This window comes from Paenibacillus puerhi (assembly GCF_009846885.1).
Taxonomy (GTDB): domain Bacteria; phylum Bacillota; class Bacilli; order Paenibacillales; family NBRC-103111; genus Paenibacillus_G; species Paenibacillus_G puerhi.
Genome location: NZ_WUWM01000004.1, coordinates 57,672 through 264,340, shown reverse-complemented (window position 1 = coordinate 264,340; position 206,669 = coordinate 57,672). Strand labels below are relative to the sequence as shown.

166 protein-coding genes, 3 pseudogenes and 1 riboswitch (1 of these 170 only partly in view) are annotated in these 206,669 nt (G+C 55.4%); of the genes and pseudogenes, 113 read left to right on the top strand and 56 right to left on the bottom strand.

Translation table 11 applies throughout. From position 1 onward, the window contains the following. Positions 1-135 precede the first annotated feature (135 nt). From GSF01_RS05735 to GSF01_RS05725, 3 genes are all read left to right on the top strand, one after another. Positions 136-1,683 (top strand): methyl-accepting chemotaxis protein, encoded by a 1,548-nt coding sequence (locus GSF01_RS05735; protein ID WP_328803645.1) that lies wholly within the window; start codon positions 136-138, stop codon positions 1,681-1,683. Between the two features lie 119 nt (positions 1,684-1,802). Continuing rightward, a complete protein-coding gene (locus tag GSF01_RS05730; protein WP_159882053.1) occupies positions 1,803-2,492 on the top strand; it encodes a phosphoribosylaminoimidazolesuccinocarboxamide synthase in 690 nt (229 codons plus the stop codon). Positions 2,493-2,655: 163 nt separating this feature from the next. After that, positions 2,656-3,138: a nucleoside deaminase gene (locus GSF01_RS05725; RefSeq protein ID WP_159882052.1), complete on the top strand. Its 483-nt coding sequence runs from the start codon at positions 2,656-2,658 to the stop codon at positions 3,136-3,138. A gap of 48 nt (positions 3,139-3,186) precedes the next feature. Here GSF01_RS05725 and GSF01_RS05720 read toward each other — a convergent pair whose 3' ends face one another. Beyond that, complete coding sequence (locus tag GSF01_RS05720) at positions 3,187-3,927, bottom strand: SDR family NAD(P)-dependent oxidoreductase (RefSeq protein WP_159882080.1); 741 nt, start codon at positions 3,925-3,927, stop codon at positions 3,187-3,189. A gap of 115 nt (positions 3,928-4,042) precedes the next feature. Here GSF01_RS05720 and GSF01_RS05715 point away from each other — a divergent pair, with 115 nt between their 5' ends. After that, positions 4,043-4,921 carry a LysR family transcriptional regulator gene (locus GSF01_RS05715; RefSeq protein ID WP_159882051.1) on the top strand — a complete coding sequence of 293 codons (879 nt, stop codon included), beginning with the start codon at positions 4,043-4,045 and terminating at the stop codon, positions 4,919-4,921. A 360-nt stretch (positions 4,922-5,281) separates the two neighbouring features. On the opposite strand, the gene GSF01_RS05710 is transcribed toward GSF01_RS05715, so the two are convergent. Continuing rightward, positions 5,282-6,277, bottom strand: a complete 996-nt coding sequence (locus GSF01_RS05710) for an aromatic ring-hydroxylating dioxygenase subunit alpha (RefSeq protein WP_159882050.1) — start codon at positions 6,275-6,277, stop codon at positions 5,282-5,284. A gap of 175 nt (positions 6,278-6,452) precedes the next feature. On the opposite strand from GSF01_RS05710, the gene GSF01_RS05705 reads away from it, so the two are divergent. The 6 genes from GSF01_RS05705 (at position 6,453) to GSF01_RS05680 (ending at position 14,771) form a co-directional block, all read left to right on the top strand. Beyond that, the gene (locus GSF01_RS05705) at positions 6,453-7,868 is read left to right on the top strand and encodes a sigma-70 family RNA polymerase sigma factor (RefSeq protein ID WP_159882049.1); all 1,416 of its coding nucleotides are present in this window, start codon (positions 6,453-6,455) and stop codon (positions 7,866-7,868) included. Between the two features lie 111 nt (positions 7,869-7,979). Next, a complete protein-coding gene (locus GSF01_RS05700; protein ID WP_159882048.1) occupies positions 7,980-9,455 on the top strand; it encodes a protein adenylyltransferase SelO in 1,476 nt (491 codons plus the stop codon). A 197-nt stretch (positions 9,456-9,652) separates the two neighbouring features. Then, positions 9,653-10,300, top strand: a complete 648-nt coding sequence (locus GSF01_RS05695; RefSeq protein ID WP_159882047.1) for a response regulator transcription factor — start codon at positions 9,653-9,655, stop codon at positions 10,298-10,300. A 2-nt stretch (positions 10,301-10,302) separates the two neighbouring features. Further along, positions 10,303-11,706, top strand: coding sequence for a sensor histidine kinase (locus GSF01_RS05690; RefSeq protein ID WP_159882046.1), 1,404 nt, complete (start codon positions 10,303-10,305; stop codon positions 11,704-11,706). Positions 11,707-11,792: 86 nt separating this feature from the next. Next, the gene (locus GSF01_RS05685) at positions 11,793-12,701 is read left to right on the top strand and encodes a hypothetical protein (RefSeq protein ID WP_159882045.1); all 909 of its coding nucleotides are present in this window, start codon (positions 11,793-11,795) and stop codon (positions 12,699-12,701) included. 108 nt (positions 12,702-12,809) lie between these two features. Next, positions 12,810-14,771, top strand: coding sequence for a GTP-binding protein (locus tag GSF01_RS05680; protein WP_159882044.1), 1,962 nt, complete (start codon positions 12,810-12,812; stop codon positions 14,769-14,771). 25 nt (positions 14,772-14,796) lie between these two features. Here the strand turns inward: GSF01_RS05680 and GSF01_RS05675 are convergent, their stop codons facing one another. Then, positions 14,797-15,102, bottom strand: a complete 306-nt coding sequence (locus GSF01_RS05675) for a DUF3817 domain-containing protein (RefSeq protein WP_159882043.1) — start codon at positions 15,100-15,102, stop codon at positions 14,797-14,799. 109 nt (positions 15,103-15,211) lie between these two features. On the opposite strand from GSF01_RS05675, the gene GSF01_RS05670 reads away from it, so the two are divergent. Beyond that, on the top strand, positions 15,212-16,306 hold the full coding sequence (locus GSF01_RS05670; RefSeq protein ID WP_407945742.1) for a Gfo/Idh/MocA family protein: 1,095 nt from the start codon (positions 15,212-15,214) through the stop codon (positions 16,304-16,306). 56 nt (positions 16,307-16,362) lie between these two features. Here GSF01_RS05670 and GSF01_RS05665 read toward each other — a convergent pair whose 3' ends face one another. Further along, a complete protein-coding gene (locus GSF01_RS05665) occupies positions 16,363-17,130 on the bottom strand; it encodes a response regulator transcription factor (protein ID WP_159882042.1) in 768 nt (255 codons plus the stop codon). Next, complete coding sequence (locus GSF01_RS05660; RefSeq protein ID WP_159882041.1) at positions 17,117-18,892, bottom strand: sensor histidine kinase; 1,776 nt, start codon at positions 18,890-18,892, stop codon at positions 17,117-17,119. Before GSF01_RS05660 ends, GSF01_RS05665 begins: the two co-directional genes overlap by 14 nt. Before the next feature lie 125 nt (positions 18,893-19,017). On the opposite strand from GSF01_RS05660, the gene GSF01_RS05655 reads away from it, so the two are divergent. The 6 genes from GSF01_RS05655 (at position 19,018) to GSF01_RS05630 (ending at position 25,736) form a co-directional block, all read left to right on the top strand. Continuing rightward, positions 19,018-20,367, top strand: a complete 1,350-nt coding sequence (locus GSF01_RS05655; protein ID WP_159882040.1) for an ABC transporter substrate-binding protein — start codon at positions 19,018-19,020, stop codon at positions 20,365-20,367. Between the two features lie 103 nt (positions 20,368-20,470). Beyond that, on the top strand, positions 20,471-21,406 hold the full coding sequence (locus GSF01_RS05650; protein WP_159882039.1) for a carbohydrate ABC transporter permease: 936 nt from the start codon (positions 20,471-20,473) through the stop codon (positions 21,404-21,406). 2 nt (positions 21,407-21,408) lie between these two features. Further along, positions 21,409-22,245, top strand: coding sequence for a carbohydrate ABC transporter permease (locus GSF01_RS05645; RefSeq protein WP_159882038.1), 837 nt, complete (start codon positions 21,409-21,411; stop codon positions 22,243-22,245). Between the two features lie 47 nt (positions 22,246-22,292). Continuing rightward, the gene (locus GSF01_RS05640) at positions 22,293-23,801 is read left to right on the top strand and encodes a bifunctional metallophosphatase/5'-nucleotidase (protein WP_159882037.1); all 1,509 of its coding nucleotides are present in this window, start codon (positions 22,293-22,295) and stop codon (positions 23,799-23,801) included. Positions 23,802-23,822: 21 nt separating this feature from the next. Then, the gene (gene rbsK / locus GSF01_RS05635; RefSeq protein WP_159882036.1) at positions 23,823-24,755 is read left to right on the top strand and encodes a ribokinase; all 933 of its coding nucleotides are present in this window, start codon (positions 23,823-23,825) and stop codon (positions 24,753-24,755) included. A 33-nt stretch (positions 24,756-24,788) separates the two neighbouring features. Next, on the top strand, positions 24,789-25,736 hold the full coding sequence (locus GSF01_RS05630) for a nucleoside hydrolase (protein ID WP_235941305.1): 948 nt from the start codon (positions 24,789-24,791) through the stop codon (positions 25,734-25,736). 129 nt (positions 25,737-25,865) lie between these two features. Here GSF01_RS05630 and GSF01_RS05625 read toward each other — a convergent pair whose 3' ends face one another. Beyond that, positions 25,866-26,507: a TetR/AcrR family transcriptional regulator gene (locus GSF01_RS05625; RefSeq protein WP_159882035.1), complete on the bottom strand. Its 642-nt coding sequence runs from the start codon at positions 26,505-26,507 to the stop codon at positions 25,866-25,868. Positions 26,508-26,822: 315 nt separating this feature from the next. On the opposite strand from GSF01_RS05625, the gene GSF01_RS05620 reads away from it, so the two are divergent. Continuing rightward, complete coding sequence (locus GSF01_RS05620; protein ID WP_159882034.1) at positions 26,823-27,575, top strand: SDR family NAD(P)-dependent oxidoreductase; 753 nt, start codon at positions 26,823-26,825, stop codon at positions 27,573-27,575. A gap of 71 nt (positions 27,576-27,646) precedes the next feature. Here the strand turns inward: GSF01_RS05620 and GSF01_RS05615 are convergent, their stop codons facing one another. Beyond that, the gene (locus GSF01_RS05615; RefSeq protein WP_159882033.1) at positions 27,647-28,204 is read right to left on the bottom strand and encodes a maltose acetyltransferase domain-containing protein; all 558 of its coding nucleotides are present in this window, start codon (positions 28,202-28,204) and stop codon (positions 27,647-27,649) included. A gap of 392 nt (positions 28,205-28,596) precedes the next feature. Here GSF01_RS05615 and GSF01_RS05610 point away from each other — a divergent pair, with 392 nt between their 5' ends. Beyond that, the gene (locus GSF01_RS05610) at positions 28,597-30,009 is read left to right on the top strand and encodes a copper amine oxidase N-terminal domain-containing protein (protein WP_159882032.1); all 1,413 of its coding nucleotides are present in this window, start codon (positions 28,597-28,599) and stop codon (positions 30,007-30,009) included. A 220-nt stretch (positions 30,010-30,229) separates the two neighbouring features. On the opposite strand, the gene GSF01_RS05605 is transcribed toward GSF01_RS05610, so the two are convergent. Then, on the bottom strand, positions 30,230-32,104 hold the full coding sequence (locus GSF01_RS05605) for an FUSC family protein (RefSeq protein WP_235941303.1): 1,875 nt from the start codon (positions 32,102-32,104) through the stop codon (positions 30,230-30,232). 251 nt (positions 32,105-32,355) lie between these two features. On the opposite strand from GSF01_RS05605, the gene GSF01_RS05600 reads away from it, so the two are divergent. The 3 genes from GSF01_RS05600 (at position 32,356) to greA (ending at position 34,419) form a co-directional block, all read left to right on the top strand. Continuing rightward, positions 32,356-32,859, top strand: coding sequence for a helix-turn-helix domain-containing protein (locus GSF01_RS05600; RefSeq protein WP_159882030.1), 504 nt, complete (start codon positions 32,356-32,358; stop codon positions 32,857-32,859). Next, a complete protein-coding gene (locus tag GSF01_RS05595) occupies positions 32,856-33,857 on the top strand; it encodes a carcinine hydrolase/isopenicillin-N N-acyltransferase family protein (protein WP_159882029.1) in 1,002 nt (333 codons plus the stop codon). The genes GSF01_RS05600 and GSF01_RS05595 overlap by 4 nt, the downstream gene beginning before the upstream one ends. Before the next feature lie 82 nt (positions 33,858-33,939). Then, complete coding sequence (greA, locus tag GSF01_RS05590; protein WP_159882077.1) at positions 33,940-34,419, top strand: transcription elongation factor GreA; 480 nt, start codon at positions 33,940-33,942, stop codon at positions 34,417-34,419. Positions 34,420-34,499: 80 nt separating this feature from the next. On the opposite strand, the gene GSF01_RS05585 is transcribed toward greA, so the two are convergent. Both GSF01_RS05585 and GSF01_RS05580 read right to left on the bottom strand, forming a co-directional pair. Further along, positions 34,500-35,384 (bottom strand): TIGR01777 family oxidoreductase, encoded by an 885-nt coding sequence (locus GSF01_RS05585; RefSeq protein WP_159882028.1) that lies wholly within the window; start codon positions 35,382-35,384, stop codon positions 34,500-34,502. Between the two features lie 82 nt (positions 35,385-35,466). After that, positions 35,467-35,742, bottom strand: coding sequence for a hypothetical protein (locus GSF01_RS05580; RefSeq protein WP_159882027.1), 276 nt, complete (start codon positions 35,740-35,742; stop codon positions 35,467-35,469). A gap of 763 nt (positions 35,743-36,505) precedes the next feature. Here GSF01_RS05580 and GSF01_RS05575 point away from each other — a divergent pair. From GSF01_RS05575 to rlmN, 4 genes are all read left to right on the top strand, one after another. Further along, the gene (locus GSF01_RS05575) at positions 36,506-37,330 is read left to right on the top strand and encodes a DUF6492 family protein (protein WP_159882026.1); all 825 of its coding nucleotides are present in this window, start codon (positions 36,506-36,508) and stop codon (positions 37,328-37,330) included. Beyond that, positions 37,327-38,451 carry a glycosyltransferase gene (locus GSF01_RS05570; protein ID WP_159882025.1) on the top strand — a complete coding sequence of 375 codons (1,125 nt, stop codon included), beginning with the start codon at positions 37,327-37,329 and terminating at the stop codon, positions 38,449-38,451. The genes GSF01_RS05575 and GSF01_RS05570 overlap by 4 nt, the downstream gene beginning before the upstream one ends. Before the next feature lie 35 nt (positions 38,452-38,486). Then, positions 38,487-39,863, top strand: a complete 1,377-nt coding sequence (locus GSF01_RS05565; protein ID WP_159882024.1) for a sugar phosphate nucleotidyltransferase — start codon at positions 38,487-38,489, stop codon at positions 39,861-39,863. Positions 39,864-40,058: 195 nt separating this feature from the next. Next, entirely contained in the window at positions 40,059-41,171 is a 1,113-nt protein-coding gene (gene rlmN / locus GSF01_RS05560; protein ID WP_159882023.1) for a 23S rRNA (adenine(2503)-C(2))-methyltransferase RlmN, read from the top strand. 116 nt (positions 41,172-41,287) lie between these two features. Here the strand turns inward: rlmN and GSF01_RS05555 are convergent, their stop codons facing one another. Continuing rightward, a complete protein-coding gene (locus GSF01_RS05555) occupies positions 41,288-42,088 on the bottom strand; it encodes a TrmB family transcriptional regulator (RefSeq protein WP_159882022.1) in 801 nt (266 codons plus the stop codon). A gap of 147 nt (positions 42,089-42,235) precedes the next feature. On the opposite strand from GSF01_RS05555, the gene GSF01_RS05550 reads away from it, so the two are divergent. From GSF01_RS05550 to GSF01_RS05530, 5 genes are all read left to right on the top strand, one after another. Then, positions 42,236-43,066 (top strand): prohibitin family protein, encoded by an 831-nt coding sequence (locus GSF01_RS05550; protein ID WP_159882021.1) that lies wholly within the window; start codon positions 42,236-42,238, stop codon positions 43,064-43,066. A 513-nt stretch (positions 43,067-43,579) separates the two neighbouring features. After that, a complete protein-coding gene (locus GSF01_RS05545) occupies positions 43,580-45,040 on the top strand; it encodes a spore germination protein (RefSeq protein ID WP_159882020.1) in 1,461 nt (486 codons plus the stop codon). Next, positions 45,028-46,185 (top strand): Ger(x)C family spore germination protein, encoded by a 1,158-nt coding sequence (locus GSF01_RS05540; RefSeq protein WP_159882019.1) that lies wholly within the window; start codon positions 45,028-45,030, stop codon positions 46,183-46,185. The genes GSF01_RS05545 and GSF01_RS05540 overlap by 13 nt, the downstream gene beginning before the upstream one ends. Positions 46,186-46,209: 24 nt before the next feature. After that, on the top strand, positions 46,210-46,428 hold the full coding sequence (locus GSF01_RS05535; RefSeq protein ID WP_159882018.1) for a hypothetical protein: 219 nt from the start codon (positions 46,210-46,212) through the stop codon (positions 46,426-46,428). Between the two features lie 13 nt (positions 46,429-46,441). Continuing rightward, positions 46,442-47,548: a GerAB/ArcD/ProY family transporter gene (locus tag GSF01_RS05530; RefSeq protein WP_235941301.1), complete on the top strand. Its 1,107-nt coding sequence runs from the start codon at positions 46,442-46,444 to the stop codon at positions 47,546-47,548. Here the strand turns inward: GSF01_RS05530 and GSF01_RS05525 are convergent. Next, entirely contained in the window at positions 47,545-48,003 is a 459-nt protein-coding gene (locus GSF01_RS05525) for a DUF4385 domain-containing protein (RefSeq protein ID WP_159882016.1), read from the bottom strand. The genes GSF01_RS05530 and GSF01_RS05525 overlap by 4 nt on opposite strands. Before the next feature lie 153 nt (positions 48,004-48,156). On the opposite strand from GSF01_RS05525, the gene GSF01_RS05520 reads away from it, so the two are divergent. From GSF01_RS05520 to GSF01_RS29555, 13 genes and pseudogenes are all read left to right on the top strand, one after another. Beyond that, on the top strand, positions 48,157-49,632 hold the full coding sequence (locus tag GSF01_RS05520; RefSeq protein WP_159882015.1) for a phospholipase D family protein: 1,476 nt from the start codon (positions 48,157-48,159) through the stop codon (positions 49,630-49,632). Between the two features lie 251 nt (positions 49,633-49,883). Continuing rightward, entirely contained in the window at positions 49,884-51,197 is a 1,314-nt protein-coding gene (locus GSF01_RS05515; protein ID WP_159882014.1) for an ABC transporter substrate-binding protein, read from the top strand. Then, positions 51,194-52,897 (top strand): methyl-accepting chemotaxis protein, encoded by a 1,704-nt coding sequence (locus tag GSF01_RS05510; protein ID WP_159882013.1) that lies wholly within the window; start codon positions 51,194-51,196, stop codon positions 52,895-52,897. The genes GSF01_RS05515 and GSF01_RS05510 overlap by 4 nt, the downstream gene beginning before the upstream one ends. A gap of 162 nt (positions 52,898-53,059) precedes the next feature. Next, positions 53,060-55,108 carry a catalase gene (locus GSF01_RS05505; protein WP_159882012.1) on the top strand — a complete coding sequence of 683 codons (2,049 nt, stop codon included), beginning with the start codon at positions 53,060-53,062 and terminating at the stop codon, positions 55,106-55,108. Between the two features lie 239 nt (positions 55,109-55,347). Next, the gene (locus GSF01_RS05500) at positions 55,348-55,860 is read left to right on the top strand and encodes a GNAT family N-acetyltransferase (protein ID WP_159882011.1); all 513 of its coding nucleotides are present in this window, start codon (positions 55,348-55,350) and stop codon (positions 55,858-55,860) included. A gap of 27 nt (positions 55,861-55,887) precedes the next feature. Continuing rightward, complete coding sequence (locus GSF01_RS29565; RefSeq protein WP_235941299.1) at positions 55,888-56,280, top strand: zinc ribbon domain-containing protein; 393 nt, start codon at positions 55,888-55,890, stop codon at positions 56,278-56,280. 51 nt (positions 56,281-56,331) lie between these two features. Next, positions 56,332-57,084 (top strand): hypothetical protein, encoded by a 753-nt coding sequence (locus tag GSF01_RS05490; RefSeq protein ID WP_159882010.1) that lies wholly within the window; start codon positions 56,332-56,334, stop codon positions 57,082-57,084. A gap of 858 nt (positions 57,085-57,942) precedes the next feature. Further along, the gene (locus tag GSF01_RS05485) at positions 57,943-58,482 is read left to right on the top strand and encodes a type III toxin-antitoxin system ToxN/AbiQ family toxin (RefSeq protein WP_159882009.1); all 540 of its coding nucleotides are present in this window, start codon (positions 57,943-57,945) and stop codon (positions 58,480-58,482) included. A 235-nt stretch (positions 58,483-58,717) separates the two neighbouring features. Further along, positions 58,718-58,821, top strand: a riboswitch (purine riboswitch). A gap of 153 nt (positions 58,822-58,974) precedes the next feature. Further along, positions 58,975-59,595 (top strand): xanthine phosphoribosyltransferase, encoded by a 621-nt coding sequence (locus GSF01_RS05480; protein ID WP_159882008.1) that lies wholly within the window; start codon positions 58,975-58,977, stop codon positions 59,593-59,595. Then, positions 59,589-60,890, top strand: coding sequence for a nucleobase:cation symporter-2 family protein (locus tag GSF01_RS05475; RefSeq protein ID WP_159882007.1), 1,302 nt, complete (start codon positions 59,589-59,591; stop codon positions 60,888-60,890). The genes GSF01_RS05480 and GSF01_RS05475 overlap by 7 nt, the downstream gene beginning before the upstream one ends. A gap of 182 nt (positions 60,891-61,072) precedes the next feature. Beyond that, positions 61,073-61,801, top strand: a complete 729-nt coding sequence (locus GSF01_RS05470) for a response regulator transcription factor (RefSeq protein ID WP_159882006.1) — start codon at positions 61,073-61,075, stop codon at positions 61,799-61,801. 222 nt (positions 61,802-62,023) lie between these two features. Then, a pseudogene (locus tag GSF01_RS29560) lies at positions 62,024-63,586 on the top strand (alpha-amylase); the annotation flags it as partial. After that, the gene (locus GSF01_RS29555) at positions 63,578-68,497 is read left to right on the top strand and encodes a carbohydrate binding domain-containing protein (RefSeq protein WP_328803644.1); all 4,920 of its coding nucleotides are present in this window, start codon (positions 63,578-63,580) and stop codon (positions 68,495-68,497) included. The pseudogene GSF01_RS29560 and the gene GSF01_RS29555, both read left to right, overlap by 9 nt. Positions 68,498-68,648: 151 nt before the next feature. Here the strand turns inward: GSF01_RS29555 and GSF01_RS05460 are convergent, their stop codons facing one another. Beyond that, positions 68,649-70,121 carry an alpha-amylase gene (locus tag GSF01_RS05460; RefSeq protein WP_159882075.1) on the bottom strand — a complete coding sequence of 491 codons (1,473 nt, stop codon included), beginning with the start codon at positions 70,119-70,121 and terminating at the stop codon, positions 68,649-68,651. Between the two features lie 210 nt (positions 70,122-70,331). On the opposite strand from GSF01_RS05460, the gene GSF01_RS05455 reads away from it, so the two are divergent. The 3 genes from GSF01_RS05455 (at position 70,332) to GSF01_RS05445 (ending at position 74,963) form a co-directional block, all read left to right on the top strand. After that, on the top strand, positions 70,332-70,892 hold the full coding sequence (locus GSF01_RS05455; RefSeq protein WP_159882004.1) for a DUF1697 domain-containing protein: 561 nt from the start codon (positions 70,332-70,334) through the stop codon (positions 70,890-70,892). A 327-nt stretch (positions 70,893-71,219) separates the two neighbouring features. Continuing rightward, positions 71,220-72,116 (top strand): NAD(P)/FAD-dependent oxidoreductase, encoded by an 897-nt coding sequence (locus GSF01_RS05450; protein WP_159882074.1) that lies wholly within the window; start codon positions 71,220-71,222, stop codon positions 72,114-72,116. A gap of 141 nt (positions 72,117-72,257) precedes the next feature. Beyond that, on the top strand, positions 72,258-74,963 hold the full coding sequence (locus GSF01_RS05445) for an SLC13 family permease (protein ID WP_159882003.1): 2,706 nt from the start codon (positions 72,258-72,260) through the stop codon (positions 74,961-74,963). A 133-nt stretch (positions 74,964-75,096) separates the two neighbouring features. Here GSF01_RS05445 and GSF01_RS05440 read toward each other — a convergent pair whose 3' ends face one another. Beyond that, positions 75,097-75,321, bottom strand: coding sequence for a PspC domain-containing protein (locus GSF01_RS05440; RefSeq protein ID WP_159882002.1), 225 nt, complete (start codon positions 75,319-75,321; stop codon positions 75,097-75,099). Positions 75,322-75,555: 234 nt separating this feature from the next. On the opposite strand from GSF01_RS05440, the gene GSF01_RS05435 reads away from it, so the two are divergent. After that, complete coding sequence (locus GSF01_RS05435) at positions 75,556-76,968, top strand: HEAT repeat domain-containing protein (protein WP_235941298.1); 1,413 nt, start codon at positions 75,556-75,558, stop codon at positions 76,966-76,968. Between the two features lie 97 nt (positions 76,969-77,065). Here the strand turns inward: GSF01_RS05435 and GSF01_RS05430 are convergent, their stop codons facing one another. From GSF01_RS05430 to GSF01_RS05420, 3 genes are all read right to left on the bottom strand, one after another. Further along, positions 77,066-77,794, bottom strand: coding sequence for a helix-turn-helix domain-containing protein (locus tag GSF01_RS05430; RefSeq protein ID WP_159882000.1), 729 nt, complete (start codon positions 77,792-77,794; stop codon positions 77,066-77,068). A 105-nt stretch (positions 77,795-77,899) separates the two neighbouring features. After that, on the bottom strand, positions 77,900-79,078 hold the full coding sequence (locus GSF01_RS05425) for an NAD(P)/FAD-dependent oxidoreductase (protein WP_159881999.1): 1,179 nt from the start codon (positions 79,076-79,078) through the stop codon (positions 77,900-77,902). A 27-nt stretch (positions 79,079-79,105) separates the two neighbouring features. Beyond that, positions 79,106-79,573, bottom strand: a complete 468-nt coding sequence (locus tag GSF01_RS05420; RefSeq protein WP_159881998.1) for a DUF1641 domain-containing protein — start codon at positions 79,571-79,573, stop codon at positions 79,106-79,108. Between GSF01_RS05420 and GSF01_RS05415 the strand changes: the two are divergent. Continuing rightward, positions 79,511-79,939: pseudogene (locus GSF01_RS05415) on the top strand (ATP-binding cassette domain-containing protein); the annotation flags it as partial. The gene GSF01_RS05420 and the pseudogene GSF01_RS05415 sit on opposite strands and share 63 nt — an antisense overlap. A gap of 519 nt (positions 79,940-80,458) precedes the next feature. Beyond that, positions 80,459-80,752, top strand: a pseudogene (locus GSF01_RS30320) (response regulator); the annotation flags it as partial. Here the strand turns inward: GSF01_RS30320 and GSF01_RS30315 are convergent. Continuing rightward, positions 80,670-82,874 (bottom strand): YhgE/Pip domain-containing protein, encoded by a 2,205-nt coding sequence (locus tag GSF01_RS30315; RefSeq protein WP_407945743.1) that lies wholly within the window; start codon positions 82,872-82,874, stop codon positions 80,670-80,672. The pseudogene GSF01_RS30320 and the gene GSF01_RS30315 overlap by 83 nt on opposite strands. A 201-nt stretch (positions 82,875-83,075) precedes the next feature. Then, complete coding sequence (locus GSF01_RS05400; protein ID WP_159882072.1) at positions 83,076-83,798, bottom strand: Crp/Fnr family transcriptional regulator; 723 nt, start codon at positions 83,796-83,798, stop codon at positions 83,076-83,078. Positions 83,799-84,153: 355 nt separating this feature from the next. Between GSF01_RS05400 and GSF01_RS05395 the strand changes: the two genes are divergently transcribed. The 4 genes from GSF01_RS05395 to GSF01_RS05380 all read left to right on the top strand — a co-directional run bounded on the left by GSF01_RS05395 (position 84,154) and on the right by GSF01_RS05380 (position 88,483). Next, positions 84,154-84,705: a hypothetical protein gene (locus GSF01_RS05395; RefSeq protein ID WP_159881996.1), complete on the top strand. Its 552-nt coding sequence runs from the start codon at positions 84,154-84,156 to the stop codon at positions 84,703-84,705. Positions 84,706-84,822: 117 nt separating this feature from the next. After that, positions 84,823-85,476 (top strand): response regulator transcription factor, encoded by a 654-nt coding sequence (locus tag GSF01_RS05390; RefSeq protein WP_159881995.1) that lies wholly within the window; start codon positions 84,823-84,825, stop codon positions 85,474-85,476. Further along, complete coding sequence (locus GSF01_RS05385; protein ID WP_159881994.1) at positions 85,469-86,602, top strand: PAS domain-containing sensor histidine kinase; 1,134 nt, start codon at positions 85,469-85,471, stop codon at positions 86,600-86,602. The genes GSF01_RS05390 and GSF01_RS05385 overlap by 8 nt, the downstream gene beginning before the upstream one ends. Positions 86,603-87,124: 522 nt before the next feature. After that, a complete protein-coding gene (locus GSF01_RS05380) occupies positions 87,125-88,483 on the top strand; it encodes a cation:dicarboxylate symporter family transporter (protein ID WP_159881993.1) in 1,359 nt (452 codons plus the stop codon). 546 nt (positions 88,484-89,029) lie between these two features. Here GSF01_RS05380 and GSF01_RS05375 read toward each other — a convergent pair. The 11 genes from GSF01_RS05375 to GSF01_RS05325 form a co-directional block, all read right to left on the bottom strand. Then, a complete protein-coding gene (locus tag GSF01_RS05375) occupies positions 89,030-89,284 on the bottom strand; it encodes a hypothetical protein (protein WP_159881992.1) in 255 nt (84 codons plus the stop codon). A 19-nt stretch (positions 89,285-89,303) separates the two neighbouring features. After that, on the bottom strand, positions 89,304-90,269 hold the full coding sequence (locus GSF01_RS05370; protein WP_159882071.1) for a D-2-hydroxyacid dehydrogenase: 966 nt from the start codon (positions 90,267-90,269) through the stop codon (positions 89,304-89,306). A 118-nt stretch (positions 90,270-90,387) separates the two neighbouring features. Next, on the bottom strand, positions 90,388-91,359 hold the full coding sequence (locus GSF01_RS05365; RefSeq protein WP_159881991.1) for an aldo/keto reductase: 972 nt from the start codon (positions 91,357-91,359) through the stop codon (positions 90,388-90,390). Between the two features lie 54 nt (positions 91,360-91,413). Continuing rightward, positions 91,414-92,064 carry a dihydroxyacetone kinase subunit DhaL gene (gene dhaL, locus GSF01_RS05360; RefSeq protein ID WP_159881990.1) on the bottom strand — a complete coding sequence of 217 codons (651 nt, stop codon included), beginning with the start codon at positions 92,062-92,064 and terminating at the stop codon, positions 91,414-91,416. Then, the gene (locus tag GSF01_RS05355; protein ID WP_159881989.1) at positions 92,064-93,080 is read right to left on the bottom strand and encodes a dihydroxyacetone kinase subunit DhaK; all 1,017 of its coding nucleotides are present in this window, start codon (positions 93,078-93,080) and stop codon (positions 92,064-92,066) included. Before GSF01_RS05355 ends, dhaL begins: the two co-directional genes overlap by 1 nt. 290 nt (positions 93,081-93,370) lie before the next feature. Continuing rightward, a complete protein-coding gene (locus GSF01_RS05350; RefSeq protein ID WP_159881988.1) occupies positions 93,371-95,695 on the bottom strand; it encodes a helix-turn-helix domain-containing protein in 2,325 nt (774 codons plus the stop codon). Between the two features lie 152 nt (positions 95,696-95,847). Beyond that, complete coding sequence (locus GSF01_RS05345) at positions 95,848-97,404, bottom strand: type 2 periplasmic-binding domain-containing protein (protein WP_159881987.1); 1,557 nt, start codon at positions 97,402-97,404, stop codon at positions 95,848-95,850. A 29-nt stretch (positions 97,405-97,433) separates the two neighbouring features. Further along, positions 97,434-98,315 carry a carbohydrate ABC transporter permease gene (locus GSF01_RS05340; protein ID WP_159881986.1) on the bottom strand — a complete coding sequence of 294 codons (882 nt, stop codon included), beginning with the start codon at positions 98,313-98,315 and terminating at the stop codon, positions 97,434-97,436. A gap of 14 nt (positions 98,316-98,329) precedes the next feature. After that, positions 98,330-99,214: an ABC transporter permease gene (locus tag GSF01_RS05335; protein ID WP_159882070.1), complete on the bottom strand. Its 885-nt coding sequence runs from the start codon at positions 99,212-99,214 to the stop codon at positions 98,330-98,332. Between the two features lie 181 nt (positions 99,215-99,395). Further along, complete coding sequence (locus GSF01_RS05330) at positions 99,396-99,869, bottom strand: heme-degrading domain-containing protein (RefSeq protein ID WP_159881985.1); 474 nt, start codon at positions 99,867-99,869, stop codon at positions 99,396-99,398. Between the two features lie 90 nt (positions 99,870-99,959). Then, positions 99,960-100,796 (bottom strand): phytanoyl-CoA dioxygenase family protein, encoded by an 837-nt coding sequence (locus GSF01_RS05325; RefSeq protein ID WP_159881984.1) that lies wholly within the window; start codon positions 100,794-100,796, stop codon positions 99,960-99,962. 350 nt (positions 100,797-101,146) lie between these two features. On the opposite strand from GSF01_RS05325, the gene GSF01_RS05320 reads away from it, so the two are divergent. Continuing rightward, entirely contained in the window at positions 101,147-101,905 is a 759-nt protein-coding gene (locus GSF01_RS05320) for a LytR/AlgR family response regulator transcription factor (protein ID WP_159881983.1), read from the top strand. Here the strand turns inward: GSF01_RS05320 and GSF01_RS05315 are convergent. Together GSF01_RS05315 and GSF01_RS05310 are read right to left on the bottom strand one after the other, a co-directional pair. Then, positions 101,902-102,675: a response regulator transcription factor gene (locus GSF01_RS05315; RefSeq protein WP_159881982.1), complete on the bottom strand. Its 774-nt coding sequence runs from the start codon at positions 102,673-102,675 to the stop codon at positions 101,902-101,904. The genes GSF01_RS05320 and GSF01_RS05315 overlap by 4 nt on opposite strands. A 151-nt stretch (positions 102,676-102,826) precedes the next feature. Further along, positions 102,827-104,584, bottom strand: a complete 1,758-nt coding sequence (locus GSF01_RS05310; RefSeq protein ID WP_159881981.1) for a sensor histidine kinase — start codon at positions 104,582-104,584, stop codon at positions 102,827-102,829. Between the two features lie 93 nt (positions 104,585-104,677). Here GSF01_RS05310 and GSF01_RS05305 point away from each other — a divergent pair, with 93 nt between their 5' ends. Next, positions 104,678-105,655, top strand: a complete 978-nt coding sequence (locus GSF01_RS05305; protein WP_159881980.1) for a Gfo/Idh/MocA family protein — start codon at positions 104,678-104,680, stop codon at positions 105,653-105,655. 147 nt (positions 105,656-105,802) lie between these two features. Here the strand turns inward: GSF01_RS05305 and GSF01_RS05300 are convergent, their stop codons facing one another. The 3 genes from GSF01_RS05300 to GSF01_RS05290 all read right to left on the bottom strand — a co-directional run bounded on the left by GSF01_RS05300 (position 105,803) and on the right by GSF01_RS05290 (position 110,025). Next, positions 105,803-107,437: a stalk domain-containing protein gene (locus GSF01_RS05300; protein ID WP_159881979.1), complete on the bottom strand. Its 1,635-nt coding sequence runs from the start codon at positions 107,435-107,437 to the stop codon at positions 105,803-105,805. A gap of 267 nt (positions 107,438-107,704) precedes the next feature. Continuing rightward, positions 107,705-109,342: a sensor histidine kinase gene (locus GSF01_RS05295; protein ID WP_235941297.1), complete on the bottom strand. Its 1,638-nt coding sequence runs from the start codon at positions 109,340-109,342 to the stop codon at positions 107,705-107,707. Beyond that, positions 109,339-110,025: a response regulator transcription factor gene (locus GSF01_RS05290; RefSeq protein ID WP_159882068.1), complete on the bottom strand. Its 687-nt coding sequence runs from the start codon at positions 110,023-110,025 to the stop codon at positions 109,339-109,341. The genes GSF01_RS05295 and GSF01_RS05290 overlap by 4 nt, the downstream gene beginning before the upstream one ends. Before the next feature lie 491 nt (positions 110,026-110,516). Between GSF01_RS05290 and GSF01_RS05285 the strand changes: the two genes are divergently transcribed. From GSF01_RS05285 to GSF01_RS05250, 8 genes are all read left to right on the top strand, one after another. Beyond that, positions 110,517-111,212 (top strand): DUF3221 domain-containing protein, encoded by a 696-nt coding sequence (locus tag GSF01_RS05285; RefSeq protein ID WP_159881978.1) that lies wholly within the window; start codon positions 110,517-110,519, stop codon positions 111,210-111,212. A 666-nt stretch (positions 111,213-111,878) separates the two neighbouring features. After that, a complete protein-coding gene (locus GSF01_RS05280; RefSeq protein WP_159881977.1) occupies positions 111,879-112,271 on the top strand; it encodes a Fur family transcriptional regulator in 393 nt (130 codons plus the stop codon). Then, entirely contained in the window at positions 112,250-113,128 is an 879-nt protein-coding gene (locus GSF01_RS05275) for a winged helix-turn-helix domain-containing protein (RefSeq protein WP_159881976.1), read from the top strand. The genes GSF01_RS05280 and GSF01_RS05275 overlap by 22 nt, the downstream gene beginning before the upstream one ends. A 138-nt stretch (positions 113,129-113,266) precedes the next feature. Next, positions 113,267-114,733, top strand: a complete 1,467-nt coding sequence (locus GSF01_RS05270; protein WP_159881975.1) for a catalase — start codon at positions 113,267-113,269, stop codon at positions 114,731-114,733. A 28-nt stretch (positions 114,734-114,761) separates the two neighbouring features. After that, positions 114,762-115,292, top strand: coding sequence for a Fur family transcriptional regulator (locus tag GSF01_RS05265; protein ID WP_159881974.1), 531 nt, complete (start codon positions 114,762-114,764; stop codon positions 115,290-115,292). Beyond that, positions 115,229-115,666, top strand: a complete 438-nt coding sequence (locus tag GSF01_RS05260; protein ID WP_159881973.1) for a Dps family protein — start codon at positions 115,229-115,231, stop codon at positions 115,664-115,666. The genes GSF01_RS05265 and GSF01_RS05260 overlap by 64 nt, the downstream gene beginning before the upstream one ends. Before the next feature lie 252 nt (positions 115,667-115,918). Next, positions 115,919-117,070 carry a response regulator gene (locus tag GSF01_RS05255; protein ID WP_159881972.1) on the top strand — a complete coding sequence of 384 codons (1,152 nt, stop codon included), beginning with the start codon at positions 115,919-115,921 and terminating at the stop codon, positions 117,068-117,070. Between the two features lie 242 nt (positions 117,071-117,312). Further along, complete coding sequence (locus GSF01_RS05250; RefSeq protein ID WP_159881971.1) at positions 117,313-118,944, top strand: helix-turn-helix domain-containing protein; 1,632 nt, start codon at positions 117,313-117,315, stop codon at positions 118,942-118,944. A 119-nt stretch (positions 118,945-119,063) separates the two neighbouring features. On the opposite strand, the gene GSF01_RS05245 is transcribed toward GSF01_RS05250, so the two are convergent. Beyond that, positions 119,064-119,702, bottom strand: a complete 639-nt coding sequence (locus GSF01_RS05245; protein WP_159881970.1) for a DsbA family oxidoreductase — start codon at positions 119,700-119,702, stop codon at positions 119,064-119,066. Between the two features lie 205 nt (positions 119,703-119,907). On the opposite strand from GSF01_RS05245, the gene GSF01_RS05240 reads away from it, so the two are divergent. From GSF01_RS05240 to GSF01_RS05220, 5 genes are all read left to right on the top strand, one after another. Further along, positions 119,908-121,659, top strand: coding sequence for an ABC transporter ATP-binding protein (locus tag GSF01_RS05240; RefSeq protein WP_159881969.1), 1,752 nt, complete (start codon positions 119,908-119,910; stop codon positions 121,657-121,659). A gap of 108 nt (positions 121,660-121,767) precedes the next feature. After that, entirely contained in the window at positions 121,768-122,940 is a 1,173-nt protein-coding gene (locus tag GSF01_RS05235) for a sensor histidine kinase (protein WP_235941296.1), read from the top strand. 22 nt (positions 122,941-122,962) lie between these two features. Then, the gene (locus GSF01_RS05230; RefSeq protein ID WP_159881968.1) at positions 122,963-123,652 is read left to right on the top strand and encodes a response regulator transcription factor; all 690 of its coding nucleotides are present in this window, start codon (positions 122,963-122,965) and stop codon (positions 123,650-123,652) included. 65 nt (positions 123,653-123,717) lie between these two features. Then, entirely contained in the window at positions 123,718-124,326 is a 609-nt protein-coding gene (locus GSF01_RS05225; RefSeq protein WP_235941295.1) for a TVP38/TMEM64 family protein, read from the top strand. A 20-nt stretch (positions 124,327-124,346) separates the two neighbouring features. Continuing rightward, positions 124,347-124,817: an SRPBCC family protein gene (locus tag GSF01_RS05220; RefSeq protein ID WP_159881967.1), complete on the top strand. Its 471-nt coding sequence runs from the start codon at positions 124,347-124,349 to the stop codon at positions 124,815-124,817. Between the two features lie 179 nt (positions 124,818-124,996). Here the strand turns inward: GSF01_RS05220 and GSF01_RS05215 are convergent, their stop codons facing one another. Continuing rightward, positions 124,997-125,488 carry a DinB family protein gene (locus tag GSF01_RS05215; RefSeq protein WP_159882065.1) on the bottom strand — a complete coding sequence of 164 codons (492 nt, stop codon included), beginning with the start codon at positions 125,486-125,488 and terminating at the stop codon, positions 124,997-124,999. 180 nt (positions 125,489-125,668) lie between these two features. Here GSF01_RS05215 and GSF01_RS30030 point away from each other — a divergent pair, with 180 nt between their 5' ends. Together GSF01_RS30030 and GSF01_RS05210 are read left to right on the top strand one after the other, a co-directional pair. Next, entirely contained in the window at positions 125,669-125,803 is a 135-nt protein-coding gene (locus tag GSF01_RS30030) for a hypothetical protein (protein WP_268893691.1), read from the top strand. 302 nt (positions 125,804-126,105) lie between these two features. Further along, positions 126,106-126,378 (top strand): hypothetical protein, encoded by a 273-nt coding sequence (locus GSF01_RS05210; protein WP_159881966.1) that lies wholly within the window; start codon positions 126,106-126,108, stop codon positions 126,376-126,378. 70 nt (positions 126,379-126,448) lie between these two features. Here GSF01_RS05210 and GSF01_RS05205 read toward each other — a convergent pair whose 3' ends face one another. Beyond that, a complete protein-coding gene (locus tag GSF01_RS05205; protein ID WP_159881965.1) occupies positions 126,449-128,122 on the bottom strand; it encodes a glutamine--tRNA ligase/YqeY domain fusion protein in 1,674 nt (557 codons plus the stop codon). Positions 128,123-128,435: 313 nt separating this feature from the next. Between GSF01_RS05205 and GSF01_RS05200 the strand changes: the two genes are divergently transcribed. Next, positions 128,436-130,193, top strand: a complete 1,758-nt coding sequence (locus GSF01_RS05200; RefSeq protein ID WP_159881964.1) for a methyl-accepting chemotaxis protein — start codon at positions 128,436-128,438, stop codon at positions 130,191-130,193. A gap of 32 nt (positions 130,194-130,225) precedes the next feature. Here GSF01_RS05200 and GSF01_RS05195 read toward each other — a convergent pair whose 3' ends face one another. After that, a complete protein-coding gene (locus tag GSF01_RS05195; protein WP_159881963.1) occupies positions 130,226-131,089 on the bottom strand; it encodes an EcsC family protein in 864 nt (287 codons plus the stop codon). Positions 131,090-131,208: 119 nt separating this feature from the next. On the opposite strand from GSF01_RS05195, the gene GSF01_RS05190 reads away from it, so the two are divergent. The 3 genes from GSF01_RS05190 (at position 131,209) to GSF01_RS05180 (ending at position 133,732) form a co-directional block, all read left to right on the top strand. Next, positions 131,209-132,054 carry a DUF72 domain-containing protein gene (locus GSF01_RS05190; protein WP_159882064.1) on the top strand — a complete coding sequence of 282 codons (846 nt, stop codon included), beginning with the start codon at positions 131,209-131,211 and terminating at the stop codon, positions 132,052-132,054. Positions 132,055-132,266: 212 nt separating this feature from the next. Next, the gene (locus tag GSF01_RS05185) at positions 132,267-133,397 is read left to right on the top strand and encodes a flavin-containing monooxygenase (protein ID WP_235941294.1); all 1,131 of its coding nucleotides are present in this window, start codon (positions 132,267-132,269) and stop codon (positions 133,395-133,397) included. Positions 133,398-133,456: 59 nt separating this feature from the next. Continuing rightward, positions 133,457-133,732, top strand: a complete 276-nt coding sequence (locus GSF01_RS05180) for a hypothetical protein (RefSeq protein ID WP_159881961.1) — start codon at positions 133,457-133,459, stop codon at positions 133,730-133,732. A 180-nt stretch (positions 133,733-133,912) separates the two neighbouring features. On the opposite strand, the gene GSF01_RS05175 is transcribed toward GSF01_RS05180, so the two are convergent. Next, a complete protein-coding gene (locus GSF01_RS05175) occupies positions 133,913-134,128 on the bottom strand; it encodes a hypothetical protein (RefSeq protein WP_159881960.1) in 216 nt (71 codons plus the stop codon). A gap of 209 nt (positions 134,129-134,337) precedes the next feature. On the opposite strand from GSF01_RS05175, the gene GSF01_RS05170 reads away from it, so the two are divergent. The 5 genes from GSF01_RS05170 to GSF01_RS05150 all read left to right on the top strand — a co-directional run bounded on the left by GSF01_RS05170 (position 134,338) and on the right by GSF01_RS05150 (position 140,291). Then, the gene (locus tag GSF01_RS05170) at positions 134,338-134,910 is read left to right on the top strand and encodes an MSMEG_1061 family FMN-dependent PPOX-type flavoprotein (protein WP_159881959.1); all 573 of its coding nucleotides are present in this window, start codon (positions 134,338-134,340) and stop codon (positions 134,908-134,910) included. 207 nt (positions 134,911-135,117) lie between these two features. Then, positions 135,118-135,801 (top strand): serine/threonine protein kinase, encoded by a 684-nt coding sequence (locus GSF01_RS05165; protein ID WP_407945741.1) that lies wholly within the window; start codon positions 135,118-135,120, stop codon positions 135,799-135,801. 233 nt (positions 135,802-136,034) lie between these two features. After that, positions 136,035-138,395 (top strand): PAS domain S-box protein, encoded by a 2,361-nt coding sequence (locus GSF01_RS05160; RefSeq protein ID WP_159881958.1) that lies wholly within the window; start codon positions 136,035-136,037, stop codon positions 138,393-138,395. Positions 138,396-138,447: 52 nt separating this feature from the next. After that, entirely contained in the window at positions 138,448-139,668 is a 1,221-nt protein-coding gene (locus GSF01_RS05155; RefSeq protein ID WP_159881957.1) for a class I SAM-dependent methyltransferase, read from the top strand. 62 nt (positions 139,669-139,730) lie between these two features. Beyond that, the gene (locus GSF01_RS05150) at positions 139,731-140,291 is read left to right on the top strand and encodes a DNA-deoxyinosine glycosylase (protein WP_159881956.1); all 561 of its coding nucleotides are present in this window, start codon (positions 139,731-139,733) and stop codon (positions 140,289-140,291) included. A gap of 81 nt (positions 140,292-140,372) precedes the next feature. Here GSF01_RS05150 and GSF01_RS29260 read toward each other — a convergent pair whose 3' ends face one another. Then, on the bottom strand, positions 140,373-140,522 hold the full coding sequence (locus GSF01_RS29260; RefSeq protein WP_201305321.1) for a hypothetical protein: 150 nt from the start codon (positions 140,520-140,522) through the stop codon (positions 140,373-140,375). 168 nt (positions 140,523-140,690) lie between these two features. On the opposite strand from GSF01_RS29260, the gene GSF01_RS05145 reads away from it, so the two are divergent. Next, positions 140,691-141,224: a hypothetical protein gene (locus GSF01_RS05145; RefSeq protein WP_159881955.1), complete on the top strand. Its 534-nt coding sequence runs from the start codon at positions 140,691-140,693 to the stop codon at positions 141,222-141,224. A gap of 153 nt (positions 141,225-141,377) precedes the next feature. On the opposite strand, the gene GSF01_RS29255 is transcribed toward GSF01_RS05145, so the two are convergent. The 4 genes from GSF01_RS29255 to GSF01_RS05130 all read right to left on the bottom strand — a co-directional run bounded on the left by GSF01_RS29255 (position 141,378) and on the right by GSF01_RS05130 (position 145,495). After that, positions 141,378-141,551, bottom strand: coding sequence for a hypothetical protein (locus GSF01_RS29255; protein ID WP_201305320.1), 174 nt, complete (start codon positions 141,549-141,551; stop codon positions 141,378-141,380). A gap of 96 nt (positions 141,552-141,647) precedes the next feature. Then, on the bottom strand, positions 141,648-144,158 hold the full coding sequence (locus tag GSF01_RS05140) for a transglycosylase domain-containing protein (RefSeq protein ID WP_235941293.1): 2,511 nt from the start codon (positions 144,156-144,158) through the stop codon (positions 141,648-141,650). A 243-nt stretch (positions 144,159-144,401) separates the two neighbouring features. Beyond that, a complete protein-coding gene (locus GSF01_RS05135; RefSeq protein WP_159881953.1) occupies positions 144,402-144,830 on the bottom strand; it encodes a hypothetical protein in 429 nt (142 codons plus the stop codon). A 305-nt stretch (positions 144,831-145,135) separates the two neighbouring features. Beyond that, the gene (locus tag GSF01_RS05130) at positions 145,136-145,495 is read right to left on the bottom strand and encodes a hypothetical protein (RefSeq protein ID WP_159881952.1); all 360 of its coding nucleotides are present in this window, start codon (positions 145,493-145,495) and stop codon (positions 145,136-145,138) included. Between the two features lie 91 nt (positions 145,496-145,586). On the opposite strand from GSF01_RS05130, the gene rluF reads away from it, so the two are divergent. After that, the gene (gene rluF, locus GSF01_RS05125; protein ID WP_159881951.1) at positions 145,587-146,291 is read left to right on the top strand and encodes a 23S rRNA pseudouridine(2604) synthase RluF; all 705 of its coding nucleotides are present in this window, start codon (positions 145,587-145,589) and stop codon (positions 146,289-146,291) included. Positions 146,292-146,300: 9 nt separating this feature from the next. Here rluF and GSF01_RS05120 read toward each other — a convergent pair whose 3' ends face one another. Then, positions 146,301-146,993 carry a response regulator transcription factor gene (locus tag GSF01_RS05120; RefSeq protein ID WP_159882062.1) on the bottom strand — a complete coding sequence of 231 codons (693 nt, stop codon included), beginning with the start codon at positions 146,991-146,993 and terminating at the stop codon, positions 146,301-146,303. A gap of 120 nt (positions 146,994-147,113) precedes the next feature. Between GSF01_RS05120 and GSF01_RS05115 the strand changes: the two genes are divergently transcribed. After that, positions 147,114-149,171 (top strand): sensor histidine kinase, encoded by a 2,058-nt coding sequence (locus tag GSF01_RS05115; protein ID WP_235941292.1) that lies wholly within the window; start codon positions 147,114-147,116, stop codon positions 149,169-149,171. An 82-nt stretch (positions 149,172-149,253) separates the two neighbouring features. Here the strand turns inward: GSF01_RS05115 and GSF01_RS05110 are convergent, their stop codons facing one another. Next, positions 149,254-150,138 carry an AraC family transcriptional regulator gene (locus tag GSF01_RS05110; RefSeq protein WP_159881950.1) on the bottom strand — a complete coding sequence of 295 codons (885 nt, stop codon included), beginning with the start codon at positions 150,136-150,138 and terminating at the stop codon, positions 149,254-149,256. A 295-nt stretch (positions 150,139-150,433) separates the two neighbouring features. On the opposite strand from GSF01_RS05110, the gene GSF01_RS05105 reads away from it, so the two are divergent. The 4 genes from GSF01_RS05105 to GSF01_RS05090 all read left to right on the top strand — a co-directional run bounded on the left by GSF01_RS05105 (position 150,434) and on the right by GSF01_RS05090 (position 160,695). Continuing rightward, a complete protein-coding gene (locus tag GSF01_RS05105; protein WP_159881949.1) occupies positions 150,434-151,603 on the top strand; it encodes a galactokinase in 1,170 nt (389 codons plus the stop codon). Positions 151,604-151,654: 51 nt separating this feature from the next. After that, the gene (gene galE, locus GSF01_RS05100) at positions 151,655-152,641 is read left to right on the top strand and encodes a UDP-glucose 4-epimerase GalE (protein WP_159881948.1); all 987 of its coding nucleotides are present in this window, start codon (positions 151,655-151,657) and stop codon (positions 152,639-152,641) included. Between the two features lie 95 nt (positions 152,642-152,736). Further along, positions 152,737-154,323: a UDP-glucose--hexose-1-phosphate uridylyltransferase gene (locus GSF01_RS05095; RefSeq protein WP_159881947.1), complete on the top strand. Its 1,587-nt coding sequence runs from the start codon at positions 152,737-152,739 to the stop codon at positions 154,321-154,323. Between the two features lie 603 nt (positions 154,324-154,926). Beyond that, a complete protein-coding gene (locus GSF01_RS05090; protein ID WP_159881946.1) occupies positions 154,927-160,695 on the top strand; it encodes a HAMP domain-containing protein in 5,769 nt (1,922 codons plus the stop codon). Between the two features lie 91 nt (positions 160,696-160,786). Here the strand turns inward: GSF01_RS05090 and GSF01_RS05085 are convergent, their stop codons facing one another. The 4 genes from GSF01_RS05085 to GSF01_RS05070 all read right to left on the bottom strand — a co-directional run bounded on the left by GSF01_RS05085 (position 160,787) and on the right by GSF01_RS05070 (position 172,028). Beyond that, positions 160,787-163,870: an ATP-binding protein gene (locus GSF01_RS05085; protein WP_235941290.1), complete on the bottom strand. Its 3,084-nt coding sequence runs from the start codon at positions 163,868-163,870 to the stop codon at positions 160,787-160,789. 215 nt (positions 163,871-164,085) lie between these two features. Beyond that, positions 164,086-167,007: an ATP-binding protein gene (locus GSF01_RS05080; RefSeq protein WP_159881945.1), complete on the bottom strand. Its 2,922-nt coding sequence runs from the start codon at positions 167,005-167,007 to the stop codon at positions 164,086-164,088. A gap of 393 nt (positions 167,008-167,400) precedes the next feature. Then, on the bottom strand, positions 167,401-170,439 hold the full coding sequence (locus GSF01_RS05075) for a DEAD/DEAH box helicase (protein ID WP_159881944.1): 3,039 nt from the start codon (positions 170,437-170,439) through the stop codon (positions 167,401-167,403). After that, positions 170,427-172,028, bottom strand: coding sequence for an SWIM zinc finger family protein (locus tag GSF01_RS05070; RefSeq protein WP_159881943.1), 1,602 nt, complete (start codon positions 172,026-172,028; stop codon positions 170,427-170,429). Before GSF01_RS05070 ends, GSF01_RS05075 begins: the two co-directional genes overlap by 13 nt. Before the next feature lie 182 nt (positions 172,029-172,210). Here GSF01_RS05070 and GSF01_RS05065 point away from each other — a divergent pair, with 182 nt between their 5' ends. Beyond that, positions 172,211-172,504: a hypothetical protein gene (locus GSF01_RS05065; protein ID WP_159881942.1), complete on the top strand. Its 294-nt coding sequence runs from the start codon at positions 172,211-172,213 to the stop codon at positions 172,502-172,504. 143 nt (positions 172,505-172,647) lie between these two features. On the opposite strand, the gene GSF01_RS05060 is transcribed toward GSF01_RS05065, so the two are convergent. Both GSF01_RS05060 and GSF01_RS05055 read right to left on the bottom strand, forming a co-directional pair. Continuing rightward, positions 172,648-173,229 carry a nucleotidyltransferase family protein gene (locus GSF01_RS05060; protein ID WP_159881941.1) on the bottom strand — a complete coding sequence of 194 codons (582 nt, stop codon included), beginning with the start codon at positions 173,227-173,229 and terminating at the stop codon, positions 172,648-172,650. A 28-nt stretch (positions 173,230-173,257) separates the two neighbouring features. Next, complete coding sequence (locus tag GSF01_RS05055; protein WP_159881940.1) at positions 173,258-173,830, bottom strand: GNAT family N-acetyltransferase; 573 nt, start codon at positions 173,828-173,830, stop codon at positions 173,258-173,260. 140 nt (positions 173,831-173,970) lie between these two features. Between GSF01_RS05055 and GSF01_RS05050 the strand changes: the two genes are divergently transcribed. Further along, positions 173,971-174,807: a sulfurtransferase gene (locus GSF01_RS05050; RefSeq protein WP_159881939.1), complete on the top strand. Its 837-nt coding sequence runs from the start codon at positions 173,971-173,973 to the stop codon at positions 174,805-174,807. A gap of 361 nt (positions 174,808-175,168) precedes the next feature. Continuing rightward, entirely contained in the window at positions 175,169-175,495 is a 327-nt protein-coding gene (locus tag GSF01_RS05045; protein ID WP_159881938.1) for a YdcF family protein, read from the top strand. A 797-nt stretch (positions 175,496-176,292) separates the two neighbouring features. Here the strand turns inward: GSF01_RS05045 and GSF01_RS05040 are convergent. Further along, the gene (locus tag GSF01_RS05040) at positions 176,293-176,781 is read right to left on the bottom strand and encodes a GyrI-like domain-containing protein (RefSeq protein ID WP_159881937.1); all 489 of its coding nucleotides are present in this window, start codon (positions 176,779-176,781) and stop codon (positions 176,293-176,295) included. A 317-nt stretch (positions 176,782-177,098) separates the two neighbouring features. Between GSF01_RS05040 and GSF01_RS05035 the strand changes: the two genes are divergently transcribed. The 12 genes from GSF01_RS05035 (at position 177,099) to GSF01_RS04980 (ending at position 193,769) form a co-directional block, all read left to right on the top strand. Further along, the gene (locus GSF01_RS05035) at positions 177,099-177,563 is read left to right on the top strand and encodes a GNAT family N-acetyltransferase (RefSeq protein WP_159881936.1); all 465 of its coding nucleotides are present in this window, start codon (positions 177,099-177,101) and stop codon (positions 177,561-177,563) included. 574 nt (positions 177,564-178,137) lie between these two features. Continuing rightward, positions 178,138-178,713 carry a dihydrofolate reductase family protein gene (locus tag GSF01_RS05030; RefSeq protein ID WP_159881935.1) on the top strand — a complete coding sequence of 192 codons (576 nt, stop codon included), beginning with the start codon at positions 178,138-178,140 and terminating at the stop codon, positions 178,711-178,713. A 293-nt stretch (positions 178,714-179,006) separates the two neighbouring features. Continuing rightward, a complete protein-coding gene (locus GSF01_RS05025; RefSeq protein WP_159881934.1) occupies positions 179,007-179,636 on the top strand; it encodes a TetR/AcrR family transcriptional regulator in 630 nt (209 codons plus the stop codon). 33 nt (positions 179,637-179,669) lie between these two features. After that, entirely contained in the window at positions 179,670-180,566 is an 897-nt protein-coding gene (locus GSF01_RS05020) for an alpha/beta fold hydrolase (RefSeq protein ID WP_235941288.1), read from the top strand. Positions 180,567-180,921: 355 nt separating this feature from the next. Beyond that, complete coding sequence (locus GSF01_RS05015; protein WP_159881932.1) at positions 180,922-181,380, top strand: MarR family winged helix-turn-helix transcriptional regulator; 459 nt, start codon at positions 180,922-180,924, stop codon at positions 181,378-181,380. Positions 181,381-181,641: 261 nt separating this feature from the next. Next, the gene (locus tag GSF01_RS05010) at positions 181,642-181,968 is read left to right on the top strand and encodes a VOC family protein (RefSeq protein ID WP_159881931.1); all 327 of its coding nucleotides are present in this window, start codon (positions 181,642-181,644) and stop codon (positions 181,966-181,968) included. A 350-nt stretch (positions 181,969-182,318) separates the two neighbouring features. Next, a complete protein-coding gene (locus GSF01_RS05005) occupies positions 182,319-185,975 on the top strand; it encodes a galactose-binding domain-containing protein (RefSeq protein ID WP_159881930.1) in 3,657 nt (1,218 codons plus the stop codon). Between the two features lie 368 nt (positions 185,976-186,343). Further along, complete coding sequence (locus GSF01_RS05000) at positions 186,344-187,339, top strand: ABC transporter permease (RefSeq protein ID WP_159881929.1); 996 nt, start codon at positions 186,344-186,346, stop codon at positions 187,337-187,339. A gap of 23 nt (positions 187,340-187,362) precedes the next feature. Next, positions 187,363-188,250, top strand: coding sequence for a carbohydrate ABC transporter permease (locus tag GSF01_RS04995; RefSeq protein ID WP_159881928.1), 888 nt, complete (start codon positions 187,363-187,365; stop codon positions 188,248-188,250). A gap of 107 nt (positions 188,251-188,357) precedes the next feature. After that, positions 188,358-190,034, top strand: coding sequence for an extracellular solute-binding protein (locus GSF01_RS04990; RefSeq protein ID WP_159882059.1), 1,677 nt, complete (start codon positions 188,358-188,360; stop codon positions 190,032-190,034). Between the two features lie 379 nt (positions 190,035-190,413). Continuing rightward, positions 190,414-191,988 (top strand): helix-turn-helix domain-containing protein, encoded by a 1,575-nt coding sequence (locus GSF01_RS04985; protein ID WP_159881927.1) that lies wholly within the window; start codon positions 190,414-190,416, stop codon positions 191,986-191,988. Then, positions 191,985-193,769, top strand: coding sequence for a cache domain-containing sensor histidine kinase (locus GSF01_RS04980; RefSeq protein ID WP_235941287.1), 1,785 nt, complete (start codon positions 191,985-191,987; stop codon positions 193,767-193,769). The genes GSF01_RS04985 and GSF01_RS04980 overlap by 4 nt, the downstream gene beginning before the upstream one ends. A 264-nt stretch (positions 193,770-194,033) precedes the next feature. Here GSF01_RS04980 and GSF01_RS04975 read toward each other — a convergent pair whose 3' ends face one another. After that, on the bottom strand, positions 194,034-194,798 hold the full coding sequence (locus GSF01_RS04975; RefSeq protein ID WP_159881926.1) for an SDR family oxidoreductase: 765 nt from the start codon (positions 194,796-194,798) through the stop codon (positions 194,034-194,036). Between the two features lie 271 nt (positions 194,799-195,069). On the opposite strand from GSF01_RS04975, the gene GSF01_RS04970 reads away from it, so the two are divergent. From GSF01_RS04970 to GSF01_RS04920, 11 genes are all read left to right on the top strand, one after another. Beyond that, the gene (locus tag GSF01_RS04970) at positions 195,070-196,896 is read left to right on the top strand and encodes a UbiD family decarboxylase (protein ID WP_159881925.1); all 1,827 of its coding nucleotides are present in this window, start codon (positions 195,070-195,072) and stop codon (positions 196,894-196,896) included. 160 nt (positions 196,897-197,056) lie between these two features. Next, on the top strand, positions 197,057-197,722 hold the full coding sequence (locus GSF01_RS04965) for a sigma-70 family RNA polymerase sigma factor (RefSeq protein WP_159881924.1): 666 nt from the start codon (positions 197,057-197,059) through the stop codon (positions 197,720-197,722). 76 nt (positions 197,723-197,798) lie between these two features. After that, positions 197,799-198,272: a VOC family protein gene (locus GSF01_RS04960; protein WP_159881923.1), complete on the top strand. Its 474-nt coding sequence runs from the start codon at positions 197,799-197,801 to the stop codon at positions 198,270-198,272. Between the two features lie 173 nt (positions 198,273-198,445). Next, entirely contained in the window at positions 198,446-198,889 is a 444-nt protein-coding gene (locus tag GSF01_RS04955) for an OsmC family protein (RefSeq protein WP_159881922.1), read from the top strand. A gap of 224 nt (positions 198,890-199,113) precedes the next feature. Next, positions 199,114-199,581, top strand: a complete 468-nt coding sequence (locus GSF01_RS04950) for an SRPBCC family protein (RefSeq protein WP_159881921.1) — start codon at positions 199,114-199,116, stop codon at positions 199,579-199,581. 51 nt (positions 199,582-199,632) lie between these two features. Then, complete coding sequence (locus tag GSF01_RS04945) at positions 199,633-199,983, top strand: GntR family transcriptional regulator (protein ID WP_201305319.1); 351 nt, start codon at positions 199,633-199,635, stop codon at positions 199,981-199,983. Next, entirely contained in the window at positions 199,920-200,267 is a 348-nt protein-coding gene (locus GSF01_RS04940) for an FCD domain-containing protein (protein ID WP_159881919.1), read from the top strand. Before GSF01_RS04945 ends, GSF01_RS04940 begins: the two co-directional genes overlap by 64 nt. Positions 200,268-200,386: 119 nt before the next feature. Then, positions 200,387-202,189, top strand: a complete 1,803-nt coding sequence (locus GSF01_RS04935; RefSeq protein WP_159881918.1) for a PrpR N-terminal domain-containing protein — start codon at positions 200,387-200,389, stop codon at positions 202,187-202,189. Positions 202,190-202,317: 128 nt separating this feature from the next. Continuing rightward, positions 202,318-203,631 carry a four-carbon acid sugar kinase family protein gene (locus tag GSF01_RS04930; RefSeq protein ID WP_159881917.1) on the top strand — a complete coding sequence of 438 codons (1,314 nt, stop codon included), beginning with the start codon at positions 202,318-202,320 and terminating at the stop codon, positions 203,629-203,631. Then, a complete protein-coding gene (pdxA, locus tag GSF01_RS04925) occupies positions 203,628-204,635 on the top strand; it encodes a 4-hydroxythreonine-4-phosphate dehydrogenase PdxA (protein WP_159881916.1) in 1,008 nt (335 codons plus the stop codon). The genes GSF01_RS04930 and pdxA overlap by 4 nt, the downstream gene beginning before the upstream one ends. A 134-nt stretch (positions 204,636-204,769) precedes the next feature. Continuing rightward, positions 204,770-205,936 (top strand): iron-containing alcohol dehydrogenase, encoded by a 1,167-nt coding sequence (locus GSF01_RS04920; RefSeq protein ID WP_159881915.1) that lies wholly within the window; start codon positions 204,770-204,772, stop codon positions 205,934-205,936. 317 nt (positions 205,937-206,253) lie between these two features. Here GSF01_RS04920 and GSF01_RS04915 read toward each other — a convergent pair whose 3' ends face one another. Further along, a protein-coding gene (locus GSF01_RS04915; RefSeq protein WP_159881914.1) for a YebC/PmpR family DNA-binding transcriptional regulator crosses the window boundary here: on the bottom strand, positions 206,254-206,669 show its 3' portion. 304 nt of this gene lie beyond the right edge of the window; 416 of the gene's 720 nt are visible here — the last part of the coding sequence; its start codon lies beyond the right edge, outside the window — the gene reads right to left on this strand; it ends in the stop codon at positions 206,254-206,256.

Below are 206,669 nucleotides of genomic sequence, written 5' to 3'. Positions count from 1 at the left end.
ATCGCCATCCAATTCTTAGTCATGAATCTGGAGAAGCGACTTCGGAGTCTCTTTTTCGTTTTTTTCACCCTTTTTCGATTTAACACATTGCGCTTTATAAATTGAGTTGTTCAGCAAGCCCTAAATACGACGTTTATTACGGCCACGGTACCGTTCTATGACAAGCAAAAGCAATTTATGGGCGTCATCACCGGCGATATTGACTTGACCACCATGCAAGAATTGATTCGGGATATTCCAGTTGGACAAGACGGTTGGGCGTTTATGCTGGATAAGAAAGGATTTCTGATCGAAAACAAGGAAGGTCAGAATGTGATGACAACGGAGATTGTTAACGACTCGAATCCTACCTTTGCCGAACTCGGTCGTCAAATGATGCAGTCCGGCTCACAAGACATGCAACAAGGCTCGTTCACGGAAGCGGGAGAAACCATTCGAGCGTATTACATACAAATTCCGGAGACGGCATGGACTCTCGCGCTTGCCATCCCCGAATCCGAACTGTACGCACCTCTTAGGAAGCTCTTGCTGCGTATGGTGTATATAATTGCTGCGGCTATGTTCGTTATAACGGCCATCGTCGTACTGTTCAGCCGATACATTACAAGGAACACTCGCAGCATTAATGAGCTTTCGTTTGCTTTGTCTCAGGGTGATTTAACGCAATCGTTGGCCATCAGAAGCCAGGACGAGTTTGGACAAATGAGTATGAATTTCAATCAGACGCTGGGGACTTTGCAGACTTTAGTTGGAAACATAGTTCAATGCTCCGACAACGTCTTCAGCTCCGCCGAGGGGCTGAAGTTCAGTGCGAAGGAAACGACCCGGGCATCGGAGGAAATTGCCTCTTCGATTAGCAGCGTTGCGTCCAGTATCGACAACGAAACGTCTCTTCTTAGCGGCATCAAGTATGCAGCCATAGATATTTCGGCGGGCATTGGCCAAATTGCCAATAGTGTGGAGACGATGAGCGTCTCATCCGCAACGGCGAAGGAGGCGGCGGATCGCGGCAATGAGATGATGTCGAATATGATTACGCACATGAACTCCATTCAGCATACCGTCAACGATTCGGCTAACAGTGTGTTCTCCATAAAAGAAAAATCCGAGCACATCTTTCAGATTACAGCTTTGATTACGGATATTGCGGCTCAAACCCATTTGCTGTCGCTCAACGCGGCCATAGAAGCAGCCAGAGCGGGCGAGCAGGGGAGAGGCTTCTCGGTCGTAGCGAATGAAGTGAAGAAGTTAGCCGATGAGTCCGGCGCCGCGGCCCAACGGATTACGAGAATGATCGCCGAAATTCAAGAAACGATTGCCGACGCCGTCCGAAAGATGAATTCTGGAACAGCTACGGTTACATCGGGCATCCAGGTGGCCGGCGAAGCAGAAGTCTCGTTTTCTCGTATTCTGCAATCTATTGAGAAGGTCGCCGACCAATCGATTGAGGTGAGCGCCGCCGTGGAACAAATGTATTCCAACACGGAAACGGTAGTTGCCGATTTGAAAAAAATTGAAGGCCTGACCGTCACGAATGCGAATCATTCGATGCAGGTAGCCGCTGCCTCTGAGGAACAGAATGCCTCCATGCAAGAAGTAGCTGCAGCTGCCGATCAGATTACGGATCAAGCCTTGACCTTGAAACAGATCGTCGATCAGTTTCAGTATCAAAAGTCAGAGTAGCCCTATCGCTCAGAGGCGGAGGTCCTAGCTGAACGAGCACATTCCATTGTCCAGTACAAAAAGCTGCCATCCTTATGATATACTATTAAAAAACCACTAAGAGTAAGGAGAAACACACAGTGAAACATGTGTATACGGGCAAGACAAAGGATGTATATGAGCTGGACAATGGGAATTACCTGCTTAAGTTTAAGGATGATGTAACGGGCGAGAATGGCGTGTTTGATCCAGGCGCGAACACCGTCGGGCTAGTCATGGAGGGTGCCGGGCGGGCGGGACTCCGCTTAACGAAGTTCTTTTTCGAGAAATTGAAGGCACTGAACATTCCGACTCATTACATCGATGCGGATATCGAGAACGCAGCGATGACCGTTGCTCCCGCTACGGTATTTGGCAAAGGACTTGAGGTCATTTGTCGTTACCGTGCGGTAGGAAGCTTCCTTCGCCGCTATGGCTTGTATGCACAAGAAGGACAATCGCTGGATGCATTTGTGGAAGTAACGTTGAAAGACGATGAGCGTCAAGATCCCCCGATTAGCAAGTCTGCTCTGGAGATGCTCGGCATTTTGTCGGCAGAGGAGTATGCAACTCTGGAACAGCTGACGAAACAAATCAGCCAACTCGTGAAGGACGAGCTTAGTAAGAAGGGCATTGAGCTGTATGATATTAAGCTGGAGTTCGGCCGAATGAACAAGAGCCAAGAAGTTGTTCTGATTGACGAAATCTCCGGCGGAAACATGAGAGCCTACAAAGATGGAGTGTACATTGAACCGCTTGAGCTGGAGAAGCTTATGCTGGCAGCGGAGTAAATTGACCCCATGTTGTCTTGAGAACAAATGAAGAATTCCTGCAATAACCGTTCTGCTTCCAGTTTCGTTACTGGGCGGAACGGTTTTTTGTCGAGCTTTATGCTAACATACGGGTATAGACCGGGTAACTACTGGCAACGAATCGATGAGGAGGAGTTCTAACATGATCAATGATACCGATCTGAAGCATCTAAGACGCTGTATCGAACTTGCGAGGGCTGCACTGGAGGCCGGCGATGAGCCATTCGGTTCCGTCCTTGTCTCAGCGAGCGGAGAAGTGCTTGCCGAAGACCACAACCATGTTGCAGGCGGCGACCATACCCAGCATCCGGAATTCGCGTTGGCACGCTGGGCAGCGAACAACATGACCAAGGAAGAAAGAGGCAAGGCTACGGTCTATACCTCGGGCGAGCACTGCCCTATGTGCGCCGCGGCCCACGGCTGGGTTCAGTTAGGCCGGATTGTTTATGCGAGCTCCTCCGCACAGCTTGCGCAATGGCTCAGTGATATGGGGGTGGCCCCATCGCGCGTTCGTAATCTTCCGATCCAAGACGTGATTCGGGATACGGCCGTAGACGGACCTGTCCCCGAGCTAGCTGAGCAGGTTCGGGAGCTTCATCGTCAGTTTCATGCGGACAAGCGGTAAGCCGATAGCTTCATGAAGGTCTTGTGGATTCTTTGATCAATGTCGGACCTACAAGGTTTGGCCGCTATCTACGGTTAGGATCTGGCCGGTCATGGCTTCCTGTTCCAAGGCTGCGCAGATCATGGCAGCGATGTCTTCGGGCGTTGAGATACGCCGTAAAGGAAGATGGGGAGCCAGCAGGCTCATTTGGGCTTCCCTGCCGGCCCACCATCTTGTCGCAACGGCTCCCGGCACGATACAATTCACTCTGATATCGGGAGCAAGCACGCGGGCTAGCGATTTCGTAAGGCCATGAATGGCAGCCTTGGACACGGCATAGGGAAGCGAGGAGCCTAATCCGGTTTGTCCGGCTATGCTGCCAAGATTGACGATCGCTCCTGAACGATTCTTCTTCATGAAGGGGGCGACAGCCCGTGCGCAGTAGAACATGCCTTTCACATTCACATCGAACAACTCGTCCCATACGTCCTCCGTGGCCGACTCCAAGTCCTCCATTGCGATATGCCTGGTGATGCTGGCATTGTTGACGAGCAGATCAACGGTACCGAACTGCTGGATCGACGTGCGGACCATCGCTCGCACTTCCTCGTCCCGGGATACATCTGCCCGGATGGCCAAAGCCTGGCCTCCTTCCTCGTGGATCCCTCGTACGGTTTCCTCCGCTTCGGCTTGAGAGCGTGAATAGTTCACAACCACAATCGCCCCTCGTTGAGCAAGCGCCATACTGGTGGCTTTGCCAATACCCGTCCCGCCGCCCGTTACGATAGCCACTTTATTCCTTAACTCCATCATCCGTCCACTCCTTCGGGTTTTGTAGATATTGTATTTGATTTCCTGGTATTTGTATAATTGAAGATATTGAAGGCATAATTCAATTATTTTGAATGTATCGGGAGGGCAGAGCATGGATCTTAAGACGTTAAAAACGTTTCAGATGATCGCAAAACACGGTAGCTTCGTACGAGCGGCGCAAGAAATGAACTATGTGCAGTCTACCGTCACGATGCAGATGCAGAAGCTCGAATCGGAACTGGGCGTTCGGCTCATAGAGCGAGGGAAAGAAATCGGCCTTACGGAAGCCGGAAGGCTGTTTTACGACCAGAGCCTCCAAATCGTAAAGCAGATGGAGCAGCTTCAAACAAGCATAGCGGAGTTGAAATCCGGGGAAGCGGGACATATCCGCATCGGGGTAACGGAGCCAACCGCCAGTTACCGGCTTCCTGGCCTCCTGAAGAAATTTATGTCTCTTTATCCCCATATCCGTATATCCGTGGATATCTCAAGCACCCCGGTCCTTAGCGAGCGGGTCCGCAAAGGCTATCTCGATTTTGCGCTTTGTACGGCGCCTGGTATAGGAGAGGATTTGTATTTTGAGCCGTGGTTTCAGGAGGAGTTCGTGGCCTTGTTGCCCGAGGATCATCCGCTTGCGCACAAGGAAGGGATAGGGCCGGAGGATCTGCACGGGTCTCGTCTGCTGATCACCTCAGAGACTTGCCCCTATCGCAGGAAGCTGGAGATGGTCCTGCAGGAACAAGGGAATGTGAAGCTGGACACCATGGAGATCGGGAGTATGACGGCGTTGAAATATTATGTAGAGGCCGGGCTAGGGCTCGCTCTGGTCCCAAGAATAATGACGGAGCCCCTGGCGATGGGGGTAACGGTCAGAACGATCAGCGGAAGTCTCATTGGTATGTCATGCGGAATTTTGGGCAAGGAAGCGGCCTATCCGTTCCATGGGGCAAGCCACAAGCTGTATACCTATCTGCGGAAGGAACTGGCCTAGCATGCAGGCTGGCGTGCTTACTAAGAAGAAGCCATACCGCAGATAAGGGCACCCTTCCAGGGCTGTTAATATTTAATAGTATTGTGTCTGATCTGTGAACTCCATTCAGCTAGAGAGACAAATAAAGATTGACTTATAGATTTTTTTTTGCCCTTATCAAAAAGCCCAATCAGGTCCAATTAAAAGCTTAGGTGATTTCGAAATAACGAAGGAGATAAGGAAGTAAGGGCCGTCCCGCAGCAGAGCTGATCGGGAACGGCCCTTGCGGTTTTTATGAGACGGAGACGCTTTCCAGATGGCTGGGGGATCAGGAGGGCGATCCAAAAACAGTACAGTCCGGCACGTCGGATAATCAGCGCCTTAAGCCTCGGCATCGCTTATCTTTATGCGCGGCTCCTCATTGGTTAGAAACTGGTACCAGCGTTGGCGGAAACGGACCTGGGGACCGTCGGCCTGTACATGAGCCTCCATGCGCAGCGCATCGGGGATCGGCCGGGGATGCTGGCTTTCGACGATTGCCTGATCCTCCTTCAACACCTTGCTGCTGTACGCGGAGAACATACGGCTCATGCCAGGGACGGATCTGGCGAAATTTCGTCCAGCCAAGCCATAAATCGCAGTTACTTCCTTCTCGATCGGCGTGAAGGTTACATAGTTAATGAACTGGCTCCCCTCCGTCTTTACGGGCTTCAGCAGCCAGTGCTGCGGGAAAGCGTATTCCAGGTAGGCCTTTCCATTGCGTATGCGGATCGTGTTCTCTTTGGCCTGGAAATCGATCGTGATGTCTTTAGATGAGTTTTTGCCGATCGTCTTGTTATGTACGATAGGAACATGGGCGACGTCCAGTACGCTTTCCACGACGCGCGTGAGATGCGCCTGCCAGACGGCATCATAGGGAGCTAATGTAAAGTCGCGATTCTCCAATACGGGGAAAAGGTCTAGGGGAGGAGGCTCTCCTTCCAGCAGCTGCCGGGCCATGGGATAGACCCAGATCAGACCGATACGTTCGAGGACAGGATAAGAGCGGGTATCCGCGAACGCGGGGATAGGACGGCCCGGATGCGCGGGAATCTCTACGCAGCGGCCTTGACCGTCGAAGCTCCAGGCATGGTACGCGCACTGCAGCAGTCCGCCCTCGCAGCGGCCCAGCGACAGATCGGCTCCACGGTGCGGGCAGTAGGCATGGAGGGCCTGCAAAGCTCCGTTTTGATCGCGAAATAAGACAAGATCCCGCCCCAGCAGCCGTTTTTTAATCGGCTCTCGCTTAACTTCCTTCGACCAGCCTACGGCATACCAGGTGCAGGGAAAGACTTCGTGGTCCTCCTTGCGGCTTGGACGGTACGATTCGTTAATCAACCTTGATCTCCCCCTTATCCGGTTATCCGTTACCGTTACTAATGTAACCCCATGAATATACAGTAATTCACCTGAATGAATAGAAGAAAAACATAGATCGCGTTATTCTTAGTGATATGGAGAGCGACGGAAAACAAAAGGGAAATGTGTCTATATCAAAAAGGGAGGAAAACGAATGAATGAGGACAAGGAGCTCGTAAAGGCGGCGCTGCTTGGAGACTGGGAGGCTTTCGGCGCTATCGTCCGCAAGTATGCAAACGTCCTGCATGCCGTCGCCTACGAAGTCGTTCGGGATTATCATATCGCGCAGGATATAGCTCAAGAAGCTTTTCTCAAGGCGCACCTGAACCTGCATACCCTTCAGAACCCTGATAGACTGGGAAGCTGGCTGTACGCCATAACCAAGCGATTGAGCCTAAACACATGGCGAACCCCACGAGCCTATACTTCACTCGAGGAGACGCTTCATGTCCCTAGCGGCCAGTCGGTCGAGGAGATGGTTCTGCAACGCGAGTTAAGAAGAAAGGTTCTCGATGCGCTAAACGTCCTGAATGAGCCGCAGCGACATGCCGCGACGCTTTATTATTTGGGTGGCTTTAGCATAAAAGAAACCGCCGATATGCTGGATATTTCGATCGATGCTGCGGAGAGCAGAATCAGAAGGTCAAAGAAATCGCTAAAAAAGGAGTTGTTCGAGAGAATGGACGGCTTTGAACGAAGCATGGAACGAGAGGTTATGCGTGCGATCGTTCCGCGTATCGCTACGATTGAGATTCCGGTGTCCGATCTGCGCAGAGCGGTTGACTGGTACAGCAGCATGCTCGGGGCAAAGCCCCAAGGGCCGTGGAATGACGAAGGGACCTCGGCGATGCTGCACTTCCAGGGCGGCTCAGGAGCGATAGGAGTTCCTTCCATTTATTTGGTTCAGACCGAAGACACCCGCCGATTAACATTTACGAATACGCAGTATGGCTATATTCAAAGCATCATTGACCTTTATACGCCTGATCTTAAAGGATATTATCATTTTCTGAAAGACCAGGGCGTTGATGTCAACGAGATCGATTGGGAGCGCGAACCGGGCCGCCAGGGCTTCGGGTTTCGGGACTGTGACGGCAATTCATTCGGAGCCTGCCATGTTAAGCTCACGGGTCAGGGGACGGAGCGTACCGACGTTCCAGAGGCCCATCCGTTCGTATGGCGTGTGGCCGGCATAGAGATCCCGGTGAGAAACTTGAGCAAAGCTATAGCCTGGTACACCGAAACCTTCGGGATGAAGGTTCTTGGCGAACCGAGGGAAGAGTGGACTACGGCCATGCTTTATCTTGACGGAGGCGAGCGGCTGGGAGTACCGAACCTTTACTTGGTTGAACTTGTAGACGATCAGCCGCTGGCCTTCGTGAACACGCATACGAAGAGGACTCATAGCGTAATAGATTTCTATTCGCCTGATGTCGAGCTGATGCTAACCGGGCTGCGTACCCGGGGAGTGAGGATGAACGGGGAAAGCGGATTTTTCGATCCCGATGGCAATTCCCTGGCTGTCTGCAGCGCTGTTCATCAGGGACAGGTGAGGGCCGTCAAGGCCTAAGGCCTCGGGTCTCGGCATAGCCCCGGGAATCCTTCCTGCTGCATGCGCTATCCTGGCTTAAAAAGGGTATAATAAAGATCAAGATTACCCTATGATTCTAATGGAGATACCATGACAACGAGGAGGGAACTCATGGAACCAGGATGGAACCTAGACAACAGCTATGCCCGCCTGCCGGAGATTTTCTATACCAGACTCGAACCGGCGCCTGTACGTTCGCCGGAGCTGATCGTTCTCAATGAGCCTTTGGCCGCCTCATTGGGGTTGAACGCCGAGGCGTTAAGAAGCGAATCCGGCGTAGAGGTGTTTGCCGGCAACCGGATTCCCGAAGGCGCTTCGCCGCTTGCTCAGGCTTATGCCGGGCATCAATTCGGGCATTTTACCATGCTGGGGGACGGCCGGGCTCTTCTGCTCGGCGAGCAGCTTACCCCCCAAGGCAGTCGAGTCGACATTCAGCTTAAGGGCTCAGGCAGGACGCCTTATTCCCGCCGCGGCGACGGCCGGGCGGCTCTAGGACCGATGCTGCGCGAATACATCATCAGCGAAGCCATGCATGCGCTTGGTATTCCTACGACCCGAAGTCTGGCCGTAGCGGCTACCGGAGAGTCCATTCTTCGGGAGAGCGAACAGCCGGGGGCCGTGCTGACTCGCGTGGCAGCGAGTCATCTGCGAGTCGGTACTTTTCAATACGCGGCGAATTGGGGGACGGTCGAGGATCTGCGGACACTTGCCGATTATGCGCTCCAGCGTCACTTTCCTGATGCTGAAGACGGTCAGAACCGCTATCTTAGCCTGCTTCAGGAAGTGATTAAGCGTCAAGCCCCGCTGATCGCCAAGTGGCAGCTCGTAGGCTTTATTCACGGGGTGATGAATACCGATAACATGGCCATTAGCGGGGAAACGATAGATTATGGTCCTTGCGCGTTCATGGATGCCTACGATCCGGCCACAGTTTTCAGCTCGATCGACACGCAAGGCCGCTATGCGTACGGGAATCAGCCGGGCATCGCCGGTTGGAATCTCGCCAGGCTGGCGGAAGCTCTGCTGCCGCTGCTGCATGAGGATGAGGAGCAGGCTATCTCCTTGGCGGAGGAGGCGCTCGCCGGCTTTAGCGAGCAGTACCGGAGCCACTGGCTTACGGGCATGAGGGCCAAGCTGGGGATATCGAATGAGGAGCCGGAAGATGAGGCCCTTATCGAAGACCTGCTGCAGCAGATGCAGACCCATCAAGCGGACTTTACCAATACCTTCCGCGCCTTGACCTTCGATAAGGCCGGGGATACGGCGCTGTCCGGGAGTCCGAAGTTCGCTCAGTGGCTTGAGCGCTGGCAGGCTAGACGAGGCAGGCAGGAGGAATCGAAGGACGCCTCGCATCAGTTGATGCGCCGCAGCAATCCCTCCGTTATTCCGCGGAATCACCGGGTAGAAGCCGCACTGGAAGCGGCTGTAGATCACGGCGACTACCGTGTGATGGAACAGTTGCTTGCCGTCCTGTCAGATCCCTTCGCGCACACCGCAGAGCAAGAGGATTACTGCACGGTGCCTGAGCCATCAGGCCGACCTTACCGTACCTACTGCGGCACCTAGGAATGAAAACCGGCCTCCAGGCCGGTTTCTTTAGAGGCAGAGGTTTCCCGGGCAGACGTCATAGAGAATCAAGTGCGAGGAAAGGAGAGCGGCCGGTGATAACCCGGCTGCTTTTTGCTTTTCAGGCGAAGCAGCTTCCTTGCCTCCTTTACAACTTTATTACATCAGCATGCTATGCTTAGGGGGAGGTGATCCTGGTGGCAGCTATCCTAATTGTCGAAGATGAAATTCCCATTCATGAGTTGATCAGGAGAAGTCTGGAAGCGGTTGGACATACTTGTGTGTCCGTCTTTGACGGAAAGGCAGCGATCCGAGAGCTGTCGCAGCATGAGGTGGATCTCGTCTTGCTGGACATCATGCTCCCGGAAGTCGACGGATATGAGGTTTTTCAGCAAATAAAGGGGACGCCTACTATATTCCTTACAGCGAGGAGCAGCTTATCCGATAAAGTGAAGGGCTTGACTCTCGGCGCAGATGATTATTTGGTCAAGCCGTTCGAGATGCTGGAGCTGCTGGCCCGGGTGGATGCGGTATTAAGGCGTACCAAGAAGGAAAGCCGGGAGTTCGAGCTGGATGGGGTCAAGATCGATTTCGAAAGCAGACAAGTATTTCTGCATGCAGCTCCGGTAGAATGTACGCCCAAGGAATTCGATCTGCTCGAGGTATTGGTGAAAAATCGCAATATTGCCCTGTCCCGCGATAAGCTGTTAGAGCTTGCCTGGGGCTATGACTATGTGGGGGATACGAGGACAGTCGATGTTCATATTCAAAAGCTTAGAAAGAAGCTGGAGATGGAAGGCGTCATCAAAACGGTCTATAAAATGGGGTACCGTCTGGAGGTGTAGAGGTGAAGGCACGGACCTTTTTGCTCACCTTTATTCTATTCCTGTTGTTCTTTTATTGCGGAATCTTGCTGGCTTCGGCGGTGACGCTCAAAAGCAATCTGAATAGCTCGAAGGATCGCAGTCTCCGGGAGCATTACTTTATCGCGTCGTCGTATGCGAAGGATCTCGACGCCCTGGAGAAAAGAGGAACTTCGGTAGATGACGGAGTCCGATCGCTGTATCGTTCCTACTTTGATTTCTATAGCAAGCAAAACGTGATCCTGACCGTGTCCAGGGACGGTCGGCGGCTGTATGCAGATATCATGGGCGGGTCTGTTGCGGTCCCCCAAGCTCCCCGTACGCCTAAGACGAGCGAGCGTCTCGTGTCGATGGACAAGCTTGAGGATAAGGAATACATCAGCGTAGTAGGCGCTCTGCCGGCGCCCTACGACGGTTACACGCTGGCCTACTATTACGATGTAGCCGACATTATTTCTTCGTGGAATCGAATGACGGTCGTTCTGTTTGTATATGGCATGCTGTTCTGCGGTCTGCTTGCGGTCTGCCTGCTCCTGGTCTTGAATCGCGTGTTCAAGCCGCTTCAGCAAATTTCCGCTGCTTCCAAAAGCATCGCCCAGGGACAATACGAGAACCGGATTGAGGTCAAGGGCCGTGACGAGCTGGCCGAGATGGCGGGGAGCTTCAACCACATGGCGCAGGAAATTCAGAGCCAGGTCCAGCAGCTGGCAGCCGCGGCGGAGCAAAAGCAGCAATTTGTAGATAACCTGGCACATGAGCTGCGTACCCCGCTCACCTCTATATACGGATATGCGGAATACATCCAGAAGGTCGTTCGCACGGAAGAGGACAAGCTGTTTGCGACCCGACACATTATGTCCGAGAGCCGCAGACTTCAGAATATCGCTTACCGGTTGCTGGATATGGCCACCCTGCGCGGAAACAAGCTGGAGCGCAGCCTAGTGCGGATGGGAGAGCTGATGCACGGGGTCGAGCAGACGTTGTCCATGAAGGCGGCCGGGCAACCTGTTCGGATTACTTATGACAGCCGCTTCGATACGCTGCTTTGCGATCCCGATCTCATGCACATTCTGCTCGTGAACCTGATCGAGAACGCGATGAAAGCTTGCGGTCCGGGCGGAGTCATCAAGCTGACCGCAGGGCTTGAGAAGGGACAGAAGGTGATCTCTGTCCAGGATAACGGGAAGGGCATCTCCCGGGAGCATCTCGCTCATCTTACCGAGGCCTTCTATCGGGTAGACCCTTCGCGCAGCCGCTCTGGCGGCGGATCCGGATTAGGACTGACGCTTTGCAAGCAGATCGCCGAGCATCACGACGCCGAGCTGAGCTTTATCTCAGAGCCGGGTCAAGGCACAACTGCCCAATTAACTTTTACAAGTCCATCATAACTTGGTGATCATTCGATAACCTTGCCTTTGTATACTTACAGCTGTGATCGCATCATACCCTGAATGAACAAAGGAGATGGAATGAGATGGGCCTGGATAGAGGAAATGAGATGAAAACCATCGTGCTCGGGTCTGTAGCGGCCATAGCGGCTGCTACCTTGGTATTCGGCGTACTCAGCCAAACGGTAAAAGGGGCCGAATCGGCTAAAACGCAAGCCGTCCCTACTCGTTACAGTATTCCTTATACGGGAGCCGGAAACAGTGACTTGCCTCCGGATTATGTGAAGAAGGAGTACCAGGTCAAGCTTGTCGGCAAGGATCAGCCAACGGTGAATGATTTGAAGCTGGAAGAGGCTGCAGAGCTGGCCGCTCAGCAACTGTGGCGGGTTTTCGCGGTCGATCTGAGCGACCGGACGCTGGAGATGACCTACAACCCGGCGAGCACGACACAGCAGCGCGCGATCTGGAGCGTCGCCGTCAAGATTAGCGATACGTTATTGTACGAGTATGCTCTGGATGCCGTGACCGGAGAGCATCACTTGGTGGCGAAGCGGATCTACCATCATGCAGACATCCCTGAGGGCATGGACAAGAGCCTGATTACGAACCATGAAGAGTACCAAGCACTGGCGAAAAAAGCGGCGGAGGCCTATCGATTGGTATCGGACAAGGTGGCAGCCGTGGAATATATTTCGCAAGGCTATCAGGAGGATCGGGCGGGGGCGAAGAACTCGTCAATTACCCTCCAGGTGAAGTCGGATAAGGGAGAGGTTGCCCAGCTCTCCTTCTCCCGGTATAACCAGGAGCTGCTCGCCGTGGAGTTCAGCAGCTGGCTGAAAGAGGCCGAGGCGTATCAAGTGCCGGGAGAGCCGGAATTGAAGGCGCTCGACTTGGCGGAGCAGAGGGTAAGGGAGCGGACGCCGGACCTGCTTTTTGATGAGAAGACTCTTAAGGAAGTCCGAGAGAGCGGCAAGCCTATACTTATAGAGAAGTAAGCAGCACTAGCGCAGCAGCGGCAGCCGGGACAGCTTGACTAGGTCCCGGCTTCTTCGTGCCTGACGGCGACTTGTTGTATACTGAAGATAAAAACTTCAGGTGATAGGATGAACAAAATAACCATTGGCATATTTGCTCATGTCGATGCGGGGAAAACGACGTTCGCCGAGCAGCTGCTTTACCATACGCGCAGCATTCGGGAGCGGGGCAGAGTCGATCATAAGGACGCCTACCTCGACAGCCATGACATCGAACGGGCAAGAGGGATCACCGTGTTTGCAGACCAGGCCGTCATGTCGTACAAGGGCTCGACCTACTATTTGATTGATACGCCGGGCCATGTCGATTTCTCGCCGGAGATGGAGCGGGCGGTCCGGGTGATGGATTATGCGATCCTCCTGATTAGCGCGGTGGAGGGCATACAGGGGCATACCGAGACGGTCTGGCAGCTGCTGCACAAGCATCGTATCCCGACCTTTTTCTTTATCAATAAGACGGACCGGGCCGGTGCGGAAGCAGACCGAGTGCTGGAGGACATTCGCCTGCATCTGACAGAGGATGCCTGCGGGCTGACCGGAAGCCTGGCGGACGGGGTCGTCGGGGAAGCCTTGATAGAGAGCGTGGCGGAGCGGGACGAGCAGCTGCTGGAAACGTTCCTGACGGGAGAGGGGGACAATACCTTCTGGCTGCGTGCGCTGCAGGCTCAGATTCGCGGCCATCAGCTTTTTCCTTGCGCCAGCGGTTCTGCTCTGCAAGATGTCGGCGTTAGCGAATTTCTGGATCAGCTGCATCTGCTGACAACAGAGGCTTATGACGAGCAAGCGCCATTCGGCGGACGCATCTATAAAATTCGCCACGATGCTAACGGCGTGCGAATGACCTATATCAAAGCGTTAAGCGGCACGTTAAAGGTGCGCGACGAGCTGTGCTACTCCAGCTCCAGCGGGGATATTCCCTTATGCGAAAAGGTGACGCGGCTGCTCATCGTTAACGGAAGCAAGTCGCACGCGGTTGATCAAGTTTCGGCAGGCGATTTGTTCGCTGTCATCGGGCTCTCGGAGCCGGAGGCCGGTCAAGGAGTGGGCATCTATGTGGACAGCCTGGTCTACGAGATGGTGCCGACGTTGAAGTCGAAGGTCAGCTTCGCAGATTCTCTGAGCGTGAAGGAGGTATGGAAGGCCTTCCAGGTGCTGGACGCGGAAGATCCGTCATTGAATGTGTTGTGGGAGGAAAGCCTGCAGGAGCTTCACATCCACGTCATGGGTCTTATTCAGCTCGAAGTGCTGGAGCAGCTTGTGAAGGATCGGTTCCAGCTGGAGGTTTCCTTCGGCCCTCCGGAGATTTTGTACAAAGAAACGATCGTATCCGCCGTGAACGGCTATGGACACTTCGAGCCGCTAAGGCATTATGCGGAGGTCCATTTGCGTCTGGAGCCGGGTGAGCGAGGCAGCGGGATTTCGTACGTGAACGCTTGCCACGCCCATGATCTAAGCGTCGGGCATCAGAACCTGATCAAGACGCATCTCTTTGAGCGGGACCACCATGGCTTATTAACGGGGATGCCCATTACCGATATCCGGATTACGTTGTTAAAGGGAGGCGCTCATCATGAGCATACGCATGGCGGGGATTTTCGCGAAGCGGCCTTTCGCGCGTTAAGACAAGGGCTGGAGAAGGCGGACAACGTGCTGCTTGAGCCGTATTATCAGTTTAAAATCAAAGTGGAGCTTGACTACATCGGAAGGGTGTTATCGGATATCCAGCAGGCCCATGGACAGTTTGAGCCGCCGCAAACTACAGCTGCCCATGCCGTCATTACAGGCAAAGTTCCGGTGGCAACCTTCATGAGCTACAGCACCGAGCTGGCTTCCTTCACCCATGGCAAGGGCGTCCTGCAGCTTGTCTTCGCCGGCTACGACCGCTGTCATAACGAGCAAGAGGTGATCGAACGAAAGGGCTATAGGAAGGACGCGGATCCTTTATACACGTCCTCCTCGATTTTCTGTGCGAAGGGTCATGGTTATACGGTGGCTTGGGAGGAGGCGGAAGCGAAGATGCATCTGCTATAGCCCGGAAGAAGCGGGAGCCGTAAGCTTACGGCTCATAACGCTGCTCCAGCTGCACTAGCTTGCGATCGAGGAAAAAGTTGGCGAACGGGACAAAAGCGGCTGCAGCTGCGAGTACGCTCCAAATCAAATTCCAGCGTACCTTCAAGGTTACGTAAAGGATGCACAGGATATAAGCGGCAAAGATTCCCCCGTGTATGGTTCCTACAATGCGGACCGCTTCAGGGATCCCAAGCCCATACTTCAGAGGCATAGCGATAAATAACAGTACCAGCAGCGAGAGCCCGTCACAAATCCCGGCAAAACGAAGCTTTCCAATCGACGTCTTTAACATAATGTCTCCTTCATAGGCAATATGAAACTCGATAGCTAGTTCCAATTATAGTATGGTAAATGAAAGATTCAAAGTTTGTGTCTCTCCTACGACAGACAAGGCGGTGTTCATGTTGGGCAAACCCATAACCTTTAGCATAATAGGCGGCGGGGGATTTCGTGCGCAGTATTATTTGAGGATTGCACAGGCTCTCCCCGAGCAATTTCGGGTTAGCGGAATGGTCGTCCGTGACGAAACGAAGGGCAGATCCATGGAGGCTTTATGGCAGGTGGCAACCTATCGGACACTGGAGCAGCTCCTGGACAAGGAGCAGCCGGATTTCGTTGTCCTGTCCATTAATCCCTCGTCAGCTATGGATGAAATGCTGGAGCTGGCGGAACGGGGAGTTCCCGTTCTGGCGGAAACTCCGCCGGCCCCTCATCTTGACGGTCTGCTTGGGCTCCACGACAGGCTCACCCTTCAAGGGGCGCGTATTCAGATCGCCGAGCAATATCAGTTTCATCCGGTACAGGAAGCCCGCCAAGCCATCATCAAGTCTGGTCGGTTAGGCAGCGTTAATCAAGTGACCGTGTCTATCTCTCACTTGTATCATGCGGTCAGCCTGATCCGGAAGATGCTGGGGGTACAATTCGAGAACGTAAGTATCCGCGGGATGAAATTCGAGTCCGATTGGGTGGCCGGCCCGAATCGGAGCGGTCCGCCGACGGAAGATCGATTAATCAAGTCAGAGAGAGCCTTAGCCTGGTTGGATTTTGGCGATAAGCTGGGGATCTACGACTTCACCAAGGATCAGCACCGGTCATGGACGCGATCGAACCATCTCTGTATCCGGGGTGAGCGGGGGGAAATATTCGATAACCGGATCAGCATACAGGACCCATCCTGCACGCAGATCCAACTGGAATTAAAGCGGATCAACAAAGGCGAGTATGAAAACGCGGAGGGCTATTTCCTTAAAGGAATAATGGCAGGAGAACGCTGGGTATATGAAAATCCGTTTATGCCTGCAAGGTTATACGACGATGAAATCGCGATAGCGGCTTGTTTGCAAAAGATGGCGGTCTATGCCGCGGGCGGCCCCGAGTTCTATGGTCTCCCGGATGCGTCGCAGGATCACTATATCGGGATGCTGATGGAGCAGGCGATAAGAACCGGAGAGACGGTCGTATCGGCTCGCCAGCCATGGGCGGAGATGAGGGCTTGATGCCATAGGGAGCGTACCTCTCTGTGTTAGCACCAAGTCCTGAGTTTATAGGAGGCTCATCCTTGTTTCCCCAATCTTTGTTTATACTCCTTGGGGGTCAGCCCGTAAGTTTTGCAGAACACTTTGGTAAAGTATTTGGAATCGCTGTAGCCGACGTGCAGGCCAATGTCATATATGCGTAACAGCGGGTCTTTTAGCAGCTCGCATGCTTTCTCCATACGCAGATTCGTTAAGTAGGCAATGAAAGAATGGCCGGTTATCGTTTTGAATAATTGCCCAAAGTAATGAGGGGTGAGATGGGCTTCTTCCGCAGCCTCCTTCAAGGTGACCGGCCTGTGAAGATTCGACTTCATGTAGGCGATAGCTTTAGTAACGATAAGCTCATGATAGGTGGCGGGGACATCGTCCTCCACGGAGGACGAAGCGTCATGGGCAGACTCGCGGCGCTCCTCGTCAGCTATTATCCCGTCGATGATCGCTAGCAGCTCATCCGTATCGATCGGCTTCAGCACATAGCCTCTTGCCTGATATTTCAAAGCGGTACGGGCGTAGGAGAATTCCTCGTAGCCGCTGATGATCACAACCTGAATATCCGGATTCGAGGCATACAGCTGCTGAAGAAGCTCCAGACCATCCATGTCAGGCATGCGGATATCGGTGATGACCAGATCGACAGGCTCGCGATCGATCCAGGCTAAAGCTTCCCGGCCGGTAGCCGCTGTCCCTACGACCTCGATGTTTCGCTCGCCCCATTCTTCCATGGAGCTGATACTGTCGGATATGAGCCATTCATCATCGACGATCAACAGCTTATGTTGTTTCATGCTCAGCCCTCCTTGGCAATTTGATCGTAACGACCGTACCTTGATCGGGATGGCTGTCTAGGTGAAGCCCGTACGAAGGGCCGAATTGAAGCCGGATTCGGGATTGCACATTAAACAGCCCGACTTTGCTTTTATATTTGGACAAGTCCTCCGAGTGATATTCCAGGTTGGTCCGCACTTCCTCGAGCAAGGCGGCAGGAATGCCATTGCCGTGGTCCCGGACCTGCAGATACACATCCTCGTCCTCCTGCCAGCCTCTTATTTCAATCTTCCCGCATGCGCTCCTCCGGTCCAAGCCGTGTATAATCGCATTCTCTACAATAGGTTGAAGAATCCATTTCATGGTGTATAAGTGAAGCACTTCTTCGTCGACGTCTACCTGATATTCCAAAAACCCCGGCATCCTTAGCTTATGAATCTCCAGGTAATACCGGATGTATTCCAGTTCCTTGTCCAGCGGAATAAATTCTTCGAACGTACCGATATTGACCCGGAATAATTTGCCGAGCAGCACGATCATCCGGCTGATTTCATGTTCTTTCTTTTTCCGCGCCAGAGAGTTGATCGACTCCAAGGTGTTGTACAGAAAGTGAGGGTTGATCTGCCATTGCAGGGCGGTAATCTCGGCCCGGCGTTTTTCATTCTGTTCTTTGTAGACCATGTCGATCAGCTCTTTAAGTTTATCTACCATTTGATTGAAACCATAGGAAAGAGCGCCGAGCTCATCCTTGCGTTGGAGGGAAAATTGCATCGTAAAATCGCCCCGACCCACGCTCCGCATATAAGTCAGCAGCTGCTTGATCGGTTCGGATATTCGCCTGGATATGAGCCACGAAGCATACAAACAGACCAGGACGCTTACTAAGATGAGAAGGCTGGCCAGTGTCTGGAGATTCCGAATCGGGCGGTAGAGTTCCTCTTCGGGGAAATAAGTCGTGATGGTCCAATCGGTTATCTCGTCATGACGCTGCAGGGTCAAATACGTTTTACCTGCGTTCGTGATCTTGTTCATGGGGCCGCTGCTTGTCTGCATGCGGTCAGCCGCAGTCCATGTCGGAGAGGCTGAAGGATACAGCACATTCCCATCGCGGTCGGTTACTGTCATTCCCGCGGCTGCAAGGCTCGGATCGTTACCGGGCGTGTAGCCGCTCCCGAATAAGCTGTCAAAGACAGTCGGTTTAAAATCAATGATCATGATTCCTTTGAAGTTCAGGTCATTGCTGTATAGGCGCTGGACATAGGAAAACACGCGCTGATTTCCTTTTTCCGCACTGTAAGGCCGGTCATGAACGGATGTGAGGTACGGGGCATAGGTAAGGCTCATGATGTCGGGCATCCAACGGAACGAGTTAAAGTCGGCATGATCTCGATTCAAGGGGTAGCCGTAGCTGTACACATAACCGAAATCACTGACCAGCGTAATGCCGACATTTTCGGGACGGATCGCTTGTATGCTGTCAAATAAAGGGTCGAGCTTAAAGAAAAACGTTAAATAGGTGTCCGCATCCCGGTTCTTCAAATAGTCCGAAACGGTGGCATTGTTCGATATCAATTGCTTCATCCGCTGCAGGTCGTTCATGTATAAGGATATGGTCTTAACCTTCTGCTCCATGCTCGAAGTGGCGCCTTGATCCAGCTTAGCTGTTAAGGCTTCGGCAAAGTAATGGTACGTCAGCCAGCTGGACAAGATAAGGGGGATGACCGAAAGCGCCAGAAAGGAAGCCAGCAGTTTATAAAAGATGGAACGAACATTCGAGCTCATGATAAGCTTCCTCTCCTTTCCCACTGTTTGTACACCTTTTCCCCCGTTTTGACTCATTTTATTAACCGTGAAAGCGGTTTATATTTATACCAAGCCGGCGCTACTAACAAGGGGAGTTGAATGAAATGAAATGGAGAAACCAATTATTCATCAGTCTAGCCATGACCATACCGCTTATCGTATCGGGCTGCCAATCGCCTACCGGTTCCACAGCCAGCAAAGGAGATGCCGGTGAGAAGAAGGAAGCTGTCGCCGCGAATCAGGGTAAAGTGCTCAAACTTATGATTCCTAATTATTTCAACGATATTGAAAAAAAGCAATGGATGAATGTGGTTGCCAAATTTCAAGAATTGAACCCCGACATCAAGATCGATCTGACCACAGGAGATATGCAGGTGGAGAACGGAAAGCTCACCACGATGCTGCAATCGGGAGTTACTCCCCCTGACGCTCTGCTTATCAATGCAGGGGCCGGCCGGGTCAAAATTTTGGCCGATGCGAACCTGATCCAGCCGATGAATGAGGCCTATAAGCAAAATAATTGGCAGGATAAAATTAAGCCGTTTGCGTACAATCTCGTGTCCGGTAATGACAAGGTATACGAATTGCCTCATTCGATGGACGCCATGCAGGTATATTACCATAAAGATATATTTGAAAAACAGGGCATTCAAGTACCGACAACCAAAGATGAATTCATGACAGCGCTTAGCAAGCTGAAGGCGGCGGGGATTGCCCCTATCGCAGTCGGAGCGCGTGACCGGTTCCCGATCAGCTGGATGTTCTCGACCATGCTGGAATCGGCGGCGGGACGCCAAGCCATGGAGCAAACGTTGTATGGAGACGGGAAATGGAACAGTCCCGAAATCACCAAAACGATCGAGATGCTGGCCGATTGGGTGAAGAATGGCTATATTTCCAAAGACTCCATCTCGCTGACTGCCGCTGACGCCAAATTCTCCTTCCTGAACAAAAAGACGGCGATGGCATTCTATAGCTCGCAAATTATTGTGGATGCGGTCGAAAACAAGGTCGAAGACAACCTAGGCACGTTTACGCTGCCTTCCTTCATTGAGGGTCAAACCTCCGCTCCGGCCAGCGGTCTCGGCACGACATGGGTTATTCCGGCGAAAGCGGAGCATACGGATTTGGCGATGACCTGGATGAACTTCGTTCTATCCGCCGACTTCAGCAAAGTCGTGCTCTCGGACCCGTCCTATAACTATATTCTCGTCTCGAAGAACGCCGCTTCCCAAGAGCCGGCGGGCCAATTGCTGAAGCAAGTGATGAAAGCGGTTGAACAAGGCTCGGGCTATAATCCTGCCGTGTTCATCGGCCCGGAAACCAAGGAAGCCTACTTCCAGAATCTCCAAGGCATTGTCGGAGGCTTGACGACGCCTAAGGAGGCTGCCGATAAGATTCAGGCAGGCAAAGACAAGGATACCGCAGCCGGCTATAAAATAACGAAAAAATAAGGTTCTTTCGTTCGGGGCTCGAAGCGCCGGGAGATGAACGCCCGGATAGGATAGGCCGTATCCCGGGTCCCGGGCCCCGAGCTTAAAGACAGGAGGGAATGCAATGATGAGCAAAACGGCGGCTGCGCCGGAACTGGCTGCTCATGCAAGAGCCGGTCACCGGCGAGCGAGAAGCAGAAAAAAGTGGTTGGTTTACGCTTCCTTTCTGATGCCTTCATTTTTGCTGTATGGGATCTTCCTGCTATGGCCCGTGATTCAGGCCGTGCAGCTTAGCTTATTTGATTGGGATGGTTCCTCCTCGACGATGACCTTCGTCGGTATGGGCAACTATACCCGTCTCGCCGAGGATCCGATTTTCTTGAAAGGGCTGTCCCATAACTTCATATGGGTGCTGCTCAGTCTTATCCTGGTGGTGATCCCGACCTTACTTTTGGCCATTCTCATCAGTAAGGTGAAGAAGGGGAAGCTGCTTTTCCGGGCGGGCTTTTATTTGCCGTCCGTGCTTTCCCTTGCCGTTATCGGGGTGCTTTGGTCGAAGATTTACGATCCGAACGCCGGGCCGATCAACGAAGTTTTGCGAAAGCTTGGTCTGGAGAGCTTGACGCATAACTGGCTGGGCGAGCCGCTCACCGTGCTGCCGGCCCTGGTCGTGGCCAGCACGTGGGCCTTCTACGGGCTCTACATGATTCTGTACTTGGCCGGCCTGCAGAATGTCGACTATTCGGTTTATGAAGCGGCGGATATTGACGGAGCCGGACCTATCGGCAAGTTTTGGCACATTACCGTTCCGAGCTTGAGCAATACGATCAATGTCGTGGTCAGTATGGTCGTTATTTATGCCTTCAAAGGATTTGCCATCGTCTGGATCATGACCCAGGGCGGACCCTTCTACATGAGCGAGATCGTGCCGACCTACGTGTACAAAGCGGCATTCAGCATGAATAAAGTCGGCTATGCGACAGCGGGCAGTCTGGTCCTCGGGATCATCGTCATGAGCTTTACCTTTCTGTTTAACTACTTGAGGGAAAAGAGGGAATAAGCATGCGATCCGGGTGGAGTATACAGAGAAACTCTCAGCTGATTCTTTTGATTTTTTTGACACTCCTGCTCCTGCTTACGATCGCCCCTATTTTCTGGGCAGTACTAGGGAGCTTCAAATCGAATTTTGAGATCGTCAATCATCCGTTTTCCTTGCCGTCTTCGTGGAAATGGGACAATTTTATCGGGGCGTGGGAGCTGGGGAATTTCAAAGCCTATTTTCTGAACAGTGCCTTTATTACGGTTTTGGGCATGATTTTGGTAGGGCTTGTCGCTTGTCCCGCTGGGTATGCGTTTGCCCATTTTTCTTTCAAAGGCCGAGACTTTCTTTTCTATTTGTTTTTGATAGGGATGCAGCTGCCTGTGCAGGCGGTGATCATTCCGGTTTTCTACCAACTGAAGGCGATGGGGCTTGTCGACAGTCTGCTCGGAGTAACGCTGGTATCCGCAGCCGAGGCTCTGCCGTTCTCGATCTTTCTGATGCGCAACACCTTTAAGGATGTGCCCAAGGAGCTGCGCGAATCCGCGTGGGTGGACGGCGCGACGGAGTGGCGAACGTATCTTTCGATCATGCTGCCGCTGGCCAAGCCGGGCGTGGTGGCGCTGCTAGTTTTTACCTTCATGAACATCTGGAACGATTTTCTTACTCCGTTGGTTCTTCTCATATCCAATGAAAACTTTACGCTTTCCTTGGGGCTGTATTCGTTTACCGGGGAGAACGCAACCAACTTTTCGCTTATATTTGCCGGGACGGTCATCAGCATGATCCCAAGTATCGTGGTGTATCTGATTTTCCAGCGCCAGTTTATTGAAGGCATGTCGGCCGGTTCCGTTAAATAAGGACTTGAAGGTGAACGAAATATGTAGAGCTGGGGAGAGGACAAACTATGGCTACAATCAAAGAACTGACTATTTTATATACGAATGATTTTCATGCTCAGGATAAACCCGTCAGAGCGACCTGGGTGGAGGGCAGTCCGATGATGGGAGGCGCCGCTTATCTGGCGAGCTATGTGAAGAAGATACGAGCTTCGGAGGAGAATGTGATCCTGCTCGATGCAGGAGATATCCTGACAGGTCCTCCGATCAGCACGCTTACGGAAGGCGAAGCTCCGGTCGACCTGTTCAGCTGTATCGGTTACGACGCGGTGGCGATCGGGAATCATGAATTTGACCATGGATGGCAAAAGACGAAGCAGCTTCTGTATCAGGCTAGATTTCCGTTTCTGTCGGCCAATATTTTTTATAAAAACACGAATATCCTGTTTGCCAAGCCTTACGAGATTCTGGAAGCGGGCGATGTGAAGGTCGGGGTGATCGGCATCCACGGGAAGAAAGCGGGCTATGAAACCATTTCGCTGGATCAGATTACCGAACTGGAATTCAGAAGCCAGGAGTCCGTCCTTCAGGAATACGTTAATTTGCTGAAGCCGCATGTGGATTTGATCGTGGTGCTGGCGCATCAGGGGATTCCCGCCGAGCAAGGCACGGAAGACCGGGAAGTGGTCGTCGAAAGGGACTTTGAGGAAGACGTGCATATCATCAATCAGGTAGAAGGCATCGATGTGCTCATAGCGGGACACTGTCACAAGTCGATCGAGCAGCCTTATGTAGCGAAGAAGACCGGCACGCTGCTCATTTCTACCCGGGGACTCGGGACGGTGGTCGGATATTTGAACTTGAAGATTGATATGGATGCCAGAGCCATCGTGGATTATAACGCTCATCTGGAGCCGATCCTATCCGAGCAGATGGAGCCCGATCCCGAGCTTGAAGCCCGGGTCGCTTATTGGGACGACCGGCTGAAGGTGCTGATCGATCAGAAGATCGGTTACGCGACCGGCAACTTCACGAGAAATTATTTCGAGGAGTCGACACTCGGCAATCTGATTACCGATGCGGTAAGAAGCTACACGCATGCGGATGCTGCTTTTCAAGTCGGCGGCGGGTTAAGGGCGGATATCGTCAAGGGAGATATTACGTTCGGGGATGTGATGAACGTGATCCCGTTTAATTCGGAGATTCATAAGATAGACATGAGAGGGGACAACCTTCTCTATCTGCTGGAGCAGAGCGCCGCTATGACATCCGGAGTTCTACAGCAGTCGGGGGTGACTCTGGTTATCGACCCATCCCGTGACATCGGAGAACGGGTGATCGAAGCAACCATCAACGGAAGCAGGCTGGAGAAGGATCGGTATTACTGCGTGGCTGTGAATGCCTTTATGCTGGCGGGCGGGGATGGCTTCACCGGCTTCATGAAAGGGGAGAACATCCGGAACACGTACGTGATTGAAAGAGATATCGTCGTGGACTATATTAAAAAACAGGAGCAAATCGAGCCGCAGCTCAGCAACAGGCTGATCATTCAGGAGATGGCGGTTCATGCTGACTAATACCTTCAGGAGATGAGGCTCATGAAAAGGCCAAACATTGTGGTCATCGGAAGTTTAAATATGGATATCGTCATTGAAACGCAGCGTCCTCCTTCTATGGGGGAGACGGTTATGGGCACCGCGGTTCACTTTATTCCCGGGGGCAAGGGCGCCAATCAGGCGGTGGCTGTGTCGAGGCTGGGCGCCAGGACGACGATGCTCGGCGCGGTCGGAGACGATAGCTTCGGGGAGAGCCTGCTGACTTCTATGAAAAACAGCGGGGTAGAGGTGGATGCGGTACGAGTAGCTGAGGGCGTTCCGACCGGTATCGCTTCTATTCTTCTGGCCCAGGGGGATAATCAAATCGTTGTCGTTCCCGGCGCCAATGCCCATTGTTCGCCACAGATTATCGAGCAGCACGAGCGCGTCATCGCGCAGGCCGATGCGGTTCTCCTGCAGCTGGAGATTCCGCTGGATACCGTCTGCACGGCAGCGCAGCTCGCCAAGCGGCACGGCAAGCTAGTGATTCTCAACCCTGCGCCGGCAAGGGCGCTGCCCAAGGAACTGCTCGAGCTTACGGATTACATCACCCCCAATCGTTCAGAGCTTGGTTTACTTACCGGGATGGAAACCGATCACGGTCGATTGAACGAGGCGATGAGCCGCTTACAGGATATGGGACCCCGACAGGTCATCACTACGCTGGGGGCGGACGGATCGGCGTTCATGCGAGCGGATGGGGTCATGACGGCGGTCCCTTCCTACCAAGTGCCGGTGGTGGATACGACGGGAGCGGGAGATGCCTTCAACGGAGGGCTCGCTTTCGCTCTGGCCATGGGGAAGGAATTGGCCGAAGCGGTCCGGTTTGCCGCCAAGGTATCCGCACTCGCGGTTACCCGGCTGGGGGCTCAGGCCGGTATGCCCACCCTTGCAGAGGTGGAGGCCTTTGACGGGGCCATGCGGGAGACGCCGTGAATAAGGACGATAACAGAACGAGGAAGTGATCTTGTGGCCAACCAAGCCATAACCGCTAAGCGAAAAATCATACTGGATTGCGATCCGGGGCTTGATGACGCCATAGCCATTTTGCTGGCAGCGCGAAATCCGCACATCGAGCTGGTCGGCGTTACGATCGTCGCAGGCAACGTAGGATTGGATAAAACGACGCTCAATGCGCTCAAGGTTTGCGAGCTGGCCGGCTTGACCCATGTGCCGGTAGCCCGAGGTGCCGACCGGCCGCTTCTGCGGGAGCCGGTGGCCGCCGATTACGTTCATGGCGAATCGGGCATCGGCGGAGTCGTTCTTCCCGACCCGGTTAAAGCGAGTATCAACCGGCATGCCGTTGACTTCCTGATCGACACCCTGATGGAGTCGGATGGAGATATTACGCTTGTTCCTATCGGCCCGCTGACGAATATTGCATTGGCCATGCGCAAAGAGCCGCGGATCCTGTCCAAAATACAGGAAATCGTCATCATGGGCGGAGGAACGTTCGGCAATATCACGCCTTCAGCCGAATTCAATTTCTATGCGGACGCCGAAGCGGCGAGGGTGGTATTGGCCAGCGGCGCTCCGATTACGATGATCGGCTTGGATCTGACACATCAGGCGGTAGCGACAGAAGCCGTTAAAGAACGGATTGCTTCCCTGGACAATCACATATCGCGCTTTATATTGGAGCTATTAGGGTTTTATGAGGTTATATACAAGGAAAGGGGCTTGCCCGGAGCGGCTGTTCACGATCCTTGCTGCGTGGCGTACTGCATAGACCCTACACTCTTTACTACAAAGCTGCTGCGCGTCGATATTGAAACTCGGGGCGAGCTTTCGTATGGTATGTCCGTTATCGATACGTACGGCGTAACCGGCAAGCAGCCGAATGTGAGGGTGGCGCTCACTTTGGATCACGAGAGGTTCTGGTCGATGCTGACCGATACGATGAAGGAATATGCTTAAGGATGGAAGCCGCCGCATGAGCTGCGGCTTTTTGTCATTGGCAGGCGTCCTGGCCTGAAGCGACGGTTGGTGTCTACCTTCCGGGTCACTGTTTATACAGAGGGAGCCGGCGCTATGTTTATAGCGGCCTCAAGGCCGCAGGTAATCGATAAGAATTTTCTTGAGGAGCTGGAGCTGGAAGTCGGATGTCAGATCGGACTCGAGCAGAAGAATATTTTTTCGAAGGGATAGCTTTCTAGAAAAAAGTCCAAACGTGTTGAGAACGGTAGTTAAAGTATCTTGAACGGAGATATCGGAGCGAATGGATCCGTCCTCAAGGCCATTTTGAATGATAGTCAAGTATTCGCGGGCGATTTTGCGATTCAAGGCCTCAAAATCTTGTATACCCTCTAGCGGCTCCAAGGAATGGGAAGCATAGCTCTCGAAATCGACCATAAAGGTGATGCTAGGATTGTTGTGATCCTCGATAAAGAAATCGAATAAGCGTTCGAGCTTTTCAAGACAGGTCAGGGGCAGCCCGGCGATGGATTGAAATTGATGGAGGATCGGTTCGAGCAGCTTGTTGGCGACTGCGACGATTAGCCTTTCTTTCTTTGGAAAATACCGAAACAGGGTAGCAATGCCGATATTCGCGTCATTGGCGATATCCTGCATGGTGGTTTTTTCGATTCCCTTCAAAGTAAATACACGCTCGGCTGCTTCGACAATCGTGATTAACCTGCTCTGTTTGCCCTTCAATCTCTCTTGTTCATATCTTGATTTCGGATCCATAGGAGGATGACCCTTTCATTTCCGGTAGTATTGGTTGAATGATACGTATTATATCGGTCAACTTTGCCTTAAGCAAGCAAGAATTGTGTTCCATCTCAATGTGTGATATGATTTCTATCGTGATGATAGCAACTATATCATTTTTTTAACGCATGCAACTGCCATTCTATTATGCTGGAGGTGTCAGCGGCCTGGAACGACTGGGGCAGGCAAGGTTACGTCCGCTCACATATCGAATAAGAAACCGTACTTCCACTCATAATAGTCGGGGTGGATACCAAGGGAATGGATAAGAAAACAAGGGAGACATGCCATATGAGCCGTCTTACGAATAAAGTAGCGATAATTACAGGAGCAGGAAGCGGGATGGGGCGCGAAGAAGCGCTGTTGTTCGCAAGAGAGGGAGCAACAGTAGTAGCGACCGATATCAATGAAGCGGCCGTGCAAGCGGTCGTCAAGGAAATGGAAGGCATCGGCGGACAGGGAACAGCCTATGCGCATAATGTTGCTTCCGAAGAAGAGTGGATCCGGGTGGTAGCGGATACGATCGCGCGTTACGGCAAAATAGACGTTCTGGTTAACAATGCGGGAATTTCTCATGCCGCAGGGCTGCTGGAGACAACGATTGAACAGTGGAATAAAGTGATCCATATTAATCTGACGAGCACCTTCCTCGGCATGAAGCACGTTATCCCCCATATGATAGACAACCAGGGCGGCTCGATCATTAATATTTCCTCGATCGCCGGACTTACCGGCGGCAGCGGAGCAGGGGCCTATACCGCCTCCAAAGGCGGAGTCCGCATGCTGAGCAAGGCGGCAGCCGTTGATTTTGGCAAGCATCATATCCGTGTTAATTCGGTGCATCCCGGCTTTATCGAAACGCCGATGAGCACGGAGTTTGTGCAGAACAAACAAATGCTGCAATGGTTCTTATCCCAAACCGCTCTGCCAAGAGTCGGGAAAGCCTCCGAAGTGGCGGAAGCCGTCTTGTTCCTGGCTTCCGACGAATCCGCCTATATTACAGGTGTAGAGCTGCCTGTAGACGGCGGCGTTACGGCTAAATAACCAAACAAGAATTAAGCGGCATTTAAGAGGTGACTCCCGTATGAACAGGGGTCACCTTTTTCCATCCCACATCAAGGAACCGGCTTGATCACCTTGGACGGATTCCCGCCCACCACGACATTGTCTGGCACGTCTTTTGTGACGACCGCACCGGACGCTATTACGACGTTGTTGCCTATATTTACACCTGGGTTGATTACGGCTCGCCCGCCGATCCACACATTATGACCGATGGTCACCGGCTTGCCGTACTCCGCGCCAGATACTCTCTCCTCGGCATCAATAGGATGCGTGGCGGTGTAGATATGGACGCCGGGCGCTATGAAACAGTTGTCGCCGATCCGAATTTCGCAAACGTCCAGGAAGACACAATCGAAGTTCGCAAAGAAATTATCGCCAACATGGATATTATAGCCATAATCACACCGGAAGGTAGGCTCGATATACAAGTTCCTGCCCGTCGACCCAAACAGCATTTTGAGTAGCTTCGTGCGATGCTCGAATTCCGTCTCGAGCGTGTCGTTGAAGAGCCGGGTAAGCTTGCGAGCATTCAACCTATCTTGCATCAGTTCGGGATCTGCGGCGTGATAGAGCTCACCGTTTAGCATTTTTTCTTTTTCCGTTTTCATGGGACAACTCCTACCTTCAATTTTTGAGTCGTTACGTTCATTCCAGGGACAGTCCACCCCGTATTCATCAATCATCTATCCAATTACTCATAACTCTGCCCCCGTATAACAAAAAGCAGCCCTGCAATCGCCAAAATGCGGACGCCCTTATAGCCCCAAGAGCATCCCGAATCGTTGGTGTCCGTGATACCCATCTAAAACAGAAATCCCATGTCTCACAAACATTTTTGTTCATTAAAAAAGCTCTTTACTTGCAGATCGAATTCCTTTATATTCAGCTTAATAGTGCTCCTTTCATAGGTCTGTGGATGTCTTGACAACCTCCATGTGCTTTGATTTGGTGCACCCTTTTTGCTTCTGTTGGCAGGTTTATCCGAAAAGGAGTGTGTGAGTTGAAATCATTGTTCACAAGGATGCTAGTGCTGCTGATGTTGTCGGTGCTGCTGGTTCCGTCAGGCATGGCCCAGGCTAGTGAGACTACGAGTAAATGGTATTGGGGAGAAACCAAAACAGGTGTGTATCAGCCGCTTCATCCGAATACGTTGAACTGGTCGGGAAATGTACTGGATAAGGGCGGGTTGAATTTAACTACGCTCAAGCAGACAGCAAAGCCCGATGAGGCGGATATGGTCATCAACCAATATGGCGCGATAGGCGCCTCCGCCATTCTGAAGCTGGAGGGGGAAAAGCTAGAAGACCCCACACCCCGCGATCTGAAAGGCTTTTCGAACTCCTATACGTTAGCGGTGGGCGATATCTATCTGGTCATGCTGAGCACGGGCCAATACGCGAAGGTTAAAATTGACCAGGCTTCGCCCGCCAATGGAGCCAGCTATCAGCAGGTTTCCTTCAGCTATGTACTGGAGAGCAAGGAGAAGGCCGCTGCGGAGCCGGAACCGAAGTCAGAACCAAAGCTAGAACCTAAGCCGGACGCCACAGTCAATAAGACATCCACAGATGCTGCAGGAAGGAACAAGCCTGCATCGACGATCAAGCTGACCATCGGAAATCCGTATGCGGTTGTACAGGGAAATACCGAAACGTTGCAGGTTCCCCCTGTCGTCGTGAACGGCACTACACTTGTGCCGCTTCGTTTCCTCGCGGAGTCGCTTGGCGCGGAAGTGAAGTGGGATGGAACGGAACGGAAAATCACGCTGATCCAAGAGAAGCAAACCATCACCCTCTGGATCGATAAGCTATCTGCAACCGTCAATGGCGGGACAACGGCTCTGGAAGCCGCGCCGCAGATCATCGAGGACACCACGGTGGTGCCGATCCGGTTTATTAGCGAAGCCTTCAGCCAGTTGGTAGACTATGACCCGGACACGAGGTCCATCACGATCACGGGCGAGCTGGGAGCCGCCGTTAGCCCTTCGCCTGCCAAACCCGCCGATGCCGCGCAAGAGATAGAGAAGTTTGCAGTCAAGGACTATGATTTCGATACATTTGCAGGCAGCTACGACCTATGGATCGAGGGTGGAGCCACCAATTTGTACGATAAGGATACCGGCAATTATGCTACGCACGAATATACGGCCGGGGCTGCCGCAGGAACGCTAACTATAAATACCGACGGCACCTATACCATAAAAACGACGGAAACCAAATCCGGTACGTGGAGACCGTCGAAGGTTAATGAAGTATTCGGTTATGAAGATTCCATTATTTTGGAGAATGGACCGGACAACATCAACTGGACGCTGCTCGTGAACGCGAATGGTAAAACCATGCTCTCCTATGAGGCGGGCAAATGGACCGATGGTAGCGTGATGTGGCTCCCGTACTATATAGCAAGTAAACGATAAGCAGGGAGGAGCCGGCGAAGTGAGGCTGAGTACTTCACGGGCCCCAAAGCAGGATAAATCCATATAAGCTTACCTGTGTAAAAGCCGCAAGCGTCCAAGGCAGTCCGCTGTCTTGGACGCTTCTTCTGTGTCTGGGGCTTTCCATGCGCCTGATTAGGAGGAGGCCATTCTCTGGCGGATGCGGGCTATCGACTTCCGGGTCACTACCATAAAGATGATTTTATGACGCCCAGGCGCTCCCGCTAACCTGAAGTGCTTCCTGCAGATCATGAATCTCTTTGGTCAGATTTAAATACCCTTTAATCTCAGGGATGCTTTTTTTGGCCGGGGGCCGTCTTCGCTCCGCAGCGTTGGCCATAGTTCCGAACACAAGCAGCATTTGGGACAGGGTTTCATCGGACAGAACGGGCCGACCTGTGTACTTCATGCAGGATTCAAGCAAATACCCCAACTGCTCTATGGAGAATATAGCAGGCCAAAGAAGCTCTAAGGCTTGCTTGTGGCTTGGAATTTCCCCCAATGCGGTAGTATATACGATTTTTAAATTGGTTAAATTGGTTCGCATTTTGCTTCGCTCTATAGAATCCTGGTCATCAGAATGATCCTCGCCTACCGGCGACCCGGAGAATAAGTCCAGTAGAAATTGCTGCTGACTTCGGATCGTTTTCGCCATGAAGTGGGGGAGCAGGTTGGAAGCCTGCCGCGAGCCTATCACTAAGGTTCCGACAAGACCGATCAGGGCCCCAATCACGACGTCTATGATTCTCGCCGATGCAAAATACGAAAATTCAACCAAAGGAGATGTGCTCTCTGCGAGCAGCAGGGAGTTGGACGTGATAAATAGGGCTGCGATCCCATAGTTATAGACGATAGCAAGCTCGGTAAGTGCAGTAAGCAATACGATAGCGATCACGATAACAAGCCCTTCAGGTTTACCGGAAAGAAGAAGGGTAGCCAGGAGGACGCCCGCGATCGTTCCGGCGGAACGCTGGATGGAACGGTGGAAGGTAGCCATGATCGTGGAGCCCGACATAACGGCCGCGCAGGATAGGGTAATCCAGTAAGAGTGACTGGAGTGAACGGAATTAGCGATAACAGCAGCCAGGGTAAGGATTGTCCCATATCGAATAGCGGTAAAGAAAACAATGGAGTTTTTATCAAAGGCTCCTCCTAATACGGTCTTGAGAGATGGCTTCGAGATTGGTATCCCTTGATCCAGCTGGGGCCCAGGCTTTCTCAGGATCGCATATGCCTCATCGATGAGAGCGAATAACCGCTCTACGTCTTCGTCTGCCTGCTTCGGCGGGTGGAACTGGCAGGCGTCGGAGCCATTTTTATAATCGAGTGAAGCTGCAATAGCGCGGAGGGAAGCTCCGAATTCCGAAGGCAGCTTGACGCTATCGCTCTTCTCCAGATGCTCTAGAATATTCAGGAATATCGTATTGGCATGGTCATATAGCAGGAGAAGTCTGTTGTATGGGGCTGAGCTACGCCAGGACAAGTGTCCGGCCAGTAAGGTGTCATTGGCCATAGTCAGCGTAGACATCAGCCGCTGTCTGGCCGCCTTATCATGCTCCGTACCCGCCGAATCGATGAAAGCGGCAAGCTCGTCGTATACTTTTGTTACGGCATGGGCTTCAGGCCCAAAAGGCTGGATCAGCCAACCGATCATGCCCAGCATCCAGGATAATGCCCCTCCTAGACAGACAAGCCCTGCCCGCAAGGGGGCCAGTGCCGGATCGATGGGCATCCCCGTGGACATCAGAAAACCGAGCACAAAAAAGATAGCAGAAGGTCCCGCTATTTTGAATGCGCCGAAGATAAATACAGCGAGCGCGCCGATGATCCCCACCGCAATGGCTGCCGCAGTGGGATAAGGCGCAAGAAAGGTCCCTAGTCCAACGGACAGGGCCATACCGAGAAGCGCGAAGAACAGCTTTTTGGCTCTGTGGGCATACGGGACATGGAAGGTATACAAGTAGGTGAAGCTCCCGATCCCGGCGATCAGCCCGTACGGCAAATTCCCGAGCAGTAGCCCCAGCAGGACCGGTAAACCGGCACATATTCCCGCGCTAATAGCTTTTTCCCAAGGCATAGGGCTTCTCTTAATTGTAAAGGCTTGCTTAATCGTCAAGCTAAGAGCAGAGGATATGGGGCCGAGAAATGTCGAGTCTTTTTTGTCATCCATAGCTATCATCCGCCACCTTGAGTCATAGACTTCATACCTAGTGTGACCATTTTGCAGTCGTTTACTCGATGGCTTGACAAGGTATTGACATATAATACGTCAATGTTATAATGGGCATAACACAAGTGACATATAATACGTCAAAAGGAATGATCAATATGGAAACATCCGCTGCCAATCCAGGTATGACCATCCTGCAATATCTGGCGCTCATCCATCAGGTGTCTTATACCCAAGTATGCAAGACGATCGGATTGACTCCCCAGCAGTTCAGCGACTGGGTCAAGAAACGCCGCCCGGTTCCTGCGGAAAGGATGCAGGCCATAGCTGAGTATTTTAAAGTCGATGCCGGCCTGCTTGTGGATGACCATCACTATCTGCGCGATCTTACACCGGAGAAAAAACTTGATGTGCAGATTATATTTCTGACTCATAAGCTGGAGACGGAAGGGGAACGCGCCGACACGGAGGGCTACCGCGAGAAGCTGGCACGACTTGAGCAGGACAAAAAAAACCAGGCTCTGCTTACGCGATGGGCAGCGCTCCTCCCCGAGGAAGAAGGGCAGATTCATCGGCTATGCGAAGCTGTTCTGAATGAGCTGGAGAGAGGAAACCTGCAGCCGTTCGGGCACTTCCTGAACGAACAGGAGGCGAAGCCATGAGCACCGCATTTCATATTCGGCATAGCGAAATCAATCGAGTCTGTAAAAATCAGGATGTCATCTATGAGGGCGTGTATGCGTTCACCAACCATCGAGGTATGCGCAAGACAGCTTTGATCAGGCCGCCCGCTCAACCGGCTTGCTGGGTATCGGTTTATGGAAGCCTGACCCTCTCGCAGGTCGGTAAAGATCAGCCGAACGGCGGGATGAATGAAGCGGGACTTGTGGTGGAGCAAACGACCCTGTGGCAAACGGAATATCCCCCGGCAGACGAGCGTCCCGCTCTGGGCGAGCTGGCCTGGATGCAGTACTTGCTGGATACGTGCGGCACGGTAGAGGAGGCCTTGGAGGCGGCCGCAGCTATTCGAATCGATCAAAGCACTTCCAAGCTGCATTATCTGGTGGCGGACCGCAGCGGAGACCTGGCCATTGTGGAGTTCCTCCAAGGCGACATGATCGTTCACCGAGAGCCCGCTTCACTTCCCGTGATGGCAAATACGGCCTATGCCGATGCGGTCAGAAAGCGGCAAAAGGAGAGCAGGGAATGGCAGGATGACGGGGAGTATGAGCGGAACTCGATGGAGCGTTTCCGGACAGTCGCCGATGCTTTGCAGGTGCCAGGCGAGGAAGTCCGAAGCGTGGAGTCGGCATTTGCCGTGCTTGCAGCCGCCCGGCGTGAGGATACGGTCTATAGCCTTGTCTATGATCTGGAGCGTATGGAGCTTCATGCGAAGCTGGCTAGTCATCTCAGGCCGGTCACGATAGCTATGGCAGATTTCGATTTTGCGAAAGAAACGCCCGCCCAAGCGGCGAATCTTCAAACCATGCAGGCGGACCGGACAACGGTTCCCTTTGAGCCTTACTCTGTTGATTTCAACCGGGATGCGATCCGTTCCTTCTTTAGAGACCCCCATCTAACCTCTGTCTTCAAGTGGGAAATTCCGGAGGAAATGATTGAATGTCTGGCCCGGTATCCGGATTCGTTCGAGCAGGTATAAGATTTGTGCAGACCGATTACCATTCCCCCTTATTTTAGGGTACACTAGAATGATGATGAGAAATGGGAGTGGGATCATGAGCATGAGCAATGAAGAAATCATCGTCACGCAAGAAGGCCTGGCGAAAATGGAAGAGGAGCTCCGGGAGCTCAAAACGGTCAAGCGCAAGGAGCTGTCCGAGCGCCTGAAGGTCGCGATCAGCTACGGTGACCTGAAGGAAAACAGCGAATATCACTCGGCTAAGGATGACCAAGCCTTCATGGAGACCCGCATCCTGGTGCTGGAGCGTATGCTGAAGAATGCCAAGGTCGTGGCGGCCGGCGATGTGAACCCGGACGAAGTCGGCATAGGCTCGGTCGTGATCTTGAACGACATCGAGTTCGCCGAGAAGATCGAATACCGGATTGTGGGCACGGCGGAGGCCGATGTGGCGGAGAACAAAATTTCGTACGAAAGCCCGCTGGGCAAAGAGCTGCTTGGCAAAAAAGTGGGCGATGTCATCAGCGTGAACGCCCCGATGGGTGTTCTGCAATATGAATTGCTCGAGATCAAAGCAACTTAGCCTACGGAAGCAGGGCAGAGGGCACCCGGACGGGTGCCCTATTTGAACGTAAAAGAATGGGTAGGCAGTCCTCTTGGCAGCTACCTCACTATATCACGCAACGTATCGTCCAATTTCTCGAAGGCAAAGGTATAGCCCTCGCGTGTAAGCCTCTCCGGAATGACCCAGCGGCTCTTCACGATTAATTCCGTCTCGGTCCTCAGCAGATAAGCGCCGATTTCGAGCATCCACTTGGCGGCAGGCAAGCCTAGCTTCCGGTTCATCACTTCCCGTAGGGTCTGCATCAGCTCGCGGTTGGTCACCGGATAAGGGGACGAGCAGTTGAACACGCCACTGAGATCCTCGCGCTGCTGAAGGAATTGAATAATCCGGAATACATCCTCGACATGAATCCAGCTGAACCTCTGATTGCCTGAACCTTGGATACCGCCCAGACCGAACCTGACCAGATTCTGATAAGGCGTCATCACGCCGCCGCCGGGTCCGAGCACGATCGCAATGCGCAGCGCCGCCTGTCTGGTCTTCGGCAGCTGGAAGGAGAAGAAGGCTTCCTCCCACGCCTTGGCCACGTCGACGGAAAAGCCGGAGCCGAGCTCGCCGTGTTCCTCCGTCATAGGGCGGTCCTCCGCATGCCGGTAGATGGTAGCGGTGCTGGAATTGATCCACAGCGGCGGCGGGTTCTGACAGGCCAGCAGAGCGCTGCCGAGCGCGGCGGTCGTCTCTGTGCGCGACTTCAGAATCGCTTCCCTATTCGCCCGATTATAGCGGCAATTGACCGATTTGCCAGCCAGATTGATCAGCATCTCGGCGTGCTCCAAGGCTTGAACGATACCGTCCGTATCGTGCCAGGCTACATGCTGGGGCTGCCGTGAGATGATGATCACCTCATAGCCCAATCTCTTGAACTTATCCTCCAGATACTGACCGATAAATCCGGTCCCTCCAGCCAAAACCACTTTCTTCATAAGACCGCCTCCCGTATGCGGATTATTCGAAACAAACGGTTGTGGGCACGAAATCCCGTCTTCCCCGAAGGATATCTCGGCGCTACTTCCCGAACATGATTTTAATAAAGGCGGGTATCGCGATGAGCTGCCTGTACAAGAGCTCTTGCGACTGTAGGCTGTCCGTCCATTTAATCAGGTCATCGCCGGCGGAGAACAGGTCGGGGTTGCGCGAAGGCAGACCGCCGTTATAGAAGCGGAGCAGTACCGAGCCTTCGCCATCTGTGACTGTGAATGAAGTCCCGAGCACGTCGTCTTTGTCCACGAAAGCAAGTATTTCGCCGCCGCTGTCCCTGATCTCGATACGCGCTTTGACCATACCCTGCCGGTAGCTGGCGATGCTCTCTCCGTTCGGAAGATAAACGTGAATAGCCGAATTTAGCCCTGCCTTTTGCCTGAATAGCAGCCCGGTATTTCCATGACGGTCCGATAGCGCATAGCATTCTGCTTAGAAAGGTATTGAGCCCATCCAAAGTAAGGCCGATCCATGCATACATCCGGCTGCTTGTCTCCCTGAATTCGAGCAAAGCTTCCCCATCTACCGAGAAATACCGGTAAATCGGCTGCAGGCCGGATAGCTTTTTGATCATCATTTCCCGGTCCGGGAGCAACAGCGCTTCACCGCTTTCATCGCTTCTTGACGCGAGAGAAGGCTGAGCCATGCTTGCTTTGCGCCTCTGAGATCCGCCTATCCCGATGAGGATGAGGGCAGCCAGCCAGAATTGCACGATGATCAGAATGGACGGCTGCAGGCTGCCAGAATCCTCGAGGAGCCAACTAGCCGCGCCTGTCACCGCACCGGCAGCGAGAAGGGCCGAGCCTGCGGCGAAGCATCTCTTGGCATTTTTCTGGTGATGCTCTCTCCAGTTCATCAAAAATCTCCTCGTTTTGGAAGTGGGAACCAGGAAAATGCCTGTGGGATCATTATAATATGCCGCCTAAGCTGCTACAAGCATGTCCGGAGGGATTAGACGGGAGCCTGCTGCTTCTATGATAGACGTTTTGCCGTCTCCTTTGGCCCATTCCTTCCGACTTCTTCGCACATATTCTAATCCAAATACTTGCTAAATGGAGATGAAGAGATGGCAGGCTCCCCCCAGGCCCAGATAAGCAGCAGGACCCCGATCGATATCCTCATTCCTGCGATTGAGAAGGATCTGAAAACACTTCCCTTTGTCATTGATGCTGTAAGGAAATATGTGAAGCATCCGATCGGCAGCATTCTCATCGTTGCTCCCCGAAAGGAGCGCATCCTTGAGCTGTGCCGCAGGAAGGGCTGTCGTTTTGTCGATGAGGACACGGTATTTCCTCTGACCAAGAAAGACATGAACTACCGCTCCAGGACATGGGACCGGTCGGGATGGCTCTTTCAGCAGATGCTGAAGTTCTGTGGGGATTCATTATGCTCCTCAGATTATTACCTGGTTATCGATGCCGATACGGTATTGATCCGGCCGCATGTATTTCTCTCCGGCAAGAAGACGGTGTTTTACTGCCGAAACTGGAGCCAACCGGAGTATTTCAAAACGTACAGGAAGCTGCTGGGGCGCAAGCGCTCTGCGTCCGTGTCCTTCGTAACGCATTATATGCTGTTCGATAAGGCGAAGCTGGTGCAGTTGAAGAAAGCGATCGAGGCCAGGCATCAGACCAAATGGTACTATGCGATTCTGAGAAGTATGAACAAGTCGAGACAGTTTGCTTTCTCCGAATTTGAGACCTACGGGAACTTTCTCCATTCCACTTACCCCGGCAAGCTTTTACTGAAGCCGGCCTTGAATAGAAGCCTTCATACCGGCATAGCCAGGCTGTCGAAGGCCCGGGTGCGGCAGTTGGCCGGCACCTACCGGTCCATCTCCTTTCACGAACGGAAAGGGTATGTGAGGACAAGGAAGGCCGGGCGCAGATGACTCCCTATCAAGTGGTCTGGAAAGGGCCTGTCCATCGCCTGAGCGGCCTCGGTATAGCAAGCAATTCCTATGTGCATGCGCTTAGGCGACTGGGTGTGAAGGTTCAGGCGGACGATTCCGGGCCTGCGGCCCCGCGCAGCGGCAGCTCTCCGATGAAGAGGGTACTCATTTGCCACCAGCTGCCGCATAAGTTTAATTTCCGGCAGGCAAGAAAGCGGTATGACGCGATTCTGCTGAATACCGTCTGGGAGACGAGCCGAATCCCTAGGCGGTGGCTGCCCCTAATCAATCAGTTTGATGCAGTGTGCGTGCCTTCGGCGCAGAATGAACGGGCCTTGAGAAGCAGCGGTGTGAAGATCCCGATCTTCAGAGTCCCTCATGGAGTGGATACGGCCCAGTTCAAGCCGGATAATCCCAAGCTGCCTCTGCGGAATATGGGCGGCCGATTTGTGTTCATCTCGGTTTTCGGCTTCCAGCACCGGAAAAATCCCGAGACGCTGCTCAGAGCGTACTGGGAAGAGTTCTCTGCTGCGGACAGTGTGCTGCTGATTATCAAAACGAACGGATACGCCCCCTATGAAACACAGGCCTGGATTCGCCAGAAGATTCGGCAATACAAAGAAAGGCTGGGTATCCGCAAGCCTACAGCTCCCGTTCTCGTCCTCTCCGGACAGCTCACCCCCAGCCAGCTCAAGGGCATCTATACCCGTGGGCAGGCCTTCGTGCTGCCAACCCGCGGGGAAGGCGTGGGGCTGCCGTTTCTCGAGTCTCTGGCGAGCGGAACGCCGGTTATAGCGACCGGCTGGGGCGGGCATATGGACTTCCTGAACGGGAAAAATGCCTTCCTCATTCCTTACCGGTTGAAGCCTCCGGCGGTCAGCATGGACAGCGGGCATTCGATCTCCCGGACATTTCGCCATTTGTTTGTCGAGGAGGGGCAGCTTTGGGCCGAGCCGGACCGGCCTGCCTTGAGGAGACTGATGCGGACGGCCTACCGCAACCCATTGTTATGCAAGAAGAAAGGACGACAAGGCCGGCAGGATGTGCGCAAGCTGTCCTGGAATCGGGCCGGCATTTCATTGAAAACGGCTATAGAAAAGGCGCTTAGGTCCAAACGATAACGGACCGCCCATTTTCGCCTGAGGAGGTAAACAACGTGCGGATCGTTCTACTGTCCGGCGGCTCCGGAAAAAGACTTTGGCCGCTGTCTAACGAGATTAGATCCAAAGCATTCCTTAAGCTGTTGCCCGCAGAGGGGGGCGGACAGGAGTCCATGATTCAACGCGTATGCCGGCAGCTGGATGCGGCGGGACTTCTGAGCTCTACCGCGATCGTCGCCCATCAAAGTCAGCTGGAGCTCATCCAGAATCACGTCGGCGATCGTCTTCCGGTCATCAGCGAGCCTTGCAAGAGAGGGACCTATACGGCGATTGCGCTGGCTTCGGCTTATTTGCATACGGAGCAGAAGGCCGGCCCCGAGGAGACGCTGTGCGTTCTTCCCGTCGATTCCTTCGCGGACCCCGCCTTCTTCCAGCTTATGCATGCGTTCCCCAGCGTGCTTGCGGAATCCGGGGCCGATCTGGCGCTGCTCGGGACTGTACCGGGGCATCCGTCCAGTCAGTTCGGCTATATCCTGCCTGCGACAGTAGCCGGCGAGGCGCGAAGCTTTTTCCCCGTAGACCGGTTTGTAGAAAAACCGGATGAGCGGCAGGCTTCGGATCTCATCCGGGCTCATGCCTTGTGGAACTGCGGCGTATTTGCCTTTCCCTTGAAGTTCATGCTGGCTGAGCTGAAGAAGAAGGGGCTCCCCTCCGACCATAAGGAGCTGCTGCACGGGTATGAGCAGCTTCCCGACCTGAGCTTTGATCAGGAGATTGTGGAGAATTGCCGGCAGGCTGCCGTCATTCCTTATCACGGGCTCTGGAAGGATCTGGGGAGCTGGGAGGCGTTGACCAACCATGTAGGGAGCCGCGTTATCGGTTCCGGGCAGGTGTCGGCGGATTCGGTCAACACGCATCTGATCAACGAGCTCAGTTATCCTATCCAGATTATCGACGTTCCGAATATTATCGTAGCGGCCAGCCCGGATGGGATACTGGTGGCCAGTAAAATGAATGCCAGCCGGATCAAGGAAAAGCTGACAAACACCCCGCAATTGGCCAAGTATGCCGAGAAACGATGGGGGACATTCCGGGTACTGGACCATATCGTGGCGGAGAACGGGGTAGAAGTCGTAACGGGAAAGATGCAGCTGATCGCCGGAAAGCATACAAGCTACCACAAGCACAGCCGGAGAACAGAATCCTGGACAGTCGCTTCGGGAATCGGAGAGATGATTCTGGAGGATCGATTGCTTCAGCTCCAGACCGGAGATATGCTTCAGATCCCTTGCGGCGCCAGTCATGGCGTAAGGGCGGTTACGAGTCTGGAGGTGATCCAGATTCAGGTCGGGAGCGGGTTATGGGACGAGGAGGATACCGACCGGATCGCGACGAGCTGGGAGGATGCGCTTCAGAGGTGCCGCAAGGGATAGCGGAAGCCCTGGCTCAAACTCTAGCGCGGTTCTCGTCCTGCCAACGGCTCGATGTGACGAATTGCGGGCTGGCATAAAAACTCCCCTTGTTTTCGCCTATTAATTTTGGGACAATATACAAAGTAGGCAGCCTCGGCCGTGCAGGCCGGGGCAGCTGGAATTTATAGCGTTTTCGAAAAGAGGATAACCGAAGTTATGAATAAAGCATCCATATATGGATTGACCTTAGACCAACTGATCGCTTGGTTGGCCGATCACGGACATAAGAAGTCGCGGGCCGTGCAGGTGTGGGACTGGCTGTACCGGAAGCGGGTAACGGACTTCGCCGCGATGACGGATGTCCATCCGTCGTGCATCCGGCTGCTGGAGGAGCATTTTGCCATCCAAACCTTGACTGAGCATGTGAGGCAGGAGTCGGCGGACGGTACGATCAAGTTTTTGCTTAAGCTGGAGGACGGCAACCTGATCGAAACGGTGTTGATGAGGCACAAATTCGGATTGTCGGTTTGCGTGACGACCCAGGTAGGCTGCAATATCGGCTGCAGCTTCTGTGCGAGCGGTCTGCTGGCCAAAAGCCGCGACTTGACGAGCGGGGAGATCGTAGGGCAGATCATGAAGGTTCAGCATCATCTGGACGAGGCGGGAGAGGGCGAGCGCGTAAGCCACATTGTCGTGATGGGCATCGGCGAGCCATTCGATAATTATACGCATATGGCGAACTTTATCCGGGTCGTCAAGGACCACAAGGGCTTGGCCATCGGTGCGCGGCATATCACCGTTTCGACGAGCGGTCTTGCGGGCAAGATCGAGGAGTTTACCGACTCCGACCTGAAGGTGAACCTGGCCATATCCCTCCATGCGCCCAACAATGAGCTGCGGACGAAGATCATGAAGATTAACCGGGCGATTCCTATCGAGAGGCTGATGCAGGCGATCGACTACTACTTGTCGAAGATGAAGCGCCGGGTGACGCTGGAATATATTTTGCTGCGGGATGTGAACGACGGCAGGGAGCATGCGCTTGAGCTGGCCGAGCTGATCGGCGGCCGCAGGCAGCAGGTCAATGTGAACCTGATCCCTTATAATCCAGTGGATGAGCACAGCCAGTATCAGCGGAGCGAGCGGGAGTCGATACTCGCCTTCTACGATACGTTGAAGAAACAGGGCGTTAGCGTCAGCGTACGTCTGGAGCACGGGACCGACATCGATGCGGCGTGCGGCCAGCTGCGGAGCAAGCAGATTCGGAGCGCCGCGGAGACGAAGGGCGAGCCGGAGAAGCGCGATCAGGACCCTACCGTGACGAGGTAGCATGCTGTCAGCGGTCCGGGCGGAACCGGCAAGAAGAACAAACCTCCAGCTCATCCAGAGAGCTGGAGGTTTTGTTGTGCCTGGGGCAGCTCGTACTGCCGAGGCCGCACTCCAGCCTAGGCGGACCCGTCCGGCAGCTTAAAGTAGGCCTTATAAGGGAGGAGGATGCGTTCATAGTCGTTCCCATATCGCTCTTGTAATTCGTGGCCGAAATCCTGCCCGAGCTGCTTCATCACGATCTCTTGATAGAATTCCTCTTGCAGCAGCTCGACGAGCGAAGGATGGTCCGTCTCCAGAGCGGACAGCTTGTGTGACCTGCCGAAGCTGCCCAGCAGCGCAGAGCGGGCGTCGCAGAGCAGAGAGAACTTGCGGGATTCTGCGATCGATCCCGGGCTGCTCCGCTTGCGCGCCAGGGTGCTGCGCAGGGCGGTATGGCTGCTGCCGATCGAGATCAGCGTAACGGCGACGCCCCGGCTCTCGGCCTCCAGCAGCGACTCCTCGACCCAGTAGGTATCCTCGGCCCATATATTCGCGACGATACACCGCTGGGCATTGGAGATGAGCCGCCGGATGGCGGTCTCGATAGCCTTCGCTCCCTGCCAGGTGTAAAACGAAGCGGAAGCCTGCGGCGGGGCATGGAGCTGATCCAGCAGCGCCCGGGCGCTTTGCTCGAAGTCGGACTTCAGCAGCCGGACAAGCTGATCGACGGGAACGGCGTCGTAGATAACCGGCTCGCTCTGGATGACGCGGCACATGCCCTTATCCGTGAGGGAACGAAGGGCCGCATACACATTGGTACGGGACACGGATACTCGCTTGGCCACCTCATAGCCGGATAATCCCTGCTCTTCATGGAGGACAAGGTAGCATCGGGCTTCCAGGTCGGACAGACCGATTTTGCGAAGCTCTTCAAGCATGGGGCTCGCTCCTTCCGGTGTAATAGTATTAAAAAATACTACTCGATTTCGGCTGAATGTCAACACGTCTGTCTGCTCCTGAAAATAATGAAACGAAACCTTCTTCTTTGCGTACTAAACAAGGAAGATAAGGGAGGGGGATTACGCATGAATCCTGAAAGCGTTACACGAAATTCAAGTCCGAATCCTAAGCAGGTTTCCCGAGTAGCCGTTAGCGTCATCGTGGTTATCGTACTCGTCATTCTTGCATTTAGAGCCTTCACGATCGTGGAAGCCGGACATCGGGGTGTCGTTCTGCAGCTGGGAGCCGTCCAGCCGCAAGTATTGGAAGAAGGATTGCACTTTAAGATTCCGTTTGTTCAAAAAGTGATTCCCGTAGAAATTCGCGTGCAGAAGGCCGAATCCAGTCAAGTATCGGCGAGCCGCGACCTGCAGACGGTAACGACGACACTGGCCGTGAACTACCATCTGGAAGGGACGACGGTGAACAATCTGTACCGTACCGTCGGTATGGAGTACCGGGCGCGGATCGTAGATCCGGCGATCAGCGAGTCGCTGAAGGCAGTAACGGCCCAATATACAGCGGAAGACTTGATCTCCAAGCGCTCGGAGGTCAGTTCCAAGGTGAAGGAAGCACTGACCGCTAAGCTGGGGCTCTACAATATGGTGCTGGATGAGATCAATATTACGGAGTTCAAGTTCTCCGAGGAGTTCGACCGGGCAATCGAGCAGAAGCAGATTGCTGAGCAGAATGCGCTCAAGTCCAAGCTCGATCTGGAGAGAATCAAGATCGAGAAGGAGCAGGAGATCACCCGGGCCCAAGCGCAGGCCGAGGCTCTTCGCTTGCAGAAGCAGGAGGTTACGCCGGAGCTGATTCAGCTTAGACAGATCGAAGCTCAGCTGAAGGCGATCGAGAAGTGGGACGGCAAGATGCCGAATGTTACCGGAGGCGCTACGCCATTCATCAATGTGGAGTAGACCGGCAAGTGGCAAACAGATACGTACAAGGACACCCGCGAGGGTGTCCTTGTTGGCTTTCGCGGAACGGAAACGACCATGTCCGATCTCCCCGGGATGATGTCGACATTGCCCATTGCCCAAATCCATATAGGATATATGATGGGATAAGGTGGAAATTAAAGGATAAGGGGATGGTCAGTTTGCAGAAGCAGCTGGAGGATCGCGGGATCAGGGAACATCATCAGAAGGCAATCTTATCCGTACGTTTGCGGATTGGGGATTAACAGCGTCCGAGGCAGTCAGCCGGTTTGTCGTCAATAACGAATGGAATTGGCTGGACTGGGAGCCCCCGCTTAGCGACCGCTAGGAGACGGCCTCCCGTTTCCTCAGAACCCTACCTAAGGGCACTCTTCCGGTGTCCTTAATTGGCATGCCTACTCATGTATAATTTGCCATCCGCGATACAAACTACCTAAGAGCTAAGAGCGCAGGCTGGCGAGACGTCTGCGATATGGCGGGGAGGTGCTGGGGATGGATCAGGGCGTACAACTTTTGGAACAGGTAAAGGCCAAGCTGACGGGCTGCGCAGATATCATCTACCAGCCGCTTCAAGTAGGAGCTTATTCCTGTCTGCTGATCTATATCGGTTCCATCGTGAGCAAGCAAACGCTGCGGGAGGCTATCATCAAGCCTTTGCTCGAGGAGGGCAGGCGGGAGCAGTCCGATCAACAGCTGGCCGAGCGTATAGTGAAAGAGGAGTTCTTCCCGATTCCCAGCACGCGCATGCGGACGGCTGACGAGCTAGGCGATGCCATCGTCTCCGGCTATGCGGCGTTATATTGGTACGGACAGTCCGAGATGCGGGTATTCGGCTTGGTGGATTACCAGCGGCGGGCTATCCCGGATTCGACCAATGAGATGGTGACGGTGGGCCCCCAGGAAGCTTTCATAGAAGATCTCGAAGTAAATTTGTCCTTGCTTCGCCACAGGATCAAGCATACGGATATGAAAATTCAAGAGTTTCTGCTGGGGACATATACGAAATCTCGTATCTTTGCCATTCATATAGAAGGGATATGCAAGCCGGAGATTCTCAAGCAGGTCATTCAGAGTCTAGAAGAAATGAATATGGACAGCAACTTCGGAGTAAGCTCGCTGGGGGAATGTCTGGTTCGGAGTTCCTATTCACCGCTCCCCCAATACCAGTTCACCGAGCGGCCGGATACCGCTGCCGCTGCGCTGCTGGAGGGCAGGGTGGTCATCCTCCAGGACGGGAATCCTTTCTCTCTTGTTGTTCCGGTGACGTTTTTTTCACTGCTTCAGTCCGCAGAGGATTACTACCAGAGCGCCGCCTCTGCCTCATGGATTCGCTTGGTCCGGCTGTTGTTTTCCGTGTTTTCCTTGCTGCTTCCCTCGCTCTATGTGGCGATTACGACGTTTCATCCGGAGATTATTCCGACCGCTTTGCTTATCACGATTGCCGCCGCTCGGGAGAACATTCCGTTTACGGCGGTAGTCGAGGCATTGATTATGGAGATAACCTTCGAGGGTCTGCGCGAAGCAGGTATCCGCATACCGAAGCCGCTGGGTCAAACCGTCTCCATTATCGGAGGCATTGTTATCGGACAAGCCGCGGTTCAAGCAGGGATCGTGTCGGCTCCGCTGGTCATCGTGGTTTCCATCACAGGGATCGCATCGTTTATTATTCCGCATTACGAACTGGGGCTGGCTTTCCGGCTGCTGCGCTTCCCGCTTCTTCTCATAGGGGGGACTTTAGGCTTGATAGGCATCCTAGTATCGATGTTCCTGATCTATATGTATATGGTGAACCTCCGGTCGTTCGGCATTCCCTATATGCAGCCCCTGGCGCCCTTCGTCTGGAAGGATATCAAGGACACCTTTATCCGCGCACCCTGGTTTCTTATGAAAACCCGCCCCGCTTCCTACGCCAAAGACAATATGAAAAGGCAGGGACCGCGATGGCAGCGATAGGGCGTACGCTTTTCCTGGGTCTTCTTGCGATAAGTATGCCGCTTGTGACGACAGGCTGCTGGTCCAAGACCGAGATTAACGATCTGCTGTTCGTCAGCGGGTTGTATATAGATAAGGGAGGCAAGCCGGGGGAGGTTGAAGTGACGATCAGCGCTCCGCTTCCGAACCGGCTGAGCATGCAGCATCCGAACGCGGGAGGAGGGGGCCGCCCCTTCGGGACGGTGACGAAAAAGGGCAGCTCGATTCCGGATGCGCTGGAGCATATTCAGACCGATCTTACCCGCAAAATTTCCTGGGGTCATACGCGGATTGTCGTGTTCGGCAAGGAATATGCCGAGCAAGGCATCGACCACGCTCTGGACTGGATGTCCCGCGAGCCGCTGTTTCATCTGAGCAGCTACTTGCTGCTCTTTAATGGCAAGGCCAAGGAGGCGACTCGTCTGACTCCTGTCTTTGAAACCACGCCCCATGAGGTTCTGCGAGAGTTTAGCAGTCGCGGGAATTTGTTGTCTACGCAACTGGTGGATTTGCTGAAGGCCCGATCCGTGCAGCAAGGGGCCGCGATCTCCCTGATCAACCTGCAGAAAACGAGGATGCCGAGCGAAGGCGGTGGTTTGGAGGAATGGGCGGGGCACATAGGAGCGGGAATTTTCCGTAGTACCAAAATGGTAGGGACGACGACTGTCGAAGAAGCCAAGGCTCTGGCATGGGCTCAGAATCAACTGACCAACACGCGGGTAACCGTCCGCTCCGGTGAAAAAGAAGCCAGCGCGTTCCTGTTTAATCTGAAGTCGCAGATCAAGGTGACTCAGCGTGATGGGAAGCCTCACTTCCTGATTAAGCTTACTGGCGGGGGAGAGCTGATCTCCTCGAGTCCGAAGACGGAGGTGAAGGAGGTTGAACACGTTGATGAGATCACGTCTTTAATCAACCGGCATTATACGACCGCGCTGACAAGCGCCCTCAATAAAGGAAAGCAGAAGGGAGCCGATCTGCTGCAGCTCGGGTACCGTCTGGAATGGGCCAAGCCGAAGGAATGGGAAAAGTGGCGCAAGGACTGGCCGGCCTATGTCAAGGAACAGCTTCGCTTTGAAGTGAGCAGCGAGATTGATATGGAATATTTCGGTTCCCAAACAGGCAGCTGATATCAGAGAGGAAGTCGGTTCCTTATGCTGGTTATCTTAGTATTTGCCGGTCTGGCTCTGCTGGAATGGAGCAAGCTGAAGAGGCTTAAGAAGGTCAAGTTCAGTGAACGTATCGTATTTGGACTGGTTCTGGGCGTATACGTGATATGGAATGGCCTGGCTTTGACGGTTACCTGGTGGCCGAATCCCCAAACCCTCATTCTGTATGTCTTTGGATGGGTCGATCGATGGGTCGGGGAATGAGAGGAGAGGTGTCATGAACATATCGGCCTGGCAAATCGGTCGCTTTGCGTTCGTTTATATATTTTCCGAGCCTATCGCCTTCCTCATCCAGCGGTTGTTCAAGCTGAGCGGCTATCAGGGATGGCAAGCGGTGATCGGAGGGTTCCTGCTGAGCCTGATCCTGCTTTATTTCACGGTTAAGCTGGGGAAGATTCAGCCCGATAAGGGCTGGATTGATTTCGGGGAGGACATTGTAGGCAGATGGCCTCACCGGCTTGTCGTGCTGCTTGTAATGGGGTTTGCCCTTTGCCTCGTAGGCGTCGAGGTCGAGAACTTCACGATCTTTATCCGCTCTATGTATATGCCGGAGCTGCCGGTCGAGATGGCTGTCTTTCTTACCCTGATCTGTATTGCGCTGACGAGCCGGTATGGACTGCTGACCATTGTTTATATGTCGGAGGGTATTTTTTTCCTCCAGATGCTCGCCATCTTCCTGATGGGGCCGATCATGCTAGGGGAGACGGATAAGGATATTCTGATCAGCATGCTGACCCATCACGATGTGAACAGAATGATGGTGGATTCGATTCAAACTCTTCCTTGGTTCTCCGAATGGATCGTCTTTTTATTTTTGGCGCCGCTCGTCAGCTTCAAGGCGCCGGTCGGGCGTGCGCTGATGATTGCCGGAGGGCTGGTCGTCGTGATTATTGTCGTGTTCTGGATGCTGACCTTGATGAATTTCGGTCCGTATGTCGCCAGCGACCTCCGGTATCCGTTGCTGGAGAAGATTCGATTTTCCAAGCAGGGAGGCTTTCTCGGCAATCTGGACCCGCTGCTCATCGCGATCTGGTCGACAACCAGCTTTATGCGCAGCGCATTTCTTCTGTATGTCTCATCGGTTTGCTTAACCAAGCTCACGGGCTTGCCGGACCGGCGTACTGCCGTTTTCCTGCTGGGAGGCACGGTAGCCGGCTTTACGCTGCAGTATGCCCGTCACATCGCCGAATTCGAGTTCTCGCTGCGATCGCAAGGGGTAGCCATGTATGTCGTATCGATGGGCATGCTTCCGATCTTGTATGTGTTCCTCCATCGCATTCGTTTCGGCCGGAAAAGCAAGCCTGCTTCTTCTGAGCCATCTTAGATCGACTCGTATTTTTTCCGATGCTCGCGTTTCATTCGTACATAATCCTTGTCCGCTTTCGCTTCCTCCCACTTGGCTTTGAAGATGGCCGCGGATTCAGCTTTTACGGGATCCTTCAGGTAGGGCAGCAGAGAGCCGTCGGAGGTCGAGAATTTGCGCCCTCCCTTATGATGGGTATACCGGCGGGCTCGTGTATAGCCCATCTGGAGAAACTTTCGGGCCATATCCATTCCGACGAAATCCCCCGCCTGCTTGTATGCAAGGAACATCCGGTAGATGTGCTCGGCTGATTCTCGTGCGATATCCGGCGTTTTGAAGCGCCAGTAAGGCAAAATTTCGCTTTTGTAGGGCTCCACCATCAGCACGCCCTGTTCGCCCCGTCCGATGGTATACCGTTCCGGATGCTCCCGCATATTGATATGCTTGTAATCCAGCGTATAGTCGAAGGTCTTCACCGTAACGTTCTCCTCCTCGCTTGACTCTATTCTATGCCTATGCTTACCCCGATCCCTCCGGCCTGGAACATCATAAGCTCCGGGCTGTTTCAATCTATCGCTTAGTGCGGTACTACAAGTCAATAGTTGAAACTAACGGAAAGAAGGATCGCTATGACTCCACCTGTCCCATCGCGACGCAAGCTCTACCGTATGTTTAGTGGACGATGGCCGCTTGCGGTTCTGGTCTTCGTCTTCTTGTATGCAGCCGTCATGATCTACCAGACGCACAAGCCGCTGCCCGAAGGCTTGTCCATGGAAGGACCGATTCACCGTGTCGCCGATTCGGATATCGAATTTCTGTATGATCTGACCTACAAGAGCGCAGAAACCGAGGAAACGCATGTTGAGCAAATGATATTCGATCGTATGAACCGGGCTATAGAGGAGGCCAGGCAGTTTATCGTCCTGGACATGTTTCTGTACAACGGATTCTACAATGCCGGTCAATCCTTCCCGCCGCTGAGCCGGACGCTGACCGATAAGCTGATCGCCCAGAAGGAGACACATCCAGGGCTTGAGATTATCGTGATTACGGATGAGGTCAATACATCGTATGGCTCGCATCCGTCACCTGAGCTGGAGCGGCTTCAGGCGGCCGGTATTCGTACGGTATGGACGGACGTAGATCCGCTGCGCGATTCTTCTCCGCTCTATTCGGCCGGTTGGCGCATCTTTATGCAGTGGTTCGGCCAAGAGGGCAAGGGCTGGATACCTAACCCGATGGCGGATACGGCCCCCGCTATGACCGTGCGCTCCTATGCGAAGCTGCTGAACGTTAAGGCCAATCACCGGAAGGTTCTCGCCACGGAGCAGACGTTGATCGTTACGAGTGCGAATGCGCATGATGCCAGCTTCTACAACTCCAACACCGGCTTTCAAGTGAAGGGCGGCATTATCGGAGACGCTCTGGTCAGCGAGCGGGCAGCGATCGACATGTCCGGTGGCTCACAGTCGGGTTTTCCCGAGTTTAGCCAGACGGATCGGGAGGCAGGCGATATCGGAGTCCGGCTGCTGACAGAAGGAAGGATCCTGAAGCAGGTGCTGCTGGATCTGGCTGAGGCGGGACAGGGAGATACGATATGGATGGGAATGTTCTACCTGGCCGACCGGCAGGTGATCCGCGAGCTGCTGCAGGCTTCCGAGCGCGGGGCTCAGATCCGGTTGATACTGGATCCCAATGAGAATGCGTTCGGCAATGAGAAGATCGGCATTCCGAACCGTCCGGTGGCTGCTGAGCTGTTGGAGAAGTCGGAGGGCCGGATTCAAATCCGCTGGTACCGGACAGGAGAGGAGCAGTATCATACCAAGCTGCTGCTGATCGAGCGGCAGGATCGCGTAGTGATCCATAACGGATCGGCCAATCTCACCAAGCGCAATCTCGCCGATCTGAACCTGGAGACGAACCTGCAGGTTCTGGCTCCACCCGACAGCCGGGTAGCCGGACAGGTTCGCAGCTATTTCACCCGGCTATGGGGGAACGTAGATACGGTCTACACGCTGGACTATAGCGCCTATCGAGATGAATTGGTTGGATTGAAGCGTCTCGTCTATACGATCCAGAGGTGGTTGGGTTTTACTACATTTTGAGAAAAATCCCCATATTTTTTCAAAAAAAAGCTTCCTCTAGCGATGATCGCTGTAACAATACTGGTAGGATTTGCCGATGATTGGAATATAGGTAGGTCTAGGCCAGGAGCAGCACCAGGGAATTTGTCAACTTGTACATAGCGGATGATGAGGTTAGCTGTATTCAATCTCTTTCCTCAGGTGAAGTCATCCCCGGCACCCGGACACACCATGAGCTCCAAGATACTAACAGCAAAAGAAGGGTGATGGCAGTGAACAGATCGATACGAAAAGCAGGGGGGGCCCTGCTCAGCTTCATCATGCTTATGGGCATGATAGGCTGTAGCGACCCCGCCGCCGTGAAGGATGAGGGTGCCCAGGATCAGAAGGTAACCTTAAAGTTTGTGTGGTGGGGATCCGAGAGCAGGAAAGAAAGCACGTTGAAGGTCATTGAGCTTTACAAGAAGGATAATCCTCATGTGGATTTTGAAACCGAGGTGCTGGCCAATACGGCTGCGGTAGCTACCCAGCTAGCCATTCAAACCGCGAACCAGGAGACAGCGGACATTATCCAGGCCGATTATAACTTTATCTTTAACTATATCAATCGCGACCTCATCGAGCCTCTGGATCCTTATGTGAAGGACAATGTCATTCATTTATCGGATGTGGATAAAGCCTATTTGACCTCCGGCATGAAGGATGACAGCTTGTATGCTCTTACGATAGGTATTAATTCATCAACCCTCATCTACGATCCGAAGCTGCTGGAAGCGGCAGGGGTACCGGTCCCCAAAGAGGAATATACGCTGGATGAGCTCTATCAAACCATGCTTCTCCTGAAGCAGAAAATCAAGTCGCCTGATTTCTATCCACTCGGCAATATGATCGACGTCTTTTATTATATGCGGGCCCGAGGAGTCTCCATGTACAACAAGGAAGGTACGGCTCTCGGGTATCCCGATGACAAGCTCCTGGCCGACTACTTCGCGCTAAATAAAAAGTGGAGGGACGAAGGACTTCTGGGCGGAGCTTCGAGTTCGGGCAACGATAAAAATCATCCCATCGCGACGGGGAAAGCGGCGTTTTATTCCCTCTCCAGCAATACCGCAGCAGCCCTGAGCAAAGCTTCCGGCCGGCCCTTGAAGCTGCTTCCCTATCCGAAGGTAGACGGGGGACAGGAAGGGAACTTCATTAAGCCTTCTATGTTTCTGGCCATGTCTTCCTACTCGAAGCATAAGAAGGAAGCGGCTAAGTTTATCGATTTCTTCCTGAATAACGAAGAGGCTAACGATATCTTAAATGGGGAGCGGGGAGTTCCGGTATCCGCGAAGATAGCATCGAGGCTTTCAACAAAGCTGGATGAGGCGGGCAAAGAGCAATACCGTCTTCTGGATTATTTGAAAACGCGCTCCAAGCCGGTCGATCCTCCTTACCCATCCGCCCATGTAGTCGTTAACAAAGCGTATGAGCTGGCGCTTAAACAAGTTACCGAGGGCAAGCTGACTCCCGAGCAAGCGGCCAAGCAGTATAGGGAGCAAGCGAAGGAGTACTTGGTTGGAGAAGGGGAGGGAGTCGGCCAATGAGAAACTTCTTCCAGACACTTACGATCAAAAAGAAATTATACGGCGGATTCAGCCTGGTGCTCGTGCTCCTGGCTGTCATGTCAACGATCAGCTACGTCTACCTGGTTAAGGTGAACCAGTCTTACACGGTGCTGCTTAAGGAGGATTCCCAGACCCTTCAACTGATTAAAGACTTGAATATTGAAGTTGAAAGTGAAAACTCCAACTTATCCAAATACCTGCTCACCCAGGACAAGAAGTATCTGGACAGCTTCAAACTGGCCCAAACCCGGTTTAATCAAGCCTTAACGGAGCTTCAATCGAGGATTACAGATCGCGATGACAAACAAATTTTAGCCGGTTTGGATCTGCTGCAGAATCAGTTTGCCAGTGGAGCCATGCAGATGATAGACGCCAAAAACCAAAACCAGACCGCCGCCTACTTGGAGATGGCGGTTACGCAGGGACCTGTGCTGGACGCTTTTACGAGCACGGCCAACCGATTTGTGAAAATGAAGCAGGAGACGCTGGATCACGAAGCGCGATCGACGTTCGACGAAGTCGGGCGGATCAAAGGTTTGGTTATTCTCCTTACTCTTATAACGCTCGGGGTAGGGGTCATTGCTTCGGTCGTGATCAGCCGGACGATCTCAAGTCCTATCATCGAGCTTCGGGGCATGGCCTCAAAAATTGCTCAGGGCGATCTGCGGGATACGCATGTGCTTGTCAAAAATAACGATGAGATCGGCGAACTGGCCAAGGCGTTTAACTTGATGGCCAATAATCTGCGCAATCTCATCTATGAGGTCGGAACCAATGCGGAACAAGTGGCGGCATCCTCCGAGCAGCTGACGGCCAGCGCCGAACAAACGGGACAAGCTACCGAGCATGTCGCTCAAATCACCGAGAACCTGGCGGAAGGAACCGAAAGACAGGTTCAAAGCATTGAAGGGAGCGTCGCTCTGGTCCGCAAGATGGACCTGGGGGTCCAAAGCATTGCGGGGCGTGCCTCCAAGGTTACCCAGTCGGTGCAGCACGCCTCTCATGTCGCTGCGGAGGGCGGGACAGCCGTCCAAACTGCTATCGACCAGATGTCGGCGGTTCAAGTCAATGTGGGCGAGGTATCGAAAGCAGTAGCTGCACTGGGAGAGAAGACGGGCGAGATCGGGACGATTATGGCTCTGATCACGGACATCGCTTCCCAGACGAATCTATTATCCTTGAATGCTGCGATAGAAGCGGCCCGTGCGGGCGAGCACGGCAAGGGCTTCTCCGTCGTGGCCAGCGAGGTACGCAAGCTCGCGGAGCAAACCGCTCAGTCCGGACAACAGGTGTCCGAGGTGATCCGAGCCATCCAAGCTGAAACCAAGCGCACGATCGAGATGGTCGCGCAGGGAGAGAAAGAGGTTTTTGAAGGGATCGGGGCGGTGAACAAGGCGGGCGTTTCGTTCGTACAAATTGAAGATTCGATCCGCGAAGTCAATGAACAGATCCAAGAAGTATCCGAGTCTTCCGCCGATATGTCTCTGGAAACGCAGAATCTGGTTGCGGCGTTTGAAGAAATCAGTCAGATTACGCACTCAGCGGCCGAAGGAACGCATAGTGTTTCGGCTTCGGCGCAAGAGCAGCTGGCGAGTGTGGAGGAAATCTCGGGATCTTCTAGAGAATTGGCCAATTTAGCTCAAAAACTGCAGGAAAGCATAGAGAAATTTTCGGTATAACTGCCTGAGCAACCAAGGGGTGCCGGACGCAAACAAAGCGTCCCGGCACCCCTTGTTGCGATCGGACGGCTTTCATGCCGTTTAGCTTCCTCCCTATCCGGGTAAATAGGAGCGTCATCCGTGTACATGCCTATTTAAAAAATGTAGTGGAGGAGCTGTGAGATGAGCAACGAGCGTAGCGTGAACGTTAACGGGAAACAGGAGCAGTTGGAACAATACCGGGCTAGCGACGAAGGTCAGAAGATGACGACCAATCAAGGTCTGAAGATAGCCGAGGATGAGTTCTCCCTGAAAGCTGGGGAGCGCGGTCCGACCTTGCTGGAGGATTTCCACTTCCGGGAGAAAATGACGCACTTCGACCATGAGCGAATTCCGGAACGGGTCGTGCATGCACGCGGGTTTGCCGCCCATGGCGAATTCCAAGTATATGAGTCCTTGAGGGAATGGACCAAGGCGAGGTTTTTACAGGACCCTTCCGTCAAGACGCCTGTGTTCGTACGTTTCTCCACGGTAGCCGGCTCGCGGGGTTCCGCGGAGACGGTGAGGGATGCGCGCGGGTTTGCTACGAAGTTTTATACCGAGGAGGGCAATTATGATTTAGTCGGGAATAATATCCCTGTCTTCTTTATACAAGATGCGATCAAGTTCCCGGACCTGATTCATGCGCTGAAGCCGGAGCCGCATCATGAGATGCCGCAGGCCGCTTCCGCTCATGACACGTTCTGGGATTTCGTAGCGAATAATCAGGAGTCGGCCCATATGGTCATGTGGGCGATGTCGGACCGGGCGATTCCGCGCAGCTTCCGCATGATGGAGGGCTTTGGCGTCCATACGTTCCGCCTGGTGAATGAGCAGGGCAAGGCGCACTTTGTGAAGTTTCACTGGAAGCCGGTGCTGGGAGTCCATTCGCTGGTATGGGACGAGGCTCAGAAAATTTCCGGCAAGGACCCCGACTTTCACCGGCGGGACTTGTGGGAGTCGATCGAGCAGGGCAACTTTCCCGAGTTTGAGCTCGGGCTGCAGCTTCTGCCGGAGGAGGACGAGTTCAAGTTCGACTTCGATATCCTCGATCCGACGAAGATTTGGCCGGAGGAGGACGTGCCGGTACGCCTCGTAGGCAAGATGACCTTGAACCGCAACGTGGACAATGTATTTGCCGAAACGGAGCAGGTCGCCTTCCATCCCGGTCATGTCGTGCCGGGCATCGATTTCTCCAATGATCCGCTGCTGCAGGGACGGTTGTTCTCCTATACCGATACGCAGCTGATCCGGCTCGGCGGACCGAACTTCCATGAGCTGCCGATCAACCGGCCGGTGTGCCCCTTCCATAACAATCAGCGGGACGGATACGGCCGCCAGACGATTAACAAGGGTCAGGTCAGCTACCACAACAATTCGCTGGCCGGCAATACCCCCGCTGTATCGACGGAAGCGGAGGGCGGCTACGTCCATTATCAGGAGAAGGTAGAGGGCCGCAAGGTGCGCGCCCGCAGCGAAAGCTTCAAGGACCACTTCACCCAGGCCGCTCTGTTCTGGAACAGCATGAGCTTCCCGGAGAAGCAGCATATCATCCAGGCCTTAAGCTTCGAGCTGGGCAAGGTGAGGAGCAAGGACGTGCAGCAGCAGGTCGTCGATATGTTTGCTCATGTGAGTCTGGAGCTGGTTACGCCGGTGGCGGAAGCGATCGGAGCCATCCCGCCTGCGAGCGGAGGTTCACCGGTCACGAAGGCTTCGCCGGCCCTCAGCCAGGCCCATACGGTGAAGAAGCCGATGACGCGCAAAGTCGGCGTTATCGTAGGCCAAGGCTTTGACGACGCCGAGGTGATGTCCGTGCTGGATGCGTGGAAAGCCGCCGGCCTTCAGCCGGAAATCATCGGTGAGAAGCTGGGCCAGATAACGGGAACCAATCATACGTCACTCGAGGTGAACCATACGTTCCTGACAGCAGATTCGGTATTGTTCGATGCCCTGTGTGTCGTCAGCGGACTTGCCGAAAGCCCGATGCTCCAGAAGCAGGCTGCCAGGTTCCTCCAAGAGGCGTACGAGCATTACAAGCCGGTCGGCGCAACCCGGGAAGGCAGGCCGCTGCTGGAAGCCAGCGGCGTGGAGAGCGGACCGGGCGTCGTCGTGGCTGACCAGACGGATGAGTTTGCCGCCTCCTTTGTGGAAGCGGTGGCTGCACACCGTCACTGGGACAGGAAGCTGGTATAGCCGGGTCGTAAGGAAGTATCCAAGTATCCCAAGAACAAAATCGTATAAGGTCAGAGCCGTCCGGTCATCTGAACGGTACTCCAATGGTTAGACATGATCTAACAGTTGGAAGTGCCGTTCATCCCGGGCGGTTTTTTAGTTATGACGTATTCGTTCGGAGCCGGAGTCAGCTACGGAGACTCGGGTTATGGTATAATTAGGAAATCGAACCCCGCACTCAGAATGGAGTAGATGAGACCATGAGCCCTGAAGTAACCTTGGTTGAGTTAACGTCGATTGAGCTGGAGATGCTTGGAGATTTAACGGAATTATTGATCGATACCGTAACCGACGGAGCCTCCATCGGATTTCTGGCCCCATTGAGTCCGGAAGCGGCAGCCGCCTATTGGCGGGATATGCCGGGACCTGGGGTAGCAGCCTGGGTCGCGGTCAAGGAGGGACGGATTGTAGGAAGCGTGCAGCTGCATCTGGCCATGAAGCCCAATGCATCTCATCGGGCCGAGATCGCCAAGCTTATGGTACATACGAGTTACCGAAGAAGCGGTATCGCCCGCTTGCTGATGCAAGCTGCCGAGAACCGGGCGCAAGCGGAAGGAAGATCGCTGATTATTCTGGACACCCGGGCGGGCGATCCCTCCAATCAGCTATACCTTTCGCTGGGCTATAGGGAAGCGGGACGTATCCCCCGTTTCGCCCAATCATCGAGCGGTACCTTGGACGATACCGTCTTGTATTACAAGGAATTCATGTAAGGATTAGGCCAAGAGAGGAGGCTCGACATGATCGAATGTCCTTGGTGTCATCATAACGTCGAGATTCAACAAGGCAAGTGCCCCCAATGTCGTCAGCGCTTGTACGAGGTGTCGGAGAGGGACTTTGCGGATGTGGAGCCGATCCAAGGCGATGGGGAAGAAGACATGTCCGAGGGGCATATCGAGGGTATGATCGAGGAAAGCTTTACGTGCCGGAGATGCCGCGGCGAGGAATGCATCGTGAAGGAAGTGGCGATGACGGGAACGGGTCTCAGCAAGCTGCTGGACATTCAGCATCATCATTATTTATTCGTATCGTGCGCGCAGTGCGGCAGCGTGGAGATCTACGATCCCGAGGTTCTTCGAGGGCGAAAGCCCGGGCAGCTGGGGACGATTCTGGATACTCTGTTTGGCCGCTGACAGGCAATATCGTCATGTAGATGAAGTGAGGGTTAGGGGATGATGCGGGTCATGAGCCTGTCTGAGACATGGAGCAAGTATGAGCCTGCGATTCGCGCGTTGCCCGCGGATAGGCCGCTAACGAAGGAAGACCTGCTGACGGAGCCGTTTCGGATGGAGAGCCAAGGTCGGCTCGAGATGTACTACGCACCTCATCATGAATATGCGAACCGTTCCGCCAAAGTCGTGCTTATTGGTATTACGCCAGGATGGACACAGATGAGGATTGCGTTTCAAACCGCAAGAGAGGGGCTCGAGCGGGGGCTTCCGGCACAGGAGATTGCCCGCAGGACCAAGTCCGCCGCTAGATTCGCCGGGGCGATGCGGAGCAATCTGGTACTTATGTTGAACGCGCTCGAACTTCCGCAGGCTCTAGGCCTCGCCTCAAGCGACGAGTTATTCGAAAATGCAGACGGGCTGCTTCACACTACATCGGTGCTGAAATACCCCGTGTTCGTAGACAAGCAAAATTACACGGGCTCCCGCCCCGCGCTGATGGCGACGCCATTTCTGAGGGAGAGGGCTCTGTTGTCCATCCGCTCGGAGCTGGAGGGCTTCCGGGATGCCTTGATTATCCCGCTGGGCCGGACGGTAGAAGCGGTGCTCCGGGAGCTGCCGCAGGGAGACTGTCCGGGAACGGAACAACTGCTAGCGGGATTCCCTCATCCCTCGGGCGCCAACGGACATCGGCATCGACAGCTGGCGGAGGGCGCTGACCGGATGAAAGCGGTTATTCGGCGGGTACTGGTTCGAGGTGTCCGTTGAAAATAAAGTCTTGACTGGAATCGTGGATTTAACGCTCCGAGCCTGATTGTTTTTGAAGGAGGGAAAATGATGAATTTAAAATTTTTTATCATTTTACTAACTGTATTTTTAGGCTCCTGTACCCCCCCAATTCAACTCAACACGCGGCGGAGCAAGTTGGTAATAACCCAGTAAATGGCTCATCTGTAGAACAGGGAAATCAAGGTAGTATAAAATTCAATTTCCAACATCTTCTTGCTCCACCGCCGGAAATAGAAGAGTGGTATACGAATCAAATCAAATTAAAAGAAGAGCTTGCGGTTTATCTAAATCACAATGAAAAAACTTATGTTCTTATTAAAAGTCCGAATAACAGTTCCGGTGTTAATCTAAAGGAAATACAAGCAACCCAAGATAATGTGGCCATAAAGTATGTGATTGACGATAAAACGAATTGTCCAAATTATTATGCATTATTTGAGATAGATGGAAAGATAAAGGTCGAGTTCATGAAAGACTAAACCGAACGAAAGGCAGCCTACGGCATGGAATGCTGGTTCTGGAAAACAGAAAATTTCTGATCTTCTGCTCACACGGACAACCGGAAGTAACGTTGAACAAATGGATATGTGCTTGACTTGACCTATTAATTGCCTTAAAATAATAAGCGTGAGAGTTAGCTCACGTTGCAAAAAGCAAAAAGTCGGAAATCCTCAGCCGTATAAGTGAGGAACGGAAAAAGTCGGAGATCCTCTACCGTACAAGTGAGGAACGGAAAAAGTCGGAGATCCTCTACCGTACAAGTGAGGGATTAAAAAAGTAAGCTAAGGGTAGCAAAATGCTACCCTTATTTTATTATTGGGAGAGAAGTTGCTGCACATGGGGATACTTAAAATTTGCGAGATTCAGCCTGCCTATCTGGATTATTTACGAGTTCATGACTCGAAAGTTAGTGAGAAGGGAAGTCGTAAATTCGTAGGCATCATCCTTGAAGTAAATGGACAAAAATACTGTGCGCCCCTTTCTTCCCCAAAAGTTAGGCATATTAGAATTCAGGACACCGCACCAGATATTGTGAAGATTGATGGTGGAAAATTAGGGGTCATTAACTTAAACAATATGATTCCAGTTCTCGATTCTGCTATTATTCATCTAGATATTCTTCAGGTTGCTGACGTACAGTATCGTGGCCTACTAACACAACAGGCCTTGTCTATCCGATCGAATGAGCAAGCGATCATGAAGAAGGCTAAACGATTACATTCCATGGTAGCGAGCCAGAAGCACCCTAAGCTAAATGACCGTTGCTGTGATTTTATTGGGTTAGAAGCAGTTGCATCAAGCTTTGGTGCAGTAATGCAGCCAGTAACGCAAGTATCTCAAGAGGTTGCTGCGACGAAAGAAGAAAAGAAAAATTAGGACAGTCCCCAACGGCGGAAGTCTAGGACTTATATTTTTCGGTCCAAGGCTACCGCTGCTTCTATTTCCAAGCCAGTCTACAACTATATTTTCCGAGTCTATTACTTTATTTTTCAGTCTAATGGTTTATTTTCTTTTAACACGAGGTAATCGGATATTGCAAGGTGACCCTATTAACCTTGTCGAATTATGACGATTTTCCACTTGAAATGATCGAGAAGAGCATGTACTATTACAGGTATAACTTCAAAGAGCTCGTATACATTTGGGAATATGGCCCAAAAGTTTCTACCGGATGACCACTGTAATTATCCGACTATGAGTGAAATCGCTAGCGGGATTATTTAACACGGGTAAAATAATATCGCTGCTGTTGACGCTTTGTGTGTGACCCCGTAAGGTACATCATCACAGAGGGACAGGCTTCACTTGAGAGAAACCTCTTAAGTAGAAGACTGTCCCTCTTTCATGTGGAAAAGGAGCGATAAAGTAATGAAGCTACTGCAGGAGCGCATACGTCAAGAAGGTCTCATCCTCTCCGATAAGGTGCTGAAGGTGGACTCGTTCTTGAATCATCAGGTAGACACGCAGCTTGCGCTGGAGATTGGAAGGGAGTTCGCTCGCTTGTTTGCCGGCCGCTCGATCACAAAGGTATTGACGATCGAAGCCAGCGGCATTCAGTTCGCTATGGCAGCCGGGATTGCGCTGAACGTCCCTTTCATCTATGCGAAGAAAAAGAAAGCCGTCACGCTCTCCGAGCAGGTATATGCGGCTTCTGTCCACTCCTTCACCCGTCAGGAAACGTATCAGGTCAGCATCTCGCAGAAATACCTCGGTCCAGCCGACAAGGTACTGATCGTGGATGATTTCCTCGCTACTGGAGCGGCTTTGGTCGGCCTCGTCGATATTGTCCGGGAAGCGGGTGCGGAGCTCGCAGGCGTAGGCTGTGTCATCGAGAAAAGCTTCCAGGAAGGCCGGGGTCTACTGGAACAGCGCGGCGTACATGTTCACTCGCTGGCCCGGATCGCGTCGATGTCCCCGGGTGAGATTCACTTTGTCGGCGAAGACGACGAGGCTTCGAGCGGGTCGATCAAGGAGAATGCCACATGCTAAGCAAGCAAAAGGTCGTGGCGCTGGGCTTCCAGCACGTGCTTGCGATGTATGCGGGCGCCGTTATCGTGCCGCTGATCGTAGGCGGCGCGCTTAAGCTGAACGGAACGCAGATGGCGTACTTGATCGCGGCAGATCTCTTCACCTGCGGGATCGCAACGATCTTGCAGGTGATGGGCACCAAGTACTTTGGCAGCCGGCTGCCGGTTATTCTGGGCTGTACATTTACGGCGGTGGGGCCGATTATTGCGATTGCCTCGACATCCAATCTGGCTACAGTTTACGGAGCCATTATCTTGTCGGGTTTGTTCGTCGTGCTGGCCGCGCCGTTGTACGGCAAGATGCTGAGGTTCTTCCCGACGATCGTAACCGGGTCCGTCGTGACGATCATCGGGCTTTCCCTGATTCCGGTGGCGATGAACAATGCGGCAGGCGGACAGGGCGATCCGAGCTTCGGACAGATGCATAACCTGCTCCTGGCCTTCGGTACGCTAGTCGTCATTCTGGCGGTCAATCGACTGGCTACCGGCTTCCTGCGGTCCATCTCCGTGCTCATCGGGCTTGCGGCCGGAACGGCAGCCGGGTATGCGATGGGCATCGTCAGCTTCTCGGCGGTAGGCTCGGCTTCGTGGGTCAGCATCGCTCAGCCCTTCTACTTCGGGTTTCCCCAGTTCAGTCTCACAGCCGTTATCACGATGATTATCGTCAATATCGTCAGTATGGTCGAGTCTACGGGGGTTTACTTCGCGGTAGGTAAAGCGACCGATCAGAAGGTTAGCCCGCAGCAGATTGTCGGGGGCTTGCGGTCCGAGGGGCTGGCGATTATGCTGGGCGGGATTTTCAACGCGTTCCCGTACACCGCCTTCTCGCAAAATGTAGGCTTGATCTCGCTCACTCGCGTCAAGTCGCGTGACGTCATCTTCGCCGCGGGCGGCATTATGGTCGTTCTCGGTCTGCTGCCCAAGCTGGCAGCGCTGACGACGGTCATTCCAAGCGCGGTGCTGGGCGGCGCGATGATCGTCATGTTCGGTTCGGTAGCCGCTTCGGGTATCTCCATCTTGTCTGAGGTGGATCTCCGCAAGGATCGCAACCTGCTGATCGCGGCTTGCAGCATAGCGGTCGGGCTGGGCTCCGCGACGCTTCCGTCGATGTTCGACCAGCTGCCTGATTTCGCCAAGATGCTGCTGCAGAACGGCATTGTATCCGGTTCGTTGACTGCGATTGCGCTTAATTTGTTATTACCGGAGGAGAGCCGGACGGCTTCGCAGGTTTCTCCCGATGCACAGAAGGCTTCCTAGCTCCTATCTCAAGTTTTGCCGCTCTTTCAGCTTATGCTGGGAGAGCGTTTTTTCGTTTGGAGACTCCTAAGATGACCTAGCATTTTCTAATTTTGTTAATAAACAATTGACAAGCGTTGCGTCTTTGTCAATGATAGATATCATAAGAAAACGTTTGCACAAACCTGGAAGGAGAGAAGAGAATGCGGGACAAAATCATTCTTGTCGATGATCAAGAGGAGATTCGCACGCTTCTGATTCCGTTTCTGACGCAGCATGGCTTTGAGGTCATCGGCAGCTCTTATGGGGAACCGGCCGATCTTATCGGCTTGATACGCACCCACGCCCCGGGCTTGATCGTGCTGGATGTGCGGAGGCCTGAGCTGTCGGGGCTCGAGGTGTGTGCCGGAATCCGTCGATTCAGCGACACGCCCTTGCTGTTCATGGGTCCTGATGCCGACGAGCAGCTGAGGATCACGGCACTGGGGGCGGGCGGCGACGCTTACATCGCCAAGCCGTTCAGTCTGGAGCTTCTGCTGGCCCAGGTCAAGGCCCAACTGCGCCGGTATAGGCGAGAGTTTCCCGTTCATCAGCGTCATTTGCTGCAATTTCCGGACCTGGAGATCGATCTCTTCTCCCGGTCTGTTAGAGCGTATGGCCAGCCGGCCGTCTTGTCCGCCAAGGAGTATCAGCTGCTGGTCATTCTTGCCAAGCATCCCAATCGCGTGTTCCACACCCAGGAGCTTTATGACCGGATCTGGCCCGAACACAGGCTGGGCGATCTTCGCACAGTCATGGTCCATATCTATAATTTGCGGAAGAAAATCGAACGCCAACCCCGGAAGCCTCAGTACATTCACACCATAAGGGGAGTCGGTTACAAGTTCAACGCCGTCGTTCCGCAGTCCTCCGCAACCCTCAGCAGTCTTTGAAAGGAGAGTTGTTTTGGCCGGCCCTCGTCGGGTGGTAGGTACTTTTTATATATTTTTCAGGAGATTTTAACAGAACTTTAAAATGGAGTGATACACTGCAAGAGCGTATGAAAACGTTTGCGCAAAAGGAGGCGGTACAAGCTTATTAAGGACGACAAGAGAGCAAGGCAGCAGCGGGCCTATTTACCATCTCATTATTTTGTTTAGGAGGAAAGCATTGACATGTCCAAAAGGTTTCTAAACCGCGCTTTAAGCGCGGCCCTGACCTTCGCTTTGCTGGGCAGCGGATTTGCCCCCGGGCCGATTTCGCCTGCGAAAGCGGAGGCGGCTGCAGGCGACGTTCCCGTTAACGGAACGATGATGCAGTATTTTGAATGGTTCACTCCGAATGACGGCGGGCATTGGAACCGCTTACGCGACGATGCGGCGCATCTGAGCGATATCGGCATCACCTCAATCTGGCTACCGCCGGCGTACAAGGGGCATTCGGGAACGAATGATGTCGGATATGGGGTCTATGACTTCTATGATCTTGGCGAATTCAATCAGAAGGGGACCGTTCGAACCAAATACGGCACGAAGGCCGAGCTGAAGCAAGCGGTGGATTCCCTTCACAACCATCAGATTCAAGCCTATGGAGACGTCGTCGTCAATCATATGTTAGGGGCGGACGGCAACGAGCAGGTAAAGGTGAAGGAGGTATCTCCGGATAACCGGAATCAGGAGATATCGGGGGAGTATTCGCGCCAGGCCGCGACCATCTACAACTTCCCCGGCCGCAACAATGCGTATTCTTCTTTCAAGTGGAACTGGACGCACTTCGACGGGATCGATGACTATGGGAAAATATATCGATTTTCGGAAGGAGCGAAAGCCTGGGATTGGGAGGTAAGCAGCGAGCGGGGCAACTATGATTATCTGCTGGGCGCCGATATCGACTACGATCACCCCGACGTCGTGAATGAGATTAAGAAATGGGGAGTCTGGTATGTAAACGAAATCGGGCTGGACGGTTTCCGGCTCGATGCGGTCAAGCATATCAAGTTCGGCTTCATGAAGGATTTCGTCGATAACGCCCGGGCCAAGACCGGCAAAAATCTGTTTGCAGTCGGAGAATATATCGGCGGTTTGACTGAGCTGCAAACCTATCTCAACCGGGTGGGCGGCAACATGTCGATGTTCGACTTCCCGCTGCGCAACAATCTGGCCCAGGCGTCGAGCAGCAATGGCGGCTACAGCATGCGCAATCTGTCGGCCGGAACGCTGATGGGTACCGATCCGGTTCACGCGATGACCTTTGTCGAGAACCATGACACGCAGCCGGATCGCGACGACCCTCATGGGGCACCCGTCCTGACCTGGTTCAAGCCGCTTGCCTATGCCTATATCCTGACTCGCGAGCAGGGTTATCCGACGGTATTTGCAGGCGATTACTATGGAACCAACGGCAATAACAACCGAAAAATCCCCGCGTTGAAGGATAAGCTCGACCCGATTCTGAAGGCGCGCAAGGACTATGCGTACGGCAAGCAGAACGACTATCTGGACCATGACGATCTGATCGGCTGGACACGCGAAGGAGTAGCCTCCAAGCCGAATTCCGGATTGGCAGCCATCATGACCGATCGCAGCGGAGGCTCCAAGACGATGTATGTCGGAACCGCGCATGCGGGCGAATCCTGGAAGGATATAACCGGGAACTTCACGGAGAAGGTTACGATCTCTTCGTCCGGTAATGGCGTGTTCAAGGTGAAGGACGGATCCGTCTCGATCTGGGTGCCGGAGGGCTCCAGCCCGTCCGATCAGCCTCCAACAGCGCCGTCGAATGTGCAGGTAAGCTCAACAACCGCTTCTTCGGTGAGTCTGAGCTGGTCAGCCTCCACGGACGACCGGGGAGTAGTGAAATATGAGATCTACCGGGATAACGCTTATATCGGGGAAGCGACAGGAGTCTCCTATACGGATCAGAGCGTGATCGCGGAACGAACATATGCTTATACGATAAGGGCGGTCGACACAATCGGCCAGAAATCGGCTTTCAGCTCCCCGGTCAGCGTGAAGGTTGGCGGCGGCGGGGGCGGACAGCCTACCCCATCTTCATTCAGCTGGGATAATGCGAACGTGTATTTCGTGCTGACGGACCGCTTTAACAACGGCAATACGAGCAACGACACTTCCTACGGAAGGCCGACTACCGATGCCTGGGGCAAAAACATTGGCACATTCCGGGGAGGAGATATCAAGGGGCTGACGCAGAAGCTGCAGGAGGGCTACTTTACGGAGCTCGGGGTTAACGCGATCTGGATCTCCGCTCCATGGGAGCAGATGCATGGCTGGGTAGGAGGCAAGGAGGGAGACTTTGCCCACTACGCTTATCATGGCTACTATGGTCTTGACTTCACGGCTATGGATAAAAATATGGGAACGGTCCAGGAGATGAGGGAGTTCGTCGACCTGGCGCACAGCAAAGGTATTCGCATCATTCTGGACGTGGTCATGAACCATGTCGCTTACCCGACGTTGAAGGACATGGCGGATTTCAATTATGGAGATCGCGGCGGGCTATCGGGTGATTGGACGCCGAATCAAGGCCAAGGTCAGAACTGGCATACCCATAACAATATTATGAACCGCAGCAATCAGGCGGCGTGGGCGAGCTGGTGGGGACGGGACTGGATTCGCGCGGACAGCACTGCAGGCTATGACAATTGCGGGGGCGGAGAGATTGCCCAGTGCGTGGGCTTCCTGCCGGATATCAAGACAGAGCTCACTCAAGGGGTCGGGCTGCCGCCGATCTTGAAAAATAAATGGAATGCGGAGAGCTCCGGCTACGACCAGTGGATCGTTCCGGCTGCCAAACCGCTGCGCCAGGAGCTCAATCTTCCTCCCAAGGACTACATGGTCAAGTGGCTATCCGCCTGGGTGGAGGAATTCGGGATCGACGGCTTCCGTGCAGATACGGCCAAGCATATCGAGATCGACCGGTGGGCGGCGCTGAAGACGTCGGCTAGCGCCGCCCTGTCCAAGTGGAGACAGCAGAATCCCGGAAAGCCGGGAGCGGACTGGACCGACAACTTCTGGATGACGGCGGAAGTATTCGGTCACGGGCTTGGCAAGAGCAGCTACTTCAACAATGGCTTTGACTCGGTGATCAATTTCTCCTTCCAGACGGCCAATCTGAATAATCTGGAGAACCTGTTCTCTACTTACGCAGCTGCGTTCAACGGCAATGACCCGAATTACAACATGCTTAGCTATCTTTCGTCGCATGATACCTCCTTGTACAACCGCGGCAATCTGATCCAGGGGGGCACAGCCCTGCTGCTGCTTCCGGGCGGGGTGCAAATTTTCTACGGCGATGAAACGGCCAGGCCGCACGGCGAGGGCGGCTCCGATCCGGAGCAGGGCACGAGATCTTATATGAATTGGAACCAGGTGAACCAAAATGTGCTTTCGCACTGGCAGAAGCTCGGCAAGTTCCGCAACAATCACCTGTCTGTAGGCGCGGGTCAGCATCGCAAGCTGGCGGACAGCCCGTATACCTTCGCCCGCACCTATGAGAAGAACGGCCACCAGGACCGGGTGGTCGTTGCGACCGGGGCGTCTGGTACGGTCGATGTAACCGTGGCTGGCATCTTCGAGGACGGGACCACCGTGCGCGATGCGTATACGCAAAGTCAGGTGGTCGTCAGCGGAGGTAAGGCTCGGTTCACGGCAGGCCAGCATGGCGTGATTCTGATCGAGAGCGCGACGCTGCTGCCGCAGAATGCGCCGATTGTCAGCGCGGCTCCTGGAGGCGGGAAGTTTACAACGCCTACCCAAACCGTCACGCTGGACGTGAAGAAAGCGCCAACCGGCAAATACACGCTGGATGGGAGCGACCCTGCGACGGCTGGCATTCCTTATACTAGCGGAGATACGGTCGTTATTGGCGGGGATATGCAGTTCGGCGATACGAAGACGCTGAGGCTGTATGCAGTCAATGAGGATGGACCAGCGACCAAATCCTATACGTTTACGAAGGCGGACCCGAATGCCAAGCTGCAGATTTATTTCAAAAAACCGGCTGGCTGGGGCGCACCACAGCTGTACTATTACGAAGCCGTGCCTCAGCAAGCCGGCCCGACCTGGGCGACGGCTCCTGCGATGGAATCTGCGGGCGGAGACTGGTATGTGTATACCTTCGACAACGCCGAGAGCGTGAAGCTGATCTTCAAGGATAGCTCGGGCAAGCAAGCGCCGGGCCAGAACCAGGCCGGGTTCGAGAGGAAAGCGACGGGCTGGTATGACGGCAGCGCCTGGCATGAGACAGACCCCCGAGACATCACGAAGCCCACTGCGCCGACGGGACTGACGGCAGCTGCCAAAACCTCCACAACGGTCTCTCTGAGCTGGCAGCCGTCCACGCACGTCAGCGGCATAGCCGGGTATGATGTGTATCGGGACAACGCCAAGGTCGGTTCCTCAACGACCACGTCCTACCAGGATACCAATCTGACAGCCGCTACGGAGTACAAGTACAAGATTATCGGCCGCAGCCAATCGGGAGGCGTTTCCGATCCGAGCCAGGAGTTGGCGGTCAAGACGGAAAATGCGGGGACGTTGCAATCGGTCGTCATTTATTACAAGAAAGGATACCCGTCCCCTTATATTCACTATCGTCCCGAAGGCGGAACGTGGACGACGGCTCCCGGCGTGAGGATGCTTGATTCGGAAATAAACGGTTATGCGAAGATCTCCATCGACCCGCTGACGAAGTCGAGAGTCGAGGCTGCGTTCAATAACGGCAGCGGCCAATGGGACAGCAACAGCCAGCGCAATTATATCTTCGGTCTGGGCGACAATACGTATATTCCCGGCGTGAACGGAGCCGCCGGAACGGTCAAGCCGGGCAAGCCCGACCAGCCGCTGCCGGGGAATAAAGTGACGGTATACTATAAGCAAGGGTACAACCCGGCTTATATTCATTATCGACCGGAAGGAGGGACCTGGACGGTCGCTCCCGGCACGCGTATGGAGAATGATCCGGCCAACCCCGGATACAGCAAAATCACGCTTGATATCGGAACGGCCACGCGGCTGGAGGCCTGCTTCACTAACGGCAGCGGCCAGTGGGATAGCAACGGGCAGCGAAACTACTTCTTCCCTGTAGGCGACAGCACGTATGTCCCCGGCGCGAACGGAGCGGCCGGACAAGTGCAGCCGGGTGTCAAGCCCGGCGACTCCACGCCGCCGAGCACGCCCGCCCATGTGGCTGCTCAAGTAAGCTCTACGGCGCCTGTCGCCGTCACGCTGACCTGGAGCGCTTCCACGGACAATGTCGGCGTGACCGGCTATGAAGTCAGCCGCCGCGTCGGCAACGGGGCGGCCGTCGCGGTCAGCCTGCCTGCCGCGCTGACTTACATCGATAGCACGGTAGCCGCAGGCACGACATACGGCTACCGGGTGCGGGCCGTGGACGCTGCGGGTAACTTCTCGCCATACAGCACGGAAGCTATCGTCACTGTACCTGGGGGAGGGGGCGACGTGACTCCGCCGACGAAGCCGGGGCAGGTGGCGGCTGTTCCGGCCTCCACGTCCATCGCACTTCAGTGGGCGGCATCCACCGATGATGTCGGGGTAACCGGCTATGAGGTTTACCGCAATGGCAGCAAGCAGGGCGCGTCGGCGACTGCCTCTTATACCGACACAGGCCTGACGCCGAATACCGCCTATACGTACACGGTCAAAGCCTATGATGCTGCGGGCAACCGCTCCGAGGAGAGCGCGGCAGTAACCGCCGTCACGCTTCCCGGACCCATCGCGCAGCCGGGCGGCGATAAGCCGTATTCCACGAACCCGACCTATGGCAAGCGGGTGACGTCCCCGATCGTGATCGACGGCGTAAATAACGGCCAGTGGACGGATGATATGCTGATCGCGCTCGATATGGCTGGGGACGATCCGAGAACGCTCGGCAGCAACTGGTCTCTTCACGAAACCCCGATGGATCTTACGCATCTGTGGGCGGCATGGGATGACCAGTACCTGTATCTGGCCTGGCAATATGTAGATGTGACCGACATCGTCGATCCGGCCAATGCCGGGTCGGCGGGCGGAACGCCGATCCGCTCCATGGATATGCCCCAAACGCTGGCCTTCGATACGATACCAGGCGCCGGAGCGGCGAATGATATGTGGAAGAAGAATGGCAACAAGCCGATCTGGGGCGGAGCTCATCTGCCGGACTACCAATTCAATATCGCCTCCAACATGTTTCACTCCGGTTACATCTCCAGAGCTGTTAACGGCGTATTTCCCGTGGACGACGGAGGGGTGAACTACAAGACGGGGGCAGCGGCAGGGATCGAAGTAAAGTTTGCCAAGGGCAACGGGGCTTCTACCCTATGGGGTGTCAAGGATGCCGACGATGCGGCTGTACCGGGCAAGCTGGTGGATTTTCTGGCGCTCGGGCATGACCGGAACCGCGATACCTTCTACGAAGCGAAAATCCCGCTCAGCGCACTGGGCAATCCGAATATCGAGCAAGCGGGGATCGGCGTCATGCTGCATCAAGGCGAATTCTCGCCGGTGGACTCCATTCCGAACGACCCGGCTACGTCCGATACGCCCGGGGTTACGGAATCCAACTCCCCCAAGGAATGGGGCGATGTCGATCTGTTGACGGTACCGTTCGCCCGTATCGGTCATCCGTGAGAGGGCGGCAGTGGCCTAGAGCCTGAGGCTTGAGCATACTTTCGTTATTTCATACCCTGACGGCCCGGCTGCCGTCAGGGTATTTCGGCTGGCGACGGATCTCCGCACGGCCAAGAATCGCCCGGACAGTCTTGCCGGACGGTTCTGCTTCTTACGCCGGCTCCACATCCTCGTCCGGCAGAGCCCAGACGGAGACGCTGCCTCCATGCACCGGGAAGCAGGCGAAGCCATCCTCCTCGATGGTGATTCGGTCTTCCCGGCTATTCGTCATATCGACCCATACTTCGCCGGCACGCCCCTCGCCTACGAACATTCGCTTGTCGCCGTCGTCCCCGTTCGAGATGACGACCGCGCAGCCGGACCGGGGGATCTCAGGGAGACCGCGGCGAACCCAGCCGATCGTATTGGGATGATCGAAGTAATCCTCCTGCTCGCCGTAAGCCTTATGCCTGCGTGTATACAAGAGCGGGTCGATAGCCGCCTTCTTCCCCTCGATCGGATGCTCTCCCCCGATGCCGAAGTAATCTCCGTAGAAGACGCAAGGATAACCGCCTTGCCGGAGAAGAATGAGGGCGTAGGCGCTTGGCTTGAATGCATCCTCCACCCAGGACTCCAAGGCTTCATGAGGCTGGGAATCATGGTTGTCCACGAAGGTAACGGCATGCTCCGGATGCGTCTGTACCAGCGTGTCGTCGAAGATGGTCCGGAGATCGAAGTCGGCTCCTGCCTTCGAAGCCGTATGCAGCTTGTAATGAAGGGAGACATCGAACAGATCGATCCGGTAATCGACCGTGTCCAGAAATTGCTGACAGGCGCCTAACTCGGAATTCCAAAACTCGCCGACGATATAGAACTGGTCTCCGCGCTCTCGGACGACTTCCGCCGCGAATGATTTGATGAACTCGTGATTGATGTGCTTGATGGCATCCAGCCGAAACCCGTCGCAATCCAGAGTGTTCGCAAGCCATTTGCCCCAAGCGATCATCTCTTCCTGTACGACCGGATTGCTGTAATCGATATTGGCAAACATCAGATAGTCGTAATTGCCGAATTCGCGATCGACATGTTCATTCCAGTGCTTGTTCTCGCCGATGATGCGGAATACGCCGGTCTTGTCTTCCCGGGCATCGTAGTCCGTGCCGTTAAAATGCTCGTAGCTCCATTGAAACGAGGAGTACTTCCCGCCTCGGCCGGGGAAGGTAAACCGGGTCCAGCCCTCGATCTCGAACGGGTCGGATATTTCTTCGGTCCGATCCTCCTCATTGACCTCGATCACCTGGAAGGTCTCGGTCTCGTCCGCCCCCGCTTTATGGTTCATGACGACATCCACATATACCGCGATGCCCTGTTCCTTGCAAGCGGCGATAGCCTCGTGCAGCTCTTGCTTGGTGCCGTATTTGGTGCGGACTCCGCCCTTCTGATCGAATTCGCCCAGATCGTACAGGTCGTACACGCTGTAGCCCGTATCGTCCGGGGAATCGCTTTTGGTCACAGGAGGGATCCAGACCGAATCTATGCCATGCCGCTTCAGCTCAGGGGCCAGCTCCTTCAATCGGTTCCAGTGGTTGCCGTCCGCTTCCACATGCCATTCGAAAAATTGCATCATCGTATGATTGCTTGTCATCATGTCCAGCCTCCTATAAAGATGTGCGGGCGTCTAGTCTTCCTGCAGCAGCCTATGTATCGGGTGTTGAGCATCTATTACCCACAGGCCGGGGCAGGGTAAACGTCAGGGCTCCACCCTCCACCTTTAGGGCTCGAATGCTTACTATGAATTGGCTGCCTGAAGCCTATATAATAAAAAGTACAAACGGGACTAGAGAGGCGGAAGGACATGACGGTACAACTTGCACTGCTTAGAGGAATAAATGTCAGCGGACAAAAGCTGATCAAGATGGCCGAGTTAAAACAGATGTTTGAAGCATTGGGCTTCACACGGGTGCAGACTTATATTCAAAGCGGGAATGTGCTTTTTGACCCTTCCGGACTCACGGAAAGCGCAGAGCCGCTGCATAAGCGGATTGAAAAAGGAATCGAAGCGACCTTCGGCTACCAGGTGCCTGTTGTGGTGCGGACGGTCGGCGATCTGGAGCGTATCCTGACCGGGTGTCCGTTCCCGGCGGACAGTCTCGCGTCTGGGGAAAGTCTGTACGTGGCGCTGCTAGCCCAGTCGCCCTCCGAGGAAGGGGTCCAGCGCCTCCTAGCGTGCTCCAGCGAGATTGACGAATACCGTCTCGCCGGCGACGAAGTCTACATCTTATGCCGGCAGGGACTGGGGAAGTCGATGTTCTCGAATAATTTCCTGGAGAAGAAATTAAAGGTCGCGGCTACGACCCGGAACTGGCAAACGATGAACAAGCTGGCGGCATTGGGCCGGGCGATGGAGCAAGAATAACGGTAAGGCCATCAGGGGAGCTCCTGGTGGCCTTATTGCTTACCCGCAGGTGTGCAAAGAGGGCGTCTGGTAGTTAGGCAGCCGTTCGTAGAGAGGATAAGGAGAGTCGGGGACATTTCCCGGCAGGAGGTCCGCGGCTAGCCGGTGTTCCACGGGGAACGCCTTCCGAAGGTACTGACGGGCTTATCTCCAGAGAGGGGCGGCTGTTAGATCACGAATTCCGAACATGCACAGGGGTATCTGACGAATACACTAATGATAGTGAGACGGCTTCGCCGCGATAGGCGCCCAGGATCCTCAGGTGCCATGGACAAAGGAGTGACAGCCATGCTGTATGACTGCGCGATCATAGGCGGAGGGCCCGCGGGTCTGAATGCTGCGCTTGTGCTGGGCCGAGCGAGAAGGAACGTGATCTTGTTCGACGACAGCAGGCCGAGGAATGAGGTGACCCGCCAAACCCACGGTTTTATTACGAGAGACGGCGTGTCGCCGGGCGAGTTCCGTCAGGCCGCTTACCGAGATCTAAGCCGTTATGCTTCGGTCCTCTGCAAGCCGGAGCGGGTCGTCAGCGTGAACCGAACATCTACGTTCCGGTTGACGACGGATCGCGGGGAGTGTTATGTCGCCCGCACCGTGCTGCTGGCTTCGGGCTTGCGGGAAGCGCTGCCGTCCATCCGCCATATTCACGAGTATTACGGGAGCAGCTTGTTCAGCTGCCCTTATTGTGACGGGTGGGAGCGGCTGGATGAGCCGCTCGTCGTGATTTCGGAGCAGCCCCTGGCTTACCATATGGCGCGGACCGTGCGGCAATGGAGCCGCGATCTGATAGTGTGCACGAACGGGAAGCCCGCGCTGACAGACGATCAGCGGCAAGCTCTGAGGCGCAAGGGGGTCGGACTCTACGAGCAGCCGATTCGCTGCTTGAACGGCGAGCAGGGACAGCTGAAGAGCAGCCTGCTGGAGGACGGCACCGAGCTGAGGCGAACGGGCGGATTCGTCGAAACCGCGTGGTTCCAGGCGGCTCCGTTCGGCGAAGCGCTGGGCTGCCGATCGAATCCGCTCGGCGGACTGGCGATCGACAGCCTGGGGAGGACCTCCGTGGCCGGCGTGTATGCAGCAGGCGATACGTGCGCTATCGCTCCCTCTCAGCTGATTGTAGCCGCTGCGGAAGGAAGCCGGGCGGCGATCGGCATCAACTCCGATCTGATTCATGCCGATTTTTAAGTCCATCCGCAGGCCTATGCCATTTCAAATTGACGGGGCAGAGCTTCCCTTTTATAGTTAGAAAGTGGGAATAGCAGTCAAAGCCCCTAGTTCTAAGGATCGAAAGACATATTGTCCCTCAGAAGAAGGTTGATGCGTGCCATGACGCTACAAAATATTGACATGTTCAAGAGTCTGACCAATATGGAGCTGGCCAAGCTGCTGGGCAAGTTAGAGAAGCGGGAGCTTATCGCGGGGGAAAGCTTGTTCCATCAAGGCGACGCCGCCGGCAGCATGTATCTGATCGAAAGCGGCCGTATCGAGCTGTTCTCCGAGAGGCCCGAGGGCGGCAGGCAAGCCTTGGCCCTGCTCCATGAGGGAGATACGCTCGGCGAGATGGCGCTGTTAACCGGAGAGCCGCGCTCTGCATCTGCTGTCGCGGCGGCAGATACGGTCCTCTTCGAGATGGACAGGCCCAGCTTTGATCGGCTGGTTGCCGAAAACTCGTCGATTTCCGCTTATTTTATTCGGCTGCTGTCTCAGCGGCTGATTCAGACCAATAACCGGCTTCAGGCATCCAAGGAGTCGGAGGCCAAGCTGACCGAGCAGCGGATGAAGCTGCTGCCGGAGAAGCTGCAAGCTTTCCTCATCTGGTGCGCGGCGGTGCCGGTAGCCGGCAGAAGGCTGGCGGAGCGGAAGTTCGGCTTCGTGCTGGCGGATGAGGCGCAGGCGTGGCCCGGACTGCTCGATTTCCTCCAGGCCGATGCGGCGGCGGGCGAATGGATCGCTCTGAAGCCAGGCGTTCGTCCGCTGCTGGTTGACCTTGCCGCGTCCGGGACCGCCAGCTACGCCGAACGGCAGGAATGGGTCCGCCAGGCCGCGTCCTCCTACGAAGAAGCCGGGCAGTGGGCCGCTTCGGTTCAGCTGTGGGCGGAGCTGGATCATTGGGAGGCCGCGCTCGATGCGGCGCAGGGTATGCTGGGGCTGTCCGCTCCCCGGGAAGCTGCGGGTTCATCGGCGAGAGCGGAACGAACCAGCGAACCTTTCCCGGTCCCCGATGCCTTGACCGAACAGGAGCGTGAGACGCTCGCCCAGCTGTGGCGTTGTCCGCCAGGGAAGCTTGTGGAGCGGTCGCGGTTCCCGCTGGCGGAGCGCTACATCGCTTACTGTCAGGAAGAAGCTCCTGAGAAGGGACTGGCTCTGGCGGAGGCGGTGCTGGAGGAGCAGGCCGGGGCTTTGACGCCGTCTCAGCTGCTGCGGCTGTACGAGCGTGGAGCCGACCTGAGCCGACGTCTGAACCGCAATCAACAAGCGCTGGAGTATTTGGAGCTGGCGGAAGCCGCAGCCCTGCAGATTACAGACCGAGCCCCGCGAAGCCAGGGTGAAGGACTTACCTACGAACAGGCGAAGCAGAAGCTGGTCCGCAGGAAGTCCCAGCAGCTTGCCGAAAGCGCAGGCCGCCTTCTTGGAGGCAGCCGGTGGCTGGGGCTGTCGGCACTGCTTGCAGCGGCCGGCTGCGTCCTGCTTTTTCAGCAGCTGGAGCCGGTACCGGGACTATCGCGCGCGGGGATGAGTTTTATCGGGATCGGACTAGCGGCCGTTATCCTTTGGATCGTCAACATCGTCCCCGACTATATCGTAGCTCTGGGTATGGCCATGCTGTGGGTGCTGAGCGGCGCGGTTACGCCTGAAGTCGCTTTATCGGGCTTTGCGACGACGACGTGGCTGTATATGATCTTCATCATGGCGCTCAGTGCCGTCATGACCAAGTCGGGTATTGTATACCGGTTCTCGCTGCATGCGCTGAAGCGGTTTCCATCTCATTACCGGGGGCAGCTATGGGGGATCGTCGCCGGGGGAACGGCGCTCAATCCGCTGCTTCCGTCATCTTCGGCCAAGGTATCGCTAGGAGTGCCGATTGCCCGGACGCTGTCAGAGTCGATGGGCTTCGCCGAGAAGAGCAAAGAGGCCGCGGGCCTGGGGCTCGCGGCGATGATCTTCTACGGATTCACGGCGCCGTTCGTTATGACGGGCTCGTACACGAATGTGATGGCGTACGGCCTTGTCTCCGCCAGCCAGCCGGTGACCTGGCTGCAATGGCTGATCCATGCGCTTCCCGCCTTCGTCTTGTTCAGCGCCGTCCTGTGGCTGGCGATTACTTTCATGTTCAGGAACCATCGGTCTGCAGCCAAAGCGGTATCCGCTCACGTCTTGGATGAACAGATCAGGCTGCTCGGTCCGCTCACCAAGGAAGAGCGGATTTCCCTCTTTACGCTGCTGGGCTGCGTCAGCCTGCTTGTGCTGCAGCCGCTGCACGGCATCGATAGCGTCTGGGTGATGCTGGCGGGCTTCGCTGTACTGGTGATAACCGGCGTTCTGGATCGGCGGACCCTGACCTCAGGCATCGACTGGACGTTTCTGCTGTTTCTCGGCATCGCCTTCAGCTTCGCAGGGGCTGCGACCGAGCTGGGCATAGCGGACGTGCTGTCCTCGCTGGTCAGGGAACACATGGGGATATTCGTCTCCTCATCGGAGCTATTCCTGGCAGCGGTTGTCTTGCTTTCCTTCGTCGTCACGCTAGTGGTGCGGGACGACCCCGCGGTGATTCTATTGGTCACCGCGCTGCTCCCGCTTGGAACCGAGCTTGGCATTCATCCGTGGGTGCTCGTATTTATTATTCTGCTATCGACGGACCCGTTTTTCTTCGCCTATCAATCGCCCACGTATTTGACGGCTTACTACAGCTCGGAGGGGAAAGCATTCGATCATCGCCAAGGGCAAAAAATAGCGCTGGCTTACGGGCTAGCCGTGCTGCTCATCGCCGTGCTATGCGTGCCGTACTGGCGCTGGCTCGGTCTAATCAGCTAAAGAGGGTTCGCCCAGGTCCGAAAGAAGGCTGTACCTGCGGCAAGAGGCCGCCGTCACCCGGATAACGGGAGAACGGCGGCCTTTGCTTAAGTGTGTCCGGGGATGGGGCCTCCAGTCTCTGGACGCCGCCTGCTTAGTATCCGTGATACGGGCCGTGGCCGTAGCTGTGATGCGGCGGCTCTTTGGGAACTACCAGACTCGCGATCATATAGACCAGAACGGTCGTGCCGAAGCTGGCAAAGGCGGAGATGATCCAGATCAGCCGGATCAGGGTAGCGTTGATTCCTGTCCACTCGGCCAGTCCCCCGCTCAGACCGGTCAATTTGCTATTATAACGGGAACGAAACAATTTATTCATAAGAAAGTCTCCTCTCCAAGGTTCGATTCGTTAGCGCTATCGTTTATATCTATATTGTAGAGGAGCCTTGCCCTATGCGAAACCGACCTGTGGCGGTTTGTAGACTGGACCAAAGGCGGGGAAACGGAAGTAAGATAATATTATCCAAATTCCGCTTAGCTTCCTCCATCCCTATTTCTCCCATTCCTTTCTATAATCAAGTTATTCCGGTATACAGGGAGGATGAATACGAGGATGGACAGGAAGAGCCCGCTTTTACTGAATGATGAGCAGATGAAGCAATTTATTACGAACGGTTACCTGATCTTGCACACGGATTTTTCAGAGGCCTTTCACGAAAGCCTGATGACCCAGTTAAACAAAGTATATGAGGAAGAGGGAAACCCGGGCAATAATCTGCTGCCGCGGATCCGCGAGATCCAGAAAATATTCGACCACCCGGTCATTACCGGCGCCCTGACCAGCGTACTCGGCCCGGACTATATGCTGCATGCCCACAGACACGGCCACTTCAATGCCAATCCGGTCGCCGGCGGCTGGCATAAGGACAGCTACTGGGGATACGGACGGATGCGCAATCATCATCCGTGGTGGGCGATGATTATGTATTTCCCGCAGGATACGCCGCCTGAGCTCGGACCGACAGGGATTATGCCGGGAACCCAGAATTACGAGACGCGGGTTTTCGACAAGGACGATGCGGCCGGAGAGGCGCTGGCCAGCGGCAAGGCCGGCACCTTCGCGCTGATCCATTACGACATCTGGCATCGCTCCACGCCGAATGTGCTCGGCAACCCGAGGTATATGCTGAAGTTCGAATTCATGCGGACGCAAGCTCCTGCGAAGCCGAGCTGGGACGCCCAGGGAGTCCCATGGTCTACGCCGGCCGGCCTTGCTCCGGGAATGACGGCGCATGACCGCCAGTGGGAGGAAACCTGGAGCTGGCTGTCGGGCAGCATCGGCAGCATAGCCGGAACGCGGCCTGACGATGCTACCGCTATCCGGGAGCTAGCTCTGCAGCTGGAGGACGCTTATGAGCCCCATGCGCTGAATGCCGCATACGAGCTGGCTTCCCGCGGCAAAGGCGGGGTAGAGGCTTTGCTCGCGGCGCTGAAGCATGAGAGGACCGAGGTGTCCCGCCTCGCGGCTTACGGCTTATCCGTGAGCGGGAAGGAGGCCGTCCCGGGGCTGACCGCAGCGCTGGACGAAGCTCGCGAGGCTACGGTGGTCCATGCCGCGTTCGCCTTGGGCGAATTGCGGCAGCTTGCCGCCCTGGCTGTGCCTAAGCTGATCGGCTTGCTGGAAGGGCCATCGGCCGACATACGCCGTGCCGTCGTCGAGACGCTCGGGATGATCGGTCCGGATGCGCCCGGTGCGGTGAACGGGCTGATCCGGGGATTGCAGGACGAGGATACGCAGGTCCGCTTTATGGCTGGGCTGGCTCTGACCCGCCTCGGGCGTGCCGGCGAAGCCGCCGTACCCGCGCTGGAGCGCTCGCTGGATGACGAGAACCGGTACGTACGCGCCCATGCTGCGGAAGCGCTCCGCTATATAGGTACGCCGGAGGCTCACGATGTGCTGATCCGCGAGCTGTTCCAGTCCCGGTGGTGCGCGACGACGACGAAGGCCAATACGTTCTATCCATAAGACGTGCCGAAATAAGGACGTGAGCATCGCCCCAAGAAGCCAGCTTCCGCTTCCCGCTTGACGGGAGCGAAAGCTGGCTTCTTGTCTTGCGCCGGGTTCATGAAGAGGGGTACATGTCGCGGAACTGGCTCGGCGAGAAGCCGGTATGATCCTTGAACATGCGGGAGAAGTAAGGCATCTCAAGGCCAAGCGAATCAGCGATCTCCGATACGTTAAGCGGGGAGAAGGAGAGCAGCTGCTTGGCCTTCTCCATGCGCCGCCGGTTGACGTATTGGATGGGCGAGACGCCGGTCGTGTTTTTAAATACCCGAATAAAATAGTTGGGGTGAAAATGGGCGACCTGCGAGAGCTCCTCCAGCGACAGATGCTCGGACAGATGCTCGTCGATATAGCGCAGCACCTGATTAATCTTATCCAAGGAGGCCGAGGCCCCGGTGCTGAATCGGACGTTGCCGGCCGTGTCGAGGTAGGTGGCGAGCAGCTCAAGCAGCAGGGCGTTCACCCTCAGGCCGGCGCTTAAGCTGTCCTCGCGATGCCAGTGGATAAGCTGCCGGAATGTTTCCTGAAGCCGTTCCGGCTGTTCAACCTCTATGAAGAGGGGGATGTCGAGCAGCTGGAATAAAGGCAGGTCGCCGGTCTTCGCCGTAAAATGGCACCAGTACTTTCCGAACGTGTCGCCGCCCGATGTGCCGTAGGATTGAACCTGCCCCGCTGGAAGCAGGAAGAGCTGCCCCGGTCTCGAAAAATGGGCTTCTTGGTGTGGAAAATCCGTTAACGACTCACTCGCCCATAACATACGGCTTCGAACGATCGGGCCCCAAGCCAAGCCGCTTACCCGAGCTCATAGACACTCTCGACTTCTCTATCGGGGGATACAAAAAACCCGCCCTCTCTCGACGAGGAAGGGCGGGTTTAACCAGGTGACTGTCTATTAGTAGGCCAGCGAGAACAAGCCGTTAATATGCGAAAGGTAACGAACGTTACTCGCTTCTTTCATCAGCGATGCCGGAAGTCCCTTCAGGCGGGTTTGGCTCGCGCCGATCGTCGCGATACCATCCTTGCGGCCCAGGCTCGCAAGCGTACCGGAGAAGACAGGATTGAAGGCTTCTGTCGGAGCGCCCTTGAAGTTTGCAAAGAGGTTGTAGCCGATCGTCTCGCCCATCTGCCAAGCAAGCTGAGCGGTTGGAGGGAACGGACGGCCCTCAGGACCCATAACGACCGCGCTGTCGCCCGCCACGTACACGTCAGGATGCGATACGGATTGGAGCGTCTCGCTCACTGTCGCGCGGCCGCGGTTCACTTCGATGCCGCAAGCGCCGACGAGCGAGTTGCCTTGTACGCCGCCAGTCCAGACGACCGTGTTCGTCTCGATCGTGCTGCCATCCTTCAAGAATACCGTCGTTTCCGTAGCTTCGGTAATGGCAAGTCCGATCAGGAATTTCACGCCGCGCTTCTCGAGGCTCGTTTGTGCGCGCTCGATGTGCTCGGCAGGAAAGCCCATCAGGATGGAAGGAGCGGCTTCAACCGTGTACAGCGACACGTCATTGAAGTCTACGCCCTTCTTGCGGCACAGCCCAGGGAGCATGTCCGCCAGCTCGCCGACCAATTCGATCCCGGTCAAGCCGCCGCCGCCGACTACAAAGGTAGCATCCGCTTTGTTTTTCGTTCTTGCGTATTCCTCTATCCGCTCTTCCACGTGAGCGCGGATACGGTTGGCATCGTCTACGGATTTCAGCGTGAAGCTGTTCTCCTGCAGACCCGGGATACCGAAGTATGCCGTTTCGCTGCCGAGGGCGATGACGAGTGCGTCATAGTTGTACGTGATGCCGCTCTTCAGGACAACGCGCTTCTCGTCCAGACCGATCGTCTCGACCGTGTCGATCCGCAGGTTGATATCCTTGCCGCGCAGCAGCTTCTCCAGCGGAAGCGCTACAGCTTGCTCCGTCAGGTTGCCGACAGCCAGACGGTGCAGTTCGGTGATGATTTGGTGGGAAGGCGTCTTGTTGACGACCGTAATCGTCGCTTCCTCCGGGGTGAGATATTTACGCGCAGTCAGGGCGCTGAGCAGGCCGCCATAACCGCCGCCCAAGATCAAAATGTGCTTCGACATACTTATCCTCCGTTCTGGTTTAACGAATTATTCGCCTTGGCGTTTTTGTTGGTTGCGTTCTGCCGAGATTTCCAGGAAAGCTTGGGCAAAGCGGAAGGTTTTTTGAACTTGCGGATCCTTCAGCATCTTGAGCAGCCCGAACAGGCCAATGGTTGCCGTCTCTGCTTGAGCACGGTCATTGGCTTCAATAGCGTTGGCAGCCAGATTCTTGGCGCCTTCGACGATCGGCATAGCGACTTCACCGATTCCGCCTTTGATATCGTCGATGAATACTTGGTCCGTTGCGAGGCTTTGCACGACATCGTAGGTTTTAGTCAGCAGCGTGACCATTTCGGCCAGCTTGGGCAAATTTTCCACCAGCACCGTCAGCGATTGCTGCACCTCCTGTTCGCGGGGACGATCGGCTCTAACGTCTCGCTCGGCGATCCCGCCATTACCCGTGAGCGGATCGAGCGAGCCCTCATCGATGTGGGGGCCGATCAGCTGCTCCGGCATCTGCCTCGGGGGCTCGACGAGCCGGTAATCGAGAAGGGCAGCACGCTGTCTGCCGGACAGCGGCAGCTGATCTCATTCGCCCGGGCGCTCGCCTTCGATCCGGCGATCCTGATCCTGGATGAGGCGACGTCGAATATAGACACGGAGACGGAGGCGCTGATCCAGCAGGCGCTGGACGTGGTGAAGCAGGGCCGGACGACGTTTGTCATCGCTCACCGACTGTCCACCGTGAAGAATGCCGATCAGATTCTTGTGCTGGACCGGGGTGAGATCGTCGAGCGGGGCAGCCATGACGAGCTGCTGCAGCTCGGCGGCCGATATGCGCAGATGTACCGGATTCAGCAGGGGGAGCTAGCGCATGCGTAGCATTCCTAGTGACGATGTGAGTATTCTTCGTAAGCGATCTGAATCTTTTTATGCTTCTCAGGTGTCTCAGGGATGGGGCGGCTACGGGTACAAGCGACCGTGCTGCGTGGCTTGCCTGCCAGCTTAAGCTGTGTCTGAATCGCTGCAGCAAACAATTAAATAGTGTGAAAGTGCCCGCTATTAGTTATCGAAACTGACGGCGGGCATTTTTTGGAAAACTACTAATCCAGCACTCCAAACAGCCACTCTTATCAACCAGCAAAAAGCAACCCGCAATCAGCCGTTGACGACTCTCAGACCAATAACAAGCGGCTTCGAACGACCGGGCCCCGAGGCAGTCACTTACCAAGCTCATAGCTTTGATTTCGAGCAAGAGCCAAATAAATGGAGGAGCTTCAAGTATGGTGTGATGAGAGTAGATTCTTATAAGAGACGTGACAAAACCCTCGTCAAGAGGAGAACGGTCCCCGGCCAGCGAATACTTGTACAGGAAACTTAAGGGAATTCGGGCAACGGAGGATGCACAGACCTATGGAGAACCGTATTTTGCTAGTGGAGGACGATCCGGAAATCAGTGAAATGGTCGTCGGCTTTCTGACGAAGGAAGGGTTCGCGGTAGATTGCGCCTACGATGGCGAGCAGGGGGCCCGTCTAGTCGGGGAGAGGGATTATGATTTGATTGTGCTGGACCTCATGCTGCCCCGGCTGGGGGGCATGGAGCTGCTGCACATCATTCGCGAGCGGAGTCTCGCGCCTGTGCTGATCCTGTCGGCCAAGGATGGCGAAGTGGACAAGGCACTTGGGCTGGGGCTCGGCGCCGATGATTATATGGCGAAGCCGTTCTCCTTGATCGAGCTGACCGCCCGTATTCGGGCGGGGATCCGCCGGGCCACCCGGTATGCGCAGGCGGCGGCTCCATCGGGGAATAGCCCGGCAGACAGCGGGCGGAGGGCGATTGAATACGGGGAGCTCCGTATGGAGTTGGATACCTTCGCGGTATACAAGAACGGGCAGGCTCTCGCTGCTTGTCAGCCTGTATGGGGGATGGATTCACAATCGGTTCATGCAGGCGCAGGATGCGTTCGGCAATATGAACGAAGGCGTACTGGAGACGGTATCCGGCATCCGCGTGATTCGTGCGTATACCCAGGAACGGGCGGCAGAGGGGCAGTTCGCCGAGGTGACCGAAGACAATAAACCAGACCGGCTCCGCCACATAGGTATGGAGCAGGAAGAGATCGCCCAAGGTCACAAATAACGATTGCACGAGCGCTATGGTCAGGAAGGTCAAATAACGCCCAAGATATACCTGGTAGCTTTTAAAATGGACGCCCTCCTCATAAACCTCTACGGTCAGCAGCGAGACGAGCAGAAGAGCGCCGACCCAGAGCGACAGCGTCGTGAAAAAAGGCGACATGGCCGATCCATAGTTCGGAATCGGGAACAGCCGGTTCTCCTTTAAGATGACCGGTTCGGCGAAAAATTCGCTCTCCTTCTGGGCATCGAGCTTGAGCAGGCGCAATATTTCCAACAGGTTCCCTTGCTTCTCGAAGGCTCTGACCCGATCGGCAAGCTCCTTGATTCTAGCTTCGACGGCAGGAAGCGCCTTCTTCACGGCCGCCAGCTCCGACTTGCCGGCCGCCAGGCCGCGTCCTGTGTCGCTGACGATCTTGCTCAGATCGGGGATGCTAGCGGCGGCGTCGGCAAGCGCGTCATGGGCCTGCTGCAGCTTCTTCTTGGCTGCTTCCGCACCCTCGGCAATCCCCGGAGCAATCTCCGTATCATATCGCCCGATCACGTCGTCCAGCCCGTTGATAATATCTTGCGAGACGCGCCCGAGGTCGGCGATCAGCGCATCCGCCGGCTTCTCGCCGGCAGCTATCGCAATCGATATACGCTGGGCGATCGTCGCTTGAAGCTGCAAACTGCGCTGCAGCTGCTGGAGCTTCTCCGCCGCGAGCGCCGAGCCCTTCCCGCCGGTAAGACCGTTCAGCCTTTCGAACAGCGAGATCAGCTTGCTGTTCACGTCGCTTGCGACGGCGAGACGGCGGCTGATGCGGCCCAGCTCAGTTTGCAGGACGGCGGGATCGAGCTTCGCATCCTCCAGCAGGGCCGTCAGCTGCTTGGCGCCGATAGCCGCTTGCTGGAGCAGGTACAGATCCTGCTTGATGCCGGGGGACAGCGTATCGAGGGCTTCGCCGCCGCGCTCGATCCAAGCCCCGAGCTGCTGAGTAGCCGCTTGTCCGGTTTCGGCAAGCTTGGCGATTTCAGGGACGTAGCTCTCTGCTTTGGCGGCAATGGCCGCCGCTTTATCCAGATCGCCCAGCCCGGTATCGACGAGCTGATTCAGCTCGGGGAGCAGTCCTTCGATCCGGAATAGCACGGCCTTGCCCGCATCGATCGCAGGCAGCTCGCGTTCCAGCTCCAGCCCGACTTCATTCATGATCTGGAAGATGATCCCGTTGGCCGTTTTGATAAACTGCCGGGTTATCTCATCCTGGATGCCGCTTGCGCCCTTGGACGTAATTTTCGGCGAGATCGCATTCGTTTTCTCATTCACGTTATACAAAATCTCCGCCTTCTGCGGGGTCTGGGTCAGTACCGAGGCGATGCGCTCGGAGAAGTCCGCAGGGAGGGTTAGACTGGCGAAGTACGTTCCATACAGCACCCCCTGCTCGGCATCTGCGGCATCCGCGAACACCCATCCGATCCGGCGGTCGTCACGGAGCGACGCGATAATCTCATCCCCGAGCTTAATTTCCTTTCCTTGTACGGTGGAGCCGCGGTCTTCATTCACGACGGCGACCGCCAAGGAACCCGTATTGGAATAAGGGTCCCACGAGGCAAGAATATTAAACCACGCATAGAGCGAGGGCAGGAAGGCAAGGCCAGCAATGATGATGGTGGCCGCCCAGTTCCGGCCGATCCGGTTCATATCGTTCCGATAAATAGCGAGCAAACGCTTCATGGCCATCCCCTTGTTTTTCGTTAGTATTCGACATTTCGCTCCAAACATTCTATAAACCGTTTGAATGAGCGCTTAAACAGACAAAAACCCCTTAATCCGAAGATTAAAGGGTTAGTCTAGCCGACCGTGAATGCATGGCCGATCACAGGGCTTAAAGCGCAGTTCAGATTACATCCGGCATATTTCCTTCGGGCAGCTCTCGCATTGGCACACGCCGCGCAGGTAGGCGAGATTCAGGATGGTGATGGAGCCTCCGTCCATCTCGATGACGCCCTCCTTCTTCATATCGTTCAGCATCCGGTTGACGCTTTCCCGGGTCGCTCCGATCATGTCAGCCATCTCGGAGTTGCTCATGCGGATATCCAGCCTGATTTTGCCGTTCTTCTCGATTCCACAGGAATTGCTCAGCCGAATGAGCAGAGAGCACAACGCTCCGGGTTTGCCGAACATCATCAGATCGCGCATCTTGGTTTGGGTGATGCGGTGGGCCAGACCCATCCAACGCATAAATTCGATGGCCAGATCGCCATGCTGCCACAGCAGAACCTCCAGATCCTTGCGCTGCAGGATGCCGATCTCTCCGTCCTCCGTCATCTCGGCGCTGCAGGCATGCTCGGAGTCCTGGAATGGATCCAGCTGTCCGAACAAATCTCCGGCCTGATGGAGAGACAAAGTAAAGGTCCGCCCGTCATCCGAGCTTTTCGTCACCTTCACACGGCCCTTTATCAGAAAATAAAGCTTATCCGCCTTGTCGCCTTCCCAGTAAAGCACGCTGCCCGCTTCGGCGGACTTCTTATACATAATGCCGGTCAGCTTCTCGAAATTTTCCGGGGAGAATACGGCGTGAACGCCCAGGATACCTTGCTGCTCCCGATCATGTACATTTTGCATATTGCGGTTAGAGGAAGTACCGCCCTTTTTCGTTCCGTTCACCAGCATTGTACCTGTCGTCATTCCGATCATCTCCCATTTGTTTTCTGTTGCCTTCATCATACCGCACTCTGCTGCTTTCGGTTATCGGGGGAAGACCTGATCTTCGCGGGGAAATCCCCTGAAGTTTGCTGTGAGATTTCTCACACCCCTATTCCGGGAGGAGGGCCATGCGACGGGGGAATTCAGCGTTTTTCCCCTCCGTGTTTTCACTCTGCAGATTCAGGGTATTCCCTGACTTACTTTCTGCGGCTGCGGCGTTACAATAAGAACATACAAAAGCAGGGGCGTGTCATGAGGTGTGGAGAGGAGGGGTATGATGGATCAGGAGGAGAGAACGGGAGCGAGGCGTGACGGGCTGGAGCAGACTGGCGGCGGAACGGGTGTTGCCGGGGCGGGGCCTCTGGACGGGTTCATGCTGACGAAGGCGGAGCTGGTCCGGCCTGATCACGTGTATGAGGAGCTTCGGCGGCTTCAAGAGCTGACCTTCAGCGATATGGCTGCCTTGGCCTGGGTGGCGGATGAAGGTCGGGAGCATGGACCGTATGTATGGACCTGTGTGGTGGGCAGCCGAAACGATCGGTACCGGCGTATGAGCTTCCGGCGGGGAAGTTCAGGTTTGGCCGGTACGGCACTCAAGCTGGGCCGCTATGTGACGGCGGATATGGAGCGGACGCCGGCTTTCGCCCGGGAATGTCCCGTGATGCTGGCGGAGAAGCTGCAGACCGCGCTCGCGCTGCCCGTCCCCAAGCGGGAGACGGGGGAGGCGGTATCGGGTGTCCTGCTGTTGGGCAGCCGGTCCGGCCTGGTATACGGGCAAGAGGTCATTGAGCAAGCCGAGGCCGGGGCTTTCCGGCTTATCCGATGAATCCCCAAAATCGCCGAAGGCGATTGAGGGGATTCATTTTTTGCTATATGATGAGAAGGAGAGCACTCTACATACTGAACAAGCAGGCCATCCCGGCCCAAGGAGGTAGGTAAGCGAATGATTACAATCATCGTGGTCGATGACCACGCCGTCGTCCGGTCGGGCCTGACCATGCTGCTGAGCGATAAGCCCGATCTCAAGGTGATCGGCGAGGCGACGGAAGGCGACGAAGGCGTGCGGGCCGCGCTTGAGCTGAAGCCGGATGTGGTGCTGATGGATTTCAGTATGCCCCACGGCAAGGACGGTCTGACGGCCACGACAGAGCTGAAGAAGGCGCTCCCGGATACGGCGGTGCTTATATTGACCATGCATGACGACGATGAGTACCTGTTCCGCGCCATTCAGGCGGGGGCATCGGGCTACATTTTGAAAAGCGCTCCTCATGAGGAACTGCTGGCGGCCATCCGTTCGGTAGCGGCGGGCAATGCCTATCTATACCCTACGGCGACCAAAAGACTGATGAGCGAATATTTGGAGAAGCTGAAAAACCCGGAGAACAAGGGAACCTACGATTCCTTGTCCGAGCGCGAGAAGGAAATATTGGCTTTGGTGGCCAAGGGCTACGCCAATAAGGAAATAGCCGAGCTGCTGGTCATCAGCGTAAAGACGGTGGAAACCCATAAGAGCAACGTGATGGAGAAGCTGGGGTTGAAGACAAGACCGGAGCTGGTGAAATTTGCGTTGAAAAAGGGGTTGTTGAACTTTGAATAACCGAAATCACCGCTTACAAGACGAAGAATGTCCTCAAATCATCGGGGAGGATGTGTCGGCGCTGCTTGCACAGCTGGATTCGCATATTGCCGATGCGGAAGTGCTTGCCCGGCTGAAGCAGTCCTTGAAGCAGCTTACGGACTTGAAGTTTGCGCTGGATGAATCGTCCATCGTCGCCCTAACGGACCATCGCGGGAAGATTCAATATATCAACGACAAATTCTGCGAAATTTCCAAATATTCGCGGGATGAGCTGCTCGGTCAGGATCATCGGATCATCAACTCCGGCTACCATGACAAAGCGTTCATGCGCAGCCTGTGGGAGACGATCTCGTCCGGTCGCATATGGCGCGGCGAGATCCGCAACAGGGCCAAGGACGGCAGCTTCTACTGGGTACATACGACAATCGTTCCCTTCCTGGACGAGCAGGGGGAGCCCTATCAATATTTGGCTGTCCGCAACGAAGTGACGGAGCTTAAGCGAGTCCAGGATGAGCTTAAGGGTATGATGAACCGGGTTATGCAGATTCAGGAAGAGGAGCGCCGCCGGTTCTCCCGGGAGCTGCATGACGGCATCGGACAAAGCCTGTTCTCGCTCATCATTCAGATGGACCGGCTGATCGGAAAAAGCGGAGAAGGCGAAGCGGCCCTGGAGCTCGAGAAGCTGCGCCGCTCCGTATCCGGCATTATGGAGGAGGTACGCGGCCTGGCCTGGGAGATCCGTCCTTCGGTGTTGGATGATCTGGGTGTGGTGCCTGCGATCCGGACATTTGCTGAGAATTATCAGGGGCATTACGGGATCGAAGTCCGGTTGGATTGCAAGCTCCGCACCCGGTTGGGTCTGCAGGAGGAGACGACCATCTACCGTGTGATTCAGGAAGCGCTTACGAATGTGGCCAAGTATGCGGATGTGTCTGAGGTGTCGGTTACTCTGCAGGAGAACGATTTCCATGTGGAGGCTATCGTGGAGGACCGCGGAGCCGGCTTTTCCAAGCGGGGAGCGGGGGCCAAAGGTGTCGGCTTGTTCAGTATGGAGGAGCGCGCCCGCGGAGTCGGGGGAACGCTTATCGTTTCCTCGGAGGCAGGACAAGGAACCGTCGTCAAGCTGAAGGTTCCTAAGTCCTGAGCTGCACGGCTGACTAAGGAGACCGGGCATGTAGCCGGCTGACCGCCGTCATGCAGCGAAACACCGCGCACTGCTGGGAGCTGCACGCGGTGCGAAAGCATGAGCGGCGTATCGTCAGCTTCACAGCTCCAGGCATCAGGGCATTACTTCCTGCCTCTGGCAGCTCGCTCTCGCCGGGCATGCAATCCACCAGGTGCTCACTGCGTTGAAGTCAAAGGATATGGGCAAGCTGGCCGGATATGCGCATCCACCGTGCATGGCACAAGAGAAGAGTCAGGCCGTAGACCTCCAAAGTCTGCGGCTTGACTCTTTTTTCTACGAGTAAAGCAAGATGAACTCCACCGAGCGCCACTTCGGGCAACCACACTGATTCTGAAGGGAGCATACCGACCGTATATCTGGAATAATCGACCGCTTGTTAAAAAAATGATTGACATAGCATGTGAGGGGGAGTAATATCGTTTTTATCCTATAAAACACAGTGATCAACTTGGTATTAACAACATGAAAGGATGACGAAAGATGAACAATAATCTTGTAGCCGCATTTCAATCGAACTGGATCACCCTGCTGATCTCTCTGGTTGTTATCGGTTTTCTGTATTTCCTGGGGCGCAAGCGCGTGGGCTTCGGCTATCGCGTGTTGATCGCTCTGGGGTTGGGTTTGATCGTAGGCATTGTGCTCAATACCTACAAGCTTGATTACAAGAGCGTCAGTACGATCGGCAGTATTTATGTTAATCTGGTACGGATGCTTGTCATTCCCCTTGTCGTTGTACTCGTGATTAACAGTATTACGACCTTAACGAATCTGGGACATCTGCGAAAAATCGGCGTCAAAACGATCTCGATCTTTCTGATCACGACAGGGATTGCCGCTCTGATCGGCGTGATCGTGGCCGTGCTGGTCGATCCGGGAGCGGGAATCGCGCAAGAGGCGGTTAAGGAATTCAAGCCGCGCGAAGTACCGACGTTCTCCCAGGTTATTCTCGACCTGCTGCCGTCCAACCCGTTCAATGAAGCTGCGAACGGCAAGGTCGTGCCGGTGCTGATCTTCGCCATCTTCGTGGCAGTCGCCATGGTGCATGTCGGCTCGAAGAAGCCGGAGGTCGTCGAGCCTGTGAAGCAGCTGATCGCTTCGCTGGCACAAATTCTGCATCAGGTCATCAAATATGTGATCAAGCTGACTCCTTACGGGGTGTATGCCTTGATCGCCGCGATGGCTGCACGCTACGGCATGGAGACATTGTCTCCGCTGATTAAGCTGATCCTGGCTACCTATGCAGCGCTGCTTATCCACTTTATCTTTACATTCGGCGGACTCGTCGCGTTCGTGGCGAAGGTTAATCCGATCAAGTTTTTCAAAAAGGCGTACCCGACTATCGCCGTCGCCTTCACGACGCGAAGCAGCTATGTGACGCTGCCGGTCAATCTGGAGGTCATCACGAAGCGAATCCGGGTATCCGACCGCATCGCAAGCTTCGTTGCTCCGCTTGGCGCCACGATCAACATGAACGGCTGCGGCGGCGTATGGCCGGCTGTCGTCGCCGTGTTCGTCGCCCGCGTCTATAATGTCCCGCTCGATTGGTCCGATTATATCTTGATCGTCCTGGTCAGCGTGATTTCTTCCGTCGGGGTAGCCGGCGTGCCCGGACCTGCCGCCATTTCGACCACGGTCGTCTTGACCGCTCTCGGTCTCCCGCTGGAAGGAATTGGCCTGACTCTGGCGATAGACGCTGTGGTGGATATGGGCCGTACGGCTGTGAATGCGACCGGAACAACCGTCGCTTCCCTGCTGGTCGCAAGCTCCGAGGGAGAGTTCGACCGCGAAGCATTCAACCGCGATGAGGAGGATGAGCTCGAGCTGAACGGCGTATCGTAAGCTGTGCATGGACACTAGACGAATCGTAGGCTAGGCTAGTCGCCGCAAGTCATCGGTAGCGGCTAGGGCAGTCGCAAGCAGAAGAGGCTGTGAGCTTGCTCGACTTCTACAGCCGGAAGGAAATCATAGCGGAACAACCGTGCGTATCGGACGATTTGGCTCTCCAGGGGGAGGAATCGGGAGATGGCGCACGGTAGTTCCGCTATTTTTCTGTTGTGAAGTAATCGAGTAACTTTGGTTAGAGAAGGACTGAGGAGGCTGTACCGATGGAGTACGAGAATAGTATTTGTGGACGAAGCACGTGAGTAGTTTGTGTGATGGAGTACGGGAGTAGTTTGTGTGATGGAGTACGGGAGTAGTCTGTGTTGATGGAGTACGAGGGTAGCCTGTGCTATGGATCACGAAAGTAGTCTGTATGGGAATACGGGATTACCCTGTGCTGGTGAAGTACCGAAGTACCGGGGTAATCGATCAGGTCTGACGGACTCCAGAGCCGCTATTGGCTCTCCAATCATCCATTTGGCAGTTTAACGGACCGAGGAGTCACTATTTCGCTGAATCATCGCCGTGATTCGCTCCTTCTGCACCAATAACGGCATCTGGGTCCGTAACTTGCTCAAAAAGGGGTTCTGGAGGCGAATAAGGTCTCTGCGGTCCGATCCGCGTCCCTGAGGTCCACGCCGCGCCCATCGCACCGCCCGCCCTTACACGCGCCCATCGCACCGCGTACTCCGCCCACGCCGCCAAGCCGTTGCCGCCTGCAACGGCTCGACTCCCCGGCCCGACTCGGCCCCCCAGCACCGGCCCGGCCCTCACAGGCTTACTGCCCGCGATTCACCACATTCGCGGGCTTTCCTTGTAGGAAGCAGCGTACGTTGTCCACGGCTGTGTCCATTAATCGGCGGCGCGCTTCCAGTGTCGCCCAGGCGATGTGCGGGGTGATGATGCAATTGGGCGCGCGCAGCAGCGGGTTATCCGCATCCGGCGGCTCGGCCGACAGCACGTCGAGGGCCGCGCCGGCAATCGTCCCCGCGCGAAGAGCGTCCGCCAGGTCCTGCTCGGCAATCAGACCGCCGCGCGAGGTGTTGATCAGGAAGGCCGATGGCTTCATAGCGCCAAGCGTCGCTGCGTTGATGAGCCGGGTCGTCTCGGGTGTCAGAGGGCAGTGCAGGCTGACGACGTCCGACCTGCTCAGCAGTTGGTCGAGCGTCACCCGCTGTACGCCCTCTTCCGAGGTAAGCGGCGTTCTGCCGCTGCCCGCGGCCAGAACCTGCATGCCGAAGGCCTGGGCGATCCGGGCGGTTCTCCAGCCGATTCTCCCAAGTCCGATAATCCCCATCGTCTTCCCGGCCAGCTCCGTCAACGGAGACTTCGTGAAGCAGAAGTCGGAGCTTCGCTCCCATTCCCCCTGATGGACGGCGTCACTATGCCGCTGCACCCGATGGCACAGCTCCAGCAGCAGAGCGAACACATATTGAGCGACCGAATCGGTGCCGTACGAGGGGATGTTCGAGACGACAATATCCCGCTCGGCAGCGGCTTGCGTATCCACGATATTGTAGCCGGTGGCCAGCACTCCGATATATTGAAGCTTTGGCAAATCCGCCAGGGTGTCCCGGGATAATGGCGTTTTATTCGTTAATACGATATCGGCCCCGGCCGCCCGCGAGACAATCTCTTCCTCCGGAGTACGGTCATACACGCGGACGCTGCCCAGCGTATGCAGAGCATCCCAGCTCAAGTCACCGGGATTCAAGGTAAACCCGTCCAACACGACAATGTTCATCATTCATCTCTCCATCCCTTCCAGGTATTGCTCGATCTATTGTTTATGCTGCCGTATGCGCACAAAGCCGTCAACCCCTTACCGGAGTCGACGGCCCCCAAATAGGCGTCACGTCAGATCACGCCAGCTCTTCTGTCCGGTCTGTGGCCGGGGGAGGGGCGATGGACAAAGCCGAGATGTCCTGCCGCCACTCCGGCGTCATCCGGACATCGAGCGCCCCCAGCAGAGGCTCCAGCTGTTCCAGGTTCCGCGCGCCGATGATCGGAGCGGTTACGGCGGGATTGGCCATTACCCAGGCAATAGCCAGGGATGCGGGATGCTCGCCCCGCTCGGCCGCATGCTTGTGGAAGCGCTCGGCAACGTCCCAGTGCTGCTGCTCCCCATAACGCAGCTGGGTGCCCTGATGCTCGACGAACCTGCCTTGCTCCGGTTTGGCGCCCCCGTTGTACTTGCCCGTCAAGAGGCCGGCCGCAAGCGGGCTGTAGGTGATGACGCCGACCTGCTCGGACTGCGCCAGAGGAAGAATTTCCACCTCTGTCTGGCGCTTAACCAGATTGTACATCGGCTGGATACATTCGAAGCGGGCCAAGCCTTCCTTGCTGGAAATGCCGAGCGCCTTGGCAATCTGCCAAGCCGCCCAGTTGCTTACGGCAGGATACAGGATTTTTCCCTGCTTCTGCAGATCGTCCAAGCCCCGAAGCGTGTCCTCGATCGCTGTCTCGGCATCGAAGTGATGGACGAAATAGACGTCGATCCAATCCGTACCGAGCCGCCTCAGGCTTTCTTCTACGGAGAGCACCATATGCCGGCGGGACATGCCCTTCGAGTTGATGCCCTTGCCCATCGGCAAACAAAACTTCGAGGTCAGCACGATGTCCTGGCGGCAGTCTGCAATCAATCTTCCCAGAATTTCTTCCGAGCGTCCTCCCGCATACACGTCCGCCGTATCGAAAAAATTAATGCCAACCTCCCGGCAGCGGTTGAACATGGCCTTCGAGGTTTCTTCGTCCGCAATCGATCCGAACGACATCGCCCCGAAGCAAAGATTGGATACCTGCACGCCTGTTCTTCCCAATGTGCGATAGTTCATGGATAAGGCCTCCGTTTCGTTTCTTAAAGTCGCTTCTATACCATAGTATCGAGGTTACAAGACATGACCTTGCTGCAGGGCGGATACACGGTCCGCGAACACCGACAAGATGATCCAGGCCGAGGTCGCGCCAGGGTCCTGATGGCCCAGGGCGCGTTCGCCCAGCCTGCTCGAGCGGCCGAGCCGGGGGAGCAGGTCCTTCGTCGAGGTCATGCCCCGCTCGCCGGCCAACGCCGCTTCCTGCAGGCAGGCTGCCAAGTCCTTCTGCTCGCTATATGCCTTCTGCAGAGACTCCACGGCCGGTATCCAGGTGTCCAGCATCGTCTTGTCGCCGACCTGGGCTTTTCCTCTTTCCTGAATTCCCTGCACCGCCGCCGTCCAGAAGGCGATCACGTCCTCCTCGGTTAAGGTTGATTTGCCTTGCAGCACAGCGCTGCCCCTCAGGAAGGCCGTTGCATACAAGGGGCCCACCAAGGACCCTACCGCGTTGAGGAAAGCCATCGCAGCCTCCTTCAGCAGGGCTCCGCAATCCTCCGGCTGGAACGATCCGGCCTTGTCGGCAATCGCTTGCCAGCCCAGTGACATCGTCACCCCGTGGTCCCCGTCCCCCAAAGCCCTGTCCAGCTCGGACAAATAATCCTGCTCCAGCTCCATCCGCGCGGCAATGGCAACCAAGATGTCGGCAAAATTCCGATAGGTCAGCATCACGCGAGGCCCTCCTGCACTTGAGCGAAAAATGCGGTCTCCGCAGGGTGATCGATCAGCCGGGCCAGCTCGTCGTCCAGCTTCATGATGGACACGGAACAGCCGCCCATTTCCAATGAGGTTACATATTCGCCGACGTAGGAGCGGTGTATCTCGACTCCGCGTTCGCTCAGCAGCTTGGCGATATGGCGGTATACAATACAAAGCTGCATAAGCGGGGTCGCCCCCATACCGTTCACAAGCACCGCCACCCGGTCTCCTGCCGTTAGCAGCATATCTTCCGCAATGTGGTCGAACAAAATACCTGACACTTCATCCGCCGTGCCCAGATCCCCTCTTAACATCCCGGGCTCGCCATGAATGCCCAGTCCGATCTCCATCTCTTGCGCACCAAGTACGAAGCTCGGCTGTCCGGTCTGAGGCATATAACAAGGGGATAGGGCCACGCCCATCGTCCGTACGCGGTCCTTCGCATGATTCGCCACCCGGACCACCTCTTCGAGCGGCAGATTCAGATCGGCGGCAGCTCCTGCTGCTTTATATACCAGGAAGCTCCCTGCGATACCGCGGCGGCGCTCCGCCTGGGCGGCCGGCATGGAGGCTACGTCATCGGCGATCCGGACCGTCTCCACGCGGATGCCCTCCAACCCGGCCAGCTCCGCAGCCATATCGAAGTTCATGCAGTCGCCGGCATAGTTGGTATACAAATACAGAATGCCGGCACCGCCATGCACCGCTCTCGTTACCTCCAATATCGGGTCGGGCGGAGGAGAGGCGAACACATTGCCTACCGCTACTCCGTCTGCCATCCCGCGGCCGATCAGCCCCATGAACGCAGGCTCATGACCGGCTCCTCCTCCTGTCACAATACCTACTTTCCCCGGGCGTCCGGCTCCGGTTCGAACGATGGACCGCTTATGGGAGGGAAGCATCCGCACATGCCGGGGGAACGCGGAGGCGTAGCCTTCCAGCATTTCATCCACAACCGCATGAGGTTCATTGATCAGCTTCTTCACGTAACGATTCTCCTTCCTGAATCTGGGCTCCTGATATCCCCAACTGTCGGGCTAGATTCAGTATAGGCGGAACCGGAGAGGCATTGAACCGACAATTCATATGAATGCCTGCAGGACAATTTTTGTCCAAAGACGGCAGGGCGCCGGGCTGTAATAGACCTTGAACAACAAGGCTTTACGGGGCTGCACCGAACACCTCCGCAAGCCATGACATGCATTGTCCCGCTCGCCACCCGGATCGTACGGTGATGACAAAGCCGCTCTGGCGGGAAGCCGCGTACGCGATCCGCTTAGCGGTGCGACATGCGGTACTGCTTGGGGGACATGCCGACATAGCGTTGAAACGTGCGATTCAGATTCCGCTCGGAATAGCCTACCATTCCGGCGATTTCGGTCACGCTGAGATCCGTATCCTGAAGCGATTGCTTGGCCGTCTCCACTTTGAATTCCATCATATATTCAATAAAGGGAACCCCGACCTCCTTCTTGAACATCCGGCTCAAGTAGGAGGGACTCATCCCGATCATGTCTGCACACTCGATCAGCGAATAGTTGGAACCGGGGTTTTCCCTAATATGCTTGCACACCTTTTGAATCGCAATCTTCACGCTCTGCTTCCGGAAATCCTCCGTCATCTTCTGATACAGCGGGAAGATCGTCTCGATAAACCAGTCATAAATCTCACGCGCCGTTTGTCGGGCCTTCAGCTGATCGAACCAGTTACCCTCCAGAGCGTCTATGACGCCCGGCCCCTCCTCCTCCAGCGACTGGATGATCGAGGAAAGCAGGACATGATAGCACTGGTAGATGGTGTGATACGACTCGGAGGCTCTTACGCTCTGGGCAAATTGCTCCAGACCTTTTTCCGCATAGCCCAGCTCGCCGCGGGACAAGGCCGCAATAATCACTCGCTCATGCTCGCGCGGATAGAAGAACTGCGACTGCGCGGGCGAAGCATCCATTTCGTCGAAAAACAAGATCGCCTGGGTATCGTTAAATATCCGGTATTGCAAGGCTTCCCTGGCCTCCCTGTAGGATTCCGACAGATGGGTGATTTTCGTACAGATACCGCCGATTCCGCTGGATACGGAAAACGATAAATACTGCCTTAAAGCAGATTGAATGTCTTCCGCAAGCGTTCGGGTCATATCCGCCATCTGTTCGCGGCTCAACCCCTCGCTGAAGTGGAGGATCGTGATGCTCTCTCTTTCATTATCTTCCAGCACATAGCCGTCCATCGGAGATTTGGCAAGCAGCTCCTGGATGACATTCGTTATGGCAAACAGGACGATGGCATTCTCGTTGGGCATAAATCGTTTTTCATTGAATAAATTTTCCACTCGTGTGACCAGCACCAGGAAGGAGCCGTTCGTAGGAATTTGAAATTCCGCACATTCGTCGGCCAGCGAGCCCCGGTTGACGGCAGAGCTCTTCAACAGCTTCTTAAGCAGCTGGTTCCTGAGACTGGGCTGTGTTTTTTGGATATAGCGCTCCAGCGCCTGGGCTTGCTCATTGAGATAGCCGAGACAGGACTGGATGAATTCGATCTCATTGCCCCTCGGGTCGATTCCCCGGCCTCTCTGCAGCTTCTCGCCGTATTTGATCAGATTCTCGATGGGGTTATAGACCAGCCGGGAGGAGAAGAACGTAAGCAGCATGCCGAGGAGCAGAAAGACGAGCACCGAGCTTACCGTCAACCAGCGAATCCACCCGACCTGCTGGAGCAATTCATTCTCCGGGAGCAAGGAAATATAGGTGCGCCCGAGCATTGTCTTGTGGAACACGCCAATATACGACTGGCCGTTGTCGCTCTTAAGCGCATATTGGCCCGAGCTGTCCTCATGCTTGCGAATCAGGTCCAACCCGATCTTATCCTCGGTCGACGGTCCGGCAGCCCCTTCATCCGTCGAATGGATAAATATCCGGTCCTGAGAGTCCAGCACGAATAAGGACTGGCTCCTCGAATAAGTGGCGTAGGTCATGATATGCTTCTGCAGCAATTCTTCTTTCACTTGAATGATCAATACGCCCTGAGGATGATCGGCAGGCACGTCGGGCATCCGTCTGATGTAGGAAATGTACCCCTGCTTGCGGCCCTCGGGAAGATAGCTCCAGGCAGCGGGCGAGCTTAAGCTCAGCGCCGTATGAATATCCGCCTTGTCTTTGTACCTGTCCAGCAGCACATACCCGTAATTATTCGATAACACCACGCCGGATAAGCCTTCATAGAACACGATATCATCGATGAAGTGGTTGGAATTCTTGTGAACCTGAAGCAGCTCCTGAATGGACATATGCAAAAACCACTCGGTTCCGAAGCCTTCCTTGCCTATATTTTCTTTGGCCAGGGGATTGATGGCGATCTTCAAGGACTCCTGCTCGATATTCCCCAGCACATTCTCCATATGGTCTTTAACCACGGTCAGCGAGCCCTTCGCATCCTCCTTGAACTGAGCGGTCAGCTTGATGACAGAGTATTGATAGTAAGCGCTTCCAGCGATGACAAGCGGAATGGACACCGTCAGGCATCCGAACCAAATGAGTCTCCTCAAGTAATGGGTTCGCGGCATTAACGAAAACAAGGAGCTTCGGATGAATGCCAGCCATCTTCTCATGCAATCACATCCCTTGACCAAAAATTAGGTTTCGGCACGTTTCAGTATATCAACTTTCAGACGGCAGCGCGATACGTCAAGACAAACAGAAACTTTGCGGCCGCCGGAGGGACGCGGGTCCGGCAGCCACAAAGGAAAGGGGTCATATCCGTTTATTTGCCTGTAAACAGCTTGTAGGCTTCTGCAAATTCCTTGAATGCTTTTTTCATCTCAGGCAGGTTTCTCAGCTTGGCGGTATAGGCTTTGAACTCTTCCATCGAAATTTGTCCTACGATCGCCTTGGCCTCCATGGTCTTCCATTCACTCTCGTACTTCGGCCATGTATTGAGCCAGGTGTCGGAGATCAGGCCTTTCATGGGATTGACCTTGCCCAGTTCGTCAAACTGCTCCACCTCTTTTATTTTCGCATCATTGAACGCCTTGGTGCCCGAAGCGCTGATGACTTTCCCCCACTTGGAATAGGCGAGGACGCCTGCGCCTTTGCTGGTCACGTTGACTTCCTTTACGCCTTGCTCCGTCAGCACCTTCTGCCCGTCCACGACTTTGTAGTGAACGCCCTCGATGCCGTAGTAAGCAAAGTCCGTCATCTCCTGGGAAGCGGTAAAGTCCAAATATTTAAGCAGCTGCTTCACTCGGGCTTCCGGGACCTTCTTGGAAATGTAGTACCCGCCGGATACTCCGGTCTGGAGATCCAGCGCTACGTCGCCCTTCGGTCCTTTCAGGAGCAGGTTCAAAATTTTCGCGTCCGGCTGGGTTTTCCGGTTTTCCTTCTCCCACTCGTCATCCCACCAGATGCTGTTCGTGTAGGAAGCCGCCTTGCCGGTCCGGAACAGCTCCTCGTTCTGAGTCCGCTTCATGACCGAAAATTCCTTCGGCAGTCCGCCGTCGGCGTACATCTGCCGGAAGTAGGCGATCATATCGTCCCACTGCGGCGTAAGCCGGGTTTCGATCAAGCCGCCCTCCTCGTTGAAGGTAGGATTATACGCGCCGAAGCCTGCGGCAAACAGAAACGTGCCGTCGTCGACCACGACCCCTTGACCGATGATGCCGAGCGTATCCTTCTTGCCGTTGCCGTCCAGATCCGACTCTACGATTTTCTTGAGAGCCGCCGCATATTCATCGAGTGTAGTCGGGACGGGGATATTCAGCTTATCCAGCCAATCCTTGCGGATCTTCAGCCCAAGATCCACCCGGGAGCGGGAGCGCGGCAGCGCATAGATCTTGCCGTCAACGGACAAGTACTTCAGCGCGTTCTGGGCCAGATTGCTCTTGAGATTCGGATATTCGCTGAAATCTCCGAGGAAGGGAGTCAGATCCCAGAAAGCCCCGTTCTTCGCCGCCTTGATAAGAGAAGGGCGGCTGGCGTCCGGCGAAGATAGGATTTCCGGGAGATCGCCGGAGGCGAGGACGAGATCCATCTTCGTGTCGATATCGCCGGAAGGCACCCATTCCATCTCAAGCTTGGTGTTGGTTCGCTTCTGCCATTCGGTCCAGTAGGCATTGTTCATATCCGGCGCATCGTTGTACAGGCCGGCGAAGATTTTCACCGTGAGCGGTTTATCCTGCTCGCTTGCGCCGGCTGCCTTGGCATCGCTGGCCGGACCCTGGGTACCGCCGCCTCCGCCAGCTTCCGAACAAGCGGCCAGCATGGAGATGGCGAGCAGACAAGACAACCATGACGATACCCGGTTTATACGAAGTTTATTCATAACTTGTTATCCTCCTTGTGAATGAGTCGTTAGCCTTTGACAGAGCCAAGCATAACGCCTTTGGCAAAATGCTTTTGCAGAAACGGATACACGACCAGGATAGGGACCATGGCCAGCATGATGGAGGCCATTCGGATCGTTTCCTGGGGCACGGCTCGGGCATCGCCCCCGGCCCCAGCCTGCCCGACGCCGTTGGAGTCGGAATCGATGACCAGTGTCTTGATCAGCACCTGCAGCGTCCATTTTTTGGAATCGGACAAATAAATCAGGGCATTAAAGTAGGTGTTCCAATACGAGACGGCGAAGAAGAGAGTGAACGCCGCTATCGCGGGCATGGATAATGGGATGACTATTTTTAAGAACACCCCCATATCGGAGCAGCCGTCGATCCGGGCCGCATCCTCCAGCTCGGCAGGCAGCGACTCAAAAAAGCTTTTGATGACGATCAAGCTCCAGGCATTCGTCAGGCTGGGCCAGATCAGGCTCCAGAGCGAGTTGATCAAGCCCAATTGTTTAATGAGGATATAGCCCGGCACGATACCGGCATTGAACACGAGCGTAAATACGACGGCACTCATCATCAGGTTGCGTCCCGGCATCAGCTTCTTGGTAAGCGTATACGCCAAGGTGAAGGAGACGACCAGATTCAACGCCGTACCGATCACGGTAATGAACACCGTATTTTTCAGAGCGTTCAGGAAGCTGTTGGTGGACAATAAATAGTTGTAGGAGGCCAGCGACCATTGATCGGGGAAAACATAAAATTTAAGGGGCACATACACGTCCGGATCGGTAAAGGAAACGCTGAATACATAGAGAAAAGGAAAGACGCAGATCAACGAGATGATAGTCAAAAGCGTGTAATTGGTCCAGTCGAACGGGGTCATTTTCTTGGTGGCGACGAAGCTCATAAGTCATCTCCTTTCTAGTAAATCCCTTCCTGTCCCATTTTCTTCACCGTATAGTTGGCGGCCAGTACCAGGATCAGACCGACCACGCCCTTGAACATGCCTACCGTAACCCCTACGCTGATCTGGCCCTTCAAGATGCCGTGCGTGTAAGCATACGTATCGAACACCTCGCCTACGGAGAGGACAAGGGGGTTAATCATCAGCAGAATTTGCTCGAAGCCGACATCGGCCATATGGCCGAGCCTCAGGATCAGCAATATCATTATCGTCGGGCGGATCGCCGGAAGCGTAATATGCCAGATTTGTCTCATACGGCTGGCACCGTCCACGACGGCCGCTTCGTAGCGCTGCGGGTCGACGCCCGCCATCGCCGCGAGGAAGATAATCGTACCCCAGCCCGCTTCCTTCCACATGTTCTGCAGGGTGATGAGACCCCAGAAGTACTTCGGTTCCGATAAAAAAGCGATGGTTTCCAGTCCAAGGTCGATCAATAGCTTATTGATGATCCCGACATCCGAGGAGAGAATAAAGAAGGTCATGCTGACAACGACGACCCATGACAGGAAGTGAGGCAGGTATACGATGGATTGGTTGAATTTCTTGAATACCTCATGCCTGACTTCGTTTAACATCAGAGCAAGCAGGATCGGAACAGGAAACATCAGGACAAGACCGAACAAGTTAATAGCGAACGTATTGCGCAGCATCACATAAAAGTTGACGTCGGCGAACAGCTCTCTGAAGTGCGCGAAGCCGACCCATTCGCTGCCGCTGAACCCGCTGTACGGATTGTATTCCTTAAAGGCGAGCAGCAGTCCCCACATCGGGACAAACTTGAACAGGATAAAAAACAGGATACCCGGCAATGCAAGCGCATACATGTATTTGTATTGCCGCATAGCGGTCCAAAGCCGGGAGCGGCGTCCAGTCTTGGACTTGGTATGGGTGATTATATTCGTTTGCTGCAATATTCCACCTCCATTCTGACGGGATGGGGCTGATCTCCCGCAAGCCCGGGGGATTAGGATAGCAGCCTGCCTGGAGCCGATCTGCTATCCCAATGCCACCCCTGCTGATTGATCAGCTCACAAATTCTTTAAGTACAGTAGTCACCAGGCGATGGTCCTCTTCCTGCGGGAGGCCGGACACGGTAACCGTGCCGATGATGCCGACCTGTCTAACCAGGATGGGGAAGGCTCCGCCGACTGCTGCGTATTCATTCGGATCCAGAAAAGCCCATTCCATCATCGTCGTTTTCTTGGATTTCAGCAAGTTGGCTATATAATAAGAACTATGACCGAATTGCCGGACGACATTATTTTTTCGGGTTACCCATTGGGCGTTGTTAAGGGATTTGCCCTCCATCGCGACGTGGAACAGACGCTGCCCGTTTCTTTCAATATCGACGAGTATCGATTTTCCGTCAGCCTCCGCCTTATGCACGATCCGGGTCCCGATATCGAAAGCCATTTTATTGGTGAATTGGGTGAATTGAAGCTCATGCTCCTCTTGCAGCAGCTGATCCAGCAGCAAGTCGTAATCTTTTTCCACCATGAACACATCCCGGTTCAGTTTTTGACCATGAGAGCATGACAGACAAGTAAGCGAGCTCCCGCAAGCCGTCCTGGCGCCGCACATAAGCCGTTACCACTTCGCCAGTTCCGGGGCATGCTCCTGCAGCCAGGTACGGAGCGGCACATCGGCATCCGTAGGCGTATAGTAGCTGTCGGCGTTTTTGCCGGCTCCCAGCAGCTGCTTGCGGATCGGGGAGCTGCCCTCCCACAGATCGCTTACCGTCATGTCGTCCTTCGTACGAATCCAGCGGTATCCATATCCGTAGAAGAGTACTTTGCGCGTAATATCAGACCAGTTGGGACTTGCGGCATGCCATAATCTGCGGTCGAAGAAAACGGCTGTGCCGGGCTTCACCTTGACGGGGATCGCGCCATCAGGCTGCCCTTGACCATCGGGAACGACGATGTCATCGTCTTTCAGATGACTGTTCGGGACGATGTAAAAGTTTCCGCGGCCCGCTTCGGATATATCCGATAAGAAGTAGGCGACTTTTAAGGAAACGCGTGGTCGAGGGTGCGACTCCATCTCCCTGTTCATCCGGCCGCTGTCCTGATGCCAGCCGAACGTTTTATCGTTTTTCTCCAATCCCGTAGGAGGCGTTACGATCATATGACAATGATACAAGTAGATATTCCAGCCGAGAATGCCCCATACCTTAGGCAGCACCTTCTCGTAATCCACCAGATCGAGGAATAAAGGGTGATCGGGGATAAAATTAGGATGAAACATCGCTTTTTTTGTATCGTGTCCTTCGCTTATCTTTCTCTCATAGATAGCGTCGACTTCCTTGGTGAGCGCGGCAACCTGCTCCGGGGAAAGAATGTTCTCCAGAATCAGATAGCCGGTTTCATTAAACGTTCGGCGCTCCTCTTCGGTCAGTGAATACTGCAAGCATGATTTGTCCATGAGTGTCAGCCTCCAATTGGGTTTGGTATGGTATCGAACCGGCACCGTCTTTAACCGCTGCGATTCGGATAGTCCCATTATAGGAGCCGTTTTGTTCAGCATCATACTGACAAATGATATGAATCGGCGCAGAACAAAATCTGTCCGAAGCTATGTACGGAGGGACCTGCCTTCCATATAGGCCGGCCTCGGAGTGCTGGACCGGCCAAGGGAAGGGATCACAATTATTGTCTGATACGGAGGCGGGCACGATCATGATAGGATGGGGAGAAAGGGGAGAGCGGAACGGTTTGGAGGTTGGGACGTAAGACGTTAGAGGGAATAAGAAACGAACGGGGAGGGGGAAAAAGATGACGCGTGCGCTTACGGTAATCATTGCGGAGGATCAGGAGCCGGATCGGGAGAAGCTGGTCCTGTATGCCAAGCGGCTAGGCTTGCACGTGCTCAGTTCCGTGGGCTCGGGCAAGTGGTTTATAGAGGATTGTCTGAAGCTCAGGCCTGACCTGGTGCTGATGGATATCGGCCTGAAGGAGATAGACGGGATTACGGCCTACAAAAGTCTTGGGGAGCATGGGTTAACTCCCTATCTGATCCTGGTATCCGGCACGAAGGATTCCAGTCTCCTGCTTGCCGGCTATGAATTAAACGTCATCGGATTCGTGACGAAGCCGGTAACCTTCGACCGTCTGGCTGCTGCGGTGGAGAAGGCGGCCAAAGCCTTCGAACGGGATCTGGCACAAGCCGGCGGCCCGTCTGATGCTAGGATTATCGAGATCAAGTCCAATCATAAGCCGATTTTTATTAATGAGAATAAGCTGATTTTTGCGGAGCGGTGCAAGGCTGAGAGGAAGGTGCAGGTTCATGTGGCGGGGGAGGACCCGATCGTGACCCGGTCCTCCTTATCCGAGATTCAGGATCAATGCTCGGAGCTTATCTTTTATCCGAATAAATCGCAGCTCGTTAACTTGAAGTATATCGATTCTGTCTATGCCAGCACTGATTTCTTCGCTACCTATACGATTAAGCTTACCTATCGCAACACGGAAATAGATTTATCGCGCCGCAAGCGCAAGGAATTCGAACGGATATACAACCGGATTAAGGGTTAGACGGAGGAAATGGCTTGAGCGGCAGCTATTCTTTGACGGCTCCAAGGGGGAGAATGATCGGTAAAAAGGGCTTTGCTGTTAAACATATAACCGATGCCGCGAACCGTGATGATGTACGGGCAGTCTGCTAAGGAGCCGCGGAGCTTCTTGCGCAGGTTGCTGATATGGACCAGCACGGTACGCGTGTCTCCATAGCTGACCGTGCCCCAGCCCAGCTTGAACAATTCTTCCAGGGCGACTACCCGGCCTGACGCTTGGATCAGATAGTACAGGAGATCGAACTCCTTGACCGATAGGGGAATAAAGATGCCGTCGACCCAGGTCGATCGGGTGGCCAGGTCAATTTCGAGGCCGCGGGCCGTTCGGCTGCGTACAAAGCCCTTGGCGCCGTGAAAACCGTCGCTGCGGCGGAGATGCGCCTGGATACGGGCGACTACTTGACCGGTGCTGGAGCTTCTTGGGATATAATCGTCAGCGCCGGCTTCAAGGCCGGAGATGATATCCGCTTCCTCCTGGCAATCTCCGTACAAGATGACAGGCTGAATCAGCTTAAGCTTGGACCGGATGTAGCGCGCCGTACGGATCCCGTCCGATACGGAGTTGTTCCGCGAGATCAAGAACATATCGGGCCTCAGCCGGGGCAGATGGTTCTGCATCTCCGCCGTTGAACGGAACAGGGTAAGGGCAAAGCGGTCTTGAGGGAGCGCGGCTTGCAGCGTCTCGGCAACTTCCGATTGATCATCCACGATTACGATTTGTCTGGGCATCATATCTGTCTCCTTCATCGTGACGAAATCCTGACTAAACATATGTCTATTATAAAGGACGCCATATCAGAGGGAGACGAGATGTGCTGATTGGTTTATTTTCGTGCTTGATCGGTAAAAAAAATGTCGAAAAATAAATATTAATGTTGCTTTTTCAAAGGATTGGCATTTTCACCAGTATGGTGAACTGCTCTTCACCCATAAAAACCTCAATATCCCCGCGATTTTTTTGGATAAGCTTATTGCTGATCCAGAGCCCGAGTCCGGAATGATTCTCCTTAGTCGTGTATCCGCTCTCGAATACCTCGCTCTTTGTTTGATTTGCGACATGCTTCGACATGGGATTCACCACCTTGAAGTGCACGCTGCCTCCCTCGATCCAGCCGTTGCAGGTCACCCAGCGCTCTTCCGCAGGCAGACGAAGCGTCTCTTCGAAGGCATTGTCGATTAAATTCCCGAGAATACGAACCATGTCGAATGCCTTGGTACCGGGAAGCACCTTGTGCGGGATCTCGATATCATGCGAGAAGCGAATTTTTTTGTTGGTGGCAGCTAGAGTCTTCGCCTGGATAACGGCTGCGAATTCGGGCTGGCCGATCTCGACGATATCATTAATGGCCCGTATATCGCCTACAAGCATGTTGGTGTAGTCGAGCAGCTCCCGATGCTTGCCCAGCTCGACAAAGGAATGAATGACGCTGACATGATTCAGAAAGTCATGCCGCTGTCCCCGGAAGTCGAGATACATCTGATTGAACTCTTCCGTATACGTCTCGCTGGTCAATTGAATGGCCTTGTCGCGAGCCAGGGATATGCGGCGGATCAGGATAAACACGAACAAAAGGCTAAGCAGCGTAATGACGGCTACCACCGCCATAACGGTCCGGAACTGCTTATTGAGCGTCGCCTCTATAAGCCCTACATCACTTGTCAGATTCAGCACATAAAAGCCTTGGAGGCTCGGGTCGGGATGCTCTTCCCAGGCTCTGACGACATCCAGCGTGCTGCTCTGGATCGCAAAGAACGATTTCTCTACCCGCTTTCCCCCGATCGTCTCCACATAGGAAACCGGTTGGCGCGTGCGGATAGCCAGCTTGATGTACTCCTTATCCTTATCGATATTTTTATACGTATAATCTCCGAAAAAGATGGCACGGTGCGTCAACGGGTCGAGCAGCTCGCCGTTTTCGGTCACCCAAGTTTTCTCGTTGGCGAAGGTCATGGGATTAATGCCCGCAATCTCCACGAGGAAAGGATAGGTCTTCAAAGTAATGTCCATAACGGCGTCCAGTCCCGTTACCTTCTGATATTGATTGAAGGCTGCATTGTCCACGTAGGGATCGATGATATAGTTGGTTTTACCGCTATAATAGTAGCCCCACTTGACGATATCCTTGGTATCCGAAGTGGCGATTTCATATGGGCCGGACCAATAGTTCGGCAGCGACTGGCCCCATTTCATCGTAACGAACCGCTTGTCGAGCAGCTCCTGGAAGGCTGTGTGCCAGATCCCCCAATGCTTGGTCCCGAGACCGACCTCACGCGGGCTGGTTGATTTGTACAGAATGATATCATCATCGGTTTTTTTCATCAGCGTGAGGTGATGCAGCATCAATTCCTCTTTCAGCTGAAGCAGCTGCTGCTCAGTGACCTTCTCCACATCGGCGGGCAGGGCGTACTCGGCGGCTATAGAGGCCATGCGCAGCTTCTCCCCGATCATGTCTTCGAACAGCTTGGAGCCGCTGCGCGACTGCTCGACCAACAGCTCGATCTGGGCCTCGATGGAGCGAAGCTCCCGCTGGTGGTTGGCTTTAAGCGTATTTTTGGTCAAGTTGAAATAGAGCAGGATATTCGCTGAGATGACGAGCACGATACCTACTGCAATCCATAAAAATTTTGCGTTCTGACTCATGTCTGATGATACACCTTCCTTACCGCATAACGCTTTCATTTCCTCTATCATATCATATACAATGGAAAGAAAACCGATAGGTGGCGAGGGAGAATGTTACAAATAGGAATTATCGGGACCGGTTGGTTCAGCGGCGTTCATGCGGATCTGCTTGCGCAAACCGAAGGCGTACGGCTGCAAGCGATCTGCGGGACAAGCCGGGAGAAGGCGGAGAAGCTGGCTTCCGCCTATCCCGGTGCGAAGGGGTACAGCAGTCTGCTGCAGATGCTGGAGTCCGAACGATTGGATGCCGTGTACATCTGCGTGCCTCCTATGGCTCATGGGGAGATCGAGCGGGAGCTTATCGCCCGCGGTATTCCCTTCCTCGTCGAGAAGCCGATCGCGCTCGGTCTGGAGCTGCCGATTGCGCTCGAGCAGTCGATCCGCCATAAACAGCTGGTGACCTCGGTGGGCTATCACTTCCGGTACAAGGCAACGGTGGACCGGATGAAAGCAGAGCTGGAGGGGCAGACGGTGGCCATGGCGGCGGGCGAATGGTCGGGCGGCATGCCGCAGGTTTCCTGGTGGCGGAGACAGGACGGATCGGGCGGTCAATTTATCGAGCAGACGACCCATATCGTCGATCTTCTCCGCTACACGGCAGGGGAGGTCGAGGAGGTATATGCAGCGTACGGAAACCGCGTTGTGCATGAGCAGTACGAGGGCGTCGGGGTGCCGGATGTCGGATCGGTCACGCTTAAGCTGGCCTCGGGCGCTGTAGCCAGCATCATCAATACGTGCGCGCTTCCTTCCGGTGTTCACCGGGCCGGGCTGACGCTGTATACGGGCCGGGGCATGCTGGACTGGACGCAGGAGAGGCTGGAAATCGCCACGACGGAAGGCCGCGAGCAGGTGACCGATCCTACTAATCCGTATGCCGCCGAGACCGAGGCGTTTGTGCATGCGCTGCGAACGGGAGATACGTCTCGCATACGATCGGACTACGCCGATGCCCTGCGTACGCAGCAGGTTACCTGCGCGGCGCTCGAATCGGCGGCGTCCGGCCGTCCGGTCAAGCTGAAGCGCCTGTAAGCTGGGGGTGCTGAGGCTTGCCCAGGAGAGCTGCAGGCGTTTGGATCCAGTCCTGCCGTAATCGAACATAAGCACGTAAATGGAGAAGAACAGTCCGGACGTTTCTGGACTGTTCTTTTAATTCCCAGGCTATGAATGATGGCAGGCTTAATACGTAATGCTGACGCTGTGGTCCTCGGGGATGTATTCCACCTTGGCGCCCAGCACCTCGGAAAGCAGACGTACGGGAATCATGGTGTTCTCGTTCACCAGCTTGGCAGGCACATCCGTAGAGGCCTCCACGCCGTCCAAGGCGTAGGTCGGGCGCGTCGTAAAGAAGCTGATCGTCCGGCCGTCCTTCGTATAGATGGCGGCCTTCTGGGCTTCATTCCACTCAATCTGGGCGCCCAAAGCGGCGGCCAGATCCCGAACCCACAGATAGGAGGAGCCATCGATCACGAGAGGAGCGAGCTTCATGTCGAGCTGCACCCCGTCCAGGGTGTAACTGGTGTCATTCAAGCTGAAGCTGACGACATGCGCGGCTTCGCTTTTCTGCTCGGTTAGCTTCTTATAGGCGGCTGCATCCGCGTGGAGCTTCGACTTGCCCACCGTTTCGGCCGGTTCGGTCTGGAACTGCCACGTTTTCTCGAACGTCTGGATGGAGCCGTTATGCGAAGCTGTCATCTTCACATAAGCCGTATACGATGCGTCCGGCAGAAGAGGCTTGGCCGGGGTAAGGATGACTTCCTGAATCAAATGCTCGTCGTTCTTCGGCGTATTTTGCAGAAGCTCCACGGCATGGCCCTTCGCATCGGTCAGCCGCGCCTCGACCAGCTTGACCTCCTCGGTGTTGGAGCCGCTGATGTGAGCGACGATCGGATAGCCGACAGGATAGGCTGCGCCTTGATGCATACGTATCGGATCCGGGTCCTCATGTCCGTTAAAGGCCACAGGAACGTATTTTTCACCCGGAGCAGGGGTGACCACAAGCTGCTGCTGGTCCTGTTCCTGGAAGCCGAACTCCAGTACGACGAAAGGTCCAACGACCGCTACCCCGATGTCCTTGGCGCTGGGCAGCAGGAAGGGAAGACGGTGGTATGGCGCGTCGAATAAACTATCTACGGACCCGATATGCGTTCCCGCATGGTAGGATACGTCCTCGGCTACATGGTCGTAGTAGCCTGCGTAGAGCGCTCGTTCGCCGGGCTTCTCGCCGATATACCCGGGAAGCGACTTGGTTTGCACGTGCATCGATACTTGAGTCGTGTCGATGTTATTGGTCTGCAAATATTCGGCATGCATCTTGGCCGCCATCGTCAGATTGGGGTTGATCTGCAAGGAAGGCAAGCCGTACAGGAGCCGGTAATCGTTGATAGCGCGGACCATCTCTCGCTGCTTGTCCGAGTAAGAGGTCGGAGGCTCCGTGACGGACAGGGAAGAGACGGTGAAGCTCCACTCCTGCTCGATCGGCTCGTAGCCGGCGAATTCGACCGAGACGGCGACGGTATGCGCGCCCTTGGCGAGAGGCTGTTCAGGCTGGTACGTATAGGTCATGGAAGCGGCATCGTATTGACCTGTTACCCGCTGGCCGTCCAGCTTGAGCGCAATATGGCTGACTGAGGCGATGGAGGATTGCGTAATCTGGAACCCGATCTTGGGTTTAAGAATGCCGACCGTTCCTTGCGGGTAGGCCGTGTAGTAGAAGGATTCCGCCTTGGCTTGGGGAAGCGGGGCCAGACTGAAGCCAGTCAAGGCAACAACGATCGTCAAGATGAGTCGGAACGCTAGCAAGAAACGTTTCATAGGGCACCTCCGGTTGCAAAATGCTAATCATAGGCATGGTCTTCCCGCGCGAAGAAGGATAGACCAGGCAGCGGCCAAGCAGCTTAGGAGCTAGAAAAGCCGCTTCTTGCATTATAATACATATTTCACTAGGGATTCCATGGCTCTATGGACCGAGGCAGGCGAGGAGAGCTGCCGCTCAGCGTGAAGAAGCCGCTCCGCTGCGGGATCGGCTTCTTCGTCAGGGGGTCCGGGCATAGGGAGGCTGCTGTCCGCCAGTGCTGCCCGCTAGCGGGGAAGCGAGATCCGGAAACAGCTTCCTCTGCCAACCTCGCTCTCGACCTCGATTCGGCCTCCATGGGCTTCGATGATCGTCTGGGAGATTGACAGGCCGAGCCCTGCGCCGCCATTCATCCGGGTTCGCGAGGAGTCGACGCGGTAGAAGCGCTCGAAGATATGGGGAAGCCGGTCGGGCTCCATCCCGGGGCCATTGTCACGGACCGATAAGTGAACATGATCCGGTCCATCATGCAGCGAGATTGTAATCACCCCGCTCTGCGCATCGGTATGCTGAACAGCGTTATGAAAGAGATTCAGAATGACCTGCTTGATCTTGTCCGGTTCGAACCGGCAGCGGCCGCCGGTAGCCGTCTCCAGACGGAGAGCGCGGCTCCCGGCAAGCAGCCGCAGCTGAGGCTCCATCTCTCTAATCACGTCGGACAATGCACCGTCTTCCAGTTGAATCAACGGGGCACGGTCCAGCTTGGCCAGCAGGAGCAGGTCGGAGACGAGCTTATTGATCCGCTTCGACTCGCTGTGCATGCTGTTCAGGGCGTTGTACAGCTTGTCCGGCTGGTCGGCTGCGCCGCGGAGCAGCACCTCCAGGAAGCCGTGAATCGACGTAAGCGGAGTCCGTAGCTCATGGGAGGCGTCGGCGACGAAGCGCCGCATCTGTTCCCTGGCTTCCCGCTCGGTCTCGAACGAGCTTTGCAGCCGCTCCAGCATGCTGTTGAAGGAGCTTGCCAGCCGATCGATCTCGATCTGCCCCTGCTGCTCCGGCATACGGATGGCCAGGTTGCCGGCATCGATCTGCTGGACCGTGTCCACCGCATTGGACAGCGGAACGAGGGTTCTGCGCAGAACGGGCAGAAAGGTTAGCAGGCCCGCGACCAAGGCCACGCAGGATACGGTCAGGAAAATGAGCAGCTGACGCAGCAGCACCTCCTGCAGCGGCTTCGTATTTACACTGAGCTGCAGCAGAGCCTTGCGGTTTCTAAGGTCCGAGCGGGCGATCACGACGAGCTGTTCCGTGCCGTCCGCCGCCTTCATTACCTGGTAGGACCAATCCCTGCGATCCTCGTTCAGCATCTGCATATAGGCTTCCCGTGTCAGATGGGGGACGACCTTGGCCTGCTCCTCATCCCAGCCCGGGAGATCGGTAACATGGCCTACGGCATCGATATAGCTGAGAACGCCTTCCGGTAGAAAAAACGTGGGCCTGCCTCGGAAGCTCGCGCCGGCCGACGGCCTCAGCTCATTGGCAGGCGGCCTAATGTCCGCGCCGGGCGCCTGCCCGTTACTGCCGGACGCCTGCCCGTCGCTGCCTGGCGCTTGCGCCGAGCTGCCAGGGCCGCGCGCACTGTTCGCGCCGCTGGCAGCCGAAGGCTTAGCCGCGTTTCCCGCGGAACGTTCTTCCTCTACCGCCCCGCTGCGGTCCAGCCAAACGTCCGGCGGCAGCGTCTGCAGCTGGCTGCGCATGCTTTCGGCCTTGTTCCGGTAGATCGCATCGCTCATCAGCACATATTGCAGCGCGCCGATCAGAGCGAGCAGCGCCGCCAGGATCAGAAGCGAACGCGCCAGCAGCTGGAGGCGCAGCGAGCCGGCCGGGAACACCCGTCTCCAGCGGTCGGATATCCGCCCGCTCACGGCAGATCGACGCGGTAGCCCGCGCCGCGCACGGTACGGATCAGACGGTGCTCCCGGTCCTGCAGTTTATCGCGCAGGGAGCGGATGTACACCTCTACAATATTTTCTTCCCCGGCGAAATCATAACCCCAGACCTTGTCCAGGATCAGCGCTTTACTGAGCACGATGCCGTGATTATGGACCAGGTAAGTGAGCAGCTCGTACTCGGTGGGGGATAGCTCCAAAATGCGCCCCTCATAGCTGATTTCCTTACGGCGGTCATCGAGCCGGAACGGCCCGTGAATCACTTCCTCCAGCAGATGGGGAAACTGATTGCGCAATCGGGCATGAATCCGGGCGAGCAGCTCATCGAAGCTGAACGGCTTGGCCATATAATCATCCGCGCCCAGCTTCAAGCCTTTGACGCGGTCATCGACATCGTCCTTGGCCGTCAGCATGATGACGGAGATGGGCAGTCCGGATTTCTTGAGCATCCGGCACACTTCGAAGCCGTCCATGCCAGGCATCATGACGTCAAGAATGGCAATATGCGGCTCGAACTCGCGCGCGGCATTGATGGCGCTCAGGCCATCCGGCGCCGTTTTCACCTGGAAGCCTTCGCTGACCAGCCCCAGCTCCAAAAATTGCAAAATATTCGGTTCATCGTCGACCAGAAGCAGACGGATGCCTTTTACCGATTTGATATTCATGGTCTTCGTCCTTTCAGATGGTAACATTTGGCTAGATCTTCATCGGTGAAATCTATCATGTACTTATAGACCTGCATTGTTCAGGGAAATCTCGCATGACATTCCTGCATGCTTGCTGACGTTTCCCCTCCGAAAAGAAATTTATGTAAAAAAACTGTACTTTGGCATGTTTCCGGCCTGGAGTGAGGACTGAGACTGTCTACTAACATGAACACGAATACGATTCTTAAGTTCAACTGATATAGTCTTTCTTCCTGAGTTCATTATACTCGAAACAACTGAACCCCTGCTGAGCGGAATCTGAAAGATGGCTGAAAAGACAAGACCAGAAGGCAAGCTTTCCGTCGTGCAACCTGTACAGGCCGGGGAGCGTCTGAAGGGTAGCAGCCAGAGGGAACCGGGTAGATCATGCGGACTCTCACGGATAGGGGAAATGAGTCCGCTTAGCAGGTGTCGTTACCGAACGGACAGAGGAGGAAACAGGAATGAGTCCATGGTTCAAGCTGCTGCTTGCAGCGGGAGTATGGCTGGCCGGCTGGCAGGCGGAGGAGAACGGCCGGGAAGAGGGTGGGACGCCCGCCACGACGATCCAGCCGGAGGAACAGCAGAAGTCTGCGGTAAGAAAGTGGCCGGGTCCAAGGACGGCCCAGCCGGACGCCCGGTTGACCCGCGCGATGCAGTCGGTAACCGAAGAGGCTGTCGAGGCTTACAAGGAAACCCACGGCGTGGTGCTGATGAGCGCTGGGCAGTCAGCTGATCGAATCGAGATAAAGGTTCGGCGATTTGGCGATTTCGAACGGCCGTTCACGGAGGAGGAGCTGCAGGCGGTGAGGTCCGCGTTATATGAGGCAGCTGGAGAACCGTTTCCGCTGGAGATCATCGTCTTTGGTTGCTGCGGCAAGCCGTCGCTCACGGGCAAGATTACGGAAATCGACGAGCAGGCCAAGCGGGTACTGATCGTGGATGAGCATCAGACCCTGACAACAGGCAACCCTATGCCTATGGCGATCTGGGCACGCCTGGAGGAGGATGGACGGGTAGTAGGCGAGAAGTCCGGCCGGACGATGGAGTGGGCGGAGCTGCGGGTCGGCCAGCGTGTCAGCCTGTGGCACAACGGGATGGTAGCCGCGTCGTACCCGGGGCGAACCTCTGCGCTTAAGCTGGAGGTCACGGAAGAATAAGGCGGCAGATTCGGCGGCGGAAAGGCCCGCTTTGTTGGCAAGCTGGATAGCAGAGCGATCTGAAAGTCCTGTAATAATGGAGCAACGTAGGAGCGGCGCGGAGTTACGGTTAACGGACATGTTGAATCGTTAGCGGCTGGGAATGACACGGATACGAATGTAAGGGACCTATTGGACCTTAAGAGCGACAATTTCTTGGGATTCCGGGCGTTTGAGACCGCTAAGAGCAGTTATGAGGCTGTCGATTCATTGTGAGTAACTGAGTTGAAACGTACTGCTTTCGCTAACGGACCTCACTCAGAGTCTCTATTTGCAGCGTTTTCGCGATATTGAAAATCAAACGGACTCAGATGACGCTATTTGGTGCATTTCCGCCCATTCTATGCGGTTTTGACGTAAGTAAGGTCGTCTGTGTCCGTTACAATTTGAACAGGCCCCATTTTTGTGAAATAGCGACTGTGGTGTCCGTTACGTTCAGCCTTTACTTAACTGCGCTGCCGTCCACAATGAATCGACAGCCTCGTTATCTCCGTTAGCCGAGCCCGATACCCATGCAGGTATGGGGGACAAGTAACGTTACTTCGGGAACGTTCTACTAGGGAGTCCTTGACCTCCCTGTGAATTAGATTTATACTTAATCTAAATTCAAATCAAGGGGGTCAGTCCATGAGCAAGCTAAACCTGACGCCGCAGCGCAAAGCGATCTATGAGATTGTGTCACATAGCGAGAACCATCCGACTGCCGCTGAGGTCATCGAGCGATTGCGGGAAAACGGTCATCATTTGGCCTATGGCACCGTTTATAATTCATTACGATATTTAACTGAAATGGGACTTATCCGCGAGCTGAAGCTTGGCGAGGCGGCGAGCCGCTATGATGCCCGCATGGAAGACCATCATCATATTGTGTGCAAGCAGTGCGGCCGAGTAGACGAGGTCATGGCCGATACGCCGCCCGAATGGGTACTGGCAGTCGAGCAGGAGACCGGCTACCGGGTCGATCATTCTCACGTCGTATTCGAAGGAGTGTGCGCAGCATGCCGACCACGGACCAATTGAAGCAAGCGACCGGAAAGATGATATTCGAGCCGGTTAAACCGCAGCAGCCCAGCATCGGGTCTGCACCTAAGTCGTATGACGGGCATGATCCGGAATCGGAAGCCGCGATCGGCGCTTACTGCAGTGAAACGCAGCGGGTAGCTGTGATCAGCGCATTTCCGGAGAGGGTACACGGGCTGGTAGGCGAGCTTTCCACCCGCTGCCTCGACGTGCTTGTCTTCCACCGGTTCGATCCGGCCGTGATGAACGGACTGCCGGTCGAGCTGATTATTCTGGACGCGGCGGCTGCCGATGCGGCGGGAGAGTCTGCCGAGCTTCGCGCAAGCGCGGCGGATACGAGCAGCCGGGCAGCCTTCCTGTGGCTCGTGCAGGAGAAGGAAGCTGCCGAGCTCGCCGTGCATGGCCAGGAGACGCTGGTATGGCCAGGGCCTCTCGATGCGGCGGTCGCCCGGGCGATGGAGCTGCTGGAGCGAAGCGCGCGGTCCGGGGAGACGTCGGCGTCAGCCGTCTGGGAGAGAGACCCCGCTGCCGGAGCCGCTCCTGGGCATGCGAATGCGGTGCGCTCCTTCAAGGATCTGACGCTAGATGCCAGGCGGATGACGGTTACCCGAGCTTCCAGACGTATTGAAGTCACCAAGACGGAGTTCGAGCTGCTGCTTCTGCTCATGGAAGCCGAGGGCGGCGTGCTTACCCGCGAGGACATTATGGATCGGGTCTGGGGGAGTCACTACTTCGGAGGCAGCAATGTGGTGGACGTTCACGTTAAAAGCCTGCGCAAGAAGCTCGGCGATCCCGCCGCTTCGCCTCGTTATATTGTTACGGTGCGCGGGGTGGGGTACCGGCTGGCCGACGAGTAATCGTCGGCCTCCGCGCCTCACCCCATCTTCATCATATCTTCATCCAATATTCATGCAGAGTTCATGTTCGAACGGGATTTTGCCTGTATACTTACCTTATAGATTTAGATCAAGTCTAAATATAAGGAGCGATGAAGAATGAATAATCAGCACCGTCTTACCACTAATCAAGGAGCCCCTGTAGGGGATAATCAGAACTCGCGGACAGCCGGTCAGCGCGGCCCGACTTTGCTTGAGGACTATCATTTACTGGAGAAAATCGCGCATTTTGATCGGGAGCGCATACCTGAGCGGGTCGTTCACGCCCGGGGCGCAGGCGCACATGGTATTTTCGAAACCGAGCGAAGCATGAAGGATTTTACGAGGGCTCATCTGTTTGCCGAAGAAGGACGTCAGACCCCGGTATTTGTCCGTTTCTCCACCGTCATTCATGGCGTCGGTTCTCCGGAAACGGCCCGAGACCCTCGCGGATTCGCCGTAAAGTTTTATACGCAAGAGGGCAATTACGACATCGTCGGCAATCACCTGCCTGTTTTCTTCATCCGGGATGCCATGAAATTTCCCGATATGGTGCATTCGCTGAAGCCGGCCCCCGATACGAATGTGCAGGAACCGTCGCGCTACTGGGATTTCATGACGCTATCTCCCGAGTCTACGCATATGCTGACCTGGCTGTTCTCGGATAATGGGACGCCGGCCAATTACCGGCAGATGGACGGCTTCAGCGTCCATGCCTTCAAGTGGATCAACGAGGAAGGCCGCACGACCTATGTCAAGTATCATTGGAAGACGAAGCAGGGGGTTGCAAACTTCACGGTCCGGGATGCGCAGGAAACTCAGGGCCGCGACTTCAGCCATGCGACGAGGGATCTGAGCGAATCCATCAAGCGGGGGCAGTACCCGGCTTGGGAGCTGCATGTACAGCTGCTGCCGGTCGAGGACCTGGATATCCACGGCTTCGACCCGCTCGATCCGACCAAGGTATGGCCGGAGGAGCTCTATCCGCTGCACAAGGTGGGCACGATGACGCTGAATCGCAATCCCGGCAACTTTTTCGCTGAGGTTGAGCAGGCGGCCTTCTCCCCAAGCGCCTTGGTACCGGGAATCGAGCCTTCGGAGGATAAGCTGCTGCAGGGGCGTCTATTCTCGTATCCGGACACGCAGCGGTACCGTCTGGGCGCCAACTATTTGCAAATCCCTGTGAATTGTCCGTATGCTCCCGTACGCAATCATCAACGCGACGGCGCGATGACGATGAAGCAGGATGCTTCGACCTTCAATTATGAGCCTAACAGCTCTCCGGGTAGTCCCCGAGAGGACGCCGCTTACCGCGATACGCCTGCTCCCTTGCAAGGTAATGCCGAGAGGAAGCGCATAGGGAAAACCGACGATTTTACGCAGGCAGGGGAGAAATACCGCAGCTTCTCGGACGTGGAGCGGGATCATCTGATCTCTAATCTGGTCCGCGACCTGCTGGCCACGCCTCCCGATATCCAGCTCAGGGCCATCTACAACTTCTTCCGTGCCGATCGTGAATACGGCTCCAGGCTAGCGGCAGGCTTGGGTATCGATATAGCAGCTCATATGCCGCCATCCAACTCGTAGCAGAGAGCAGGGGAAAGGCGGGAGGGACATGCGGGCAAGCGTCACGTTAAAGAAGGCCGAGCAGAGGCTGGAAGTGGCGGGCATCCGCATGACGGCGCAAAGACGGCTGATCACGGAGTATTTGTTCGTCAGGCTTTCGCATCCTTCGGCGGAGCAGCTGTATGAAGCCATCTATGCCGATTATCCGAAGGTCGTCAGCATCACCACGATCTATAACAATATGCGGGTGCTGCGTGATCTCGGTCTGGTAAAAGAATTTTACATTCATCATAGCGGTACGACCCGTTACGATACGAATGTACGGCCCCATCATCATCTGTACTGCGTACAATGCGGGAGCATCGATGATTATACGGAGTCCGCTCCGCTGCAGGGCCGGATCGGTCCAGGGTTCCAGGCGAGCGGGGCGTATGTAGAAATTTCGGGGACTTGTCAGAGCTGCAGCTACGCAAGCAAGCTTCCCTATCATGTTGGTTACCCTAAGGAGGAATGGAGATGCAAGAACAAATTACAGCGGTACTCAATCGTCAAGTCGCCAACTGGTCCGTCCTTTACATGAAGCTGCATAACTTTCACTGGTACGTGAAGGGGCCTCAATTCTTTACTCTGCATGTCAAATTCGAAGAGCTATATACCGAAGCAGCCTTGCATATTGACGCGCTGGCCGAGCGAATGCTTGCGCTTGGAGGCGCTCCGGTGGCTACGATGGCCGAGAGCCTGAAGCTCGCTTCCGTGAAGGAGGCGGCAGGCGGGGAGAATGCGGAAGGCATGGTTAACGCCATTGTCCGCGACTTCGAGATCCTGATCGGGGAGCTGAAGCAGGGGATGGAGCTGGCCCAATCCTTGCAGGATGAGACGACGGGCGACATGCTGCTTGGGATTCATGCGGGTCTGGAGAAGCATGTGTGGATGCTGAAATCCTTCCTGGGCTGACGGGGTAAAGCAAGAGCCGCGATCCCCGCGGTCCGCCTCGGATAGACTTTCGCAAGGGCTTATAGAAGGACTGAAAAGCGGTTGTTCCCTGTAGCGGGAGCAACCGCTTTTCCTATGCAAATATTGTCGATTAGGTGAGGCCGATGGACGGGATTCGGTACATATCTAGAAAAAAAACCTCAATAAAGTTTAGCGAAAAACCGATGGTTAGTATTAATGAACTTGGAATCGAAGCGGGATGGTGATGCCCTGATGAACGTAATGATGATCGATGATGAACGGCTTGCGCTGATCCAATTGGAGAACATGCTTAAGAAATTTCCCGGGGTTTCTATTGTCGGCGCTTCTAGGGACCCGCATCAAGGCATCAAGCTCATCGAGGAGCTTCAACCGGACGTCGTATTTCTCGATATCCATATGCCCGAGCTGTCCGGGCTTCAGATCGCGGAGATGCTTCAAGAGAGAGGCTCCAACGTGCAGGTCGTATTCGTGACGGCTTATGACGAGTATGCGATCGAAGCTTTCGAATACAATGCCATCGACTATGTGTTAAAGCCCGTGCAGCGGGAGAGACTGGATAAGACGATACAGCGGCTGAGCAAGCGGTTCCTGCATGCCGGTTCGGTTCAGACACCCGCCCCCGCGCATCCGTTAGTCCGGACGCTGCCTTCCCTAGCCTTCGAAGGGATGGAGCAGGGAGGCGAAGCCTCCAAATGGAGAACGGCGAAAGCACAGGAGCTGTTCGCATTCCTGCTGCATAATCGCGGGCAGCTGGTCAAGAAGGATGCGCTGCTGGAGCTGCTGTGGCCCAAGCTGGATGAGAAGCGCGGAATGACCCATATGTATACGACCGTGTATCAGGCCCGTCAGCTGCTGAAGCGGACGGGATTCGCTCTGACGATCCGCAACGCCGGTCTGGAGGAAGGGTATGTGCTTGATATGAATGGCGTCCAGGTAGACACCGATGAATGGGAGCGGCTGATCCATCAGTCCGAGGATGACGGATATTTGCCGCCTGACGTCGCAAGCCGTGCGATGGATTTGTATCGGGGCGACTACTTCGGCGATTATGACTATATATGGGCCGAGAGCGAGCGGCAGCGGTTGAGGATGCTCTGGCTTGGTTATTTGAAGCGGCAGGCGGTATACGAGGAGAGCAAGGGGATGGAAGCCTCGGCGATGGCTCTGTACCATCGGATTCAGCGACAGCAGCCTTATGACGAGGAAAGCTACTTTGCCCTCATGAAATTATATGACCGGCTCGGAGACTGGAGTGCGGTGGAAGAGCAGTATGCGAGCCTCCATAAGCTGCTGGAGGATGAACTGGGCATCGCTCCCCAGGCGCGCATTATGCTTTGGTACCGGTCCTGGGCCAAGCAGGGAGGGCGCCACACAACCTATTAGACGGACGACCTAAGGATACGCTGCAGGTGCAGCTTGCTGGGCCGGGCCGCAGACCATCCGTACCCTTCTCATCACGCTGACGGCGGGGAGGGATAGACGCGTCTGCGGCTTTTTGGCATGGTTTGGGCAGGAAGTATTCCTTCCTAAGGCAAGCATTCAAGCAACTGCCGCTAACTTGAATTGACGATGATTTTCATTATCATTTATGATAGAGTAGTGATTAAGCTTCAAGGAGGTTGATGATGTTTAACACAATCGATTACATCCGGGCGCTCTCCCTCGATTACTTGGCGACGGAGGAGACCCGCATCGCTTCGGGCTCTTCACTCTCTTTTCATACGCATGGCGAGCATGCCTTTGTCTTCGTGCGTCAAGAGACGCTAGGCATCGTCCTGCAATTCGGAGAAGCCCGTCATACGGGCCGAGCTGCAGCGGGACAGTGGTTCCTGGTGCCGCCTTTCTGCGAATGCCTCGTGGAAAATCTGTCCTCGGACCGCCCGACCGGTATTGTCATCGTCAAATTCCGCTGTACGAGCAAGCGGCGCTTCGCCGGGGCCGGTTCCGGCGCCCATAGTCTGCTGCCCGCAGAGCGTGCAGGCCTTGTCAAGTTCCGCTGCCCTCAGGTGCAGAGCTGGATTCGGGATTTTACCGACAACGCCCGGATGGGGACAGCCGGTTACTACTATCAATTGCAAGCCCACTTGTACGGCTTGGCTTCGGCCTTCAGCCTGACCCTGCAGATGCCCCGAGAGCCGGAGGCTGAGCTGCAGGATTACGTGGAGCAGACAAGAAGATATATGCTGGAGCAGTATTACGAGCCGACGGATATGGAAGAAATTGCGCGGTCCTCGGGCGTAAGCGCCAGCCGGTTCTATCAGGCGTTTCGTCGAAGAACCGGATTAAGTCCGCATAAGTATCTCACGAAAACCAGATTACAGGCAGCGTTGACTCTGCTTGCCGATTCCAATCTGCCGATTCTCAATGTAGCTCACACTGTAGGATATCCCGACGAATATTATTTCAGCCGGTTATTCAAGAAGCAGATGGGGCTCTCCCCCACCGAATACGCGATGCTGGCCAAACGGAAAGTCGCCTGCTTGTCGCCTGTCTTCCGCGGGGATCTGTCGGTGCTCGGGATCACGCCGCATATGAATCTGGAGCGCGGCTGGATGGAATATCCGGAAGAAGCGCTCCGACAGGTCGCGGAGGCCGGTCCGGAGCTGATCTTCACGCCTCCCGTCACCGCAGATATTTACCAGGGGCTTATAGAGATCGCTCCGGTCGTTATGCTGGACTGGAAGAAGTATTCCTGGAAGAAGCGGCTGCTTGACCTGGCCGAGCCTTTGGGCATGTCAGGAGTAGCTGAGCGCTGGCTCGGTTATTTCGAAGCCAAGACGGAGAATGCCAGGGCTTTGATCCGCCGGGAGCTGGGCGATGAGCCGATGCTGGTCGTCAATGTCAGCCTGAGCGGGCTTTACCGGGTCTACGGGATGCAGATCCGCAAGATGAGGGATCTGTTCTACGAGGACCTCCAGGTGATTCCTCCCGAATCGGTTCGTCAGATTGATGTTCTGGATGTACGCTCCGTCGAGCAGCTTGCGGCGCTGGACTGCGCGCATGTGCTATTTCTGGTCGATGTGGGAGTGACGGAGGAGCTTTGCGCAGAGCTTGAGCATACGTGGAGAAGCTTGAATCGGCAGCGCTCCAGACAACGCTGTCTCTTCATCCGCGCGCCGCATCCGCTACTGAATAATGCAGCTGTGCATGATAGCATGGTAGACCAGACGATGGACTATATGTCGGCAGTGGGGTCCGAGCTTACGGGGGTACCGGGCTTCCCCCTCGATCCGCATCCATCCCTGCGGCAGCGCTAAGACTCAAAGCAGCCTCCGGATCTGATTCCACCAGATCGGGAGGCTGTTTACGTGGGCAGGGAAGCTACGCCCGGGGTTTCCTTGTGTACGGTACGTTACGGTATCGGCTGGCTGCTCCGCTATTCGGTGGAGGATTCGGCGGCCGTCTGCTCCAGCACCTTGATGATCTGCTCGGGCGGGTACGCTCCCGATAAGGCGTACTTGTTATTGAATACGAAGAACGGTACCCCTGTAATCCCCAAACGTGCGGCCTCCTGCTGGTCGGTCTTCACCTGGAGCTTCCCTTCTCCCCGGTCCAAACGTTCTCCGAGTGCCTCCGGGTCTTCTCCCAGCTCGGCAGCTATGCCGAGCAGCACCTCTTTGAGGGCGATATCCTGTCCGTCTTCAAAATAAGCCTTCATGACCGCATCCACCCACGCGCCCTGCTTGTCCAGCGCTAGAAGAGCCGTCAGACGGTGAGCAAGAAGCGTATTCGGCATACGCGTTACGTGCTCGAAGCGGAACAGGACGCCGGCGGCCGCACCGGCCTGGGTCACCTGGGCCGTAACCTGGGCGATTTGATTCACACCGCCCATTTTCTTGGCCATCGCCTCGCGGAACGGCTTGCCTTCCGGGGGCAGGTCCGGGTCGAGCTGATAAGCGCGATAGCGGATAACCGCCTGATCCCCGTCCTTCCATGCCGCAAGGGCATTCATCAAATTTTGCTTGCCGATGCGGCACCAGGGACATACCATATCGGAATAAATATCAATTTGCATCCGAGCAACCTCCCAATATCTTTTTTCGTTAAGATCAGTATGCGGTATTCGAAGGGCCAACGCAAACGAAAGGCCGGGCGCCGTGCTGCAGCTCGGACAGGCCGCCTGGAGCAAACAGGGAAAAGGCCGGAATCGGCTTTCGTTTATATTTAGTTAACAATGCTAAGGTAAGCTGCAGGAAACGATGTTTAAGGAGGCTTATAAGATGGAACAGCATGCTGCTCCAATTGCCGATTGGCGCAAGCTTGTCCGGCTGATCATGGATACCAAACCGCCGAAGGGCCAGCTTGCCGTCGCACTTTCGCTGAATCTGATCACGACGCTGTCCGGACTTGTCATTCCGCTGCTGACGAAGAGTATCGTCGATAACTTCTCGATCTCGAACTTATCGGCGTGGCAGATCGTGTTGATTGCCGCCGCGTTCCTTATGCAGGCGGCGGCCTCCGGCTTCTCGATGTACCTGCTCAGCCGGATCGGCCAGCAGGTCGTCTCGAATTTGCGTAACCGGCTGTGGAAGAAATTGCTGCGGCTCCCTGTCTCGTATTACGATGAACATGAGACGGGAGATACGATCAGCCGGATGACCAATGATACGGGGATATTGAAGGGGCTGATTACCGAGCATACGGCCAGCTTCTTTACCGGATTGATCTCGATTATCGGGGCGCTGATCATGCTGTTCGTGCTGGACTGGCAGATGACGCTGCTGATGCTGATCGCGATTCCCCTGGCGGCCGCCGTGCTGGTACCGCTGGGGCAGCGGATGTATACGATCTCGAAGGGACTGCAGGCCGAGACGGCTGAATTTACCTCCGTGCTTAACCGGGTGCTGTCCGAGATCCGTCTGGTGAAGTCGTCCAATGCGGAAAGCCGAGAATACGATAATGGCAGGAGCGGTATTCTGAAGCTGCTTGGATACGGGATTCGGGAAGGTGTGATTCAGGCCTGGGTCGCGCCTGTGATGTCTTTTGTGATGATGCTGATGTTTGTCGTCATTATCGGCTACGGAGGCTTGAGGGTTTCCTCGGGAGCGCTGACGGCCGGCGCGCTGGTCGCCTTTCTGCTGTATCTGTTCCAGATCGTCCTTCCGGTCACGCAGATTACCCAATTCTTCACGCAATTTCAGAAGGCCAAGGGGGCTACCGAGCGAATCATCGAGATGCTGGACGAGGAGGAGGAGCCGCTGGAAGGACGCTTGCTGGAAGCCGCGGACGAGCCGATCGTGCTGGATCGCGTTTCTTTCGCCTACCGCTCGGGGGAACAAGTGCTGCAGGATGTCTCTTTCACTGTGCAGCCGGGGAAGGTGACGGCTATCGTCGGACCAAGCGGCAGCGGCAAAACGACGCTATTCTCGCTGCTGGAGCGCTACTATCGCCCGACCGGCGGCGCGATCACGCTCGGCGGCATACCGATAGAGGAGTATTCCTTGCACTCCTGGCGCAGCCTCATCGGCTATGTCTCGCAGGAAAGCCCGCTCGTGTCGGGGACGATCCGGGAGAATATGTGCTATGGTCTGGACCGCGAGGTGACAGTGGGCGAGCTGGACCGGGCGGCCCGCATGGCGTATGCGGATGAGTTTATTATGGAGCTGCCCGGAGGCTATGAGACCGAGGTGGGCGAGCGGGGCGTCAAGCTGTCCGGCGGCCAGCGGCAGCGGATCGCTATCGCCCGTGCGCTGCTGCGCGATCCGCAGATGCTGATGCTCGACGAAGCGACCTCAAGTCTCGACAGCAAGTCCGAGATCGTCGTTCAGCAAGCGCTGCAGAACCTGATGCAGGGGCGGACGACGCTCGTGATCGCTCACCGTCTGTCCACCGTTATCGATGCGGATCAGATCATATTCGTCGAGAAGGGTCAGGTGACGGGGATCGGCACCCACGACGAGCTGTTTGAGAAGCATGCCCTGTACCGCGAGTTTGCCTCCAGACAGCTGCGGTTTCAGGAGCAGCCGCACTAAGACGGTCATGTCCGTGCGATTGTTGGGTTGACAACGCGACAGCCCGGGATGCCGGAGCCAGAGCCAGCTGGATCGGAGACTAGAGAGACCAAAGCGGAGGGGAGAGCGGTGAGAGCGAGATCGGATCGCAGCCAGGATAGAGAGAAAGCAGGACATAGTGGGCGGAGCAGGGGAAGGAACGGAAGGATCGGAAGAAAGGGAAGGAAGCCGGAGGGGACGGCACCGAAGCGTTGGCTGCAGTGGGTACAGGGCATCATGTCGGTTCTGGTCCTGATCGTACTGATTCTGCTTTCCTATATGGCGGCCTCCTATGTGACAGCTCCGGGCCTGCGTCTGTTAGGCCTTGAGCTTCAAGGGCTTCCGCTTGAGCTGGCCAATACGTTTGTCAGCTTTGTTGGTATGATGGCGCTGGCCGCCTCGGCCGGGTCCTTCTTTTACTTCCGGGAGCGAAAGATCCTGAACGCGCTGATCGGCGCTATGCGTCAGATGGCCAGGGGCGATTTCAACATCCGGCTGGATATCAACCGCAAGAGAGCGGGTGACTATGGCGGGATCGTAGATGGAATCTATCATATGGCGGAAGAGCTTGGGCAGATGGAACGGCTGCGGCAGGAGTTCATCTCCAACGTCTCACACGAGCTCCAGTCTCCGCTGACCTCGATCAGCGGATTTGCCCGCGCCTTGCAGAAGGAAGGGCTCGGCAAGGAAGAGCACGATCATTATCTGCGCATCATTGAACAGGAGAGCAGGCGGCTCTCCAAGCTTAGCGACAGCCTGCTCAAGCTGACGACGCTCGAATCGGAGCATCAGCCGTTCGCGCCGCGCGGCTATCGGCTGGACAGGCAGCTGAGGGATGTCGTGCTGGCGGGCGAGCCGCAATGGTCGGCCAAGGAGCTGGAGCTGGAGCTCGATATGCCGGAGCTTGGGGTATATGCCGATGAGGAGCTGATGAGCCAGGTATGGACCAATCTGCTGCATAACAGCGTCAAGTTCACGCCGGAAGGCGGAACGATCCGCATCGCGGCGGCTGGCAGCGAAGACCGGGTAGAGATTACGTTTGAGGACTCGGGGATCGGCATTGAGGCTGAGCATGTGCCGCATATCTTCGAGCGGTTTTACAAAAGCGATGCTTCCCGGCAGCGGTCGGCGGGGGGCAGCGGCCTCGGGCTGTCCATTGTCCGAAAAATCGTCGAGCTCCATGGGGGCGATATTACGGTACACAGCTTGCCGGGGGAAGGTACGACGTTCAAGGTGAGCCTGCCGCAGAACAAGAGGGGATAGTAGCTTAGGAGGCGGAGAGCAGATGACCAAGGTGCTGGTCGTAGACGATGATTCCAATATCCGCGAGCTGGTCGCGTTTTTCATGCGGGGCGAAGGATATGATGTGCTGGAGGCGCAGGACGGGAAAACAGCGCTGGCCTTACTCGACAAGGTGAAGGTGGATTTGGTCATTCTGGACATCATGATGCCGCATATGGACGGCTGGCAGCTCTGCCGCGAGCTGCGGGAGCGCGAGGATCTTCCGATCCTGATGCTTACCGCCAAGGGAGAGACGTCGCAGAAGGTGAAGGGCTTCGAGCTCGGCGCGGATGACTATCTGGTGAAGCCCTTCGAGCCTGTGGAGCTGGTCGCCCGCGTCAAGGCGCTGCTCAAGCGCTACCGGATTGCGTCTTCCCAGACGGTTCAGGCAGGCAAGCTGACGTTGAACCGGAAGACCTATGAGGTGCATGCCGGCGACACGGAGTTCATCCTTCCGCTGAAGGAGTTCGAGCTGCTGTTCAAGCTGGCCGGTTACCCGGGCCGGACGCATTCGCGCGATGAGCTGATCGAGAGCATCTGGGGCTTCGACTATGAGGGCAATGAACGGACGATCGACGTTCATATCAACCGCTTGCGCGAACGGTTCGGCGAAGACGCCTATGGCTTCCGCATCCGCACCATCCGCGGCCTCGGCTATCGGCTGGAGCTGACGGCGGGGGAGCGGAAGCGGTGAGTGCCGGGGTATGCTTTGATTTTGGCCCCCTGTTAGGCGTATGATGAAGGGAGTACAAGCCGAAGGTGGTTGAGGTCAAGCGTATGGAGTGGAGGAAGGCAATAGCCGCACTAACCTGGGAAGATATAAACGGCTGGCTGAAGCAGTACGAGGCGCTTGGGCCGCTTCCCGGCATGCTGGCTACGTTCGTGGAGGCCTTCGTGCCGATGCTGCCCCTGGTTGCGATTCTGATAGCCAACGTGAATGCCTACGGGCTGTTCGAGGGAGCGCTGCTGTCCTGGATTGGCGTTGTGAGCGGCGCGAGCTGCGTCTTTGCCATCGTACGATTCTTTGGCGGGAGACTGCGCGGCCTTCTGGAGAGGAAGCTGCCCCGGACCGGCAGGCTGATTCATTGGCTTGAGAAGCATGGCTTCACATCGGTGTTTCTGCTGGCCTGCTTCCCGTTTACCCCCTCGGCCGTCGTCACGCTGGTATCCGCGTTGTCCCGTATGCCCTTCCATACCTTCTTCCTCGCAACGGCGCTGGGCAAAGGAGTGATGGTCTTCCTCGTATCCCTGGCAGGCAGCGATCTGGCCGGGCTTTTGCGGCACCCGTGGAAGATAGTGTTCATCCTGTCGGCCTTCGGCCTGATGTGGCTGCTAGGCAAGAAGGTGGAAGCCAAATATATGAAATAAATCAGGGGAGCGGACTCGCTATGCCTGTTATTAGACAGCAGCTGTATATCGAAGCGCCTCCCGAGCTCTGCTTTGACCTGTCGCGCAGTATCGATGTGCATATGGACTCGATGGCACAGACCGGGGAGCGGGCAGTAGGCGGAAGGAAAAGCGGGCTGATCGAATGCGGCGAGACGGTAACCTGGGAAGCGGTTCACTTCGGTATCCGGCAGAGGCTAACCGCCCGGATCACGGAGATGGAGCGGCCGTACCGTTTCGTCGATGAGATGGTCAGCGGAGCCTTCCGGCGCTTTTACCATGAACACAAGTTCGAAGTGTCAGGCTCCGGTACGCTGGTGACCGACACTTTTGACTATACGTCGCCTCTTGGGGGACTCGGACGTCTGGTCGACGCGCTATTCCTGGAGAGGTATATGAAGCGGCTGCTCGCGCAGCGCAACCAGGTGATCCGCCGGATAGCGGAAGCCCGCTATTTGGAGGAAAGAGACTGATGCGCGGGAGCCGGGATGATAGCGGGTACAGGGAGCTTGGTTTCCGAATCAAGACTGGAGCCTACCCAAAGAGTACTACCCTGGCCCCGGGTCACAACTAACAAAAAGTCCTCAACTGGTTTAGTCTAGTCGAGGGCTTTTTGACGTCTATGGTCACATGCTAATGGAGGTGCCTCGCTTTATTCCCCCGCCGGGCCCCATTCTTCCTTGGACGGACCATATACACCGGGGACGGTCAGGCCGGCTTGGCGCATGAGAATGGTCATCTGGGCACGGTGGTGCACCTCGTGATTAATCAAGATGTGCAGCGTCAGGCCATTGGGCCAAGGCTCGCCATACAAGTCGGACGTTTCGACCAGCGAGGCGTCCGTCCACTGGGTGCGTATGGCTTCGGCAGCAGCTTGGGCCGCTTGCTCATATCCCTGAACCAGCCCTTGCGCGGTGGTCGGTTGAGGCGTATGCTCGTCCGATGCCTCGAAATGAAGGCCGATACGCGATAGCATTTCACGGTAAGTGGTCACGATATGCCAGGCGAGCTCGCCAAGCGTCCGGTATCCGGGTGCGACCTCCTGCGCGAGAGAAGCATCGGTAAGGGCCCGGAAAACCTTTAGCGTGGAGGCGCTCTCCAGCTTGAATTCCTCTTCAAACGCAGCGATACTGTGTATAAACATGCGCTTCATGTCCTTTCCTCAAGAAAAGTTGGGTAAATCCCCCGATATTATAACAAATAGTCATTTAAACACCTAATATAAAGCGTTTGCAGTCGTCTGAATATTATGGTAATATTGGGAATAGCTCTCTATTCTTCGCCTGATGATGTCGCACGGATTATCAAAAGGAGGTAGACAACGATGAACGAGGAAGCGTTATACACAGTTGTCACAGAAGAAGATACCTATGTGTTTGAAACCGAGGAGAACTTTCACGATTTTATGTCTGAGCAAAATTCAGCGCTGGTCATCAATCGCATCGAGAAAAGGGATTAACCCTGACTTCCGGTATAGTATATAAAATATACGCTGTACGGCAACGATTAAAGGTGTCGGATGTCCGGCTCGACCTGCGGGCCGACAGCGTTGAACGGCGGTTTCCCTCCAGCCTTCGGCAGGGGGACCGCCGTTTTTTTGTTCCTCTCTCGCTAGGAGCCTCCTTGTCCCGTTCAGCCCCTTCGAGCAGGGGACCTGGAGCGTCGGGGCCTAGCTCATCATTCTGGCCCATAGGGCGTGCAGGAAAAGATTGCGCCAGCCTGCTAATGGGTATTGTATGAATACAAGGAGGTGTACCTAGGATGACCAAAGTCGTGATTACGCTGCTGGCGCTGGCTGCCGCCCACTTTGAAATATGGAGAACGCTCCCGAACCGACGGGGCAAGCGTGCGGCGGGCATGTTCCTGTTGTTCCTTATTCTCGCAGCTCCGTTAGCCTATGTCGCGTATGACGATTACCGTCATAATTATCCCGATGCCAACATCGGACTGGGGCTTTCCCTGATGTTCACCTGGGCCGTGACTCTCATACTCGCCATAGTCAGTGTCGTACGCCGACTGAGGCGATCCAGGTAATTTCACCTTTCGTTCCCTTCAACGAAACGAAACAGCAGGCCCTCTCCAATCGGAAGGGGCCTGCCTTAGGTTATTTTTTCGGATCGAATGAGCTTTTGAGCGAGACGATACGGTTGAATACAAGCTTCTCCGCGCCGGAGTGCTTCGAATCGACGTTAAAGTACCCATGACGGAAAAATTGGAATTTATCCTGCGCCTCGGCGCCGTTCATATTCTCTTCGACAAAGCCCTGCAGCGTCTGCAGCGAGTTCGGATTGAGATTGCTGAGAAAATCGTCGCTCTCCCCAGCCGATTCGTCGAGAATGAGCGGCTCATATAGCCGGAACTCCGCAGGCTTTGCTTGCGAGGCTTCGACCCAGTGAAGGGTCCCCTTCACCTTCCGGCCGGTAAAGCCGCTGCCGCTCTTGGTCTCCGGATCGTAGGTGCAGTGAAGCTCGACGACACGGCCGTCCGCATCCTTCACGACATCCTCGCATTTGATGAAATAAGCGTGCTTCAGCCGGACCTCGTTGCCCGGGTACAGGCGGTGGTAGCCTTTGACCGGCTCCTCCATAAAGTCGTCCTGCTCGATGTAAATTTCGCGGGAGAACGGAATTTGGCGGATGCCCATCGCTTCATTTTCCGGATTAATTTCGGCATCCAACTGCTCGACCTGTCCTTCGGGGTAGTTGGTGATCACAACCTTCAAGGGCTGCAGGACCGCCATCGTGCGCGGAGCCTTCAGCTTCAAGTCTTCACGGATAAAATGCTCCAGCAGCTTCTCGTCGACGGTGCTGTTATTGCTTTTCACGACCCCGATCTCGCGGCAGAACTCGCGAATGGCCTCAGGCGTGTAGCCCTTACGGCGCAAGCCGGAAATCGTCGGCATGCGCGGGTCGTCCCAGCCGTCCACGACCTGCTCATCCACAAGCAGCTTTAGCTTGCGCTTGCTCATCACCGTATTGGTCACGTTCAAGCGTCCGAACTCGTACTGCTGCGGGACACAGGCCATCTCGCATTCCCGGATGACCCAATCGTACAGCGGCCGGTGGTCTGCGAATTCCAAGGTACAGATGGAATGGGTAATGCCCTCGATCGCATCCTCTAAGGGATGGGCATAATCGTACATCGGGTAGATGCACCATTTGTCGCCGGTGTTATGATGAGTCGCATGCGCGATTCGGTACAGAACCGGGTCGCGCAGGTTGACGTTCGGAGAAGCCATGTCGATCTTGGCGCGAAGCACCTTTTCGCCGTTCGCGAACTCGCCTTTGCGCATCCGCTCGAACAGATCGAGGTTCTCCTCCACGCTGCGATTCCGGTAAGGGCTGTCTTCGCCGGGAGCGGTCAGCGTTCCGCGGGTCTCGCGGATTTGCTCGGCCGTCAGATCGCACACATAAGCCTTGCCCTTCTTAATCAGAACGAGAGCCCGCTCGTACATCTCCTCGAAGAAGTCGGAGGCGAAGAAAAGCTTCTCCCACTCAAAGCCAAGCCACTTCACGTCCTCCTGAATCGATTGAACGTATTCGGTGTCCTCTTTAACCGGGTTGGTATCGTCGAAGCGAAGATGCGTGCGTCCGCCGAATTCATCGGCCAGCTCGAAGTTCAGACAGATCGATTTGGCATGGCCGATATGCAGATAGCCGTTTGGTTCCGGGGGGAACCGGGTGACGACTTCGCTCACTTTACCTGTCTTCAGGTCGTCGATGACGATTTGCTTGATGAAATTGCCGGATGAGGCCGGTGCCGGTTTCGTAGTCTCCACGTAAGTTCCAACCTTTCTCTATAGAGCTGCCTGAATCTATTACTCCTTATAATACACAATATCGTGTGCAAATATAATGGTTTTCCGCACGAATCTATGAAAATCGACCGCCGATGGCATATGGGGGGAAGAAAGACCCGCGAGGGCCGGGAGCATTCTAGGTCCTCCGCATGCCCCTGATGAGGCGCATCCGTCAGCAGCCGGGCAGGGCACAGGAAGGTCCTGGGTATAAATATCTAGTGTGGAAGGACCGAATACGGTAAAATAACGGAAAGGATTATGAAAATAGACCACAAAAAGGGGCGGGCGTTCTTTGAAGAGTTTGCATCTCCGTATTATGCTGATATTTTCGATAATTATCGTGACGGCCGGCTCGCTGCTCAGCTATCAGATCTATACGTCCTCCGTCGACCTCATCACCCGGTCCTTGGGCGAGCAGGCACGCAGCGTGGCCGATCATGCGGTCAAACAAATCGATAGGGGACTGTACCGCAAGCTAGCGGAGGAACAAGCCGAGAACGCTTACTACAAGGAGCTTCGCCAGACGTTCAACGCTATGCGCGAAGCCAATCATCTCAAGTATTTATATACGATGGCCGAGCGGAAGAATGGCACAAGCAGCGAGTACGTCTACATCGTGGACGGTATGCCGCTGGATGCCCAGGGAGAGGATGTTTCCCCGCTTGGGAAGGTGGAGCCGGAGGTGGACGAAGCGCTGCGGAAGGCGTTCGGGGAGCGCCAGGTCCAGGTGGGGGAATTAACGAAGGATGAAGCTTACGGGGCCGTCGTTACGGCTTACGTCCCTATCACGACGCCGGAGGGCGAGCTGCTCGGCGTGCTCGGAGCCGATCTGGACGCGACGTCGGTCTACGAGCTGCTCGGGGCCAATCAACGAAAGGTTCTGCTGATGGCCGGAGGCATTCTACTGGCATCGCTCGCGGCGATCTATGCCGTCTCCCGGATGATCGTGGCGCCTGTCCTGCGCTTGACCCGCGAGATGGAGAGGGTGCAGGCAGGCGACTTGACGGTGACGATGCAGGTGAGGGGGCGGGATGAGGTGAGTCGGCTGGCCGAGACATTCCAGCGGCTGGTCCACGTGCTCAAGGATATGATCCAAGGGGTTCAGATTAGCGTGCAGGATATGCGCCAGGCCACGGTGCTGCTTGCCGAAAATGCGGATGCGACAAGCGCCTCCAGCGAGCGGATTGCAGGCCATCTGTCGGATTCCGCTGCGGATTCCCGCATTCAAGCGCAGTATACCGGCGAAACGGCCCGCGCGATCAACGAGGTTGGAGAGGGCGTGCTGCGTATCGCCGACTCGCTTGCCGTGGTAGCGGAAGCTTCCCAGCAGGCTACCGGTGCAGCGAAGATCGGAGAAGGCTACATCCATCAGGCTGCCGAACAGATCGCATCGGTGCAGAGCTCCGCGAGGGAGACGTCGCAAGATGTAGAGCGGCTGAGACAGAGGACGGAAGAGGTTAGCCAGATCGCAGACATGATGCGAGGCATAGCGTCCCAAACCAGTCTGCTCGCGCTCAACGCGGCCATCGAGGCGGCGAGAGCGGGGGAACACGGGCTGGGCTTCAATGTCGTAGCCGGCCAGGTCCGGAAGCTGGCGGTACAATCGGAAGAATCGGCGCTGCGCATCGGCGAGCTGATCGATGCGATGGTGGAAGACACTGGTAAGGTCGTGCTGGGCGTCCATCAGCAAAGCCGCGAGGTGGACTCGGGGCTAAGTATTATCCGAAGCGCCGGGCATGCATTTGGCCGTATTCTGCATGAAGTGGAGCGCGTGGCCAGCCAGGTGCAGGGACTCTCCTCCACTACCGGGGAGATCGCCGCCGGGGCGGAACAGGTCACGTCTTCCGCAGACGAGATGGAACGCTTATCCCGTCAGAGCGCCGAGCATGGCCAAGGCATCGCCTCGGCTGCCGACAAGCAGTTGGAAGCGATGCGCCAGCTGGCTGATTTGAGCGGCAAGCTGGAGGAGATGTCCGGGCGCATGGAACGGTTGATCGGTCGTTTCACGGTGAGCGAGGAGCCGGAGTCTTCGCCAGGGGGTAAGGAGTAGGAAGATGAGAAAGATAAAGTCATCAGGTGATTTTAACTGCGGAGCCGCTGCAAGCGTTCGAGGATGCGGCGCTTGCGGTACAGCATCGTGGCCGCCTCCGCGACGTCCTGGAGGGTACCGCGGTTAAGCACGGCGCCGAACAGCATGCCCGCGATCGGCACGAGCTGGAACAGCTTCTTCCAGCCGAAGTTATCGCGGTAAGCGGCCACCACTTCACGCCAGCCCTGAAGCTGGGATAAAGTCTCCCGCTGACGCTGCTCGTTGCCGAAGTCGGCCAGCTCCCCGAGCACCGCTTTTTTGCCAACGATATCCGCAGAAGCGAACTGCAGGCATTTGATGACAAATACGCGCTCGGACTTTTCCTTCGGGTCAAATCCGTAGGTGATGGCGATTTCTTGAATTGTCTTCAGCGACAGTCCGAGAATGGCCGGGATGTCGATGGCCAGGGTGAACAAGCCCCCGAAGCCGGTCGTCGCTCCTTGCGCAGTCGCGAAGGCGATACGGCTCTGGGCCAGCTGCCGGGCCGCTTCGTCCATGACAACGATCGGCAGGCTGCGCCGGGCTTCCTCCAGCGTGAGCGGCTCGCCGGGCATGCCGTGTTCGCTATGGGCGGCTGCTTCCTGATGCAAGCGGGCCAGCACGCCCTGCTCGGATACGAGATACTGTCCGCCTGTCTGCACATAGCTGCCAACCTCGTCCATCGCCTCGCCCAATTTTTTTTGGATGGACTGAGGGGTCAGCTTGTCCAGCAGCTGGAAGGGCAATCGCCCGATTTTTTCCCAAAACCACAGGTCCTTCTGGCTTTTCTCCCAGGCTTCGACATCCTTGAGCAGGGCATACAGCGTTTCTTGCGATTCGGGAATAGGGTAAGATGGGTATATGTCCTCGGTTGGCATAGGTTGCATCGCTCCTTTTATTCCGTATACGAAAAATAAGGCATCAGGATGCAGCGGCAGGCGCGCGTTTCTCGCGGCGCGGCAGAGGGGCACAGATGCCGGACGAAAGGGTGAGGCGGATGATTCGCATCGGGCTCACGGGCTGGGGGGATCACACGGATCTGTACGGCGCGGGTCTGGGAGGCAAGCATAAGCTGAAGACATATAGCCGGTATTTCAGTGTTGTCGAGGTGGACAGCTCCTTTTATGCCGTGCAATCGAAGGAAAATTATACACGTTGGACGATGGAAACGCCTGAGGATTTCGTGTTTGTCGTGAAGGCCTACCAGGGCATGACCGGCCATTCCCGGGGACCCGTCCCCTTCGCGGACAGGGAGACGATGTTCGAGGCGTTCCGCGAATCCATACAGCCGGTACTGGAAGCCGGGAAGCTGAAGTGCGTCTTATTTCAATACCCGCCCTGGTTCGACTGTAATCGGGCGAATGTCGAGGCGCTTCGAGAGGCCAAGCGGCTGATGGGCGATATACCCGCAGCGCTGGAATTCCGTCATCAGAGCTGGTTTACCTCTGATATGAGGGATAAGACACTGGCCTTCATGTCCCGGGAGGGCTGGATTCACAGCATCTGCGATGAGCCTCAAGCCGGAGAAGGCTCGATCCCGACCGTACCCGCACCTACGAATCCGGAGGTAACCATCGTTCGGATGCATGGAAGGGATGCGGCGAACTGGAATCAGGGAGGCGGACCGAATTGGAGAGAGGTTCGTTATTTGTACCGGTACAAGGAAGCCGAATTGCTGGAATGGAAGGAACACTTGTCGGCTCTTGCCAAACAAACCAAGGAAATCTGCGTGATCTTCAACAACAATTCCGGAGGGGATGCGGCCTCCAACGGATTGGAGCTGATGAGGATGCTCGGCATGCCGACCGAGCCGATGGCTCCTCGCCAGCTCGATCTCTTCTAAGCGGGTCCCCTGGGGAAGCGGAGGCAGGCTGCCCCGGGGGTTCCAGGATGCAAAGCTGAGAGTCCGAGTTACGCTGACCTGCATAATTGGATATTGACAGAGTGAACAGCCCGCCTTAATATATGAATATATGCTCATATGTTATGAAATGGTCATGGCGAGCTGAAGGTATGAAGCTGTAATTGCAACATTCAAGATGGGGGATGAGGACATTGGCCGAACAATCCGTACAAGTCGTCATTGTAGGGGCGGGTCAAGCCGGGCTGGCGGCCGCGTATCAGCTGCGCAAGCAGGGCATATCGTTTGTTTGCCTGGACAGCTCCTCCGAGGCGGGCGAGAGCTGGCGAGTTCGATACGACTCGCTCACTCTCTTTACACCTCGCCGCTGCAGCGAGCTTCCCGGTCTTTCCTTAACCGGAGATCCGGACGGCTTTCCGACCAAAGACGAAATTGCCGATTATTTATACAGGTATAAGCAGCACTTCGATATCCCGGTCCGGTACGACGCCCGTGTAACGGAGGTTGCGCTGCAAGGCCGGCGCTTCCGCGTGCAGCTGGCAACCGGTGAGAGCCTGTACGCCGATCAGCTGCTTGTGGCAACAGGTCCGTTCCAGGAGCCTGCCGTGCCGAAGCTGTCCGCTTCACTCGACGAGTCGGTTCTTCAGCTGCACTCCAGCGCCTACCGGTATCCTGGCCAGCTGCAGCCTGGGCCCGTACTCGTCGTCGGGGCGGGGAATTCGGGGGCACAAATTGCTCTGGAATTGGCTGAAGAAGGCCGGGAGGTATGGCTGTCGGCATCGGAAAGGAGCATGCGTGTGCTGCCGCTCCGGCTGCTGGGGCGCAGCATATTTTACTGGATGGATAGGCTGGGGTTGCTTCACGTGCCGGGGCATTCCCTGCCGGGCAGATGGCTGCGCAAACAGCCCGATCCGATCTTCGGACGCGGATTGGCGCAGAGCATCAGGCAGGGAGCGATCGGAAGGCTGCCCCGGGCAACGGGTGCGTCCGGGCGCGCCGTGCGCTTCGCGGACGGCTCCTCGCTTGAGGTGCCGAATATCATCTGGGCCACCGGCTTCCACTCCGATTACAGCTGGCTTCAAGTGGACGGAGCGCTAGACGGACAAGGCGGGCCGCTGCATCAGAGCGGGGTTAGTCCGGTGAGGGGGTTGTTTTATATAGGCCTGCCTTGGATGCGTTCCCGGGCTTCAGCGTTAATCCGCGGCGCAGCGGGGGATGCTCTCTATGTAACGGCGCAGATGGAGCAGGCACGCGGTGAGCAAGCAGAGAGGGAGGCTCTATCCCGGCCTCTGGAAGAAGCTGGATGCAGCCAGGCCGCCGAATAAAACAGGCTTGCTTATCTCACATTAACGGCATGGACTTTACTAAGAAGGAGATGTGTGAAATGACCAAGTACGAATATGATTCCAGCCTGCAATCGCAGAATCCGATCTCGCAAGCGCAAAACTCGGTGGAGAAGGCTCATCATGCCGTGAAACAGGCTCAGTCCCATCCCTCGCAGCAAATGATCGAGCAGGCGGAGACGGCTATAGAGAAGGCGCACCGCGCCCTGGAGCAAGCGGCAGGCAGCGACAACGAACAGCCTGTCCAACTGGCGGCCGCATCTCTGGCGGAGGATGAAGCGGCATTGTACAGCCAGCCTCCGCGCAAGGAGGAGTAAACCTGACGCCGTACAAGCAGCTGAAACAATGGCGCCGAGTCTGAATCGGACTGCCAGACGACATACCGCGGGCCCTAGCGCTCGCGGTTTTTTCAATTCCGGGGGCTTCCTCGCGCCGGAAGGCAAGGAGGAAGCCCTGCCGTGTCAGGGCTGACACAGGCTATGCCCCGATCAGAGACGCTATTTTCTTTTCTTCCGCTTCTTCACGCTGCTGACGGTGACATCCTTTTCTGAATAGGTCACATAATGCTGTGGAACGGGAACGCAATGATGCTGGTTGATGACCTCGACGGGATGTACGATAGGCTGAGCCTGCGGATAGTAGAAGTTATTATACAGCTGGGTGGGTGCTGTCACGATCGGACTCAGCGGCGGACAGTTATGGCAGTAATGCATTGTACTTCACTCTCCTTTGGTGGTTGATCTAGGTTATTGTATGGCGTACAGATACCCGGCGTCTGTTCGAATGTCCCTATGAAGCCAAATTTTATGCCAGGGCTGCTCGCAGACGCTGCTCCGCATCTTTTCTCCCAGGCTGAAAACAGGTACACTGGAAGCAACAAAGCCGAGGGAATCTCGGCCTATGCGATAGGGAGTGAGCGTTTATGGAAGCTGCGATACCATTCGCGAGTACCATCTCATCCAGAGAAGAACTCAGGACTTTGGTCGGAGAGCCCCATGAGGCTGTCGTCAAGAAGAGCGTCGCTCAGATCGACAGCCATATTCGGGGCTTTATCGCTAAATCTCCGCTGTTTTTCTTATCTACCTCAGGGAAAGACGGGCAATGCGACGTCTCCCCCCGCGGGGATGCCCCGGGATTCGTAACGGTGCTTGATGACAGCCGGCTCCTGTACCCGGAGCGTCCCGGCAATCGGAGAATCGATTCCCTGCTGAACCTGCTCGATAACCCTCATGTCGGCATGCTATTTGTGATCCCCGGTATGGAGGAGGTGATGCGGATCAACGGACGCGCCTGGATCACCCGCGATGAGGAGCTGCTGGGTAGCCTGCAGGCCGGCGGCAAAGCTCCTCAACTGGCCGTTGGCGTCGAGGTAGAGGAATGCTTTATTCATTGTCCGCGCGCCCTGAAGCAAGCCCGGGCCTGGGAACGTCCCTCTTCACTGGACATGTTCCGGGCGCATGTCAAGCTTAACGGATTGATCCTCCCCGAGACCTAAGATCTAGGTTAGCCTCGAACAGGCAAGCCTGCATGGCTGTCTGCCGCTGGCCCTCGAACGTCAGTCGGCCGTGACGGTCGGACGAATTTGGAACGGCGTCCCTTGGACTTGTTATGCTACAATAGAGAGAGCAGAAACAAGAAGCTTCAGCGTGACGTCCGGGGTTGCCGGAGCGGGCTAGGCCGGGAAGGAAGATTCGAACAAGGTATGGGAAATGGGAGAGGCATTGCGGGAGGAGATGAATCCGGCCTCTCTGGCATGCAAAAATTCATCCGGGCGATCGAAGAGGAGCTGCTGCCGGAGCTGAAGATTGCGAGCATACACCATCACGAGCCGATTCAGGCATACCGGGTGCCAGCTCCATGGACAACGGTGGGAGTCGGTAATTATGCCGCCGTGCTGGCTCATCCCGAACAGCCGGAGCTGGTCGTGAAGGTCTACGCTCCGGGAAGGCCGGGGCTGGAGGAAGAAGCGGAGGTATACCGGCGGCTAGGAAGCCACCCGGCCTATTCCGAATGCCTGCATAGCGGCGCAGGCTATTTGGTGCTGCGCCGGTTAACCGGCATCACTTTATATCAATGCCTGCGCCGTGGCATTCCGATTCCCCGGCAGGTCATTCTGGACATCGATCAGGCGCTGAGCTACGCGCGTAGCAAGGGGCTGAATCCCCATGACGTACACGGCAAAAATGTGATGCTTCAGAACGGAAGAGGCAAGGTTGTGGATGTGTCCGACTTTCTCAAGCAGGAGCCTTGCCTGATGTGGGATGATCTCAAGCGGGCGTACCGACGATTTTATCGTCCTTGGCTAAGCCGGCTCCGGGTGCCGGATCCGCTGCTGAATACGGTGCGCAGAGGATATCGGTATTGGAGAAAGCGACAGCGCGTCTAGGCGGCTTGATCCCGCGGAGTGATGCAACGAAGAGCGCTCCTTCTGCGTAGCGTTAAGCATTCCGCTCCAGTTAGGTTTCAAGGCTCGCCTGCATCAGCCGGCGGGCTTTTTGCGGTTTTTTTTACGCAGGGGAAGGATAGCGCCGCAGGGTCATCGAACATACCAAGAAGAAGCTATATGACCTGAGCCCAACGTGAAAGCTGGAACGAATACAGGAAACAGGAGAGTTCAACATGCCGCAGCCGCCAGTGAACATCTTGATTGTAGACGACCGTGCCGAGAACCGGTTGGCTATGGTCTCCATTTTGCAGGACGATCACTATACAACCGATACGGCCGGCTCCGGTGAGGAAGCCTTGCGCAAAGTGCTTCGGGCTGACTACGCTCTGATTCTGATGGACGTCCAGATGCCGGGTATGAACGGATTCGAAGCGGTGAAGCTGCTGAAGGCTAGGGAACGGTCCAAACAGATTCCCGTTATTTTTGTAACGGCGTTGAGTCATGATCACGAGCATATGCTGCGGGGGTATGAGGCAGGGGGGATTGACTTTATATTCAAGCCCGTCTGTCCGCAGGTTCTGAGGCTGAAGGTCGGCCAATTCGTATCTATCTATAAGGACCGGATGGAATTGGCGAGGCAGAAGGAGCTGATCAGCCGGCATACCGCAGAGCTGGAGACGGCCCACGCCCGTCTTCTGGCTTCCTCCCGCCGGTTGATGCATGCGGAGGCTATGGCCCGGGCGATCGGCGATACGTCCATTGACAGCATCTTCACCTTAAGCGATGAGGGCCTTATTTTGGCTGCCAATCCGGCCGCTATCCGCATGTTCGGTTATGGAATGGGTGAAATGAAGGGGCTGCACGTGTCGCGCCTGCTGCTCGGATTCGGCGGGCTGGGAGGAGGCCCGGATATGAACGGACCCTTTCTTGCCCAGCAGGTATCCGCGGCTGCAGAGTCGGTAGGCGTGCGCAAGGACGGCCTTGCCTTTCCGGTCGATCTGCAGCTGGGCGTTGCCTTTGTCGAGGAGCGGCCCGTGTATGTTTGCGCAGTCAGGGATAGCACGGAGCGCAAGCAGAGCTTCGCCAGGCTGGAGCTGGCTGTAGATCAGCGCACGAAGGACCTGCAGGAAGCGAATGCGCGGCTTCAAGCCTCTTACGACCGGATCAACGATATATTGGAGAGCATCACCGATGCGTTCTATACGCTGGACCATGAAGGCCGTATTATGTACATGAACGGCTCCGCCGAAGCGCAGGTTGGCGTATCCCGGGAGCTTGCGCACGGTTGTTCGATATGGTCGTTCATTCCCATCTCGGAATCGGGCGGGTACGAGCTGATTATGGAGGCTTTACGGCGGGGAGAAGCGATGAGGGATGAGGTCTATTCGCCTTTTATCGGGAAGTGGCTGGAGATACGGGTATATCCCGGCGCTCAGGCGATGAATATTTACGTGCAGGATATGACGGAGCGGCGGGAGATGCTGCAGGAGGTCCATAACTCGCACGAGAAGTTTTATAAGATTTTTCAGGCAAGCCCAAGCTTGATGGCGATCCTTTCCCTTCGGGACTATACCTATCTGGATGTCAATGAAAGCTGGCAGCAGTATACCGGATATGCTCTTGAGGAAATGATCGCGAAGCCTTGGGATTTGCAGCTGACTACGGAAGCCGGAGCTGTGGTCGAGCTTTCCTCCCCTCCGAGCGGGAGCCTGGGGCCGGGTAATATCCAGGTGCAGTACCGGTCGAAGGGAGGAGAGATGCGGACTGGATTGCTGTCCACGGAAACGATCGAAACGCCGGAGGGGCCGTGCCTGCTTGCGGTTATTATAGATATAACCGACCGTGCCCTGCTGGAGCAGGAGCTTGGGCGGCTCGACCGGCTTCACTTGATCGGCGAGATGGCGGCTGGCATCGCACATGAAGTCCGCAATCCGATGACAACGGTCCGCGGGTTTCTCCAACTGATGGGGCAGAAGCGGAAAGTGCCGGCGGAAGAAGTCATCGATATCATGATTCAGGAGCTCGACCGGGCTAACGATATCATCAGCGAATTTCTGGCCCTTGCCAAAAACAAAACAACTGACCGTCGGTGGCTTCGGCTGAACGAGGTCATCGAGGCCATCTACCCGCTTATCCAAGCGGAGGCGACCTTATCCGGTAAGGAAGTGCAGCTGGAACTGAGCGATTGCGGGCAGTTGGAGCTGGATGAGAAGGAAGTCCGGCAGATGATCCTGAATCTGGCATTGAACGGGCTTGAAGCGATGGAGCCGGGGGGGCGGCTGCAGATCGGAACTTTCAGGGACGCCGAGGGGGATGTCGTGCTGGATGTGACCGACCAGGGGCATGGGATGGACCAGGATGTCGTAGCCAAGCTCGGCACGCCGTTTTTTACGACGAAGGAGCAGGGGACGGGCCTCGGACTTGCGGTCTGCTTCAGTATCGCCGCGCGTCATCAGGCCAAAATAACGTGGCAGACGAGTCCGGAGGGGACAAGCTTTCAGATCCGGTTCGGCTGCGCAGCTTGTCCGGACGCGGGCGGCTTAGTCAGCGGCGGCAAAGCTGACAGTCCCGGCTTCTTCAGTCCCGGCCCCTAATGTTTGGAGCGTTACCCTACCCGAATGAAGAATGAAGAATGGAGCAAAAACGATGCAGGAACTGTATGAACTTCTAGATCGTCTCGTGAGCGGACAAAGCCTGATTCAGGCGACTCTAAGTCAGCCCAGGCGCAGCGAGCCGGGAGGAGCGAGCAAGGTGACCGTGAAGCCGGTGGCGCTCAAAGGCGAGCCGTTCTACCAATTCAGCCTATATAGCGGCGCCAAGGTGCAGCACGAAAATATTCAGCAGGCCGAGACGGCGCAGAAACTCGCCGATTGGCTGGGCGGGTCGTTCCGGCAAGGCCTGCTTCAGGCTAGTGAAGCGGATTATCAAGTATTGCTCAGCAAAAAGGGCAAGCTGGCTATTCTTCAAAAGCCGCCGACGAAGCAGGCAGCCGCAGCGCAGCCGCTCGCCCATAACCGCAAGAAGAATTATGAGCTGGAGGAAGGAGTGCCCGTACCTTTTCTCGTCGAGCTGGGCATCATGAACGCGGACGGGAAAGTACTGGCCAAGAAGTACGATAAGTTCCGTCAGATCAACCGGTTCCTTGAGATGATCGCGGATGTGCTGCCGCATCTGCCGGAAGGCCGGAAGCTGCATATTGTCGACTTTGGCTGCGGCAAGTCCTACTTAACGTTCGCACTGTATCACTATCTCCATGTGATGCGCGGCCTGGACTTGCAGATTGTGGGGCTCGATCTGAAGGAGGACGTCATCCGCTTCTGCAACGAGCTGGCCGGCCGGCTCGGCTATGACCGGCTTCGGTTCCTGGTGGGCGATATCGCCCAGTATGAGGAGTTCGAGCGGGTAGATATGGTCGTGACCCTGCACGCATGCGATACGGCTACGGATGCCGCGCTTGATAAAGCGGTTCGGTGGAATGCTTCGGTTATCTTATCGGTTCCCTGCTGTCAGCACGAGCTGTTCCGACAAGTGCGGAGCGACGCGCTCGCTCCCTTGCTCCAGCACGGCATCCTGAAGGAGCGGTTCTCCGCCTTGGCGACGGACGCGCTGCGGGCCCGTCTGCTGGAGCTGGCTGGCTATAAAACCCAGCTGATGGAGTTTATCGATTTGGAGCATACGCCCAAAAATTTGTTGATCCGTGCCGTGAAGAGCGGCAGCGGCAAAGCCTCCAAAGCCGCTGTTTCTGCCGAGCGGAACAAGCTGGAGGCCGAGTATGTGCGATTCCGTGATTTCATAGGAGCCGATCCTTACCTGGAGCGTGCGTTGGGCGATCTTCTTGGCATAGGGGAGCCGGAAGCTGGCGGTTAACTAAGGCAAGGGTGGCCCGGGCTGATGCATATAGATTCGTACAAGGAAGGAGCGGTAGTCAGATGCAGCAATTCGGCGAAGTGCCCGGTACGTCTAAAGTTGGATTCGCCCCGCAGATTGACGGCAGTTCGCGACTGTTAATCCTTGGCTCCATGCCGGGAGACGCGTCCCTCCGGGCAGGCCAATATTACGGGCACCCGCGGAATATGTTTTGGCGGCTGCTCTACGCCTTGCTGGAAGGAGGCGAGCCGGATCCCGACTACGAGGCCCGGCTCCGCTTCGCTCTATCGCGGGGGGTTGCCCTGTGGGACGTGCTGCAGTCTTGCGAGCGGCAGGGGAGTCTCGACTCGGCTATACGCCGGCCCGTGGCCCAAGCATTCGAGGAGTTGTACTTGCGTTATCCGCGGCTGGACTATGTATTCTTCAACGGAAGCGCAGCCGCGGAGCTGTACCGCAAGCATGTGCGCGGAACGCTTACCGAGCCTGATGGCCGGACATACCGTACGCTACCGTCCTCCAGTCCGGCCAGGGCGATGAGCTTCGAGGCCAAGCTGGAGGCCTGGAGCGGGCTGCGGGAGGCCTGGGAGGAATCGCTGGGCAGCTCCGAAAGGGCGCGCGAATAAACCGCTGCCCAGCCAACCTGACTTCAGGTTGCGGGAAGCGGTTTAGCCGGATAGGCTGGCGTCCGAAGGAAGAGGAATAAGCTATTTCTTCTCCTTCTGGGTGGCGCCATTCAGGTTTTTAATCGTTTTGACGTTCTCCACCGTATCATTGACGAATTCCATGTCCTGATTCTCGGCGGACATCGAGGCCGTGCCTTCATAGTTGCCTTGGTGCTTTTTATTTTCCGACATCGGTCAGTCCTCCTTATCCTGGCGGGAGCCTGCGTCTGCGTCTGCGGCTCCCACCTGCTTACGATGCGCAGGCGGCAGCCCAAATATGCCTCCGGTGCCGAACCCCGAAGAATGGACGCGGCGAGGCATGGTATACTAGACAGAAGAGCTGCAAGGGAGGAACAAGCCATGCCCAAACAAAACCTGAGAGTACCCTTTGGCTACGAGCCGCCCAAGGAACGCGACAAAGAGCGCGGCACGATCTGGGTATATGACAGCTTCGAAGGCTATTCCATGCAAGAGCTGCTGCCGCTGCTCAAGCTCGCGGAAGAGCGGCAGTTCGCCAAGCTTGTCTTTTACCCGCTGCATGAGGAGACGCTACGCCGAATGTCCAAGCAAGCAGCAGAGCCCTATTATCGCCGCGTTCAGGCGCTGGAGGCCTTGCTTGAGGAAGCAGATCCGCTGACCGATTGGACGATTGAGCGGTTCGAGGGAAAGCGCAAGAAGTATACGCCTGCCGATACGGCCTTTCGCTTTCTCGAGGAGAAATACAGCTCGCCTTTCTTTGTGTATGTGACGGACGATACGGCCCGTAAGCTGGCTGGCTATGAGGGCTTTGAGAGCTGGCTGACCAAGGTGCGGCTATTGGTCGCCGGGGGCGATGAGCAAGCGCCGCTCCCCGCGTTGCTTGCCAAGCATGCCGGCCGCTGGGAACACGTTTAGTGCGGCAGGGCGCGGTTTTTCGCTTAAGACAGCTCTGTCTAAGGATGCAGCTGAAAGGTACGCCGTTTCGCTAGAATGATGGGTCTACGCAGGCCAGCCGATACACCAAGAACCGTCCGAAGACGTCCGGACGGTTCTTGGTTCTAGGACAGATCAGATTCGCTCGTCACCGGGTGGGTCGGAAGCGTCGGCGGCAGCGTAGGCGATCAAGGTGATGGCCTCGCCGGTCAGGGCGGCCAGCTTCGCTTCCGTCTCCTGAATGAGGCGGAGCGCCTCCGGGCCGGGAGGAAGCGAAGCGATTTCGTAACGGTTGGTTGCGATGTTCATAGGCGTCTTCTCCTTCCGCCGATAGCATCCCCTTCCGTTTACGGCGGTATACGCGGCGAGCGGAGCAGGCCGGCGTTGTGAAGGCCGTACCAACGTTTACCGTCTGTTTTCCTTCTCTTTTTCTTTATTACGCTTGGCCTCTTCTTTCCGGTTCTCCTCGTCTTTCTTTTCCTTGGCTTTCTGCTCTTTTTCCTTTTCCTTTTCTTTCTTCGCTTTCTCTTTTTGCTCTTTTTCTTCCCGCTCTTTCTGCTGCTTGGTCCGCTCTTGCTCCAACCGGCGCGCTTCCTCTTGGACGCGCAGCACGTCGGGAGGGATGGCAAACGGCTCAACCGCTGTCCCCTGCAGTCCGCGCGTCATGATCTCGCGGAACAATACAGCCGGCACCGACCCGCCTGAGGTGGTCAAATAATGGTTGCGATCCGTCTGGTCATATCCTACCCAGACCGCAGCCGTCAGTTCGGGCGTATAACCGACGAACCAGGCGTCCTTGGCCCCGTTCGATCCGATCTGGGCGAACTCCTCGGTAGCCGGGAGCTGAGTCGTCCCCGTCTTGCCAGCCGTGGGCCGGCCGGGAATATTGGCGGCTTTGCCGGTACCCGAAGCTACCGCTTCCTGCAGCAGCGTCGTCAACGTATAGGCATGGGCAGGCTGGGTCACGGTCATTTTCTGCGGCTGCGCCTGAGCGAGCAGTTGGCCGTCCTTGGTCGTAATGCGGACAATGGCATGCGCTGCGTGGCGTACGCCCTGGTTGGCAAGGGCGCCGTAGGCCCCGGCCATCTGCAGGGGAGAGACGCCTTTGCTCAGGCCGCCGAGCGCCAGGCTAAGATGCCGGTCCTGCTCGGAGAGCGCGATCCCTGTCCGGCGCAAGTAATCCAGAGCGGAATCCATGCCGATCTCGTGAAGGAGCCACACGGCGGGAATGTTCCAGGAGCGGACAACCGCTTCCTTCAGCGATACTTCGCCCCGTGTCTGGCCGTCCCAGTCGCGCGGCCGGTAGCCCGCAATATCCAGCTCGCCGTCGTAGAGCGGGGAGCTGGGCGTGTAACCCCGCTCCAGCGCCGGGCCGTAAACGGCTAGAGGCTTGAACGTCGAGCCCGGCTGCCGCATCAGCTCGGTGGCGCGGTTGAAGCCGCGGTAGGTCTGCTCGCCGCGCCCGCCGACGATCGCCCGAATGCTGCCCTCGGCCGGGTCTAGCACGACGGCTGCTGCCTGTACAAGCTGGCTGTCGGGACTTTCAGGGAACAGCGAGTCCTGGGCGAATACCTCGTCGGCCGCCTGCTGGATCCTAAGATCCATGGTGGTATGAATGCGCAGACCCATGGTCAGGATCTGCTGTTCGGAGAAACCGTATTTACGTTCGGCTTCATCCATGACAAAATCGATAAAGGCCGGATATTTCCCTTTTAAGGTTTCCCCGTTATCGGTATGCAGCTTGAGAGGCTCGGCGACAGCCTGGTCATAGTCTGCGGCGGTGATGAACTCCTGCTCTTTCATCAGCGACAGCACCAGATTGCGGCGCTCCAAAGCCCCCTCCGGGTTACGCAGAGGCGAGAAGCGAGTAGGCGCTTTGGGAAGGCCCGCCAGTAAAGCGGCTTCCGGCAGCGACAGCTTCTCGACCGGCTTGCCAAAGTAATGCTGGGCCGCCCCCTGCACCCCCCAACGGCCTTCGCCAAAATAAATGCTGTTCAAATACAGATCCAGAATTTCATCCTTGCTGTAGGCGACATGAATTTTAACCGCATAGCCAAGCTCTTTGATTTTGCGCATGAACGTCTTGTCGGAAGACAGGAACATATTCTTCGCGAGCTGCTGGGTAATCGTACTGCCGCCCTCATCCAGAGATCTGGCCTGCAGGTCTCGCCATAACGCCCGCCCCATGGACCTCAGATCATATCCCCGGTGCTCGTAGAAGCGACGGTCCTCCACCGCGACAATAGCGTTCTGAAGGGACTTAGGGATCTGGGAAAGCGGTACCGGCTCTATGCGGGAGGACGAAAGCTGGGAGACCGGCTGACCCTTCGCATCCAGTACGAAGCTGGGCTCAGGAAGCGGATGCTCCAGCTTGCTGATATCCAGTCCGCTGACCCAGCCCGATAGCAGGCCCAGGCCGAGGACTATAAGGAGAAAGCCGAAAGCCAGTACCCAGAGCACGGTCCGCGGCCGCCGTGAGGGCAGTGAAGGCTGCCCAGCGGCAGGGGGAGGGGAGCCAGCTTTCTCTCTTCCGACTTGTGGGCCAGCCTCTCTGGAGGCGCGGGCGGATTGGCCTGCCGTTCCAGGGATTGCGTCCTCGCGGCTTGGACCGGAGGATGCAGCTGTCGTCTTGCGGACGGTCTGTACCGGGCTGCTATCCGCCCGTTTGTCCGAAGGCTCTAGGACCTTGCGGATGGAAGAGGAATCGGCGCTTCCGTGCGTATCGGTCACCGGATCGGTCGTGATGCGCTTTGATTCAGTCGGTTCCTTCTCAGGTGACGACGGCCGTACCTTCTCCTCTTCGGCCTCGTCTCGGGCCGTCCGCGGCGGGGTATGGCCCCAGGACGAACGCATGGCCCGGGCAGGAGACGAGTTGCGGGAATTGGCCGGTTTATCCGAATGGTGGGGAGGTTTCATACGTGTAAAGACCCCCTTGCTGTAAGTATCCCTATCCATAGGTAGTCAACCTAGTCATGCTGTACTCGCACTAACCCTAATATTCGTAAGCCGAAGTCTTTTTGGCATGGTGGACGAACGAAAAAGGGCCTCGTCCCGGTTTCTTATACCGGGAGGAAGCCCTTTCGCTATGATGTATACGGCAGGCAAGCAGCTGACAGACCCGCTCGGCTATTCCTGCAGCGGGTCGGAGTACATGCCGCCTTACCGAATCTGCGTATTCGCCGGTATCTTGGCCATGGATCGGCCCAGCCGGTTCATTTCCGCTTCCTCGCCGGCCATCGTGCCGTTCAGAGCGGCTTCGACAGGCATGAATTTGGTTTGGGAAGGGCTAGTATCCAGATAGTCGGCGATATCGACCAGTATTTCTTGGGCCGCTCCTGTGATGGCAGCAGGTACCTCGCCTTTGCCGGCAAACGACGCTTCGTTCAGGTTAATATGGGTCAACCCGTTGTCCTGCGTTTGTGCGAATAATCGAAAGGGGTATTTCCTCGATGAGGAGGGATCTCGGAACGACAGTTCGTAGACGACACCCGTTTGGGCTGACGATTTGGTAAAACCCAGCGCAGCTAACGTACTGTGAACGTGAGAGAATGGCTTAGCGATCGACGGCAGCGTTTTCTTACGAGTCATACATGAACACTCCTTCGATGGTAAACTTCGGTGCACAAACCCGCCGGCAAGGTAGGCAGAGCTAACCGAGTACCCTCTACTTAACCAATCGGCACCGAGTCGAAACAGGACATGCTCATTTGCTCGAAAATTGGCGGTGCCTCCGTAAGAAGAAGGGGTTCAGAATGCGTAAGATGCCCGGGGCAGGGCGCTGTTCTCGATAAGAGCCTAGGAGGCGTGTAGTAGACAAATAGGGTATACTGGATATAAATGTATGAAAGAGGCGGAAGCTTCCGACTAGCGTCGGATGGCTGCTGCGCCTGCCTTCATCGCCGCGTCCGGCGCAGCGCTATGAAGGTCACCAGCGCTCCGCAGAAGTCGATCATGCTAAGCGCGATGAAGATCGGCTTCACCATGTCCAGCAAGACGAAGGTCGTCATGAATAACGGAAGGGAAGCTCGCGTATACACGGTCAAATAGTAGAAATTCCGCATATTTTGGCGGGCGGCCTGGTAATAATCAAAGGCCAGGTACAGCAGGAACATGCCGATCAGGCGTATCCAGATATAGCTCTCCGGCTCATAGCCAAGCAATCCCGCCGTCAGTGCAGGAGCCAGCAGCAGCGTCAAGCTGAGGGCAAACATGTAAAAGCTGAAGTAAAGAACGGTTTTGGCCGGAAAGCTCACGCGAAAATCCCCCAGAAAAATGATATGATAAGCAACATGATGTGATGAAGACGAAAAAGACTATGGAATCGAATGGAAAGCGAGAATGGCGATGCGAATTAATAAGTTTATTAGCGAGACCGGTCTGTGCTCCAGACGGGAAGTGGACAAGCTCGTCGAAGCGGGACGGGTAACGATCAATGGAACGAAGGCCGAGCTCGGCAGTCAGGTGAACGAGGGCGATGTCGTTCAGGTGGACGGCAAACCGATCAGCGTGAAAACCAAGGCTATCTACCTTGCACTGAACAAGCCCGTAGGCATCACGAGCACGACCGAGCGTCATGTGCAGGGCAACATTGTCGATTTTGTAGGCCATAGCGAACGTATCTTTCCGATCGGCCGGCTCGATAAAGACTCCGAGGGCTTGATTCTGATGACCAATGACGGGGATATCGTCAACAAGCTGCTGCGTTCGGAGAACGAGCATGAGAAAGAATACATCGTCACCGTAGATCGCCCGATTACGCCTGTCTTTCTTCAAGGGATGGCCGGTGGGGTACGTATACTGGGCACGATGACCAAGCCATGCAAACTGACTAAGCTGGACGAGCGGACCTTCCGCATCATCCTCACGCAAGGACTGAACCGGCAGATCCGCCGCATGTGCAGCGCCTTCGGCTATGAAGTTCGACGCCTAAAGCGCGTGCGCATCATGAACGTGCGGCTCGGGGGACTGCCCGTCGGCAAGTGGCGTGAGCTTGAAGAGACGGAGCTTGCAGAGCTGCTGCGTCTGATCGGCCACAAGCCGACGCGCTAGAACTCAGGCTCAGCCGTTAAATTTGTAGCCGATTCCGCGAACCGTTAATATATACCTCGGGTCGGTCGGATTCGGCTCTACTTTTTTGCGCAGATTGCTGATGTGAACGAGCAGCGTACGGGTATCCCCGTTGCTATCGACCCCCCAGGTGAGCTTGTACAGCTGCTCCAGCGACAGCACCCGGCCGGGAGTCCGGGCCAGATGCAGCAGGAGATCGAATTCCTTGGAGGAAAGCGGCACGAGCTGTCCGTTCAACCTTACGGTACGGCTAAGCAAGTCGATCTCAAGACCCGGGAACGACAGAACCTGTGCCTCTTCCTTGTGCTGCTCCAGCAGCTGGCTGCGGCGCAGGTGAGCTTTGACGCGGGCAACGAGCTGTCCGGGGCTGAACGGCTTGGTCATATAGTCGTCGCCGCCGATGCTGAAGCCCAGAATAATATCCATATCCTCGCTTTTGCAGCTTAGAAACAGGATAGGCGTCGTATAATGCTTGCGGATCTGTCGGCACACCTCGATGCCATCCAGCTCAGGCAGCAGGATATCCAGGATGACCAGATCAGGTCTGTGCTCGCGAACCATATCGATAGCTTCTGCTCCGCTGGAGCAGGAAAGTACGTCAAATCCCTCTTTTCTTAGGTATAATGTAATGAGTTCGACGATTTCCGTCTCGTCGTCCACGATCAAAATTTTTTCTCCAGACATCGAGTTCTCCTCCAACTGGCCATTCACGGATGAATTGTCCATTCCTGAAACATCTTCTCAAGAAAGAAAGTGGTATCCATTTCCAGAAACTACTCCTATTATAAATGGTTTTGGGTCGCGATGGCTATAGTTTTGTTTACCCTGGTGGTAGCCCTCCCGGCGAAACGCATGGCGGAGCCCTTGGCACCCGCTCTGCCGGCAGGCTTAGGCGAGCTCGATCTGCAGGGTTATGACTGGGAACAGCAGCCCGGTGTCCGGCTGAATGGCGAATGGAAGCTGTACCGGCACCGCTTGCTTACGCCCGAGGAGCTGCGAGGCTTGTCTGCGCCGGAGGGACAGTCCGAGTTCGTAAAGCTCCCTGCCCGCTGGGACAGTCCAGGAAGAATGACCGGGGCATTGCCGGGCAGCGGGGCTGCAACGTATCATCTTAGCGTAAAGCTGGATGCCTCCTCCCGGACGTTTGCTTTGCAAATTCCGTATATTCGAACGGCCTACAAGATCTGGGTGAACGGCGAGCTGAGGGCCGAGGCAGCCAGCAAGGCCGGCAGCGGGCAATCGTCGCCATCCCCTGATCGTGCGCCTCACTTGCTGTTGTTCACTCCTTCTGACGGACATCTGGATATTGTGCTGCAGCTGTCGGGCTTCCACCGCTGGAGCGGAGGGCTCTTGAACACGCCGTACCTCGGCTGGGCCGAGAAGGTGGATGCCGAGGTGAAGGGGAGCTTATCCGTGGACATGATCGCCGTCGGAGGCATGCTCGTGCTGGGTGTCCACTATATCGCCCAATTCCTGCTCCGGCGCAAGGAGACGGAGTCGCTATACTTTGGGATGTTCTGCCTGCTGCTGGCGATACGCTCTTCATTTGTCGGCGACGGCATCCTGTATGACTGGGACCTTGGCCTGTCGGGGCAGGCCTCCCGGCGGATCGAAAATATTTGTCTGTTCCTGAGCGCTCCCGCGATCGGCTTGTTCGTAAGGCTTCTCTATCCCCAGGAGGTTCCGGGGCTGCTGGCCCGCTCGATTGTCGGGCTTGGAGTCGGGAGCTCGATACTCACTGTGCTGCTGCCGCCTCCTTGGATACCGTATGTGGTCGTGCTCTTCGTAGGAGCTGCCAGCCTGCTAGGAGCCTGCTTGCTGGGGGCGTTGGGCCTGGCGCTCTGGAGGAAGAGGGAGGGCGCGATGTTCGTTATGGTGGGAGCGGTCGCTTGCCTGGGAGCGATGCTCGGCGATGAATGGATCGGCAACGAGCTTGCGTATCCGGGTCAGCTATCGGGGCCGGGCCTGCTGCTGGGCACGTTGTTCGCCTCGTTTATCCTGAGTGTCCGATCGGCGCGGGCTGTCGCATCCGTTGAAACGCTGTCCCGGCAGATGCGCGAGCTGAATGCGGGGCTCGAGCAGAAGATCCGCGACCGTACCGCCGAGCTGGAGCGGATCAACCACAGCTTGGAGCTGGTTAACGAGGATCTGGCCCGGATGGAAACCTCCCGCCGCCATCTGTTGAGCAATATCTCGCATGATCTGGGTACGCCGATGACGCTGATCCAGGGCTATGTGGAAGCGCTGATGGACGGTGTGGTGAAGCCGGAGCAGCAGCAGAAGTATTTGAAGCTGATCCATAACCGGATTCTGGGGCTCAGCCGGCTGATCAAGGACTTGTTTCAGCTCTCCAAGCTCGAAGCTAGGCAGATGGAGTTCGATATTCAGACGGTCCGTACAGAGGAACTCGTCAGCTACTTCGATGAGCGTTACGAGCTGGAGCTGGCCGGGGCCGGGTTGCGCTTCGAGACGACGTCCTATACGCTGCAGCCCGGGGACGCCCTGCCATCCCTGGTCCGGATAGATATCAACCGGATTGACCAGGTGCTGACCAACATTATTTACAACGCCGTCAAGCACACGCCGGCCGGCGGCCAGATCCAGCTTCAATTCAGCGTAGACGAGCATTCGCTGGTCGTACAGGTTCAGGATAATGGGGCGGGGATTGCACCCGAGGACCTGCCTTATATTTTTGACCGTTTCTACAAAAAGGACAAGTCCCGCAATACCTCCGGCGGAGGCAGCGGCTTGGGCCTTGCGATCGCCAAGGAGATCGTCGACTTCCACGGAGGGCGGATCTGGGCCCACAGCCGGCTCGGCCAAGGCGCCTGCATCGCCTTTATGCTGCCGCTGATCAAGTGACGGACCCCGGCATAGGCGATAGGCGCAAGGCGATCGCAGCAAGGAGCGGCTGGCTGCTCTCCCTGCCGCCTTCACATGGAGCTCAATCGCCGCTTCGACCGGGCAGCAGCGATAGCCGGTAGTCGGTGGGCGAGGTTTGGTAATGCCGCTTAAACTGCTTGGAGAAGTGCAGCGGGTCCTGGAAGCCCACCGAGGAGGCGATCTGCTCGACGGTCAGCTCAGGCCGCTCGCGCAGCAGATGACGCGCCTTGTCCAGCCGGAGGCTGAGCAGGAAGGAGACGGGACTAACGCCGGTATAGGCCTTGAACAAAGTGGACAGGTAGGCCCGGTTATATCCGAGCGCCTCAGCCATCAGCTCAATGGTGATCGGCTCGGCATATTGAGCGGTTAGGTACTGCAGCGCCTGCTGGACGGTACGTTCCCCTCCGGTCTCCTCCGCCGGCTGCCCGGGCTCGCCGTGGGGTAGCGCTTGGGCGAGCTCGGCCAGGATCAGGTGCAAGCACCCGGCGGCCTTCAGCGAAGCGCCGGCTGCCCTGGTCTGGAACGCCTCCTGTACTTGCCGGAACAAGGAGGGGACGACGCGGCTGCGGCGCGTACTGACGACGGGCTGTTGCGTGTTAAGACCGGTTTCGCGCAGCAGCTCGGGGGCCGCCGAGCCTTCGAAGGCAATCCAGCGGTAATGCCAGGGCGCATTCAGATCGGCCGTATATTGAACGAGGGTGTCCGGCTCGATCAGGAACGTATCGCCGGCCCTAAGCTCATACATTCGTCCGGCGCACGTATACGTGCCTTTTCCGGAGAGCACATGATGAAGCAAATAGTAGTCGACAACCTTCGGCCCGGGCTTATGTCCGGGCCGGGTCTGACTGTTGCCGGCGAACAGGACGACGAGAGACCGGTCCTCCGCCGGAACGGAGGGGTTCGAGACGACATAGTAGCTTTCCTTGCGCTTAGCGGCAGGAGACATGCACGGAACGCTCCTTTCAAAGGCGGCTGCAGTTGGCGCACAAAGCCGGCGGGAGAAGAGGCGTCGCCGCCGGGCGCACGGCCTAATGGAATCACGGTCAACTCGAGTCCGCACACTTTCCGTCAAGATGGATTGTATCATGGATATCTAACATTTTTCCATATGGATCTGACATCGTTCCATAGTGCCCGAGGCGTCCGGCCGCTATACTGGAATCAAAGCTCAGAAGCCGGCGAAACGGGCCGGCAGGCCAACTACTCTATACTCTAATCTATCAGTTGAGGTGAAGCTCACAATGGCGGATATTCAAGCTTTGCAAGAACAATTTGTGACTCTGTACGGAGCGGACAGCGAGTATCCCATCCGTGTTTTTCATGCGCCGGGGCGCGTCAATCTCATCGGCGAGCATACGGATTACAATGGCGGGTACGTATTTCCCGCAGCGCTGACCTTCGGGACGACGCTGCTGCTGCGCAGACGGGATGACGATCAGGTGGGGCTGGCTTCGACTAACTTTGACCTGCGCCAACATATTTCCATTCAATCGCTCAAGAACGATCCGGCCGACGACTGGATGAATTATCCGAAGGGCGTCATTCGCGAGCTGCAGCTTGCCGGAGTAGCCGTCGGTGGTTACGATATGTTGTTTAGCGGGGCTATTCCCAACGGTGCGGGCTTGTCCTCTTCGGCCTCCATCGAGGTGGTCACGGCATTTGCCCTCTTGACGCTGGAAGGCCAGCCGATCGACAAGGTGAAGATCGCGCTGCTCGCCCAGAAGGCGGAGAATGAATTTATCGGCGTCCAATGCGGCATTATGGACCAGTTCGCCGTCGCGATGGGCAAGAAGGATCATGCGGTGCTGCTGATGTGCGATACGCTGGAGTATCGGCACGTCCCGTTCCAAAGCGGGGCCTACAAGCTGGTGATCGGCAATACGAACAAGAAGCGGGGGCTGGTCGATTCGGCCTATAACGAGCGCAGGTCCCAATGCGAGCAGGCCGTTGCCGAGCTGCGCAGCCAATACCCGGAGCTCACGCTGCTTGGCCAGCTGACGCTGGACCAATATAACGAAGCGGAGCATCTGATTCAGGACGAAATCGTCTGCAAGCGGGCCCGTCACGTTGTCGAGGAGATCGACCGGGTGCTCCAATCGATCGAGGTGCTGGAGCGCGGCGATCTGGAAGCCTTCGGCCGGCTGATGAACGGCTCGCATGCCTCGCTGCGCGATCTGTATGAGGTCACTGGCCCCGAGCTGGACAGCATGGTAGAAGCAGCCTGGCAGGTGCCGGGCGTACTTGGAGCGCGGATGACGGGCGCGGGCTTCGGCGGATGTACGGTATCTCTGGTGCATGAGGACAGCGTAGAGCGGTTTACCCTCGAGGTCGGACGGGTGTATCAGGAAAAAACGGGATTGGAAGCGAGCTTCTACGTCTGCGATATTGGGGATGGCGTGAAGGAACTGTAGGCCGACGCGCCATATTCGGGCGCAAGCGAACTTATCGGGAGGAGAGAGAACATGGCGGTATTGGTAACGGGAGGCGCGGGCTATATCGGCTCGCACACGGTAGCGGAGCTGCTGGAGCGCGGCGAGGAGGTTGTCATCGTCGATAGTCTGCAGCAGGGCCACCGGGATGCCGTATTGGGCGGCAAGCTGTATGTCGGCGATTTGCGGGATAAAGCTTTTCTCGGCACGGTATTTGAAGAGAACGAGATTGACGCGGTTATTCATTTTGCTGCGAACTCGCTGGTCGGCGAGAGTATGAAGGACCCGGGGAAATATTATCACAATAACGTTTACGGCACCTTGTGCCTGCTGGAAGTGATGAACGAGCATCACGTGAAGCGGATCGTGTTCTCCTCCACCGCAGCGACTTACGGCGAGCCGGAGCAGGTGCCGATTCTGGAGACAGACCGCACGCTGCCGACGAACGCCTATGGCGAAACCAAGCTGGCGATGGAGAATATGATGAAATGGTTCGACATCGCGCACGGGATCAAGTATGTTTCGCTGCGTTATTTCAATGCGGCCGGCGCCCATGAGGACGGTCGCATCGGCGAGGACCATGATCCGGAGACGCATCTGATCCCGATTATTCTGCAGGTAGCCCTGGGCAAGCGCCCTCATATCTCTATATTCGGAGATGACTATGCGACGCCGGACGGTACATGCATTCGCGACTATATTCATGTGACCGATCTGGCGGATGCTCATATTTTGGCTGTAAAGAAGCTGCGTGAAGGCAGCGAAAGCCGGATCTACAACCTGGGCAACGGCAAGGGCTTCTCCGTGAACGAAGTGATTGAGATCGCCCGCCAGGTGACGGGCCACCCGATTCCGGCCGTCATCGAGACGCGCCGCGCCGGCGACCCAGCTTCGCTCGTGGCCTCCTCGGAGCGCGCGCGCACGGAGCTCGGCTGGACGCCGCAGCGGGATTCGCTGGAGCGCATCATCGCATCGGCTTGGGCCTGGCATCAAGCTCGGCCGGCTGGCTACGACCAATAGACACAAGACAGGGTTGACCCGCGCGGGCTACAAGGGGAAGCGAAGGGCGTTCCCCGGCAGGCCGCGACAGGGTCCCGGATCAGGAGTGGATATAGATGAGTACGACAGAAAGCCATACGTTCCAGGGTGACGCTGCCCGCAAGGCCGCCTATGACCTTGAGCGGCTGCTGCAATTCGGGGTGCGCCGCAAGCTGCTGGAGCCGCTGGATGCCGTGGGCGCGCGCAATGCGCTGCTGGACCTGCTGCAGCTGGAGGAGCCTTACGAGGGCGAATACGAGGATGCGGAAGGCAAGAGCGTCACCGAATTGCTCGCGCCGCTTCTCGATTATGCGGCGAGCGCCGGATTGCTCGAGGATGACAACACGACGCTCCGCGATCTGCTCGATGCGCGGATCATGGGCGCCTTGATGCCCCGGCCGTCGGAAGTGGTCTACCGGTTCTGGGCGACAGCCAAGCGGGAAGGCATCGAGCGGGCGACAGACGACTTCTACAAGCTGAGCATCGACTCGAACTATATCCGCATGGACCGTATTAACAACAATCTGTACTGGCTGACGGCTACGGACTACGGCAATCTGGAGATTACGGTTAATCTGTCCAAGCCGGAGAAGGACCCGAAGGAAATCGCGATGCTGAAAAACGCCAAAGCGAGCCATTATCCGAAGTGCTTGCTTTGCGTAGAAAATGTAGGCTATGCCGGCCGGCTCAATCATCCGGCACGGCAAAATCTGCGCGTGATCCCGGTGGAGCTGACAGGAGAGTCCTGGTACTTCCAGTACTCGCCTTATGTGTACTACAACGAGCACAGCATCATCTTCGACGGGGAGCACCGCCCGATGAAGATGTCCCGCCATACCTTTGAGCGGCTGCTCGATTTCGTGGAGCTGTTTCCACATTATTTCATCGGCTCCAATGCCGATCTGCCGATCGTAGGCGGCTCGATCCTGAACCATGATCATTTCCAAGGGGGGCGCCATCGCTTCCCGATGGAAGAGGCCCCGATCGAGGAAAGGTTCGCCAGTCCCGCCTACAGCGGAGTGAAGCTCGGGATCGTGAAGTGGCCGATGTCGGTTATCCGCATCTCGGGCCATGACCGTGTGCAGCTGCTGGAGCTCGCCGCGCATATTCTGGACAGCTGGCGCGCTTACAGCGATCCGGACAGCGGTGTGCTGGCGTTCAGCGAGCAGGATGGGACGCAGGTGCCGCACAACACGGTTACGCCGATCGCCCGCAACAACGCACTGGGCGAGTACGAGCTGGATTTCGTGCTGCGCAACAACCGGACGAGCGAGGAGCATCCCGACGGGATCTTCCATCCGCACCGGGAGCTGCATCACATCAAGAAAGAAAATATCGGCTTGATCGAAGTGATGGGGCTGGCGGTTCTTCCGGGGCGGCTGAAGGATGAGCTGGAGCAGGCGGCCGGGGTACTGACCGGAGCGCTGCTTACGGACGCTATCGCCGGTGATGCGGAGCATCCGCTGCACAAGCATGCTTCCTGGCTGTCGGAGCTGGCCCGGAAGCACGGGACCGGCCTCTCCCGCGAGCAGGCGGAGCTGACGCTGCGCGACGAGGTGGGCCGCAAGTTCGAAAGCGTGCTGACGGACGCAGGCGTCTTCAAGCGTGACGAAGCGGGCAGCGAAGCCTTCGGCCGATTTATCCGGCAGCTTGGATTCGAATAGCTGCCATGAGAAACCGTTTATCGGGTAGTGAACGGCATCTCCGGTTGTTAGATAATGTCTAACAGCCGGAGGCGCAGTTCAGAGGCCGGTAAACGGTTTTTTTCTGTTGACCGGTTAGGCTTAACGAAAAGGGAAACCAGCGGAGATACAGTTGTTTTGTGGATAGATGTACTGCGCAGTGGAATTCCATTAATTTACACGAAATTATAGAACAAGCCGGTCGGATCGGCGAAAGCGGTCTGGAAAATCTGTACATATTCAGCTTTTGTGCCCGACGAGGACGGGAAGGATAATGTTCCCTGCGCATTCGCAGGTTTACTCAATTGGACTTCGGGAGGGGGGGGAATTCCGGCCATAATATGCCGTCATTCGCCAGCTCATTTTACTACTGCCGACTCTGAAAGTGGTCGATTCTGCCAATAAACATGCAAGTTCTGCTGACATCTGACTCGTTTCTACGAATATCGACAAATTCGCTCAATGACAAGCTTTTCTACCCATAGTAGAATACATAGTTGAGAGTTTCTCATGCACAATGGGGATGTCGGTGTCTACCAAACATGTTCAGCAGCTATTCTACAATATGCAGAGAGGACCAACGCTATGGCAGATCAATACCGGAATCAAGAGTCGGCGGGCGAACAAGTGGATACGGGCGAGCTGTTAAACGCATTGATGGCTTTGAAAAAAGGGAATTTTTCTTACCGTATGCCCTATGACCGAACAGGCATTAACGGCAAAGTTGCCGATACGTTCAACGATATTATGGAGATGCAGGAAAGCTTGGTTCATGAGGTTCAGACGGTTGCCAAGGTTGTAGGGAAGGATGGAAAGCTCTCTCGCAGATTTGTACACAAAAATACAGGCGGTTCCTGGGAAACGGTTGTCGAATCGCTCAATGGCCTCGTCGTCGATTTGATTCAGCCGACCAGCGAGATGGTCCGTGTAATCAACGCTGTCGCCCAGGGGGACTTGTCCCAGAAGGTAGAGCTTGAATTCGAGGGCCGTGCGCTGACAGGCGAGTTCCAAAGAACCGCAACGAATATTAATATGATGGTGAATCAGCTCAGCACGTTCGCATCCGAGGTTACGCGCGTGGCGCGCGAGGTCGGTACGGAGGGGAAGCTGGGCGGACAAGCCGATGTGAAGGGCGTCTCGGGCACCTGGAAGGACTTGACCGACAGCGTCAATAATATGGCTACCAATCTGACCGATCAGGTCCGCAACATCGCGGCCGTCACGACCGCGGTCGCCAACGGCGATCTGTCCAAGCAGATTACGGTCAACGCCAAGGGCGAGATCATGGAGCTGAAGAACACGATCAATACGATGGTGGATCAGCTCTCGACCTTCTCCTCCGAGGTGACGCGGGTGGCGCGCGAGGTCGGTACGGAAGGGAAGCTGGGCGGACAAGCGGATGTGAAGGGCGTTTCCGGCACATGGCGGGATTTGACGGAAAGCGTCAATTATATGGCGTCGAATCTGACCAATCAAGTGCGCAATATCGCTGTCGTTACGACGGCGGTCGCCAATGGAGATTTGTCGAAGAAAATAACGGCCGATGTCCAGGGTGAAATTCTGGAGCTGAAGAACACGATCAATACGATGGTAGATCAGCTCTCGACCTTTGCCTCCGAGGTCACCCGGATGGCCCGCGAGGTAGGTACCGAGGGAATCCTCGGCGGCCAGGCTGAGGTCAGCGGAGTTGCCGGCACGTGGCGCGATCTCACGGAAAGCGTCAACTATATGGCGTCGAATTTGACCAATCAGGTCCGCAACATCGCGGAAGTGACGACGGCGGTCGCCAAGGGCGATCTGTCCAAGAAAATAACGGTCGATGCCAAGGGCGAGATTCTGGAGCTCAAGAGCACGATCAATATCATGGTGGATCAGCTCAGCAACTTCGCATCGGAGGTTACCCGGGTCGCCCGCGAGGTGTCGACGGAAGGGATATTGGGCGGCCAGGCCGATGTGCAGGATGTGTCGGGCACGTGGAAGGACTTGACCGATAGCGTTAACTTTATGGCGGGCACGTTGACCGATCAGGTGCGCAATATCGCCGAGGTGACGACGGCCGTCGCCAAGGGGGATTTGTCCAAGCAGATCACGGTCAATGCGAAAGGCGAGATTCTGGAGCTGAAGAACACCATCAATACGATGGTAGAGCAGCTCTCGATCTTTGCCTCCGAGGTGACGCGCGTAGCGCGGGAGGTAGGTACGCTCGGGATGCTGGGCGGTCAGGCCCAGGTGCGCGGCGTAGCGGGCACGTGGCGGGATTTGACGGAGAGCGTCAACTACATGGCATCGAATCTGACTAACCAGGTGCGCAACATCGCCGTAGTGACCACCGCCGTCGCCAATGGCGATCTGTCGAAGAAGATTACGGCGGACGTCCAGGGCGAGATTCTGGAGCTGAAGAATACGATCAATACGATGGTGGATCAGCTCAGCACCTTCGCCTCCGAGGTGACGCGCGTAGCGCGTGAGGTCGGTACGGACGGGAAGCTGGGCGGTCAGGCTCAAGTGAAGGGCGTGGGCGGGACGTGGAAGGATCTGACGGAGGGCGTCAATAACATGGCCCGCAATCTAACCGATCAGGTGCGCAATATCGCCGATGTCACGACCGCGGTCGCGAAGGGCGACCTGTCCAAGAAGATCACCGTTGACGTGAAGGGCGAGATTCTGGAGCTGAAGATCACGATGAACACAATGGTGGACCAGCTCAGCAATTTCGCCTCCGAGGTCACTCGGGTGGCGCGCGAGGTTGGCACGGAGGGCAAGCTGGGCGTACAGGCCGATGTGAAGGACGTCTCCGGCACGTGGAAGGACTTGACGGATACGGTCAATTACATGGCCAGCAACCTGACGATCCAGATGAGGAATATCGCCGGGGTGACGACTGCGGTGGCCAATGGCGACCTGTCGAAGAAAATCACGGTCGATGTGAAGGGCGAGCTGCTGGAGCTGAAGAATACGATCAATACGATGGTGGACCAGCTGAATTCGTTTGCCTCCGAGGTGACAAGGGTGGCCCGGGAGGTCGGTACGGACGGGAAGCTGGGCGGTCAGGCTCAAGTACGCGGCGTAGGGGGAATCTGGAAGGATCTGACCGATAACGTCAACATTATGGCGACCAACTTGACCGATCAGGTACGGGGGATCGCCAAGGTCGTGACGGCGGTTGCGAACGGGAATATGAAGCAGAAGCTGACGGTCGAAGCCAAAGGCGAGATCGCGGAGTTGACCGATACGATCAACAACATGATCGACACGCTCGCCACCTTCGCCGATCAGGTAACGACCGTGGCGCGGGAGGTCGGCGCGGAGGGCAAGCTGGGCGGCCAGGCCAATGTGCCCGGCGCCGCAGGCACCTGGCGCGATCTGACCGACAACGTCAATTATATGGCGAGCACGCTGACCACGCAGGTGAGGGCGATTACAAACGTAGCCACTGCCGTAACCAAGGGCGATCTATCTCGCTCCATCGATGTTGCTGCCGCAGGCGAGGTCGCTACGCTGAAGGACAATATCAACGAGATGATCCGCAATCTGAAGGAGACAACGCGGATCAATACGGAGCAAGACTGGCTCAAGACCAATCTGGCCAAGTTCTCCCGGCTGCTTCAGGGCCAGCGCGACCTGTATGCGGTTAGCCGGATGATCCTCTCCGAGCTTGCTCCGCTCGTGTCGATGCAGCACGGCGTATTCTATATCAATGAGCCGTCCGGCGGCGAGGCGGTACTGAAGCTGTTCGCGAGCTATGCCTATCAGCAGCGCAAGCATCTGTCCAGCGAATTCCGTTCGGGGCAAGGCTTGGTCGGGCAGTGTTTGATCGAGAAGCAGCGCATCCTGCTTACGAACGTACCGCATGATTATGTGGTGATCTCTTCGGGGCTTGGCGAAGGTACGCCGCTGAACATCGTGCTGCTGCCGATTATTTTCGAGGACCAGGTGCTCGCGGTGCTGGAGCTTTCGTCCTTCCGCGCCTTCAGCGAGATCGACATCGCCTTCCTCGACCAATTGACCGAGTCGATCGGAATCGTCATCAATACGATGCAGGCGAATCAACGGACCGAGCAGCTGCTGGCACAGTCCCAGTCGCTGACGGAAGAGCTGCAGAAGCAGCAGATGGAGCTGCAGAACACGAACGAAGAGCTCGAAGATAAAGCCAAGCTGCTCGTGATTCAGAAAGCGGAGGTCGAAAGCAAGAACAATGAGGTGGAGGTTGCCAAGCGGTTCCTGGAAGAGAAGGCCGAGCAGCTGGCGCTGACCTCCCGGTATAAGTCGGAATTTCTGGCGAATATGTCGCATGAGCTGCGGACGCCGCTGAACTCCCTGCTGCTGCTCGCGGAGCAGCTCTCGGAGAACCCCGACGAGAACCTCAGCCAGCACCAGGTAAAGTATGCCAAGACGATCCAGGAGTCGGGGCTTGAGCTGCTGAATCTGATCAACGATATTCTGGATCTGTCCAAGATCGAATCCGGTACGGCTTCCCCGGATTACAGCGAGACATCCATGCAGGAGCTCACAGACAGTCTGGACCGCACCTTCCGCCATATGGTCAATGAGAAGGAGCTGGAGTTCCGGATCCGGACGGAGCCCAATGTGCCGCGGGTGATCTTGACGGATTCCAAACGGCTGCAGCAGATTTTGAAAAACCTGCTGTCCAATGCATTCAAATTCACGGAAAAAGGCGAGGTGCTGCTGGTCATCCGCCGGGCCTCCGAAGGCTGGAGTCCGGAGTCGGAGAGCCTGACCCGCGCCCCGATGGTGCTGTGCTTCTCGGTCAGCGATACCGGTATCGGCATCCCGCAGGAAAAGCAGCAAATTATATTCGAAGCGTTCCAGCAGGCCGACGGCAGCACGAACCGTGAATATGGCGGCACGGGACTTGGACTTGCCATATCCAGAGAGATCGCTACGATGCTGGGCGGCGAGATTACGCTTTATAGCGTGGCCGGCAAGGGGAGCACCTTTAATCTGTATTTGCCATTCCATGGCGAGGAGGTACCCGACCCTGAGCCGCGAGCCAAGTATGTTCCCGAGGTCATCGATGTGACGCCGCCGAAACGGACAAGGTCCTATGCATCTGCGGATGATCCGGTCATCGTCGACGACCGGGAGCGGATTGAGCCGGGGGATCGCGTGTTCCTGGTGGTGGAGGATGATCTGAAGTTTAACGAGATCATGCTGGAGACGCTGCATCGGAAAGGCATCAAGGCTGTCATTACGGCCAGGGGCTCAGAGGCGCTTGAGCTGGCGCTCAAATATAAGCCCGCTGCGATTACGCTGGATTTAAACTTGAAGGATACGGACGGCTGGCTGGTGATCGAGCATCTGAAAAACGACATGCAGGTCCGGCATATCCCGGTTTGCGTCATCTCGGTGGAAGAGGATGAGGTGGGCCTGATGCGCAAGGGCGTGTACGATTACCTGTGCAAGCCGGTTACCAATGAAGCGCTGGAGAAGGCCATCGATCAATTGAACAGCTTCTCCGAGCGTGCCATGCATCACCTGCTTATCGTTGCGGGCGAGGAAGAGCAGCGCGGCGAATTTACGAAGCTGGTCGAAGGGGCCGACCTCAAGATCGTTACCGTCGATACGGCACGTAAAGCGTTGAATCAGCTGAAGACGAAAACATTCGATTGCGTATTGGCTAACAGCCATCTGCCGGATATGGGCTTCGCGGCATTTGTCCGCGAGGTGCAGAAGAACGCACGCAACAAATATTTGCCCGTTGTCGTGAAATACGGCAAGAAGCTGACCCCCGACGAAGAACTCGAGCTGGAGGAGCTGATGAAGTCAGCCGTCGTCAAGGAGGTCAATTCCCCGGTCCAGATCATGGACGAAACTACGCTTTTCCTGCACCGTAAATCGGAGAATTTGCCGGAAGGGTCCAAGGAAATGCTAGTTAAGCTTCATCATTCCGATGATTTGATCGAGTACAAAAAGGTGATGGTCGTCGACGACGATATCCGCAACATCTTCGCCTTGACGACGATTCTGGAGCGGCATAACATGAAGGTGATCCCGGCCGAGAACGGCCACGATGCGATTCATCTGCTGGAGCAAACGCCGGATATCGATATCATTCTGATGGACATTATGATGCCGGTGATGGATGGCTATGAGACGACGAGGGCTATCCGCCAGAAGCCGGAGTTCAGCGATCTGCCGATCATCGCGTTGACGGCCAAAGCGATGAAGGGGGACCGCGAGCAGTGCTTGGAGGCGGGCGCCTCCGACTACATCACCAAGCCGGTCAATAGCGCGCAGCTGCTGACGATGATCCGGGAGTGGCTCGATCGGTCGAAGCAACCGAGTGCGGAGACGCCGCTCTACCCACTGTTCCCCTCGGTCAAGTCGAAATAAAGCAAGCCCTCCGTTATCCCGCCGGTTCGGCAGGAGCGGAGGGCTCTTTCCGTATTCAGTAAGCCGGCCCGACAACATGTCAAGCAAACGATCAGAGTAGGCTTCCCGGGTGCGACTTGAACACTGTAAACTTGACCGTCGTGCCATGACCTTGCTTGCTCTCGATATGAAGACCCGTGCCGTACAGCTGCTTCAGCCGGCGATCCGTGTTGCGCAGGCCGATACCTGATGTCCGGTTCTCGGGAAGAAGCAGTCTGCTCAGCTGAGTTTCCTCGATGCCCACGCCGTTGTCGCTGACGGTGATCTCGGCGTACCGATCGCCTTCGGTAATCCGTATGCCGATCATGCCGCCCTGCGCTCTGGCCAGCACGCCATGCTTAACCGCATTTTCCACAAGAGGCTGGATGGAGAGAGGGGGAAGCTGCAGTTGGATGCTTTCATCCACCTCCCAAAGCACCTCAAGCCTTTCTTCGAACCGCTCCTTCTCGATAAATAAATAGGAGCGGACGAGCTGTAGTTCATGCTCGAGCGGAACGAGCCGTTCCGAGTTTCTGGAATCGAAGCTTGCGCGCAAATAATGGCCGAATTCCGCAAGCAGGTTGCGCATGCGTGCCGTATCGATCTCGCTGAGCGCCGCGATGGAATTCAAGGTATTGAACAGAAAATGAGGCTGAATCTGAGCCTGCAGGAAGGCGGCCTCCATGCGCAGATGTTCACGCGCCGATATTTTCATGGCGGTGAGCGCCTGTACGCGGGCCTTTAATTCCATGGCGTCCATCGGCTTGGTCACGTAATCGTTGGCTCCGGACAGGAATCCCGCCTCCATATCCTCCGGACGGCTGCGCGCGGTCAGCAGCAGGACGGGGAGCTCCGACAAAGAGAAGCGCTCCCGGACGATGCGAGCCAGCTCATAGCCTGACATCTGAGGCATCATGATGTCGGAAATGATCAAATCCCAATCTTGACTCTCCAATATGCCAAGAGCTTCTACGGCGCTTCTGGCCGTTGTAATCCGGTAAGCTTCTTCCGTCAAAATTTCTTTCAATATATTCAGATTGATAGGATCGTCATCGATGGCCAGAACGATAGGCTTCTCGGCAATGACCGCTTCGACTGAACCGGTAACCCTCGAATTCTCTGCAGGCGGTGGGAGGGAGCGCGCGGCTGCCGCGAAGCTTGAGCTGCCGGCCCGTCCTCCGGTCATGGAAGACGGGGCTACCGGGAGGGTAAAGGAAAAGACAGAGCCTTCTCCCGGTGCCGATGCGACTTCAATCGTGCTCTCATGCAGCTCCAGCAGCTGCTTGCAGATGCTGAGGCCGAGTCCGATCCCGCCGCTTAGTGCAGTGATTCCCGAATCTCCTTGCTCGTACGGCTGGAAAATTCGCTGCCGGGTGGCTTCATCCATCCCTACCCCCGTGTCGATAACCCGTATGCGGACGGACTCGCCGAGCTGCTCCGCTTCTACAGTAATGCTGCCCTCTGCCGTGAATTTGACGGCATTGTGGAGCAGGTTAAACATGATCTGCACCAGCCTGTTCTCATCGGCATGTACCGGAGGGAACTCTTCGGGAATGTTCAGGACGAAGCGGACCGGCTTGCCTTCCGTCATAAAGCGCAGCAGATCGATGACTCCCGAGGCCACAGCCTGAATAGAAATGCTTCCGCGCTGAAGTCGTATACCTTGCTCCTGAAGTCTCGTCAGATCAAGCAGATCATTCAACAGAAAAGACATCCGGCGTCCGATGGAGATCAGCAGGTCCATGTCGGCCGAGCTTTTCTGACCCATAGTCGGCCTCTCGCGCTCCAGCACCGTCTGGGCGATGTTGATGATGCCGTGGAGCGGATTTCGCAGTTCATGCGAGGTGTTCGCCAGAAAGTCATCCTTCTGCTTGCTCGCTTGCTGAAGCTCCCCCGCGAGCTTTTCCGTCTCATTGGCGGTTCGGATATAGCGTTTGAACCAGAAAGCGGCAAAAGCCAGGAAGCAGAACAGCAGGTCCAGAGGGTAGAAATTAATTTCCGGCATGGCATTCGTCTTAATGATGCCCCACAGAGAGCTGTTGGCAACGGCCGTAGCGCCGAGCATCAAATAAATGGTGTCCGGCTCTCCCTTCGTCAGCATCCGCATAAAAATCCAGGGGAAGAGCAGAAAGGTGATCCACAGCAGAAGATTGGCGATCCAGAAGTACTTAAGCAGGATTGCCAAGGGAAGGCATAGGGCAGATAAGGCCACAAGGGCATAACCAGCCATCACGTACTTGAAATGCTTCTGCTTCTCATATCCGGGCAGCAGGTCGGCAATAAACTTGAACATAAGACCCGGTACGAGGGTAGCGGACAAATAGAAGAGCTTGACGCCCCAGCCGAAGCTGATGGGCAGCCAGACCAGCAGCAGCTTGTCGTCGTCCAGCAGCACCATCAAGGTTGCGGACAGCACCAGCAGAGATAAGGTAAGCAGCGCCTTCTGACGAACCCCCAACCCAAACAGCAAGGCCGCATACACAGCATGCATAATAAAGACGACGACGACAATCAGCTGCATATTGCGGGAGAAGGTCTCTTCCTTATCGAGCATAGAGGCGCTGCCGAACTTGATGGATTGTATGATCCCGCCTGTGCGTTCATTATCGTAGTTGGCGGCCTGGATGATGACCTCAATCTCGTCTCCGTCTGCGGTAAATAAAGACGAAAAGGGGACATTCCTCGGCGTATATTGTTCAGGTTCCGCGGACGGCTGGCCTGATTGCATACGCAGCTTGCCGTTAATATATAGGGCTGCGGATGACGGAAGCTTCGAAATTCGAAGGCCGAATGCTTGGCCGGGCTTGGGATCGACCTTAATCAGCAGCCGGTAGGAGCCGTACCCGAGCATGGTGGGCTCGGACGGAGACATGGCTGAGCCCCACTTTCCGGGCACCTTCAAAAACCCTTTCCTTCCGGCGGCATCAGGGTCGGACGCGCGTCCCGGCGTTAGAAAGGTATGGGGGTAAAATTCCCAATCTCCATCCAGCGTTATAGTGCGCTGAGACTCAAATTCCCAGCCCTTCAGATCGAGCTGTCCCTGCACCGCCCTCGGATGCTCGGGAATGGTGTGGAAGTAAATCCACACGACTCGGAGAAGGGTGAGAAGCAGAAAGAAGAGGGCAATAGCTATCCATAGTTTTTTTTTGGTCATCATAATCTGATTATTTTCGACAAAAGCGGGCGGAATCCTGCCGCCTTCCTCGCGAAAACAAAAGGCGCCCTGTCTTTGACAGGTACGCCCTTTGCAGGAAATGCGTTAACGGAAGGAGTCGGCTTAGCGGGCTAGCCAGCTCTCCCCGGCCAATCAGTCCGTTGATGATCGATACAGCCTCGGCGCTTCGCCTGCTCGTATCCAAGCCATATCTTAAGCTACTTGTCTTCTTGCTTCGGCTTCAGTTCGATCTGAATATGATCGGCCCGGTGAGTTACGGAATCGATCTCGATCCCTTGGCGGGCAAGGCTCGACCGGATGAGGCCTTCATCTCCCGCAGGAAATACATAAGCCGGCCGCCTCTCGCTGCGCTGCACCAGCTGCTCGGCGACTTGCAGCAGCTTCTCCATAGAGAATGGCTTGCGCAGATACGTCTCTCCTTCTTTCTCCCGGTAATCAAGAGGAGGTTCCATGGCTGATGAAACAATAACCGGCGTTCGGTGCAGCTTGGGATGGCGGTACAGCTCGGCGATGAAATCCCAGCCGGTCTTGGTGCCTTCAAGTCCAATATCCACGATGCACAGCCGGGGCGGCGCATGCTCGCTGTTCTCCAGAGCAAGCAGCCCTTCTTCGGCGGAACGCAAATGGACGGTTGGCAGCTGCAGCTTCTGCAGCCCGACCTGAATCAGCTTGGCCAAGTTATCGTCATCTTCCAGAAGCAGGATGCCATGATCCGCGCTGATGCCCTGATAGGTGTTCAGCGTTACGGTAAATATGCTTCCTTGCCCCATAGTAGACTCGAACCCGATCGTTCCCTGATGCGCCTCCACGATCTCCCGGACGATCGACAGGCCAAGCCCGGTGCCTCCGATCTGTCGGCGATCCGAATTGTCCACGCGGTAAAACTTGGAGAACAGCTTCTCCTTCGCTTCCTCCGGGATGCCAAGGCCGTAATCCTGTACGCGAAAACGCACATGATCGCCGTCCTCTTCAAGGTACACGTCGACTTGATTCGCATCGGGCGAGTACTTGATAGCATTGCTAAGCAAGTTATGAGCCACCTGCATAAGCCGGTCCGCATCCCCCCGAACCCAAATCTCGCTCTCCGGCGAGTGGAGGCGGATGGTATGGCTCCGCTTGCTGTTCCACTGCTCGACGACTTCCCTGAGCAAGCCGCCAAGCTCAAGCGGAAGCGGACGGTATTCCTGCTTGCCTGCTTCCATGCGCTGCAAATCCAGGAAGTCGTTGATAAGCGTAGACAGGCGGGTGGCTTCCTTGTATACCGTCTGCAAATATTTTTGCTGCTTTTCGGGGGTCAGCTGGCGGTGCAGCAATATTTCGATAAAGCCGAGCACGCTGGCCAGAGGCGTCCTCAGCTCATGGGAGACGATGCTGATAAACTCATTTTTAAGCTCATCGATCTTCTCCTCCTCCGTCCGGTCGCGGAAGACGAACAGGTAACCCTGCTCGGTCTGCATGGCGTCATCGCCGACCTTCGTCGCATACAGCTCGACGAACCGTTTCTGCTCGTCGCTGTTTGCGATGGGAAAGCGTTCCGTGAACTTATCCAGTCGTCTGCTCAGCAGCTCCTCGAAGCAGGAGAGCACTTGGTGGGCGCATGGGGAGCCGTCCAGCAGCCGGTCGCCCAGGTCCAGGATCGATTCGCCGACCGGGCAATCCAGCTCTGTAAGCTCGCGCATCCGCTGGTTCACAAACTGGATGCTGCCGCGGGGATCGCACATGATCATGCCCTCATGAGTCGATTCGAGAATATTGCCGATGACATCGCGCTGTTCCTGTATTAGCTGCTTCTCCTGGAGCAGCTGCAAATTGAGCTGCTCCAGCCGTACCGATTGGCGGCTGCGGGCTTCATTGGCCTGTTGGACCATGAAGGCCAGTCCGAATTGGCGGATAAGGCCTTGGGCGACCCGCATCCTTTGATCGAATGAAGAGACATGATAGCCCGTCAGCATCAGAAAGCCTATGCTTTCCTGCTGCTCGTCAAGCAGAGGAAAGTAGTAGTCGACGGCTTTCTCGATGCCCTGATGGAAGCCGCGCTCCGTTTCGGAGGTGTGCCGGACGGTTTCCAGCATGCGTTTTTCTTGTAGAACCCGACGTGCCGTACCGTACAGCTCGCTTAAGCGGGCGGATGTCAGCTTCGATGGATAGCCAAGCGAGTAGACAGGCTCGAAGACGGGATCCTCGGAGGGGTTCTCTTTGTCGACGGCATCGTTGCCCCAAGCGTCTCGGCTCAGCACGAGCATAGCTGAATCCAGCTTCAGCGTTTCCAGAAGAGCGGGAATCGAATGTTGAAGGAAGGCCTCCAGATGTGCCGACCCGCTGAGCTTTTCCTGGTACATGCTGATGGCTTCCAGCTCGCGCTCCCGTTCGGATAGCTTCTCGAGGGTCGCTTCCTGCTCTTCCTGCTGAGCGATGATCTCCTCGTTCTGGGTCTCGAGGCTTTCGGCCATATACCGGTACGTTTCTTCGCTCTTGCGCAGCGCGGCCTCCGCCCGGTTCGCCCGATTGAAGATGATGATTGAGAAGACGCCTATCGCGAGCGCAAGCAAGCCTCCGACCGAAATAATGGCGCGGGCTATCCGCTCTGCCTGATGGGCCGACTGGCGCGCATCCGTCGCTATTTTTTCGATCTCTTCCTTCAGCGCCGTCTGAGCTTGCCGGAAGCTGTCCATATGAGCTTTGCCGATAGAGACGCGCCGCAGAGCTTCTTCCCTTTGGCCGCCCTCGAATAAAATAACTTGATTTTCATAATAGCTCTCCATTTGTTTGATGAGCGGAAGAGCGGTTTCGGTCAACATCGCATGGAGTTGGGGAAAGATTTGCTCGAAGTGGTCTATTTGACCCAGATCGAGCTGAAGCTTTTTTTTGCCTTGATTATACGGGTCCAGAAAGCTGATATCGCCGGAAAGCTCATAGCCGCGCAGTCCGGTCTCCATATTGATCAAGTCGATGAGCAGATTGTCTGCCAGGTTGTTGACGGGAATGATGGAATCGACCAGACTGTTCAGCTTGGCTTCGGTATTGGAAGAGGCGATGAAGCTGGATAAGCTGATCATTGCGAGAAGGGCGACCAGAATGACGGGATAAGCGATGGACATGCGGGAACGGGATAACTTCATAAGGAACCACCCTACTTAAATAATGTAATTCTCCACTATTCGACAAATGAAGTCGAAATCCTTTATCTGCCAAGGCAGCCGGTGAAGATTGCGCAGCCTGTGCAGGCAACTTCTTAGGAAGGGAAGTCTGCCTGATGCGATCACTTCTTGTCTCGATGCTCTGGAGGCTGGCTGAACAAATCCATGCGTAGCGTAGTAAGGAGGGATAAGCGTTGTTCACCTTGGAAGCCTTCTGGGGAGATAGCGCATGCGTGGGGGAGGGCCGGATGTGGCGACCGGACTAGGTCCCTACCGTCCTGGATGTGAAGCGCGGAAGGTAGGGTTTTCTGCCCGGTAGTTTAATCATGAGTAGAGATCCTAGCGCTCCATGCTGCTCGGAGCACTTTGTAGGCGCTAATCGACCCATTCGCTTCGCAGCGTGAACAGGTCCTTAAGGTCGTCGGTGGACAGCTCCGTGATCCACTGCTCGCCGGATCCGACGATCTGCTGGCTTAAGCCAAGCTTGCGGTCGATCATCTCGTCGATTCGTTCCTCCAGCGTGCCGAGCGTAACGAATTTGTGCACCTGCACATGGCGGGTTTGCCCGATGCGGAAGGCTCGGTCGGTCGCCTGATTTTCGACGGCAGGATTCCACCAGCGGTCAAAGTGGAACACATGGTTGGCTGCGGTCAGGTTAAGCCCCGTTCCGCCGGCCTTCAGCGACAACAGGAAAATGCCGGAATCGTCCGGATCCGTTTCTCCGCCCTCCTGAAAGGCCTCGATCATCCGATCCCGTTCCACCTTGGCCGTGCCGCCATGAAGGAACGGGATGCTCCCTCCGAATTCCTCGGTAAGCGCCCGCTGCAGCAGGTGGCCGGTTTCCACGAATTGGGTGAATATCAGGCATTTGTCGCCCTCTTGTCGGAGCTCCTGGACCATTTCGATCAGCCGCTCCACCTTGTTGGAGCGCTGTCTCCAGTTGAGGCGCGCCTGTACGGCGCTGCCGCCTCCTGCTACCAGACCAGGGTGGTTGCAGAGCTGCTTCAGCTTCGTCAGAGAAGCGAGGATCAGACCCCGGCGCTCCATCGTCGAGAGCTTGTCGAGCCGCTCGAACATATCGCGGATATAATTCTCGTACAAGGTTGCCTGCTCCGCCGTCAGGGAGATATAGGACTTGTACTCGTATTTGTCCGGCAGGTCGAGCTGGATGGAAGGGTCCTTCTTCACCCGGCGCAGCAGGAACGGCCGGATCAGCCGCTGAACCTTGGCGATCAGCTCGGTATCCTGCGTCCGCTCGATTGCATTCACGTATCGCTGGGTAAAGTCGCGCAGCGTCCCCAGATAGCCCGGGTTCAGGAAGTCGAAGATCGACCAGAGCTCGGTCAGCCGGTTCTCGATAGGCGTTCCCGTCAAGGCTATGCGGTGACGGCCCTGCAGGTTGCGGATCGAGGAGGACTGCTTGGTATAGGCATTCTTAATGTTCTGCGCTTCGTCGAGACAGATGGCCTCCCACTCGATAGCGGCGAGCTCCGTCTCATCCAAGTGGGAGAGCGTATAGGTCGTCAGTACGATATCGCAGGCGTTAACCGCCGCGGCGAAGGCCTCGCCCTTGGTCCGGCTCGGTCCATAGTGCAGATGAACCCGCAGATCCGGCGCGAAGCGCTGCAGCTCCTTCTGCCAGTTGCCCAGCACGGAGGTCGGGCAGACCAGCAGACAGGGGGCTGCATCCAAGGCTCCCGGGCCGCTGCGCTGCTCGCGCAGGTGAAGCAGGTAGGTGATCATCTGAATGGTTTTGCCAAGCCCCATATCATCGGCCAGACAGCCGCCGAGCCCGCACTGCCGCAGGAACAACAGCCAGGATATCCCTTCGAGCTGGTAAGGCCGCAAGGTCCCGCGAAAGGATGCCGGAGGCTCCAGCAGGGGAGGCCGCTTCGTATGGTTCAGCAGCTCGACCAGCTCTTGCAAATGCCCGTTCAGCTCGACCTCCATCTTCAGAGAACGATGAAAATCCTTGTCCTCCTCGCCTTCGGAGGACCCAAGCAGGTGCAGCTCCAGCACATCCCGGAGCGTAAGGCCCTGCTTCTTCTGCACCTGCTTCATGACCTGCTGCAGCTGGCCCAGATGGGCGGGATCGAGCTGTATCCACTGCCCGCGAATCTGGACGAGCTTGCGGTTTTGCGCCAGCAGCTCGCGGAATTCCTCCTCCGTCAGCTCCAGATCGCCCAACGCGATTTTCCAGTCGAACCGCATCAGCTGGTTCAAGCCAAGTATCGACTGCGGTCCGGATCCGACCGAGGATTTGATCTTGGCCTTCAGCCGTGGTTTCCACTTGCGGATCCGCTCCCACCAGGCCGGCAGGAAAACGGAATAGCCGGCTTCCATCAGCCGCAGGCTGCCCTGCGTCATCAGCTGCCAGGCTTCGTCCTGCGTCAGCTCGCTCCGCAGGGCGCCATCCGGTCCGGCGGCGAGCCAAGGCGCCATCCGCGTCCATTTGCCTGCGTCCCGAGCAGCGCGGATGAGATGCGGCCGCCATTCGGCGGGCAGCATCTCCGTGCCCGCGAGGCCGGACGCATCCGGCAGCTCCCAGGCCGCTTGCGGGGCCGCGGCCGGCTCCGCAGGCTGGCGGCTCCGCTCGGCGGCTTCGTCGCGGCTTGCGACCGGCACGGGAGTCGGCGCCGAAGCATCCGGCCGGCCGGGGTCGGCCTCGGCCCAAGCCTGGACCGCCGCCGTCGGCAGCTCGAACAGCCTCTCTTTCGCGCTGCGGTCCTGCAGCACGATGCTCAGCGGCCAGCTGCCGCCGGAGACGGCGGGTTCTTCCAGCTTCAGACAGGTGCGGAACGGAGTGCCGTCCGACTGCCAGCCGATGGAGACCAGCCAGTCCTCCTCGTCCATCCACACATCGGCGGCCGCCTCGCCGCGGCGAAACAGCGGAAAGGATCGCTCCAGGCGCTCCAGGTGTTCGCGCATAACCCCGTCGGCTTCGATCCACAGCGGAACAAGCCGCTCCATCCACTGTCGGGCCAGCGGCGATGCTGCCCAAGCGGAGGCCCTCTCCGGCAGCTCCAGCTTCCAGCCCAGCTCGCCGGCTTTCCACTTGGCGAAGTCGGGCATGAAGCGTCCGGCCCCGAGTGCGTCCCGTATAGGGGCGGCGAGCTTCGTCAGTTCGGCCAGCTCAGGGACGAACTCCAGCCTCTGGTGCTGCACCGCAGCCGGAGCCGCCAAATAATCCAAGGCATCCAAGGCTGGCAGGAATAAGCCCTCCACGCCTTTGGCTTCCGTGACTTCGATAAATGTGCCGTAAAAGGACGGCGCGTGCCAGGCAAACATCCAGTCCCTCAGATCGCGGGCGTCGCAGACTCCATTGTTGTAGCGCGTCCCCCAGATGAAGAAGCCGTCCTGCTGCGCCCATCGTATATGAACGCGAATCGCGGTCGTATCGATCATGGAATCCATTTTCCCCTCCGAAGCTCCTCCTGCAGCGCGCGCAGTCTGGCATGCTTGCCGGCCAGCCGGAAAATATAGTCTTCCCAGACGACTTGCCGCTGCAGCTTGGAGTAGATGCTGTTTATTTTCTTCAAAAGCCGCATCGCCTGCTGGTAAGCGGTCCGGTTTTTCTCCGCTATACATCTCTCCACGGCCTGATGATAGAGAGGGAGCGTCAGCGACGGGTCGTGCTTCTCGACCGCGGCAAGATCGGGACCGTACAGCTCCAGCGGGGAAACGCGGTTGGCCAGCTGCAGGTCGACCCAGGCCTGATAGCGCCGGGATTTCATGAGATAGGCGGTATAAAAGCTGTAGGTCCGGGGCAGCAGCGCCACCATCACATCCACCCATTCGGCGTCGCCCTCTTGCTGCTGCACCGCTTCGATCCAGTATTGGCAGAACTGCCGCAGGTCTTCCTGCTGCGCCCGCTGCATCAAGGGCAGCAGCCAGCGCAGCCAGGCCAGCATCCGCGCCCAGTTTTTATTCCGGTAGCAGTCGTGCAGATACATGAAGAAGTCGCGCGGTTCCTTGCGGGAAAGCCGGTCCAGCTGCTTGCGCGCCGCGGCATCGCCGTCTTCCATCAAGGTAAAGTGGGCCTCGGCAAGCAGCAGCACATCCTTGCGCCGTGCACTCAGGTCGGCCGCGCCCAGCAGCTTCTGCAGACGCTGGCGCTCGCTCTGGACCCACTTGGGTTCGGAGGCCATCCGCCACCAGATGCCCCGGTACACCGTGGACCAGGATAAAGGGGAATCCTTGCCGGATAGTGCAGCCTCCGCGATCAGCGCAAGCGTCTCCTTCCAGTACGCCGGATACTGCTTGGCAATCCCGGCTATATCCATATGGGGGAGATGCTGCTGGAACGCTTCGTGGCATTGTCCGGCCACCGCCTTGCAGCCGGTTTCGATGTAATAGGACAGGTACGAGGCCTGGGTATCCGAGTAGAATTGCTCGATTTTCCGCATGACGAACAACAGCATATGGAGCGTGTATAAATCCCGGAGCGCCGGTTCCCAGCTCTCGCCATAGGGGGTCAGCGACTCCTTCGCGCTGCTATAGAACTGTTCGATGGACTGCTGTTGATTCAAGGAAAAGCCGTAGAACTGCTGGTCGAAAAAACGCTGCCACTGACCGGGAGGCTGATCCGGCGTCGGGGGCTCCAGGCGTTCCTGATGCCGCTTGATCGCGATCCGGTTCGTCTGCCGGGTCTGCTGCTGACGATTGCGTACGAGAATGGCTTGCTTCAACTGCTGAAGCAGCAGCTCGGGTCGGCCGTAAGGCACGTACAGGGCAAAGACCAAGGCGGCCTTATGCTTGCAATGGTCCCCGTCCTGGCAGCTGCACTGGCTTCGTACGGCGGATTCCAGGTCGAGAATAACCTCATAGGCCTTGGCGCCGCGCACCAGGGCATGGACCTCCAGGCCATGCTTCAGCTCGATATCCTCGACGCGCCGCTTGTGAAGATACTCCCAGCCGGCTTCGATCTGTTCCGTATCAAAGTGGTCGCGCAGATACCGGGCCAGCATCGTTATTCGATTTTTCGGGATCTGCAGCTTGAGCATGTGTTGCCCTCCGCTCGTTTTGTCTATCCTTATAGTGTACCAGATTTTGCATGTGAATGCGCGGGAAGGGCATGTCTTACGAAAGCTTTAGGATTCAGGCACCGGTCCGGTTGCGGCGGCGGCGGATTTGCGGGTACAATGAATTCAATAAAATCGGTTTCGGCCAAGAAGGGATGATGGGCATGGGAATCAAGTTCGGTCGGGAATATAAGGACATTATCGGAGATTTTACGGAAGCGCTTCAATCGGTGGATGGTTGTCACGAATTCCTAGAGATGGAGGAGGGGGATTGGGCGGAACTGGCTCCCGAGGACCGGACCGCCTGCATGCAGACGCTGGCGGACGATCTGTTCTACGGTCTGGGAACGGAGCCGACGATGAGCGTGGGGGATTGCCAGGTGACGCATGACCCCAAGCGCCATCTGATCCGCGTGGATCGGGGCGATACCTTTACCCGGGTGATCCATCTGGTGTAACCGGGTTGCCCTAGCTGAAAGCGAGAAATGATCCGGTCCCTAGGCTTGTTGCGGGGCAGTCGGGATAGGGAAAAAGGGAGCGCCGGAACTTTCCGGTCAGCTCCTTTTTTCGTCGTACGATGTGGTGCTCCAGGCACGGCGGCTCAGTTTTCCCCAAGCAGCCGCCTAATGTGCCTGCGCTGGAGGTCCGGCAGCTCCCGCGCCAATGCCGGGCGCAGCCGCTCGGGCTTCGGTCCGCCGGACTTCTGCCAGTAACGTTCGATCAGCTCCGCCTTGTCGCTCCGGCCAGGCAGCAAGCGGTACAGGACATACCAGTCTTCCAGCGAAGACAACGGGACCTCGACGGCTTCTCCGGCTTGGCCGACTGGAATGCGGACAGCCTCTCCTTGTTCATCCGCTCGCCAGTCCAGCCGGTAAACCCCTTCGTCGTGGCGGATACTGAATAAGCCCATCATATCGACGCCCGTTCCGGCAATCGAGTAGCGCGTATAATAAGCGGTGCAGTAGGGCTCCTTAGGGGCCATCACGGAGGAGGTCCCTAGCGCCTTGAGCACCTCATGGGCCTGCGCGGCATCCCGGACGGAGACGAGCAAGTCGAGGTCGTTCACGCTTTCAGTCAAGCCGTGCCAAGCGAGCAGGGCTGAGCCTCCGAGCGCCCATTCGAGCTTGGCCTCGTTCAGGTGCGCGGCGATTAGCCGCAGTGCTTCAGTATGCTCTCGGAACATCGGTAACGGCTCCCTTCGGGAAATCTGGTTATTCGGACTCTGACCACACCATACAGTGAAATTCAGCTTGACCGGCCGGTGTCATCCGCTCATAGGTATCCGTGATGGAGAAGCCAGCACGGAGATAAGCGCGGATCGCGCGTTCGTTCCAGGTCAGCACTTCCAGATCGATCTCATGACCGGGGTTCAGCCTCCGGGCTTCGGCGGCGATAGCCCGCACGAATGCTGCGCCCCGCCCTCGTCCGCATGCCTCCGGCCTCATCCCCAGCCCCAGGCGGGTGACGCCGGTCATCGGAAAGAGCTGCGCGAACCCGCATAGCTCATCGAGCTGGCCCAGCACGGCACGGTACTGCGCGTCGCGAAGCTCGGGATCGGCGAACTCGGCCTGCTGGGCGACCATCAGCTCCCATGGCTGCCAGGCATAGAGGTCGTAAGGCGGCTCGTATCGCCACTCGCAGATTTCCCGGCAATGATCCGGAAGAAGCGGAGTTATGCGGAACAAAGGCAGGGGAGTATTTGCCGGCTGGTCCGGCTGCCGATGGCTGGCGGGGCCTTCGCCGGGAAGTCCTGTCCGGGCAGGAGAATGCGGATTGTCCGTCATGAGCAGCGGGGCCTCCTTGTATCCGGATGAACGGATAGGGTCGAAAGTCCAAGGAATATGGTAATCTTTCGCCATAGGGCCGATCCGGTGTATACTGTTCACTATACAGCAAATCATCCCGGTAAAGGAAGTGAATGGATTTGTCGCATGTGGTCAGCCAAGAGTGGTTATTCGAGCACGGAACCGACGATCATATCGTCATTGTAGACTGCCGATTTGTATTAGGGAATCCCGCTGCGGGCCGTGAGGGCTATGAGGCCGATCATATTCCCGGAGCCTTTTATCTCGATCTGGAGGAGGATCTGTCGGCATCCAAGGATGTGCATGGAGGCAGGCATCCACTGCCTGAGCTGGAGAAGCTCGCTTCGAAGCTCGGCCGTATCGGTGTAGACGCAGGAAGCTTTGTCGTAGCTTACGATGATCAAGGGGGCGCGATGGCTTCCCGCTTGTGGTGGCTGCTTGCCTACATGGGACACGAACGGGCGGCGATATTGAACGGGGGGTATACGAGGTGGAAGGAAGCTGGATATCCGGTTACCGAGGAGCCTCCGGTAGAGCGCCCAGCCGAGTTTCGACCGCGGCTGCGTCCCGAGCTGGTGCTGTCCATGGAAGAGGTCAAGCAGCGTCTGGGCCGACCGGGCACGGTGCTGCTCGACTCCCGCGAGCCACGGCGCTATCAGGGACTTGAGGAAGCGATCGATCCGGTAGCCGGCCATATTCCCGGTGCGAAGAACCGGTTCTGGAAGGATGGCTTGAATGCGGATGGGCTGTGGCGGCCCGTCGGGGAACAGCAGAACCGGTTCGCCGATCTGAAGGATGCGCAGGAGATCGTCGTGTACTGCGGCTCCGGCGTAACCGCTTGCCCGAATGTGCTGGCGCTGCAGGAAGCCGGCTTCTCGAATGTGAAGCTGTATGCAGGGAGCTGGAGCGACTGGGTTTCGTATAGCGAGAACCCGATTGCGACGGGAGAAGAGTAAGGGCTTGGGCCGCGTCGGACGCGGGTTTGGGGGCTGCGACAGGTTGCCGGGAGGTAGGCTGTTGCAGCCTCCTTTGGGCTTTTCCGTCAACAGCTTGTAAACAAGAAGTTGGAGAAAGCGATTGCAGGATCATGGCGGCGTTAGTCTTGTTCATTTATACTAATTATAAAATCTGGAAACCTAAGCGGACAAGGTATCTACATGCTATGGTAAAGAAAGGTCGCTACGCTTAACCGGCAGGATAGTTCAATCACCTCGCGAATATTTCGAGCATAGATATCTTGCGTAGTTCGTAAATAAGATGTTATCAGAAATCCCAGCAAACCATAAAAATAATATTCATTAATAGGGAGACTAACAAATGCGTATTTCAGAAATCAATCCTGATGTGTTAACGCCACAACAAATTGCCATCCTATTGTATCCTGAAGAACCGAAAGACTCAGAAGTGTTCGGAGATTGCATTATGGTGTTTGGTGGTCCTGGGTTGGATAGAGCAGAAAAAGCAATAAAGTTATTTAAAGAAGGAAAAGCTCCCTATTTATTATTTTCAGGAGGAGATAAGTGGGGCGAAAGAGATGAAATAGAAGCAATAAGAATGAAACAACTTGCACTGGATCAAGGTATTCCTGAAGAAGCAATAATGATAGAAACCTTTTCGAATCATACGAAGGAGAACGTACTATAATCATTACTTGTATTAGATAGAAAAATTGGTCTTCATAATATAAAAAGATTAATTGCAGTCAGTGCCCCAGGTCATCTTAGAAGATGTTTACACACATTAAAAACCTATATGCCGAATTGGATTGAACACATTATGGTATCTTCTGATATGGTCATACCAGACGAATTGTGGACCATACCACCTTTAAGGAATCGTGCCGAAAAAGAAGTAAGAAGTTTGATACAGTACATAAATGAAGGTCAATTAATAGATGATGAAATATCATTTTGAAAGTGTAACGGAGAAGGCTGACATCTGAGAGACCCCATATTCACGCTTCGGGAATCTGACCCGAGTATTGCTTCACTTGGACTTTGTTGGCGTTCCATTCGGCTTGACCCAGCCACAGGTGGATGATGCCCCGGGCTCAAACCGGATTGCCGCTCAAGCCCCGTCCTCCACGGGCCTCTTGCCCTACAAGTCCTCCCAAGCGTAGCCAAGGGAGGTCGTTGCACATATGCGCTGGCATATCCTCCGAGGCATTCCCGACGCGCTGCTCCGACCCCCTACTTTTTGACGTTGAAACTATTCAAGCATGGAGGTTCGCGGGGGAGTAAGAAGCTGTCATCAGGACCGGAAGCCAAGGAACAGTCACCGTGCGCGGCGAGAAGCACCCGGAGGTGGATGGGCTGGTTTGTTATTGTTGACAGTTTGTTGGCGGTTGTTTGCAGTTGCCCAACGTGTGAACTGACATTTCGCGACAACACGAAATAGTATGAATTTAAAGCGGAGTTAAGATAGTCGATCTTGAAACTGCCTTATTTCTTTCGAACGGGAAAACAAATATCCGTAACTGACTCCTCCGACTCAGGACCATGGTTTCTTTCATCGTAGATCTCGATATTATATAGCCCCGCAAGCTCATATCCACTTTGTTTTAACCACGTAGAATATAAGTAGGCATGCACAGCCCCCGCATTTTCAAACGGACCCTTGAATGTAAATAAAACATATGTATTGGCTGGAATCTCTCTAACCACCATTCCGTTCGGAATGTCCTCATTTGAAGAAGCTTCTACTCCAATAAAGAATTCAAAGGGGTCTGTTTCAGGATTGTAATCCTCAGGGTCAGTACAAAGACCAAAAACTTCCCTTTCGTTTATGCAATTCTTAACTTCCGCTCTTCTTTCCATAAAGTTCGCTGATAGCTTGAGCGTTGTCCGATTCTGTTGCACATCATAGAGTGTTACGTTTGTGGCTAGACCAACTAATCTTATTGCTGGTTTCTGAATAATAGCTGCTTCCATATTCAGCCTCCTATTTGATGTTATATTTCATTAGTTTGATAAAATTCGATATTAGAAATAAGATTCCTTTGTTGTCGATTCCTTTCGCAATAAACTTCCGAATTATCTTGTCCGCTTGGATTTTCGGTGGCGGTATTGGTCTGTTCATTTATAATAATTATAAATTCTGGAAATCTAAGCGGACAGGGTACACATCTCATATTTTGTCAATCAACGTTGTGTTAATGGGCAGCATTGTTGAACAGCGATAAGGTGAACAGCATCACAAGTAACGGTAATGTATAATCATTAATGTTGCGTAAAAAGGAGAATCGACCTTGAATAAAAAAACTTTATATTCGTCTAACCTCGTCATTAGAAGCGCAGTCGTCGACGACGTCGACACATTGCGTGATGTCTTTCGCCGTGCATCGCTGACAATCGAGGGCGACCGTGATCTCGTCACCACTCATCCTGAGTGGCTCGTGTGGGAAGACGCGATGTTGCCGTTCACGTGCGTCGCTATTGTTGACGGGCGGGTCGTCGGCTTTGCTTTGGCACATCCTATCGACGACTTCCTCGAACTCGAGGATCTGTTCACTGATCCTGACTGGATGTGCCGGGGCGTCGCCAGTGTCCTGATCGAAGACATTGCGCGTCGCGGTGTGCGTGTAGAGGTGACCGCAAACCCGCACGCGATAGGGTTTTACGAATCCGTTGGCTTCGTCGCCAGCGGCGTCGCCAACACACAGGGTGGGCCGGCGCCGCGGATGTACCTCGATGTCACGTGTGCTCGACCTTAAAATCATTAAGATATTGAAGCTTAGTCGACTCAGGTATCAAAAAGCACTTATATAAGCACCCCCTCATTACGTTAACAGGCACGAAAGTTGCAAACAACCATTCAACAACATGCAAACAGTAGAGTTGCCGCCTATCCACCCTCCGGGTGCTACCTTGTTCGCCTTGGCCTTATATTGGGGTTCCGTTAAGCTTGACCCAGCCACAGGAGTATATCTCGCCTTAGCTCAGACCATACTGTTTCGCCAGCCCCATCGATCCGACGGGAGAAGAGTTAGGGCTTGGGCCGCGTCGGACGCGGGTTTGGGGGCTGTGACAGGTTGCCGGGAGGCAGGCTGTTGCGGCTCTCTTTTGGTTTTTCGTTCAGTAGCTTGCAAACAAGAAGTCGGGGAAACAGTTGCAAGAACCCCGGGGCCTTCCGTTTCCCTGGGTCGAAGGAACAAGCCAACCTAATAATCAACCGGATGGTGCAAGGTGATCCAAATGGGATTAGCAATCCATAAGAAACAACCCCAGCCTAAATGTCCTATAATGTAGTTAATGTAGATATCCCTGAAAAACAAAGGAGAACTGAAAATGAGAAAACTCGTTCTATTTCTGCACGCATCGCTTGATGGTTTTGTAGAAGGGCCGAATGGTAAAATGGATATTGGCTGGGTTTCCTACGATGCTGATTTGGAGAAGCACGCGAAAGAAATTCTGAGTACTGCCGACACTGTCATTTGGGGAAGTGGGACTTATCAGATGATGCACAGTTATTGGCCATCCGTGCCTTCGAACCCATCAGCTTCGCAGCATGAACGGGATCATGCCGAGTGGATCGAAAAGACAGCCAAGATCGTTTTTTCCACGACGCTGGAGAAAGTCGAATGGAACAATTCCAGACTGGTGAAAGAAGATGTCGAGGAAGAGATCAAGAACCTCAAACAGCAGCCAGGCAAGGATATGGTCATCCTCGGCAGTCCTAGGTTCGCACACTACCTGATGCAGCTTGATTTAATAGATGAGTATAAAATTACGGTTTCTCCCGTCCTGATCGGCAGCGGGTTGCCGTTATTCCAAGGTCTCAAGGAGAAGATCAATCTTAAACTTATCGAAAACAAGACATTTGATTCTGGAGCTATAGGCCTCGTTTACCAGACAGTTAGATGACCTTGTCTCCTAAAGTAGATTACGCTAACCTATAACGCAGCCCCTCCACCCTCCGGGTGCTACCTTGCTTCACTCGGCCTTTTGTCGCGGGTTTGGGGGCTGTGGCAGGTTGCCGGGCTTGGCATCACGCTTACTGTCCTCACAAGAGCCGCGTAAAGACAGCAAAGGTAGCAGCCCGAAAGCCACTTCCCAGAAGGCAAAGCACTTGTATGATCTGAGGAATAAGTTGACATGGGGAATTGTTCCACGCTATTATTTGAATGAACGTTCATTCACGAGTTGAGGTGTGGCATATGTCTATTCAGAGCGAAAAGTTACAACAGAAATTCATCAACGTTTTTGAGGAATCCGTACCGGACCGCGCAGTCATGCAAATTATCTTGCATGCGATCAAGGTTTTTTCTAAGAAAGGGTTTGTAGGTACAAAAATTAAGGATATCGCCACCAGTGCTGGGTTTAGTCAAGGTTACGTCTATACCTATTTTAAATCCAAGGAGGAGATCTTCACAAAAATTGTTGAACTTGCTTCTGATGGGTCGGGGCAAGCGATTCGGATTGCGTCAGAAATGCCTGGAACCCCCCTCGAAAAATTAACTTGGTTGACGGAAGCATTTTTGTCTTCAGATAGTATAGCGATGCAGCATTGGAGATTAATCCTACTCCAGACATCCACATCTGAAGCAATACCGGAGGAAGCAAAACGGATATCTAAAGAAAAGGCAGGCAAACCTTTCGAACATTTGATTCCCATCATTATTCAAGGACAACAATCTGGTGAGATAAGAGATGAAGATCCAATGTTACTCGCTTTAACTTACTTTTCATTCATACAGGGCCTGGGTATTGCCAGATTGCAAACCAGTCATGAGTTACCCTTTCCTTCTGCAGAGGTTGTTTTACGATTTATGAGAAGGATGGATTAGTGCTGGTCGATATGGGGGGGGGAGATGACTAGGGTGAACATATTTAAAAGTGAACCTGCTAAAGAACAAGTGATTAACTCATATAATCGAATATTGGATTTGTGGGCAACTGAATATCAAGAACATGATATAGAAACGGAATATGGTATGACTCATTGTATCACTTCTGGAAATCAAGAAAACCCGCCTCTTCTTTTATTTCATGGGGTTGGAGATAATTCGGCAGTTATGTGGATGCTCAACATTAAGGAGCTATCCCAATGTTTTTATTGTATTGCCGTTGATACGCTCGGCGGGCCTGGCAAAAGTGTTCCGAACGAAACATACACAAAGCGCTCATTTAACCAAGTGGATTGGATTGATCAGATTATTGATAATTTCAATTTAAAAAGTATAAATATAGCGGGTGTATCTAATGGTGGCTACATGGCGTATAACTATACCACCGCGAGAAGCGATAGAGTTAGTAAAGTAGTATGCTTGGAAGGCGGTATGGTCACTAAACCAATCAAAACCATGATCCGGACAATTTTATTAATGTTTCCGGAAATACTGATTCCAACGCAGCATAATATGCTTAAAATACTGAAAAAGATGAGCTCGCCTAACACCGATATTTTCGATAAATACCCATTATTAGCGGAGCATTTAATTTTGTTAATGAAACATCATAATCAGCAAGCCATGTTTGTCCATACACTTGAAAAATATGACAAGCAAAAAGGTGCTGCGATCAAAGATAAGCTTTATTTTCTTATTGCGGAACATCACATAGACCATAAAAAAGACTTCGTACGTATATTAAACGACGGTGGATTTCATTATAAGGTGATTCCACATGCAGGGCATGGTATCAACCATGAACAGCCTAACTTAATCAATCGAGAGATCATCCACTTCATTAGGGAGATAGGGACCGGAGGCCATTGATGTAGTCGTTATCCTAGCCTTGAAATCTCCGAGGCCTTTCGGGGCACTGCTCCGAACCCCCACTTGTGGACGTTGGAACTATCCAAGAATATGGCCCGTGGGGGATAAGAAGCTGGAGTGATTCGGTTTGTATAGCGGTAATCCGAACGTGACGGGAGAAGAGTAAGAGCCGAGAAACCGTGCCGGACGCGGGTTTGGTAGTAGTGATGGGTTGCCGTTGGGCAGCCTGCTATCGGTCCTCTTTGGCGGTCTCGTTTAACAGCTTCCAAACAAGCACGAAAGCAGTTATTTACAATTTCTGTTTTTTGGCTATAATATAATTAGAAATCTAACTAATGGAGGGGCAAATGAGCACATGAGTACAGGAAAAGAGCATGAGGATTGGCAATGGGATAAAGGTCCGATAGGCCGGCTGATAAAGAAGACCTATATTACGCTTCGGAGAGAAGTGGAGGGGTTGTTGGCGCCGACGGGGCTAACCCATACACAGTGGAGCGCGTTGGGAATTATTCGCCAATTTCCCGGGATTATGCCGTCTCAATTGGAACCGATTCTAATGATCGAACGACCAAGCGTTACAAGCTTGATGAAGGGACTTGAGAGCAAGGGATTAATTATTCGCAAGGAGCATCCACAAGACGGGCGTTACAAAGAAATTTATCTAACGGAAACGGGCTTGAAATTGGCAGAGGAGACGCAACATTTCACTGCTGTCGTAGAAGAGCGGGTTAAAGAAGGGATGACGGCGAACGAATTCGAATCTTTAAAGGCGCTCCTTGTCAAAACGGTAGGTTTATTCGACAAGAATGCATAATTTTTTTACTCATGTAGTTAGAATTCTAACTAATTAAAGCGATACGAGGAGGAAACGAGATGAAGAAATGGATGTCTATCTGATCATATTGGCTCTGATTGCAGGAGTGCGATTCAGGCTCGTTTCACAATCGAAGACAAAGGAGGGGGCAAAATATGACTGAACAGTCCCGGAACGTTCGTTTCGAAAGTTTCGGTTGGTTAGGCTTTCATCATGTGGCCTTAGTACCCGGCAACTTCCCAACGCGGCAGGCACTGTTTTGTGAAACCTGGTGAAACGGAATCGTGGGGAATTCATTTTTTCGAATACCCGGATGCCCAAATCTTCCAAAGCACTGATGCGCTGAGACGTCTGGCGGAAAATCCGGAGTCCGCAGATTTATATCGATTCATACCAGGAGCGCTTCAACATATCGCGTTCGCTCTCGCATCAGAAGAAGATGGATTGGCCCTACGCAGGAAACTGAACGGCCACGGGGTTGCAATGACCGATATCTACGACCAGGGTAAAATACGCAATTTTATTTTTGTCGATAATAATGGACTCCAATTGGAAGCCGCGTGGATGTTTCAGAGCAAAAAAGTATAATTCCACGATACGGTGTCGGACGCTTCGACCCGGCTACTTTAATCCTCAAAGCCAAGGAAAAATGGATCAACCAGAAAGAAGTGGTTGATCTCATAATGCGATGGGGCAGGATATGCTTCCGCCCGCGAATGGTTACCCGCCTATGCTTCGTTGATAACCGCGTCCAGTGTCCGCAGCCGTGAGCGTGTTCCAAGTTCATTAATAAGTGCTATCAATCGTTGGTCAGTGTCATGTTCAATTCTCGGCTCCAGCTTTATGATAATACTAGCTTAGCCGAAAGGGAGGGATGTCCTGTTGCCGACAAGATAGGCCACACGTAAGAGATCAAACCCATCAAGGAGGAGATTAAGTTGAAGATCAACCGCAAGAGGACAGCCGGGGCGAAGCGCACGATTCTGCCCACACTGGCTCTACTCACAGCACTCAGTCCCTTGTCTCTAACGAATCTGCAGACCGCCCAAGCGGCAGAACCGCACCTGCTGTCACAGAACCGGACCGTCTACGCGTCTTCCACGGAAGGCGGCAATTCGCCGGACCAAGCCGTCGACGGCTCGACGGCATCCCGTTGGTCCAGCGCATGGGGCGCCGATCCGCAGTGGCTGTATACGGACCTCGGGGCGGTGGCGGCCATCACTCGGGTCGTCATTCACTGGGAGGGGGCTTACGCCAAAGCGTACAAGGTGCAGGTGTCGAACGATGAAGCGATCTGGACTGATGTGTACAGCACGACAACTGGAGACGGCGGCGTAGACGAGATCGCCTTGAACGCCAGCGGACGCTATGTCCGGATACTTTGCACAGAGCGAGCGATGCCGAGTTACGGCTACTCGATTCTGGAACTGGAAGTGTTCGGAACGGGAGGCGTGAACCAGCCGCCGGTGACGCTCGGGCCGAACGTGGCCCTGAACCGTCCGGTGCAGGCGTCCTCCTACGAGCAGTCGCACTACCTGCCGCCAGGCTCGACATTACCGGAGAACGCCGTGGACGGCAATCGCCAGACCCGCTGGTCCTCGAATCCGACCGATAACGAGTACTACCAGGTCGATCTTGGCAGCCAGCGGACGATCGGGCGCATCATTCTCGACTGGGAATCCGCCGCAGGCCGGGCCTTCGATCTGCAGGTATCAGCCGATGGCAACCAATGGACGACGGTGTACCGCGAGATGAAGGGCCAGGGCGGGGTGCAGAATATTCCAGTCTACGCCACAGGCCGTTACGTGCGGATGCAGGGCATCTCCAGAGCGACGAGCTTCGGGTACTCCCTTTTCGAATTCCAGGTCTACGACTATGTGAATGGAGATCCGAAGCCGGTGTACTCCATTCCGCCGCTGCCGACCAAGTCGGTCGTGACGGAAGGGTCGGGCAGCTACCTGCGTAATGACATCACGATGCCGCAGCCGAAATTCCCCCATTACAAGTCGGACAGCATCCAGAAACCGCTGCCTTCCAACGACTGGTGGCAGTCGCTATTCATCAACAAGCTGGGCAACGGCATCATTACGCTGCCGCTGAAATCGAAGTTCCAGTCCCAGGGACTAGGCATCATGACGCCGGGCAACGGGTGGATCACTCCGGACGGCAAGGCGGTCGAGACTGGTACGAACTTCGACCTGTCGCTTATGGCGTCCAATATCAACACCGCTTCGATGGCGAACCGCGTTACCTCCTACGGCGACTTCTCCGTAGACACGGTGCTCAGCGATTCAGCCACGGAAGACAAGATGAAGGTCACCTTCGTCAAGGGCTCACCGTATATCTACGCCGAGTTCAGCGACCCGAATTCGGCCGAGATCTATTCGCCTGTTATCACCCGTCTGTTCAATGACGCGAACGGGGCGGTGTTGACCGAGGACGGTGCTTCCTTGACGGCCGATCACATCGGGATCGAAGTCACGAACACGAACGGGGCTCCGACACCGACGCAGGTGAAGCGCTACTATGCGCTGAATGCCCCTGCAGGGACTGTGTTCAAACGGGTAGGGCAGAAAATCAAGATCACGATGCCGAGCGGCCAGAACTACTTATCTTTGGCAACGCTCCCATCGCCGGATAAGCTGAATTATTTCTATCAGCACGGCTATGCGTTCGTTACGGACACGAAGGCCGCATACCAATTCAACGAATCCACGTCGGCCGTCGAGACGACGTTCACGGCAACAACAACCTTGAAGCGTGCCGGGTTCCCGAACACGACGCTGATGGCCCTGCTGCCGCACCAATGGAAGATTGCTTCCACGCCGCTCACCGAACTCACGTACCCTTCGATCCGGGGGACCATGAAAGTGAGCGAAGGCAACAGTTTCAAGACAAGCGACCGGTTCCACGGCATTGTCCCGCAGTTCACGGAACCGAGCGGGAACGGTTATAACCGCCAGCAGCTGCTCGACCAGCTCGCGATCCTTGACCAGTCGACCGATACGACCGAGAAGTTGATGAAGGGGGATGCTTACTGGCAGGGCAAAACGCTGCATCCGCTGGCCATGGGCGTGCTTATCGCCGACCAGATCGGAGATGCAAGCTACAAGTCGAAGTTCCTCACCCGGCTGAAGACCGCGCTTACGGACTGGCTTACGTACACGCAGGGCGAACCGGACTACTTCCTGTATTACAATGATGACTGGGGCACGATGTACTACAAGCACAGCGAGTTCGGGGCCAACGTGGGCATCACGGACCATCACTTCACATACGGCTACTTTGTCTTCGCATCGGCCGTTCTTGCTACCTACGACAAAGACTTCGAGACCCGCTATGGCGGTATGGTTGAACATCTCATCCGCGACTATGCGAATCCATCGCGTACGGACGAGCAGTATCCGTTCTTCCGCAGCTTCGACCCTTACTCGGGCCACTCCTGGGCGGGCGGATATGCCGACCAGGACAACGGCAACAACCAGGAAGCGGCCGGCGAATCGCTGTTCGGCTGGGTTGGCCAATACATGTGGAGCATCCTGAAGGGCAATACAGCCTATCGCGACGCTGCGATCTGGGGCTTCACCACCGAGCTCAAAGCCGTAGAGCAATATTGGTTCAATTATGACAACGACAACTGGATTCCGGAATACAAGCACAAGTCGGTCGGCCAAATCTATGGCTCGTCGCAGTTCTTCGGCACGTTCTTCAACGGAAACCCGGTATTTGTCTACGGGATTCACTGGCTTCCGACATCCGAGTACCTGACAAGCTACGGGTTCGACCCGGCCAAAGCTGCCTCGCTGTACCAGGGCTTCGTGAACGACAACGGGGGAGCCGAGACGGAATGGCAGCATATCGTCTGGCCGTTCCAGGCGCTGAGCGATCCACAGGCGGTGCTCGCGAAGTGGAACCCGGCGGTGCTGCAGCAGAACGAAGCCTTCAATACGTATTACTTCATCCACTCGATGGCTACGCTCGGCCAGCGGACGAAGGATGTCTGGGCTACGGGCTGGTCGGCGGCCACCGTGTACAAGAAAGGCGCAACCTACACGGCGCAGGTATGGAACCCGACGGATGCTCCGGTGACCGTCACTTTCCGGAACGCCTCCGGTGTAACGGGCACGGCTACCGTCGCCGCCCAATCGCTCGTCTCCGTGAATCCGATGACGGACAGCGGCGGCGGCACGCAGCAGCCCTCCGCCAATGTGGCGCTGAATAAGACGGCCGTCGCTTCATCGGTGGAGGATGGCTACACGGCTGCCCAGGCGACCGACGGGGACTCCGGTACCCGCTGGGCCTCAGCATGGAGCGACGCGGAGTGGATCTACGTGGACCTCGGCGCTTCGTACGATGTGAGCCGGATCAAGCTGAACTGGGAAGGAGCTTATGCCAAGGGGTATAAGCTGCAGATCTCCGACGATCCGAACAACTGGAGCGGCAAGGATGTGTACGTCACCGAAGCGGGTGACGGTGGTGTAGACGATGTGACCGTCACGGGCAAGGGCAGATATGTCCGGATGCTGGGTACGGAGCGTGCGCTGCCATTCGGCTACTCGCTCTATGAATTTGAGGTATACGGCACGAAGTCTTAAGTATAGTCTTCATTTACCGTATTGGGCCCGGCGCCAGCAGGTTGCCGGGTCCGGTACTTTTTTTTTGCTTGCCCAGAGGCCGCACGGCTGCCTCCCCCTTAAACAAAGGGCCCGCGTTTTCGTAAATCGCAGCTGAGTAAGTTCAACTAACATGCTGTTTGCGGATAATTTGATCTCCCATTCAGGTCCCGCCCCCGGTTGTTGTAATGCTATTACAATAAATTGGAAATATTTCGATAATACCACATCTTGTTACTGCACAGTAAAAAATGTCGTTGAATAAGTAAAACATTCGTTAATTGGTGTCCTAGAATGCCCCGACTCATTAGGGTAGGATATGAATATAAGAATAGAATTGGTGGTGCTATATGAGAAACAAAGCACAATCCGAAACGCTTGAAGTCAATAGGCTTACGCCCTCAAGCGGTTTCATTCGCGAAGAGGAGAGCTTGTGGAGGCGATTTTCCAGGCAGTGGGAGTATCAATCCATGGTCTTGCCATCCATCCTCTTCATAATAGTTTTCAGTTATATTCCGATGTGGGGAGTGCTGCTTGCTTTTAAGGAGTATAACCTATTCAAAGGGTTTGTAGAAAGCAACTGGGTGGGAATGACTCACTTCCGGATGTTCTTCGAATCGCCAGAATTTTGGGGAATTATGCGCAATACGATTTGCATCAGCTTGCTGAAGCTTGCGATCGGTTTCCCAGCTCCGATTATATTGGCTCTCATGTTAAATGAAGTCGGCAATATGGCGTTCAAGCGAATTGTTCAAACTGTTACCTATATCCCGCATTTTATTTCGTGGGTAGTTGTTTCCGGTCTCGTCTTCTCTATGCTGGCCGTTGACAACGGGACGGTCAATGAAGTGCTCGTAAAGTTCTCTCTGCTGGATGAACCGGTGAACTGGATGTCAATTCCCGAATATTTTTGGGGCATTCTCGTGTCTGTTGGGGTTTGGAAAGAAATCGGATTCGGCTCCATCGTTTACTTGGCAGCTATCACCGGCATCGACCCAGCCTTGTACGAGGCATCGGCATTAGATGGCGCCGATCGATTTAAGCAGATTTTCTTGGTTACGCTGCCCGGAATTTCGCCGGTTATCTTCATCTTCCTGATTCTCGGTGTCGGCAATATTTTGAATGCAGGCTTCGAGGATATTATGATGCTGACCAAAAACTTAAACAACGGCATTCTCATGCCGGTTGCGGAAGTCATCGATACCTACGTGTATCAGATGGGGATTAATAACCAACGTTACTCTTACGCTACGGCGGCGGGTTTATTCAAATCGATCCTGAGCATCATTTTACTCTTGCTGGCTAATACCATCGCAAGACGGCTGGGTAAGGCAAGCTTGTGGTAAAGATGAGATAAGGAGAATCTGCTATGAAATTGAATGCTTCAGAAAAAGCTTTACGTACGGTCATCTATATCTTGCTCCTGCTGCTCTCGTTCGCGACTTTTTACCCGTTCTGGAATTCACTGGTGATTTCGTTCAATGTTGGAAGAGACACTTCATTGGGCGGCATCACCTTCTGGCCGAGGGTTTTCACGTTCGAGAACTACATGATCGTTTTTAAAGAGAAATATATTTTCCACGCCTACATGATCACCATCCTGCGAACGGCTCTTGGCACCGTCTTGTCCATGTTTTTCACAGCATTGTTCGCCTACGGATTGTCCAAGAGGGGACTCTTGTTCAAAAAAGGCTACATGATCATCTGTGTCGTTACGATGTACTTCAGCGGTGGGCTCATTCCCTACTTTGTCTTGATCCATACGTTGAAGCTTTACGATACTTTTACTTTTCTCATCATTCACGGAATGGTGAATGTATACAATATGATTATTTTCCGGACTTTCTTTCAGGGCTTACCGGACGGGCTGGAAGAATCAGCTCGTATCGACGGATGCTCCAACTACGGAACATTTTTCCGAATCGTGCTTCCGATCTCCGGACCGGTGATGGCAACGCTGGCTCTGTTTACCGCTGTTGGGTTGTGGAACGATTGGTTTACTCCCGCGGTGTTTATCAACAGTCAAGAGCTGATTCCGCTTCAGACGCTGCTGGTGCAGATTATTAATGCAGGCAATACGGCGACGCTAATCGCCAATTTAAACACTCATGCACAAAGCATGGTTCAGAACACCGTGACGGTCAAAGCGTTGCAAATGGCAACTATGATGGTCGCAACGCTTCCGATTTTGACCGTGTACCCGTTCCTTCAGAAGTATTTTGTTAAGGGAGCGCTGGTAGGCTCGCTCAAGGAATAGACTCCAATATGCAGCCGGACAGGCTTGCAAAAAATTTGGTGATCGGCGGGCTTCCGCTTATTACATATACTTCCAGATGACAATGAGGGGGGCACAAACAGGTGAAAATGAAAAAAGAATACAAGCTGCTCATGAGCGGTCTTCTCAGTACAGCCGTATTGCTCTCAGGCTGTAGCAAGGAGGAGGAAGCTCCAATAACAACGACTTCAAATACTCCTGCGTCGGAGAAGGGCGATGTCAGCGATATTCAGGCTAAGGTGAAGCCGGTTGAATTCAGTTTGTACGTCAACTATGACTGGTACACTTCTCCGACCTGGCTCGAGCGTCCACAGGGCAAGTGGATCACTGACAATCTAAAAGTGAAAGTTGAACCGGTGCAATCTAATGGTGCAGCGGCTCAGAAGCTGAATGCCATGATCGTCTCGGGGAATTTACCGGATGTCATCGTTCTGGATCGCGGCAAAGACTTTGAACGTCTTCAAAGCGCCGGCAAGCTCGTAGCGCTGGATCCTTATCTGGAGAAGTACCCGGAATTCGTCAAGACCATCGGCGAGGAGACGCTGAATATGCTTCGCAGCTCGGACGGCAAGCTGTATCAAATTCCGAACTGGTACATCAGTGGAAACAACGGCAACGGCAACGGCGCTTACTTGGTCGAGAAGAAAATTTACAAAGCTCTGGGATCTCCGAAGCTGGAAACCTGGGAAGATCTTGAAGCCTATCTAAAGCTGGTGAAGGAGAAGTATCCGAGCATCGTGCCGTTGGATTTCGGTGAAGTTCGCGACGGTGCTGATGTTCAAATGCTTGGAATGCTATACAGCGGGGCAGACAATGATCGCACACCTGCATTCATTTCTCCGGGCGCCGGACAAGTATTCGGCGTACCAAGCGGTAATGAGCTGATTTCCGTTTATAAAGATCCAGCTTTCAAGGATGCCGCCCTGTTCAGCAGCAAGCTGTTCCGGGAAAGCTTGACTTCAAAAGATCTGTTTGTCCAAACGCGGGATCAGGTGCTGGAGAAGCTGAAGAAGGGCAAAATAGCCGTGTTCGGTGCTTACGACTCGGTCGTCGAAGGCATCGGCCGGGAGGCCAACAACCAACTGAAGGCTGTCGATCCGGAAGATGGATACGACGTGATCTGGCCTGTGCATAAATCCAGCGTTGATAAGAACAAAGTCTTCCCGTCGGGCTACAATACGCTGGGCTGGAACGTTAACGTCATCACGACGGCAGCTAAAGATCCTGAAGCTATCTTCTCATATATGAACTGGGCTACGAGTCCGGAGGGACAACAGGTGCTGTTTTTCGGACCGCAAGGCTTGTTCTACGACAAAGTGGAGAACGGCGTTCCGATTCCGAACGAAGCCTACATCAAACGCGATCCGAAAAAATATGATGAACTGAAAATCGGTGAGTACAACTGGTATGGCAACACCTCCTACGTTGACACTGCCAAAGCAGCGCGTGAGAAACTGCTGCCGACGGAGGCACAGGATTGGACAACACTCGCACAAGCTAATGTTAGCTTCAAGACGTCCAAGAATATGACCGAATTCTCCAATCTGGATCCGGCCCCAAACTCTGAGGAAGGCATTATCTTACAGCGGCTGAAGGACCAATACAGGCAAGTCGTGCCGAAGATATTATTCGCCAAGAGTGACGAGGAAGTCAACACCCTCATCGCCCAGGCAGACCAGGAAGCAACCAGACTTGGGTATGACAAAGTTTTGAAATGGAAGACGGCGAAGTGGCAAGAAAACTTGAATAGAATTAACAATAAATAAAAGGTTTAAGTGGGGAATAGAAAGTATGGGGACATACTTTCTTTTTTCTCTACAATTGTTGAGAGAGATTACAACCGGGGATGGTTATAGAAACGTTTCATTTTTTTTATATGACTTATTAACTCGTTTGCCAGTTGATTTAGGTCGGGTTGATGACCTATTATGATGGAAGACACCTCTTCTGTTGTGGCAGTGGAAGCTTGAGACTCTCACTTTACCAAACGAAGCGGTGTTTTCTATGTAGCAAGCCATGTATCCGATCGGGGAAGCGGCGTATCCAGACCCTGGGGTGAGACGAGGTTGGGATACGACAAGCTGCTGAAGTGGAAGGAAGCCAAGTGGCGCGATAATGTGAGAAAGCTTTCAGGGAGGTGACGGGGTGTACCGCGCTGTTCTGGTGGATGACGAAATATACGATTTGGAAGGCCTCCGGGTTCTGATCCCCTGGGGGGAGCTTGGCGTTCAGGTCGTATTCTGTGCGGAGAAGCCGCTTGCAGCTCTGCAATATATAGAGAACCACAAATTCGATATTTTAGTGACCGATATTAAGATGCCGGTACTGACGGGGCTGGACTTGTCCCGCAAGGCGCTCGAGAACAACCCGAATGTGAAAATCGTGTTTATTAGCGGCTATCAGGACTTTGAATATGCAAAGCAGGCGATGCATTTGAAGGCGGACGGGTATATCCTTAAGCCTGTTGATGATAATGAGGTCATTGATGTGCTTCGTAAGGTCGTTCAGCAGCTGGAAGCTCAGAATGAGCAAAAAAGAGAGGCAACGGCCATGCTGTTGGAGTCCTATGATTTTATCAAGACCAGTTTCGTCCAGCATCTCCTTGAGGGGGGGGTCGAGCCGCAGAAGCTGCGTACATTCCTGGCGAATTACCCGCTAGAAGTACAAGAAGGTAAAGCGATCGCGGTGTTGGTTGAAATCGACGACGCCCTTTGGCGGTATGGGCATGAACAGAATGGCAGCATGCAAGGTGCAGAGGCGGAGCTTCACTCCATTGGAGCGATGATCGAAGCCGGGGGACTGGGACAGTGGTGCAAGTATACGGATTCACAGCTGGGATTTCTGTATACAGCGGACCCGGAGCGAGTAGAGGCGGAGCTTGAAGGGCTGTGCGAGGAGATCAGGAACACACATGCTTTTACCGTGACGGTGAGCTATGGGGAGCCTGCCGATTTTCCGGAAGGCATCCCACATTCTTTTCGACAAGTGAAGGAGCGAATGGGCTACAAGATGTTCTTCGGTAAAAATCGGCTGATTCATCCAAGTATGAGCAAGCTAAAGATGGCCGAGGACGTAAAGGATATTCAAACGATATTGGATGCTACCTTTAAGGCGATGACCAATTACGGGCTGGTGGCGATCTGCGATTGTGTAGACGCTTTGTTCGAGACGGTTTCTGCTTTTAAGAAGCCGGTTGAGGTGCATAGTTTTTCTATTCATATCGCATCTAGGCTAGAGGCTTATCTGAATCAGTTGAATGAATCGTTCGCCAGTCTATTGGGCTGGAAAATGGAGCATTTGGATCTTATTCGAAGTTTCGAGACGATAGAGGACATCAAGTCTTGGTTCCGCAAAACCTTGTTCGAGATCGCCGAGAGGCTCTTCATGCGCCGCAACGGAAAGAACCGCCGGTTAATCGAACAAATCGAAAATTATGTCAAGGAGCACGTGTCTGAAGACATCACGCTGAAGGAAGTGGCCAACCGCTTCTCCTATTCCCCTAATCATCTGGGCTACTTGTTCCGCGAGAATAGCGGAGAGTCGTTTAACGATTACGTTGTTAAGATCCGTATGCAAATGGCTATGAACATGCTGAAGAACCCCCAGTATAAAATCTATGAGGTCTCCGAACAGGTAGGATATAAATCGCTGGCCTATTTCAGCAGGATGTTCCGCGAACATGTGGGCATGTCGCCTGGTGAATTCAGGAGACAGGGATGAAGCGGAAGTTGGCAAAAATGATGCGTATAAGAAACGTGTGGAGGCATCGACGTAGCGGGGAATGGTTCTTACCGCTCCGCTATAAAATATTAATCTCCTATATGTTTCTAGTTTTGGTTCCTGTTATTCTGATCGGCAGCTACGCATACAAGTCCTCGCAACAAGCCATCAGCGAAAATACAAGGGCCAACCTGGAGATAGCCGTACGGCAGCTCGGCAGCAACGTGAACTACAGAGTCGACGATCTGATGAGGGTAGCTGAGGTTTTATTCGCCGACCAGACGTTGTCCGGTTATTTGTCCGGCTATTTTATGGATTATGAGAAGTATGCGGTGACGACTCAGTATATTTTGCCCCGGCTTGAATCTGCAGTTAATATGCCGAATATGAATATGCAAATTTCCATGTATCTAGATAACAGCCGGATCAGCGAGTTTTATTACAATTATAGCTTGACGGAAACAAAAAAAACGACTGCTGCGGGAAGGCAGTATTCCATTTTCCACACGGATCGAATACGTGGAGAGGAGTGGTACCGTTCCCTTCAACTAAATGTGGACACCAAGCTCTGGAAGCAGGTTGGCGATGATGAGGCTCAATACCAAATCTCATACTTGCGTCCGTTAATTAATTACGACACACTGGATACAATAGGGTTCATCAAGATCACGGTCAAGCTTACAGATATTTTTAGTGATATGGATCTTACCAAGCTTGGGAAGGACAGCAGGCTGCTTGTTACGGACAGCGGGAACCGGTTGCTGTACACTGGCTCAAGGATTATGGAGCAGTCAGACGCCACCTTGTCGATGGAGAATGGCGAGCAATATTTACAGATTCGGCAACCGATCCCCTCCATGCCGGCGAGCATCGAAGCCTGGATTCCATATGCATCGTTTCAGGATAATGCGAGGCAAGTCCGAAATTTGACGATTCTGGTCTGTGTCTTGAGCTTAGTTGTTCTGACGATCATAAGCGTCATTATGTCACGATATTTGCTTCGTCGTTTTTACAAGCTGATCGATTCGCTGCGCGCGTTTCAGGAAGGAAATTTCCATAAGCGGATGCCGTCATTAGGCAAAGATGAATTTGGTCGGATCGGAATGGCGTTCAACGAAATGGCCGCGACAATCGAGAAGCTGATTGATGAGGTGTATGTGGGAAAGTTGGAGAAGAAGGAGGTGGAGCTTCAGGTTCTGCATGCGCAGATGAATCCGCATTTTCTGTATAACACGTTTTCATCCATTAGCAGGATGGCTAAGCTGGGTGAAATAAATAAGCTCGATGAGATGATTCGTAGTCTGGCGATGTTTTACCGTCTGAGCCTGAATAAAGGGGAAATGCTGATTCCGATAGGAAAAGAACTGCAGATCATTCAGTCTTATCTTGACATTCAACGAATCAAATTCGCGGACAGAATTATAGCTAATTTCGAGGTCGATGAAACGCTGTCGGAGTACACCACAATCAAATTCATCCTGCAGCCGTTCGTGGAAAATGTGTTGGAGCATGCCTGGTACGATGATCGAATCGTCATTACTGTTCGGGTCTACTCCGAAGGGGATGTGATCTGGATGGAGGTGGAGGATAACGGCCTGGGTATGAGGCAGGAGATGATCGATTCCGTGTTGGACCCGTCCGGGCAGGGACTCGGCTACGGCATTTGGAATGTGGATGCGCGGATTAAGCTTCATTTTGGTAAGCAATACGGCGTCAGCATAATCAGTGATTTGGGCGAGGGAACACTTGTCAGGATCAGTTTTCCACCGGAAACAGTCTGAATGTTGCAATGCCAAAGCGGGCGCTCATTAGTTGAGTCATGAGTCTGACAAGCTGCGCTGAACATTGTAAAACGGCTGTACCTATGAAAGAATGGGGCGGCCGGTTGGTTATCTCCTTCCGATGTGATGATGATTAGTGCTTAAAACAAAAGGGAGTAGGGGTCACGGATATTCTGGATCGCGGCAGAGTAGATGGCCGTCTTCCCGTACGAGACTGCCGGCACTGCCGGCAGCCTCGCTCGGTACTAGCGGAAGGGCAGCGAGCTACAGATGAGAACCGCCGCTGGCATCGAGCAATTGACCGGTTACCCAGCGGCTGTCCGATGAGGCGAGGAAGGCGGCAATATCCGCAACATCTTCAGGCTCCCCCCATCTCTTGAAGGTTGAGAGGCCAGCGGCATAATCCCGTCCAGCGGGATCTTGCAGCGTTCCCGCATTCATCTCTGTATTAATAATGCCGGGCGAGATGGCGTTTACCGTAATCTGACGGCTCCCAAGCTGCTGTGCCAACGTGCGCGTCAGGGTATCGACTGCCCCCTTGGACAGGCTGTAGGTGAAAACGCTGGGAGAGGCCGCGCGAGTAACTAACGATGAGATATTAATAAGACGGCCTCCGTCTTTCAGGCGCGGCAAGGCTTGCTGGGTCACGAAAAGCAGTGCTTTGACATTGATGTTCATGACTTCGTCAAAAGACGCTTCCGTCGTCTCTTCCAGGGTCATCATTTGGCCGATTCCAGCATTATTCACAAGAATATCAAACCTATTATCCCCGGTACGTTCCTGAAGGGCCTCGTCCAATAGCGCAAATAACTCATGAGTGCCGTTTACGGTACTTAGGTCAGCGCCGAGCGTGAAGGCAGCGCCTCCGTGTTGCTCGATAGTACGAACCACTCCTTCTGCTTCCTGCTGTCTTCTTCCGTAGTGGACCGCAACGACGGCGCCCTCCTGCGCCAGACGCAGCGCAATACCGCGGCCAATCCCCCGGCTTGCTCCGGTAACTAAAGCAATCTTACCGTTCAATTTTCCCATACCTTCATCTCCTTGTTTGGAATTCATGCTTAGTTATATCACAAGGGGATTTTTGAAATGTTGCTCTCTCATTCGGCATCTCCATTCCCCTTCATCTCGTCGGGCCGCCTTAGCTATCGTTTCCTGACCAGCATATTAACGCCCTTCTTTCCCACCACGCCGCCAAGGCTAGACCGCTGTGCTTCTCAAGCCTGACGCGAACATGTAGAATAAGATTAGTTAGTTTCATATTTCCGCAGCAATCGACTGCCGATGATAGGAGTAGTCTGTTATGTATCCGACATTGGAAGCATGTGTAAACGATCTGGAACGGCATGGACATCTCGTCCGGGTCCGGGAAGAGGTAGACCCCGAACTGGAAATGGCCGCGATTCACTTGCGGGTGTTCGAGGCGGGAGGTCCGGCACTCTTATTCGAGAATCTGAAAGGCTCGCGATACCGGGCGGTTTCCAACCTGTTCGGGACTCTCGAACGAAGCAAGTTTATATTCCGCCAGACGTGGGAATCGACGCAGAACGTCATCGCCCTCCGTAATGATCCGATGAAGGCGTTGAAGCAGCCGTTCCGTCATGCTCACGTGGCGACGGCGGCGGCGAAGGCGCTGCCGCTTCGGCAGAAGGGCGGTCTGTCCGGCTTCCAGGAAGTAGCGATAACCGACCTTCCATTGATCAAGCACTGGCCGATGGACGGGGGCGCTTTCGTTACGCTGCCGCAAGTGTATACTGAGGACCCGGACAAGCCAGGCATGATGAACGCGAACTTGGGGATGTACCGGGTGCAGCTAACCGGCAATGACTATGCGACGAACAAGGAAATTGGCATGCACTATCAAATTCACCGGGGCATCGGCATTCACCAGCATAAGGCGAGCCGCAAGGGCGAACCGCTGAAAGTGAGCATCTTCATCGGCGGTCCGCCGGCGCATACGCTGTCGGCTATTATGCCGCTGCCGGAGGGCTTGAGTGAACTCACATTCGCCGGCCTGCTGGCGGGCCGCCGTTTCCGGTACAGTTATGTGGACGGATACGCCATCAGCCACGACACCGACTTTGTCATAACAGGCGAGATTTATCCCGGGGAGACGAAGCCGGAGGGGCCGTTCGGCGACCATCTCGGCTACTACAGCCTGGTCCATCCGTTTCCGCTGATGCGCGTCCGGAAGGTGTACGCTAAGCAGAACGCGATCTGGCCGTTCACCGTCGTCGGCCGGCCGCCGCAGGAGGACACGGCTTTCGGTGCGCTTATTCACGAATTAACCGGCGATGCTGTAAAGCAAGAGGTGCCGGGCGTGAAGGAGGTTCATGCCGTCGATGCCGCGGGCGTCCATCCCCTGCTGTTCGCGATCGGCACTGAGCGATACACCCCATATACCAAGGTGAAGCAGCCGGCCGAGCTGCTTACGATCGCGAACCGGATTCTGGGGACGGGCCAGCTCAGTCTTGCCAAGTATTTGTTCATCGCCGCTGAGGAAGGACAGCCGCTCAGTACGCATCGGGAAGCGGAATTCCTCTCGTACGTGCTGGAGCGGATCGACCTCAGGCGCGATCTTCATTTCCAGACGAACACGACCATCGATACGCTCGATTATTCCGGAACCGGGCTCAACGAAGGGAGCAAAGTCATATTTGCGGCCTGCGGCGACAAGAAGCGCGAGCTCCGCACCGACGTGCCCGAGCAGCTTCAGGGGCTGCGGGATTACGGCAATCCGGTGCTCGTCATGCCGGGCGTCGTCGCGCTGGAGGGCCCGGCATTCGTAAGCTACGCGGATGCCGAGCGGCAGCTGCGCGAGCTGACGGACGCGATCGGCGCGCGCGGGGCGATGCCGGGCTGCCCGCTGATCGTGCTTTGCGACGACAGCTCGTTCATGGGCGCGTCGCTGGCCAACTTCCTGTGGACGGCCTTTACCCGGAGCAATCCATCCCATGATATATACGGAGTGAACGCCGGGTTCGAGTTCAAGCATTGGGGCTGCGACAACGTCGTCATCGACGCTCGGACGAAGCCGCATCACGCCCCTCCGCTGGTCCCCGACGCTGGGGTCGAGAAGCGGATCGACCGGCTGTTTGCCGCCGGCGGCAACTTGAGTGGCGTTTTGTAACGAGAGCGCCCCGGGATAAACAAGGAGCATCTGCCGCCGGCAGACTGCTCCTTGTTTCATTTGGGGTGGAACGATATGCTGCGAATCGATCCGTCAGGACCTTAGTTGAGCTTGGCGATCCAAAAGAAGGAAAGGGCCTTCTTTTACAGAATTAAGAGTCATGGACTGGAAAGCGATTTTATTCAAATACAGTATTCGGATCGCCGGGAATCATTGGGATGCGGAGGATTTGACGCAGGATGCATGGCTTAAGCTGATTGAGGCACTGCGCAAACAGCCTAATCGGCCAGTGTCCAACGCCTTTCTGTATCGGATTGTCAAAAACGCCTGGATAGACCTCCAGAGAAAGGGTCAAGTTCGAACCGTGCCCCTGGCTGAGAGTCATGAGGGAAGCTCTCCGGATCCTTCGCTGTCCAGCTGGGAGCTGTTGGAGGTGCTGGCCGAGCTGCTGCCGCCTAAGATGGCCGTAATTTTACTGTTCATGGATGTGTTTGATTATACGGCCAAAGAAACCGCTGAATTCCTTGGGATGAAGGATGCCGCTGTACAAGTGACTCTTGGCAGAGCCCGAAGGAGGCTCAAGGAATTGGCCGCATCATCGGGGGCCAAGCGGCCGAATCCGGCTCATACGGCTGACTCCATCCGTTTGGATGCGTTAGTGGGCGCTTTTCGCAGGCGCGATCCGGACGATATGTACAAGGCCTTCATAGGGTTGACCCGACAAGGCATTCAACTTACCCGGCTTCGGAAGGTCGGGGGGAGCTTGCACTTTACATTCAGAGACCCGGACGGCAACGTATTTCAAGTCATATCCAACTTATCTTAAATATGTTGTTTGGTTTTTTATCTTTTACTCGTTTATTCACATGTAAGGATCATAACTAACGAGAAGGGTGATGTAGATGTCGGAAGATTCAAGAACGCTGCCTGGCAATTCTTTGAAATGTATTTGTTCGGTGTATGTGCCGGTAAAGAATGTGTTGCGATCGGCAGAATGGTGGCAACGGAATTTTGGACTGGAGTACGCGGTGCCCTACAATCCAGCGGAGTTCCAAATCATTCTCAAGCTCTCCGATGGACAATGGCTGCATCTGGTGGAAACCGGGGAGAAGATCGATAGCCAGTTTCCGGATAAGGCAGGTTTCCCCATGTTCAGGTTCACGTTCGAGGTAAGGGAAATCGAAGTTTTATACAATCGTCTGCAGGTGAGTGACGTGCAAGTAGCGGATCTCGAGGATCGCGGCAGCTGCGGGATCAACTTTGTCTTCTATGACCTAGATGGCAATAAGTTCGACGTTAATGAAGCCGTCAACGCGCACCGAACGCCGGAGGAAGTAGAGAGGTTAAAGGCTCAATTATTTCAGTATGCTCAATAAATGGAAGCGTCCTGCTATAGTCCTCAAGCGGGCAAGCGATAGCAGGGTCTCCTTCGATGGATTGACAGTTGGCGAGGACGCACTTATAATACGCATAACACATAGTGGAAAAGTATGAATTTAATTGTGGATCATCCGGGAACGCAAATTTATTCATCAAGGGAGAGAGTAACATGGCTGCTGTCCAAACCTTCAAAGCAACTGCGCACTTGCAAGATGGGGTTCAAGTGAAAACAACCTCCAGACATTTCGAATTGACGATCGACGAGCCCAAGAGTCTGGGCGGAACGGATACCGGCATGAACCCGGTCGAAGCTCTGCTGGCCTCGCTAGGCGCATGCCAGTCTATCGTTGCCAGAGTTTATGCGCCCAAGTTTGGCGTGAAGCTCGAGGCTTTTAGCGTAGATGTGGAGGGCGATATCGACCTTGATGGATTTTTTAACAAATCGGACGTCCGTCCGGGTTACTCCGACATCCGTTATACGTTCAAGATCAAAACCGATTCGCCGAAAGAAAAGGTGGAGGAATTCGTACGATTCCTGGAGAGCAAATGCCCGGTTGGAGATACGATCGCGAACCCGGTTAATCTCAAGCTGGAAAGCATTATCCTGGAATAATCGATAACCCTCGGGGTTAATGATCGGCCGGATGCAGGTGAGAGGGTTGTGACAGGCTGCCGGGAGGCAGGCTGTTGCAGCTCTTTTTGGTTTTTCCATCAACAGCCCGCGGGCAGGAACGGAAAGAATATCATTGCGGAAAAAGCGCAAGCCATAAGAAATCACTTCAAAGATGATTGGTTATTATAGGGAGGAAGCCTCATACAAAGGAAGGGGTAATCCGAATGTCGAACTTGAATCACGCGCCGGTTGTCAAGGCGGAGATGCTGATTAGAAGACCGGTGGAAGAAGTTTTCGAAGCTTTTATCGATCCGGACATCACGACAAAGTTCTGGTTTACGAAGAGCAGCGGGAGATTGGAAGAAGGTAAGACAGTCCGGTGGGATTGGGAGATGTATGGGGTAGGGGATGACATTTTCGTGCAAAGCATCGTGGCCGATCGGCTGATTCGGATCGAATCGTCGGATGGCACCCAGGTCGAGTGGAGCTTTGCTTCGCGGGGGCCGCGTGAAACGTTTGTCACCATTGCGAATTGGGGATTTACGGGCGAGCGGGAGGATATCGTCAATCAAGCTATAGACTCCATGGGTGGGTATACGATGGTGCTGTGCGGGCTTAAGGCGCTTCTTGAGCATCATATTGTCCTGAATCTGGTAGCGGACAAGGCCCCGGATGCTCACGTTAATCGCTAAGAGCTTCCCTCATTAGGAAATTCACCAGTTTTTGGGTATAAAACGTATGCTTTGTTGAAGGAAAGCATCATTCGCCGCAAATTCGACCCGAATCAAAAGCTGTCCATCCCGGAATTATCGGATCAAATGGGTGTTAGCCGTACTCCTGTTCGGGATGCGTTGAACCGGCTTGAGATGGAGGGCTTGGTGAAGACGGTATCCAAGGTCGGTACCTTTGTCGTGGCTATTACGGCTGAGGACGTGCTGAATATCATGGATACCCGCCTTATGCTGGAGCTTTGGGTCGTCGATAAGCTGGAGGGCGTCAGGAAGGATGTTCTGGACACAGGCTGGCCAGGATGGAAGACATCCTGGAATCGTCGGCGCAGGAGGTGCAGGCGCATCGGGTGGACGCGTATCTGAAGGCCGATTACAACCTGCAGTTCCACCTGGAATTCATGGAGCTGGGTCAGAATAGAAACAACACGGACGTGTATATGAGGACGATGAACTACCGGTACATCACGATGAAGTCGACCATCGTATCGGAAGAGACGGTAGCGGCGGCGCAAGCGCAGCACCGGCAGATCGTCGACGCTCTGAAGGGGGGCCGGACCAGCGAGATGAAGCGTGTGATCCGGCTTCATCTGGAGGATTCCAAGGAACGTTTATTGAAGACGATCTATGACAATGGAGGCAGTATTTAATCTTACGGTTGGAACTGTTGCAAGAATGAAGACGAAGCGTCGCTGCTAGCGGCGCTTTTCTTTTTGTAACTGGTTCGATATACTTTGTGTATCAAATTGCAACGAGGGGTTGTTGACTTATGATCCAGGCACTTCTGATTGCGCCTTACAAAGGCTTGCTGGAGCTGACGAGCCATCTGAAGCCGGAGCTTCACGACTTCCAGGTGACGATGGTGCAGGCGGACCTGTCGGAGGTGCTGCCTATGCTCGGGAAGATCGAATCCGGGGGCTATGACGTGATTATCAGCCGCGGGGGAACGGCTCGTCTGCTGCGCCGCCATACACAGGTCCCCGTCGTCGAGATTCCGATATCCGGCTACGATATTATCCGCATCCTTACGCTGCTCAAGGACTGCGGAGTACGGGTGGAGATGATCGGCTTCCGCTCCGTTATCGAGGGCTTCATGGCTGTATCCGGCATTTTGAGCATCGATATCCACTATACCGTCATATCGGATGAATCCGAGGTGGACCGTGCGCTCGCCGAAGCCCAAGCGGCCGGAACCGGCATCGTGGTGGGCGATGCGGTCACCCTTCGCAAGGCCCGGGAGCATGGGCTGGAGGGCATGCTGATCACCTCGGGCCGGGAGTCGCTGCTGGATGCGTTCGCCCAAGCGCGGCAGGTCCGTGCGATTGCGCAGCGCTTCCGCCGGACTTGCGCGATGTACGAGGAGCTGCTGGATACGGTCGAGGAAGGCTTCGCCGTCCTAGACGGGCAGGCGCGTCTCCACTATGCCAATGCTTCCTTCCGCAGGCTCTATGGATTGGAGGGGCAGGACCTTGACCCGGACGCCTGGACTTCCCGGCACCCGTGGATGACTGAGGTGGCCAAATGCCTGAGCCAAGGGATTATCTTCGATGAAGCTATGCCGATCCGGGACGTATCGCCGCCCCGGGCCCTGTATGCGGGACCGCTTGCTGCGGAGGGCGGCCAAGACCTGTATTTCCTGCGGACGGGAGTCCGCGGAGGGAGGCGCGAGGAGGCCAGCGTGCGAATGACGGCGGTATCCGGGATGTTCCCGTCCCCGTGGCTTCCTGCGCATGCGGCCTTCGGAGACGCGCAGCCGGCGAACGTTCTTGGCGCGCGGGAGCGGCTTGCGCTATGCGGCGAGCCCGGCACCGGCAAGCGGCTGTGGACGGAGGCGGCTTGTCAGGCCGATGGACGGACCGGACTGCTGCTGGAGCTTCGTCTCCAGAAGCCCGGAGAGCAGTCGCTCAAGCGGTTGCGGCAGATGGCGCTGTTGGCGGATGAGAGCACGACGCTGCTCCTAAGCGGGCTTGCTGGACTGGAGGCTGCACATCAGAGGACGATAGCCGCCATGCTCGGCGAGACGTCCGCCGCTTGCGTACTGGCATTCGAACAGGAGCCGTCGCTGCTGGCGGAGGAGGGCCGTCTGGAGCCTGTCCTGTATGAGCTGTTCGGGGAACGCGTCATTCGGCTGCAGCCCCTTCGCGAGCGGAGGGAGGAGCTGGAGGGGCTGATCCGCATGCTGATCACGAAGGCCAATGAGGCGACAGGCCGGCAGATCGTCGGCATGCAGCCGGAGGTGCACGAAGCGCTGAAGGGGTACTCGTGGCCGCGGAATCTGCTGGAGCTGGCGGAGACGGTCGAAGCTTTCGTCACCCAGGCAGAAGGGGATTATATCGATGGAAAGGCGCTTGCTCAGCTCGGATTGGAAGGACGGGCGGGCAGGGGGAGCGAATACGGGGAAAAGCAGCCCGGGACCGGTCACGTGAATCTGAACCAGACGCTCAAGGACATCGAACGAGATGTGATTATGGCCGTGCTGGAGGAAGAGCAGATGAATCAGTCCAAGGCGGCGAAGCGTCTGGGCATCAACCGGGCTACCTTGTGGCGGAAGCTCAAACAAAATGACCTATAGCGTGAATATATATGTTGCAATATTAAGCTATTTATCAATAACTTGAAATTTGTGTTGCAAATTTATACTTGGTGTATTACGGTTAGGGCAGATGATCTCTAACATAAGAGCCAAGGTGGGAGTTGGAATTGGAACTAGCCATTATAGCGGATGATTTGACCGGTGCGAATGATACCGGCGTTCAACTCGCCAGATATGGCTGGAAGACCTCTGTGCTGATGGAAGGAAGCGGCATCTCCTCCTCGGAGAGCGAACGGCTCGATGCGATCGTGATCGATACGGACAGCCGCGCTTCCTCGCCGGAGGAGGCCTACGCGAAGGTTGAACAGGCCGCCCGTCTGGCGGTCAGGCTCGGCTGCAAAACCTTGTACAAGAAGCTGGATTCCACGCTTCGGGGCAATATCGGGGCTGAGCTGGATGCCGTCTATGAGGTAGCCCAGCCGGACTTTCTGCTGATCGCGCCTGCATATCCGGATAACGGGCGTACCGTTATCGATGGGGTGCTGTATGTGAACGGGGTGCCGGTGCATGAGACGGAGGTCGGTCGAGATCCCAAGACGCCCGTGACAGAATCGCGAATCCGGGAACTGATCGCCAGCCAATCCGATCAGCCTGCCGGCTCAGTCAGCCATCAGGATCTGGACCGGGGGGCTTCGCATCTGCAGAAGCTGATGGAGCGCTGCTATAGCAGCGGGATTCGTTATCTGGTCTTCGATGCGAGAACCGGGGATGACCTGAAGCTTATCGCAGAAGCAGCTGCCGGCTCAGGCTACTCCGTAGCCTGGGCGGGCTCGGCCGGGATGGCTCAGTGTCTGGCCCGTTCCAAGCAAGCGGTTCCCCGCAGCAGGCGAGTGCCGGGGGGATCGGGTCTGCACAAGGCTCCGGTGCTGCTCGTCGTAGGCAGCGTCAGCCAGGCGTCGCGCAGGCAGCTCGAAGCGGTGCTGACCCGGCAAGCGGCCGCCGGTGTCGAGCTTCAGGCGACAGTCGCGGTAAGCGGCGGCGGAGCGAAGGCTGCGGAGCTGGACCGGGCTTGCCGGGAAGCGGAAGCGCGGCTGAGCGCAGGAGATCATGTCGTGCTGTACAGCTCGGGAGAAGCGGCCGATATCGCGGCTGCGAACGAAGCGGGACGCCTCATCGGTCTGGACGCCCGAGAAGTCAGCCAGGCCATCGCCGAGGCGCTGGGCGAGGCGGCGACCCGGCTGCTGGAGCGCTGTAGCGTGCAAGGGCTTGTCCTGACCGGCGGGGATACGGCCCGGCAAGTATCCCTTCAGTGGGGAGCAGCGCGCTTCGAGCTGCTGGACGAGGTGGAGAGCGGCGTGCCGCTCGGCATATTGGCGGGAGCGGGCTCGGCAATCTATGCCGTAACGAAGGCGGGCGCCTTCGGTTCGGACGAGGCGCTGGTGAAGGCGATTAACCGGATAGGAGAGGAGGGGCGAAGTTGAAGCCGATCATAGGCATAACGATGGGGGACGGCTCAGGCGTCGGACCGGAGATTATCGTGAAGGCGCTTGGCCATGACGAGGTATGGGAGAGATGCCGACCCTTGATTATCGGGGATGCGGGCATTATACGCAGGGCCGCACGCGTGGTCGGCAGCACTTTGGAAGTGAAAGCGCTTGATTCCGTGAAGGAAGCGGGATTCCGCAGGGATGTCCTGGAGGTGCTGGATCTGAAGCTGCTGCCGGACGATCTGCCCTTCGGGCAGGTTCAGGCGGTGTCGGGTCATGCGGCCTTCCGTTATATCGAAAGGGCGGTAGAGCTTGCGGCATCCGGCGAGATTGACGCCATCTGCACGGCGCCCTTGAACAAGGAAGCGCTGCATAAGGGAGGCCATCCTTACCCGGGCCATACGGAGATTTTGGCCGCTTTGACGGGAACCGAGGACTACTCCATGATGCTGCATACGCCGAAGCTGAAGGTTATTCATCTGACGACGCATGTCGGCTTGCTGGACGCTATCCGAATGATCGATCCCGAGCGCACGTACCGGGTGATACGCTTGGCGCACGAGACGCTGACCCGGGCTGGCATGAGCTCCCCGCGCATCGCGGTATGCGGGATTAATCCCCATGCCGGAGAGAACGGCTTGTTCGGCAACGGGGAGGAAGAAGAGAAGCTGGCCCCGGGGATCCGGCGGGCGGCGGATGAGGGAATATCCGTTACGGGGCCTTATCCGGCGGACACGTTATTTTACCGCGCCGCACGGGGGGATTTCGATATGGTGGTAGCCTGCTATCACGATCAGGGGCACGCCCCGGTGAAGGTGCTGGGCATCGAGTCGGGCGTGAACATCACCGTAGGGCTGAAGGGCGGTATCATCCGAACGTCGGTGGATCATGGGACCGCCTTCGATATCGCCGGACGGAATCTCGCGGATGAGAGCAGCCTGCTGTACGCCATCCGGGTGGCTTCGGAGCTCGCTCCGAAGCCGGAGGAACAGTCATGAAGAAGGACAAAGCCCTTGTTTCCTTACACCTGCGACGTTTGACAGCCTGGCTGCTGCACTGACAAGGCAGCACCCGACAGAATGGTCAGAGCCGGACACAGCCCCGGACATCTGAACTGGAGGAATGTTGGAGTATGGCTGCCTATCAATTCCGCACGGCGGGGCGCGTAATCGCCGGGGTTCACGTAGCCGAACAGGCGGTTGATCATATCCGGGAGCTCGGGACATTCCGCTCGGTGCTTGTCGTCTCCCAGCCGTCGATCCAGCGCTCGGGCTATCTCGATACGCTCGCCGCCATGCTGGTCCAAAGCGGCCTGTCCTGCCGCATATACGCGGATGTTCAGCCGGAGCCGACGGAGGAGCAGCTGACGGGGATGCATCAACAGGTCGTGCAGGGCGGCTCCTTTGATCTCATCATCGGGGTAGGCGGAGGCAGTGTGCTGGACGCGGTCAAGCTGCTCGCTGTGATGGAGACGAATACGATGAGCATCCGCGAGATGCTCGGGACGGGCTTGATCGCCCGTGCCGGGCTGCCTACGGTGATGATTCCGACGACCTCCGGCACCGGCTCGGAGGTTACGCCCAACGCTATCGTTACGCTCCCCGAGGAGGAGCTGAAGGTAGCGGCGGTCAGCCCGTATCTGTATCCGCAGCTTGTGCTGCTGGACCCGGTGCTGACGCTGACCTTGCCGCCCGCGATTACAGCGGCGACGGGCATGGACGCCTTCACGCACGCGCTGGAATCATACATCTCGCAGAAGGCCAATCCGATCAGCGATATGTTCGCCCTGGAGTCGATCCGCCTGATCGCTTCCAGCTTATCGGAGGCTTACCACGACGGCGGCTCGCTGCAGGCCAGAGAACGGATGCTGGTCGGCTCGATGTACGGCGGGATGGCGTTGTCCAGCTCCGGGACGGCGGCCGTCCATGCACTGGCCTATCCGCTGGGAGGCAAGTTCAAGATTGCTCACGGCGTGGCTAACGCGATGCTGCTGACTCATGTGATGGCATACAACCTGGATGCGATCACAGGCCGCTTGGCCGAGGTAGCTGCGGCGATGAAGCTGCCCTCAGCGGAGGAAGGCTCGGACTCGCAGGCGGCGGAAGGGGTAATCGCCCGCATCGCCGAGTGGACGCGTGAGCTGCGCATTCCGCAGAACCTGCGTGACTACGGGGTAGGGGAAGCCGACCTCGAACCGCTGACGGCAGCGGCTTCACAGGTGAAGCGGCTGCTGGACAACAATCCGAAGCCTCTGGATCTGGACGATATTCGCCGTATTTATAGACAACTGATGGGATAGGAGGAGACGATTCGATTGTAAGAACAGCTGTAACTCCTGAAGAGATGAAGGAACTGGAGCAGGTGCGATTGCGACGATCAGCAATTCAGCTCCTGACGCTCATTCACCAACCACGGTGTCTCCGGGCTGGTGACGAGGTGCTCAGTCCTCGGGTCATAGACAATAGCTTATCCGTGCGGATGATTCGGCTGGAGAACGGCTGCATAACGAGAGAACCGCCAGGTCAGGGACTGACCTGGCGGTTCTCTCGTTATGGCTTGCCCTCATCGGGCGACGAGGCGGCTGGTTTACCGCCGCATGGCTAAGGCAAGCTGCTCTTAGTCCTCATACTCCACGTTATGATACACCTGCTGAACGTCCTCAAGGTCCTCCAGCGTATCGATGATCTTCTCGAAGGGAGCTTGAGCTTCCTCGGGAAGGGTGACGTAGTTCTGGGCCAGCATGGTCAGCTCGGCCACGGTAAACTCCGTGATGCCTGCCTGACGGAGCGCCTCCTGCACCGCATGAAACTGATCGGGCTCGGCATAAACCAGAATATTGTCTTCCTCTTCCTCGATGTCCCGGACATCGACATCCGCTTCGAGCAGGATCTCCATCACTTCATCCAGCGACTTGCCGGCAACGCCGATGACTGCCGTAGCGTCGAACATGTAGGCGACCGAGCCGTTGACGCCCATATTGCCGTTGTTCTTGCTGAAGGCTGCGCGCACGGCGGAAGCGGTGCGGTTCACGT

What these genes read in the sequence shown, in the direction of transcription:
- GSF01_RS04940 (WP_159881919.1), top strand. Translation starts at nt 199,920, where the DNA reads ATGGAAGACATCCTGGAATCGTCGGCGCAGGAGGTGCAGGCGCATCGG.
- GSF01_RS05390 (WP_159881995.1), top strand. Translation starts at nt 84,823, where the DNA reads ATGATTACAATCATCGTGGTCGATGACCACGCCGTCGTCCGGTCGGGC.
- GSF01_RS05180 (WP_159881961.1), top strand. Translation starts at nt 133,457, where the DNA reads ATGACCAAGTACGAATATGATTCCAGCCTGCAATCGCAGAATCCGATC.
- GSF01_RS05480 (WP_159882008.1), top strand. Translation starts at nt 58,975, where the DNA reads ATGAAGCTACTGCAGGAGCGCATACGTCAAGAAGGTCTCATCCTCTCC.
- GSF01_RS05065 (WP_159881942.1), top strand. Translation starts at nt 172,211, where the DNA reads ATGGGAATCAAGTTCGGTCGGGAATATAAGGACATTATCGGAGATTTT.
- GSF01_RS05435 (WP_235941298.1), top strand. Translation starts at nt 75,556, where the DNA reads ATGGACAGGAAGAGCCCGCTTTTACTGAATGATGAGCAGATGAAGCAA.
- GSF01_RS05115 (WP_235941292.1), top strand. Translation starts at nt 147,114, where the DNA reads ATGGCTATAGTTTTGTTTACCCTGGTGGTAGCCCTCCCGGCGAAACGC.
- GSF01_RS05475 (WP_159882007.1), top strand. Translation starts at nt 59,589, where the DNA reads ATGCTAAGCAAGCAAAAGGTCGTGGCGCTGGGCTTCCAGCACGTGCTT.
- GSF01_RS05025 (WP_159881934.1), top strand. Translation starts at nt 179,007, where the DNA reads ATGTCTATTCAGAGCGAAAAGTTACAACAGAAATTCATCAACGTTTTT.
- GSF01_RS05165 (WP_407945741.1), top strand. Translation starts at nt 135,118, where the DNA reads ATGGGAAATGGGAGAGGCATTGCGGGAGGAGATGAATCCGGCCTCTCT.
- GSF01_RS05310 (WP_159881981.1), bottom strand. Translation starts at nt 104,584, where the DNA reads ATGAGTCAGAACGCAAAATTTTTATGGATTGCAGTAGGTATCGTGCTC.
- GSF01_RS05620 (WP_159882034.1), top strand. Translation starts at nt 26,823, where the DNA reads ATGAGCCGTCTTACGAATAAAGTAGCGATAATTACAGGAGCAGGAAGC.
- GSF01_RS05650 (WP_159882039.1), top strand. Translation starts at nt 20,471, where the DNA reads ATGATGAGCAAAACGGCGGCTGCGCCGGAACTGGCTGCTCATGCAAGA.
- GSF01_RS05345 (WP_159881987.1), bottom strand. Translation starts at nt 97,404, where the DNA reads ATGAATAAACTTCGTATAAACCGGGTATCGTCATGGTTGTCTTGTCTG.
- GSF01_RS30315 (WP_407945743.1), bottom strand. Translation starts at nt 82,874, where the DNA reads ATGAACCGGATCGGCCGGAACTGGGCGGCCACCATCATCATTGCTGGC.
- GSF01_RS05040 (WP_159881937.1), bottom strand. Translation starts at nt 176,781, where the DNA reads ATGGAAGCAGCTATTATTCAGAAACCAGCAATAAGATTAGTTGGTCTA.
- GSF01_RS05095 (WP_159881947.1), top strand. Translation starts at nt 152,737, where the DNA reads ATGAGTACGACAGAAAGCCATACGTTCCAGGGTGACGCTGCCCGCAAG.
- GSF01_RS05605 (WP_235941303.1), bottom strand. Translation starts at nt 32,104, where the DNA reads ATGCCTTGGGAAAAAGCTATTAGCGCGGGAATATGTGCCGGTTTACCG.
- GSF01_RS05340 (WP_159881986.1), bottom strand. Translation starts at nt 98,315, where the DNA reads ATGAGCTTCGTCGCCACCAAGAAAATGACCCCGTTCGACTGGACCAAT.
- GSF01_RS05700 (WP_159882048.1), top strand. Translation starts at nt 7,980, where the DNA reads ATGACAACGAGGAGGGAACTCATGGAACCAGGATGGAACCTAGACAAC.
- GSF01_RS05015 (WP_159881932.1), top strand. Translation starts at nt 180,922, where the DNA reads ATGAGTACAGGAAAAGAGCATGAGGATTGGCAATGGGATAAAGGTCCG.
- GSF01_RS04965 (WP_159881924.1), top strand. Translation starts at nt 197,057, where the DNA reads ATGGACTGGAAAGCGATTTTATTCAAATACAGTATTCGGATCGCCGGG.
- GSF01_RS05670 (WP_407945742.1), top strand. Translation starts at nt 15,212, where the DNA reads ATGTTGGGCAAACCCATAACCTTTAGCATAATAGGCGGCGGGGGATTT.
- GSF01_RS05585 (WP_159882028.1), bottom strand. Translation starts at nt 35,384, where the DNA reads ATGAAGAAAGTGGTTTTGGCTGGAGGGACCGGATTTATCGGTCAGTAT.
- GSF01_RS05070 (WP_159881943.1), bottom strand. Translation starts at nt 172,028, where the DNA reads ATGCTCAAGCTGCAGATCCCGAAAAATCGAATAACGATGCTGGCCCGG.
- GSF01_RS05285 (WP_159881978.1), top strand. Translation starts at nt 110,517, where the DNA reads ATGAGTCCATGGTTCAAGCTGCTGCTTGCAGCGGGAGTATGGCTGGCC.
- GSF01_RS05305 (WP_159881980.1), top strand. Translation starts at nt 104,678, where the DNA reads ATGTTACAAATAGGAATTATCGGGACCGGTTGGTTCAGCGGCGTTCAT.
- GSF01_RS05675 (WP_159882043.1), bottom strand. Translation starts at nt 15,102, where the DNA reads ATGTTAAAGACGTCGATTGGAAAGCTTCGTTTTGCCGGGATTTGTGAC.
- GSF01_RS05655 (WP_159882040.1), top strand. Translation starts at nt 19,018, where the DNA reads ATGAAATGGAGAAACCAATTATTCATCAGTCTAGCCATGACCATACCG.
- GSF01_RS05060 (WP_159881941.1), bottom strand. Translation starts at nt 173,229, where the DNA reads ATGTTCCGAGAGCATACTGAAGCACTGCGGCTAATCGCCGCGCACCTG.
- GSF01_RS05595 (WP_159882029.1), top strand. Translation starts at nt 32,856, where the DNA reads ATGAGCACCGCATTTCATATTCGGCATAGCGAAATCAATCGAGTCTGT.
- GSF01_RS05450 (WP_159882074.1), top strand. Translation starts at nt 71,220, where the DNA reads ATGCTGTATGACTGCGCGATCATAGGCGGAGGGCCCGCGGGTCTGAAT.
- GSF01_RS05550 (WP_159882021.1), top strand. Translation starts at nt 42,236, where the DNA reads ATGAATCCTGAAAGCGTTACACGAAATTCAAGTCCGAATCCTAAGCAG.
- GSF01_RS05580 (WP_159882027.1), bottom strand. Translation starts at nt 35,742, where the DNA reads ATGGTCAAAGCGCGTATCGAGATCAGGGACAGCGGCGGCGAAATACTT.
- GSF01_RS05030 (WP_159881935.1), top strand. Translation starts at nt 178,138, where the DNA reads ATGAGAAAACTCGTTCTATTTCTGCACGCATCGCTTGATGGTTTTGTA.
- GSF01_RS05680 (WP_159882044.1), top strand. Translation starts at nt 12,810, where the DNA reads ATGAACAAAATAACCATTGGCATATTTGCTCATGTCGATGCGGGGAAA.
- GSF01_RS05505 (WP_159882012.1), top strand. Translation starts at nt 53,060, where the DNA reads ATGAGCAACGAGCGTAGCGTGAACGTTAACGGGAAACAGGAGCAGTTG.
- GSF01_RS05320 (WP_159881983.1), top strand. Translation starts at nt 101,147, where the DNA reads ATGACGCGTGCGCTTACGGTAATCATTGCGGAGGATCAGGAGCCGGAT.
- GSF01_RS04980 (WP_235941287.1), top strand. Translation starts at nt 191,985, where the DNA reads ATGAAGCGGAAGTTGGCAAAAATGATGCGTATAAGAAACGTGTGGAGG.
- GSF01_RS05715 (WP_159882051.1), top strand. Translation starts at nt 4,043, where the DNA reads ATGGATCTTAAGACGTTAAAAACGTTTCAGATGATCGCAAAACACGGT.
- GSF01_RS05255 (WP_159881972.1), top strand. Translation starts at nt 115,919, where the DNA reads ATGAACGTAATGATGATCGATGATGAACGGCTTGCGCTGATCCAATTG.
- GSF01_RS05250 (WP_159881971.1), top strand. Translation starts at nt 117,313, where the DNA reads ATGTTTAACACAATCGATTACATCCGGGCGCTCTCCCTCGATTACTTG.
- GSF01_RS05645 (WP_159882038.1), top strand. Translation starts at nt 21,409, where the DNA reads ATGCGATCCGGGTGGAGTATACAGAGAAACTCTCAGCTGATTCTTTTG.
- GSF01_RS04955 (WP_159881922.1), top strand. Translation starts at nt 198,446, where the DNA reads ATGGCTGCTGTCCAAACCTTCAAAGCAACTGCGCACTTGCAAGATGGG.
- GSF01_RS05470 (WP_159882006.1), top strand. Translation starts at nt 61,073, where the DNA reads ATGCGGGACAAAATCATTCTTGTCGATGATCAAGAGGAGATTCGCACG.
- GSF01_RS05140 (WP_235941293.1), bottom strand. Translation starts at nt 144,158, where the DNA reads ATGAAACCTCCCCACCATTCGGATAAACCGGCCAATTCCCGCAACTCG.
- greA (WP_159882077.1), top strand. Translation starts at nt 33,940, where the DNA reads ATGAGCAATGAAGAAATCATCGTCACGCAAGAAGGCCTGGCGAAAATG.
- GSF01_RS05615 (WP_159882033.1), bottom strand. Translation starts at nt 28,204, where the DNA reads ATGAAAACGGAAAAAGAAAAAATGCTAAACGGTGAGCTCTATCACGCC.
- rluF (WP_159881951.1), top strand. Translation starts at nt 145,587, where the DNA reads ATGCGAATTAATAAGTTTATTAGCGAGACCGGTCTGTGCTCCAGACGG.
- rlmN (WP_159882023.1), top strand. Translation starts at nt 40,059, where the DNA reads ATGAATAAAGCATCCATATATGGATTGACCTTAGACCAACTGATCGCT.
- GSF01_RS05705 (WP_159882049.1), top strand. Translation starts at nt 6,453, where the DNA reads ATGAATGAGGACAAGGAGCTCGTAAAGGCGGCGCTGCTTGGAGACTGG.
- GSF01_RS05330 (WP_159881985.1), bottom strand. Translation starts at nt 99,869, where the DNA reads ATGGTGGAAAAAGATTACGACTTGCTGCTGGATCAGCTGCTGCAAGAG.
- GSF01_RS05660 (WP_159882041.1), bottom strand. Translation starts at nt 18,892, where the DNA reads ATGAGCTCGAATGTTCGTTCCATCTTTTATAAACTGCTGGCTTCCTTT.
- GSF01_RS05335 (WP_159882070.1), bottom strand. Translation starts at nt 99,214, where the DNA reads ATGCGGCAATACAAATACATGTATGCGCTTGCATTGCCGGGTATCCTG.
- GSF01_RS05555 (WP_159882022.1), bottom strand. Translation starts at nt 42,088, where the DNA reads ATGCTTGAAGAGCTTCGCAAAATCGGTCTGTCCGACCTGGAAGCCCGA.
- GSF01_RS05145 (WP_159881955.1), top strand. Translation starts at nt 140,691, where the DNA reads ATGCCCAAACAAAACCTGAGAGTACCCTTTGGCTACGAGCCGCCCAAG.
- GSF01_RS05110 (WP_159881950.1), bottom strand. Translation starts at nt 150,138, where the DNA reads ATGTCTCCTGCCGCTAAGCGCAAGGAAAGCTACTATGTCGTCTCGAAC.
- GSF01_RS05220 (WP_159881967.1), top strand. Translation starts at nt 124,347, where the DNA reads ATGCCTGTTATTAGACAGCAGCTGTATATCGAAGCGCCTCCCGAGCTC.
- GSF01_RS05535 (WP_159882018.1), top strand. Translation starts at nt 46,210, where the DNA reads ATGCTGGTTATCTTAGTATTTGCCGGTCTGGCTCTGCTGGAATGGAGC.
- GSF01_RS05485 (WP_159882009.1), top strand. Translation starts at nt 57,943, where the DNA reads ATGGGGATACTTAAAATTTGCGAGATTCAGCCTGCCTATCTGGATTAT.
- GSF01_RS05270 (WP_159881975.1), top strand. Translation starts at nt 113,267, where the DNA reads ATGAATAATCAGCACCGTCTTACCACTAATCAAGGAGCCCCTGTAGGG.
- GSF01_RS04975 (WP_159881926.1), bottom strand. Translation starts at nt 194,798, where the DNA reads ATGGGAAAATTGAACGGTAAGATTGCTTTAGTTACCGGAGCAAGCCGG.
- GSF01_RS05210 (WP_159881966.1), top strand. Translation starts at nt 126,106, where the DNA reads ATGACCAAAGTCGTGATTACGCTGCTGGCGCTGGCTGCCGCCCACTTT.
- GSF01_RS05280 (WP_159881977.1), top strand. Translation starts at nt 111,879, where the DNA reads ATGAGCAAGCTAAACCTGACGCCGCAGCGCAAAGCGATCTATGAGATT.
- GSF01_RS29260 (WP_201305321.1), bottom strand. Translation starts at nt 140,522, where the DNA reads ATGTCGGAAAATAAAAAGCACCAAGGCAACTATGAAGGCACGGCCTCG.
- GSF01_RS05455 (WP_159882004.1), top strand. Translation starts at nt 70,332, where the DNA reads ATGACGGTACAACTTGCACTGCTTAGAGGAATAAATGTCAGCGGACAA.
- GSF01_RS05150 (WP_159881956.1), top strand. Translation starts at nt 139,731, where the DNA reads ATGCAGCAATTCGGCGAAGTGCCCGGTACGTCTAAAGTTGGATTCGCC.
- GSF01_RS05230 (WP_159881968.1), top strand. Translation starts at nt 122,963, where the DNA reads ATGACCAAGGTGCTGGTCGTAGACGATGATTCCAATATCCGCGAGCTG.
- GSF01_RS05055 (WP_159881940.1), bottom strand. Translation starts at nt 173,830, where the DNA reads ATGACGGACAATCCGCATTCTCCTGCCCGGACAGGACTTCCCGGCGAA.
- GSF01_RS05275 (WP_159881976.1), top strand. Translation starts at nt 112,250, where the DNA reads ATGCCGACCACGGACCAATTGAAGCAAGCGACCGGAAAGATGATATTC.
- GSF01_RS05520 (WP_159882015.1), top strand. Translation starts at nt 48,157, where the DNA reads ATGACTCCACCTGTCCCATCGCGACGCAAGCTCTACCGTATGTTTAGT.
- GSF01_RS05725 (WP_159882052.1), top strand. Translation starts at nt 2,656, where the DNA reads ATGATCAATGATACCGATCTGAAGCATCTAAGACGCTGTATCGAACTT.
- GSF01_RS05240 (WP_159881969.1), top strand. Translation starts at nt 119,908, where the DNA reads ATGGAACAGCATGCTGCTCCAATTGCCGATTGGCGCAAGCTTGTCCGG.
- GSF01_RS05215 (WP_159882065.1), bottom strand. Translation starts at nt 125,488, where the DNA reads ATGTTTATACACAGTATCGCTGCGTTTGAAGAGGAATTCAAGCTGGAG.
- GSF01_RS04950 (WP_159881921.1), top strand. Translation starts at nt 199,114, where the DNA reads ATGTCGAACTTGAATCACGCGCCGGTTGTCAAGGCGGAGATGCTGATT.
- GSF01_RS04995 (WP_159881928.1), top strand. Translation starts at nt 187,363, where the DNA reads ATGAAATTGAATGCTTCAGAAAAAGCTTTACGTACGGTCATCTATATC.
- GSF01_RS05425 (WP_159881999.1), bottom strand. Translation starts at nt 79,078, where the DNA reads ATGTCGAAGCACATTTTGATCTTGGGCGGCGGTTATGGCGGCCTGCTC.
- GSF01_RS05135 (WP_159881953.1), bottom strand. Translation starts at nt 144,830, where the DNA reads ATGACTCGTAAGAAAACGCTGCCGTCGATCGCTAAGCCATTCTCTCAC.
- GSF01_RS05190 (WP_159882064.1), top strand. Translation starts at nt 131,209, where the DNA reads ATGATTCGCATCGGGCTCACGGGCTGGGGGGATCACACGGATCTGTAC.
- GSF01_RS05530 (WP_235941301.1), top strand. Translation starts at nt 46,442, where the DNA reads ATGAACATATCGGCCTGGCAAATCGGTCGCTTTGCGTTCGTTTATATA.
- GSF01_RS05395 (WP_159881996.1), top strand. Translation starts at nt 84,154, where the DNA reads ATGATGGATCAGGAGGAGAGAACGGGAGCGAGGCGTGACGGGCTGGAG.
- GSF01_RS05170 (WP_159881959.1), top strand. Translation starts at nt 134,338, where the DNA reads ATGGAAGCTGCGATACCATTCGCGAGTACCATCTCATCCAGAGAAGAA.
- GSF01_RS05445 (WP_159882003.1), top strand. Translation starts at nt 72,258, where the DNA reads ATGACGCTACAAAATATTGACATGTTCAAGAGTCTGACCAATATGGAG.
- GSF01_RS05720 (WP_159882080.1), bottom strand. Translation starts at nt 3,927, where the DNA reads ATGGAGTTAAGGAATAAAGTGGCTATCGTAACGGGCGGCGGGACGGGT.
- GSF01_RS05160 (WP_159881958.1), top strand. Translation starts at nt 136,035, where the DNA reads ATGCCGCAGCCGCCAGTGAACATCTTGATTGTAGACGACCGTGCCGAG.
- GSF01_RS29565 (WP_235941299.1), top strand. Translation starts at nt 55,888, where the DNA reads ATGATCGAATGTCCTTGGTGTCATCATAACGTCGAGATTCAACAAGGC.
- GSF01_RS05300 (WP_159881979.1), bottom strand. Translation starts at nt 107,437, where the DNA reads ATGAAACGTTTCTTGCTAGCGTTCCGACTCATCTTGACGATCGTTGTT.
- GSF01_RS30030 (WP_268893691.1), top strand. Translation starts at nt 125,669, where the DNA reads ATGAACGAGGAAGCGTTATACACAGTTGTCACAGAAGAAGATACCTAT.
- GSF01_RS05260 (WP_159881973.1), top strand. Translation starts at nt 115,229, where the DNA reads ATGCAAGAACAAATTACAGCGGTACTCAATCGTCAAGTCGCCAACTGG.
- GSF01_RS05085 (WP_235941290.1), bottom strand. Translation starts at nt 163,870, where the DNA reads ATGATGACCAAAAAAAAACTATGGATAGCTATTGCCCTCTTCTTTCTG.
- GSF01_RS05420 (WP_159881998.1), bottom strand. Translation starts at nt 79,573, where the DNA reads ATGCCGGAGCAGCTGATCGGCCCCCACATCGATGAGGGCTCGCTCGAT.
- GSF01_RS04935 (WP_159881918.1), top strand. Translation starts at nt 200,387, where the DNA reads ATGATCCAGGCACTTCTGATTGCGCCTTACAAAGGCTTGCTGGAGCTG.
- GSF01_RS05155 (WP_159881957.1), top strand. Translation starts at nt 138,448, where the DNA reads ATGCAGGAACTGTATGAACTTCTAGATCGTCTCGTGAGCGGACAAAGC.
- GSF01_RS04990 (WP_159882059.1), top strand. Translation starts at nt 188,358, where the DNA reads ATGAAAAAAGAATACAAGCTGCTCATGAGCGGTCTTCTCAGTACAGCC.
- GSF01_RS05370 (WP_159882071.1), bottom strand. Translation starts at nt 90,269, where the DNA reads ATGAACATTGTCGTGTTGGACGGGTTTACCTTGAATCCCGGTGACTTG.
- galE (WP_159881948.1), top strand. Translation starts at nt 151,655, where the DNA reads ATGGCGGTATTGGTAACGGGAGGCGCGGGCTATATCGGCTCGCACACG.
- GSF01_RS05460 (WP_159882075.1), bottom strand. Translation starts at nt 70,121, where the DNA reads ATGACAAGCAATCATACGATGATGCAATTTTTCGAATGGCATGTGGAA.
- GSF01_RS05570 (WP_159882025.1), top strand. Translation starts at nt 37,327, where the DNA reads ATGACTCCCTATCAAGTGGTCTGGAAAGGGCCTGTCCATCGCCTGAGC.
- GSF01_RS29255 (WP_201305320.1), bottom strand. Translation starts at nt 141,551, where the DNA reads ATGAACATCGCAACCAACCGTTACGAAATCGCTTCGCTTCCTCCCGGC.
- GSF01_RS05575 (WP_159882026.1), top strand. Translation starts at nt 36,506, where the DNA reads ATGGCAGGCTCCCCCCAGGCCCAGATAAGCAGCAGGACCCCGATCGAT.
- GSF01_RS05400 (WP_159882072.1), bottom strand. Translation starts at nt 83,798, where the DNA reads ATGCAAAATGTACATGATCGGGAGCAGCAAGGTATCCTGGGCGTTCAC.
- GSF01_RS05600 (WP_159882030.1), top strand. Translation starts at nt 32,356, where the DNA reads ATGGAAACATCCGCTGCCAATCCAGGTATGACCATCCTGCAATATCTG.
- GSF01_RS05625 (WP_159882035.1), bottom strand. Translation starts at nt 26,507, where the DNA reads ATGGATCCGAAATCAAGATATGAACAAGAGAGATTGAAGGGCAAACAG.
- GSF01_RS05315 (WP_159881982.1), bottom strand. Translation starts at nt 102,675, where the DNA reads ATGATGCCCAGACAAATCGTAATCGTGGATGATCAATCGGAAGTTGCC.
- GSF01_RS05685 (WP_159882045.1), top strand. Translation starts at nt 11,793, where the DNA reads ATGGGCCTGGATAGAGGAAATGAGATGAAAACCATCGTGCTCGGGTCT.
- GSF01_RS05045 (WP_159881938.1), top strand. Translation starts at nt 175,169, where the DNA reads ATGCGTATTTCAGAAATCAATCCTGATGTGTTAACGCCACAACAAATT.
- rbsK (WP_159882036.1), top strand. Translation starts at nt 23,823, where the DNA reads ATGAAAAGGCCAAACATTGTGGTCATCGGAAGTTTAAATATGGATATC.
- GSF01_RS04970 (WP_159881925.1), top strand. Translation starts at nt 195,070, where the DNA reads ATGTATCCGACATTGGAAGCATGTGTAAACGATCTGGAACGGCATGGA.
- GSF01_RS05510 (WP_159882013.1), top strand. Translation starts at nt 51,194, where the DNA reads ATGAGAAACTTCTTCCAGACACTTACGATCAAAAAGAAATTATACGGC.
- dhaL (WP_159881990.1), bottom strand. Translation starts at nt 92,064, where the DNA reads ATGCTGACCTATCGGAATTTTGCCGACATCTTGGTTGCCATTGCCGCG.
- GSF01_RS05080 (WP_159881945.1), bottom strand. Translation starts at nt 167,007, where the DNA reads ATGAAGTTATCCCGTTCCCGCATGTCCATCGCTTATCCCGTCATTCTG.
- GSF01_RS05380 (WP_159881993.1), top strand. Translation starts at nt 87,125, where the DNA reads ATGAACAATAATCTTGTAGCCGCATTTCAATCGAACTGGATCACCCTG.
- GSF01_RS05365 (WP_159881991.1), bottom strand. Translation starts at nt 91,359, where the DNA reads ATGAACTATCGCACATTGGGAAGAACAGGCGTGCAGGTATCCAATCTT.
- GSF01_RS05265 (WP_159881974.1), top strand. Translation starts at nt 114,762, where the DNA reads ATGCGGGCAAGCGTCACGTTAAAGAAGGCCGAGCAGAGGCTGGAAGTG.
- GSF01_RS05540 (WP_159882019.1), top strand. Translation starts at nt 45,028, where the DNA reads ATGGCAGCGATAGGGCGTACGCTTTTCCTGGGTCTTCTTGCGATAAGT.
- GSF01_RS05490 (WP_159882010.1), top strand. Translation starts at nt 56,332, where the DNA reads ATGAGCCTGTCTGAGACATGGAGCAAGTATGAGCCTGCGATTCGCGCG.
- GSF01_RS04960 (WP_159881923.1), top strand. Translation starts at nt 197,799, where the DNA reads ATGTCGGAAGATTCAAGAACGCTGCCTGGCAATTCTTTGAAATGTATT.
- GSF01_RS05545 (WP_159882020.1), top strand. Translation starts at nt 43,580, where the DNA reads ATGGATCAGGGCGTACAACTTTTGGAACAGGTAAAGGCCAAGCTGACG.
- GSF01_RS05245 (WP_159881970.1), bottom strand. Translation starts at nt 119,702, where the DNA reads ATGCAAATTGATATTTATTCCGATATGGTATGTCCCTGGTGCCGCATC.
- GSF01_RS04920 (WP_159881915.1), top strand. Translation starts at nt 204,770, where the DNA reads ATGGCTGCCTATCAATTCCGCACGGCGGGGCGCGTAATCGCCGGGGTT.
- GSF01_RS05090 (WP_159881946.1), top strand. Translation starts at nt 154,927, where the DNA reads ATGGCAGATCAATACCGGAATCAAGAGTCGGCGGGCGAACAAGTGGAT.
- GSF01_RS05120 (WP_159882062.1), bottom strand. Translation starts at nt 146,993, where the DNA reads ATGTCTGGAGAAAAAATTTTGATCGTGGACGACGAGACGGAAATCGTC.
- GSF01_RS05000 (WP_159881929.1), top strand. Translation starts at nt 186,344, where the DNA reads ATGAGAAACAAAGCACAATCCGAAACGCTTGAAGTCAATAGGCTTACG.
- GSF01_RS05500 (WP_159882011.1), top strand. Translation starts at nt 55,348, where the DNA reads ATGAGCCCTGAAGTAACCTTGGTTGAGTTAACGTCGATTGAGCTGGAG.
- GSF01_RS05105 (WP_159881949.1), top strand. Translation starts at nt 150,434, where the DNA reads ATGGCGGATATTCAAGCTTTGCAAGAACAATTTGTGACTCTGTACGGA.
- GSF01_RS05195 (WP_159881963.1), bottom strand. Translation starts at nt 131,089, where the DNA reads ATGCCAACCGAGGACATATACCCATCTTACCCTATTCCCGAATCGCAA.
- GSF01_RS05665 (WP_159882042.1), bottom strand. Translation starts at nt 17,130, where the DNA reads ATGAAACAACATAAGCTGTTGATCGTCGATGATGAATGGCTCATATCC.
- GSF01_RS05440 (WP_159882002.1), bottom strand. Translation starts at nt 75,321, where the DNA reads ATGAATAAATTGTTTCGTTCCCGTTATAATAGCAAATTGACCGGTCTG.
- GSF01_RS05640 (WP_159882037.1), top strand. Translation starts at nt 22,293, where the DNA reads ATGGCTACAATCAAAGAACTGACTATTTTATATACGAATGATTTTCAT.
- GSF01_RS05350 (WP_159881988.1), bottom strand. Translation starts at nt 95,695, where the DNA reads ATGAGAAGATGGCTGGCATTCATCCGAAGCTCCTTGTTTTCGTTAATG.
- GSF01_RS05175 (WP_159881960.1), bottom strand. Translation starts at nt 134,128, where the DNA reads ATGCATTACTGCCATAACTGTCCGCCGCTGAGTCCGATCGTGACAGCA.
- GSF01_RS05075 (WP_159881944.1), bottom strand. Translation starts at nt 170,439, where the DNA reads ATGGATTCCATGATCGATACGACCGCGATTCGCGTTCATATACGATGG.
- GSF01_RS05325 (WP_159881984.1), bottom strand. Translation starts at nt 100,796, where the DNA reads ATGGACAAATCATGCTTGCAGTATTCACTGACCGAAGAGGAGCGCCGA.